The sequence below is a fragment of the Paraburkholderia largidicola genome (assembly GCF_013426895.1).
GTDB lineage: Bacteria > Pseudomonadota > Gammaproteobacteria > Burkholderiales > Burkholderiaceae > Paraburkholderia > Paraburkholderia largidicola.
On sequence record NZ_AP023174.1, the window covers coordinates 974,326 to 1,205,011 of the forward strand.

Sequence of the window (230,686 nt, forward strand, 5' to 3'; positions counted from 1 at the left end):
GCCTCGCCGTTGGTGATCGTCAGCTGGTTGGTTTGCGCGTTGTTCAGGCCCGCGGCCTGATTCACCGTGATCGCGCCCGTCGCGCTGACGGCGGCGCCTGTGGCGATGCTGGCGTCGCCGCTCACGCGTCCTGCCTGCTGTGCGTAGGAGGGTTGCGCGGCGAGCAGGGCGAGGGCCGCGAGCAGCGGAATCGGGCGAAGTAGCGTGTTCATTTGCCGAGGCCTCCGAGCGCGCCGCCCAGCGCCGTCGACAGCGGCGCAAGCGCGCCCGTCACCGACGACGAGATCGTGCCGCCGACGCCGGGCGCCGGCTGGCCGATGCCGCCCGAGTTGAGCGCGACGTTGTTGTTCGTGGTGTTGCCCGTCAGGATGCGCGTGACGGCCTGCAGGCCGGCGCCGCCCGCGACGTTTCTGTCGAGGCCCGTCGAGCCGTGCGCGTTGGTCAGGTCGGCGTCCGACGCGACTTGGGCCATCGTCGGGTTGAAGGTGTTGCCAGGGAAGGTCGAGACGCGCGCGCTGATCGGGTCCTGATCTTTCGGCACGGGCGCGTAGGCGATACGCGGCGCGATCTCGCGCTGCACGACGATGTCGCCCGGGTTCGCGGCCTGTGCGAAGGCTGCGCCCGCGAAGGCGGTGCACAGACCGGCGATGGCGGCCACCCGTGTCGAGAGCCGTGGCGCGCCGGTCTTGCCAACTGCGGTGCTGACTGCGCCGATGGCGCGGCTGCACAGCGTCCCCAATGAAGCGATCATTTTGTATGTCCCCGACTCGTCCAGTTTGGAGTGCGAAACAGTCTGCACTGGTCTCTTTTGTATTCGCTGTGGCGTTGCGGTGTTACTTTCTCTGGTAGTTCGCTACGTTACCTTGTGCGGCGCGGGCGGCATCGATGGGAATCGGCAGCGGTGAGGGCGGCGCGATTTCGTCCCACAGCGTCACGGCCGAACCGCGCATCAGCTGCGGCGTCGCTGCGACCATCACCATGCCGGTGGCGCCGCCGCGCTGGCGCGACAGCACCTGGTCGTCCAGCGCGAAATCGTTCATCGATGCGCTGTCGGCCGGTACGTTCAGAAACTGCCGGCCAGTCGAGTCGACCCCATCAGCAATATCTACTCCTGTCGTTGCGTCCGCGGTCATGTTCGATGTTTCGTCCGCGGTGGCTCCCGCCGGCTGTTGCACGGGTGCCGCTGTCGTCACGCTTGTCGCATCCGTGGTGGATTCCTGTGCGTATACATCGGCTGCACCGGCCGACATTGACGACAGCGCAAGTGCGATGCACACGGCGACGCCGGCCGGCAGCAGTGAAATGTGGTTCGAGTCGATGCGGAAAACGAGTCGCATGATGTCTCTCCTTGGTGCAGGACATTTAGCGAAACGTGTGCCATCTGCCGCAATCCATTGATGCAATTGGACGTGGCGAAATGGTTCGGGTGTCTGTCGAGTCAAATCGGACGTAAACGTTTCAGGTCTGAAACCTGGCGCTGAAAACACGCGGATTTCAAATCGATGCGTTAAGCGGGAGTCATGCGTAGTACGTTGATAAAAAAGTATGGTGAATGCGCTTCCACCGTTTTAATCGGTCCCCAATGGGCACGCCGATGCACCGCAAACCCTTACCGGACAAGGCTGAACGATTTAATTCGCATATTTGTTTTCGACGGCTCGCGCGTATAGTAAGCTCTCAACCACAGCACACGTTTTTAAAAAGCCCACTACTGGGCCGTTTCAATACACGCGCCGTTTTTCGGGGATCAGCTGTCCGTACGGAATGGAATGGCCGTTCGGTTTTCGCTGTTTGCGAATCCCGTGCGAATAGGCGTGCCTCTAAGCTAAATCCAGATCAGCACATGCCGTCATCCTTAACGTTCGTTGACGAGAGGATCTGAATAATGGAATCCGCCACGCGGCAACTGATTTACGTATCAAGAGATCCCAGCGCTGAGTTGAACTCGCGTTTTCATGAGCGCGGGTGGCATGTCGAAGTAGTCGGTTCGGCACGCGATGCCCGCCGCGCCGTACGCTCGGGGATGGCGGCGGGTGGTCTGCTCGATCTGTCGAGCTGTTTCCAGCAGCATGAAATCGCGGCGTTTGAATCGTGTTTGACCATGCCGAATGTCGGCTGGGTCGCCACCACGATGGCGGGCCAGTTACAGGACGCCGCATTGCGCCGGCTCGTGCGCGACTATTGTTTCGATTACGTAACCGTGCCTTATTCGGGCGACCGGATCGTCGATTCGGTGGGTCACGCATATGGCATGGTTTCGCTTGGCGAGCCAGCGTCGAATGACGCGTCGCAAGGCGGTTCCGAAGGCGAAATGGTCGGTTCGTGCGACGCGATGCTCGCGCTGTTCCGCTCGATCCGCAAGGTCGCGATGACCGACGCGCCCGTCTTCATTTCGGGTGAATCGGGCACTGGCAAGGAACTGACGGCGGTCGCCATTCACGAGCGCTCGTCGCGCCGCAACGCCCCGTTCATCCCGATCAACTGCGGCGCGATTCCGCCGCATCTGCTGCAATCGGAGCTGTTCGGCTACGAGCGCGGCGCGTTCACGGGCGCGAACCAGCGCAAGATCGGACGCGTCGAAGCGGCCAACGGCGGCACGCTGTTCCTCGATGAAATCGGCGACCTGCCGCTAGAAAGCCAGGCGAGCCTGCTGCGCTTCCTGCAGGAGCGTAAGGTCGAGCGGCTCGGCGGCCACGGCTCGATCGAAGTGGACGTGCGGATCATTTCGGCGACGCACGTCGACATGAACACGGCGATGATCGAAGGGCGGTTCCGCTCGGACCTGTATCACCGGCTGTGCGTGCTGCAGATCGACGAGCCGCCGCTGCGCGCGCGCGGCAAGGATATCGAGCTGCTTGCGCGGCATATGCTCGAACGTTTCAGGAAAGATGCGAGCCGCCGGCTGCGCGGCTTCGCACCCGACGCGATCGCGGCGCTCCACAACTACAGCTGGCCGGGCAACGTGCGCGAGCTGATCAACCGCGTGCGGCGCGCGATCGTGATGTCGGAAGGGCGGGCGATCACGGCGCGCGACCTCGAACTGGCCGAGTACGTCGAAATCGTTCCCGTGTCGCTTGCGCAGGCGCGCGAAGCCGCCGAGCGGCAGGCGATCGAACTGGCGCTGCTGCGTCATCGCGGCCGTCTGGGCGATGCCGCGCAGGAGCTGGGCATTTCGCGCGTCACGCTGTACCGGTTGTTGTGCTCGCACGGAATGCGGCATATGGAAAGCGAGCCACTTGCGCCACACGCCGAGATGCCGTCGACGATGCCGCATCTCTGAGCGCCCGGCCTCGCGGCCAACGGGCTGGTGTAAGGGCAAAAGCCCGGTCGATTGACCGGGCTTTTTTACGTTTGCGAAGCGCCTGTTCCTGAATGCCGGGTTCAGCCGTGCACGAAGCGCTCAGGCTTCAGATGGTTGCATTTGCGACCGTTCTCCTCGGCGCTACTCGCGCGTTCACGTGCGTTCGTCCGGCTTGCTAGAATCGGGTTTTTCCCAAAAACCGGTCCGGCGCGCCTGCGTCCTGCCGAAGGAACCCGCATGAAACAGTACCTCGACCTCGTCCGCACGATCCTCGATACCGGCAGCTGGCAGGAAAACCGCACCGGCATCCGCACGATCAGCATGCCGGGGGCGATGTTGCGCTTCGATCTGCAGCAGGGTTTCCCCGCCGTGACGACGAAGAAGCTCGCGTTCAAGTCGGCGATCGGCGAACTGATCGGCTTTCTGCGCGCATCGCGCAGTGCCGCCGATTTCCGTGCGCTCGGCTGCAAGGTCTGGGACGGGAACGCGAACGAAAACGCTCAGTGGCTCGCCAATCCGTACCGGCAAGGGCTCGACGACCTTGGCGACGTGTACGGCGTGCAGTGGCGCAAATGGCCCGCCTACAAGGTGCTCGATGCGACGGCGAGCGCGCAGCTCGAAGACGCGGCATCGCGCGGCTATGCGCCCGTCACCGAGTTCGAAGAAGACGGCGTGCGGAAGGTGCTGCTGTACAAAGCGATCGACCAGATTCGCCAGTGTCTCGACACGATCATGAACAACCCGTCCGACCGTCGGATTTTGTTTCATGCGTGGAATCCGGCCGTGCTCGAGGAAATCGCGCTTCCCGCGTGCCATCTGCTGTATCAGTTCCTGCCGAACGTTGCGAAGCGCGAAATTTCGCTGTGCCTGTATATCCGCAGTAACGACGTCGGGCTCGGCACGCCGTTCAACCTGACGGAAGGGGCGGCGCTGCTGCACCTCGTCGGCCGCCTGACGGGCTATACGCCGCGCTGGTTCACTTACTTCATCGGCGATGCGCATATCTATGAAAATCAGCTCGATATGTTGCAGCAGCAACTGATGCGCGATCCGTACGAAAGCCCGCAGTTCGCGATTTCGGAGCGCGTTCCCGACTATGCAAAGACGGGCGTGTACGAGCCTGAGTGGCTGGAGAAGATCGAGCCGTCCGATTTCTCGCTGGTCGGGTATCGCCACCATGAACCGCTGACGGCGCCGATGGCGATCTGATCTTCCAGCTGTATTCTTCGACTCGAACGAGAAAACGCCCGCCGCGATTCGCGGCGGGCGTTTCTGTTTGTGGCGTGACGCGGGTGCTTATCCGCGATGATGCTCGTCGTGTCCGCCGCCCGTGGTCCGCTGTTCCTGATGCGGCTGAGGTTGCGGTTGGGGTTGCGGATGCGGCTGTTGCACCTGCTGCGGCGGATGGGATTCCGGACGCGGTTGCGGCTGGGGACGCGGCTGAGGTTGCGGCTGTGGATGGAATTCCTGGCGAGCCTGCTGCTGCGGTTGTTGCGGTTGCGGATGAAACTCAGGACGCGGTTGAGGTTGCGGCTGCGGCCGGATTTCCTGACGCGCCTGCTGCTGCGGTTGCTGTGGTTGCGGATGAAACTCCGCGCGCGGCTGCGGTTGCGCTTGCGGTCGGAATTCCTGACGCGCCTGCTGCTGTGGTTGCGGCTGTGGCTGCGCGCGCATGTCGGCTCGCGGCTGCGGTGGCCCCTGAACCTGCTGCTGATGCATCTCCGGACGCGGTTGCGCCTGAGCTTGCTGCATCGGTGCGGGTTGCCCGCGCTGATCCTGCCCATGCGGCGTTTGTCCTTGTACGACGCCGCCGCCGAAACTAGTCCCCGGTCGCTGCGCCGGCTCACGTTGCTGCGCGACCTGACCCGGCTGTGACATCGGCGGACGCTGTCCGGCCGTCTGCGCCGCGCCGAACTGCTGCGGATTGCCGTGTTGCTGCGCCATCGGCGCATGGTGCTGTGTCCACGCGGGTTCATGCTGCTGTCCCGCGGCCATATCGGGACGTTGCGCGCTTCCGGGCTGACCCGGCTGTTGCAGCATCCCGTTCATCGGGCGGCCACCCGCAAATTGCGGCGGACGCGGTACGCCATTCCCCGGCTGCGCGGGCATGGCGTGCGGCTGGCCATTACCCTGCGCCTCGCCGCCCGGCCGCTGGCCATTCGGCGCGCCCGCCATCTGTCCCGGTACGAAGCCGTGTCCCGGCATGCCTGGCTGCTGCCCATTGCCTTGCGGCGTGCCGCCGCCGGGGCGCTGAGCGCCCGCACCGCCCGCCATCGGCGCACCCGGCATGACGCCAGGCATCTGCCCCGGCGCATGCGAGCGCACGACGCGAACATTCGCGACCGGCCCATTTCCGCCAACCGTCTGCGCACCGAAGCGCGCCGGCACCGATGTATGAACGATCGGCTCGCCTGCGCCCGGCACGCGTCCATGACCGCCTTGGGCGAAGTTCTGCGCGAGACGGTCATGAAACGCAGCCGGGACACTCGGGTTACGCGTACCGACGACCGGCCGCGCCATCACGTTCGCAGGCGGCCGATAAGCCGCGTTGCGCGTGCCCGGCCCGAAGCTCTGCCTGACGGGCGCTATGCCCGGCGCGCCTGCATTGAAGCGCGCGTTGCGCCATTGCCCGGGATCGACGCGGTGCGCAAAGCGATTGGTCGGCTGCCCGTGGACGAACGCTGTCGCGGGCATCGCTGTCACGGCGTTCGGCGCGCGATAGTTGATGTACGTGTTGTGGATGTTGTTATGGATATTCACCCGGTTGTTGACGATGACCGTGTTGTTCACGCGCTCGTAATAGCGCGGGCTCCAGTCATGATCGCGGCCCCAGTGCGGATGCCACGGCTCGCCGGGTCCGAGCGCGAACCACGCGAGACCGGCCGCCGCCGCGCCGCCGACAGCGAGGTTCACGCTCCAGTCGCTGCCGCCGCCGCCATCGCCGACGAAGGCAACGAGGGCAGGCGCATACACGGGCGGCTCGCTGACGGCGTCCTGTCCCGGTACCCAGGCCCACGAATCGTCGACATAAGCCCAGCGGCCATAGTGATACGGCGCAAAGCCCCACGGCGCGTCGTCGACCCATGTCCAGCCCCATGGCGCCTGCCAGGCCCAGTGGCCATCGCGATACGGCGCCCAGCCGGCCGGCTCCTGATTCGGTACCCACACCTGGCCATATTGCGGCGAGCTGCGCCACGTGCCGTTCGCATCGAGATCCTGATAGCCGGGCATTTCGCGCGATACATAACGTGCCGACACCGAGCGCTCCTCGGCCGCATCGCGACTCGCGGCCCACTGATCGAACGGATCGGCTCCGGGCGCGCCGCTGGCGGCCGCCTGCTGAAGGCTCGTGCCCGTGAACGTGACCTGTTGTCCGGCGCCGACGGGCACCTGGCCGTTGTCGCCATAGACGGTCGCGCTGCCGCTGCGCACCGTGACGGTAGTGCTGCTGCCATCTGGCGCGACATCGACGCGGTAGTCGCCGGGGCCGTTCAAGCCGAGCGCGAGGTTCGGCGTGTCGATCTCATACGACGAGCCGGGCGCGATCGCGCGCACACGCGTCGACAGCGTGCCTTGCGCGACTTTCAGCTGCGCGCTGTTGTCGTCGAGGTTCAGGATGTCGAGGCTGGTTTGCTCGCCCATGCGCACGGCTGTCGATCCGATATGCAGTTCGGAGCGGGCATTCTTGTCGTTCCACAACTGGTCGCCCGTCGTGAGCGGGCGGTTGACCTGCGCATATGACCAGTCGGACGCGCCCGCCGGTTCGGTCGTGACCGTGCCCGCCATGTAGTTCAGACGCGCGATGCGTCCGGGCGGGTCGCTATCCGGCGTGGCTTGCGCGTAGTTCGCGGGCGGCGGCGCGTCCTGCGCCACGGCGCTCTGCAACGCCAGCGAAGTCAGCGCGCCTGCCACGGCGAGCGCCACGAGCGAAGCGCGGCGCGCATCGCGTCGAAGGGCAGGGTTGGCGTGTCGGGATGTCGTACCGGGCGTGGTGAGTGATTTCATGGTTGTCGCTCCATCGGGCGCCGCGTCAGGCGGCGCCGTGTGAAATCACTGTACCTGTGGCCCCTGTTTCAAGGCGCTCTCATTTGTAAGCCACCCAGATGGCGCTGTAACAAAAGTTGTCGCGTGGATCGACTTGTCGGACGAATCGTTCGTCAGTGGGCCAGAAAAGCGTCGAACTGACGATGACCGACGGGCGTTACGCGCAGGATTCGCGGCCGGTCGGTGCGCTCGACCCAGCCCTGCGACGACCACGACTCGAGCAGCGCCGCCCCGAGCGCGCCGCCGAGATGCGGGCGCCGCTCGCTCCAGTCCGGGCAGGTGCAGGCGAAGCGCCGGCGGCGTCCGCGCTGCTGCGATACGTCGATGCCCCATTGCGCGAGCAGCGCCGCGCCGTCGGAGGTCGCTTCGAGCGCGTCGCCGTGGGCCGTCAGCAGGCCGCCGTCGATGAGCCGCTCGTAGACCCGCACGGCCACTTCGCCCGCCATGTGGTCGTAGCAGGTGCGCGCATAACGCATGTCGACGGGCACGGTGCGCGCCGGGCGCGGCACGGTGCGTTGCGGCGCCGTGGCTTGCGCGACGTTGGCGAGCGCCTCGATGGTCGACGCGATTTCTGCCGACGCGATCCGGAAATAGCGATGCCGGCCGCGCACTTCGAGCGCGAGCAGCCCGCCGTCCGTCAACCGCGCGAGATGCGCGCTCGCCGCCGATGGCGACAGGCCCGCGATCAGCGTCAGTTCGCCCGCGGGACGCGCGGTGCCGTCCATCAGCGCCCACAGCATCGCGGCGCGGCCCGGATCGGCGAGCAGCGCGCCGATGCGGCTCAGGCCGGGAAAGTGGCTCGGTTCGGAGGGAAACGCAGCGGCCATCAGGGTCTCCTGTTTCTGGTTTCGCTAGTCATGGCTCCACTCTAGGCGCAACGCGCATTCGATGTTTCAGGCTGTGGTGAAGCGTCGTATGCATTCTCGCGTGCGTCGCCGGGCGAGGCAATCTGCGGTCGTCAGACCAGACAGGCTAGAATCGAAAGGGCTTTCTTCCGTTTAGCGAACACAACGCAGTCATGAAAATCCTGTTTGCCGTGGTCATCGCCGTCGTCCTTTGCAGCGCTTGCGCGCAGGGCGGCTCGGGCTCGTCGTCGGCCGGGTCGGGCAGCATCACGATGTACGGCACGATCGACGAAGGCGTCACCTTCCGCAAGTGACACGTAGGCGGCATCCGGCGTCTCCGCTCGAATTGCGCATGCCAAACTGGCAGATGTGGCAGTAATTGATGCATCATTGGCCTTTCTGCCAAGGCGATCGATGTGACGATGCCGACATCGTCACCCAGCCTCGAGGCCACCGATGCCGCCATCTCCTACCGCCGCTCCCGCCGTCCGCAGCGACGTGCCGGGCCACGCCGACCCGCACGGCCGGCGCGCCGCGCGCGTGCTGGCTGTCTGCCAGGCGCTCTATACGTCGTCGGTATCGATCGATCTGACGCTCACGGGTCTCGTCGGCTACACGCTCGCCGCCGACAAGTCGCTGGCCACGCTGCCGTTTTCGCTGATCACCGTCGCCGCCGCGCTGACGACGGTGTTCGCGTCGTTTCTGATGGCGCGTATCGGCCGTCGCGCGGGCTTTCTGCTGGGCGCGGGCATCGGCGCGGCGGGCGGCGCGATCTCCGTGTACGCGATTTTTCAGCAGAGCTTCTGGGCGTTTTGCGCGGGCACGGCGACCGTCGGCGTGTTTCAGGCGTTCGCGCAGTACTACCGGCTCGCCGCAGCCGACGCCGTTCCCGCCGATGCCAAGAGCCGCGCGATCTCGACGGTGCTCACGGGCGGCGTCGTCGCCGCGGTGCTCGGGCCGGCGCTGGCGGCGTGGAGCAAGGACTGGCTCGCGCCCGTCGCGTTCGCCGGCTCGTATGCGCTCGTGACGGGACTCGGACTGCTGTCGATCGCGCTGCTGGCGAGCCTCTACCGCGATGCCGCGCCGCATATGGACGGCGCCGCGCACCGCGAACCCGCGCGGCCCTGGCGCGCGATCGTCCGTCAGCCGATCTTCGTGGCCGCGCTCGCGAACAATGCGCTCGGCTACGCCGTGATGATGTTCGTGATGACGGCGACGCCGATTGCCGCTGTCGCATGCGGGCACTCGATCGGCGATGGCGCGCAGATCATCCAGTGGCATCTGGTGGGCATGTTTGCGCCGTCGTTTTTCTCGGCGCGCCTGATCGCGCGCTTCGGCGTACTGCGTGTGATCGGCGCGGGCATCGTGCTGTCTGCGCTGTGCGGCGTGCTCGCGCTGCGCTCGACCGATCTGCCGCATTTCTACGCGGCGCTCGCGTGTCTCGGCGTCGGCTGGAACCTGATGTTCGTCGGCGGCACGACGCTGCTCGCGCAATCGTACCGGCCGTCCGAGCGCGCGAAGACGCAGGCGACGAGCGAATTTACCACCTTCGCGTTTTCTGCGCTCGGTTCGCTGTGCGCGGGGCAGATGCTTGCGCATCTCGGCTGGGCTGCCATCAACGTGGCAATCTTTCCGTTCCTCGCGCTTGCCGCGCTGGCAACGATCACATTTGCGTGGTCGCGCCGACGCGTGGTTGCGGCGTCGGGCATGTGAACGACCCAACCATGGCGCTTTAGGATCTATTGATGCCTCACGTTTCCGACGACACCCTCGACTCGCCTGCGCCGCAGGTGCGCCACATCGTGTTCGCTGTTGCGCCCGAACTCGTGCTGCTCGACGCATGCGGCCCGCTCGAAGCGTTTCATCGCGCCGAATTGACCATGCGGGATGCGCGCCGCGTGTCGCCGGCATCTGGTGAACGGGTTGAGCCGGTCGCCTATCGGACGACGGTCGCGTCGATCGACGGCGGCGTGCTCGACACGTTTCCCGGCTTGCCGGTGGTCACCCAGCGCCTCGATGCGCTCGACGACGAACCGATCGACACGCTGATCGTCCCCGGCATTCCCGTCGACGATCCGCGCACGCTGCAGCCCGCGCTGATCGACTGGATCGCGCGGCGCGCGCCGCATGTGCGGCGCGTCTGTTCGGTGTGCACGGGCGCGTTTTATCTCGCGGCTGCCGGCGTGCTCGACGGACGCCGCGCGACGACACACTGGCGCGACGCGCACCGCCTTGCGGAGCGTTTCCCCCGGGTGCATGTCGATGCCGAGCCGATCTTCATCCGCGAGCGGGTGAATGGCGTCGGCGTGGAGGACGATTCGCGCGCCGTGTGGACGTCGGCGGGCGTGACGGCGGGCATCGATCTGGCGCTTGCGCTGATCCAGGAAGATTTCGGGCATCCCGTCGCGATGCAGGTTGCGCGGCGCCTCGTCGTGTTCGTCAAGCGGCCGGGCGGGCAGTCGCAATTCAGCGCGGCGCTCGCAGCACAGACTTCGGCGGGCGGCGCGTTCGACGGGCTGCACGGCTGGATGGCGTCGAACCTGAACGGCGACCTGTCCGTCGAGCGGCTTGCCGAGGAAGCGCGCATGAGTCCGCGTACGTTCGCGCGCCGCTACGTCGACGAAGTGGGCCGCACGCCCGCGAAGACCGTATCGGCGATGCGGCTGGAAGCGGCGTCGCGGGCGCTGGCCGAGTCGCGCCGCCCGTTGAAGCGGATTGCGCTCGATTGCGGCTTCGGCAGCGAGCAGAACTTGCGGCGCGCGTTCATGCGCAGCTTCGGCGTGTTGCCGGTCGATTACCGCGAGCGCTTTGCGTCGGCACTGCGCTGAATCGAAGTGCGCGCGCGTCGAATGTGGCTCAAACCCCGATAGCACAGCGGCCGCCTTATTGCGCTCGTATAATCGGCTCCTTTCGATTTGTTTGACCGGAGTCAAGATGAGCACGCCTACCGCTGCGCCGCTGGATCGTTCAGAAACCACGTTCCGTTTCCTCGCCGAACCGACTTCGGTCAATTTCGGCGGCAAGGTGCACGGCGGCGCGCTGATGAAATGGATCGACGAAACCGCGTACGCGTGCGCGGCCGTCTGGTCGAGCCGCTACTGCGTGACGGTGAGCGTCGGCAATATCCGCTTTCGCCGGCCGATCCACGTCGGCAATCTGGTCGAGCTGCGCGCGCGCGTCGTCGCGACGGGGCGAACCAGCATGCACATCCACGTGTCGGTCTATGCCGGCGATCCGAAAGGCGGCGAACTGCTGCAAACCACCGACTGCCTCGTCGTGATGGTCGCCGTCAACGAGAATGGCAGCCCCGTGCCCGTGCCGTCGTTCGAGCCGCAAACCGACGAACACAAGGCACTCGCAAAGTACGCGATGGACGTGAAGGCCGCGCTCGATGCGATCGTCGACCTGAAGCCCGAGGAGGTGGCGCAGGGCAAGGTGTAAAGCAAGCCTGCGCCCCGAGGCTCTCTGCACGTTCGTAACGAGAGCCTCGCGGGAGGGAAGGCGTTCAGCGCTTCGCGTTGCCGACCATGTCGTGCGGGCGCACCCATTCATCGAACTGCTGTTCCGTCACATAGCCGAGCGCCAGCGCCGACGCCTTCAGCGTCGTGCCTTCCTTGTGCGCCTTCTTGGCGATCTTCGCGGCCTTGTCATAGCCGATGTGCGGATTGAGCGCCGTCACGAGCATCAAGGATTCGTTGAGCAACTGATCGACGCGCTCGCGGTTCGGCTCGATGCCGATTGCGCAGTTGTCGTTGAAGCTCTGCATGCCGTCGGCGAGCAGACGCACCGATTGCAGCACGTTGTGCGCGATCATCGGCCGGAACACGTTCAATTCGAAGTTGCCGCTCGCGCCACCGATGTTGACGGCCACGTCGTTGCCGAACACCTGACAGCACAGCATCGTCACCGCTTCGGATTGCGTCGGGTTCACCTTGCCCGGCATGATCGAGCTGCCAGGCTCGTTTTCGGGAATCGACAGTTCGCCGAGGCCGCAGCGCGGACCGCTTGCGAGCCAGCGGACGTCGTTGGCGATCTTCATCATGCTCGCCGCGAGCGTCTTCAGCGCGCCGTGCGCGAACACCAGCGCGTCGGCGGCGGCCATCACCTCGAACTTGTTCGGCGCGGATACGAAGGGGAGGCCCGTCAGCCGGCCAATCGCCGCTGCCACGTCATCGGCGAATTTCGGATGCGCGTTGAGCCCGGTGCCGACAGCCGTGCCGCCTTGCGCCAGTTCATACAGATGCGCGAGCGCCGATTCGACATGCTTCGCGCCGTGATCGAGCTGCGCGACATAGCCGGAGAATTCCTGGCCGAGCGTGAGCGGCGTCGCGTCCTGCAAGTGCGTGCGGCCGATCTTCACGATATCGGCGAATGCCTTCGACTTTTTATCGAGCGTCTCGCGCAGCGCCTTCAGCGACGGTTGCAGATGCTTGACGATGCCGACGGCAGCCGCCACGTGCATCGCCGTCGGGAACACGTCGTTCGACGATTGCCCGCGATTCACGTCGTCGTTCGGATGCACGAGGCGCGCTTCGCCGCGCTCGCCGCCCATCAGCTCGCTCGCACGGTTGGCGATCACCTCGTTGAGATTCATGTTGGTCTGCGTGCCGGAGCCCGTCTGCCAGACCGCGAGCGGAAATTCGTCGGGGTGCTTGCCTTCGATGATCTCGTCGGCGGCGGCCATGATCGCCTTGGCCTTGGTCGCATCGAGCACGCCGAGGGCGAGGTTCACTTCGGCGGCGGCGCGCTTGATGATCGCGAGCGCGGTGACCAGTTCGGGCGACTGCTTTTCCGTCGAGATCTTGAAGTTCTGCAGCGAACGCTGCGTTTGCGCCCCCCACAATTTCGCGTTCGGCACGGCGATTTCGCCGAACGTATCGCGTTCCATGCGTACATCTTCGGTCATGTTCTACTCCGCTTGACTAGGTGATCGGAAGGCTTCCGGGAAAGTGGCGCGCTCTGCACTCAGTTTGCAATCTGTCTGCACGTGAGACGGCGCCGTTATAACTGCTCGTCGACTGGCAGCAACAAGAATAGACCCGTCAGCGCATTACGGTAAAAGCCCGCGCCGGGATCGAGGTTGTAGCGGCGCAGCTGGCCGTTTTCCTCGTCGGTCCAGACGAGCTTCGCCTGCGGCGTCGCCGAGTAGCGCAGCACGGCCAGTTCGGAGGGCGTGGCGAGCGTCACGTGATAGCTGACGGCGGGCGCCGTCGCCTTGTCGAAGAGCTGGGCGACCTGGTCGGCGAGCGGCGGGCTGTGGATCACGAGCGCAAGCTCCGTGTTCAGATGCGCCGAGCGCGGATCGAGATTCATCGAGCCGATCACCAGCGTCTTGCGGTCGATCACGTAGGTTTTCGCATGCAGGCTCGCTTTCGATTGCGAGCCGAACAGGCCGGCCCTCGGCGCCGCGTCGCCGGGCGTCGGCTTGAACTCGTACAGCTGCACGCCGCGCGCCAGCAGCGGCACGCGGTACGGGCTGTAGCCCGCCTGCACGGCGACGGCGTCCGTCGCGGCGAGCGAATTGGTCAGCACCTTGACGGCGACGCCGCGCTGCGTCAGCTGGCCGAGCGCGTCGACGCCCGCCTGGTGCGGCACGAAATACGGCGACGTGATGAGGAATTCCTGCTGCGCGTCGTGCATCAGTTCGATGAGCCGCTGCATCGGCGGGCTCTTGTACTGATCGGCGGGCAGCTTCATTTTTTCGGGGGAATCGACCTTGAACTCGGCGTTCGCCCACACGAGGCCCAGTCCATCTTTCGCGATCTGCGTGGCGAGCGGCGTCGCGTTCAGCGGCTTCGCGTTATACGGATCGGCGTTCTTGCGCCAGTGCGCGCGCAGTTCGTCGCGCATGGCGTCGAGTTCGTGCGGATCGAATTTCTGCTTGTTCAGTGCGCGTAAAGGGTAGGCGTTGCTGTCGTTCCAGTACGCGTCGAAGCTCGTCGAGATATCGGTTGTGATCGGGCCTGCCGTCAGCACGTCGATATCGCGGAACTGCAGCGTCGGGCTCGCGCTGAAGTATTCATCGCCGAGATTGCGGCCGCCGACGATCGCGATCTGGTTGTCCGCGATCATCGCCTTGTTGTGCATGCGCCGCGTGAACGCGCCGATCTGCGTGAAGAAGTTCTGGCTGCGCTGATAGAAGCTCGTTTCCGAACTGCCAAACGGGTTGAAGACGCGGATCTCGATCTTGTCGTGCGAGTTCAGCGCGGCCATCACGCGGTCGATGTCCTTGAAGTTCAGATCGTCGACCAGCATGCGCACGCGCACGCCGTGGTCCGCCGCGTAGAGGGCAGCGGCGAGCAGCAGCTTGCCCGTCGTGTCTTCTTCGGCGATGTAGTACTGCATGTCGAGCGTCTTCGTCGCAGCGCGTGCGAGCGCGATGCGCATCTGCAGCGCTTCCGTGCCGTCGGACAGCACGCGAAAGCCCGACTGGCCCGGATGCGCGCGCTCGGGCGCGGCGAGCGCGGCGGCGAGCGGGGTGGCGTCGGTGGCGGGCAGCGCGTGCGTGACGGGGCGCTCGAACGCAGTGGCCGGCGGGCGCGTCGCGCAGGCGGTCAGCAGCATCGCCGAGACGATGAGCGCGAACGCGCGCGTGAGCAACGGGCCGGACGCGTGGCGCGAGATTCGGATATTGCGTTGCTGCTGTTGATGCTGCGATGCGATGGCGTCGTTCGTCTTATCAACCGACACGCTGGTTTCCTCCACTTGAGCGGCACGGATCGTCGTGGCGTCGTCCATCGACCCGGACCATTCTACGGGGAATCGTTAATGCGGGTCGGATAGCGACGCAGTCCGCAACGCAAAGAGCGTGCCTGGCGCTGATGAGCCGGGGCGGCGTCTGGCGGGCAAAGGCGGCCGTGACACGCGGCGCGCTGTCGAGCGCGCCTGCCGTGTCAGGAAGAAACGGGAAGGAGGCGTTGGACAGGCTTAGACGCGTTCACGGGCGAGCGCGTTTGCGTCCTGATCGGCTGTCGAGCCTTTGGCCGGGCGACCTGCCCAGTAGCCTGCGAGCATCGAGCCCGACAGGTTGTGCCACACCGAGAAGAGTGCGCCTGGCAGCGCGGCGATCGGCGTGAAGTAGAGCTTGCCGAGCGTCGCGGCGAGGCCCGAGTTCTGCATGCCGACTTCGATCGCGAGCGTGCGGCACACGGCTTCGTCGAAGCCGAGCAGGCGTCCGCCCCAATAGCCGCCGAGCAGGCCGATGCCGTTATGCAGCACCACGCCCAGCGCAACGACGAGTCCCACCGATGCAATGCTCTTCTGCGTGCCGCCCACCACGGCCGCGATGATCAGCAGGATCGACACCATCGAAACCAGCGGCAGCAGGGGCTCGATCTTGCGCACGAGCTTGCCGGCGAGATGATTGACGACGAGGCCGACGATGATCGGCAGCGCGACGATTTGCAGGATGCTCATCAGCATGCCGTGCACGTCGACGGCGATCGACGCATCGACATAGAGGCGCGTGAGCAGCGGCGTCGCGAAAACGCCGACGAGGGTCGATAGTGCGCTGATCGTGACGGACAGCGCGACGTCGCCGCGCGCGAGATAGATCATCACGTTCGACGCTGTGCCGCTTGCTACGCTGCCTACCAGCACCATGCCGGCGGTCAGATCGGGCGGCATGCGCAGTGCTTTTGCGATGACCCACGCGGCGAGCGGCATCACGAGGTAGTGCAGCACGATGCCTGCGACGACGGGTGCCGGACGCGTGAAGACGCGGCGGAAATCGTTGATGGAGAGCGTGACGCCCATCGACAACATGATGATCGTGAGCAGTGTCGTGACGTGCGGGGCGATGCCCGTTACCGAGGACGGCGAGAAGTAGGCGGTTAGCGAGGCCAGCACGGCCCACAGAGGGAAGAGTCGGGTGATGCGGGCAAGCATTGAAAGTGGTCCTCGAGGGGTCGTTTTTTTCGCCTGGATGCGGCGGGCATTTTACCTGTTGGGGTGGGGTTGTTTCTGGTTTGGGTTTGGGTTTGGTTTGTTGTTTCGCTGGCATCCGCGTTTTGTTATTGGTGCTTCAAGCGTTGCCCCTGTGCGGGGCGGCACCTACTTTTCTTTGCCGCCGCAAAGAAAAGTAGGCAAAAGAAAGCGGCTCACACCGCCAGCACGTGTGCTTATCCACGGGCCCCCAACGTCCCCTCGCTTCATACGGCAACGTCCTCGTTTGCGTGCATTGCCAACGCTCTGAACGTGCGCCTCACCCACTTCACACACCCGTACACGAACCAGCGGCAGCGAATGGTTTATGCCGCCCAGGTGGCAAACTGTGTGTTGGTTGTCGCGTTGTATAGCCTGGCGCGCTTACATGGTGGAGCGCATGCGCTATCGGTCCGAAGTGAGGCGGGTGGAGCACCTGGGCCTACACACAGTTTGCCACCTGGGCGGCAGAGGACTGTCTGGCACGGCGTGCTGTAGTGCGGGAGCGTGAAGCGGGTGAGGCGCTCTTTTAGAACGTTGGCAACGAACGTGGGTCACGTGGTTGCCGTGTGAAGCGTAAGAACCTTTGGGGGCCCTCAGGCAAGAACAAGGATTGGCGGTGTGAGCCGCTTTCTTTTGCCTACTTTTCTTTGCGGCGGCAAAGAAAAGTAGGTGCCGCCCCGCACAGGGGCAACGCTTGAAGCACCAATAACAAAACGCGGATGCCAGCGAAAACCCAAGCAAACCGAACCAACCCAAACCGCCCTTGCCGCAAAGCCAAAAAATTCACTCTCCTGCGGCAACGCCGCCCTCAAACCGTAAACTCTTGCGATGAAACCGCAAAGTCATCAACAACGCCACACTCGCGAGCCCGGCGGCGAGCCCCCACCATAACCCCCGGGCGCCAAGCCCAAAATGAAACGCGAGCGTATAGCCAGTCGGAAACCCGATCCCCCAATACCCGAACGCTGCCGCAATCATCGGAACCCGCGTGTCCTTCAGCCCGCGCAAGCACCCCGACCCAACCGTCTGCATTCCATCGACAATCTGAAAAATCGCCGCCACGGCCAACAACGAACTGGCTAGTGCCACAGTCGGCGCATTAGCGGGATCGTCCAGATGCAAATACAGCCCGACAATGAACCGCGGCGCGGTGATCAAAAACAGCCCGGACAGGCACATGAACGCAACACCCAGCCCCAGCGCGACGAACCCCGCATGGCGCGCAGCCAGCGGTTGGCCCGCGCCCGACCAGAACCCGACGCGCACGTTCGCCGCCTGACCGATCGCGAGCGGCACCATGAACGCCACCGAGGCCACATTCAGCGCGATCTGATGCGCCGCCAGCTGCGATTCGCCAAGCAGTCCAACCATCAGTCCCGTGGCAAGAAACAACATCGACTCGACGCCATACGTGATTGCCACCGGCCAGCCTATGCCAAACAGTTCGCCCATCAGCGGCACGTTCGGCCGCGTGGCCGTGACGAAATGCCGGAAGCGCGGCCGCAGATGCAGCAGACCCATCAGCGTCAGCGCCGTGAGCCACACGGTGATCGTCGTTGCGACGGCCGAGCCGATGAAGCCGATTCGCGGCAAGCCGTACGCGCCATGGATCAAGCCATAGTTCAGAAAGCCATTGATGAACACGCCGCCAATCGACACCCACAGCAGCCGCCGCGCCGCGCCGATCGCCGGCAGGAACGAGCGCATCAGGCCAATCCCGATCAGACTGGCAGGCGCGCCCCAACGCAGCACCGCGCAGTATTCGCCGACGTTGTGCGCGAGCAGCGCCGGCTCGCCGAACGCCATCATGATCGGTGCCGCGAACGACAGCAGCGCGAACGCCGGCACGGCCAGCAACAACGACAGCAAAAAGCCCGTCCAGTAGATATGCGGCACGCGATCCTCGGCCTGCGCGCCGCGCGCATGCGACACGCTCACGCTGACGGACGTCAGCACGCCCTGCAGCAGCGTCACGACGACGAAGAACAGATTCGCGCCGAGCCCGCCTGCCGCGAGCGCGTCAGGGCCGAGCGAGCCGAGCAGGACCGTGTCGGTGACGCTCATCGCCATCTGCGACAGCTGCGCAATGGCGAGCGGGGCGGCGAGGCGCGCCGTGTCGGCGGCATGACGCGAAAGCGTGGGCGGCCCGCTGAGCGCGCGGGACATTCCGGTTGGATTCATGTTCGAAGCGCTGTTGCGCGAAAGGGCGGCACGCTCGGCAAGTGCGCCGCGCACCGTTTGTTTTTCTGTCCAGACGGACAGCTTATTGCGGGAACGCGGTGCTGTCGATCAACAGGCACACTTTTGGTGCGGGTTTGCGGCGGCAGCAATGACGTCGCTTGATGCCAGCCGCATATCTCGCAGCCTTGTGGCAACGTCCGGGCGGTTTTATCGAAGGTCAGCCTTCGTGAACGGCGATCCGCGTGTCGCCGAGCAGCACGACCTGGCCTGCGCGAATTTTGCACGTTTTGCGCGTTTCGACCTGGCCGTCGACGGTCACCGCGCCCGACGCGACGATCACTTTCGCCGATCCGCCGCTGTCCGCAAGGCCCGTAATCTTCAGCAGATTGTGGAGTTCGACGTAGTCGCCGGTCAGGGTGAAATCGAGGTTGGGCATGGCAGTTGCGATCGACAGGTGGTCGGCAGGGTCGTTGAAAAGCGACTCGCATGATAAGCCATCGCGCGGCGCCCGGCCTTCGGGTGCCAGCGAATGGCCACGCGCCGAGGCATTTGCAAGCAGATGTTATTCAGTTGTCAGGAAATGAAACGTTGAGTAACAGTCGCCTTTTGTGGCGAACTTCACTCGCAAAAGCCCGGTCTGTGGAATGGCCTGCTGCATTTTTTGCGACGGGCTGAAAACGCGGGCATGGAGTCGGCAGAGCCAACCCAAACCGCCCGCGTGCCGATATCGACAAACTTCAGAGAGGATTGCCATGACCCAGCTCCGTACGCTTTTGATCGGGACCGCCCTCACTGCGATGGCGTCGACCGCCGCTTTCGCCCAGACGGCTGCCCAGCCTTCCGCGGACCTGTCCACCCAGGCTCAGGTCCAGCAGGCGCCCGCCGCCGCACCGGCCGCCCAGGGTGTCCAGATGCCGGCGCCCGCGCCGCAGAACCTGACCGCGCCCGGCTCGACCGACCCGCTGGTCCAGAAACGCAACGCGGACGCCCAGGCGAACGCCGAGTACAGCGCGCAGAAAAAGATGTCGAAGCAGCAGATGAAGGAGCAGCAAAAGGCTGCGAAGACCGCCTACAAGGACCAGGTCAGCAACGCAAAGCTCAACAAGAAGGCCGACAAGGCGGCAGCGTCGAACGAACTGAAGGCCGAGATGCAGGGCCAGCCGACAGGCGCGGCGGCATCGGGCGAAGCCCATAACTGATCAGCGGCTTCCGGCGCCTGTGATGCGACAGGCGCCGTGACTGCCGGCAAGCATTGAAGTTGGAAAGAGGGAGGACAGATGAAAAAGACCAGCAAGACGACGAGCGCACTGTGCGCCGCGCTGATCGCCGGCAGCATGACGACGCTCGCGGTCGCGCAGACGACGCACGATCCCGCCCACCGAGCCGATGACGCACGCCGACAATAAGGCGGCCAAGGAACAGGCGAAGGCCAACAAGAAGGCTGACGTCGCGCAGGCGAAGGCCGACAAGAAGAAGACCGAGGCCCAAGCCGACGCGGACAAGGCGAACGCGGACGCGAAAGTGAAGGACGCGAAATCGCAGTAAGCAGTTCCCTTTGCACACATGTCAGGCGGCGGATTCCCGCCGCCTGGCGAAGCCCGGCCTCGCGCCGGGCTTTTTGTTTGCGGCACACGAAAAATGGGGCGCTTGTCGTCGCGGGTTGTATGGATATACAGTATGCGTCGCCCTCACTATCCGACCCGCCAATCGTGCTTTCCGTCGCCGATTCTCCGTCTTCATTACCTGCTGCCGCGACGGATTCGCCCGCAGCGGCGGCAGCCGCCGCCACATCCGACTGGTTAGCAAAGCTCAACGATGCCCAGCGCGAAGCCGTCGAATACGGCGCCGACGACATCGGGCATCCGTCCGGTGCGCTGCTGGTCATCGCGGGTGCGGGCTCCGGTAAGACGAATACGCTGGCGCATCGCGTCGCGAATCTGGTCGTCAAGGGCACCGATCCGCGCCGCATCCTGCTGCTGACGTTCTCGCGCCGCGCCGCGCTCGAAATGACACGGCGCGTCACGCGCATTGCAGGCGCGGCGCTTGGCATGCGGGCGGCGCTCGCGCAGGGTCTGACGTGGTCGGGCACGTTCCACAGCGTCGGCGCGCGCCTGTTGCGCGAATACGCCGATCTGATCGGCCTCGCGCCGACCTTCACGATCAACGACCGCGAAGATTCCGCCGACCTGATGAATCTCGTGCGCCACGAGCTTGGCTTGTCCGCGAAAGAAAAACGCTTTCCGTCGAAATCGGCGTGTTTCTCGATCTACTCGCGCGTCGTGAATACAGGCGCGTCGCTGGCCGATGTGCTCAACAGCGCGTTCCCGTGGTGCCGCGAATGGGAAGCCGATTTGCGCATGCTGTTCGCGGCCTATGTCGACGCGAAGCAGAAGCAAAGCGTGCTCGATTACGACGACTTGCTGCTCTACTGGTCGCACATGGCGGCCGAACCCGCCATTGCCGCGGATCTCTCCGGCCGTTTCGATCATGTGCTCGTCGACGAGTACCAGGACACCAACCGTCTGCAGGCGTCGATCCTGCTCGCGCTGAAACCCGACGGACACGGCCTGACGGTGGTCGGCGACGACGCGCAGTCGATCTATTCGTTTCGCGGCGCGACCGTGCGCAACATTCTCGATTTCCCCGCGCATTTCGATCCGCCCGCGAAGCAGGTCACGCTGGAGCACAACTACCGCTCGACACAGCCGATTCTCGAAGCATCCAACGCGGTGATCGGCCTTGCGTCCGAGCGTTACACGAAGAATCTGTGGACCGACAAGGCGTCGGCGCAACGCCCGCATCTCGTCACCGTCGCCGACGACGCCGATCAGGCGCGCTACATCGTCGAGCAGGTGCTCGCCGCGCGCGAGGCGGGCATGAAACTGAAGGCGCAGGCCGTGCTGTTTCGCGCCGCGCATCACAGCGCCGCGCTCGAAATCGAACTGACGCGGCGCAACATTCCGTTCGTGAAGTTCGGCGGCCTGAAGTTTCTCGACTCCGTTCATGTGAAGGACGTGCTGGCCGTGCTGCGCTGGGCGGAGAATCCGCGCGATCGCGTCGCGGGTTTTCGCGTCGTGCAGTTGCTGCCGGGCGTCGGGCCGGCAACGGCTGCGCGTGTGCTCGACGATATCGCCGCGCGGGCCGATGCGCTGCAGTCAGGCGGCGCGCCCGATGCCGCGCATGGTGTGTCGGGCTGCACGGCGAATGCGCTCGCCGCGTTCACGCCGCCGGCGCGCGCGCTCGAAGACTGGCATCCGTTCGTCGCGATGATGGCGTCGGCATGCGGTCGGCAGACGCCGTGGCCCGCCGAGTTCGAAATGGTGCGCCGCTGGTACGAGCCGCATCTCGAGCGCAATCACGAGGACGCGTCGATTCGCCAGGCCGATCTCGCGCAGATGGAAAGCATCGCGGGCACGTACGCGTCGCGCGAGCGCTTCCTGACGGAACTGACGCTCGATCCGCCCGACGCCACCAGTGACGAATCCGGCGTTCCGCTGATCGACGAAGACTATCTGATCCTGTCGACGATCCATTCGGCGAAAGGGCAGGAGTGGCGCAACGTGTTCGTACTCAATGGCGTCGACGGCTGCATTCCGTCCGATCTCGGCACGGGCAGTGAAGAGGAAATCGACGAGGAGCGGCGTCTGCTCTATGTCGCGATGACGCGCGCGAAAGAGGAACTGCATATCGTCATGCCGCAGCGCTTCTACGTGCACAACCAGACGCATCTCGCCGACCGGCATGTTTGGGCGTCGCGCACGCGCTTCATTCCGGCGCATCTGCTGCCGATGTTCGATTCGCATGCGTGGCCGCCCGCGCCCGTCGTGTCGGCGCCGACGCGAGCGGGGCTGGCCGCGGCCGCGCAAGCCAAAATAGAAATCGCGGCGAAGCTCAGAAAAATGTGGGACTGAGCTTGCCGCGATCTGATGGCGTCCCGTTCGACGCCCTGTGTCGCGAAACGAGGCCTAGCGCGACTGCCGCTGTTGCTGCTGCTGCGGGCGCGGCGGCGGCATGAAGAAGTTGCGCAACCAGGCGGCGAGTCGCGTGAACACGTCGTACGGCTCTTCAACGAAAATTTCCGGCTTCAGCAGTCGCAGATATTCCATGATCTGCTGCGCTTCCTGCTTCTGGAACGAGCCGTGCGAAATGCCCAGACGCAACAGACCGCGCAATTCGCCGAGTTTTTCACGGGCGGCGCTGCCCACGCTGGTTTCGCATGCGACCTTCGCTTCATACACCCGCTGACGCAGCGATTCCGCCAGGCGCCACGCGGGCGTCTGCATCACTTCCTCGAGCGCCTGGATATCCTGTGCCGCCGACTTGATCTGCGCGGCGAGCGGGTCCACCAGCGAAGGCGCGCCTTCCGCTTCCTTGACGATCGCGGCGGCCCACTCGCGGCTCTGCTTCGCGAGTTCTTCCGGCGTCCATTCCGAGCGCGCGGCGAAGCCGAAACCGAACTCGTTCGCCTGCTTCATCAGAATCGCGACGACGTCCGGAAACTCCTTGTCCAGCGTGCGTTTCGCCCATGCGTACTGGCCGCCTTGCAGCATCCGCTGCACGGCGTGCTCCGTCAGCGGCACCATGTTGTCGAGGAGCTTCGCGCGCAAAAAATCCTCGAACGACGGCGTCGCGAACTGCGGGTCCAGCTTCACTGAAACCCGCACGAACGCCTCGAAGTCCTTTCGCAAGGATGCGAGCGTTTCGTCCTTGATGTTAAGGGTAATCTGACCCATGTCTTATCCCGTTTCGTCGACCGCGCGAACACCGTCGAGGGTTTCGCCTCGTGCCGTGCGCCCCCGTGCGTTGGCGGCACCGATATCCGGCGCGGTTCTGTCCGGCTTGCCGGCTTGCCGTCGATAGACGCTGCCGGGTTCACGGACCACGAGTGTTTATCGGCGGATTGAAAGGGAACTTGAGGGCGGCGCGCCGTCCCGTCGAACGGCGCGCGAGGGCGTGGTCCGGCGTTACTTCAGTACGACGCCTTGCCAGAGGAAGAACACGGCGAGGCCGACCGCGATGGTGAGCAGCGGCCGGCGCGTGAGGGCGCTGACGGCAACGGCGGCCAGCGCGCCGACCAGTTGCGGGTTGCGCCACGTGAGTTCGGCGTCCGTGCCGTGCGGCGACACGGTCATCGGCACGATGATGGCCGTCAGCACGGTGACGGGCACGAAGCCGAGCGCGGTGCGCACGAGCGGCGGAAACACGATGCGGTCGCCGAGCACGAACACGGCGGCGCGGATCAGCCACGTGATGACGGCCATGCCGAGTATCAGAAGCACGTAGTTCATCGCGATGCCTCCGCCGCGCGGGTGCGCTGGAACGCCGGCAGGGACAGCAGCACGCCGACCGCCACGCCGACGAACACAGCGCCCAGCAGGCCGAGCTTGTACGGCCAGTCTTGCCAGAAGAACGCCAGCGCGCCGGCCGTGGCCGCCGCAGCGAGATAGCGCACGGCGACGAGCTGCGGCACGACGATCGCGATGAATGTCGCGGCCATCGCGAAGTCGAGCCCGAGCGATTGCAGGCCGGGGAAGGCCGCGCCGAACAGCAGGCCGATCAGCGTGCAGATCTGCCAGTTGATATACATCGATAGGCCGGAGCCGAGGAAGTAGTAAGGGCCGACCGAGCCCGGCGGATGCAGCCGGTAGTGCGCCCACGCGACGGCGAAGACTTCGTCGGTGAGCAGGCCGCCGAGCGCCCAGCGCCAGCGCGACGGCAGATGCGACACGTACGGCGCAAGCGTCGCGCTGTAGAGCACGTGACGCGCATTGACGACGAGCGTCGTCGCCCAGATGACGGCGCAGCTCGCGTGGCCCGCGATCAGGCCGAGTGCGAGGAATTGGGCCGATCCGGCGAACACGATCAGCGACATCAGCTGGCCGTGCCAGAGGTGCATCGGACCAGATGCGACGAGCGTGCCGTAGATCACGCCGAACGGTAACGCGCCGATGATCATCGGCAGCGTGTCGCGCGCGCCGGCTGTGAATTCCTTGAGACGGTGAGCGGGTTGTGCAGGGTGAGTCAATCTTTCCTCCTCGTTAGGGCCGAGCATAGCCGGGCGAGGGGAGCGGCGGCTTGTACGTTCTTGCGCTTGGGCGTGTCGATGTGAGGGATTTGCTGCGGTGCGGTCTCAGTGCCTAGCTGCCCGGTGCCGCGTGCGGAGTGAGCTTGCGCGCGCGGTCCGTTCAGGACGACTGCCAGCGCCCCGGCGGCACGCCGAACATGCGCCGGAAATGCCGCGTGAAGTGGCTTTGATCGGTGAAGCCGCCTGCCGCCGCCACATCGGCCACCGATACGCCCGCGCGCAACGGCGCGAGCGAGCGCTGCAGGCGGACCTGATTGCGCCACGCGTGCGGCGGCAGTCCCGTCGCGCGGGTGAAGAGCCGCGCGGCGTGAAACTGCGACAGGCCGACGGCATCGGCGAGATTCGCGAGCTTGAGCGGCGCGGCCAGGTCGCCCGCCAGTTGCTCTTTCATCGTGACGACGCGCGCGTCGTCGGCGGCGAGTTGCGGCGTGTCGGGCCGCGTGCGGCCGTAACGCACGAGCAGCGTCGACAGCGCGTCGAGCATCGCCGTTTCCGCGACGAGCGGATCGCCGTTCGCCTCCAGCAACTGATGCGCACGCGACAGCCGCACGGCGAGATCGGGATCGCGGATCACGTCGGCATCGAACCACGGCAGCGGCTGCGCGCAGCCCGCGATGTCTTCGGCGAGCGCGTGAATGAAGTCGACGGGCGCGTACATCACGCGGTAGCGCCAGCCTTCGTCGATTGCCCGGGAGCCGGTGTGCACTTCGCCAGGATTGATGATCGGCACGCTGCCCGCCTCGGCGACGTGGCGCGAGCCCTGATAGCGGTACGTTTCCGCGCCCGCCTCGATCACGGGGATCGTGTACGCGTCGTGCCAGTGCGGCGTGAATTCGTGATCGTGATATTCGGCCGTGAGCAGATCCGCGCCGGGCAGAAGCGGCGTGCGCCAGTAACGGGCGTTATCGCGGAAGCGGGTCGAAGTCATGAGCGAAGTCCGGGTGGACCTGTCAGTTTACCGCGCCTTGCCGGCCTCGGCCTGATTTGGAAGGCGCTTTCAGCGGACGGGGATCGTCGTGCCGGCGGGCATCGGCACGGCCGTGACGCTGTTCTTCGCGCTGCCCGTCGCGACGCGGTCGCTGTAGGTCAGGTACACGAGCGTATTGCGCTTCGAATCGACCACGCGCACCACGTGCAGCGTCTTGAAGATCAGCGACATCCGTTCGGTGAATACGTCGGCCTGCTGGCGCAGCGGCTCGGGAATCTTGATGGCCGCGACCTGGCGGCACGCGATCGACGCCTCGGTCGGATCTTCGGCGATCCCGAGCGTGCCCTTGATGCCGCCCGTGCGCGCCCGCGACACATAGCAGGTGACGCCCTGCACGGCGGGATCGTCGTACGCTTCGACGACCACGCGATCTGAGCCGGTGATATGAAAGTTCGTGTTGACGCTGGCGACTTCCTCGGCCTGCGCGAGCGGCGCGCAGGTGAACGCTGCCGAAGCGGCGAGGATGGCGGCGGCGCGTGCGATGCACGCACAGGGCAGGGCGAGTTTCATCAGGTGACCGGAAGAATGGGCGTTTGAAGAGCAGCACGGAGCAGGACGGCTGCCAGTTTGAACGCCATCGTAACCTGGTTGCCGATGCTGGCTGCTGGCGTGCGATACGCTTGTGGCGCTTCCATTCCATCGATGAAAATCGCGTGCCGCCAGGCAGCGGCGGAAAAAGAAAAGGCCCGCACGAATGCGGGCCTTCAAATTTTGGCTCCCCGACCTGGGCTCGAACCAGGGACCTACGGATTAACAGTCCGGCGCTCTACCGACTGAGCTATCGGGGAACAGCAATACAACTTGTCGCTACATAAAAAAGCCCGCTGTGGTTAACGGGCTCTTGCAATTCTTTGGCTCCCCGACCTGGGCTCGAACCAGGGACCTACGGATTAACAGTCCGGCGCTCTACCGACTGAGCTATCGGGGAACAACAACAGCAGAGAAGCGGAATTGTAGGAGGTGTCGCAGAAGCTGTCAATACCCTCGAATCATCTCAATTTAATTCGACTGATTCGCGAGAGGGCGACAGCTTGCGGCGCTCAACGCTCGAGCAGCGCCAGCTTTTCCTTCACGTCCTTGAATTCGTCGGCTTCGGGCAGCGGCGATTTGGTCTTGGTGATGCTCGGCCATGCCTTCGCGAGCTCGGCATTGAGCTCCGTGAAGTGCTGCTGGTCGCCGGGCACGTCTTCTTCCGCGTAGATGGCGTTCACCGGGCATTCCGCAACGCACACCGCGCAGTCGATGCATTCATCCGGGTCGATCGCGAGGAAGTTGGGACCTTCGCGAAAGCAGTCCACCGGGCACACATCGACGCAGTCGGTATAGCGGCACTTGATGCAGCTTTCGGTCACAACGTGAGTCATTCAGGCAACTCCTGCAAACGATATCTTTTAGGTAATGGGGGGATGGCGAGGCGCCAAAAGCGGTATTGTAGCGTAACGTCAAGTAGTGCATACGCCATCGTCCCAAGCCTCTTATATCGTTTGGTGATTAGTTTATGGCGGGCGGTTTGCGCCGCGGGCGCCCGCCGGCCTTGACGCATTCAAACAACCGCCGGCGCGCATTCGGGTAACATGCGACAGCATCTTCGCGAGACCCCTGTTGAGCGGGTTCTAAGCGAAGCCCGAAGCGCACATGAGAACATGGCGCACGTGGCGAACACGAAAAGGGCGAGGGCGCACGAGGCCTGACGTCTTCCGATTTCATGCAGTCCCGGTTTGCAAGATCATGATCATTACTTCGCTGCTCGATACCGACCTGTACAAGTTCACGATGATGCAGGTGGTGCTGCATTATTTCCCTGCCGCCAACGTCGAATACAAGTTCCGCTGCCGCACGCCGAAGGTCAACCTCGTGCCGTACATCGACGAGATTCGCAGCGAAGTGCACAAGCTCTGCAAGCTGCGCTTCAGTGAGGGCGATCTCGACTATCTGCGCCGGATGCGTTTCATCAAGAGCGACTTCATCGACTTCCTCGCGCTCTTCCATCTGAACGAGAAGTACATCTCGATCACGCCTTCGGCGAAAGGCAACGGGGAGATCGAAATCGACATCAAGGGGCCGTGGCTGCACACGATCCTCTTCGAGATCCCGGTGCTCGCCATCGTCAACGAGGTGTATTTCCGCAACACGCAGCAGCAACCCGACTACAGCGAAGGACGCGAGCGGCTGCGCGACAAGATCCAGCTGCTCGGCGCGCGCCCCGAGTTCGCCGACTGCAAGATCGCCGACTACGGCACGCGCCGCCGCTTCTCCGGGCGCTGGCACGAAGAGGTGATTCTCACGCTCAAGGACGGCCTGCGCGACCAGTTCACGGGCACGAGCAACGTGTTCTACGCGATGAAGCACGGCCTGACGCCGCTCGGCACGATGGCGCACGAATACCTGCAGGCGTGCCAGGCGCTCGGGCCGCGTCTGCGCGACTCGCAGATTTTCGGCTTCGAAATGTGGGCGAAGGAATATCGCGGCGACCTGGGCATCGCGTTGTCGGACGTGTATGGCATGAAGGCATTCCTCCGTGATTTCGACATGTATTTCTGCAAGCTCTTCGACGGCGCGCGCCACGATTCCGGCGACCCGTTCGACTGGGGCGAGCGCCTTCTCGCGCACTACGAAGCGAACCGCTGCGACCCGCGCACCAAAGTGCTCGTATTCTCCGACGCGCTCGACATCCCGAAGGTGCTGCAGCTGTACGAGCGCTTCCGCGGCCGCTGCAAGCTCGCGTTCGGCGTCGGCACGAACCTCACCAACGACCTCGGCTACAACCCGCTGCAGATCGTCATCAAAATGGTCAAGTGCAATGGCCAGCCTGTCGCCAAGCTGTCCGATTCGCCGGGCAAGAACATGTGCGAAGACAAGGCCTATCTTGCCTATCTGCGCCAGGTGTTCGGCATCGAGCAACCTGAGGAAGAAACCGCGGGCAAGTGACGTGCGGCTGTTCTTTCGCGTTGCAGCCGGAGAGCATGTGAGGGCATTGTCGGCACTTCGCACGCGTGCCGCTATATGCCGTTCGGCCAGGTGTTGGCATCAAGGGCGGCCGGTATAATTCGACCGTCAAGGTGCGGAATGCGCACGCGCATTTTGCACGCGTATGTCCCACGTTCAGCACGATCACCGGCACGAGGATATTGCACATGGATACATCGACGGCCCGCCGCAACATCCTGGCGCGCATCCGCGCGGCGCAAGGGCGCGAGCCCGAGCCGGCCGCGTCCGAACGCGAGGCGGCGCAGGCGTATCTCGCAAGTCATCCGCAAGGTCCGCGTCCGCCCATGCCGGCCGATCTCGTCGCGCATTTCATCGAGCAGGCAAAGAAGATGGCGACCACGGTCGACACCGTCGAGTCGCTCGCCGACGCGCCCGCCGCCGCGCACCGTTACCTTTCCGAACTGAATCTTCCGACCCAGGCCATCGCATGGCAGACGCTCGAAGCGCTGCCCTGGAGCGGCTCGGGCATCGACGTCGAGTTTCGCAAGCCGCGCGACGAAGACCGCGTCGGCATCACGGGCTGCTTCTGCGCGACGGCTGAAACGGGCACGCTGGTATTGCTGTCCGGGCCAGAGACGTATGCGTCGGCGGGCTTGCTGCCGGAAACGCATATCGCGATCGTGCCGGCCTCACGCATCGTTGCCGGTCATGAAGAAGCGTTCAACCTGATCCGCAGCGAACGCGGCGAGCTGCCGCGCGCTGTCAATTTCGTCTCCGGCCCGTCGCGTACGGGTGACATCGAACAAACCATCGTGCTCGGCGCGCACGGTCCTTATCGCGTGCATGCGATCGTCGTGCGTGGCGCGTAACGCTGTGTCGTTGCAGGGACGTGTCGAGCGCGCGTGTTCTGGCGCGCGTTATGGAATTCGCGCCGTCGCCTTGTTGTTCGTGCTGTCATGCTGGCCGCTCGCAGCATCGGCCGCGAGTCTCGACGGCGCATCGCTTTCAGCCTGGTGGGGCGTGCCGTTCGCAGGTGTCCTGCTGTCGATTGCCGTATTCCCGCTCGTTGCGCCCAAGCTTTGGCATCACCACTTCGGCAAGATTTCTGCCGCGTGGGCCGTCGCGTTTCTCGTGCCGTTCGCCTTCGCGTTTGGCGTATCGACGGCGTTCGGCACACTGATTCATGCGCTGCTTGAAGAGTACGTGCCGTTCATCGTGCTGTTGACAGTGCTCTATACCGTCGCGGGCGGCATCTGCGTGACGGGCAATCTGCACGGCTCGCCGCGCCTGAATACGGCGCTGCTCGCGCTCGGCACGGCGCTCGCCAGCATCATGGGCACGACGGGCGCGGCGATGCTGCTGATCCGGCCGCTCTTGCGCGCGAACGACAATCGCAAACATGTCGTGCATGTCGTCGTGTTCTTTATCTTTCTGGTCGCGAATGCGGGCGGTTCGCTGTCGCCGCTTGGCGATCCGCCGCTGTTCCTCGGTTTTCTGAACGGCGTCGGCTTTTTCTGGACCACGGTGCATCTCGCGCTGCCGATGCTGTTCGTCTGCGTCGTGCTGCTGGTCGTTTTCTACGCGCTCGATACGTACTATTTCCGGCATCGCGAAGAAACGCTTCCTGTCGATCCTTCGCCCGATACGCTTGCGGTTGGCGTCGTCGGCAAGATCAACTTCGTGCTGCTGGCGCTGGTGATCGCGCTGGTACTGATGAGCGGCATCTGGAAACCCGGCATCACGTTCGATGTGGCGGGCACGCATGTCGAGCTGCAGAATCTCGTGCGCGACGTAGCGCTGATAGCGGTGACGCTGCTGTCGCTCGCCGTGACGCCGCGCGCCGCGCGCGAGGGCAACGCGTTCAACTGGGCGCCCATCGAAGAGGTCGCGAAACTGTTCGCGGGAATCTTCGTGACGATCGCGCCCGTCATCATGATGTTGCGCGCGGGCGAGGCGGGTGCGTTCAGCGGCATCGTGCATCTCGTCAATGACACGTCCGGCCAGCCGCGCGACGAAATGTACTTCTGGGCGACGGGCCTGCTGTCGTCTTTCCTCGATAATGCTCCCACGTATCTCGTGTTCTTCAACCTCGCTGGCGGCGACGCGCAGACGTTGACGACCACGGGCGCATCGACGCTCGCGGCCATTTCGGCGGGCGCGGTGTTCATGGGCGCGAACAGCTACATTGGCAACGCGCCGAATTTCATGGTCAAGGCGATCGCCGAATCGCGCGGCGTGAAGATGCCGAGTTTTTTCGGGTATCTCGCGTGGTCGGGCGTCGTGCTGATACCGTTGTTCATCGCAACATCGTTGATTTTCTTTTGACGCCGTGCGCGCGCCGAAAGGCATGCGCTACGGCCTGATACTCGGAGAATGGCAATGCAAAAGGTTCTGGTTGCGCGTCCCATCTTTCCGGATGTGATCGAGCGCCTCAAGCAACATTTCGAAGTGGACTGGCATAACGGCGACGTGCTGCCCACCGACGAACTCACGCGTCGGCTCGCCGACAAGGACGGTGCGCTGACGGCAGGCGACGTCATCAATGCATCCGTGTTTGCCGCCGCGCCGCGTCTGCGCGTGGTGTCGAACATGGCGGTCGGTTACAACAACTTCGACATGGGCGCGTTCAATGCGGCGAACGTGCTCGGCACGAACACGCCCGACGTGCTCAATGAATCGACGGCGGATTTCGGCTGGGCGCTGATGATGGCGGCTGCGCGCCGCATCGCGGAATCGGAGCACTGGTTGCGCGCGGGCAAATGGGAAAAGTGGTCGTACGACGGCTTTCTCGGTTCGGACCTGTATGGCTCGACGCTCGGCGTGATCGGCATGGGCCGTATCGGCCAGGCGCTCGCGCGTCGCGCGCGCGGCTTCAACATGAACGTGATCTATCACAACCGTTCGCGTGTCGCGCCTGAGATCGAGGCCGAGCTGAACGCGGAGTATGCGTCGAAGCAAGACCTGCTGCGCCGTGCCGATCATGTCGTGCTCGTGCTGCCGTACACGGCGGAGAACCATCACACCATCGGCGCCGCCGATCTTGCGTTGATGAAACGGACGGCGACGCTGACGAATATCGCGCGCGGCGGCATCGTCGACGACGCGGCGCTCGCTGAAGCTTTGCGCGACAAGCGCATCGCCGCGGCGGGTCTCGACGTGTTCGAGGGTGAGCCAAAGCTCAATCCGGCGCTGCTCACCGTGCCGAATGTCGTGCTGACGCCGCACATCGCGAGCGCGACGGAAGCCACGCGCCGCGCAATGGCGAATCTCGCGGCCGACAATCTGATCGCGGGGCTGGGCGAGGGTCCGCGAGCAGGGCGTCCGCCGAACCCGATCAACCCTGACGTGATCGGGAAGGCGCGTTCATGACGATGGTTTTGATCGCGGCCGTCGCCGTACTGGCCGTTGCGTTGGTGATTGTGCTGTTCATACTGATGCGCGGCAACGGCGGCGCGCATCAGCAGATGCAATTCGATGAACTGGGCGAGCGCCTCGACGCGGCCGCGCTTGCGCAGACGCGCGAGTACGAGCGGCTCGAACGTGAGCTGCGCGGCGAAATCTCGGAAACGGCGCGGGTGTCTCGCACGGAATTGAGCGGCGGTTTCTCGCAGTTCCAGCAGACGCTCGCTTCCCAGTTCACGAGCATGACGACCGTGCAGGCCGCCAAGATCGACGGCTTTGCGCAGCAGCTCGTCAAGCTGACGGATACGAATACGCAACAGCTCGACGCCGTGCGCCACAGCCTGCAGCAACAGGCGCAACAGGCGCGCGACGAACAGGGTCTCACGCTGAAGCGTTTCGGCGAAACGTTGCAACAGCAACTGGCGCAGGTCACGGAGGCGAACGACCGGCGCTTTGCGGAAGTGCGAGCGACGATCGAGCAGCGGCTGAAAGACATCGAGGCCAACAACTCGACGAAGCTCGAAGAAATGCGCCGCACCGTCGACGAAAAGCTGCACGCGACGCTCGAACAGCGGCTTGGCGAATCGTTCAAGCTCGTGTCCGATCGTCTCGAACAGGTGCATCGCGGTCTCGGCGAAATGCAGACTTTGGCGGCGGGCGTTGGCGATCTGAAGAAGGTTCTGACGAACGTTAAGACGCGTGGTACATGGGGCGAAGTGCAGCTCGAAGCATTGCTCGAACAGGTACTGACGTCGGATCAGTACGCGAAGAACGTTGCGACGATTCCGAAGAGCAACGATCGCGTCGAGTTCGCAATCAAGCTGCCGGGTCGGCAACCGACTCCCGATGCGGCGGCAACGCCCGTTTGGCTGCCCATCGATGCGAAGTTTCCACGTGAAGACTATGAACGTCTGATCGAAGCGCAGGAGCGGGCTGATCCCGTCGCAGTCGAAGACGCATCGCGCGCGCTCGAAGGGCGGATTCGCGCGGAAGCCAAGACGATTGCGGAAAAGTACGTGTCACCGCCGCATACCACGGACTTCGCGCTGCTGTTCCTGCCGACGGAAGGGCTGTACGCCGAGATTCTGCGTCGCCCGGGCCTCACGGATCTTCTGCAGCGCGACTATCGCGTGACGATCGCCGGGCCGACGACGTTGACCGCCTTGCTCAACAGTCTGCAAATGGGTTTCCGCACGCTCGCCATCGAGAAGCGTTCGAGCGAAGTGTGGCAGGTGCTGGGCGCGGTGAAGACCGAGTTCGGCAAATTCGGCGACGTGCTGGCGAAGACCAAGTCACAACTCGAGACCGTCACGCGTTCGATCGAGGCAGCGGAAGTGCGCACGCGTCAGATGAAGAAAAAGCTGCGCGACGTCGAGGCGTTGCCCGAAGAACGGGCGGCGGGCTTGCTCGGCGACTCGCTGTCCGGAGTCGATGCGGAAGAGTCTTGATGCAGGCAGGGAAGGCGGGCGAGGCGTAACCGCGATGGTTATGCGTCTCGTCAGCCGATAGGGCAGCTTCGAACGGAAGCGAAGCTGCCCGCGAGACGCGCGACGCGATCAGCCCGCGCTTGCCGCCAGTTGATCGAGCGCGTCGCCCGTTATGCGCACGATGCGCCAGTCCGGCAACACGGTCGCGCCCATCTTCTGATAGAAATCGATAGCAGGCTGATTCCAGTCCAGCACCGACCATTCGAAACGGCCGCACTGCCGCTCGACAGCCAATGCCGCCAGATAGCGCAGCATCTTCGACCCGAGCCCCGTACCGCGCTCGGTCGGCTGCACGTACAGGTCTTCGAGATACAAACCGCGTCGTCCGAGGAACGTCGAGTAGTTGTGGAAGAACAGCGCGTAGCCGATCATCCGGCCATCGCGCTCCGCGACTATCGCTTCCGCCGAAGGACGCGCGCCGAACAGCGCGTCGCGCAGGCCGTCTTCCGTCGCGATGAACAGATGCGTCAGCTTTTCGAACTCGGCCAGTTCGTACATCAGCGCGAGCATCGCGCCGACGTCTTCATGCGTGGCCGCGCGGATTGTCGCCGACATTACGCTTCCTCCGGCACGTCGCTCAACTGGATCTCGATGCCGCCGAAGCGCGACGCCACCCAGTTGTACGCGTGGCATGCAATCCACAGCAGGATGAAGCCCAGAATCGCGTTGAGCAGAAGCGCGCTGAACACGGTGCTCAGTTCCACCGACCCGTAACGGATGAAGGCGACCAGCACGCCGAGCAGCACGATAGGCACACTGAACGTCAGATACACGAGGATCAATGCCTTTGCCGTTTGCCCCGGTGCAATGAACGAGATCTGTTTTTTCATGTAAGTCAAACCCGTATGTCGTAGTGGATTGCGTAAAAACTTGCCGGCCTGGTGCGCTCAGATCAGGCCGTCGAACAGCATGATGTCGACGGCGTCGCCCGGATCGAGATCGCCCTGGTCATGGGCGAGCACGATGAAGCAATTCGCTTCGCTCATCGAACTCAGCACGCCGGAGCCTTGCGAGCCCGTCGGCGTCACGCGCCATGCGCCTTGCGCGTCGCGCTGCGCGATGCCGCGCTGGAATTCGGTGCGGCCCGGCCGTTTGCGAATTGTGTCGACGCACGCTGCGCGGATCAGCGGCACAGGATGCGTCGTCGCGCCGGACATCCGCAGCAGCACTTCGCGCACGATCTGATAGAACGCCGCCATGACCGCGACGGGGTTGCCCGGCAGACCGAAGAAGACTGCCGGTTCGCCCGCGCCGGGTTTGCCGCCCGACCAGATGCGCCCGAACGCCAGCGGCCGGCCTGGACGCATCGCGAGACTCCAGTGCGCGACATCGCCGAGCATGCGCAGCATCTGTTTGGTCAAATCGGCTTCGCCGACGGAAACGCCGCCGGAGGTTATCACGACATCCGCGCTCGATGCAGCCGTTCGCAACGCCTCTTCGAGCGCGGCAGGTTCGTCGCGGACCACGCCGAGGTCGATGGGGTCGAGGTCGAGGCGCTTGAGCATCGCGAAGAGCGTGTAGCGGTTGCTGTCGTAGACGCAGCCCGCATCGAGCGGCTGACCGATCGAGCGCAGTTCGTCGCCCGTCGAAAAGAATGCGACACGCAGACGGCGGCGCACGGACACCTCGCCAATGCCCAGCGACGCGAGCAGCCCGAGGTCCGACGCGCGCACGATGCGGCCCGACTTCAGCGCGACCGCACCCTGCGCAAGGTCTTCGCCCGCGAGGCGCCGGTTCGCGCCCGTGCGCAATTGGGCAGCCGGAAAGCGGATGGTGTCGCCGTCGCGCGTGACGGCTTCCTGCGGCACGACGGTGTCGCACCCGGCGGGCATCGTCGCGCCCGTCATCACGCGCACGCATTGCGTGCGCTCGATGCTTCCTGCGAACGGATGCCCCGCGAAGGCCTTGCCCGCGACGCTCAGTGCGAGCTCGCCGTTTTCGCCTGTTGTGCCCGGTTGCTCTTCGAGCGCCGCGCCGGAAAACGCGTAGCCGTCCATTGCCGAGTTGTCGTGCGCGGGGACGTCGATGGGCGACACGATGTCCTGCGCCAGCACGCGGTTCAACGCGTCACGCAGATGAACGCGCTCGACGGTCGTCACGGGCGTCGCCCACTCGCGCACGATCGCCTGTACGGCGGACACCGGCATGGCTTGAGCGTCGTACTGTGCGACGCAACTCGAAGTTTCGTTCAGCGTGGTCATGAAAGGGGAGCGTCGCGACGGGATGCGGTGCGGCGGCGGCCGGGCGATCGCGGCAAATGGCGGCTGCTAATGTCAAACCCGCTTGACCTCGGTCATGGTCGTTCGAGGTCGGCGAGTTCCTGCAGTGAATTGATATTGTAAAACGTGCGCTCGTCTGGAAAGGCGACTTCGACCGCCCTGTGGCGTGCGTACCACGTGCGAACCTTGCGCTCGCCCGCCTGCAGAAAGCCTTCGAGATCGTCGGCTAGCGACGTGCGCACCAGCGCGAAAACGGGGTGGATCGACGTGTCGCCCTGGGCACTCGTGGTCGTGACAGTCGCGATGCCGGCATCATGCGCGTTTTGGGCATCGAGCGCGGCTGCGAGGCGCACGGCGAGATCGGCCGGCAAGCCAGGTGTGTCGCATGGCGCCGACAGGACGAACGGCGTGCGCGCCGCGCGCAAACCGGCGAGGAGACCGGCGAGCGGACCAGGGAAATCAGGCAGCGTGTCGGAGATGACGGTTGCGTGAAATGGCTCGCCCAGTTCCGCGTAGCGCGCCGTGTGCCGGTTCGCGCTGATCAGCAGCGGCCCGGCCTGCGGCGCGAGACGCCGCATCACGTGAAGCGCGAGCGGTTCGCCGTGCAGCATCTGCAGGCCTTTGTCGACGCCGCCCATGCGCATGCCGCGTCCGCCGGCGAGCAGCAGGCCAGTGATGTCGTCGCGCGTGATGCTCACTGGAAAGTCCGGCTCAGCCGCCGATGTACGACATCTCGACGCGCCGTTCTTCGCGTGTCGTCGTCGATGCCGCGTTCGCGCTGCCGCGCAGTTGCGAGTAGCGGTCGCCGCGCGCGTGCCAGATGTTGGCGATGGCCGTAGCGATGCCTTCGTCGCTCGTGCCGTTGCGCACGAGCGCGCGCAGGTCGTGGCCCGACGAAGCGAACAGGCACAGATACACCTTGCCCTCCGTCGACAGCCGCGCGCGCGTGCAGTCGCCGCAGAACGCGCGTGTCACGCTGGAAATCACGCCGATTTCGCCGCCGCCGTCTGCGTAGCCCCAGCGCTGCGCGGTTTCGGCGGCGCTGTGCGCTTCGAGCGGCAACAGCGGGAAGTGCTCGCTGATGCGCGCGACGACGTCCGCCGACGGCAGCACTTCCGTCATGTTCCAGCCGTTCGACGTGCCGACGTCCATGTATTCGATGAAGCGCAGCACCGCGCCAGAGCCCCTGAAATGCTGCGCCATCGGCACGATTTCGCTGTCGTTCGTGCCGCGCTTGACGACCATATTGACCTTCAGCGGCGCAAGACCGACCGATTGCGCAACTTCGATACCGTCGAGCACGTCGCGCACCGCAAAGTCCGCGTCGTTCATGCGACGAAACAACGCATCATCGAGTGCGTCGAGGCTAACGGTCACGCGGCTCAGGCCGGCGTCTTTCAGGCTGCGCGCCTTGCGCGCGAGCAGCGAACCGTTGGTGGTGAGGGTCAGGTCGAGCGGCTTGCCCGCGGCCGTCGTCATTCGCGCTAGCCGTTCGATCAGGAATTCGAGGTTCTTGCGCAACAGCGGCTCACCGCCCGTCAGGCGGATTTTCTCGACGCCATGCGCGACGAAAATCGTCGCGATCCGCTCGATTTCCTCGAAAGTCAGCAGCGCGCTGTGCGGCAGGAACGAATAGTCCTTGTCGAACACTGCGCGTGGCATGCAGTAGACGCACCGGAAGTTGCAGCGGTCCGTGACCGAGATGCGCAAGTCGCGCAGCGGGCGCGACAGCGTATCGGCCAGTTCGCCGCGCGGGGTCCGGACAGGACCGGCGACGTCTGGAACGGCGCTGACGTCGGCAACAGGGATGATGCGTCGGGACATGATGACATATTTGGGATATCAGACTTCATTCTAGCGGAAGGCCCTTTCCGTCACAGTAGGGCGAACGCTCGGTGCTGTCAGGCAAGGTACAGCAAAAAGCCCGCCTGAAAGGCGGGCTTTTCGGGTTGCCCGGCGTTACCGCCGGGCGAAGTTAGCGACCGCTTACTGCGGCTGCTTTGCCGTTTCGACCTGTTGCATCGGCGTGGTGTCGGCGGCTGGAAGCGGCTTGCGCTCGCGCGGTGCGCGGGCGGGTTTCACCGCTTGCGCGGCGGCTTCCTGCGCGACGCGCAGCTTGTCCGAGTCGGTGTTGACCCAGACGAGGCCGGCGCTTGCCAGCATCGCTTCGAGGTTTTCCGTCGGGCGGCCGGCCGATGCGCCGTTCGGGCGAACGGGTTGCGGCTCGGCTGCTGCGGCGACCGGCGCGGCTTGCGTTGCGGGTTCCGTTATGACCGGTTCCGCTGCGGGGTGCGCTTGCGCGACATCCGCGACGGGTTCCGCGACTGGCTGAACCACGGGCTCGGCGGCGGCCTGAACAACGGGCTCGGCGACGGGCTGGGTTGCAACGGGCGCTTCGACCACCGGTTGCGCTTCTACAGCAGGCGCTGCCGGAGCCGCTGCGACCGCCTCGATCACAGGCTCGACGACGACGGGCGCTTCGGCGGGTGCTGCCGCGACGGTTTCGACCGGCGCAGGCACTTCAACGGGAGCTTGCGTCGTGGCGACAGGTGCAACGGCTTGCGGCTCGACAACTGCGGGTTCTTCGACGGCTACTTCCGTGTGCGTCGGTGCAGGTGCCTGATCGGCAGGCACGACGGCTTCCGCCTTTGCAGCCTTTTCGACGGCGAGAGCCGGCGTTTCAGCCGATGCATGCAGCTCGCTGACCACGGCGGCGCCCGTCGCGACGGCTGCCACGACGACCTCGACCGGCTTCACTTCCTGTGCCGGCTGCTGTTGCGCCGCCTCGACCGCTTGCGGCTGCGCTTCGTGACGGCCCGTGTGTTCCGGCGCGCGCACAGGCGTTTCCGCCGATGCTGCCACAGCCGTTTCACCTTCCGCTTCCGCGACATCGGCAGCCGTATTCACGTTCACGCCTTCCTCGTCACGCTCGCGACGGCCACCACGGCGACCGCGACGGCGACGACGACGCTCTTCGCCATCACGCGCATCGTCGATGGGAGCAGCGCCGCCCATCAGATTCGCTTGCGCCTGTGCGGCGACATCGGCCTGAGCCTCGTTCTGGCTCAGCGCGTCGGCTGCTTCGGGTTGCTGCTTGCGACGTTCACCACGCTCGGCGCGTTCGCCACGTTCACGGCGCTCGCCACGCTCCACCCGATCCTGGCGTTCCTGACGCTCGCCGCGCGTTGCCTCAGCGGTTTCTCCGCGTTCCGCACGATCCTGACCGCGTTCGACGCGCTCCGGACGTGCCTCGCGCGGTTCACGTGCTTCACGTGGCTCACGGCCTTCGCGCGGTTCGCGGCCGCCGCGCGGTTCGCGTGCTTCACGCGGTTCGCGTTCCTGACGTTCGCCGCGCTGCGCCGGCTGGCCTTGACGGCCTTGCGTTGCCGCGCCTTCGCCACGGCCCGCCGCGTCGCGGCCACCACCTGCGCCGTTGCGACGGTTGCGGTTGCGATCGCCGCCGCGTTCGCCCGTGCGCTCACCGCGCTCGGTGCGTTCGCCGCGCGCGGGCTTCGCCGTTTTCTCGACAGGTGCGGGCGCGGGAGCGGGAGCCGCCGGTTGCACACCGAACAGACCCTTCAGCCAGCCGATGAAGCCGCCCGTGGCGGGCTTGACTTCGACCGTGGCGGCGGTGGGGGCCGGCGTGCGCACCGGTGCGCTAGGCGCCGGCTTCTCGGGCGTGATGCCCTTGACGGCAGCTTCCTGCTTCGGCTTCACCTCTTCAGCGCGCTTGCTGTAGCCCGTTTCGGATTCCAGTTCGCGGGCGGCTTCTTCGGCCATCTTCCACGACGCGCGCGGATCGTCGAGACGCGCGTCGTCGTGACGCAGACGCTCGAGCTTGTAATGCGGCGTGTCGAGGTGCTTGTTCGGCACCAGCACGACGTTGACCTTGAAGCGCGACTCGATCTTGTTGATTTCCGAGCGCTTTTCGTTGAGCAGGAAGGCCGTGACTTCGACGGGCACCTGGCAGTGGATTGCCGCGGTGTTTTCCTTCATCGCTTCTTCCTGAATGATCCGCAGCACTTGCAGCGCGGACGATTCGGTATCGCGGATGTGACCCGTGCCGTTACAGCGCGGGCAGGTGACGTGGCTGCCTTCCGACAGTGCCGGACGCAGACGCTGGCGCGACAGTTCCATCAGGCCGAAGCGCGAGATCTTGCCCATCTGGACACGCGCGCGGTCGTGCTTGAGCGCGTCTTTCAGGCGCTGCTCGACTTCGCGCTGGCTCTTGGCCGACTCCATGTCGATGAAGTCGATCACGATCAGGCCGCCCAGGTCGCGCAGACGCAGCTGGCGCGCGACTTCGTCGGCGGCTTCGAGGTTCGTGCGCGTGGCCGTTTCCTCGATGTCGGCGCCCTTGGTGGCGCGCGCCGAGTTCACGTCGATCGCGACGAGCGCTTCCGTGTGGTCGATCACGATCGCGCCACCCGACGGCAGCGGCACCGTGCGCGAGTACGCGGTCTCGATCTGGTGTTCGATCTGGAAACGCGAGAAAAGCGGCACGTCGTCGTGATACCGCTTCACCTTGTTGACATTGTCCGGCATCACGATGTCCATGAAGGCGCGTGCCTGGTCATGGATTTCCGTGGTGTCGATGAGGATTTCGCCGATATCCGGCTGGAAGTAGTCGCGAATCGCGCGGATCACGAGGCTCGATTCGAGATAGATCAGCATCGGCTGACCTTGCGAACCGCTTTGCGACGCGGCTTCGATTGCGCGCCACAGCTGCATCAGGTAGTTCAGGTCCCACTGCAGCTCTTCCGCGCTGCGGCCAATCCCGGCAGTGCGCGCGATGATGCTCATGCCTTCCGGCAATTGCAGCTGCGACATCGTTTCGCGCAGTTCCTGACGGTCGTCGCCTTCGATCCGGCGCGACACGCCGCCGCCGCGCGGATTGTTCGGCATCAGCACGAGGTAGCGGCCGGCGAGCGAGATGAACGTGGTGAGGGCCGCGCCCTTGTTGCCGCGTTCTTCCTTCTCGACCTGAACGATCAGTTCCTGGCCTTCCTTGAGGGCGTCCTGGATGCGCGCGGAGCGCATGTCGATGCCTTCGCGGAAGTACTGGCGGGCGACTTCCTTGAACGGGAGAAAACCATGGCGGTCTTCGCCGTAGTTGACGAAACAGGCTTCGAGCGACGGCTCGATGCGCGTCACGATCCCCTTGTAGATATTGCCTTTGCGCTGTTCGCGCCCGGCGGTTTCGATGTCGATGTCGATGAGTTTTTGCCCATCGACGATGGCGACGCGCAGTTCTTCCTGCTGCGTCGCATTAAACAACATGCGTTTCATTGAACGGCTCCAGAGCGGCTCTGCCTGTCCAGCCGACGGCGCACGGGAACGAACCCGGCCGACGGCTTGGGCAGCGGCATGCCGCGCCTTATTGTGTTTTCACAAGCACGCTGGAGCGGGAAAGATGGCGGGAGAATTGCCTGATATGGGCGCCGTCTCCAATAAATGGACGCGCAGCCGCAGGGCACATGCGAACACGGCTTCAAATAATGGCCCGACACGCCGCGGGTCCTGGCAGCCGACTAGCATAAGCCTTCGTCCACGTGCACCGGCGCGCCAGTTGGGCGCGCGTCCGGACACGTTCGAAGGCTGCGGTCTTGCCGCAGCGGGCAGACTCGCTCACTGCGCGTGCCTGTCCCGCTCGGGGTGTCTCGCCTCATTTTGACGTCGCCATGTCCTGCACTCTCCGCAGGACGACTCGGGCGCACGCCGTATTTTCGCCACCGGCCGCTTCGCGCTTAAGGGACATGAAAGCCGCCCTTGCCGAAGCTCGCCAGTCAAATTCTTTTTGACCAAAATTCCGTTACCGACGGTGCCGACTGTGACCGAACGTGCCTGTGGGCGCCGTCCCTGCCGTGTCGTGCATCGTGCGTGCAACTTGTTGCATCTCATTTTCAGGGCGAGCAACCAGCCCCCGGCGCAAGTAAAATGACGTTTTATCGCTTGCACCTGCGCAATCCACCCGCGATTCGGTTTAAGGCGCCGATCCTATATAGTCGGCCACCGCAGACTGCTGGGCAAATTATATTCAGAATGAAAGAGTTAGGCAAAATATCCCAGAAATCGGTGACGAGCCCCGTTGCAAGCGATCAGGTGTCGATGATCGAAATCGACGACAGCGCGGCCGGTCAGCGGATCGACAACTTCCTGTTGCGCGTCTGTAAGGGCGTGCCGAAAAGTCATATTTATCGGATTCTGCGCAGCGGCGAAGTGCGTGTGAACAAGGGCCGGGTGGACGCGCAGTACCGTCTCGCCTTCGGCGATCTGGTGCGCGTGCCGCCCATTCGGGTCGCCAAGGCGGACGAGGCGGTGCACGCGCCCGTACCCTCCGCGCATTTCGAGATCCTGTTCGAAGACGAGCACATGCTCGTGATCGACAAGCCGGCCGGCGTCGCCGTGCATGGCGGCAGCGGGGTCGCGTTCGGCGTGATCGAACAGTTGCGGGCGGCGCGTCCCCAGGCGAAGTTTCTGGAACTGGTGCACCGGCTGGATCGCGAGACGTCGGGCGTGCTGATGCTCGCGAAAAAGCGCGCGGCGCTCGTGAATCTGCACGAGCAGATCCGCGAAAACCGGATGGACAAGCGCTATTACGCGTGCGTGCACGGCGAATGGGCGAGCGACTGGGGCCGCCGGCGTGCCGTGAAGGAGCCGCTGCACAAATATCTGCTGCCGGACGGCGAGCGGCGTGTGCGCGTGCAGCCGGACGGGTTGCCATCGCACACTATTTTCAATCTCATCGACCGCTGGCCCGGTTACGCGTTGCTCGAAGCGGAACTGAAAACGGGGCGGACCCATCAGATTCGTGTTCATCTGGCGCATCTGGGGTTGCCGATCGTTGGCGACGCCAAATACGGCGATTTCGCGCTGAACAAGGCGCTGGCTCGCGCGAACGCGCAGCCGGGGCTCAAACGGATGTTCTTGCACGCATACCGGCTTAAGCTGACGCACCCGGCAACGGGCGACACGATACAGTTCGAGGCGCCACTGCCGGCAGACTGCAAGCGGTTCATTGCGCAACTTGCCGGGATGGCGAACGCCGGAACGCCGCACGAACCATCACAAACCGAGACGAAAACGCATGGCTAGAGAGCAATTTGACCTGATCGTGTTCGATTGGGACGGCACGTTGATGGACTCGACCGTCCACATCACACGCAGCATTCAGGCGGCCTGCCGCGATCTCGGACTGCCCGTGCCGGCTGACGAGGCTGCGAGCTTCGTGATCGGCCTGGGGTTGCGGGACGCGCTGCAGATCGCCGCGCCGACGCTCGATCCGTCCGACTATCCGCGCCTTGCCGAGCGCTATCGCTTTCACTATCTGGTGAAGGATCAGACGACGGAACTGTTTGCGGGTGTGCGCGAGATGCTCGCCGATCTGCGCGATCAGGGCTATCTGCTCGCAATCGCGACGGGGAAGAGTCGCGTCGGCCTGAACCGCGCGCTCGATCAGGTGCGGCTCACGAGTCTTTTCGACGGCACGCGCTGCGCCGATGAAACGTTCTCGAAACCGCATCCGGCCATGCTGCAGGAACTGACGCGTGAACTGGGGCAGGATCCCGTGCGCACGGTGATGATCGGCGATACCACGCACGATCTTCAGATGGCGATCAATGCGGGCGTGTCGGGCATCGGCGTCACGTACGGCGCGCATCCTGCGGATTCGTTGACGGCGCTGGAGCCGAAATTCGTTGCGGACAGTATCGCGTCGCTGTCGGGCTGGCTTCGGGAGCACGCATGACGGACGCGGCGCAGGAGGCGGTGCGCGTTTGCGCATCCGAAGAACTCGTCGACGGCGGCGCGGGCGTGCGCCGCGAGGCGACGTACGCGGGCGGTGATGCCGTGGTGTTCTTCGTCCGCTATGACGGCGTGGCGTATGGCTACCTGAACCGTTGCGCGCACGTGCCTATGGAACTGGACTGGAACGAAGGACAGTTCTTCGAATCGTCCGGCTTATACTTGATGTGCGCGACGCATGGCGCGATTTATGCGCCGGATACCGGCAAGTGCGTCGGCGGTCCGTGCCGCGGCGGCAGGCTTCGCCCAGTCCGCGTCGACGAGCGCGACACGCCTGAAGGCCGCACTGTGTTCTGGCTTCCGGACGCCGACCTGCGTCCTGCATCCGCCTGATTTTCCAGGCATCATTTTCCCAAACCTCGTTTTTTCCGGCGGCAACGCATGTCCGACAATCTGACTCCCGATCCGAACGAACCGGCTGCAACGGGCCGCGAGCCGCGCCGGGTGCCCGCCGACGAGCCGAACTGGGAGCGTGCCGCGCTCGAACGGATTGCGCTGGCCGCCGTCAACGAGCAACGCGCAGCCCGACGCTGGCGCATCTTTTTTCGTTTCCTGTTTCTCGGCGTGCTGGTCCTGGTTGCATGGGCTGTGCTGGATTTCAGCGGCGAGAAGGTTGCAACCACGGGTCGGCACTCGGCTCTCGTGACACTTGAGGGCGAGATATCCTCCGATACCAACGCAAACGCGGAAGATGTCGACGCTGCGCTGGCGAGCGCGTTCGATGACGCGGGCACTGCTGGCGTGATCTTGCGCTGCAACAGCCCGGGCGGCAGTCCGGTTCAGGCTGGGATCATTTACCGCGAAATCCGGCGATTGCGGGCCAAATATCCGTCTATTCCGCTCTACGTCGTCGTGAGCGACATGTGCGCATCCGGCGGCTACTACGCCGCGGCGGCTGCCGACAAGATTTATGTGGACAAGGCCAGCATCGTCGGCTCGATCGGCGTGCTGATGGATGGCTTCGGCTTCACCGGCTTGATGGACAAGTTGGGCATTCAACGCAGAATGCGCACTTCCGGTGAGAACAAGGGCTTTTACGATCCGTTCTCGCCCGATACGCCGAAGATGGATGAACATGCGCAAGCGATGCTGGATGAGATCCACGCGCAGTTCATCGATGCCGTGAAGCAGGGTCGCGGCAAGCGCCTTCAGGAATCGCAGGATATCTTCTCCGGTCTGTTCTGGACGGGTGAAAAGAGCGTCGAGTTGGGCCTCGCGGACGGTTTCGGCGACACCGATTACGTCGCGCGCGAAATCATCAAGGCGCCCGACGTCGTCGACTACACGGTGAAGGAGAGCATCACCGACCGCGTCGCGCGCAAGTTCGGCGCGGCCGTCGGCAACGGCGCCGTGCACGCGATGGCGGCGATCGGCAGGTTGAATCTGCGATAAGGCGGTCTCCGGCGGTGGCCCGGCCCAAGGCTTGGCAGGCCACCGTTTCCCCGACTTAGGTCGCCAGAATCAGAAAGATTGCCGGACGTTTGTGGAGATCCAGTGCCGGCCTTTTCTTCCAGTCGGCAACTGTCCGGCTCACGATCGTTTCGCTTTCCAGCGTCAGATCCACGGCGACGCAAACGAGCGTCGACGGCGCGCAGGTCGCAATCAGCGTGTCCAGCAGTGCGCGGTTTCGGTAAGGCGTCTCGATGAAAATCTGCGTCTGGTTGCCTTTGCGCGACTGCTGTTCGAGGTCGCGCAGACGCTTTGCGCGCTCGTTCGCATCGACGGGCAGGTAGCCGTGAAACGCAAAGCTCTGGCCGTTCAATCCCGACGCCATCAGCGCGAGCAGGATCGAACTCGGCCCGACGAATGGCACCACCTTTACGCCGCGCTCGTGCGCGCGCCGCACGAGCAGCGCGCCCGGATCGGCGACGGCCGGGCAGCCGGCTTCGGACACAAGTCCGGCGTCCGTCCCGGCGAGCACCGGCGCCAGCAGTTTGTCGATTTCTCCGGCCGGCGTGTTGACGTTCAATTCGCGAATTTCGATTTCCTGGATCGGCCGCTCTGTGCCGACTTTTTTCAGGAAAGCGCGCGTCGTTTTGGCGTTCTCGCCTATGTAATAGTGCAGGGCCGCCGCGCGAGCGCGAACGGGTGCCGGCAGAACGGCGTCCAGCGCGGCGGCGTCGCCGTCGCCGAGTGTGTTCGGAATCAGATAGAGAATGCCGCTCATCGCGCCTCCAGCAATGGATAGCCTGCGGCGAGCAGCATGCGCGTGAGCGCAATCAGCGGCAGGCCGATCAGCGCCGTGGGATCGTCGGATTCGATCGCGTCGAGTAGCGCGATGCCGAGGCCTTCCGCTTTTGCGCTGCCCGCGCAGTCGTAAGGTGTTTCGGCGCGCAGATACGCGTCGAGCGAGGCGTCGGGCAGGTCGCGAAAGCGCACGCGCGTCACCACGTCGACGCATTGCGCGTCGCCCGAGGCGCTGTCGAGCAGGCACAGCGCGCTGTGGAAGAGCACTTCGCGGCCGCGCATGCCCTGCAATTGCGCGAGCGCCTTTTCGTGCGTGCCCGGCTTGCCGATCTGATGCCCGTCGTAGGTCGCGACCTGGTCCGAGCCGATCACGAGCGCTCGCACGCCAGCGGCGAGTCCCGCCGCGACGGCGCGCGCTTTCGCTTGCGCGAGGCGAAGCGCCGTCGCTTCCGGCGATTCACCCGCGAGCGGCGTCTCGTCGATGGCGGGCACGGCGACGTCGAACGGAATGCGCAACCGTTCGAGCAGTTCGCGCCGATACGGCGAACTCGACGCCAGAATCAGGCGGGGCGGGCGTTTGGAGGAATCCGGCATGCTGGAGAAGAACCTTGATCTGTAGGTAAAACTGAAGGTGAAAAGGCGGGGCGCGAACGCGATCGCGCGGGTGGCCTTAAGTGTTTGACTCGAAAAGACAAAACGGATATGATTTTGGGCTTTTCATCGGTATGCTTTGCCGAATGGCGCACCGGATGGCGTCCTGGTGACATCCAGACCGTCTATCAGCGCCACCGACGCATAACGACTTACCCGGCTGAAATCCTTGCCGACGCAGGAGCGCACATGACTCAACATCCTGGCAAACCTGCTGGTCTCGTCGACCCGCGTGCACTCGATCTGTTCGAGTTTGCCCGCAGTGGACGTCAGGCCGCGGGTACCGTGCGCGTCTCGCAACTGCCGCGCATGTTAAACGAAGTCCCGCAGGAAGCGCCAGACCGCGACACCGCGTTCACCTGGCAAGCCGAAGGGGCGACGCAGCCGGAATTGCAGGACGACGGCACCGAGGGTCCGCAGCCGTATCTGAGGCTTGCGATTCACGGCGCCGCATGGCTCGAATGTCAGCGTTGCCTGTCTCCGTACGAGCAGGCATTCAACGTCGATGCGACTTACCGGATCGTCAATACCGAAGAGGAAGCTGAAGAGTTTCCTCTGGACGAGGATGAAGTCGATGTGATCGTTGGGTCACGCCAGTTCGATCTTGTCGACTTGATCGAAGAGGAATTGCTGCTTTCGTTGCCGCTCGTGCCGAAACACGATGCCTGCCCGGAAGTGCACGAGAGTCTCACCTCGGGCGCAAGCGGGGAGGAAGGCGAAGAGGCCGTGGAGGGTGAAGCTGAAGAGGGTGAAGAGCCCAAGCGGCCGAATCCTTTTGCGGCGCTCGAAGGCCTGAAATCGGGCGAATCCGGCGGCAAGAAGCACTGAACAGTTGCATGGGAGCGCGACAGGGCGCGCCGGGCACGATGGTTTAGCCACGTGGCCTATGGCGGTTGCCGTGCCGGGCTGTGTTAGAATTCGGAAAATTTTCAGGAGTTATCATGGCAGTTCAACAAAACAAGAAGTCGCCGTCGAAGCGCGGCATGCACCGCTCGCACGATTTCCTCAACGCAGCGCCGCTGGCTGTTGAGCCGAGCACGGGTGAAGTGCATCTGCGTCACCACGTCAGCCCGAACGGCTACTATCGCGGCAAGAAAGTCGTCAAGACGAAGAACGACTAATCGCCAGGCATCGCGCTCCTTTGGGTCTGACCCATTGGTATTTCGCGTGGCGATCGGCTCGCTTGACATTTTCCCGGTTCATCAAAAAGGCGGCATTCAACTGCCGCTTTTTTGTGCCTGAAATTCGTCGCATTCCATGACTGTAAAGCTCACGATAGATTGCATGGGAGGCGACCACGGCCCGTCCGTGACCGTTCCCGCTGCCGTCAACTTCGTTCGCTCGCACCCCGATGCGCACCTGATGCTCGTCGGCATCGAAAGCGCGATTCGTGCTCAGCTGAAGAAGCTGAAGGCGTCCGACAATCCGGCACTCACGGTCGTCCCCGCGTCCGAGATCGTCGCTATGGACGATCCCGTCGAAGTCGCGCTTCGCAAGAAGAAAGACTCGTCGATGCGCGTGGCGCTCAACCGCGTCAAGGACGACGAGGCGCAGGCCTGTGTCTCCGCCGGCAACACCGGCGCGCTGATGGCCGTTTCCCGCTATGTCCTTAAAACGCTCCCGGGCATCGAACGTCCGGCGATCGCGTTTGCCCTGCCCAATCCCACCGGCTACACGACGATGCTCGACCTCGGCGCGAACGTCGATTGCGAGCCGCAGCATCTGCTGCAGTTCGCGGAGATGGGGCACGCGCTGGTTTCTGCTGTCGAAGGCAAGGAGCGTCCGAGCATCGGGCTCCTGAATATCGGCGAAGAGGTCATCAAGGGCAACGAAACCATCAAACGTGCGGGCGAACTGCTGCGTAGCAGTACACTGAATTTTCGCGGCAACGTGGAAGGCAACGATATCTACAAAGGCACCGTCGACGTAATCGTCTGCGATGGCTTTGTCGGTAACGTTGCGCTGAAAACGTCAGAAGGGCTCGCGCAGATGCTGTCCGACATCATCAAGGAAGAATTCGGCCGTTCGTGGCTGACCAAGGTGATGGCGGTGCTGGCGCTGCCCGTGCTGCTGCGTTTCAAGAAACGCGTCGATCACCGGCAATACAACGGCGCGGCGCTGCTCGGCCTGCGCGGGCTGGTGATCAAGAGCCACGGCTCGGCCGACGCCTACGCGTTTGAGTGGGCCATCAAACGCGGGTATGATGCCGTCAAAAATGGCGTTCTTGAACGCCTTGCCCGTGCGATGGAGGAGAACGCGGGTTCACTCGAACAGGCGAAGCACGAGGCCGGCGGCGCGGGTTCCGCGAGCCAGATGGCGAGCCCGATCGCGGGTCCGGTGTCCGGACAGCCGGCCGAGCCCTACAGCGCACAATCCTCGAAGACATAATGGCTCAATCCACTACCTATTCCCGCGTGCTGGGCACGGGCAGCTATCTGCCGCCCAACCGCGTTTCCAATCAGGAACTGGCTGATCGTCTCGCGAAGCAAGGCGTCGAGACGAGCGACGAATGGATCGTGGCCCGCACGGGCATCCACGCGCGTCACTTCGCCGAACCTGATGTCACGACCAGCGACCTCGCGCTGTTCGCGTCGCAACGCGCGATCGAAGCGGCCGACGTCGATCCGCAAGCCATCGACCTCATCATCGTCGCCACCTCGACGCCGGACTTCGTGTTTCCGAGCACGGCGTGTCTGCTGCAGAACAAGCTGGGCATCAAAAACCATGGCGCGGCCTTCGACGTGCAGGCCGTATGCTCAGGTTTTGCCTATGCCGTTGCGACGGCTGACAGCTTCATCCGAAGCGGGCAACATCGTACTGCGCTGGTGGTCGGTGCTGAAACGTTCTCGCGCATCCTCGATTTCAACGACCGTACTACCTGCGTGCTGTTCGGCGACGGCGCGGGCGCGGTCGTGCTGCAGGCATCGGACGAACCGGGCGTGCTGTCGAGCGCCCTGCACGCGGACGGCAGCCATTCGAACATCCTGTGTACGCCGGGCAATGTGAACGGCGGCATCGTGCAAGGCAGTGCGTTCCTGCACATGGACGGTCAGGCGGTCTTCAAGCTCGCCGTCAACGTGCTCGAGAAAGTCGCGGTCGAAGCGCTGCAGAAGGCTGATCTCAAGCCTGAGCAGGTGGACTGGCTGATTCCGCACCAGGCCAATATCCGCATCATGCAGAGCACGTGCCGCAAGCTCGGCCTGCCGCAGGAGCGGATGGTCGTCACCGTGCACGAGCACGGCAATACGTCGGCAGCGTCGATTCCGCTCGCGCTCGACGTCGCCGTTCGCGACGGACGCATCCAGCGCGGCCATAACGTGCTGATCGAAGGCGTCGGCGGCGGCTTTACATGGGGCGCGTCGGTCATCCGTTTCTGAAGACCGCGCGCGGCGGCGCCTGGAGCGCCGCTTCAAGTGGCAGCGCACGTCGCGTGCGCGTCACGCACATTTGAACTCATCGAATTGGGGACGATATGAAATTTGCGTTCGTTTTTCCGGGGCAGGGCTCGCAGTCGGTCGGCATGCTCAACGCGTTCGCCGACAATGCGATCGTGCGCGAAACCCTCCAGGAAGCGTCCGACGCGCTCGACCAGGACCTCGGCAAGCTGATCGCCGAAGGGCCCGCTGAAGACCTGAATCTCACTACCAACACCCAACCCGTGATGCTGACGGCTGCTTACGCGATCTTTCGCGCATGGCAGGCAGCGGGCGGTCCTGCGCCTACAATCGTGGCCGGTCATAGCCTCGGTGAGTACACGGCGCTCGTCGCCGCTGGCGCGCTGAAGTTCCGCGACGCCGTGCCGCTCGTGCGTTTCCGCGCGCAGGCCATGCAGAACGCGGTGCCTGTCGGTCAGGGCGGCATGGCCGCGATTCTTGGCCTCGACGACGATACTGTGCGCGAAGTGTGCAAGGAAGCATCGGTGGCGGGTATCGTCGAAGCCGTCAACTTCAACGCACCCGCGCAGGTCGTGATCGCCGGTCACAAGGCGGCTGTCGAGAAAGCGTGCGAAGTCGCCAAGGCGAAGGGCGCCAAGCGCGCGCTGCCGCTGCCCGTGTCCGCGCCGTTCCACTCGTCGCTGCTCAAGCCGGCGTCGGATCAGCTGCGTGAGTACCTGGCGAGCGTCGACGTGCAGGTGCCGTCCATTCCCGTCGTGAACAACGTCGATGTGGCCATCGTCAACGAGCCGGCTGGCATCAAGGATGCGCTGGTGCGTCAGGCGGCTGGCGCTGTGCGCTGGGTCGAATGCGTGCAGTCGATCGGCAAGCAGGGCGTCACGCACGTGATCGAATGCGGTCCGGGCAAGGTGCTCGCGGGTTTGACCAGGCGTATCGACGGCAATCTGGTCGGCGCGTCGATCGTCGATCCGGCTTCGCTCGATGAAGTGCTAAAAGTCGTGGCGGCCTGAACGTCTGGTTGAAGTCAGCAAAGAATCAAACAGCTCTGCATGTGCAGGGCACTGTGGAAAGCAACAATGGAAAAGACTCTCGATAAACAGATTGCGATCGTGACAGGCGCTTCGCGTGGCATCGGCCGCGCAATCGCGATCGAACTCGCGCGTCAGGGCGCGACGGTGATCGGCACGGCAACGAGCGAAAGCGGCGCGAACGCGATCACGGAAGCCTTCAAGGCCGAAGGTCTGAGCGGCCGTGGCGCGGTGCTCAACGTCAACGATGCGGCTGCGGCCGAGGCGCTGATCGACGGCACGGTGAAGGAATTCGGCGTGCTCAACGTGCTGGTGAACAACGCGGGCATTACGCAAGACCAGCTGGCTATGCGCATGAAGGACGACGACTGGGATGCCGTCATCGACACGAACCTGAAGTCCGTGTTCCGTCTGTCGCGCGCCGTGCTGCGCCCGATGATGAAGGCGCGCGGCGGCCGCATCATCAATATCACGTCGGTGGTCGGCTCGGCGGGAAATCCCGGGCAGGCCAACTACGCTGCAGCGAAGGCGGGTGTGGCGGGCATGGCACGTGCGCTCGCTCGTGAAATCGGCAGCCGCGGTATCACGGTGAATTGTGTCGCGCCGGGTTTCATCGACACCGACATGACCAAAACGCTGCCCGAAGAACAGCAAACCGCGCTGAAGGCGCAGATTCCGCTCGGCCGTCTCGGCAGCCCGGAAGATATCGCACACGCCGTGACGTTCCTCGCATCGCCGCAGGCCGGTTATATCACCGGCACGACGTTGCACGTGAACGGCGGCATGTATATGTCGTAATCGAATTCGGTTACTATCCGCGCCTTGATGCCATTCGAAGTGCGGATTTAAACGGCTCTACAGCAACCTTGTGCGTCGCTTTTTTACAGATGCAAACCTGATAAAATGCGCGCACCTGTATTTATGAACTTTTTTCCCTTGGAGGGGTAATGGACAATATCGAACAGCGCGTCAAGAAGATCGTTGCAGAACAACTCGGTGTTGCCGAAGCGGAAATCAAGAACGAAGCATCGTTCGTGAACGACCTCGGCGCTGACTCGCTCGACACGGTCGAGCTGGTGATGGCTCTCGAAGACGAATTCGGCATGGAAATTCCGGATGAAGAAGCCGAGAAGATCACGACGGTTCAGCAAGCGATCGACTACGCTCGCGCTAACGTCAAGGCCTAAGGCCATTCGCGCCTGCCTGGTTGCTTCGGCTGCTGCGATAAACGCGGCGTCCGTCGTACCGGCAGCCCTGTCGTGCCGCCCGTCGGCGCAACAAGGGCAGGCGTCAATGTCAATGCGCATGCGCGCGAGCCTGACGGCGTCGTTCAAGGCGTACTGGCCGATGCAGCAAAGATCGGCTCTTTCGCCATTGCGCTTACTGGTGCATGTTCTGGCGTCAACGCCAGTGCACTGGTCAGCGTATTCGTCAGCGCCCTGGTCGGCGCGATCGTCAGGTTAAACAGCCACAGGGCACACAGGGCACTTTCCTGTGCGCTGCTGTGGCTTTTGTTTTGTCATCTATGGAAAAGGGGTTACCGTGAGCCGTCGTCGTGTTGTTGTTACAGGCCTGGGGCTTATTTCGCCTGTTGGCAATAATGTTGCCGACGGCTGGGCCAATCTGGTCGCCGGCAAGTCCGGCATCGCCAACGTCACGAAGTTCGACGCGTCGAACTTCTCCACGCGTTTCGCCGGCGAGGTGAAGGGCTTCAATATCGAGGACTACATCCCCGCCAAAGAAGCCCGTCACATGGATACGTTCATCCATTACGGCGTGGCTGCCGGCTTCCAGGCAATGCAGGACAGCGGCCTCGAAATCACCGAAGCGAACGCGGAACGTGTCGGCGTGGTGGTCGGTTCGGGTATCGGCGGCCTGCCGATGATCGAAGTCACCCAAACGGAACTGCTGAACCGCGGCCCGCGCCGCATTTCGCCGTTCTTCGTGCCTGCGTCGATCATCAACATGATCTCCGGCCATCTGTCGATCAAATTCGGCCTCAAGGGCCCGAACCTGTCGATGGTGACGGCTTGCACGACGGGTCTGCACTGCATCGGCGAGGCTTCGCGCCTGATCGAATACGGCGACGCCGACGTGATGATCGCTGGCGGCGCGGAATCGACCGTGTCGCCGCTGGGCATCGGCGGCTTTGCGGCGGCGCGCGCGCTGTCGCAGCGTAACGATGATCCGGCGACGGCCAGCCGTCCGTGGGACAAGGACCGCGACGGTTTCGTGCTCGGCGAGGGCGCGGGCGTGATGGTGCTCGAAGAGTACGAACATGCCAAGGCGCGCGGCGCGAAGATCTACGCGGAAGTCAGCGGCTACGGCATGAGCGGCGACGCGTATCACATGACGGCCCCGCTTGAAGACGGCGACGGCGCACGCCGCTGCATGCTTGCGGCGATGAAGAACGCGGGCGTGAACCCCGAATCGGTGAACTACCTGAACGCGCACGGCACGTCGACGCCGCTGGGTGACCTTGCTGAAACCACGGGCATCAAGCGCGCATTTGGCGATCACTCGAAGAAGATCGTCGTGAACTCGACGAAGTCGATGACGGGTCACCTGCTGGGTGGCGCGGGCGGTCTGGAGTCGGTGTTCACGGTGCTGGCCGTGCATCATCAGGTATCGCCGCCGACCATCAACATCTTCAACCAGGATCCGGAATGCGATCTCGACTACTGCGCCAACACCGCGCGGGAGATGAAGATCGATGTCGCGCTGAAGAACTCGTTCGGGTTCGGCGGCACGAACGGCACGCTGGTTTTCAAGCGCGCCTAAGCATTTGACGGCGACAGCATCGCTGCCGGCTACGCCGGCGCCTGCTTCCTTTACCGCACTGAACGGCGGACCCTCGCGGCGCATCGCGCTGCGGCGGTCCGCCGCGTTGTATCTGGCGACGGCACTTTTCATCGCTTTTGCTGTCGCCGCCGTGGGCATGACGGTCGGGCCCCGCTTCGGCGTGGGCCACGCGGTCGTGGCTGCGGCCGCCGTGTTCGCGATTCTCGCGGCGGCTGCGGCCCGTCACGCGCGCAATCAGCCGGTCGCCCTTAAAATCGGGCCGGAAGGACTGTCCGTCTGGAATCGGGCGGGAATATTACGCGCTCAGGGCAGTATCGTTGGATGCAGCCAGTGGAGCGACAGCCTGCTGATGCTGTGGCTGGAAGAAGACGGCGGGAAGTTGCATCGCCTCCTGATCTTCGCCGACATGGCCGGACGCGACGCTTTTCGTGAGCTCGCCGTGCTCGCAAGACACGGCGCGCACGTCTGAGCGGGCCTTGCGGCGCGGCTAGGCGCCTTGACTGTAAAGACTGTAACGGCTGTTACGGGCGTAACGTGCCGCGTTGAAGGGGACGCTACAATGGTGCCCCGCTACACGCGCAAAAGTTAACGGATTTATCAGGTGAGCGAAAAAGAAATAGATCAGGTGCTGGTTGAACGCGTCCAGAATGGTGACAAGGCCGCGTTCGAGCTTCTGGTCGCCAAGTACCACCGCAAGATCATCCGCCTGATCTCGCGCCTCGTGCGGGATCCCGCCGAGGTCGAGGATGTGGCCCAGGATGCCTTCATCAAGGCATACCGGGCGCTGCCCCAATTCCGCGGCGAGTCCGCGTTCTATACGTGGTTGTACCGGATTGCCGTCAACACGGCCAAGAATTACCTTGCGACCCAGGGCCGGCGAGCGCCCACTTCGACGGAAGCGGATGCAGAAGAAGCTGAAACTTTCTCGGATGCGGACCAACTAAGGGATATCAACACGCCCGAGTCGATGTTGATGAGCAAACAGATCGCTGAGACGGTCAATGCTGCGATGGCGGTTTTACCGGAAGAGCTGCGCACCGCCATAACTCTTCGTGAAATTGAAGGTCTGAGCTACGAGGAAATCGCTGAAATGATGGGTTGCCCGATCGGCACCGTCAGATCAAGAATTTTCCGCGCTCGCGAGGCCATTGCGGCAAAATTGCGTCCGCTGCTTGACACACCCGAAGGCAAGCGCTGGTAGCAGCTGTTCGACACAGCAGCCAGCCGGTCTCGCGGACGGCGGCGCAGTCTCTGGGTTAAGTGGTGTCACTACGGGGTGTCTGTAAAGATGGGGAGCATCATGGGGTCGGTTTCGATGCCAATGCAATCGAATGCGCAAGCAAGCTCGCAGGGCGAGCGTCTGTCGGCTTTTGTCGACGGTGAACTGCTCGACGGCGAGCATCCAAACACAATTCTGGCCGCGCTGGGTCGTGAAGAGCGCGCGACATGGTCGTGTTATCACCTGATCGGCGACGCGCTGCGTTCCGACGACCTGGCCGTCAGTCCGGCAACGAGCAGCGCGTTTCTGAACGGTTTCGCGGCCCGCTTCGAAAGCGAGGCGCATGTATTGGCGCCAGCTTCCGTGCCGGCTACGCGCCGTCTGCTGGCGCTGCGCCGCCGGGTCATTCCGGCATTCGCCGTGGCCGCTGCCGCCGCGACGCTGACGTGGATCGTGATGCCGCAGCTTTCGGGCGTGAGCACGGTCGCAGGCGTGACGCAGGTTGCATCGGTCGCGCCGCAGGGCGATTCGGTGCAGCGCGTGGCGATGGCTTCGATGCCTGCCGCGACCACGGCTCAAGCCAATGTATCGGACGGCAACATCATCCGTGACGCGAGCCTCGACCAATATCTGGAAGCGCATCAACAGTTCGGCCTTCAGCCCGTCGTATCGGGTTCGATGCCGTTGCTCCGCGCGGCTTCTCTGACCACGCAGGGCCACTAACCTGATGCAGAGTCTGCGGTTGAAAAAAACGACTATCTGGGGGCGGCTGCCAGCATTCCTGTTCTGCGCAGCCGTGATGTTGTCCGCCACGTCGCGCACTTACGCGCAAACCGACGACTCTGCCACCCGGCACAGCGCGGCGGAACTGTTGAACCGCGTTCATCAGGCTGCGCAGCAGCAGAACTACGAAGGCACGTTCCTCTATCAGCGCGGCAATTTCGTGCAATCGTCGCGCATTGCCCACTACACGACACGTAGCGACGGCGAGTTCGAGTCGCTCGAAAGCCTCGACGGCGCGCCGCGCAAGATCCTGCGCCACAACGACGAGCTCTACACGTTCGTGCCGGAACGGCATCTGTGCGTCGTCGAAAAACGGCAGAACAAGGACTCGTTCCCGGCGCTGATGTCGGCGAGCGGCGAGCAGGTCCTGTCCGTCTACGAGCCGAAAATGCTGGGCACGGACCGCGTGGCGGGCCTCGACAGCCAGGTCATCGAACTCGATCCGAAGGACGCGAACCGCTTCGCGTACAAGCTGTGGGCCGACACCAAAACCGGCCTGCTGCTGCGCGCGCAGACGCTCGACCCGAGCGGTCAGGTGCTCGAGCAGATGTCGTTTTCGCAGATTCGCATCGGCGTGCCAGTCGATAAAGCGCCGATCGCCGCGGGCATCAAGAACACGTCGGGTTGGACGGTGGTGCGCCCGCCCGTCGAGCCCGTCGATATGGAAGCGCAGGGCTGGCAGGTGACGTCGCCCGTTGCGGGTTTCCGCAAGATTCGCGAACTGCGCCGGCCGATGGCGGCTCACGATCCGGCCAATCCGCCCATTCCCGTCGACCAGATGGTGTACTCCGACGGTCTCGCCGCAATCTCGATCTTCGTCGAGCCGGTCGAAAAGAGCACCCGCAAGGAAGGCGCGGGAAGCAGCGGCGCAACGCACGTGCTGGTCAAGCGGCGCGGCGATTTCTGGATCACCTTGCTCGGGGAAGTGCCTCAGACCACGTTGCAGCAATTTGCGGCTGCCATAGAATACAAGCCTTCCAGGTAATCCTTCGGTCCCCTACGACATGACGATTCTTTCGGTGCGCAAATTCTTCGCGGCCGCAGTGCTGATGGCTTGCCTGCCTCTCGTGCCGCATGCGGCGTCGGCGGCGCCTGCTGCCAATCTGCCTGATTTCACCGATCTGGTCGACAAGGTCGGGCCGGCCGTCGTCAACATCCGCACCACGGCGCGCGTCTCCAATAGCACGCGCGGTTTGCCGCCCGGCATGGACGACGGCGACATGTCGGAGTTTTTCCGGCGTTTCTTCGGCATTCCGATGCCTAACTCCCCGCAGTCGCCGGGTACGCCGAACTCACCGAATTCCCCGAATTCGCCGCGCGGCGGCAATAACGACCAGGATCAGTCGCCGGATAGCGGCGGCAGCGATTCCGAGCAGAACAGCGGTGTCGGATCGGGCTTCATCCTGTCGACGGACGGCTACGTGATGACGAATGCACACGTGATCGACGACGCGGACACGATTTACGTCACGCTCACTGACAAGCGCGAGTTCAAGGCCAAGCTGATCGGCGTCGACGACCGCACGGACGTGGCCGTCGTGAAGATCAACGCAACCAATCTGCCTACTGTGCCGATCGGCGACTCGAACAAGGTGCGCGTTGGCGAATGGGTCGTCGCGATCGGTTCGCCGTTCGGTCTCGAGAACACGGTGACGGCGGGTATCGTCAGCGCGAAGGGACGCGATACGGGCGACTATCTGCCGTTCATCCAGACCGACGTCGCCGTGAATCCCGGCAACTCGGGCGGCCCGCTGATCAACATGCAGGGCGAGGTGATCGGCATCAACTCGCAGATCTATAGCCGCACGGGCGGCTTCATGGGCATCTCGTTCGCGATTCCGATCGACGAAGCGATGCGTGTGGCCGATCAGCTGAAAACGTCGGGCAAGGTCACACGTGGCCGGATTGCCGTCGCGATCGGCGAAGTGACGAAGGACGTGGCCGATTCGCTCGGTCTGCCGAAAGCGCAGGGCGCGCTCGTCAGCAGCGTCGAGCCGGGCGGTCCCGCCGACAAGGCCGGTGTGCAGCCGGGCGACATCATCCTGAAGTTCAACGGCCACAATGTGGATACGGCAACCGATCTGCCGCGCATGGTCGGCGACACGAAGCCGGGCACGAAGGCGACGATCACGCTGTGGCGCAAGGGCCAGACGCGCGAATTGCCGGTGACCGTGACCGAAATGCAGGCCGACAAGACCGCGAAGGTCGACCCGAAGAAGGCGCCGACGCCCAAGCCGCGGGCGTCGAATGCGCTGGGCGTGGCCGTCAGCGACATTCCGGCCGACCAGATGAAGACGCTCAAGCTGCGCAACGGCGTGCAGGTCGATGCCGTCGACGGTCCGGCTGCGCGCGTTGGGCTGCAGCGCGGCGACATCATTCTGCGTGTCGGCGACACGGATATCACGAGTGCCAAGCAGTTTGACGAAGTGACGTCGCATCTCGATCCGTCGAAGATGGTCGCGCTGCTGGTCCGTCGCGGCGAGAACACGCAGTTCGTGCCGGTTCGCCCGCGCGCGCAGAAGTAAGCGACATGGTCGACGCGGTGGCATCGCTCACGCTCTATGGACGCGCGTGGTGCCACCTCTGCGACGACATGCGCGCCGCGCTCGCGCCTTTGCTGGCTGAATTCGGCGCGCAACTCGAAGTGATCGACATCGACGCCGATCCAACGCTCGAAGCGCGTTACAACGATTGGGTGCCCGTGCTGGTTCACGAGGGCGTCGAGCTGTGTCACTACCATCTCGACGAAGCGCGGGTGCGTGCGGCGCTGACACGTCATCACGCAACGCCGCCGCGTTGAGAGCCGAACCTGCAGACCGAAGCGGACGGCGAGATAGCATGAATAACGCCCGCTGCCTGTAAGTCCCGCCCGGCGACCCCCTTTTCGGCTAAAATAGATAGGTTTTTCACTTACTTACAAGGCGTGCTCCGCTATCGTCAGAGCGCGCCTTTTTCGCTTGATCGGCACTGAATGGATCATATTCGTAACTTTTCGATCATTGCGCACATCGACCATGGCAAGTCGACGCTCGCCGATCGCATCATCCAGCTTTGCGGCGGTCTGTCGGACCGCGAGATGGAAGCACAGGTTCTCGACTCGATGGACCTCGAACGCGAGCGTGGCATCACCATCAAGGCACAAACGGCCGCGCTGACGTACCGCGCGCGCGACGGCAAGGTGTACAACCTGAACATGATCGACACGCCAGGGCACGTCGACTTCTCGTACGAGGTCAGCCGCTCGCTCTCCGCGTGTGAGGGCGCGCTGCTGGTCGTCGACGCGAGTCAGGGCGTCGAGGCGCAGACGGTCGCCAACTGCTATACGGCCATCGAACTGGGCGTCGAAGTCGTGCCCGTGCTGAACAAGATCGATCTGCCGGCTGCGAACCCCGAAAACGCGATCACCGAGATCGAAGACGTGATCGGTATCGACGCCACCGACGCCACCCATTGCAGCGCCAAGACGGGCCTGGGCGTGCAGGATGTGCTCGAAGCGCTGATCGCGAAAGTGCCGCCGCCGAAGGGCAGCGCAGACGAGCCGCTGCAAGCGCTGATCATCGACTCGTGGTTCGACAACTACGTCGGCGTCGTGATGCTGGTGCGTATCGTCAACGGTACGCTGCGTCCGAAAGACAAGATCCGCATGATGGCGACGGGCGCGGAATATCCCGTCGAACACGTCGGCGTGTTCACACCGAAATCGAAGAATCTGGAAGAGTTGTCGGCGGGGCAGGTGGGTTTCATCATCGCCGGCATCAAGGAACTGACGGCGGCGAAGGTGGGCGATACCGTCACTATCGTCAAGCGTCCGGCGGCCGAACCGCTGCCCGGCTTCAAGGAAGTGAAGCCGCAGGTGTTCGCCGGTCTCTATCCCGTTGAGGCGAACCAGTACGACGCACTGCGCGAATCGCTGGAAAAGCTCAAGCTCAACGACGCGTCGCTGATGTACGAGCCGGAAGTGTCTCAGGCGCTCGGCTTCGGTTTCCGTTGCGGCTTCCTCGGGCTGTTGCACATGGAGATCGTCCAGGAACGGCTCGAGCGCGAGTTCGACATGGACCTGATCACGACCGCGCCGACCGTCGTCTACGAAGTCGTGCAGCGCGACGGTACGATCCTGACGGTCGAGAACCCGGCGAAGATGCCGGATCCGTCGAAGATCGAAGAAGTGCGCGAACCGATCGTCACCGTGAACCTGTACATGCCGCAAGACTATGTCGGCTCGGTGATCACGCTGTGCACGCAAAAGCGCGGCTCGCAGATCAACATGCAGTATCACGGCCGGCAGGTGCAGTTGACGTACGAAATCCCGATGGGCGAAATCGTGCTCGACTTCTTCGACCGGTTGAAGTCGGTGTCGCGCGGCTACGCGTCGATGGACTACGAGTTCAAGGAGTATCGCGCGTCGGACGTCGTGAAGGTCGACATGCTGATCAACGGCGACAAGGTCGATGCGTTGTCGGTGATCGTTCACCGTTCACAGAGCCAGTATCGCGGTCGCGAAGTCGCGGCGAAGATGCGTGAAATCATTCCGCGCCAGATGTATGACGTCGCCATTCAGGCGACCATCGGTGCGCACATCATTGCGCGCGAGAACATCAAAGCACTTCGTAAGAACGTTCTGGCAAAGTGCTACGGCGGTGACATTACGCGTAAGAAGAAGCTGTTGGAAAAGCAGAAGGAAGGCAAGAAGCGGATGAAGCAAGTCGGCTCCGTCGAGATTCCGCAAGAAGCTTTCCTCGCGATTCTGCGCGTCGAAGACAAATAAGACTAAGAACTGGAACCCTATGAATTTTGCGCTGATTCTTTTTGTGCTCGTGATCATTACGGGCGTGGCATGGGTCGCGGACAAACTGGTTTTCCTGCCAAAACGGCGCCGCGCGGCGGAAGCAGCCGTCGCCGAGTTCGACAATCAACAGGCACGCGTCGGCGAACGCTTCGCCGATGAGAATGCGCCCGCCACGCGCGCGCGCCTGCGTGACGAAAAGCTGCGCCAGCCGTGGTGGCTTGAATACACGGCGAGCTTTTTCCCGGTCATTCTCGTCGTGTTCGTCGTGCGTTCGTTCGTCGTCGAGCCGTTCAAGATTCCGTCCGGTTCGATGGTGCCGACGCTGCTCGTCGGCGACTTCATCCTCGTCAACAAGTTCGACTACGGCATCCGTCTGCCCATCACGAATACGAAGGTCACGGAAGGCCGTCCGCTGCAACGTGGCGATGTCGTCGTGTTCCGCTATCCGAAGGACGAATCGGTCGACTACATCAAGCGCGTGATCGGCTTGCCCGGCGACGTCGTTGCGTACGAGGACAAGCAGCTCACGATCAACGGCAAGCCCGTGCCCGAGACGCCGCTGCCCGATTACTTCGATGAAGAGCGCATCGGCTACGCGAAGCAGTTCGAAGAAGACCTCGACGGCCGCAAGAACCGCATTCTCAATAACCCGGCCGTGCCGCCGTTCATCGTCGGGGCAGAAGACTTCCCTTATCGCGATAACTGCAAGTACGACGCACGCGGTGTCACGTGCAAGGTGCCGCCGGGCAACTACTTCATGATGGGCGACAACCGCGACAACAGTGCCGACAGTCGCTATTGGGGCTTCGCGCCGGACAAGAACATCGTCGGTCGTGCGTTCTTCATCTGGATGAACTTCAGCAACCTGAAACGCATCGGCGGCTTCCATTGATCGCCACTCGCGCATCGCATGACGATGCGCACTGAACCGCGCAACACGTCGCGCATCGCGTGCGACGTGTTATCACGCTACTTTAACAACGCGCGGTAACGTCGCTACAACACGCTTTTTCGGCGCCGGGGCTGCGAGGCTCGCACTCTCCGCCCTGTGGTGCGCCCGCGTTATACTCTGCACATGCCCCTATCTCCGTTGGAAAGCCGTTTGCGCTACGAATTTCGCAATGCGGAATTGTTGCGTCAGGCTTTAACTCACCGCAGTCACAGTGCCACGCATAACGAGCGGCTGGAATTTCTCGGCGACTCCGTTCTGAATTGCGCGGTGGCTGCGCTTTTGTTCCAACGTTTCGGGAAACTGGACGAGGGTGATCTGTCCCGCGTTCGTGCCAATCTGGTCAAGCAACAGTCGCTATACGAGATTGCTCAGGCCCTGAATATTTCGGAGAGCCTGCGGCTCGGTGAAGGCGAATTGCGCAGCGGCGGCTTCCGTCGCCCGTCCATTCTCGCTGACACGCTGGAAGCCATACTGGGCGCGATCTTTCTGGATAGCGGTTTCGAGGCGGCGCAGACGGTCATCAAGCGGCTGTACGTGCCGATTCTCGATCACATCGACCCGCGCACGCTCGGCAAGGACGCCAAGACCCTGCTGCAAGAGTACCTGCAGGGTCACAAGATTCCGCTGCCGACCTACACCGTCGTCGCCACGCATGGTGCGGCGCACAATCAGCAGTTCGAAGTCGAGTGCACCGTGCCTAAGCTGGACGTGAAGGTGTCCGGGTCGGGCGCGAGCCGCCGTGCGGCCGAGCAGGCCGCCGCGAAGAAGGCGCTCGACGAGGTGATGGCGGCAGCGCCCGCCATGGTGGCCAAGCCGAAGCGCTCGAAGAGTTCGCGCGCGGCCAAGCAGGCCGAAACCGAAATCGTGCCGGGCGTGACGGGCGTTCAGGCGGCGCTCGATCTGCGCGCGCCCGACACGCGCCGGTCCGATCGCGCGTCACGCGCCGAGGCGAAGCCGGTCACGCCGGATCTGCCGTCGGCGGGGCAGGCGGCGGCTGCGGCGCCGCTTGCGGTCATACGCGCGGCGCATGTCGAATACAGCCAGGAATCCGCGGGCGGCGACAAGACCGAGCGCGGCGAAAAGGGCGAGCGCGCTACGCGCTCGGCAGACAAACCGGACACGGTACTGAAACTGGCCGAGCGTCCAGCCGAACGCCAGAATCAGGACAAGCCGGACAACACGCCGGCGCGTGCAGCGGAAAAGACGCCTGAGAAGCCCGTCGAAAAGCCGGCTGACAAGGCGTCGGACAAACCTGCCGAGAAGTCTGCGGAAAAACCCGCAGAAAAACCCGACACCAACGCTCGCGGCGCGGACAAATCCGCGTCCCGCGCCCGTGAGGCCGCGCCCGGCGCGAGCGCGGGCGACCTCGAACCCGGCGTCGCCGGCGCGGTGCACACCCGCGTGGCCGATGCCGGTCATTGAACGCTATACGACGTGGACGCGCTCGATCTGACGCGCGTCCGCACGAACCTGCCGTAGTACGAATATGAACGCTCCCACTCCCACTGGTTTTCGCTGCGGCATGGTCGCAATCGTCGGTCGCCCGAATGTCGGCAAGTCGACGCTGATGAACGCGCTGGTCGGCCAGAAAGTCAGTATCACGTCGCGCAAGGCGCAGACGACCCGCCATCGCATCACGGGCATCAACACGATCGACGACGCGCAGTACATCTTCGTCGATACGCCCGGCTTCCAGACGCGTCACAGCAGCGCGCTGAACCGCTCGCTGAATCGGGCGGTGACGTCGACGCTGTCATCCGTCGATGCCGTACTGTTCGTGATCGAAGCCGGCCGCTTCGGTCCCGACGACCAGAAAGTGCTGGACCTGATCCCGAAGTCCGCGCCGACGCTGCTCATCGCGAACAAACTCGACCGCGTGAACGACAAGGATTCGCTGTTCCCGTTCATGCAGCAGATGAACGCGCTGCGCGAATTCAAGGAAATCGTGCCGCTGTCGGCCAAGAATCCCGACGACATCAAGCGCCTGCTGGCGACCGTCAAGCCGTACCTGCCCGAAGGCCAGCCGATCTACGGCGAAGACGATCTGACCGACCGCAGCGAACGTTTCCTCGCCGCCGAAATCCTGCGCGAGAAAGTGTTCCGCTGGACAGGCGACGAACTGCCGTACACGAGCACGGTGCTGATCGACAAGTTCGAGACGGAAGGGCGCTTGCGCCGCATTTTCGCGACGATCCTCGTCGAGCGCGATATGCACAAGGCGATGATCATCGGCCAGAAGGGCGCGAAGCTGAAGCAGATCAGCACGGAGGCGCGCCTCGACATGGAGAAGCTGTTCGACGGCCCCGTGTATCTGGAGACGTTCATCAAGGTGAAGAGTGGCTGGGCCGACAATGAAGCCGGACTCCGCGCCTATGGTTACGAATGACGGCGCATCGGACACCCAATCTGAAGCGTGGATGACGCCGCCGAACGAAACCAGCTCGGACGCCGATCCCGACGACGCCCCCGCTCACGACGAGCAGCCGGCCTCGCTTGCGCCGCCGCCACGCGCAAAGCCGGCGCGCCCTGCGCGCTCGACGAAACGCAGCGCGCCGCGTCAGGACGGGGATGACTTCAGCGAGGGCGGCGATCACGCTGAAGCCACGCTGCGCAAGACATCAGGCCGTCGTTCGAGCTCGCGTGTGCCGCGTGCGCCAGCCTCCGATTTCCGTATCTCCGAGCAGCCCGCGTTCGTGCTGCATAGCTATCCGTATCGCGAGACGAGTCTGATCGTCGACGTGCTGTCGCGCGATCATGGCCGCATCGCGCTCGTCGCGAAGGGCGCGAAGCGTCCGCATTCCGCGCTGCGCGGCGTGCTGCAGACCTTCCAGCCGTTGTCGCTCGCTTGGTCCGGCAAGTCGGAAATGCGCACGCTGACGGGCGCCGAGTGGGTCGGGGGCATGTTGCCGCTCGGCGGCGATGCGCTGTTGTGCGGCTTCTACGTGAACGAATTGCTCGTCAAGTTTCTCGCGCGCGAAGACCCGCATCCACAACTGTTCCATCACTACGTCGTCACGCTGACGCGCCTTGCACACGATGAGCCGCCTGTGCAGGTGCTGCGTTCGTTCGAGCGCGTGCTGCTGCGCGAAACCGGCTACGCGATGTCGCTCAATCGCACCGTAGCGCGCAAGGCCGTCGTGCCTGAAGGCCGCTATGTGTTCGATCCCGAGCGCGGTGTGCGCGAAGCATCCGGCGAGTATCCTTCGAACTGGCCTGTGATCAGCGGACAGACCTTGCTCGACATGGAGCAGGACGATTACCATCGAGCGCAGACCGTCGCGCAAAGCAAGACGCTGATGCGCTTTTTGCTCAACACCTATCTGGGCGGCACGCCGCTCGCGACCCGCCAGATCCTGATCGACCTGCAGAATCTATGAGCTTCTTTCTGACTTCCCCGACTGTGATCGACCTCGGCGTGAATATCGATCACGTCGCCACGCTGCGCAACGTGCGCGGCACGTCCTATCCCGACCCGATCCGCGCGGCGTTGCAGGCGGAAGAAGCGGGCGCCGATGCGATCACGTTGCATCTGCGCGAAGACCGCCGCCATATCGTCGATGCCGACGTGCGCGCGCTGCGCTCGCAATTGAAGACGCGCATGAACCTCGAATGCGCTGTGACGCAGGAGATGCTCGATATTGCGTGCGAGGTGCAGCCGCATGACACGTGTCTCGTGCCGGAGAAGCGTCAGGAGCTGACGACGGAAGGCGGCCTCGATGTGGTCGGGCATTTCGAGTCGGTACGTGCCGCGTGCAAGCAACTGGCCGACGCCGGCTCGCGCGTGTCGCTCTTCATCGATGCCGACGAGGCGCAGATTCGCGCCGCACACGAGGCGGGCGCGCCCGTGATCGAACTGCACACGGGCGCTTACGCTGAAGCGCACGACGCGGGCGAACAGCAGCGCGAGTACGAGCGCATCGTGCGCGGCGTCGAATTCGGCGCGTCGCTGGGACTGAAGGTCAACGCGGGTCACGGCCTGCACTACACGAACGTCCAGCAGATTGCGGCGATCGAAGGCATCGTCGAACTCAACATCGGCCACGCGATCGTCGCGCATGCGATCTTCGCGGGCTGGGACAACGCCGTGCGCGAGATGAAGGCGATCATGGTCGCCGCGCGTCTCGCGGCGCGTGCTTGACCCGACACGGCAACACTCATAACGGACAGCGACGGCACACGTATGGCGATCTACGGCATCGGCACCGACATCGTTCAGGTCAGCCGCGTCGCGGCGGTGATGGAGCGCACCAACGGACGCTTCGCCGAGAAAGTGCTCGGCCCTGACGAGCTTCGCATCTATCACGCGCGTAACGCGCGCTCGCAGGTGCGCGGTCTCGCTTTTCTCGCGACGCGCTTCTCCGTCAAGGAAGCGTTCTCGAAAGCGATCGGACTCGGCATGCGCTGGCCGATGACATGGCGAGCGCTACAGACGCTGAACGAGCCGAGCGGCCGTCCGATGTGCGTGGCGTCGGGTGAGCTGGCCGACTGGCTTGCCGAGCGCGGGATTACGTCGAAAGTGACCTTGTCCGATGAGCGCGATTACGCGGTGTCATTCGTGATCGCCGAGACAGCTGAACCTTCTGCCTGATTCTTTCAGCGCGGCGCGTCTTAGAGAGCGGCGCCGCGTTCTTCCTTCTTCTTCGCAAATCCGATGAAACTGACTCCTGGCCCGGTGATGCTCGACGTCGTCGGCAAGACCCTGAACGCCGACGACGAGCGTCGCCTCGCGCATCCGATGACGGGCGGCGTGATCCTGTTCACGCGCCATTTCGAGAGCCGCGCACAACTCGTCGCGCTGACCAATGCGATCCGCAACATACGCGACGATCTGCTGATTGCCGTCGATCACGAAGGCGGCCGCGTGCAGCGCTTTCGCACCGATGGCTTCACGGTGTTGCCATCGATGGGCAAGCTCGGCGCGCTGTGGGACGAAGACGTGCTGCGCGCGACCAAGGTGACGACGGCCGTCGGCTATGTGCTCGCCTCCGAGCTTCGCGCATGCGGTATCGACATGAGCTTCACGCCCGTGCTCGATCTGAACTACGGCCACTCGCAGGTGATCGGCGACCGCGCGTTCCATCGCGATCCGCGCGTCGTGACGATGCTCGCCAAGAGCCTCAATCACGGTCTCGCCCTTGCGGGCATGGCGAACTGCGGCAAGCATTTTCCGGGGCACGGATTTGCGTCGGCGGATTCGCATGTGGCCGTGCCCGTCGACGAACGCACGCTCGACGAGATCCTCGGCGAGGACGTCAAGCCGTATGACTGGCTTGGCTTGTCGCTCGCTTCGGTGCTGCCGGGGCACGTGATCTATCCGAAGGTCGACAGCAAGCCGGCCGGTTTCTCGCGCGTGTGGATTCAGGACATTCTGCGCACGAAGCTCGGCTTCGAGGGCGCGGTTTTCAGCGACGATCTGTCGATGGAGGCTGCGCGCCAGGGCGGCACGCTGACGCAGGCCGCGACGGCCGCGCTCGAAGCGGGTGTCGATATGGTGCTGATCTGTAATCAGCCGGACGAGGCGGGCAAGGTGCTCGATGCGCTGCGCTTCATGCCGTCGGAGGAATCGAGGCAGCGTCTCGAACGGATGCGGCCGCGCGGCGATGCGCTTTCGTGGGACGCGTTGATGGACGAGCCGCAGTATCAGCAGGCGCAGGCGTTGTTGCGCGAGACGTTCGCGGGCTGATCGTCACCTCGCGGTCGAAAATAAAAAAGGACGGATTCCAGCCGGAACCCGTCCTTTTGCTTTGGTGACGCGCGAGTTCAGTTCAGGCGCATGCGCTGCAGTTTGTTGTACAGCGTCTTCGGACTGATGCCGAGCAGAGATGCCGCGCGATGCCGCGTGCCGCCAACCGCATCGAGCGTCGCGCGAATCAGCATTTCCTCGACGTCCGCGAGCGGCGTGCCGACGGTGACCTGCACGCGGCCGCCGTTCAGATCACGGCCGCCTGCGCCGTTGCCTTCGTCGGCGCGCAGCGTTTCCAGCACGTCACCGGACGCGTGATACGCGCGCCGCACGCGATCCTGCAATTCGCGCACGTTGCCCGGCCACTCGTACGCCAGGCACTCGCGGACGAAGTTTGGCCCGACCAGCTTGGTCGCATCCGCGACACCGCGCGCGTTGGCTTCGTCGTTCAGTTCGTCGACGAGCGCCTGCGCGAAGAGAGCGGGGTCTTCGCCGCGCTCGCGCAGTGGCGGCAGCGACAACGCGGCCGCTTCGAGACGCAAGCCGAGATCCTGATGCAGCGTGCCTTCGGCAACGGCCGAGCGCGGCACCTTGCGCGTCGATGCGATCAGCCGGAAGTCGGTCGCCACCTGATTCGTGCCGCCGACGCGCATGAACGTCTGGGAATCGAGCGCGCTCAGCAGTGCTTCTTGCTGCGGGCGCGGCAGCATCGTGATCTCGTCGATGAAGAGCGTGCCGCCACTGGCCTGCTCGAAGAGACCGGGCTCGCGCTGCTCCGCGCCGCCGAATGCGCCGCGTTCGTGACCGAACAGCAGGCTCTCGAGCGGCCGGCCGCCCGCGACGGCCTGCGCCGAGCGGCAGTCGAGCACGACGAACGGGCCTTTGCGGCGCCGGCTCATCTCATGCAGCGTGCGCGCGGCGACTTCCTTGCCGGTGCCCGCTTCGCCCGAAATCAGCACGGCCGCTTCCGTCGGCGCGATGTGCTCGATCGAATCGTAGATATGCTGGATCGCGCCGCTGCAGCCGATCATCGGCCCGAAGCGACCCATGCGGCGAAGCTTGGCGCGCAGCGTCTGCACTTCCTCGGTGAGTTCATAGGGACGCGGGATGCGCGCCAGCAGGCTGCGCAGCCGTGGAATGTTGACGGGCTTGAGCAGGTAGTCCCAGATGCCGTGGCGCAAGCCTTCGATCGCGCTTTCGACCGTCGCATTGCCCGTCATCACGATCACGGGCAATGCGCCGCCGGGCGGCTGCGCAGGCAGATGCTGGAGCAGGTCGAGCCCGCTGCCGTCGGGCAGGTTCAAGTCGACCAGCACGACGTCGGGGATGAAGCGTGTCAGGGCTGCGCGTGCTTCGGAGAGCGTGATCGCGGTGTCGACGGAGAAGCCGTCGGCGGCGAGAATCGCGGACAGGCCTGACAGGCTATTAGGATCGTCTTCGACAATCAGGGCATGTGGCATAACGAGCGCAACTGTTCAGATTGACGGATGCCCGACGCGCGCGGCTCGCCAGAGGCGGCGCACGCACGGACGCTTGATGAGTGGGCTTGAGCGGCCAATGCTCCCAGGCAGGCGCGGTGGTCGGACGCGACCCGGATCAGAAGGGCCGGTTGCTGTCGAAGAAACGGCGCACTTCGAGCTCCGCTTCGTCGCGGGTCTTGCCATAGCGTTCCTGGATCAAGCCCGCCAGTTTGTCTGCGCGACCCTCCGCCTTGGTCAGTTCGTCGTCCGTGAGTTCGCCCCACGCGGTTTTCGCTTTGCCGATCATCTGTTTCCACTTGCCTTCAGCGATATCGTTGTTCATGACACACCTCCCGTGTTTTCCGAATGAACGAAAGCCTTAAAGGCTTGATCTCTTCGATATAAGCAGGACGCGTGCCAAACCGGACTTTCTTGAAAAACCGACGTGAGCGCGGGATAAAAACACCGGTGGCGCCAGCCGACCTGGCAAAATTGCATGACTGGCCGGTAAAGATTTCCACCACCATACACGGTCGCGAAAAAAAGAAAAAGCGCCCCGAAGGGCGCTTTTTAATTCAAAAACCCTGAGTTGACTCAGGACTTAAGACGAATGCAATGCCGTGCGATTCAAATTTATGCGCGGCTGCGATATTCGTTGGTACGCGTGTCGATTTCGATCTTGTCGCCGATGTTGCAGAACAGCGGGACTTGCAGTTCGAAGCCGGTGTTCAGCTTGGCGGTCTTGAGAACCTTGCCCGACGACGTGTCGCCCTTGACAGCCGGTTCCGTGTAGATGATTTCGCGGACCAGCGTGGTCGGCAGTTCGACCGAGATCGCCTTCTCGTTGTAGAACACGACTTCGCAAGCCATGCCGTCTTCGAGGTAGTTCAGCGCGTCGCCCATCATTTCGGCTTCGACTTCGTACTGGTTGTAGTCGGCGTCCATGAACACGTACATCGGGTCAGCGAAGTACGAGTACGTGACTTCCTTGCGATCCAGCACGACGACGTCGAACTTGTCGTCCGCCTTGTACACGGTTTCCATGCCCGCGCCCGTCAGCAGGTTCTTGAACTTCATCTTGACGACGGCGGCGTTACGGCCCGACTTGTTGTATTCGGCCTTCTGCACGACCATCGCGTCGGTGCCGATCATCACCACGTTGCCGGTGCGGAGTTCTTGAGCGATCTTCATAAAACTGTCCTGTACGAAATAAGGTGCTTCAACTTTTTGCTCAACGGCATACGGCGTAAGCGGGTTCGGCGCCCGGCGCGCGTTCGACACCTTGGCGGTAGATCGAGCTAGGGTGCGCGGTGAGCGGGGCCGGTGCTTGCCGGAGCGGCGCCGATGTCTGCTGGCGCGTGGTTCCGTGCTTCGTCCGTCTGCTTCTTTTTACCCGAAGCGGGCGCGTACGCGTGTGACACGGACTGACATGGCTGCGAAGGCGGACCTGTCATGCGCCGCCTTGCGCTTCGTCGTCGTGCCGCGCTTGCGTCGTCGGCCGTTGGATAACCGCTTATTTTAACTGACTTTTTGCGAATACGGCGAGATTTCCGGCGAGATCGCCGATCGACGCGAGTTCGCGCGCCCAGTCGGCCGCGCGCGTGTCGAGCACTCGGCGGTGGCGTTGCAGTTCGGTCCAGTCGGGCGTGCCGTTGCCGTTCCACGCGTGCCAGAAGCGGCCGAGGGCGGCGCGGGCCGCCGCGGGCAGGCCGTGCGCATAGTGAGCGAGCGCGGCGTCCAGCTTTGGCAGATGCGCGTCATCGGCTTGCGGATAGATGTGCCAGACGAAGGGCCGTGCCGCCCATTGCGCGCGCACGAACGAATCCTCGCCGCGCACGAAGTTGAAGTCGCTCGCCCACAGCAGTTCGTCGTAGCCGGGCTGATCGGTGAACGCGAGCGCGTGCGCGCGCAGACTGCCGCGCGAGGTCTGCGTCCCCGCCGCGAACGACGGCAGGCCAAAGAACCGCGCGACCGCGCCCGAAATACGGCCTTCGGGCACGAGCAGCACGATTTCGCCTTCGGCATCGCGCCATTGCTCGAGCAGGCTGTCGACGGCCGGGTTCTCGTAGGCAAACAGCGAAACGACGGTGGCGTCCGCCGACGGCGGCCTGCCGCCCGTCTTCGCTTGCCACCAGGCGGCGCGCGCATCGGGCGATGCTTCGAACGCCGCGCGGCGCGCGTCCAGATCGCGCTCCTTCAGCACACCGCCCGTGCCCTTGCCGAGCCCTGGGAAAAAGAACGTCTTGTTCAGCGCGTGACGTGGATGCGGCGACGGCCGCAAATGAAAGTCCGCGACCCAGTCCTCGCCGCTCAGATACTCGAGGTTGAACCAGACGGGTGCGTGCTCGCGCCGCGCCATTGCTTCGATATAGACATGCGGCAGCTCGCACGCGAACGCCTCGATCACGACGTCCGCCACCTGCAGCGTATCGCCCGCGTGCGCCGGCTCGTGCCAGTGTTCGACGACAATGCCGTCCACCGTCTGCCGCGCGCTTTTCACATCGACGGATGCATTGAGCTTGTGAAACGCATGCAGATCGTCGACGAGGAGGCGCACCTGCCAGCCATGCTCGCCTGCGAGTTGCCGCGCGAGGCGCCAGCAGACGCCGATGTCGCCGAAGTTGTCGATCACCGCGCAGAATATGTCGCACGCGATCGTCGACGGCTGCAACGCTTGAGTGGGAGCGGAAGACATGATGGCGGCGCCTGGGTTCGGGCGTGAGCGGAATGTTCTAAACTGGCGATTCTAAGCCACATCACCCACATGACGCGCCGTCCGTACGCGGCGTCCAATCCGATTCTGCATGACCCGATCCGATTCCTCTCCCGCAGCCGGTTCCGCCGCGAAGCCCGGTGTGCCCGAAGCCGTCGCCGAAGACTTCGACCCGAAGAAGGTGCTGCGCCAGTTGCCGCACATGCCGGGCGTCTATCGTTACTACGATGCGCAGGGCGCGGTGTTGTACGTGGGCAAGGCGCGCGACCTGAAAAAGCGCGTGTCGAGCTACTTCACGAAGACGCTGCTGTCGCCGCGCATTGCGATGATGGTCACGCGGATCGCGAAGATTGAAACGACGGTCACGCGTTCCGAGGCCGAAGCGCTATTGCTTGAGAACAATCTGATCAAGGCGTTGGCGCCGCGCTACAACATCCTGTTTCGCGATGACAAGTCGTATCCGTATCTGAAGCTGACGGGTCATCAGTTCCCGCGCATGGCGTATTACCGCGGTTCGGTCGACAAGAAGAACCAGTACTTCGGACCGTTCCCGAGCGCATGGGCTGTGCGTGAGAGCATTCAGATCCTGCAGCGCGTGTTCCAGTTGCGCACCTGCGAAGACTCCGTGTTCAACAACCGCACGCGGCCGTGTTTGCTGCATCAGATCGGACGATGCACGGCGCCGTGCGTTGCCGCGATCAGTGAAGAGGACTACGCACGCGATGTATCGAACGCGTCGCGCTTCCTGCTTGGACGGCAGTCGGAAGTGATGAAGGAACTCGAGCAGAAGATGCACGCGTTCGCCAGCGAACTGAAGTTCGAGCAGGCAGCGGCTGTGCGCAATCAGATGAGTTCGCTGTCGACGGTGCTGCATCAGCAGGCCATCGAGGTGGGCGGCGAGAGTGACGTCGATATTCTGGCCGTCGTCGCGCTTGGCGGGCGCGTGTGTGTGAACCTCGCGATGGTGCGTGGCGGCCGGCATCTGGGCGACAAGGCGTATTTCCCGACGCATGTCGAAAGCGCGTTGACAGCGGCAGAGGGCGGTTTCGACGACGGCGATGGAATCGTGCCGGTCGCGCCTGCGGCGGTGATCGATGTCGAAGCGGAACTGGGCGACGAGTCCGATGAAGTCGTGGGTGTGGATGCAGACCCGTCGGAGGATGGTGACGAAGTCGTCGTTGACGCAAATGCTGATGCCAATACTGATACCGATACCGATGCCGGCAAGAAGCCGCGCGGAACACCGGGCATCGAATCGGAAGTGCTCGAAGCGTTTATCGCGCAGCATTATCTGGGCAATCGCGTGCCGCCCGTGCTCGTGGTCAGCCACGCCCCCGCGAGCCGCGAACTCGTCGATCTGCTGATCGAGCAGGCCGGACACAAGGTCACGCTGCTGCGCCAGCCGCAGGGCCAGAAACGCGCCTGGCTCGCGATGGCCGAGCAGAACGCGAAGATCGCGCTTGCGCGGCTGCTGTCGGAGCAAGGCTCGCAGCAATCGCGTACGCGCGCGCTCACCGACACGTTGTCGCTCGAATGCGAAGACCTGGCGCATCTGCGTATCGAATGCTTCGACATCAGCCACACGATGGGCGAAGCGACGCAGGCGTCGTGCGTCGTCTTTCACCATCACAAGATGCAGTCGTCCGAATACCGGCGCTACAACATCACAGGCATCACGCCCGGCGACGATTACGCGGCGATGCGTCAGGTGCTCACGCGCCGCTACGAAAAGATGGTCGCGCAGGCCGCGGCCAACGCCAACGACGAAGCGGCCGAACTGCAACCCGAAGCCGCCGCCGACCCAGCCGTCACGCCGGAAGGCGCGGAACCCGTCGCGGCGGGCGGGCTGTTGCCGAACATCGTGCTGATCGACGGTGGTAAAGGGCAGGTCGAGATCGCGCGCCAGGTGTTCAACGAACTTGGGCTGGACCTCGGCATGCTGGTCGGTGTCGCGAAGGGCGAAGGGCGTAAGGTTGGCCTGGAAACGCTCGTATTTGCGGACGGGCGTCCGTCGCTCGAACTCGGCAAGGAAAGCGCGGCGCTGATGCTGGTCGCGCAGATCCGCGACGAAGCGCACCGCTTCGCGATCACCGGTATGCGCGCGAAGCGCGGCAAGACGCGCCAGACGTCGCGGCTCGAAGAACTGGAAGGCGTCGGCGCGAAGCGGCGTCAGCGGCTGCTGGCACGCTTTGGCGGCTTGCGCGGCGTGGTGGCGGCGAGTATCGACGATCTCGCGAGCGTCGAGGGTATTTCGCGCGCGCTTGCCGAGCAGATTTATCGTCAGTTGCATTGAATGCGTCTGCATTTGGTTCTGCTTCGAGCGCTGACGGCGCTCTGCGGGCCGTGCGCCCGGGCCTTGCTTGTGGCTCGCCCGGTGAAGCGGCACAATTGCATCTCTTATCTCAGAACGTAGCGCCTGCCCATGCCGTTTAATTTCCCGATTTTCCTGACGTGGCTGCGGATAGTGTTGATTCCGCTCGTCGTGGGCGTGTTCTATTTGCCGGACATGATGCTGAGTCCGGCGCACCGCAATCTGGCCGCGGCGACGATTTTCATTCTCGCCGCGCTGACCGACTGGTTCGACGGCTTTCTCGCGCGTAAGTGGAACCAGACGTCCGCGTTCGGCGCGTTCCTCGATCCCGTCGCCGACAAGCTGATGGTGACCGCCGCGTTGCTCGTGCTCGTCCAGTTGTCGCGTCTGGATTCGGCGATCGCGCTGGTGATCGTCGGCCGCGAGATTGCGATTTCTGCGCTGCGCGAATGGATGGCGCAGATCGGCGCGTCGAAGAGCGTCGCGGTGAATTCGCTCGGCAAGTTCAAGACGGCCTGTCAGATGACGGCGATTCCGATGCTGCTGTTCTATGGTCCGCTATCGCTCGGCGTGTTGTCGATCGACACGCGCGTGTGGGGTTTGTGGCTCATCTATCTCGCCGCGTTCCTCACGATCTGGTCGATGCTGTACTACATGAAACTTGCGTGGCCGCAGATCCGCGAGCGCGGTGGTATGGCGTGACGCAGTGGTCGCCGTCGCGGTGTCCGCGCGATGCGTCAGTAGAATTTTCAATCTCTCGTACAAAAAGAGTTGACACGATTCGGCGGCTTCTACATAATCTCGTTTCTCCGGTGCACGCGCTACTAAACAGCGCGAAACACTAGGAAGCAGTAGAAGCAAAACGCGGGAGTAGCTCAGTTGGTAGAGCGCAACCTTGCCAAGGTTGAGGTCGCGAGTTCGAGACTCGTCTCCCGCTCCAGATTTCGAAGCAGCGTTTTGCATCAGGCAGTCAGCAGGGCGTTGTGAAGCAGTAAAGCGCAGGTTCATGCGGGAGTAGCTCAGTTGGTAGAGCGCAACCTTGCCAAGGTTGAGGTCGCGAGTTCGAGACTCGTCTCCCGCTCCACACACAGGGGGAAGCCAAGCTTCCCTTTTTGTTTGATGCTTCGTGAGGAGCATCGAGCGTAGATGGCTCTGATGTAGTGTTAATCAGGTCGTCGCACACAATCTGCGAGCCGTTGCAGCTGCAACAAAGTACGGTTCGGCAGTCCGCTTTCGGCGCGATAGCAAAGCGGTTATGCAGCGGCCTGCAAAGCCGTTTAGACCGGTTCGACTCCGGTTCGCGCCTCCAGAAGCAAAGAAAAGCCCCGAGATTTCGGGGCTTTTCTTTTTTCAGCGCGAGGTTTCGCGCCCTGGCAACGTCACGACCGGAAGCAACGTATGCAAAGCAAACAGACTTCTCCTATCGACTGGCGCTGGAAGGCTTTCGACGATCTGACGAACGTCGAGGTCTACGACATGCTCGCCGCTCGCGCGGCCGTCTTCGTGATCGAGCAGAACTGTCTGTATGGCGATGTCGATGGACTCGATATCGGCGCATGGCATCTGTTCGCGTACGGCGCGCAGCAGCCGTCCGGCACGCGCGCGCAACTGGCTGGCTATCTGCGCGTGTTGCTGCCCGATGGCGAGGATGCCGACATCCGCATCGGCCGCGTGCTGACGACCGCCGATTTTCGCGGACAAGGCCTCGGTAGCGCGATGCTCGAAACGGTACTTGGCCATATCCGTACGCAATGGCCCGGCACGCCCATACGTCTGCATGCGCAGGCGCATCTGCAGCCGTTCTATGGTGCGTTCGGCTTCTCGCCGATTTCGGACGTACACGAAGAGGACGGTATCCCGCATATCTGGATGCGTTCTGCCTGACGCTTGCTCTGCTGCGTCTGAAGGCAGATCAACGGTCGGCGTGCGCGACGATTTGCGTGCCGGCAGAGGTCGGCACGTGCGTGTGCCGTTCGTCACGCAGACGCGCTCGCGCCGAGAGTCTCATCCAGTGACGCAGTGCGAGCACGGCGCCGATCACGCTCATCATCGAACCCGGAATCCATAGCACCAACCCGCCGATCTGCTGGTCGCGCATCGGGCTGAGCCATGTGAACGCGCGCCCGCAAATCGAATACACGGGATAAAGCTCGCGCGGTGAAAAGAAGATGAACGCGCCGAGCGCGATCTGTGGCGGAATGGCGGCGACGATCAGCAGCACGCGTTTGCCGGGCGATAGCCGCGCGGGCGGCGTGGGCCGCGAATCGAGCACGAGCCACCAGAACATCAACCCGTCGATCACCATGCTCCAGTTCATCACGCGATACAGCCGCCAGTCGAGCATCGCGACGAAATGAACCGGCGAGAGCAGCCAGAAATAGATCAGTCCAACGAACAGAACGACAGCGACGACGGGATGAAACAGCACGTCGAGCGTCGCGCGCACGTATCGCGTCTGTAGCGCGGGCCGCACGAAGCGCTGCCGCCACGCGAACGGAATACCCGCGCGCATCGCGGCACCAGGATAGGACAGCGCGATGAAGAATGGCCCGAGATGATGCAGCACCAGATGCTGCGCGCGATGCATGAAGAACTCATGCTCGAAGAAATAGTCGAGCCGCGTATGCAGCGCGACGTAGAGCGCGGCCAGCCCGAACCAGAACGACGCCTGCCGCGCCGCCGACACCTTCGCCTTGCGCACGCCGCGCGCGAACAGCAGCGCGGCGATCACCATCACGACCACGATAGCCGGCGACGGCTCCCAGGGTTCGAGCCAGTAGAGCAAAGTCATCGCGGGTTTATCACCGCCGTTACTTGGTCTGCGAAGGCGACTTGACGGCGAACGGCGCGTCGAGCGTTTCGCCGTCGGAGAACTGCAGCTTCAGATGTACCGTATCGCCCGGCGCGATCTTGTGCCTGGCCTCTTCGAGCATCACGTGATAGCCGCCCGGCGCAATTGACGCCTGGCCGTGCGCGGGCACCGTCAGCTTGTCGACCATCACCATCTTTTGCGTCGAACCGTTCGACACCGTCTGATGCAGCATCGCGCTGCCGTAGTCGGCGCTCGATACGTCCACGAGATCGATCGGCTTGTCGCTCGAATTGGTGAGCGTGACGTACGCGGCGGCGGGCAGGTTGTTCGGCAGCCAGCGGACCCATGCGTTCTGCACGGCGATGGCCTGCTTGCTGTCGGCGGCATGCGCGGCGATGCTGCCCGTGGCGACAAACGCGACAGCGGCGGCGCAAACCAGCGTGTGAATCCTCGAAACTGTTTTGATTTGTTGTGTCATGGCGAACCTGTGAGAAATCAGGAGTGGTCTTCAATGATACGGCGCACGTCTTGCGCGATCACATCGGGCGAGTCGTGGTCCGTGGCGAGCAGGCGCGCGCGGTTGCGTGCGTCGAAGATATAGACGGCCGAACTGTGCGTCACCTCGTAATTGCCGTTCGGGTCGCGCTTTTCCATCTGATACGCGACGCGGTAATGCCTCGCCATCTGCTCGATCTGTGCATCCGTGCCCGTCAGGCCGAACGCGTGCTGCGAATCGAATGCTCCGACGTAGTCGTGCAACGCGCTGGGTGTGTCGCGCGCGGGATCGACGCTGACGAACAGGATGCGAACATTCTGCGCGTCCGGCCCGAGCTTGCCGATGACCTGCATCAGACGCGCCATCGTTTCCGGGCAGACGTCCGGGCAATGCGTATAGCCGAAGTAGACCAGCGATACGCGGCCCTTGAGCGTATCGGCCGCGACAGGCCGGCCGTTGTCGCCCGTCAGCGTGAAATCGAGATCGGGCAGATGGCCGCTCACGTTCGTCAACTGCCAGGGTGCGCCGTGCTGCGAGCATCCAGCGCTGCCCAGCGCCACGCACAGCGCGACGCTCGACGCCGCGATACGCATTGACGTGCAAGTGTGCAGGGCGAGGAAACGGGAGATGGACACCAGTGCTTTCGGGAACAAAGGCAGTTTCGACGACTCGATTCAGAACAGGGCACGGCGCAACACAATCAGCGCGCCGCAATTGGCGTGACTCGATGGCGGCCCATGCTATTCCATGTCCTCGGCGCGCGCCGTTGCGACTCTATCGCAATTTCAGACGCATCGTTGTACCGTGGCCCTGTAAGGGAAAAAGCGAGTCAATATGCCGCAGCGCGTTGAAAGCCGGCTGTAGCCGGATCGTGCGGAGTTTGCATTCCGTTCGTTGGGCCGACAGCCCGGAACGCCCGCCCGCGCGGCATGAAAACTTACTTTCTCGAAAAAACGACCGATGCGCGGTAAGATGCGCACACTTTTCCGGCCGCAAGCGGCTGAGAGGCAACGTACACCGATGCAAGCACTTCCCGCTTTTCTGTCTCCGACGGAGACGGCATTTTTCTTCGATTTCGACGGCACGCTCGTCGATCTGGCACCGACGCCCGATGGCGTGCTGGTCCAACCCGAGGCGATCGCCTTGCTCACCGAACTTCGGCGTCTGACGAACGGCGCCGTGGCTATCGTGTCGGGACGCGGGATCGACAGCATTGACCAGTTTCTGGGCATGCCCGATCTGCCCATCGCCGGACTGCACGGCGCCGAGCGGCGCGATTCGAACGGCGACACGCAGCGCATTGGCTTCAACGACGACCGGCTGCTGCGCATGGAGCAGGTGCTCGCGCAAGTCGTCAACGCCAATCCCGGCATGCTGCTCGAAATCAAGGGCGCGGCGGTTGCGCTGCACTATCGCAACGCGCCCGACCGCGAGCCGGTGGCGCGCGAAGCGACGAGCCGGCTGGTAGCCGAATACCCGGGCGCTTATGTGCTGCAGCCCGGCAAGATGGTCTATGAAATCAAACCCAAAGACGTTGATAAAGGCCGCGCGTTGCGCGCCTTTCTCGACGAGCCGCCATTCACGGGCCGCGCGCCCGTGTTCGCGGGCGACGATCTGACGGACGAAAAAGGCTTCGCGGTCGTCAACGAAAAGGGCGGTCTGTCGATCAAGGTCGGTGGCGGCGATACGATCGCGCGCTCGCGCATCGGCTCGGTGAGCGCATTGCTCGCGTGGCTGTCGGAAATCGTCGCGGCGGCGCGCAACGCATGATGGCATCCGTTTATCCGCGCTTCGCGCCCGTTCAGCACGGAAACCCCGCGTCATGAGCCGACTGATCATCGTATCGAACCGCGTCGCGCCGATTTCGGAAGGCGGCCCCGCGGCGGGCGGCCTGGCCGTTGGCGTCTACGACGCATTGAAGGAAACGGGCGGCATGTGGTTCGGCTGGAGCGGCGACGTGCTCGGCTCTGGTCAGCCGCAGATCAAGGTCGAAGAGCGCGGCCCGGTCACGTTCGCGACGATTGGCCTCGTGCGGCGCGACTACGACCAGTACTACCGCGGCTTCTCGAATGCGACGCTCTGGCCGGCGTTTCATTACCGGCCCGATCTGCTTCAGTACGACCGGCACGATTTCGAAGGCTATTGCCGCGTGAACACGTGGCTCGCGCAACAACTGGTGCCGCTGCTGCGCGACGACGACGTCATCTGGGTCCACGACTACCATCTGATTCCGTTCGCGCAGGCGCTGCGCGCAGCGGGCGTGAAGAACCGCATCGGCTTCTTCCTGCACATTCCGTTTCCGGCATCGCAGGTGCTGCTGGCCGTGCCGCCGCATCGCGCGCTGGTCGAGGCGCTGTGTTCGTTCGATCTGCTCGGCTTCCAGACGAAGCCCGATCTGCGCGCGTTCTGCGACTACATCATCAACGAGGCCAATGGCTCGGTCGAAGCGTCGGCGCAAGGGCCGACGCTGGTGCACGGTTTCGGCCGCACACTGCGCGCGGCAGCCTATCCGATCGGCGTGTATCCCGACGAGATCGCAGAACTGGCGAAAGCGGGCGAGGGCGACAAGCCGGTGCGCACGATCGAAGCGACGCTGCATGCGCGCAAGCTGATCATGAGCGTCGACCGGCTCGATTATTCGAAGGGACTGGTCGAGCGGTTTCGCGCGTTCGAGCGGCTGCTCGAGCATTCGCCGTCGTATCGCGACAAGGTGTCGTTCCTGCAGATCGCCCCGCCGACGCGTTCCGATCTGCACGCCTATCAGGAAATCCGCCTGCAACTGGAAGGCGAGTCGGGGCGCATCAACGGCCGCTTTGCCGAACTCGACTGGACGCCGATCCGCTATATCCACCGGCAGTACGAGCGGCCCGTGCTCGCGGCGTTGTTTCGCACCGCGCATGTCGGCTACGTCACGCCGCTGCGCGACGGCATGAATCTCGTCGCGAAAGAGTATGTGTCCGCGCAAGACCCCGAAGATCCGGGCGTGCTGGTGCTGTCGCGTTTCGCGGGCGCCGCGCAGGAGCTGACGGGCGCGCTGATCGTCAATCCCGTCGATATCGACGGCATGGCCGATGCGCTCGGCACGGCGCTTTCAATGCCGCTTGCCGAACGAAAAGCGCGCTACAACGACATGATGGTGCAGCTGCGCGAGAACAATGTGTCGGTGTGGCGCGACAACTTCATGCGCGACCTGCAGAAGATGCCCAGCGCGCAACCGGTAGCGAGCGAAGCCGCCGAGCGTTGATCGCTTTTATCGCTGTCGCAGGAAAAGAAAAAGCCGCTTCTTCGAAGCGGCTTTTTTCGCGGAGCGTCAGTTCAGAAGTACGTCAGGCGACATGCTGCTCGTCGAACTTCTTGCCGCCGACATGCAGCGTCGAATGCTTGCCGAACTGCTTCGACAGCAGGTCGCGATACAGGCCCGGACGGTTGCGTAATTCTTCGGGACTGCCGTCGTCGATCACCTTGCCGGCGCTCATCACGATGATGCGGTCGAAGTTGTGCAGCGTCGACAGACGGTGGGCGATCGCGACCACCGTGCGGCCGACCATCAGCCGGTCCAGGGCTTTCTGGATCGCTTCTTCGGAAGCGCTGTCGAGCGCGGAGGTCGCTTCGTCGAGCAGCAGGATCGGCGCGTTCTTCAGGATCGCGCGCGCAATCGCGATACGTTGCCGCTGACCGCCCGACAGCTTCACGCCGCGGTCGCCGACGATCGTATCGAATCCTTCCGGCATCGCCTCGATAAAGTCGGAGCAGCGGGCTTCACGCGCGGCGGCGAGCACCTCGTCGCGCGTCGCTTCGGGACGGCCGTAGGCGATGTTTTCATAAACGGTGCGGTGGAACAGCGAGATGTCCTGCGGCACCAGCGCGATCGAGTGGCGCAGGCTGTCCTGTGAGATCGACGAGATATCCTGGCCGTCGATCAGGATGCGTCCGCCCTGCGTTTCGTAGAAACGTTGCAGCAACGCGAGGACGGTCGACTTGCCTGCGCCCGATTTGCCGATCAGGCCGACGCGCTGGCCCGCCGGAATGTCGAGATCGAAATGATCGAGAATCGGGCGGCGCTTCGGATACGCGAAGGTGACTTTGTCGAAGGTCACGCGGCCGCCTTGTGGCACGAGTTCGACGGCGTCGTTGTGGTCAGGCATGCCGTGCGGCTCCAGCAGCGTCTTCACGGCTTCCGCGAGACGCGCGACGTGCTGCGTCACGTCGACGAGCGCAACGGCCAGATCGCGCGTGCCGTGCAGGATCGTGAAGCCCAGCGAGCTGACCAGCACGATGTCGCCCGAGGTCGCCTTGCCCTGATCCCACAGCCACAGCGCCCAGCCGAGCAGCCCGGCCGACAGCAGCGCCGTGATGACCGCGTGCAGCAGACGCAGCTTCTCCAGATACAGCAGGCTTTGCTGACGCGCGACCATTTCCGACTTCACGGTCGCGCTGAAGCGCTTCTGCTCGCGGAACGTCATGCCGAACGCGCGCACGAGGCCCATGTTGCCGATCACGTCGACGAGTTCGCCGTCGACGGCGGCGGCCCGGCTCGCGAAGTTGTGATGCCGCGCCGAACCGCGCCCCGCCAGCTTGAAGAGCACGATCGACAGAATTGCCGAGCAGGTCAGCAGACCGAGCGCCATCAGCGGATTGACGGTGACGATCATGACGATCGCGCCGACGACCGCGATGCACGGCGGGAGGACGTTCCACGCCGTCGTGTTTTCGGCCGTGTAGACGGCGTTGGACGTCGCAGTGATCCGGCTCGCCAGCGTACCCGGCTGTTTCTCCGCGTAATAGGTCGGCGAATGGCCCGTCAGATACTGGAACAGGTCCTTGCGCAGATCGCCCGTGACGGCCACGAACGTATGCGCGGCCACCCAGCCGCCGACGCGCCACAGCAGGTTGTCGGCGGCAATCAGGCCAACCAGGATCGCAAATGCGCCCCACAGCGGCCCCGGATGATGACGGCCCGCGCCGAGCACATCGATCAGATGTTTGATCGCGTATTGCGAAGCGAGCGCACAGCCCACGGCCGCAAACACGCTGCCCAGCACGATCAGATGAGCGACCGGATGGCGGCGGATAAAGCGGAAAAGGAACGCAAGCGGCCGGTTCGCATAGCTCGCAAGCTTTGCGTTATGGGCGTTTCGCTGGGCAATGGTCAGATGTTCCAATTGTTCGTTTGGTCTGTCAGTGTCGGTTTGAGACGTCTGAAACGGGTTCAGGTCGTGCAACGGTCGTGCCTGGGAACGGCCCGTAACACCAGCGTAGGCCTCGCATTGTAAACATGCAAAAGCCATTTCGCATGGCGGTACAGCCAAAGGGGGCGCGATTATTTTCGCGACACGTACCGGTAAGCTTTCCCAGGCTTGACCCGCGTGCGGGCAAGTGGTTCACGGCAATGGCGTGAATTTTCGAGATATAATTACAGATTGCATACGAGCCGGCGAGGCGGAATTGCATTGAATTCCAGCCGACGCAAGACGGGTCCTCGATGACCGCGGTCGAACGGCTTGCGACGCCAGTGCCGATGCAGGGCTACCACTGTAAAACACCTTGAGAAAACAAGGGTTTGCGAAGTGTTTCGCGTTTGTAACAACGTAAAGACTTTGAAATGTGGGGGCCGGTCTGCCAGGCAGGCATCGATAATGCATGCTCGGTCGCGTCAGGAAATATCTGACAGTTTGTCAACGTCCTATCACGAGCCGCGTTTATGGCTTTGAGCACAGACTTTGACATTGACCAAGCTGGCGTCTTACCAAGCGATCCATCGCAGGAATTTCTCGAAAGAATCAGGCTCGTGTCCGGTGCAGCTTCAGAATGCACGCCGAACCGGGCGCCCTGGCGAGCAAGCGAAGTCGCTTTTTCCAAACTGCAGTCTTTTTGCCTGATTTTTTACGAGGAGTTCTCCCTATGCGAATCGCTCAAATCGCTCCCTTGCACGAGGCGGTTCCTCCCAAGCTCTATGGCGGCACGGAACGCGTCGTGTCGTACCTGACGGAAGCGCTCGTCGAGCTGGGACATGACGTGACGCTTTTTGCCAGTGGCGATTCGCAAACCTCCGCGAAGCTCGAAGCCTTCTGGCCGCAAGCGTTGCGTCTGGACCCGACCATCCGCGACGTGATGGCGCCGCACATGCTGCTGCTCGAAGAAGTCCGCCGCCGCGCGGAAGAATTCGACGTGCTGCATTTCCACATCGACTACTACCCGTTCTCGCTGTTCGCGCGCCAGCCGGTGCCGTTCCTGACGACCATGCACGGCCGTCTCGATCTGCCCGAACTGCAGCCGGTCTTCAACACGTTCAGCGACGTGCCCGTCGTGTCGATCTCGGACAACCAGCGTCAGCCGCTGCAACAGGCGCACTGGCTGTCGACGGTGTACCACGGCCTGCCGGAAAACGTGCTCACGCCGATCCCCAACGTCGAGCCGGGCTACCTCGCATTCCTCGGCCGCGTCTCGCCGGAGAAGGGCCTCGACCGCGCGATCCGCATCGCCGGCCAGGCAGGCATGAAGCTCAAGGTCGCCGCCAAGATCGACAAGGCCGATCGTGCCTACTACGAAGAAGTCATCAAGCCGCTGATGGCGCTCCCGCACGTCGAGTACATCGGCGAAATCGGCGAAGCCGAAAAGCGTGAGTTCCTCGGCAACGCGCATGCACTGGTGTTCCCGATCGACTGGCCGGAGCCGTTCGGTCTGGTGATGATCGAAGCGATGGCTTGCGGCACGCCCGTGATCGCGTTCAAGCGCGGCTCGGTGCCGGAAGTGATCGAGAACGGCGTGTCGGGCTTCGTCGTCGAAGACGAGATCAGCGCCGTTGCGGCCCTCAAGCGCCTCGACCAGCTGCCGCGCGCGCAAGTGCGCAAGGCGTTCGAATCGCGCTTCACGTCGAAGGTGATGGCTCAGAACTACCTGAAGACCTACGAAGAACTGCTGCACGCAAAGCGCCGCACGGTGCTGCGCGAAGTCAACGCAGGCTGATTGCCGCGTTGGCGGGCCGCGCTGGAGACTGTTCTTAGTCTTCGCGCGGCCTGTCCGGTGGGCCGACAACGCCCCGCATGTGTCGAACATGCGGGGCGTTGTTGCATTTGCGCCGCACGCCGATGCAAAACGCGTGGGGAATGGACCGAAAGTGTGCGTTCGTGGTCCTGCAACCGTGAGACGAATCGGTAATATCCCTATAATGGCCGTGCCGCAAATCCGGCGCAGCCGGTCCATATGAGGAGATTGCTTTGGCGAGAACGAAACAGACGCGTGCGAGCGCGGCGCCCGGCGCCGGCACGATGTTCGCGCTTCGCGCCATCGGTCTCGTGATACTGGCGCGCTGGCTCTTCTCGATGGGCGAGATGGACCCGCTGACGGCGCTACAGGCAATGGCCTCGTCGCCATGGGCGTGCATCAACCTCGTTTTCCTGTTTTTGCTGATCTTCCTGCCAGGCGCGAAGGCCCGCGCCGAGCGGCCGTTCCATCCGCTGCCGCAATGGCTGCGTCAGGCGCTGCGCCTGTTTGCTTTCCTCGGTTTGCTGTTCGCGGTCTGGTCGGTGGGCGCGTTCGTCTGGGCGGCCGGCTGGCGGCGCGCGTTCAACGCCGTCGCGGCGACCAACGGCTGGCTGCTTGCCGCGCCGACGCTGTACGCTGCAGTCGTGTGGATCTGCCGTCCGCGCGCGCTGTGGCGCACGAATATCGCTGCGCGCCGCTTCGCGATCGGCCGCTTTGCCATTTCGATCGACGCTGTCACGCGCACGGCCATCGTTTGGGCGGAAAGCCGCAAACTCGGCCAGTACGACGCGCGCGAGTTGTCGCTGCGCTGGCACGACGGGACCGGGCGCGCGGCCCGTGGGGCGTCGCGCATGACGCAGGCCGTCGATCTGTCAGGCGCGCAGGCGGCGACGGTGCCCCCCATGTCGAACGGTCACGCGACGCTCGAGCGCGCGGGTGTCGGCGGCTTGCTGCGCCGTCCGAAAGTCGAATTGATGTGGGATTCACCCGCTGCCGCCGGCCACAACCGGCAAACCGTGTTCAGGTCGCCGCTCGCGACGGAAGGCGATCGTGTTGCGGCGCGGGCGCTCGACGCGAATCTGCGCCAGGCCTGAACGCTCTTTCTGGACGCGGCCGTCGCGTCCATGCTCCGTGGTCTGAATTGCATCGTTCATGGAGATGTCCATGCTGATCCGCTGGATGCTGGCCGCCGTCCATCTACTCGGTTATGGCTTCGCGCTCGCAGCGATCATCGGACGCACGCGCGGGTTGCGTCGGCTGTCGGGTCCCGCTGGTCTGCAGCGCGTATTCCTTGCGGACAATGTCTGGGGAATCACGGCCGTCGTCCTGATCGTCACGGGCCTGATGCGCGTTTTCGGTGGCTTTGAGAAAGGCGCGGATTATTACCTGCACGAGCCGCTCTTTCACCTGAAGATGGCGGCGCTCTTACTGATCCTCGCTTTCGAGATCGCTCCGATGATGACCTTGATCCGCTGGCGCGTCGCCGTCAGAAACGGCGAGACGCCGGATCTCTCCCGCGCTCGCCGCTTTGCCCGCGCGGGGCACTGGCAATCCATTCTGCTGATCGTGATGGTGTTTGCCGCGTCGGGGATGGCGCGCGGGATTGGCGCGGGGGCGTCTTAAGCCTTCGAGCCGGTCTGCTGACCGGCGCGTCGTTGTCGAACGATGGCTTTCAGCGCGGGCTGATGCGGCACCACTGCCACGCCAGCACGCCCTTGCCGATCCCGGCTTCGTACGGCGTGCATGAGGCCGCGTCGAAGCCGAACCCGGCGCGCTCGAAAGCGCGTGCGGCGTCGGCGGCGAGCTGACGGTTGCGGGCGCCAAGATCCAGCCGGTCGTCGGCGCGCAGGCCGAGCCGGCACTGTTCCGACGCGTCGCGCGGAGCTTCGACGGCCGCGTGCAGATGCAGCTTCGACACCGCCCAACGCAACGCGTGGCAGCCGCGCGCCGAGCGCGTCAGCCCGAGCGTGGCGGCAACGTCGTTCACGCCGTTGACGTTGTCCTCGCGCCAGTTGTGCGCGCCGTCGATCAACGCAAACGTCGGGCCGCCGCGTTCGCGCGCGAGCGTCACGATGCGTGCGCGAAACGCGTCGCTTGCAGGAAAGCTGCTGTCGATCTGCGTGAATGCGACCGAGTCGGGAAAGCGCGTCGCGATCCATGCCCAGCCCGTCGTGGTGCTCCGGATGACGACCGTCGTGCGCTCCGGCTGCGCCAGCGGCGGAAGCTGCGCGTGGTACAGCGGATCGGCCCAGCCTTCGTGTCCCCACGTGCGAGCGCCGCCCGTCACGACGACAGCGGTGGCGGCGATAAGCGCCCACGCCGCCGCGCGCCGCGCGATACGGGCGGGCAGCAGCCGGTCGAGCAGCAGCACGAGCACCATCGGCGCGAGCATTTCGATGGGCACGATGTAACGATAGATGCTGAACAGCTTCATCCACACGACGAAGCCGAGCACGACGAACAGCACCACGAGGCGTTGCTTCGGTTCGAGCGCGATGCGCGCTTGGCCCTTGAAGCGCTGGGCTGCACTCGCGAGTACCCACCACACGAGCACGAGATAGACGATCGGCCAGATGATCTGACGGATCGGCGTTTCGCCGACGCGCTTCGAATCGGCCGCGATGATGAATGGCCACAGCAGCGTCTCTCCGAGATTGCGCGGCAGCCAGCGCACGTCGCCCTGCGCGGCGGAGGCCGTCAGCGCGTTCGGAAAGAACTTGCCGAACTGCGGATAGAGCGGGTTGCCGAACTGCTGCCACAGATGCAGCATCCAGTAGCCCGTCGTCGCGGCCATGCCGAGCAGCACGCCGACGCCGAATAGAAACGCGATGCGCACGCGCGCGCCCAGCGTCCCCGGATAGCTCAGAAGGCTCACGCACAGCGCGACGGCGAAAACCGCGTTGGTCAGCTTCAGGCCTGTCGCGACACCCACGAGCAGGCCGCTGATGATAGGCGCCGCGAACGCGCCCGCCGTGCGTCCGTCGAGCCGCCGCCAGTTCGAGAGCGCTACCAGCAGCCCACCGAGCACGAGCAGTGCGGTCGTGTCGTCGCCCATCGAATTGCCCAGGCCGGACAGAAAGTTCGCGGTGAGGCAGCCAGCCGCCGCGATCAGAATGGGCAGGCGGTAGCGATCATCGCTGGATGCGGACGGCCATACTTCGCGGGCGATCGCGACGATCAGCACGAACGTCGAGCCATGCAGCACGCCGAGCAGAAACCCGACGACTCGCGACGGCAGATGCGTATTCAACAGGTATAGCGCTGTGTCGAGCAGCGGGTTGAAATAGGATTGCATGCCCGCCGGGGCGAGGTCGGTCTGCAGCTTGCCATGCAGCCACGCGAACGGGTTGTACAGGTGATAGTTGTACAGGTCCCAGTTCGCGTCCGCGCCGAGCAGCAGCGAGTACAGCCCAAACAGCAGTGGCACGATCACGCACGCGGCCGTCATCGCGCGACGCGAGCGCAGATCGACGATGCGCGGGCGCGCCGTGGACAATGCAGCCCGGGTTTGAAGATCCTCTTTCACGGAACGAGCGGTCATGAGCGGGCCTTGAACACCCACAGCTTCGCGCTGACGAAGTTGACCGTCATGCCCGCAAGCGAACCGACGGCAACGGCGATGAGCGGCAGCAGCGCGCTCTTCGGCAGGAGCAGGACGGTCGCGCTATAGGCTGCGTAATTGACGACGCCGCCGCCCAGCATCGCGAACAGGTAATGCCACCACTCGGCCCACGCCGATTTGTTGCTGCCCTGGACGAAGGTGAAGCGTCGATTGAACTGCCACGTCGACCAGACCGCCGCGACAAACGACACCGCGCGGCCAGCGAAATAGCCTGCTCCGAGTGCGAGCATTCCATACAGCACGCCTGCGTCGACGATGAGGCCGATCACGCCGGCGATGGCGAAGCGGAGTAGTTCGCGCTTCATTTGCCGGCGCGTCCTGCGAGTGTCGCAGCCGCTGCTGTCGTTGTTGCGCCCGTTGCTTCGCGTTGAGCGCCCGGTGCCGGAAAAGCGAGGTAGGCGAGTCGCTTCACCTCGGCGCGGCCATGGGTCACCGTATCGAGTATCACGCCGCACACGAGGAACAGCGCCGCGAAGATCATTAGCGCGGCGCATAGCACGGCCGTCGGCAGCCGCGGCACGAGACCCGTTTCGAAGTACGTTTCGAACAGCGGCACGGCGAGTGCGATCGACGCGAGCGCGCATAGCGCCGTGCCGATCGAGAAGAACGTGAGCGGCCGCTCGGCACGGAACAGTTTCACGATCATGCTGAGAATGCGAAAGCCGTCGCGGTACGTGTTGAGCTTGCTGACGGAGCCTTCGGGACGCGATTTGTAGCGGGTCGCGATTTCGGCGACGGGCATGCGCAGCTCCAGCGCGTGGACGGTGAGTTCCGTCTCCGTCTCGAAGCCTTTCGAATGCGCGGGAAACGACTTCACATAGCGACGCGAGAACACGCGATAGCCCGACAGCATGTCGGTGAACGTGCGGCCGAAGATCGATGCGACGAAGCGCGTGAGCATCACATTGCCGAAGCGATGGCCGAGGCGATACGCTTCGTGCTCGTCCGTATGACGGGTCGCGACGACCATGTCGAGTGCGTCCTCGATCAGACGCTCGATCATCTGCGGCGCGGCAGCGGCGTCGTAGGTATCGTCGCCGTCGACGAGTACGTACGCATCGGCGTCGATGTCCGCGAACATGCGCCGGATGACATTGCCCTTGCCCTGATACCCCACCTGGCGCACCACGGCGCCCGCCGCACGCGCGACGTCGCTCGTGTTATCCGTCGAGTTGTTGTCGAACACGTAGATGTCGGCGCCCGGCAGGGCCGCGCGAAAATCCCGCACGACGGATCGGACAGTCGCTGCCTCGTTGTAGCAGGGAATCAGAACGGCTAGACGAAGCGAATCGTAAAGGGGCATCGGCAGGATGTTGGGTGATGATGGTGACAGGCTTCGCGGGTGCCGGCCGGCGGCGCGAAGCGCGGCTATTTTATCGCACGCATCAGGCGCGAACGGATCGTTCGAGGCGGGTGTCGCGGCGCGGAGCATGAACGTGAGGGAGCACGGAGGCAATCGCGTGAACGCGAGTAACGACGATGAAACGCAAGCGGAAAAGAAAAAGGCCCGGACGTTTCCGTCCGGGCCTTCTTTTCTTCGAATTTGGTGGGTAGTACTGGGATCGAACCAGTGACCCCTGCCGTGTGAAGGCAGTGCTCTACCGCTGAGCTAACCACCCGAAGAGCTGTGCATTATGTCAGCTCTTTTAGACTTCGACAAGTACTTTTTAAGCGATTTGCGCATCCGCGGTCGCGGAGACATCTTCCGCAGCCGGTTGCGTGCGCCACACACTGGTTCCCTTCACCGCTTTGTCGAGACCATCGAGCAGTGCTTCGTGTTCGGCCAGTTCGTCGTCCGTCGCCGTGAGCACGACGAGTTCGAGCGTATCGAGCTTGACGCGCTTGGCGCCACCTGTTTCGCCCGCTGCCGCTTCGCCGATCATGTCGATCACGAGGCTTTCCTGGCCGCGCGTCATCGCGAGGTACACCTCGGCGAGCAGTTCCGAGTCGAGCAGTGCGCCGTGCAGCGTGCGGTGCGCGTTGCTGATGCCGAAGCGGTCGCACAGCGCATCGAGCGAGTTGCGCTTGCCCGGGAACATCGACTTCGCGCGCACGAGCGTGTCGATCACCTCGCCGCAGTGATCGGTGAACGGCGGCAACCCCAGCAGCGAGAACTCGGCGTTGAGAAAGCCGATGTCGAAGGGCGCGTTGTGGATGATGAGTTCCGCGTCCTTCACGAAGTCGCGCAGTGCGTCGGCGATCTCCGCGAACTTGGGCTTGTCGCGCAGGAATTCCGTCGTCAGTCCGTGGACGGCCAGCGCGCCCGGATCGCTGTCGCGCTCCGGATTGACATAGAAGTGCAGGTTGTTGCCCGTCAGCCGCCGATTCACCAGCTCGACGCAGCCTATTTCGATGATGCGGTCGCCACTCTTCGCGTTCAGTCCCGTCGTTTCCGTATCGAGGATGATTTGACGCATGTCGGTCTTGCCTGTTCGTGTTGATGCGTGAAAAGAATGGAGCGATCTTAAAGGTGCTGCTGAGGATCAGAGCTGCGCCAGTGAAGCCACGCCACGGTTGGCGAGCGCGTCCGCGCGTTCGTTCTCAGGATGGCCCGCGTGGCCCTTGACCCAGCGCCACTCGAGCTCATGCTGCTGCGTGAGTGCGTCGAGCCGTTTCCAGAGATCCGCGTTTTTCACGGGCGCCTTTGCGGCCGTGATCCAGCCTTTTTTCTTCCAGCCGTGAATCCATTCGCTGATGCCTTTCTGCACGTATTGCGAATCGGTGTGCACGACCGCCTTGCAGGGGCGCTTCAACGCCTCGAGCGCGGCGATCACGGCCATCAGTTCCATCCGGTTGTTGGTCGTGTTCGCTTCGCCGCCGAACAGTTCCTTTTCCTGCGCGCCGAAGCGCAGCAGCGCGCCCCAGCCGCCGGGACCGGGATTGCCCTTGCAGGCGCCGTCGGTGAAGATTTCGATCAGATCAGAACTCATTTTGCCTTGTTGCGGGTATTGGGCGTGGCGGCGGGCGCGAGGCCAGCGGCCAGCACGGGCTTCTTGACTTTCAACGGACCGACGAGGCGCATGCCGCGCACGCGCTTGATTGCCGTGACCATGTAGACGGCGCCGAAAATCGGCCACCAGCGGTCACCGGCGGCTTCCATGAACTCATAGCGCGACAGCCATTTTTCGCCGACGAGGGGCGGACGATAGCAGCCGAAGCGTCCGCGTTCAAGGTCGAAACCGAGCAGCTTGATCCAGTCTTTGAGCCGCGTGAACGCGATCAGATCATGCGCCGCGGGCACGAACGGCCGCCCAGTGACCTTGCCGACCGATTGCCGCGCGCCCCACAGCGACAGCGAATTGAAGCCGAGAATGATCAGTTGGCCTTCGGGCATCAGGACGCGCTCGGCTTCGCGTAGCAGACGGTGCGGATCGCGTGTGAATTCCAGCGTGTGCGGCATCACGATCAGATCGACGCTTTGTGCCTCGAACGGCAGATCGAGCAGGTCGCACCAGACCGCGCTGCGTCCGGACGGCGCGTGACGCTCGGGCAGCCCGCCTGCGACGCCGCGCGGAAACGTGTACGGCGCGCTCGCGCCGCTCTCGGCGTCGAGTACGAGGCCGCGGCAGGGCATGCGGTTTTCGCGCAGCGCGTCGAGTTGCGGCAGGCCCAGTTGCAGCGCGTGATAGCCGAATACGTCGGACACGACGCGGTCGAGCTGCGCCTGCTCCCACTCCAGCACATAGCGTCCGGGTGGGGAGGTGGTCCAGGCAGGCCAGTCTATAATCGATCGGTCAGACATGTTAAAGAATGCGTCGCCTATGAATTCGCTCGAGTACGTACCAGTCCCGGCGTTTGATGACAATTACATCTGGGTCGTGTCGGACGGCCATCATGCCGTCGTCGTCGATCCGGGCGACGCCGCCCCGGTGAAGGCTTATCTGGCAAAACGGGGATGGCGGCTGAGCGCTATTTTACTCACGCACCATCATGCCGACCACGTCGGCGGAGTGGCCGATCTGCTGGATGGCCAGGTTGTGCCCGTCTACGGCCCCGCCGGAGAAGCGATTCCGTACCTGACGACACGCCTCAAACAGGGCGACGAGGTGCATATCGCGGCGCCCGCGCTCAATTTCAGCATTCTCGACGTGCCCGGCCACACGAGCGGCCACATCGCGTTTTTCCAGGCAGCCGATCCGCGCGGCACACCGCATGTGTTCTGCGGCGACACGCTGTTCGCCTGCGGTTGCGGCCGGCTGTTCGAAGGGACGCCGGCGCAGATGCTGGACTCGCTCGACGCGCTCGCCGGATTGCCGGGCGAGACGGAAGTGCACTGCGCGCACGAATACACGCTGTCGAATATCCGCTTCGCGCTGGCGTGCGAGCCGGACAACGCAAAGCTGCAAGCCTGGCGCGACGAGGCGACGAATTTGCGCGCGCGCCATGTGCCGACGCTGCCCACCACGATCGCCCACGAGCGCGCCGTCAACCCGTTCCTGCGCGCGGGTGAGCCGTCCGTTCAGGCGACGCTCGCCGAGCAGTTGCATGAATCGGTGCCGGATCGGTTGGCCGCTTTCACGCTGATGCGCGAATGGAAGAACAGGTTCCACTGACCAGGTAAAGCATGGGGTCATGCTCATCCGAATCGTAGAAACAAACGCCAAGCCTCAGATTTGGCTACGTTTTTCACATTATTCTGATTGACGGAAAGGGCGGTCTTTCGTACTATCGGCTGCAAATTCCAGCCCTTTTGGAAGCCGAGACGTTCATGAGATTCATCTTTAGCGCGTTGTTGGTCCTGACGCTCGCGGCATGTGCGAGTCAAGGACCAGCAACGAACAGCCTTTCCACTGCTTCCGATCCCGCCAGCCAGCAAGCCGTTGCCGACGCCCTTCGCAAGACTGCCACCGCCAAAGAAACGATCAACGTCGACCAGGGTTCCGTCGACCAGTTGACGAGCGCGGACAGCGATCTCTGGGGCCGTATCCGCCGTGGTTTTCAGATGCCCGACCTGCAGACCGACCTCGTCGACATGCAGGTCAACTGGTATGCGCAGCGCCCGGACTACGTCCAGCGCATGACCGAACGGTCGCAGAAGTACCTGTATCACATCGTCGAAGAACTGGAAGCGCGCCATATGCCGACTGAGCTGGCGCTCCTGCCGTTCATCGAATCCGCGTACAACCCGCAGGCGCTGTCGGTCGCGAAGGCGGCGGGCATGTGGCAGTTCGTGCCGGGCACGGGTCGCACGTACAACCTCAAGCAGAACATGTGGCAGGACGAGCGCCGCGACGTGCTCGCGTCCACCAGCGCTGCACTCGACTATCTGTCGCGTCTGCACGATATGTTCGGCGACTGGTATCTGGCGCTCGCCGCGTATAACTGGGGCGAGGGGAACGTGCAGCGCGCGATCGCGCGCAACGAAGCGGCTGGCTTGCCGACGGACTACCAGAGCCTGCGCATGCCGATGGAAACGCGCAATTACGTGCCGAAGCTGCAGGCCGTCAAGAACATCGTGATGAACCCGCAGGTCTACGGGCTCACGCTGCCGTCCATTCCGAACCACCCGTACTTCGTGACGGTGACGACTTCGCACGATATCGACGTCGATACCGCGGCCAAGCTCGCGAACATGACGCCGGACGAATTCCGTTCGCTGAACCCGTCGTTCAAGAAGCCGGTGATTCTCGGCGCCACGCAGCCGCAGATCCTCCTGCCGTTCGATAACGCCAGCGCATTCGAGCGCAATCTGAAGTCGTACACGGGTTCGCTGTCCTCGTGGACGACCTACACGGTCACCGAACGCTCTCGCCCGGCTGCGATTGCCGAAAAGATAGGCGTCGATGCCGACACGCTGATGGCCGTCAACAAGATTCCGGCGGGCATGCGCCTGAAGCCCGGCTCGACGATCGTCGTGCCGCGCGCCGATGACGACGACGAAGACATCAGCGCCGATGTCGCCGAAGGCGCCGTGCTCGCGATGGAGCCGGACGTGCCCGACACGCGCAAGATGCTGATCCGCGTGCGCCGCAAGCAGTCGATGGCGATGATCGCCGACCGTTACGACGTGTCGATCGGTCAGTTGAAGGCGTGGAACCGGACGAAGCGTGATCTCGTCATGCCGGGCCAGGTGGTCGTGTTGCACGTTCCTGTCGGCAAGGCGATGCCGAGCGAGCCGGGTCCGCAGAAACTGGCGACGGTGCCCGTCGGCGGCGGCGTCGAGAAGGCCAGCGCCCAGGTCGCAGACACCCGGTCCGAATCGCGCTACGATAAGAAGCGAAGCCGCGGTCAGACTGGTGTGGTGAAGGTGTCGGAACCGGTTGCGAAGCCTGCTGCCGCAAAAGGCAAGGTGACGAAGGTTTCGACGGAAGCGGCTGGCAAGGCGTCGAAGGCCGATACGGGTAGCCGCCATAAGGTCTCGGCCAACGCGAAGAAGGGCAAGTAAACAACAGCGGCCTTCTCGAGGATGACCGAACATGCGCTGCGGGGGCAGCGCATGAAGTGCGCTCCGATCTCTCCTCGTTTTCCTTGACGCCGTCACCCGAGGTGACGGCGTTTTTCATTTCCACCGACGTTTCCCTGACGGAGCGCCTATACGGGAGCCCGTACGCCATGCGCGGTCTTGCACCACGATGGACACGATTGGGCTATCGTTCACCCTCGGGCCCGCTGGGCCAACTCGCTGACGCCTCATGTTTTCGACGCCCCTTCGTGTTTTTCTCCTGTTTTCCGCCGGTTACTTCGTCTCGTACGTGTTTCGTGGTGTGAATCTCGGTTTTGCGCCGTTGATTACGCACGAACTCGGGCTGACGGCCGCCGATCTCGGCCTGCTGACTAGCCTTTATTTCCTCGGCTTCGCAGGCGCGCAACTGCCTGCCGGCGTCCTGCTCGATCACTACGGCGCGCGTCGCGTGACGGCGGGGATGCTGCTGTTCGCCGCGGCAGGCATCGGCGTGTTCGGCGCGGCGCACGGCGTCGTGGCGATGATGGCGGGTCGGCTGTTGATCGGCGTCGGCGTCTCGGTGTGTCTGGGCGGCGCGTTCAAGGCGCTGGCGCAGCATTTTCCGGCGGCGCGGCTGCCGCTGATCAATGGGCTCGTGATGGCCGTCGGCGGTCTGGGTGGGGTCGTGGTCGGGTCGCCGTTGACCTGGCTGCTGACTTTTGCGAGCTGGCGTGCAGTCTGTTTTGGACTCGTCGTTCTCACGATCGTCGTCGCGGCGATGCTATGGGCGTTCGCGCCCGAAACGAAGGAAACACACCATCAGGCCAGCCTCGTCAGCCAGTTCAAGGGTACGTGGCATATCCTGCGCAGCGCGGCGTTCTGGAAGATCGCGTCGTTCTCGGTCGTCACGCAAGGCGTGTTCTACGCCATGCAGTCGCTGTGGGTGGGCGCCTGGTTGCGCGACGTCTCCGGTTTCCAGTCACATGAAGCCGCTGCGTTCGTCTCGGTGCTGGGTTTCGCGATGATGGCAGGCTGTGTCGGCTTCGGCGCGGCGGCGCGCAGCATGGAGCGGCGCGGGCTGTCGCTATATGCGTTTTGCGGCGTCGGCATGGCGCTTTTCGTCATCACGCAGCTTCTGATCATGTTGCGTGCGCCGCTTCCCGCAGGATTGTTGTGGGCGGCTTACGGGATTTTCGGTGGCGTAGGCATTCTGAGTTACGCGGTGCTCGCGCGCCATTTCCCGCCGCATCTGATCGGACGCGCGAATACGACGCTGACGCTGATCATTTTTCTGTTGATCTTCGGCTTCCAGATTGGCGTGGGCGCGGTGCTGTCGCGCTGGACGCCCGTCGACGGACACTATCCGCCCGTCGCGCACCTCACCGCGTGGGGCATTCTCGTTGCGCTGCAACTGGCGAGCGCCATCTGGTACGTGCTGCCGAGCCGAGTGCTGGCCAAAAGTCCGGCGCGCGTGCACGCAGAACATCAACCGTAAGGTGCCGGGCATATCCTGATAGGCGGTGAAAGCCCGGGCGGGCGCGCGGTGCGGCAAGCTGATTGCGTCCGGAGCGCCTGCTAGCAGCAGCTTCGCCACCGCGTCCCCCATCTCGGATTTGAAGAGAAGGGTCGTTTCAGGCTATAATTTCAAGGTTTGAGCTTATCAACCCGCACCCTAGCGCCTACCTCTCCCACACCGTTCATCCGCCGCGTTTCGTTGTAGTCCCGGTTGTTTTTCATGCGTGAAATCTCCCGGCTACCGTCGCCAGCGGCCCGCAACCAGCCAGTTCGCCTACACAATGGGCCGACTGCGTGCTCTGCGGCGCCCCCTGCGACTCTCCGCGAACAGCGACAACGCGAGCGAGCCTGCGCGCGCATCGACTGATGCGCCTCGCCGCGGCCCGCACGGTCGGATAGACAGGTCGGCAACAGGGTGCTCCCCCAAGGAGTCTCCCGTGTTGCCGTCATTTTCTCCCGCTCTGCTCGCGCTCGCCGACGGCACGGTCTTTCGTGGTTACTCGATCGGCGCGCCCGGTCATACGATCGGTGAAGTCGTCTTCAACACGGCCATCACCGGCTATCAGGAAATCCTGACCGACCCCAGCTACGCGCGCCAGATCGTCACGCTGACGTATCCGCACATCGGTAATGTCGGTGTGAACGCCGAAGATGTCGAAGCCACGAAAGTCCATGCCGCCGGCCTGATCATCCGTGATCTGCCTGTCCTCGCGTCGAACTTCCGCATGGAGCGCACGCTCCCGGATTACCTGAAAGCGGAAGGCGTCGTCGCGATCGCCGGTATCGACACCCGCAAGCTCACGCGTGTGCTGCGCGACAAGGGCGCGCAAAACGGCGCGATTCTCGCAGGCTCTGATGACGAAGCGAAGGCAATCGAACTCGCGCGCTCGTTCCCCGGCCTCGCAGGCATGGACCTCGCAAAGGTCGTGTCGACGCAAAAGCCCTACGAATGGAAGCAGACGGAATGGCGTCTGGGTAGCGGCTACGGCATGCAGAACACGCCGCGCTACCGCGTCGTCGCGTTCGACTTCGGCGTGAAGTACAACATCCTGCGCATGCTCGCGGAACGCGGCTGCCAGGTCACCGTGCTGCCGGCGCAAGCGACGGCCGCTGACGCGCTGGCGCTGAATCCGGACGGTATCTTCCTGTCGAACGGCCCTGGCGACCCGGAACCGTGCGATTACGCGATCGCCGCAACGCGCGAATTCATCGAGCGCGGCATTCCGACGTTCGGCATCTGTCTGGGCCATCAGATCATGGGTCTCGCCGTCGGCGCGAAGACCATGAAGATGAAGACGGGCCACCACGGCGCGAATCATCCCGTGAAGGACCTCGACGACGGCCGAGTCGTCATCACGTCGCAGAACCACGGCTTCGCGGTCGACGCCGACACGCTGCCCGCCAACGCGAAGGTGACGCACGTGTCGCTATTCGACGGCACGCTGCAAGGCTTCGCGCTGACCGACAAGCCGGCATTCTGCTTCCAGGGTCACCCGGAGGCGTCGCCCGGTCCGCACGACATCGCCTATCTGTTCGACCGCTTCACCGCGTTGATGGACACGGCGAAGGGCAACAAGTCGGCAGCGGCGTAAGCAGGCGTTCGCAATAACAGCGACGGTAAGAAAGCGCGCCCCGCGACGCCGTTCGGCTGGCCCATCTGGGCACGGTCCGAACGGCACACCGCCGGCGCGCCAACGGTAAGAACTCAGGAATACATTAGCGAGAGCGTTATGCCCAAGCGGACAGACATCAAGAGCATCCTCATTATCGGCGCGGGTCCGATCATCATCGGCCAGGCGTGCGAGTTCGACTACTCGGGCGCGCAGGCGTGCAAGGCGCTGCGTGAGGAAGGCTACAAGGTCATTCTCGTCAACAGCAATCCGGCGACGATCATGACCGACCCGAATACGGCCGACGTCACCTACATCGAGCCGATCACGTGGGAAGTGGTCGAGCGCATCATCGCGAAGGAGCGCCCGGACGCGATCCTGCCGACGATGGGCGGCCAGACCGCGCTGAATTGCGCGCTCGATCTGCATCACCACGGCGTGCTGGAGAAGTACAAGGTCGAACTGATCGGCGCATCGCCGGAAGCGATCGACAAGGCCGAAGACCGTCAGAAGTTCAAGGACGCGATGACGAAGATCGGGCTCGGCTCGGCGAAGTCGGGCATCGCGCATTCGATGGAAGAAGCGTTGCAGGTGCAAGCGGAAATCGCGGCGTTCACGGGCGGCAGCGGTTACCCGATCGTGATCCGTCCGTCGTTCACGCTCGGCGGCTCGGGCGGCGGCATTGCGTACAACCGCGAAGAATTCGAAGAGATCTGCAAGCGCGGTCTCGACCTCTCGCCGACGCGTGAACTGCTGATCGAAGAATCGCTGCTCGGCTGGAAAGAGTACGAGATGGAAGTGGTCCGCGATAAAAAGGACAACTGCATCATCGTTTGCTCGATCGAAAACCTCGACCCGATGGGCATCCACACGGGCGACTCGATCACCGTCGCGCCGGCGCAGACGCTCACCGACAAGGAATATCAGATCCTGCGTAATGCATCGCTCGCGGTGCTGCGCGAGATCGGCGTCGATACGGGCGGATCGAACGTGCAGTTCTCGATCAATCCCGTCGACGGCCGGATGATCGTGATCGAAATGAACCCGCGCGTGTCGCGTTCGTCGGCGTTGGCTTCGAAGGCAACGGGCTTCCCGATCGCGAAGGTCGCGGCGAAGCTCGCCGTCGGCTATACGCTGGACGAACTGAAGAACGAAATCACGGGCGGTCAGACGCCGGCATCGTTCGAACCGACCATCGATTACGTCGTCACCAAGATCCCGCGTTTCGCGTTCGAAAAATTCCGCGAAGCCGATCCGCGTCTGACGACGCAGATGAAGTCGGTCGGCGAAGTGATGGCGATCGGCCGCACGTTCCAGGAGTCGTTCCAGAAGGCGCTGCGCGGTCTGGAAGTCGGCGTCGACGGTCTGGATGAAAAGACCACGAGCCGCGACGAAGTAATCCGCGAGATCGGCGAAGCCGGCCCGGACCGCATCTGGTACGTCGGCGACGCGTTCCGCCTCGGCCTGACGCAACAGGAAATCTTCGAGGAAACCGCAATCGACCCGTGGTTCCTCGCGCAGATCGAAGAGATCATCCGCAAGGAGAAGGCGCTCGAAGGCCGGACGCTCGCGAGCCTCACGAAGGAAGAGTTGACGTATCTGAAGCAGAGCGGCTTCTCGGATCGCCGCCTCGCGAAGTTGCTCGGCGCGACGGGCGCGGATGTGCGCAAGCGCCGTATCGAACTGAACGTGCGCCCCGTGTACAAGCGCGTCGATACCTGTGCGGCCGAGTTCGCGACGAAGACGGCGTACATGTACTCGACGTACGAAGAAGAGTGCGAAGCGAACCCGACGAACAACAAGAAGATCATGGTGCTGGGCGGCGGCCCGAACCGGATCGGCCAGGGCATCGAGTTCGACTACTGCTGCGTGCACGCCGCGCTCGCGATGCGCGAAGACGGCTACGAAACGATCATGGTCAATTGCAACCCTGAAACCGTTTCGACCGACTACGACACGTCGGACCGTCTGTACTTCGAGCCGCTGACGCTCGAAGACGTGCTCGAAATCGTCGACAAGGAAAAGCCGCTCGGCGTGATCGTTCAGTACGGCGGCCAGACGCCGCTGAAACTCGCGCTCGATCTCGAGGCGAATGGCGTGCCCATCGTCGGCACGTCGCCGGACATGATCGACGCTGCAGAAGACCGCGAGCGTTTCCAGAAGCTGCTGCAGGACCTCGGCCTGCGTCAGCCGCCGAACCGCACGGCACGCGCCGAAGACGAAGCGCTGAAGCTCGCCGACGAAATCGGCTATCCGCTCGTCGTGCGTCCTTCGTACGTGCTGGGTGGCCGTGCGATGGAAATCGTCCACGAGCCGCGCGACCTCGAGCGCTATATGCGCGAGGCCGTGAAGGTGTCGAACGATTCGCCCGTGCTGCTCGACCGCTTCCTGAACGACGCGATCGAATGCGATGTGGATTGCATCTCGGACGGCGACACGGTGTTCATTGGCGGCGTGATGGAGCACATCGAACAGGCAGGCGTCCACTCAGGCGATTCGGCTTGCTCGCTGCCGCCGTATTCGCTGTCGAAGGAAACCGTCGCTGAACTCAAGCGCCAGACGGGCGCGATGGCAAAGGCGCTGAACGTGGTCGGTCTGATGAACGTGCAGTTCGCGATTCAGCAGGTGCCGCAGGCGGATGGCTCGAAGCTCGACGTCATCTACGTGCTCGAAGTGAACCCGCGTGCTTCGCGTACGGTGCCGTACGTGTCGAAGGCGACCAGCCTGCCGCTCGCAAAGATCGCAGCGCGCGCGATGGTCGGCCAGAAGCTCGCGCAGCAGGGCGTGACGAAGGAAGTGATTCCGCCGTACTTCAGCGTGAAGGAAGCCGTGTTCCCGTTCGTCAAGTTCCCGACGGTCGACCCGGTGCTCGGACCGGAAATGCGTTCGACGGGCGAAGTGATGGGCGTGGGTCAAACCTTCGGCGAGGCGTTGTTCAAGTCGCAGCTCGCGGCGGGTTCGCGTTTGCCGGAGACGGGCACCGTGCTGCTGACCGTGATGGACGCCGACAAGCCGAAGGCTGTCGAAGTCGCGCGGATGCTGCATGAGCTGGGCTATCCGCTCGTCGCGACGAAGGGCACGGCTGCGGCGATCGAAGCGGCCGGCGTGCCGGTGAAGGTCGTCAACAAGGTGAAGGACGGCCGTCCGCACATCGTCGACATGATCAAGAACGGCGAAATCGCACTCGTCTTCACGACCGTCGACGAAACGCGCGCAGCGATCGCCGATTCGCGTTCGATCCGCATGAGCGCGCAGGCGAACAAGGTCACGTACTACACGACGATGTCGGGCGCGCGTGCCGCCGTTGAAGGCTTGCGTTATCTGAAGGATCTGGAAGTCTATGATTTACAAGGACTCCACGCTCGCCTAAACTAAGGCTTCAGATTTCTGTCCAAGTCGTAAGTGCCGCGGTTAAGCGGCGTCCCTAAGGTGTCAGATCGGGCTTTGTGCCACGTTTGCGCACCGTACCGGGATGCACTTAACCGCGGTGATTTTTTTTGTGGCTGTCTTTTGCCAAAGAGTTGTTTATGAGCACTATTCCATTGACGAAGCGCGGCGCAGACCAACTGCGCGACGAATTGCAGCGCCTGAAATCGGTTGAGCGTCCGTCCGTCATCAATTCGATCGCGGAAGCGCGTGCCCAGGGCGATCTGTCGGAAAACGCCGAGTACGACGCTGCGAAAGAGAAGCAGGGCTTTATCGAAGGCCGCATTGCTGACATCGAATCGAAGCTGGCGGCCGCGCAAATCATCGATCCGGCCGCGCTCGACGCGGAAGGCCGCGTCGTGTTCGCCGCGACGGTCGATCTGGAAGATCTCGATTCGGGTGCTTCGGTTACCTATCAAATCGTCGGCGACGACGAAGCCGATCTCGAGCGCGGTCTCATCTCCGTCAGCTCGCCGATCGCGCGCGCGCTGATCGGCAAGACGGAAGGCGATGTCGCGTCGGTGCAGGCACCGGGCGGCGTGCGCGAGTACGAAATCATCGCGGTCCGTTACATCTGAGGCGGCCGCCGTGTCTTCGATGCCGCATCGCCTGTTCCGCCTGTTGACGGTCATCTGGGTCGGCAGCCTGCTGACCATTGGCTACGCCGTGGCGCCCGTGCTGTTCACGTCGCTCGACCGGATGACGGCGGGCGCGGTGGCGGCACAGCTGTTTCGCATCGAAGGCGTGATCGGCGTGGTATGCGGCGTGCTGTTGCTCGCGCTGTGCAATGTGCTGGTCCGGCGCGGGGGCGACGCGTATCGGCGTCTGCGCTGGCTGATCGCCGGCATGCTGGTGTGCGTGCTGGTCGGCTACTTCGCGCTGCAGCCGTTCATGAATGCGCTGCGCATCGCCGCGCAGGAAGCGGGCACAGATGTCGGCCACTCCGTTTATGCAAGCCGCTTTGGCATGCTGCACGGCGTGTCGAGCGTGTTCTATCTGATCGAAAGCCTGTTGGGTATCGTGCTCGCCTGGAAGCTGCCGGCGGGAACGGGTATTGGCGGCGCGGAGCGGGGCGCGGGACGCGTCGCTGGCCGGACTGCCGGATAGCGCGTCGGCGCTGATTGCGTCCGGGCAGGCGGGCAGACTGGCTTGTCGGCGCTCAAGGGCGCGGCGCCCTTCAAATTCTCTTCGGTCGGCGCGGTCCAGGCCAGATGGCCAAGACCGAAACCTCAAACTGGTTTTTTCCGCGCCACGCCGGTTTTATTTCGACGTCTGATGCATGCGCTTCGCGCTGGTCTGGCGCTTCTTCGCTTTCTTGATGTTGCCACCAGCGGTGACGCGCTCGTTGCCGCGAACCACCAGTTTCTGCGCTTTGGGCTTGCGCGTCGGATTTTCGGACGGTTTGACGACCTTCACGACGCGCGGCGCGCGGCCCTTGTTTGTCGGCGATTCACCAACGGCCTCACGTGCGCTCGGCAGTACGCCGCGCTTCGTCTTTACAGCGGTCTTCGCAGCGGGAGCGCGTTCGGCGGCCACCTTTTCCGGCTTCCAGATGACGAGCAGCTTGCCGATATGCTGGATCGGCGCCGCATTCAGGCGATCACAGATTTCGTCGTAGATGGCGAGGCGCTCTTCGCGTTCGTCGCCGAACACGCGGATCTTGATCAGCTGGTGCGCTTTCAGATGGACCTTGACTTCCGCCAGCACGGAATCGGTCAGCCCGTCGGCGCCGATGATCACGACCGGCTTGAGCGCGTGAGCCTGGGAGCGCAGTTCGGCGCGTTGTTCGGAAGAAACTTTGAGGGCGGGCATGAGAAGTAGAAGACTCGACTAAAATGGCGACGCCCGCGAGCAGGGATCGGTGGTCCGGCAAACCGGCGATCCGGCGGAACAGCAGGCGGTACGCGAAAAATCAGGAAACTGCGGCCAGGAAACTGCGGGCGATGAATCCGGGGCGAGGCCGGCGCCAGAGAGTGACGGCAGCGGCAGCGCGGACTACAAGCAGAACCACGAGCGCGGCAGACGGCCTTTGGCTGCAGTCGCGCGAATTAAACGCGTATTATCCGCTAAAAGCGCGGCATTACGTAGCAAGAGTTCAACGTTTAATGGCAAAAAACAAGTTCAACACGTCGTGGCTGCACGACCACATCAACGATCCGTACGTGAAAATGGCGCAGCGGGAGGGCTATCGCGCCCGCGCAGCCTACAAGCTGAAGGAAATCGACGAGCAGGACAAGCTGATCCGCCCGGGTCAGGTGATCGTCGATCTGGGCGCCGCGCCCGGCAGCTGGAGTCAGTACGTACGCAACAAGCTCGCGCAGGGCAAACATCGCGACGCGCAGCGGGACGGCGGGATCGACGGCACGATCATTGCGCTCGATCTGCTGCCGATGGAGCCGATCGCCGACGTTCATTTCATCCAGGGCGACTTCCGTGAGGACAATGTTCTCGAACAACTGGAAGAAGTCGTCGGAGATCGCGATGTCGATCTTGTAATTTCGGATATGGCGCCCAACCTGTCGGGGGTGGCGGTGGCGGATGCCGCGCGGATCGAGCATGTGTGCGACCTCGCGCTGGAGTTTTCGCAGAACCACCTCAAACCCGATGGTGCCCTTTTAGTCAAATGCTTTCACGGCAGCGGTTACAGCCAGATTGTCGAAAAGTTCAAGCATCAGTTTAAGACGGTGGCCGCTCGGAAACCGAAGGCGTCCCGGGACAAATCCTCCGAGACGTTCATTCTGGGTAGGCATCTGAAGCGACCCCGTTAAAAACGGGTGCAGTGATATGTAAGCCCGCATTTCCGGCACGCCGGAAAATAAGAGCGCTGAGGTTGCGCGGTACGCTATTTATGCGGTAGCGAATGCTTATGGCAGGGGTCTTCGGACTGGATTAGAATGCCTGAGTGGTGCCGCAAGGCAAATGTAGGCGCTTGTCTATGAGTGAAGGAGTGGTGCTTTGAACAACAACATGTTTTCGAAAGCAGCAGTGTGGCTGGTGATCGCACTGGTGCTGTTTACGGTGTTCAAGCAGTTCGACAAGCCCCGTGTCCAGGAAGGCGTTTCCTATTCGCAGTTCATGGACGACGCGAAAAGCGGCAAGGTCAAGAGTGTGATCGTTCAGGGGCGCAACCTCACGGTGACGCCGGCCGACGGTCAGAAGTATCAGATCGTGTCGCCGGGCGACATCTGGATGGTCGGCGACCTGATGAAGTATGGCGTGCAGGTCAGCGGCAAGGCAGATGACGAGCCGAACGCGCTGGTTTCCGCGTTGTATTACCTCGGGCCAACCATCCTGATCATCGGATTCTGGTTCTACATGATGAGACAGATGCAGGGAGGCGGGAAAGGCGGTGCCTTCTCGTTCGGTAAATCCCGTGCGCGTCTGATCGATGAGAACAACAACGCAATTAATTTCTCGGACGTCGCCGGCTGCGACGAGGCCAAGGAAGAAGTGTCCGAACTGGTCGACTTCCTGCGCGATCCGCAGAAGTTCCAGAAGCTGGGCGGCCGTATTCCACGCGGCGTGCTGCTGGTCGGCCCGCCAGGAACCGGTAAGACGCTGCTTGCGCGTGCTATCGCGGGTGAGGCGAAGGTGCCGTTCTTCAGCATCTCGGGTTCGGACTTCGTCGAAATGTTCGTCGGCGTGGGCGCGGCTCGTGTGCGCGACATGTTCGAGCAGGCCAAGAAGCATGCGCCTTGCATCGTGTTCATCGACGAAATCGATGCGGTCGGCCGTCATCGCGGCGCCGGCATGGGCGGCGGTAACGACGAACGCGAACAGACGCTGAACCAGATGCTCGTCGAAATGGACGGCTTCGAGGCGAACTCGGGTGTGATCGTGATTGCTGCGACGAACCGTTCGGACGTGCTCGACAAGGCGCTGCTGCGTCCGGGCCGTTTCGACCGTCAGGTGTATGTCGGTCTGCCGGATATCCGTGGCCGTGAGCACATCATGAAGGTGCACCTGCGCAAGGTGCCGATCGCAAACGACGTCGACGCGGCAGTGATCGCGCGTGGCACGCCGGGCTTCTCGGGCGCCGATCTGGCGAACCTCGTGAACGAAGCGGCGTTGTTCGCTGCGCGTCGCGGCAAGCGCATCGTCGAAATGCAGGACTTCGAGGACGCGAAGGACAAGATCTTCATGGGTCCGGAGCGCAAGTCGGCCGTGATCCGCGAAGACGCGAAGCGCGCGACGGCTTACCACGAGTCGGGCCATGCGGTGATCGCCAAGCTGCTGCCGAAGGCGGACCCGGTGCACAAGGTCACGATCATCCCGCGCGGCCGTGCGCTGGGTGTGACGTGGCAGTTGCCGGAGCACGACAACGAGACGTATTCGAAGGACTACCTGCTCGACCGTCTGGCCATTCTGTTCGGCGGCCGCGTGGCGGAAGAGCTGTTCCTGAACCTGATCAGCACGGGCGCATCCGACGACTTCAACAAGGCGACGGCAACCGCACGTGCCATGGTGGCGCGCTTCGGCATGACCGACGCGTTGGGGCCGATGGTCTACGTCGACGACGAGAACGATGCGTCGCCGTTCGGCCGTGGCTTTACGCGTACCATTTCCGAGGCGACGCAGCAGAAGGTCGACGCAGAAATCCGTCGTGTGCTGGACGATCAGTACAACCTCGCCAAGCGTCTGCTCGACGAGAACCGCGACAAGGTCGAGGCGATGACCGCCGCGCTGATGGAGTGGGAAACGATCGACGCCGATCAGATCAACGACATCATGGCTGGACGTCCGCCGCGCTCGCCGAAGAGCTCGCCGTCGCCTGGCGATGCATCGGGCGGCAGCAGCCCGGGCACGGAAGTGAAGCCGGGCAGCGCGACCGCGCCGGCTACCTGATGATCGGTTAAAGGTGTTTTACGGGCCGGTGTGTTTTCACACCGGCCCGTTTTCATTTCTAATGCTGCTCGGATCGCGATACGGTCGTTTCGCGGTCGTTCTTAACCCTTCGCCTACGTAGTACGCTCCTGTCTCGTGTCAAACGCCCAATCCCCGCTTCATCCCATTCCCGAGCCGATGCAATGCGGCCGGTTCGTCTTTACGTTCGAACGCCCGCTTGTGATGGGCATTCTGAACGTCACACCCGATTCGTTTTCCGATGGCGGCCTGTACGCAGAGCCCAGCAAGGCGCGGCTGCAGGCGGAGCTGATGCTGGCCGACGGTGCCGACATCATCGACATTGGCGGCGAGTCGACGCGGCCTGGCGCGCCGCCCGTACCACTCGAAGACGAACTGGATCGCGTGATCCCCCTCGTCAAGGAACTGAGCGACGCAGGGATTCCCGTATCCGTCGACACGTACAAACCTGAAGTTATGCGCCATGCGCTAGCGGCGGGCGCTGATCTGATTAATGATATCTGGGGCTTCAGGATGCCCGGCGCGATCGACGCCGTGAAGGACAGCCAGTGTGGTCTGTGCGTGATGCATATGCTGGGCGAACCGCAGACGATGCAGGTCGGCGAACCCGCCTACGCGGACGTCGTCGCTGAGATCCGCGCCTTCCTCGACGAACGTGTCAATACGATGATCCGTGCAGGTGTTGCAAAAAATCGTATCAGCGTCGATCCAGGATTCGGATTTGGCAAGACGGTCGAGCATAATTACGCGCTGCTTGCTCACTTGCCTGAGACCGCGCCGATCGTCGGCACGCCGCTGCCCATTCTGGCGGGCATGTCGCGCAAGTCGATGCTGGGTGCTGTCGTGAACCGGCCCGCGCGGAAACGCGTAGCGGCGAGTGTCGCGGCGGCGGTGTGCGCGGCTGAACGGGGGGCGGCAATCATCCGCGTGCATGACGTCGAGCAGACAGTGGATGCACTAAAAGTATGGGCGGCGACGCGCGACGCAGCGCGGCGCGCCTGATCTCCACGCTTGGGAGGAAAATTCCAATATGGCACGTCGATATTTCGGAACGGATGGGATTCGTGGCAAGGTCGGCGAAGGGCCGATCACGCCTGACTTTGTGCTGCGGCTCGGCTACGCAGCCGGCAAGGTGCTCGCGGGCGCCGACACCTGGGCGAAGACGGGCACGCGGCCCACGGTGCTGATCGGCAAGGACACGCGCGTGTCGGGCTATATGCTCGAGGCGGCGCTGGAGTCGGGCTTCTCGGCGGCGGGCGTCGACGTGATGCTGGCCGGTCCGATGCCGACGCCTGGCGTCGCGTATCTGACGCGCGCGCTGCGTCTTGCGGCGGGCGTCGTGATCAGCGCTTCGCACAATCCGTACTACGACAATGGCATCAAGTTCTTCTCCGCGGACGGCAACAAGCTGCCGGACGAGGTCGAGTTGCAGATCGAGGAGCAACTGGACAAGCCGCTCGATTGCGCACCGTCCGAGCGCCTCGGCAAGGCGCGGCGTCTGGACGACGCAGCGGGCCGTTACATCGAGTTCTGCAAGAGCACGTTCCCGCAGGCGTTCGATCTGCGCGGCATGAAGCTGGTCGTCGACTGTGCGCACGGCGCGGCGTACGACGTCGCGCCGCACGTGTTCCATGAGCTCGGCGCGGACGTGATCACGATCGGCGTCTCGCCGAACGGCTTCAACATCAACGACGGCGTCGGCGCGACGGCACCCGACGCGCTCGTGCGCGCGGTGCGCGCGAACAAGGCGGATCTCGGCATCGCGCTCGACGGCGACGCCGACCGTCTGCAGGTCGTCGACGCGAACGGGCGGCTCTACAACGGCGACGAACTGCTGTACGTGCTGGTGAAGGACCGCATCGCGACGCAAGGCAAGGTCGAAGGCGCGGTGGGCACGCTGATGACCAATATGGCCGTCGAAGTCGCGCTGAAGAAGACGGGCGTGCAGTTCGTGCGTGCCGCCGTCGGCGACCGCTACGTGCTGGAACAATTGCGCGAGCATGGCTGGGAGCTTGGCGCGGAAGGCTCGGGACACATCCTGTCGCTGGATCGTCATTCGACGGGCGACGGTATCGTCTCCGCGTTGCTGGTGCTGGCAGCGATGCAACGCAGCGGCCGTTCGCTCGAGCAGTTGCTCGAAGGCGTCAATCTGTTCCCGCAGAAGCTGATCAACGTACGGATGCAGCCGGGCGCGGACTGGAAGGGCAGCGATGCCATCCGCAGGGCCATCAGCGAGGCGGAGGGCGCGCTCGACGGCCGCGGCCGCGTGCTGATACGCGCGTCGGGTACCGAGCCTGTCCTGCGCGTCATGGTCGAGGCGGCGGACGAGAAAGATGCGGTGTATCACGCGGAAACGATCGCGGACGTCGTCAAGCAAGCGACGACCTGATTCGCGACGCTAGCGTTCCGGATAAAAGGGCGGCCGCATGCCGCCCTTTTTTATGCTCAGTTGACTCCCGCTCGCGCCACGAACGCCCAATCGAACGTCGGCATCCGCAAACGTTCGCGACGGCTAATCACGAGCATAAAACCGCCGATTCAAAGCGCATCTGCTACGCCCGTAGAAACCCTGACATAGAGCCTTTCACGGCCGTAATAGAACTGTCACGGGAAGTTCACGATTAGTCACATGACTGTCACAATGGGCCACTATTCTTCGCGGTGTCGTTGCACACGCTCATAACCACGGAGAAAACATGAAACTGATGCAAACCGCGTTCGCTGGCATGGCTGGCGCTCTCTTCGCGATCGCAGCGCAAGCCGCCGATATCACTGGCGCGGGCAGCACCTTTGCAGCACCGATCTACACGAAGTGGGCAGATGCTTACCAGAAGACGGGCGGCGGCAAGGTCAACTATCAGGGCATCGGCTCGTCGGGCGGGGTCAAGCAGATCGTCGCGAAGACGGTTGACTTCGCAGGCTCGGACGCTCCGCTGAAGGACGACGAACTCGCGAAGGAAGGCCTGTTCCAGTTCCCGACGGTGGTCGGCGGCGTGGTGCCCGTGATCAACGTGCCGGGCGTGAAGGCTGGCGAAATCACGCTGTCGGGTGAAGTGCTCGGCGACATCTACCTGGGCAAGGTCAAGAAGTGGAATGACCCGGAAATCGCAGCCCTGAACCCGAAGGTCAAGCTGCCGGATACCGACATCGCCGTGGTCCGCCGCGCTGACGGTTCGGGCACGAGCTTCATCTGGACGAACTACCTGTCGAAGGTCAACCCCGAGTGGAAGTCGAAGATCGGCGAAGGCTCGACGGTCAACTGGCCGACGGGCACGGGCGGCAAGGGCAACGATGGTGTCGCAGCATTCGTGCAGCGTCTGCCGGGCGCAATCGGCTATGTCGAGTGGGCGTACGCGAAGCAAAACCACATGACTTACGTCGATCTGAAGAACTCGGCAGGCACGGTGGTCGAGCCGAAGACGGAAACGTTCAAGGCAGCGGCAGCCGGCGCTGACTGGTCGAAGTCGTTCTACCAGATCCTGACGAACGAGCCGGGCAAGAACGCATGGCCGATCGTCGGCGCGACGTTCGTGCTGCTGCACACGACGCAGGAAAAGGGTCCGCAAGGCGCGGAAACGCTGAAGTTCTTCGACTGGGCGTTCAAGAACGGCAGCCAGGCTGCGAACGATCTGGACTACATCACGCTGCCGGAATCGGTCGTGTCGGAAATCAAGACGCAGTGGAAGGCAAAGGTCAAGGACGCATCGGGCAAGGCACTCGCCGAGTAATCCTCGACTTGCAGCAACAGCAGCAAGCACCGCGCGCATGATATCTGGATGATGCGCGCGGCCGGCCGCCCGGCTTCGATGGAGCCCGGCGGCCATCGTTCTGGCCGTCTGGCATACGCCAAACGGCAACCGGAAACAGGTTTATCAGCTCCCATGTCCGACCTCCCTCTCACTTCTGACGCGGCCCGGTCGACTCCGCCCGGTAGCACGACGCAGAAAGCGCCCAGCCGCGCGGGCGACGTCATTTTCGGCGGCATTGCCCGGCTTTCCGCCATCGTTACGCTACTGCTGCTCGGCGGCATTATCGTGTCGCTGGTCGTCGCTTCGTTGCCGACGATCCAGAAATTCGGCTTCGCCTTCCTGTGGACGGCCGACTGGGATCCACCTTCCGAACAGTTCGGCGCGCTGGTGCCCATCTACGGCACGATTGCGACGTCGATCATTGCACTCATCATCGCGGTGCCTGTGAGCTTCGGCATCGCGCTCTTCCTGACCGAACTGTCGCCCGCCTGGCTGCGCCGGCCGCTCGGCATCGCGATTGAACTGCTCGCCGCGATTCCGTCGATCGTCTACGGCATGTGGGGCCTGCTCGTGTTCGCGCCGATCTTCGCGCAGTATTTCGAAAAGCCGCTTGGCCAGCTGCTCGGCGGCCTGCCCATCGTCGGCGCGCTGTTCAAGGGCGCGCCCATCGGCATCGGCATTCTGTGCGCAGGCGTGATTCTCGCGATCATGATCATTCCGTACATCGCGTCCGTGATGCGCGACGTGTTCGAAGTCACGCCCGTGCTGCTGAAGGAATCGGCGTACGGCATCGGCTGCACGACGTGGGAAGTGATGTGGAAGATCGTGCTTCCGTTCACGAAGACGGGTGTGATCGGCGGCGTGATGCTCGGCCTTGGCCGCGCGCTCGGCGAGACGATGGCCGTCACGTTCGTGATCGGCAATACGAACCTGCTCGACAATGTGTCGCTGTTCTCGCCGGGTAACAGCATCACGTCGGCGCTCGCGAACGAGTTCGCGGAAGCGGCGCCCGGCCTGCATACGGCCGCCTTGATGGAACTCGGTTTGATCCTGTTTGTGATTACCTTCATCGTGCTGGCGATTTCGAAGATCATGCTGCTTCGCCTCGAGAAAGCGGAGGGCGCGAAATGAGCCAGTCCTCGTTGAACATGCCGGGCAGCACCGATGCCGCAGCGCTCGAAGCGATGCGCACCAGGCTGCAAAAGCGCCGCAAGGTCACCAATGCGATCGCGCTGACGATGTCGCTCGCCGCGATGGCGTTCGGTCTCCTCTGGCTGGTGTGGATTCTCTACACGACGCTGCGTCTGGGCATCGGCGGCCTGTCCGTCGAACTCTTCACGCAGTCGACGCCGCCGCCGAACACGGACGGCGGCGGTCTGGCGAACGCGATCGTCGGCAGCCTGATGCTGGTGGTGATCGCCACGTTTGTCGGCACGCCCATCGGCATCATGGCGGGCGTGTATCTCGCCGAGTACGGCCAGAAGGGCTGGCTGGCGAGCATCACGCGCTTCATCAACGACATCCTGCTGTCGGCGCCGTCGATCGTCGTCGGTCTGTTCGTGTATGCGCTGGTCGTCGCGAAGATGGGCCACTTCAGCGGCTGGGCGGGTGTCATCTCGCTGGCGCTGCTGCAGATTCCCATCGTGATCCGCACCACGGAAAACATGCTGAAGCTCGTGCCGAACGCGCTGCGCGAAGCGGCATTTGCACTCGGCACGCCGAAGTGGAAGATGGTGCTGTCGATTACGTTGAAGGCGTCGGTGGCGGGCATCGTGACGGGCGTGTTGCTGGCCATCGCGCGCATCGCTGGCGAAACGGCGCCGCTGCTCTTCACGGCGCTGTCCAATCAATTCTTCACGCTGGACATGAATCAACCGGTTGCGAACCTGCCGGTCACGATCTTCAAGTTCGCGATGAGCCCGTTTGCGCAGTGGCAATCGCTCGCGTGGGCTGGCGTCTTCCTGATCACGCTCGGAGTGTTGGGACTCAACATCCTCGCGCGTACGATCTTCTCGAAAAAGTAAGGGCGGAGCGATCCGATGAACATGGCAGAAAGTCACCTGAATCCCGTCGAACGCCCGGCGGCACCCGCCGGTTTCGACCCGGCGCAGAGCGGTCAAGCGGCAGCGCCCTCGCGCCCGAAGATCGAAGTCAACAACCTGAACTTCTTCTACAACAAGTACCACGCGCTTAAGAACATCAATCTGCAGATTCCCGAAGGCAAGGTGACTGCGTTCATCGGTCCGTCGGGTTGCGGCAAGTCGACGTTGCTGCGCACGTTCAACAAGATGTACGCGCTTTACCCCGAGCAGCGCGCCGAAGGCGAGATCCTGATGGACGGCGAAAACCTGCTCACGACGAAGCGCGACATCTCGTTGCTGCGTGCGCGCATCGGCATGGTGTTCCAGAAGCCGACGCCGTTCCCGATGTCGATCTACGACAACATCGCGTTTGGCGTGAAGATGTTCGAAACGCTGTCGCGCTCGGAGATGGACGACCGCGTCGAGTGGGCGCTGACCAAGGCGGCGCTGTGGAACGAAGTGAAGGACAAGTTGGGCCAGAGCGGCTACGGCCTGTCGGGCGGCCAGCAGCAGCGTCTGTGTATCGCGCGCGGCATTGCGATCCGTCCGGAAGTGCTGCTGCTCGACGAACCGTGCTCGGCGCTCGACCCGATCTCGACGGGGCGCATCGAAGAGCTGATCGCCGAACTGAAGAGCGACTATACGGTGGTGATCGTCACGCACAACATGCAGCAGGCGGCGCGTTGTTCGGACTACACTGCGTATATGTACCTGGGTGAGCTGATCGAATTCGGCGACACCGAGAAGATCTTCATCAAGCCGGTTCGCAAGGAAACGGAAGACTACATCACGGGCCGTTTCGGCTAAGCGCTGAGCGCACGAGCTTAGGGAGTACGACATGACCGACAAACACCTGTCCAGCCAGTTCGACGCCGATCTGAACGCCGTGTCTTCGAAGGTGCTCGAAATGGGCGGCCTGGTCGAGGCGCAGATCGTTGCGGCGATGAACGCGCTGAACGAATTCGACATCGGTATCGCCGATCAGGTGATCGCCGCCGAAGACCGCCTGAACCAGATGGAAGTCGAGATCGACGAAGAGTGCAGCAACATCATTGCGCGACGTCAGCCGACGGCGCGTGACCTGCGCCTCGTGATGGCGATCTCGAAGACCATCACGAACCTCGAACGCGCTGGCGACGAGGCCGAGAAGATCGCGAAGCGCACCAAGCGCCTGTCGGAAGACGGCGCGTCGCGCACGATCAACATCGCCGAGATCAAGCTGTCGGGCGATATGGCCGTGAGCATCCTGCGCCGCGCGCTCGATGCGTTCGCGCGCCTCGACACCGTGGCCGCCGCGCAGATCGTGCGCGACGACAAGGCGATCGACGAGGAATTCCGCGCGTTCGTGCGCAAGCTGATTTCGTACATGACGGAAGATCCGCGTTTGATCTCCGTGGGGCTGGACTTCCTGTTCATCGCGAAGGCGATCGAGCGGATCGGCGACCACTCGAAGAACATCGCCGAGTTCATCATCTACGTGGTGAAGGGCACGGACGTGCGCCATATGGGCCGCGACGCGCTCGAACGCGAGGCGCTCAGCTGATGCTGAGCTGATTCGTGAGCGGATGTGTCTATCCGCTCACGCAAACCGTTTTCATCGCATACCGTTTATCAAGAGGCGCCAATGCCCAGCAGTATTCTCGTTATCGAAGATGAACCCGCAATTTCCGAGCTGATCTCGGTCAACTTGCAACACGCGGGCCATTGTCCGATTCGTGCGTACAACGCCGAACAGGCGCAGAACCTGATCAGCGATGTGCTTCCCGATCTCGTGCTGCTCGACTGGATGCTGCCGGGCAAATCGGGTATTGCGTTCGCGCGCGACCTGCGCAACAACGAGCGCACCAAGCATATTCCCATCATCATGCTGACGGCGCGCGGCGACGAGCAGGACAAGGTGCTTGGCCTCGAAATCGGCGCCGACGACTACGTGACGAAGCCGTTTTCGCCGAAGGAACTGATGGCGCGCATCAAGGCGGTACTGCGCCGCCGCGCACCGCAGTTGACGGAAGACGTCGTTGCGATCAACGGGCTGAAGCTCGACCCGGCCACGCACCGTGTCGCGGCGCATGCGGAAGGCAATGAGATCAAGCTCGATCTCGGTCCGACGGAATTCCGTCTGCTGCACTTCTTCATGACGCACCCGGAGCGCGTGCATAGCCGCACGCAACTGCTCGATCAGGTGTGGGGCGACCATGTGTTCGTCGAAGAGCGCACGGTCGACGTGCACATCAAGCGTCTGCGCGCGGCGCTCAAGCCGGCGGGCTGCGATGCGATGATCGAGACGGTGCGTGGCAGCGGGTATCGCCTGGCCAAGAGCGCATAAGGTAAACTGATTGGAAAAACACGAAGCGCGCTGCGGCATCTCAACGCAGCGCGCTTTGTTGTCTCTGTAGTCTTCAGATCGGTCTTCTAGGTTGCAGGAACACATGAACATCATCTGGGCGCGCTCCCTGGTATCGCTTGTGCTCCTCGCTGTGCTGTGCGTGCTTGTCGGCGTGTTCGTCAGCACCAAGGCGGCGTTGACGCTTGCCGTGCTCGCACTGCTCGCGCAAGGCATTTTCAGCACGTTTCACAAGCAGCGCTTGTGGCGCCTGCTCGATGCGCCTGTGTATGGCGAAGTGCCGAGCGCGCCGGGCATCTGGGGCGAAATCTACTACCGGTTGCACAAGCTCGCGAAGCGCTGGCACGCGCAGGTGCGCCAGGTCGAGCAACAGCACTCGCGCTTCATTCAGGCGATCCAGGCGTCGCCGAACGGTGTTGCGATGCTCGACGATCACGATCAGATCGAGTGGTGCAACGCCATCTCCGAACAGCACTTCGGCCTCGATGCGAAGCGCGATCTGCGCCAGCACATCACGCATCTCGTGCGTCATCCCGACTTTGTCCGCTATCTGAATTCGCATCGTTACGAAGAGATGCTGATCATGCGCGGGATGGGCGACAAGCGGCAGAACGTGATTTCCGTGCAGGTCTTTCCGTACGGCGAGAATCGCAAGCTGGTGCTGTCGCAGGACATTACGGAGCTGGAACGCACCGACGCGATGCGCCGCGATTTTGTCGCGAACGTATCGCACGAGTTGAAGACGCCGCTGACCGTGCTGTCAGGTTTTCTCGAAACGATGCGCGAGTTGCCGCTCGACGAGAGCGAGCGTGTTCGTTATCTGGATCTGATGATGCAGCAGGCGCAGCGGATGCAGCATATCGTCAGCGATCTGCTCGTGCTTGCGACGCTCGAGGGCGATAACAAGCCGCCGAGCAGCCAGATGGTCGATATGCGTGCGGTGCTGCGGCATTTGCGGGACGATGCGCAGAGTCTTTCTGGTGGACGTCATCGGGTGACGTTCGATGCCGACGAGGCGCTTACCGTAACCGGTGTTGAGACTGAAATCCTCAGCGCGTTCGGGAATCTCGTTACGAATGCGATTCGGTATACGCCTGACGGTGGTTCGATTAGTGTGAGCTGGCATGCCCAAGGCGGGCAGGCTACGTTTGCTGTTACCGATAGTGGGCTTGGGATTCCGGCTGCGGATATTCCGCGGTTGACTGAGCGGTTTTATCGCGTAGATCGGAGTCGGTCGCGGGATACGGGGGGCACCGGGCTCGGGCTGGCTATCGTCAAGCATGTGCTGCAACGGCATGATGCACAGCTTGATGTGAAGAGTGAAGAAGGGCGGGGGAGTGTGTTTACTGTGCGGTTTCCTGTTGCGAGGACGGCGCGGTTGCAGTCGACGGCGGCATAGGTTCGGTTTTTTTGTCTTTGTTTTTGTTTTTGTTTTTGTTTTGCCTTTTCGCTGGCATCCGCGTTATGCCTTGGTGCTTCAAGCGTTGCCCCTGTGCGGGGCGGCACCTACTTTTCTTTGCCGCCGCAAAGAAAAGTAGGCAAAAGAAAGCGGCTAACACCGCCCGTTCTTGTGTTTGCCTGAGGGCCCCCGAAAGGCTCTTACCCTTCACACGGCAACGCGCCAGTCCGCGCTCGTCGCCAACGTTCTCTCTCTACGCCTCACCCGCTTCATGTGCCCGCGTCGCAGCACGCCGTGCCAGATAGGCCACCGCCGCCTAGGTGGCAAACTGTGTGTAGGCTTTTGTGCCCTACACGCATCACTCCGGACTATGTAGCAAGGCTGGTGTTTCTGGTAAGAGCGCTAACCTCTACGGTGCGACAACCTACACACAGTTTGCGACCTGGGCGGCAGCAATCATTCGCTGCCGCTGGCTCGTGTTTGGGTGTCTGAAGCGGGTGAGGCGTCTGTTCGAAGCGTTGGCAACGAGCACTAACCAGGGCGCTGCCGTGTGAGGCGTGGGGACGTTGGGGGCCCGTGGATAAGAACACGGGCTGGCGGTGTGAGCCGCTTTCTTTTGCCTACTTTTCTTTGCGGCGGCAAAGAAAAGTAGGTGCCGCCCCGCACAGGGGCAACGCTTGAGGCACCAATAACATCACGCGGACGCCAGCGAAAAAAACAAAAAAACACCGCCCCAGCGTCGCCAGCCCCACCTTCAAGAACAAAACTTCGCCAACAAACTCATCTGCGCATTCCGCGACGACTTCCCTGGCCGGCGGCGCCGATAATGCCCATCACTCTGCATCAACCAGGCAGCCTGGTTGTCCCCAAGAAACGCGGACAACCCTTCAGCAATCACGCGACGCTTCAACCGCCGGTTGTTGATCGGAAACGCCACCTCGACACGTCGGAAGAAGTTCCGATCCATCCAGTCAGCGCTAGACAGATAGACCTGCTCACGACCGTTATCGTAGAAGTAGAAGATACGGTGATGCTCAAGGAACCGCCCGACGATCGAGCGCACCGTGATGTTCTCCGACAACCCTTCCACACCCGGCTGCAAGGCACACACGCCCCGCACGATCAGATCGATCTTCACGCCCGCCTGCGACGCCTCGTACAGTTCCGCGATGACAGTCGGCTCGAGCAGAGCATTCATCTTGGCGACGATCCGCGCTCGCTTGCCCTCGCGCGCATGCTCGGCCTCCGCGCGAATCGCGTCGACGAGCCGCGGATGCAGCGTGAACGGCGACTGCCACAACTCATGCAACGGCAACTCGCCGCCAATCCCCGTCAATTGCTGGAACACGTGGTGAACGTCTTCGCAGATCTTCTGGTCGGCCGTCATCAGGCCAAAGTCGGTATAAAGGCGCGCCGTGCGCGGATGATAGTTGCCCGTGCCTAAGTGCGCGTAGCGCTTCAGGATCGATTTGCCGCCTTCCGACACGCGGCGCACGATCAACATCATCTTCGCGTGGCACTTGTGGCCGACCACGCCGTACACGACGTGCGCACCGACGGCTTCCAGTTGCGACGCCCAGTTGATGTTCGTCTCTTCGTCGAAACGCGCGAGCAACTCCACGACGACAGTCACCTCCTTGCCATTGCGCGCGGCCTGCATCAGCGCGTCCATCAGCGGCGAATCGGTGCCCGTGCGATAAATGGTCTGCTTGATCGCGACGACGTTCGGGTCCTTCGCCGCCTGGAGCAACAGTTCGAGCACCGGCTGGAAACTTTCGTACGGATGATGCAGCAGCACGTCGCCCTGATCGATCACGTCGAACAGGCTTGCGCTGTTGGCGATCTGCGGCGGCGTCGCGGGAATGTGCGGGACGAACTTCAGATCGGGCCGGTCGACCATCTCGGGCAACTGCATCAGCCGCACGAGATTCACGGGGCCATCGACGAAGTAGCAATCCTTCTGCGACAAACCGCTTTCGTCGAGGAGGCGCCGCATCAGATGCGCAGGCGTTCCCGCCGACATCTCGAGCCGCACCGCATTGCCCAGATGCCGCGCGGGCAGTTCGCCCTGCAGCGCGACGCGCAGATTCGTGATTTCGTCTTCGTCGACGAACAGCTCGCTGTTACGCGTGATGCGGAACTGGTTGCAGCTGCGCACGGCGAGATTCGGAAACAGCTCGCCGACGAACCGTTGCAGCAGCGAACTGAGCAGTACGAAGCCATGCGGATAGCCGGAGAGATCCTGCGGCATGCGCACGAGGCGCGGCAGCGCCCGCGGCGCCTGCACGATGCCCATCACGGCCTGACGGCCAAACGCATCCTTGCCTTCCAGTTCGACGACGAAGTTCAGGCTCTTGTTCAGCACGCGCGGAAACGGATGCGCAGGATCGAGTCCGATCGGTGTCAGGACAGGCAGCAGCTCATTGAGGAAGTAGTCGCGCGCCCATTGCGTCTGCGCTTCGTTCCACGCTTCCATCCCATGAAAATAGATGCCTTCGTCTTCCAGCGCAGGCAGTACGGTGTCCTGCAGCATCGTGTACTGTCGATGCACGAGCTTCTGCGCGCGTTCGACCACGAGATCGTAGCAATGCTGCAGCGACATGCCGTCGGGTGACAGTGCGCCAGGGTTGTCGCGCATCTGCTCCTGAAGACCGGCCATGCGGACTTCGAAGAATTCGTCGAGATTGCTGCTGGTGATGCAGATGAACCGTAAGCGTTCGAGTAGAGGAACAGCAGGGTCAGCGGCCTGTGCGAGCACGCGTTCGTTGAACCCCAGAATGCCCAGCTCGCGGTTCAGAAGAGGGTAGCGGTTGGACATCGGCGGTGAGAATGAAATGTCGGGAGGTAACTCGAAAGGACGCTCGGAAATTCTCACAGTATGATGACAAGTGCATGAAATGACGTTTGTCATGATTTTACGCTTTTGCCGCGTCGTGTCGTAAATATGACGCACCCCTGTGTGACGATATCGCTCGACAATGGCGGAGGTGACAGCGTAATGACGACTACGCTTAAAATGGCGCTTTTGAACAACGCGCCACCGAAGGCTCCCCGCATGGGTGCTTTCCTCGCGCGCATGAGGTCCTCACACCCGATGGTCAATACTCCGCCACTCCTTGCCGCCGTCGATCTCGGCTCGAACAGCTTCCGTCTGATCGTGGGCCGCGTCGAGGAAACCGAGGCGGGCAGCCAGATCTATCAGGTTGACGCGCTGCGCGAACCGGTGCGGCTCGGCGCGGGCCTGTCGCGCGAAAAAATGCTCGACCGTGCTTCACAGGAACGGGGTTGGGACGCGCTGAAACGTTTCGGCGAACGTCTGCGCGATTTCCATCCCGATCATGTGCGCGCGGTTGCCACCAACACGCTGCGCGTCGCGAAGAACGCGCAGGAATTTCTCGGCGAAGCGGAAGCGGCGCTCGGCTTCCCCATCGAAGTGATCGCGGGCCGCGAAGAAGCGCGCCTGATCTATGCGGGCGCCGCGCATTCGGTTCCTGCGAGCGCGGGCAAGCGTCTCGTCGTCGATATCGGCGGCGGCTCGACGGAATTCATCATTGGCTCGCACTACACGCCGATTCGCATGGAAAGCCTGTACATTGGCTGCGTGAGTCACAGCCGTCAGTTCTTCCCGGCGGGCAATGTCGACGAATACACCATGCGTCAGGCCGAACTCGCGGCATCGCGCGAGATCCAGATCATTTCGGCCGACTACAGGGCGGAGGGTTGGGACCAGGGCATCGGTTCGTCGGGCACGGCGCGCGCGCTGGCCGAACTTGTCGAAGCGAACGGCTTCAATGACCCAGGCATTACGCATGGCATTTCGCGCGGCGGCCTCGAGCGTTTGAAGCGTGCGCTGATCAAGGCGGAGAACGTCAACCGGCTCAAGCTCGTCGCGCTGAAGCCGGACCGTGTGCCCGTGCTGGCGGGCGGCCTGTCGATCATGATCGCCGTGTTCGACGAACTCGGCGTCGAATACGTCGATACGACGGATGGCGCGTTGCGGCTTGGCGTGCTGTATGACTTGCTGGGGCGTTCGCAGCATCAGGACATGCGCACGGTCACCGTTGAAGGTTTCATGCGGCGCTATGGCGTAGATCGCGAGCAGGCGGCGCGTATCGGCGAACTCACGGTGCGGTTCTACGATCAGCTCGAAGAGCCTGATGCCGAGGTGCGTGAAGAGAACCGCATGTTCCTCGGGTGGGCGGCTGCGCTGCATGAGATCGGGCTGTCGATTTCGCATAGCGCGTATCACAAGCATTCGGCCTATATCGCGAGTAATGCGGACATGCCGGGATTTTCGCGCACGGATCAGGCGCGGCTGGCGGCGCTCGTCGTGGGGCATGCCGGTAAGCTCGGCAAGCTTGCGCAGACGCGGGATGTCGAATGGAATCTGCTGTTCTGTTTGCGGCTCGCGGCGCTGTTTTGCCGGCGGCGTGCGGATGCTGGTTTGCCTGAGATTACTGTCGCTGAAGCGAATGGCGGGTATGAGGTGCGACTGCCTCAGTCGTGGGTTGCGAATAATCCGCTGACGGACTATAGCCTCATTCAGGAGGCGGCTGAGTGGGAGAAGATTCGGACGCCGTATCGGGTTGTGTATACCGAAGAGTGATGTTTTTTGTCTGCGACGCTGGGGTGGGGTAGGTGTTGCTGTTTGGTTTGGTTTGGGGCTTGTCGCTGGCATCCGCGGTTTGCTTCTGGTTCGCAAGCGTTGCCCCTGTGCGGGGCGGCACCTACTTTTCTTTGCCGCCGCAAAGAAAAGTAGGCAAAAGAAAGCGGCTCACACCGCCAGCCCGTGTTCCTGTCCACGGGCCCCCAACGTCCCCACGTTTCACACGGCAACATTTCTGTTCGCGCTCGTTGCCAACGCTTCGAATGAGCGCCTCCCCCACTTCAAATACCCGTACCAAGGCAAGCGTCAGCGAATGGTATGCGCCGCCCAGGTGGCAAACTGTGTGTAGGTTGTCGCGTCGTATCGCCTGGTGCTCTTACAGGGTGGGGCGCGTGCGCTATCGGTCCGAAGTGAGGCGTGGGGAGTACCTGGGCCTACACAGAGTTTGCCACCTGGGCGGCGGTGGACTGTCTGGCACGGCGTGCTGTAGTTCGGGAGCGTGAGGCGGGTGAGGCGCACCGCAAGAGCGCGGGCAACGGACGTGAGCACGTGGTTGCCGTGTGAAGCGTAAGAACCTGTGGGGGCCCTCAGGCAGGAACAAGAGCTGGCGGTGTGAGCCGCTTTCTTTTGCCTACTTTTCTTTGCGGCGGCAAAGAAAAGTAGGTGCCGCCCCGCATAGGGGCAACGCTTGAAGCAAGCTAACAAAACGCGGATGCCAGCGCAAAGGCCCGAACACCGAACATCACCACCCGCACCACGAACGTAAACCCGCCTCCGAGCAAACCTCAAAAAAACCCTGTCCTACGCTTCACCCAGAAAATGCCGCGCATACCGCGCATTAATTTCAGAAAGCCTGAACAACGTCAGATAATCAGCGGTATTGAAATCAGGATCCCACGCCGGCGCACCGCAAATCTTCGCCCCAAGCCGCAAATAACCCTTAATAAGGGGCGGCGGCGCGACCTTCGCGCCAGTCTTGAGCTCATCGACGGGCAACGGCGTATGCGGAAACGCGCGGTACTCTGGCGTGGTCAACGCATCGTCCTGCAACGACGCATACAGATTGGCGGCATAGTGCCCACCATCAGCCATTGCGACGCTCGCGCAGCCGAGCATGGTCTCATACCCGTTGTGCTGCATATACGAGCCAAGCCCGGCCCACAACGACATGATCACCGATCCGCTGCGGTAGTCAGCATGCACACACGAGCGGCCCACCTCGACCATCTTCGACCGAAGGTGCGTCAGTCGCGATACATCGAACTCACTCTCGGCATACAGTCGCCCGATACGCGCCGCCTGGTGCGGCGGCAGCACGCGATACGTACCGACCACCTTGAGCGTGTCGAGATCGCGGACGATCAGGTGATCGCAATAAGCGTCGAACGCATCGACGTCGAGGCCGGCAGGGCCGGACAGGCGCGCGCCCATTTCCTCGGCGAAGACGCGGTAACGCAGACGCTGCGCTTCGCGAAGCTCCTCGTCGGTGCGCGCCCACGACACTTGCAGACGATGCTGGGCGGTTACCGTTTCTTCCGTGCGCGGCAGACGACGACGCGGCTCGAGGATCGATGCGAAGGGCAGGGTAGGCGTCGGCAGTTCTCGCATGTGGCGTTCCTGGTCGAAAATGTGAAATTCGCTTCGACGCCAATGTAGTAACGGCGGGTGACGCTCACGTGGCAACGTCGTGACGATTCGATGACGTGTCGTAAGGCAGACGCTTTCGCAGCGCCTGCAATCCTTGCTTCGCGTGGTCCTGCCATGCGGCGTGGATCAGATCAGATCGGGGCTGATCGTCGCGCGCAAAATCGCCTGTTCGCCGTTACTGCGCGAGCGGCTCTCGATCCACCACACCGCCGACTTCTTCACCGACCAGCTCGCGCCGCTGTCGGCGAGCAGGCGCGCGATGACATGGCCGAGCGTCGGCTGATGGCCGACGATCACGACCGTCGGCGCAATGCCGTCGGGCCAGCCGGCTGCCGTGAGAACGGCCTCAGCGCTCGCATCCGGCGCAATCTCACGGACGACGCGGTATTGGTCTGTCAGCGATTCCGCCGTCTGCACCGTGCGCGTGGCGGGGCTGGCGAGGATCACGGCGTCGTCGGGAAGGCGCGCGCGCAGCCATTTTGCGGACGCCTGGGCCTGCTTGCGGCCACGCGTCGTCAGCTGGCGGGCAAGATCGGTCGAGGCGGTGTCTTCGGCCTCAGCGTGACGCCAGAGGATCAGGTTCATGGCGATGTCTCCGTTTTTTCTGTCGACAGGTGTGTTTCGACAAGTATGGACAGCGCGGGGCGGGTTTTGCTCTGGTTTTAATGTGCGCGTGTTTCGGGAGTGTAGGTGGCGCTCGCGGGATATTTCGCTTGATTCGTGTGAAAACGCCGGCGCAAAAGAAAAACCCGCGACACCAGGATAAGTGTCGCGGGTTGTTCGTACGGCATGTTGGTGGTCGGAGCGATAGGATTCGAACCTACGACCCCCTGATCCCAAATCAGATGCGCTACCAGGCTGCGCTACGCTCCGACGCGAGCCCGAGATTCTATCTTCATTGAGGTCCGCAAGTCAAACCCGCTGACACAAAAGTTATAACTGCCCCATCAGCAGCAGCACAATCACCACGATCAGCACGATGCCGACCAGCCCGGTCGGGCGATAACCCCATTCGCGGCTGTACGGCCAGCTTGGGAGGGCGCCGATCAGAAGCAGGATCACCACGATCAGCAGAATGGTTCCGAGGGTCATGTTATCTCTCCTTATATGGCCGGGCCACAAATCGAGACCGCGTTGGCACGTACAGACGACGCCCGTGCGCGCGCTGGCGGCCGGAGTGTCGAGCGCGCGAAATGCGCGTTCTATGCCCTTCCAGGTCAGCAAGCCATGTGCCTGGCCTGAGGAGCGCTGCGAAGCAGAGGCGACGGGGGTAACAGCGCGGGAGAGTGCGCGTGAAATGGAATGCGGACACGCAAATGAAGACATCGCGCGTCGAGATAAAGCGACGCGCGAGTCGGACGAAATTCAGCTGTGTCTCAAGGGATAGCGCCGCGGGTGCGGCGTATCCAGCTTCAGTGTCTGCGGCGCATTCTGTCCAGCACGTGATGCTCGGCCAGCCAGTGATGCATCATCCCTTCGCCATGATGTTCACGGCGATAGGTGCGCGACTCGAACACCGACAGCACGACGAGCACGAGCAACCCTATGGCGAGTCCAACCAGACCTGCGATCGATTCGGCATCCATGGCAGCCTCCTTCGACGAACACGACCATGCGTACATAGTAGAACAGGCGCCGCAAGATGGCGCAATGCGGTAGATATCCAGGTTCGGCGGCGCACATTGCGCTTTGCGGTTAGACTCGTGGCCCGCGACGTCATCCGTCGATGCTCACACCTTGTCCGAAAAGTTTATGAAGCGCTTCCTGCTGGCTGCATCGCTGTTTTCGCTGTTCGCCCTGTCGGCGTGTGCCGACGATCCGGCCGTTCACCACCACGTGCCACCGAAAGACCCGGCGGACTACCACGGCGTGCCGACCGACGACCGTCCGCCTTCGATGATCGACGCGCCCGCCGCGCCGAAATAAGCGCACGACGAGGACGCGCTCGTCGACGCGCGCTTACGCGCGGCTCGCCAGGGCCTCGGACCCTACATCGCGCGCAAGGCGCGGCAACAGGCGAAGCAGCGTGAGACCGCGGGCGGCCATGAAGATCATCAGCGCCGCCCACAGTCCGTGATTGCCGTGCGTGCCGGCGAGCGCCCACGAAGCGGCGAGAAACACGCTGAGCGACACGACCATCGACGTCATCAGATCCCGCGTGCGCGTCGCGCCGATGAACACGCCATCGAGCAAAAAGCCCCACACGGACACGATCGGCGAGAGCACGGTCCACGGCAGGAAGGCTTCCGCGGTTGCCCGCACGAGGGCCTGATCCGTGAGCCGCTCGATGATCCACGTGCCCGCCGCCCAGTAGACGAGCGAGAACGCCAGCGCGCCAAGTCCCGACCACAGCAGCGTCACCTTGACGGCCTGGCGGAACGCCTCGCGATTGCGCGCGCCGATGGCCGCGCCGACGAGCGCTTCGGCCGCATGCGCGAAGCCGTCGAGCCCGTAGCCCATGAAGGTCTGGAAGTTGAGGAGCAGCGCGTTCGCGGCCAGCGTCGCGTCGCCCTGTTTCGCGCCCAGATGCGCGAACCAGCCGAACGCGCCGAGCAGGCACATCGTCCGCACGAAGATGTCGCGGTTGATGGTCACCATCCGCCTGAGGGCGACGGGATCGAACAGCGCGGCGCGCTCTAGCGCGGGCAGGCCGCGCGGACGCATCTGCCAGAGCAGCACAGCGCCGAACACGAAGCCAAGTGCATCGGCCGTCGCCGTGGCAGCGCCGATGCCCGCCACGCCCCAGTCGAACGCATACACGTACAGCAACACGGCGACGATGTTCACCGTGTTGATGAACACCTGCGTGGCAAGCGCAACGCGCACGCGTTGCGTGCCGAGCAGCCAGCCCAGTACGACATAGTTGCCGAGCGCGAGCGGCGCGGCCCAGATGCGCGCGTGACAGTAGGCGCGCGCGTGTCGCTGCACGTCGTCGCTGCCGCCGATCGTGCGCACCGCGAAGTCGATCAGCGGAACCTGCATCGCCAGCACGACTGCGCCGATCGCGAACGCGAGCAATAGCGCGCGCACGATGTTCATGCGCAGGCCGGCCTGATCGTTCGCGCCGAACGATTGCGCGACGAGTCCCGTCGTCCCCATGCGCAGGAAGCCGAAGCCCCAGAACACGAAGTTGAAGAACAGACCGCCGAGCGCGACGCCGCCGAGATACGACGCGCTGTCGAGATGCCCGGCGACGGCGGTGTCGACGGCGCCGAGTATCGGTTGCGTGAGGTTGGCGAGGACGATGGGAAACGCGAGCGTCAGCACGCGCCGATGCCAGTGCGTGGGCATTGCGGGCGCGCACGCGTGCGGCGCGTCTGACGCGGCGTTTGGGTCGACGCTGTCGTCGGCGCGATCGTTCAACCGCGTTCCTGCACGCAGACCCACGGGGACACGACGACGGCCCACAATTCGGGATCGCGCGCGGCGAAGTCGGCAGCCGTCTCCGCCTGCACGCGCTCGACCAGTCCGGACGACAGCCATTGCGTGACCTGCGTCGTGTCGTCGTTGGCGATGGCTTCGGCGACGCTCACCAGATCGAGATCGCGCGCGACGCGCAGCAGCATGCCACGTGCAAAGAAGCGTTCGAGTTCCGTCCAGCCGATCTTCGCGGTTTCACCGAGCAGTTTCTCGTAGAGCGGGCTTTGTGGGGTATCGGGGGAGGTCATGGCGTTAGCAGGGCAGCAGGGATTTCGTGCGTGGGGGCGTGTCGGCGGCGTGCGCCGGCACGGGCGGGCGTAACTATAAACCAAACCATAGGCGACGCCTCGCGACTTCGCTCGCCAATGTCTTGCGGTGCGAATGCGCCGATAAATGGCTTCACGTCACGAGCTTTAATCGCCATGTCCGCCCGCATATGAATACATTAAACGAAGGCTCGCAAATTCGTTAAATCTGAGGAATTGACTGCAGGAATCGTAACGGAAGAGTGCGTTGGCGCACCAAGTCCCGCTATTGCGGTAAACCGGGTGAAATGTGTGATTCCGACGAATATCGCAGTGCAGAACAATTCACGCGCAATTCTTTCGCAATCTTCCGAAAGGCCCGTCAGCTGTGGCTTTCGGGGCAGCACGCTATTGGGTCGAGCGCGTATTGAATGTGAAATGACGCGCTGAACCCGTTTGCAAATCGACGGGTGCGACATTCAGTTCGCCTTGAAACCGTGCGCCGACTCACACTATTTGCACAATTAATCGATTGCGTGGGTATAGGTGCGTTGCTAGATTTCGTCTCGGCGCATGGTGAACCGGTCCTTTGCCGATATGCGCCGAACCCCCGTTTGCCCGGCCTCGTGCCGGGCACTTTTTTTTGTCCAGACGCAATAAAAATCAGACGACGCGCGAGTGCCGGCTACTGCTTGCAGCGGATCACCATCGAGCGGTTCTTCACGTTGGCGCCGAGCACGCCACCCAGCGTGCCGCCTGCCGTGCCGCCCGTGTCGACATCCTTCGAGACCACGTCATAGCCATACGCGCCACATGCCTCGCCCGCACGCTTGTAGCATTCGCCCCAGTTCTGGCTCGCATCGCTGCCGCTGCAGTTGATCGCGAAGCCCGTCTCGCCGTTGGGCAGGTAAGTGAGCGTCGTCGAACCGGAACTGGCGCAGCCGGCAAGGCTCGCGAGAGAGGCGATCGCGAGGCTCGTCGCCGTCGCACGGACTGCCGCAAGGGCGTTTTTCATCGGAGTGTCCTCTGTATGTCGTTGCGCGGATGAACGCGGTGTCGACAGGCGTGGCACGGAGCGTGCCCGCCTGCCTCTGTGATGGAGCCGCGCACGGCCCATCGGGTTCCCGGCGGGACAGCGCTTTAGCGCGGCGGGAGCGAGCGTGCCGGATCGATCGAACGGCCGGCGTAGCGCAGCTCGAAGTGCAGCATCACACGGTCGTTGTCGGAGTCGCCCATCTCGGCGATCTTCTGACCTTGCTGCACCGTCTCGCCTTCCTTCACGAGCAGCGAGCGATTGTGCGCGTACGCGGTCAGATAGTCGGCGTTGTGCTTGATGATCAGCAGGTTGCCATAGCCGCGCAGGCCATTGCTCGCATAGACGACGGTGCCGCTCGCCGCCGCGAACACGGGCGTGCCCGCAGCGTTGGCGATATCGATGCCCTTCGAGTTGTTGCCGTCGAAGCCGCGCACCACGTTGCCCGTCGCCGGCCAGATCAACGAGATCGAAGACGCGGGCGCCGCAGGCGTGTCCGCAGCCGCGCTGCGCGACGAAGACGACGCGCTCGCCGATGCGCCAGCCGATGCGCTGCCCGAGGAGCTGCTACGCGTCGAACCCGTGCTGGCCGTGGCCGTGCCGGGCGGCGGCGCGACGCGCAGCACCTGGCCGACCTCGAGCGAATCGGGGTTCGATAGCTTGTTCCAGCGCGTCAGGCTCTCGACCGACGTGCGATTGCTGCGCGCGATCTTGTACAGCGTGTCGCCCCGTTCGACGCGATAGTAGCCCGGACCCACGGGTGCCGAGCCGCATGCGGCCAGTGCTGCGACCATGGCCGCGCAGACAAGCCGTCTGATTTTTGTTGTCAACATTGGACCTCGCAAGACGCCGCCGCGCGCCGATCCCGATCACGTGGCAGATGCAAAACGCCAGATTCTAACGGTTTTGCCATGCAGCACCCGTTTTCGGACCCAGGCGACGCGCGACGATGGTGCCGCGCGCGATGCGCGGCGCTCAGGGCAGCGTACCGACGGTAATGCGCAGCGACGCCGTTTCGGTGTCGCCCGCTTCGAGCCAGCGCAGGCCGAGGCCGTTGTGGATCGCATCGGGCAGGCCCAGCCATGGCTCGACGCAGAAGAAGTCCGACTCGGGCTTTTCCGTCCACGTCGTGACCGCGTACCACGGCACCGAGTTGGGACGCTGCAGATCGATCGTGATGCTGCGGTTCAGGCCGAGCGCGACCATCCGCACGACATGATCCGGCGCGCCGTCGAGGCAATGGAAGCGATCCAGGATGCCCGGATCGTCCAGACGATAGTCCGGCTTGCCCGCTTCGCCCGCGCTGATCGCGCCGTCCGGCAACTGATGGCGGCGCACCGTGCGCGGCAGTTCGAGCACCGTTTCGCCGCGTTGCGCGTGCGGCAACGTGAAGTAGAAGTGATGGCCCGCGTAGTAGGGCAGCGGCGCGCTCCCCGCCGTGCCTGTGTTGGTCGTGATGAAGTCGACGTCGAGCGTATGCGGGTCGACGAGTGTGTACTTCGCCTCGAAGCGGAAGCTGAACGGATAGCCGGCGTGCGTCGCGTCGCTGTCGGTCAGCGTCATGCTGATCGAGCGGGCGGCCTCATCGACCGTGACTTCGAACGGCAGGTCGCGCGCGAAGCCGTGCATGGGCAGATCGCGCACGATGCCTTGCGCGTCCTTCCAGCGGCCAATCTGGCCGTCGACGAAATGGCGGCCGAGAAACGGAAACAGCAGCGGATTGCCGCCGCGCACGCGCGCGGGCTGGCTCCAGTCCGCGTGCTCGGGCCAGAAGATCACCGACTGGCCGTCGATGTCCCACGACAGCAGGCGGCCGCCCGCCTGCGGCGCGACGCGCAGCAAAGAGCCGTCGCGTGCGATCTCGATGATGTCCTGTTGCTGGAATTGAGGCATGGCTGTGACGATAGAAAGCGGTTAGGGAAGGATCGGCGTGCACGATTGTGGCGCGAAAAGCGCAGCGAGGCCGATTTTGCGCCGCTTTGTGCTACGGGGAAACCCTTCTCGGGAAATTGCGGGTGTTACCGCACAGTCGGCGCAATCAATAATGTGTACGAAGACCGGCTCCGGCCGGATCCGATCACTCGGTTTTCAGGAGGGGCGATGGATCTCGCAATGGCAATGAGCGTGGCACTGTTCGGGATGTTCACGGGCAGTACGATTTATTTCTTTTATAAATTTACACGCTGACACGGGGCGACGAGAATCCACGTTGAGCCGTCGGCACGTACCGACGGTCCACGCAGCCTCCGCACGCAGGCCCGCCTTCCAGGCGGGCCTTTTTGCTTTCATCGCCGTAATCAGCCTTTCGATCTTGTTGCAACGCGGCAAGATTCCGTTAAAAGCGAATTATTGTCCTTGGCGCACCCCGGTCGCCCAGGCATAATCGACTCGCCTTCAGATGCCGGACGTCATGCTCCGGCAAGCTGTTTATCCTCCCCACTTTTCAAAAGGACCGACGCGTGAGCCTGTCGTTTTTGATCTTTTTGAGCGTGCTGCAGGGCGTCACGGAACTGTTTCCGGTGAGCAGTCTTGGTCACACGCTGCTCATTCCCGCTCTCTTCGGCATGCATATCGACAAGCATGCACCGCAACTGCTGCCGTTCCTCGTCGCGCTGCATCTGGGCACCGCGTTCGCACTGCTGTGGTACTTCCGTGCGCGCTGGGTTGCCCTCGTAGGCGGCTTTTTCGCCTCGCTATCGGGCCGCCGCAATGACGATGGCCATATGATGTGGGCGCTCATCATCGGGACCATACCGGCCGGTCTGGTAGGTCTCCTGCTCGAAAAGCGCCTCGAGCGCGTGTTCCACGATCTGCGTATCGTCGCGATTGCGCTGATCGTCAACGGCATCCTGCTGTGGCTCGGCGACCGGCTGCAGCGTTCCCGCGTGCACCGCGCGCCGGAGAAACTGACCTTCAAGCAGGCATTTCTGGTCGGCCTCGCGCAGGTCGGCGCGCTGATTCCCGGTTTCTCGCGCAGCGGCCTGACGATGATCGCCGGCAACGGCGCGGGCCTGACGGCCGAAAAGGCCGCCGAGTTCTCGTTCCTGCTCGGCACGCCGATCATCTTCGCGGCAGGCATCCTCGAACTGCCGAAGCTCTTTCACGCGCCGGACCAGCTCGCCGATGCGCTGCTGGGCGGCGTGCTGACGGCCATCGCCGCGTACCTGAGTGTGCGTTTCCTGATGCGCTATTTCGAAGGACGCGGCCGTCTTGCGTCGTTCGGCGTGTACTGCGTGATCGCGGGCGTGGTGTTTCTCGGCTGGTTCATGACGCATCCGCAGCCGGTCTGATCGCGCGGTTCGATCGGTTATAATCGCGGGCCCGGCGTTGCTGCCGGGCCTTTCTGTTTGAGCGCCACGGCATGCGTGGCGCGCTCGACCCGGCGCCTGACGCCAGTTTCCGTCAGGTCCAGCCAGGTTAAAATTCCGGTTTCGCCTCCCCATAGTTCAACGGATAGAACACGGGTCTTCTAAACCTGAAATCGAGGTTCGATTCCTCGTGGGGGGGCCATCCAGTCAGTCTGCCTGCCGGCCTACGCCACCACCTGCTGCACTTCCGCACGGCCTCCATCCCCACCGCACCGAACGCCCATAAAAAAGGGCAGCCGAAGCTGCCCTGAAGCGTTGCGCATCGAACGTGGAGAAATGCGCGACTGTTGCTTGCCCGTGCTTTGTCGATGACGGGCGACGGGCCCGCCTGCCTGCGTTGCTGCGTGATTACTTGCTGATGTCGAGCGCGTTCGTCAGATCGCCCATCGCCTGGCCGCCGTTCGCGACCAGCGCACTGTCACGCGACGTGAGGCCCGGCAGGTTCGGCAGATTGAAGCGGTGCGTGATGAAGCGCAGGATCGACGTCGTGTCGTACTGCGTATGATCGACGAAACCCTTCTTCGCGTACGGCGACACGATGATCGCGGGAATCCGCGTGCCCGGGCCCCAGCGGTCGCCCTTCGGCGGCGCGACGTGATCCCAGAATCCGCCGTTCTCGTCGTACGTGATGATGACGACCATGTTGTTCCACTGCGGGCTCTTCTGCAGATGCGAGATCACATCCGCAATGTGCTGATCGCCCTGCGAGACATCCGTATAACCCGCGTGCTCGTTCAGGTTGCCTTGCGGCTTGTAGAACGCGACTTGCGGCAGCGCGCCGGCGTCGATCTGCTTGATGAACTCCGCGCCGTTCAGGCCGCCGTCGAGCAGATGCTTCGCGCGGTTGTCGGTGCCCGGTGCGAGATCGGCGAAGTAGTTGAACGGCTGGTGGTGCGGCTGGAAGTTAGGCGAGCTGAGGTTCGCGCCGTAGATCACGTTCGCCGTGTTGTTCTGCACAGCGGAGATCGCGTTGCTCCAGGCGCCGCCGTACCACGCCCACGTCACGCCCGCGTTGTTGAGCAGATCGCCGATATGCTGGTTCGTCTGCGCCGGGAGCGTCGTCGCGGCCGTCGGATCGGCGAGGTTCGCGTCGCCGCCCGCAGCCGGCTTGTTGCCGCTCGGCTGATACGGCGGCTGCATCGTGTTGATGGCGTAGAAGTCGGGCGTGAGGTTGCCCGAATTGACGAAGGTCGGCACGTCGGTCAGCGCCGATGCCGCCGACGTCGACTTGAGCGTCAGCGAGACACCGTCCGGTGCGACGTCGGAGATCGACGTCTTCGCGACGCTCGTGTCGGCGTTCGCATAGAACGGCGTGCACGCGCAGACCAGCCACTGGTGGTTCAGGAACGAGCCGCCGAACGCGCCCATGAAGAAATTGTCGGCCAGCGTGAATTGCTGTGCGATCTTGTAGAGCGGCAGCTTGTCGGCGTTCGGCGTGTAGTGGCCCATCACGAGACCGCCCGAATCGGCCCACGCGGCGAACATGTCGTTCTTGCCGCCGTGGATCTGCATCTGGTTCTCGTAAAAGCGGTGATACAGGTCGCGCGTCGTCGCGCTGAGCGGCGCGTTGAAGCCGGCCGGATCGTCGATGGCGAACGGCGCGTTCGGCAGATTGACGGTCATCGCCTGCGTGATCACGGGCGTCACGCCCGCAGCCGTGAGGCCCTTCCAGACGGGCGGCAGCGTCGCGAGCACGGAGCCGTCGCGGTCGAGCTGGCGCGCGGTCGTCGCCGTCACGTTCTGCAGCCCGTTGGCGCCCGGGAAGTTGCCATAGAGGTTGTCGAAGCTGCGGTTTTCTGCATAGATGACCACGACGTTCTTCACGGAAGACAACGTCGGCTTCGAGTTCGAATTGCCACCACATGCGTACAGCCCGATTGCTGCAGCGATCGCGATAGGCGTCGCGCAGATCAGTTTCTTGTTCATGATTTATCTCTCTCGCGTTGGGGACCGGCGGTGAATCCGCATTGGGATGACCGGCGGCGAGAGTGTCGCAAGGCTTTTTGACAGAACGATTAATTTCTTACATCGAGTTTCCGATTGGCTTGTGGTTTTTGATGTGTCGTCGGGTATATGTCATTTCAGCGACATGTCGGTGAAATAACCTCGCGCAGTCGATCAACACGAGCAGGTAAGAAAGATATGCGGCGCGATGTGGCGGGGCTTTGGACAAGACAGGCGTGGCGCGCGGGATGGATTGGCGCGCTGGGGATTTCGGTTGCGGTGATGGTGGCCGGGTGCGATGCCGGCGGTACGCAGGGCGGCGGCGCTCAAGCAGCGGCGCAACCGGTCCATCCGGCAATGAGCGGCGCGCAGATGCAGAAGGTGTCCGCCGATGGCGCCGCGGCGATGCCCGCCGGCGGTCAGACGCGCGCCCAGGTGTACGAGTCCGTCAAGAAGATGACGGCCGTCGGCAAGCAGCTATTCGTTGATCCGTCGCTGTCGGGCTCGGGCAAGCTTGCCTGCGCGTCGTGCCATAGTCCGCAGCACGCTTTCGGGCCGCCGAACGCGCTCTCGGTGCAACTGGGCGGCCAGGACATGCGCCAGCAGGGCATGCGCGCCGCGCCCGACATCAAGTATCTGCAGAAGGTGCCGTCCTTCACCGAGCACTATCACGACTCGGACGACGAGGGCGACGAAAGCGTCGACGCCGGTCCGACGGGCGGCCTGATGTGGGATGGCCGCGTGAACAGCGCGCACGATCAGGCGCGCATGCCGCTGACGTCGTCGTTCGAGATGGGCAGCACGCCGCAGAAAGTGGCGGCAGCCGTGAAGGCCGCGCCGTACGCGAACCAGTTCCGCGACACGTTTGGCGAGCATGTGTTCGATAACGACGACACGACGTTCAAAGCGGTACTGCAAGCGCTCGAGGTGTTCGAAGAGACGCCGGAACTGTTCTATCCGTACACCAGCAAGTACGACGCGTTTCTCTCCGGCAAGGCGCAGCTCACGAAGGCCGAGCTGCACGGCCTGCAGCTCTTCAACGACGAGACCAAGGGCAACTGCGCGAGCTGCCACATCAGCCAGCGTGCGCTCGACGGCTCGGCGCCCGCGTTCTCCGACTTCGGTCTGATCGCGCTCGGCGTGCCGCGTAATCGCACGCTGGCCGTGAATCGCGATCCGCATTTCTACGATCTGGGCGCATGCGGCCCGGAGCGCACGGATCTGAAGGGACAAGACGAGTATTGCGGCATCTTCCGTACGCCGACGCTGCGCAACGTGGCGCTGCGCAAGACGTTCTTCCACAACGGGATTTATCACTCGCTCGAAGAAGTCGTCCGCTTCTATGCGGAACGCGATACGAATCCGGAGAAGTTCTATCCCGTCGTCAAGGGGAAAGTGCAGAAGTTCGACGATCTGCCGAAGAAGTATTGGGCGAATCTGAATACCGACCCGCCATTCGATCGCAAGCCGGGCGACAAGCCTGCGCTGGATGAATCAGAGATCAAGGACGTCGTCGCGTTCCTTAAGACGCTGACGGACGGATATCAGCCCGAACCGCCTCAGCAACACGCTGACGCTCACATCGTCAGCAGCAGATAACAGCCGGCGATCAACAGCACGAACGACGCGAGCAGGCACACGAGGCCCGCTCGCGTCAGCGCGCACGGCCACCGGCTGCGGCGCAAGCCGTGGATGCGCACGATGGTCGGCATCGGCGCGGGATCGACGCGCATGACGATCGTGCCGAGAACGATGCAGATCAGCGTCAGCATCGCGGCGAAAAACTGAAGAGCGAACGAGAGGTCCATGAGCAGGAGTCGCAACGCGCAAGGCGTTTGAAGCGCGGTTGAATTTGAGTCGACTCATGTTATGGATCGCGTCCTTCGGGGCCTATGGGACGCGTCCTAAAATTCTTCTGAGCAGGCTTCAGATGGGCCTGTGGCGCGGCGGCGCTATCTCAAAGATGGGACGGTGCCGCGACCTGTGTCGAGGCGGCGTGCTATGCTTTTAGGGTCCAGATCGCGTCCACTCTACGGCCGCGCCACGCTTGCCCGAACCCGACTTCTGCGGAGAACTTCATGTCGATGCGAACCCGAGCCGTGTTTCAACTCTCAGTGGGCGGGCTGCTGCTAGCCGGCGCAATCGGCGTGCATGCCGCCAATCTCAACTTCCTGAACGACACGCCGATCGCGTACATGAAGCAGGCCGACAACGATTCGCTCAGAAAGGCCGCGTTCGAAGTGCTCGACAAGAAGCAGGACGGCGAATCGTCCACCTGGAACAACGAGGGTCTGCGCAATAGCACGAGAATCGAGGCGCAGCTCACGCCCGATGCGACATCGAAGTCGGGCGACCGGACGTGCCGTCAGATCCACGTCGTGTTGAGCGCCAAAGGCCAGTCGATGAATCTGAACCCGCAGTTCTGCCGGCAAGGCACGGGTAACTGGGTGATGCAGAAGAAGAATTGAGCGCGCGCACGATCTCTTGCGGCGTCGTGTTGCTCGACCCGGATGGGCGAGTGCTGCTCGCGCACGCGACGGAAACCAGCCACTGGGATATTCCCAAAGGGCAGGGCGAGGAAGGCGAAGCGCCGCATGTGACGGCGCTGCGCGAGATGGAAGAGGAAACGGGACTCGCCGTGGACGCGGCGCGGCTGAAAGACCTTGGCCTGTTCGTATATCGGCGGGACAAGGACCTGCATCTGTTCGCCGCGCGCGCCCGCGCCGACGAACTCGACCTCACCCGCTGCACGTGCACGTCGATGTTTCCGCGCCGCTCCGACGGCACGATGATTCCCGAGATGGACGCATTCCGCTGGGCCGCGCCCGATGAAGTCGAGCATTACGCGAGCCGCAGTCTCACGCGGCTCTTTCAGACCACGCTGTCGCTCGCCGAACTGCACCGCGCGCTGGACGCGGCGTAGCGCTCGCGTGTCAATCGAGCGCCTTGTCGTTCGGATGCGCGAACATCGAGCGCATTTCCGCCGACAGCGGATAGTTCAGGTTGATCCCATGCGGCGGAATGGGCTGCGTGAACCAGACGTTGTAGAGGCGCTCGGCCTCGCCTGACGTCTGCATTTTCGAGATCACCCGGTTGACCAGCTCGCGGAACGGCGCGTCGCCCTTGCGGAACATGCACGCATAGGTCTCGTAGCCGAGCGGCGTGCCCGTCACGATGAAGTCGTCGGGGCGCGGGTCGGTGGCGCGAAAACCGTAGAGAATCGGTTCGTCCATCACGAACGCGACCGCGCGATCCGCCTTCACGGCTGCGAACGCATCGGAGTGGTCCTTCGCGCTCGCAATACGCATATTCAGCTGCTTCTCGCTGTTCAACTGACGCACGAGCCGTTCGTCCGAGGTGCCCGCCGTCGTGACGACGGGCTTGCCGGCGAGATCCGCGAAGTCGTTGATACCGGCGTTCTTGCGCGCGATCATCCGCACCGCGTACTGGAAGAAGCTATTTGAAAACGCGGCGACATTCTCGCGCTCGCGCGTATGTGTGGTCGAGCCGCATTCAAGATCGATCTGGTTGTTGACCAGCATCAGGAAGCGGTTCGCCGATGTGATCGTGACTTCGCGCACCTTGAGGTTCGGCATCGCGAGCGTCTTCCTGATTTCGTCGACGATGGCGAGTGCGATCGATTGCGAATAGCCGACCGTCTGGTCGCCGTTCGAATAGGAGAAGGGGATCGACGCTTCGCGCACGCCGAGCGTGATCACGCCGTCGTCGTGGACCTTCTTGAGCGTGCCCGTCAGCTCTTCGGCATGCGCGGGCGTCGTCAGCGACATGAGCGACGCCAGCGCCGCAGCCGCTACCAGCTTGTATTTGATTGCAACCTTCATCGTTCCCCCTGGGCCGGCAGCAATCACTCCGGCTGCATCGACATGCCGTCGCATAGCGATGTCCGTCGCAGGACACGGCGGCATGCGCGCTGAATGCGTCGCCTGCCGTCGTGACCCAACCAGACAATCAGCTTACGCCGGCTTTCCCCAACTGTCGCGCAGACTGACGATCCGGTTGAATACGGGTTTGCCCGGTTTCGTGTCATACCGGTCGGCGACGAAGTAGCCGTGACGCTCGAACTGATAGCGTGCTTCGGGCTCGACCTCGCCCAGACCCGGCTCGACGTAGGCGTGCATGATGCGCTTCGAATCGGGATTGAGCGCCTCGAGGAAATCGCGGCCGCCCGCGTCGGGCTGGGCTTCCTTGAAGAGGCGATCGTAGACCCGCACTTCGACGGGCACGGCCTGAGTCGCGCTGATCCAGTGGATCGTGCCCTTGACCTTGTAGTTGTTCGCGCCTTCCGTGCCGGAGCGGCTGTCCGGGAAGTAGTTGCAGTGCACGGCGATCGCGTTGCCGTTCTCGTCCTTGTCGACGCCCGTGCATTCCACGACGTAGCCGTACTTCAGACGCACCTTGTTGCCCGGGAACAGGCGGAAATAGCCCTTCGGCGCGTTTTCCATGAAGTCTTCGCGCTCGATCCACAATTCACGCGAGAACGGGAACGTGCGCACGCCGCGATCCGGATGATGCGGATGGACGGGCGCGCTGCACGCATCCGTCTGACCTTCGGGATAGTTGTCGATGACGAGCTTCAACGGATCGAGCACGCAGGTCGCGCGCGGCGCCTTGTCGTCGAGATCGTCGCGCAGCGCGCCTTCGAACACGCTCATGTCGATCCACGAATCGACCTTCGTGATGCCGATGCGCTCGCAGAACAGCTTGATGCTGTCCGGCGTAAAGCCGCGGCGGCGTACGCCGACGATGGTCGGCATGCGCGGATCGTCCCAGCCGTCCACGTGGTTTTCGTTCACCAGTTGCAGCAGCTTGCGCTTGCTGGTGATCGCGTACGTGAGGTTCAGACGCGAAAACTCGATCTGCTGCGGCAGCGGACGCGTGAAGATGCCGGCCTCGGCGAGTTCGTCGAGGATCCAGTCGTACAGCGGACGGTGGTCTTCGAACTCCAGCGTGCACAGCGAATGCGTGATGTTTTCGAGCGCGTCCGAGATGCAGTGCGTGTAGTCGTACATCGGGTAGACGCACCACGTGTCGCCCGTCCGGTAGTGGTGGGCGAAGCGGATGCGGTAGATCACCGGGTCGCGCATGTTGAAGTTCGGCGACGACATGTCGATCTTCGCGCGCAGCACGTGCTCGCCTTCCTTGAACTCGCCCGCCTTCATACGGCGGAACAGGTCGAGGTTTTCTTCGACGCTGCGCTCGCGGAACGGCGACGGCGTGCCGACTTCCGTTGCGGAGCCGCGGTTCGCGCGCATCTCTTCCGCCGTCTGACTGTCGACATACGCCTTGCCGCGCGTGATCAGCAACTCGGCGAACTCATAGAGCTTGTCGTAGTAGTCGCTCGCGAAGTAGAGGTGCTCCTTGCTTTCGGCGTTCCACTCGAAGCCGAGCCACTTCACCGCGTCGACGATCGAGTCGACGTATTCGAAGCTTTCCTTTTCCGGGTTCGTGTCGTCGAAGCGCAGATGACAGACGCCGCCGTAGCTCTGCGCGATGCCGAAGTTCAGGCAGATGCTCTTCGCGTGGCCGATGTGCAGATAGCCGTTCGGTTCCGGCGGGAAGCGCGTTTCCACCCGCTGCCCCCACTTTCCGGAGCGGTTGTCGTCGTCGATGATGTTGCGGATGAAATTCGAAACGGGCGCTTCGTTGCGCTCGGCGTCTTTGCGATCGTTGTTCATGCGAGAAGGAGAAAGTCGGTCCTGGACACTATATGCGTCCGTTAGTCTGTCAATTCTACCTGACGACACCTTCGACGACAGTCTTTAGGCTTGCGCGATGCGGCGCGCAGCCGACAGTGACGGAGATCCGCGGATTTCCGGGGCGCAATCGGCGCTGTAACAGGAGGTAAATTGCGTTGGCCCGGTGTGGTGCGGACGCTTAGCATGCGTCGCGCGCCATGCCCCACGCCGCGGCCGTGCCGGTCTGCGTCGCCGCGGGTGAGCGGGGTGGTTTGCCGTTGCGCTTTGCGGCGAGCACGAGCCTCGCCCCGCGCCTCGAGCGGCGCTTTCGCCGCCGGCTGCGTCCGGCGCACCGTTTTTCGGCAGGCGCTGCGTTTCCGTTATTCTGTCGTGGGCTCGGGCATCCGATGCCCGTCCCACCGCTTCACGCGACCTGTCCTTGCCGCGATCCGGCCGCCCCATGCCGCCGGGCACACGCGGGCAGGTCCATCTATCCCGGAGTTCCTCGGATGTCCCTTCCGATGTTGCGCGCGTCTCGCGCGCTTTCCGGCGCCGACATGCATGCCGAATCCCATGCGGGCGCCTACGCCGATTCCTGTTCCAGCGCCGGCCGCGTCGTTGCGCGTGGCGCGTTTGCGCGCTTCGCCACGACGCTCGCGCTGACGGGCGCGCTGTTCGCGAGCCTGGTCGCTTCGCCCGCCGTCGACGCGAAGACGGCGCAGCCGAAGCCCGTGCTCGACGCGTCAGCCGTCGCAACGCCCGACCGCTACGCCGCCGACGCCGCCCAGCAGATGTTCGCGGCAGGCGGCAATGCCGTCGATGCAGCCGTCGCGATCGCCTTCACGCTCGCCGTCACGTACCCGGATGCGGGCAATATCGGCGGCGGCGGGTTCATGACGGTGTACATGGACGGCAAGCCGTACTTTCTCGACTACCGCGAGAAAGCGCCGCAGAGCGCGACGCGCGACATGTATCTCGACGACAAGGGCAACGTGATCAAGGGCATGAGCCTCGTCGGACATCGCGCGGTGGCCGTGCCGGGCACGGTCGACGGCATGTGGGAAGCGCAGAAGCGCTTCGGCAAGCTCAAATGGAAGCAGGTGCTCGCGCCCGCCATCAAGTACGCGACGGACGGCTTCCCCGTCGAGCCGTGGCTGCAGAAGCGCCGCGAATTCGCGGCGCAGAACTTCGGCGGCAAGACCAATTTCGATGCGTATTTCTCGAACCTGAAGGCGGGCGTCGTGTTCCGCCAGCCCGAGCTCGCGCAGACCCTGACGCGAATCGCATCCGATGGCGGCCGCGAGTTCTACGAAGGGCAAACGGCCGATCTGATCGCACGGCAGATGTACGGGCACGGCCTGCTCACGAAATCGGATCTGGTGCAGTACAAGGCCGTGTGGCGGCAGCCGGTGACGGCCAGCTGGAACGGCTATCAGATCGTGACCGCGCCGCCGCCCAGTTCGGGCGGCATCGGCTTGATCCAGTTGCTGAAAATGAAGGCGGACCTGAAGCCTCAGTTCGACGGGGTCGAGTTGAATTCCGAGCCGTATATCCATCTGGTGTCGCAAATCGAGGACCGCGTGTTCGCCGATCGCCAGCAGTACATGGGCGACCCCGATTCGTACCGCGTGCCCGTCGACAAGCTGATCGACGACGCCTACCTCGCGAAGCGCGTCGAGGACATCACGCCTGACGAAGTGCCGGGCGCCGTGCCCGTCAAGCCGGGCCTCGGCGACTCGATGCCGGAAAAGGCGCAGACGACGCACTTCTCGGTGGTCGACAAGTGGGGTAACGCGGTGTCGAACACGTACACGCTGAACGGGCCGTTCGGCTCGGGTGTGGTCGTCGACGGCGGCGGGTTCGTGCTGAACGACGAGATGGACGACTTCGAGATCAAAGCCGGCGTGGCGAACCAGTTCGGCGTGACGAGCGGCGACGTCAACACGATCGCGCCGGGGCGCCGGCCGTTGTCATCGATGGCGCCGACCATCCTGACGAAGGACGGCAAGGTGTCGCTCGTGATCGGCACGCCGGGCGGTTCGCGCATCTTCACGTCGATCTTCCAGGTGATGACGAACCTGTACGACTTCAACATGCCGCCCGCCGACGCGCTCGCCGCGATGCGCTTTCACCATCAGTTGCTGCCGCAGAAGACGATCTACTTCGAGCCGTACCATCCCATCGACGGCGAACTCGCCGAACAGTTGAAGACGCGCGGCTACACGCTGCAGGGCCAGACGTTCAACGGTGACGTCCAGATGATCCGCATCGACGGCACGACCCCGCAACCGGCTGCCGATCCGCGCGGCGTCGGCGTCGGCCGTGTGATTCAATAGCGCTCGCGGCGCGATGCCGCATTTCGACAACTCACAACGAACGGGGAACAGGAATGGAGTTGGAGCAGCAGAACGTGATCGTGTTGCCGGGTTATATGAACTCAGGCGTGGGGCACTGGCAGACCCGGTGGGAAGCGCGTTATCCGAACTTCTCGCGCGTGCCGATGCGCGACTGGGACCATCCCGTTTGCGATGAGTGGTGCGATACGCTCGACGCTGCCGTCGCTGCTGAAAAAGCGCCTGTTCTGCTTGCGGCGCACAGCCTTGGCTGCCTGACGGTCGCGTTCTGGGCGGCCCACCATGCTTCACAGGATGCGCTGGCGAAAGTCGCGGGCGCGCTGCTCGTCGCGGTGCCCGATCCGGCCGGTCCAGGATTTCCCGCTGATGCGGTCGGGTTCGATGCCGTACCGATGAACAAGCTGTCTTTCCCGTCGATCGTCGTGGCGAGCACCGACGATCCGTACGGCGGCGTGCCGTTCTCGCAGGCCTGCGCGGCGGCATGGGGCAGCCGTTGGGAGAACATCGGCCCGCGCGGCCATATCAACGCCGACAGCGGCCTCGGCGACTGGGACGAAGGGCAGGGCTGGCTGGCTTCGATGGCGTGAGTCGCGGCGGGGCGGCGCGACTCAGGCACTGAGGGTTGGGTGCCGGACGACGGGCGCGCCTTGTTCTGCCGCCGCACGCTGGAGCCGGCGTGTGCCGGTGCCGCTGTTCGCCGGAAAGCCTTCAAAACTGCAGTGCGCCAACGGCAGGAAGCCAACCGCGGCCCGCCAACCGAAGCAAGCCAACCGAAGCAAGCCGCCTCCCGGCCTCACCACGTCAGATCACCGACTTACCCCGCAGCGCGTCGATGCGCGCATCGTCATATCCGAGCACGTCGCGCAGGATCGCTTCCGTATGCTCGCCGAGCGTCGGTGGATGGGCCTGCGCCTCGGGCGGCGTCGCGCTCATGCGGATAGGGTTGCGCACCAGCTTCACGGTGCCGCCCGACGGATGTGGCAATTGAACCTCCATGCCGCGCGCGACCACCTGCTCGTTCTCGAACACCTCTTCCAGATCGTTGATCGGGCCGCAGGGCACGCCTGCCGCTTCGAGCGCGTCGATCCATTCGTGCTTGCTGCGCGTGCGGACCATCTCCGCGAGGATCGGCACGAGCGTTTCGCGGTTGCGCACGCGCTCCGGGTTGGTCGCGAAGCGGTCGTCGTCGGCCAGATCCGCGCGGTTGCCCGCTTCGACGAACTTACGGAACTGTCCGTCGTTGCCTACGGCGACGATGATCCAGCTGTCGCTCGTCTGGAACGTCTGATAGGGGACGATGTTCGGGTGTGCGTTGCCCCAGCGCGCTGGCGGCTTGCCGCTCGCGAGGTAGTTCGAGTTCATGTTCGCGAGCATGGCGACCTGCACGTCGAGCAGCGCCATGTCGATGTACTGGCCTTCGCCCGTGCGGTCGCGGTGCGCGAGCGCCGTCAGCACGGCGACGCTCGAGTACATGCCCGTCATCAGGTCCGCGATCGCCACGCCTGCCTTCTGCGGTCCGCCGCCTGGCTGGCCGTCGCGCTCGCCCGTAATGCTCATGAAGCCGCCGATGCCCTGCACGATGAAGTCGTAGCCCGCGCGCTGCGCATACGGCCCCGTCTGACCGAAGCCCGTCACCGAGCAGTAGACGATGTCGGGTTTCACGGCCTTCAGCGACTCATAGTCGAGCCCGTACTTCTTCAACTGGCCGACCTTGTAGTTCTCCAGCACGACGTCGCTTTGCGCGGCCAGTTCACGGACGATCTGCTGCCCTTCGGGCGTGGCGATATCGACGGTCACCGAGCGCTTGTTGCGGTTCGCCGCGAGGTAGTAGGCGGCTTCGCGGGTGTCCGTGCCCTCCGGCGTCTTCAGGTACGGCGGCCCCCAGTGGCGCGTGTCGTCGCCGGCGCCCGGCCGCTCGACCTTGATTACGTCGGCGCCGAAATCGGCTAGCGTCTGCGCGCACCACGGACCGGCAAGCACGCGGGTAAGGTCCAGTACGCGGATATGACTGAGTGCACCCATGTTCTGTCTACGTCTCCAATGTGTCCAATGTGATGAAGCGCGCGCCGCGCGGGCGCTGCCCGATTGAATCGATGTGGTGCATCTTAAGCGATTGGGCGCGCTCGACCTACTCAGCCCGACGGCATAGGACGAATGACAGCCGGGGTTCCGGGCGTTTTCGGGAGACAGACCTGGCCGGATGGCCAACACCGTGCGCCGCCCGCGCCACGGTGCCGCGCGACAGCGCCGATCCCGTATAATCGACCGTTCAGGAAACAATCTATTGCGACGGCCGGTCAGTCTTCCGCAGCCGTCGGCTCAAGCCAGGACCGTCCCCAAAGCACGCTATGAAAGCCGCCGAAATCCGCGAGAAATTCCTCAAGTTCTTCGAATCGAAGGGCCATACGATCGTCCGTTCGTCGAGCCTCGTGCCCGGCAACGACCCGACGCTGCTCTTCACCAATTCGGGCATGGTGCAGTTCAAAGATGTGTTTCTCGGCACCGAATCGCGTCCGTACTCGCGGGCTACGACCTCGCAGCGCAGCGTGCGCGCGGGCGGCAAGCACAACGACCTGGAAAACGTCGGCTACACGGCGCGTCACCATACGTTCTTCGAAATGCTCGGCAACTTCTCGTTTGGCGACTATTTCAAGCGCGACGCGATCCACTATGCGTGGGAACTGCTGACGGGCGTCTACCAGTTGCCGAAGGAAAAGCTCTGGGTCACGGTCTACCAGGAAGACGACGAAGCCTTCAACATCTGGGAGAAGGAAGTCGGCGTGCCGGCAGAGCGCATCATCCGCATCGGCGACAACAAGGGCGCGCGCTACGCATCGGACAACTTCTGGCAGATGGCCGACGTCGGCCCGTGCGGCCCGTGCTCGGAAATCTTCTACGACCACGGTCCCGAAGTGTGGGGCGGCCCGCCGGGATCGCCTGAAGAAGACGGCGACCGTTACATCGAGATCTGGAATCTCGTCTTCATGCAGTTCAGCCGCGACGCACAGGGCAACATGACGCCGCTGCCTAAGCAGTGCGTGGACACGGGCATGGGTCTCGAGCGTATCGCGGCCGTGCTGCAGCACGTGCACAGCAACTACGAGATCGACCTGTTCCAGGCGCTGATCAAGGCGGCCGGGCGCGAAACGGGCGTCGAAGACCTGTCGAACAACTCGCTGAAGGTGATCGCCGATCACATCCGCGCGTGCTCGTTCCTGATCGTCGACGGCGTGATTCCCGGCAACGAAGGCCGCGGCTACGTGCTGCGCCGTATCGTGCGCCGCGCGATCCGCCACGGCTACAAGTTGGGCCGCAAGGGTTCGTTCTTCCACAAGATGGTGGCCGATCTCGTCGCGCAGATGGGCGGCGCGTATCCCGAACTGAAAGACGCCGAGCAGCGCGTCACGGACGTGCTGCGTCAGGAAGAAGAGCGCTTCTTCGAGACCATCGAGCACGGCATGTCGATCCTCGAAAGCGCGCTGGCCGATCTGGAAGCGAAGGGCGGCAAGACGCTCGACGGCGAAGTCGCGTTCAAGCTGCACGACACCTACGGCTTCCCGCTCGATCTGACGGCGGACGTCTGCCGCGAGCGCGAAGTGACGGTCGACGAGCCGGCATTCGACGAAGCCATGGCCCGTCAGCGCGAACAGGCGCGTGCGGCCGGCAAGTTCAAGATGGCGCAGGGCCTCGAATACTCGGGCGCGAAGACTACGTTCCACGGCTACGAAGAGATCGTCTTCGACGACGCGAAGGTCACGGCGCTGTATGTCGACGGCGCGTCCGTCAACGAAGTGACGAAGGGTCAGCAGGCCGTCGTCGTGCTCGATCACACACCGTTCTACGCGGAATCGGGTGGTCAGGTCGGCGATCAGGGCGTGCTGGCGAACGCGAGCGTGCGCTTCGCCGTCGCCGATACGCTCAAGGTGCAGGCGGACGTCGTGGGCCACCACGGCACGCTGGAACAGGGCGCGCTGAAGGTCGGCGACGTCGTGAAGGCTGAGATCGACGCGATCCGCCGCGCACGCACGGCCCGCAACCACTCGGCTACCCACCTGATGCACAAGGCGCTGCGCGAAGTGCTCGGTGGCCACGTGCAACAGAAGGGCTCGCTCGTCGACGCCGACAAGACCCGTTTCGACTTCGCGCATAACGCGCCGATGACGGACGAAGAAATCCGCCGCGTCGAAGCCATCGTCAACGCGGAAGTGTTGGCGAACGCGCCGGGCATCGTGCAGGTGATGCCGTACGACGAAGCGGTGAAGGGTGGCGCCATGGCGCTGTTCGGCGAGAAGTACGGCGACGAAGTGCGCGTGCTGGATCTGGGCTTTTCGCGCGAGCTGTGCGGCGGCACGCACGTACATCGCACGGGCGACATCGGCTTCTTCAAGATCGTGATGGAAGGCGGCGTCGCGGCGGGCATCCGTCGCGTTGAAGCGATCACCGGCGACAACGCGGTGCGTTATGTGCAGGAGCTCGACGCGCGCATCAACGCAGCGGCCGCGGCGCTGAAGGCGCAGCCGTCGGAACTGACGCAGCGTATCTCGATGGTTCAGGACCAGGTGAAATCGCTGGAAAAGGAACTGGGCGCGCTGAAGTCGAAGCTTGCGTCGAGCCAGGGCGATGAACTGGCCGGCCAGGCCATAGAGGTCTCCGGCGTGCAGGTGCTGGCGGCGACGCTGGAAGGCGCGGACGTCAAGACGCTGCGCGAAACCGTCGACAAGCTGAAGGACAAGCTCAAGAGCGCGGCGATCGTGCTGGCGTCCGTCGAAGGCGGCAAGGTCAGCCTGATCGCGGGCGTCACGGCCGAGGCGAGCAAGAAGGTCAAGGCGGGTGAACTGGTCAACTTCGTCGCGCAGCAGGTCGGCGGCAAGGGCGGCGGCCGTCCGGATATGGCGCAGGCGGGCGGCACCGAGCCGGCCAATCTGCCGGCAGCGCTGGCTGGCGTGAAGGGCTGGGTCGAAGCGCAGCTTTAAGCCTTCGCGTCACGTAGCATTCGCATCAACGAAAAAGCCGCGAGTCGATGAGACTCGCGGCTTTTTGCTTTTGTGCGTTTGGGTTACTCAGGCAGCCACCTCGACCGCCGGCTTCTCCTGCACGTTCCCGCTCGCGACCAGCATCCCGCGCAACGCATTCAGTGCCGACGAGAAATGGCCGCGTCGCCAGACCAGCAGCGTTTCGATGCTGCCTAGCTCGGCGAGCGGATGCACGGCGATATCGTCCGATTCGGGCAGCAGTGCCAGCACCGAGCGCGGCGCGAAAGCCACGCCCGCGCCCGCCGCCACGCACGCGACGATCGCGTGATACGAGCCGAGTTCCAGCACCCGCGCGGGCCGGATGCCGTGCTCCATGTACCACTTCTCGATATGCGTGCGGTACGCGCAGCCCACCTCGAACGCGATCAGCGTCGAAAGCGAAATATCGCCCGCATGACGGATGGGAGGATGACCGCGCGGCGACACCATCACCAGTTCCTCGCGAAACACGGGCACGACCTCGAAGAGCTCGCCGATCCAGCCGGGATCGAGCGGTGTCGCGACGATCGCCGCATCCACCTCGAATTCGCGCACGCGCTCGATCAGCTTGCCCGTCGTCCCCGTCTCCAGTTCGAGCGCCACGTCGGGCCACGTCTGGTGGTACTGCGCGAGCAGTCCGGGCAACCGGGTCGCCGCGACGCTCTCCATCGTGCCCAGCCGCAGGCGTCCGCTCGGACGGGCGTCCTTGACTGCGTGGCGGGCTTCGTCGGCGAGCGCGAGCAGCCGTTCGGCATAGGGCAGCAGCGTTTCGCCCGCGGGCGTCAGCACGAGCCGCCGTCCGTCGCGAACGAACAGCTCGGTGCCCAACTGCTCTTCGAGTTGCTTGATACGCGTGGTCACGTTCGATTGCACGCGATTGAGCTTCGCTGCAGCGCGCGTCACGCCGTTTTCGCGCACGACGGCGCGAAAGATTGTCAGGGCGGCAAGATCCATTGATCTCTCCGTGAGATTAAACCTATCCGTATTATTCATTTTATGAGATCGAATGGTCAAGATACGATGGTCGTGAAAAAAACCATTCCCGTGCTGTCCGATCCCGGAACGCCGGGCCACCGCCATGTCATCGATGAACGATTTCGCCACCCATACCCTCCAGCAAAACCACGCTTCACCTCATGCCGCGCGCCGCGCCGCGCTCGCCTGCATGGCAGCGCTTGCTGTCGCGCTCGGCGTCGGCCGCTTCGCCTTTACGCCGCTGTTGCCGTTGATGCTCCGTGGCGGTGAACTCGATATCCGACACGGCGGCTGGCTCGCGTCGCTCAACTACGCGGGGTACTTTCTCGGCGCGATCGGCTGCGTCGCGCTGCGCATGGACGCCGCTCGCGTGGTAAACGCGGGTCTCGCGTCGACTGTGCTGCTCGTACTCGCGATGGGCGTCACGCATCAGTTCTGGGTGTGGGCGGTGGTACGTTTCGTCGCGGGCGCGATCAGCGCGTGGACCTTCGTGTTCGCGTCGCAATGGGGCTTGCGCCGGCTTGCCGAACTCGGCGCGAACGAGTGGGGCGGCGTGATCTACACAGGTCCGGGCCTCGGCATCGCCGCGACGGGCCTGCTGGTCAGCGCGGCGGGCGGATATGGTGCGTCGGCGGGCTGGATCGGTTTTGGGCTCCTATCGGCCGTGCTGACGGTGCTCGTGTGGCGCACGTTCGAGCCGGCATCGACGGCGAAGGCGGGCGCACGCGCATCGGCGGACAAGGACGCGTCGACGCAGACTGACGCGCATCGGCATCGCGCGCATCTGCATCGCGCGGATGCTCTCTGGCTGATCGTCCTCTATGGCGTGCCTGGCTTCGGCTACATCATCACCGCCACGTTTTTGCCCGTGATCGCCCGCGCTGCGTTGCCGGTGGATTCGCCGTGGCCCGACCTGTTCTGGCCGATGTTCGGCGGCGCGCTGGTGGTTGGCGCGCTGGCGGGCGCGCGTCTGCCGGCGCACTGGGACAACCGCACGCTGCTGGCGGGTTGCTACGTGCTGCAGGCGCTCGGCATTCTCGCGGGCATCGTGTCGCCGACGGCGGGCGGATTCGCGCTCGGCAGCGCGCTGATCGGCTTGCCGTTTACGGCTATCACGCTATTCGCGATGCGCGAGGCGCGCCGGTTGCACGGCGACAACGCGGCGGGACTGATGGGCTATGCGACGGCGGCCTACGGCCTCGGGCAGATCGCGGGGCCGCTCGTCGCCGCGCCGATCGCCGCGCACACCGGTTCGTTCACGCTGGCGTTGTGGCTGGCGGCGCTCAGTTTGCTCGCCGGAGCCGTGGGTCTCGTCGTGGTGGCGGTGCTGCGGCCGTTATTGCGCGGCTGAGCGGACGTAAAACAACGTCCGCAAGCATCGCGACGAACCCGCAACGACGCTCACCTCTCCCTTCTACTGTCTGTGGACGGACTCACGTACACACAGCCTCTCAACCTCACCAAACGCCCCAATCCCGCCAGATCAGCCCGTCAGAAACAAATTCAGCACCCGCCGCACTAAAATGTCCGCTTTCCAGTCATCTCTGCGCGCCCATCGCCGGGTGCGCCGCCTGCCATGCAACATTTTGCGTCGGACAACTACGCCGGTATCTGCCCCGAGGCGCTCGAAGCGCTGATCGCCGCCAACAACAGCGGCCACGAACCGGCCTACGGCGACGACTCGTGGACGCAGCAAGTCTGCGACCGTCTGCGCAACCTGTTCCAGACCGACTGCGAAGTGTTCTTCGTGTTCAACGGTACGGCGGCGAACTCGCTGGCGCTGGCGTCGTTGTGCCAGTCCTACCACTCCGTGATCTGCCACGAACTGGCGCACATCGAAACGGACGAATGCGGCGGCCCTGAGTTCTTCTCGAACGGCTCGAAGCTGCTGACGGCGCCGGGCGTCGGCGGCAAGCTCACGCCCGATGCAATCGAAGCCGTCGTCACGCGCCGCGCCGATATCCACTATCCGAAGCCCAAGGTCGTCACGCTCACGCAATCGACGGAAGTGGGCACCGTGTACAGCGTCGAGGAAATTCGCGCGATCGCGGCGATCGCGAAGCGCCGCCACCTGAAGGTGCACATGGACGGCGCGCGCTTCGCGAACGCCGTTGCCGCGCTCGACGTGCATCCGTCGGAGATCACGTGGCGCGCGGGCGTCGACGTGCTGTGCTTCGGCGGCACGAAGAACGGCTTGCCCGTGGGCGAGGTGGTCGTGTTCTTCGATCGCGCGCTCGCCGATGACTTCGCGTATCGCCTCAAGCAGGCGGGACAGCTTGCCTCGAAGATGCGCTTCATCTCCGCGCCGTGGCTCGGCCTGCTCGACAACGATGTCTGGCTGCGCAACGCGCGCCACGCGAACGCGATGGCGCAACTGATGGAATCGCGCCTCGCGGAAATTCCGGGCGTCAGCATCATGTTCCCGACGGAAACGAACGCCGTGTTCGCGCAACTGCCGCCGCAGGTCGCGAAGGCGATGCGTACGCGCGGCTGGAAGTTCTACGAGTTCATCGGCGCGGGCGGCTGCCGGTTGATGTGCGCGTGGGACACGCAGCCGGAAACGGTCGAGCGCTTCGTCGCGGAAGTCCGCGAGTTGTGCGCCGCTTGACTTGCGTGCGTTGAACGCCGGGCGAGTGGTGACGGAACAATAAAACGGCAACGCGCAGCCGCTGCCGTGATGGTCGCAGTCAGGCGCTCACGCCGTCTCGGACGGCGCGAGCACGGAATCCTCGATAACAACGGAGACGCATCGCCATGGCCTACATCTACTATCTGACGCACATTCATCTCGGCTACGACGCGCTCGCGCAGTTGCCGGCGGAGTGCGAGCGCTCGGGCATCAGACGCCCGCTCGTGGTGACGGACAAGGGCGTGATGGCGGCGGGCGTCGCGCAGCAGGCAATCGACGCGTTGAAACTGTCCGGCGTGCCCATCTTCGACGACACGCCGTCGAACCCCACGGAAGCGATGGTGATGGCGGCTGCGCAGCGTTATCGGGAGGAAGGCTGCGACGGGCTGGTGGCGATAGGCGGCGGCTCGTCGATCGATCTGGCCAAGGGCGTCGCGATCATGGCGACGCATCCGGGCACGATGACGGACTACGCGACGATCGAAGGCGGCAGCGCAAAGATCACCGACAAGGCCGCGCCGCTGATCGCGATTCCGACCACGGCGGGCACGGGCAGCGAAGTGGCGCGCGGCGCAATCGTGATCCTGGACGATGGCCGCAAGCTCGGCTTCCATTCCTGGCATCTGCTGCCGAAGGCGGCGATCTGCGATCCCGGTCTCACGCTCGGCCTGCCGCCGTCGCTGACGGCTGCGACGGGCATGGACGCGATCGCGCACTGCATCGAAACGTTTCTCGCGCCGTCGTTCAATCCGCCTGCCGACGGCATTGCGCTCGACGGTCTGGAGCGCGCGTGGGCGAACATCGAACTTGCGACGCGCGACGGCCAGAACCGCGACGCGCGCCTGCATATGATGAGCGCGTCGATGCAGGGCGCGATGGCGTTCCAGAAAGGACTCGGCTGCGTGCATTCGCTGTCGCATCCGCTCGGCGGCGTGTCGGTGAACGGGCGCACGTCGCTGCATCACGGCACGCTGAACGCCGTCGTGCTGCCCGCCGTGCTGCGCTTCAACGAGGGCGCGCCGTCCGTCGTCGAAAACCGCCGTTATGCGCGCATGCGTCGCGTGATGAATCTGCCGGACAACGCCGATCTCGCCGCAGCGCTGCACGACATGACCGCGCGCCTCGGACTGCCGACGGGCCTGAAGCAGATGGGCGTCGACGAAAGCGCGTTCGACAAGGTCATCAAGGGCGCGCTCGCCGATCATTGCCACAAGACCAATCCGCGCGAAGCGACGGCCGACAATTATCGGCGGATGCTGATCGAGTCGATGTAAGCGCCGTCCCTTCATCCAACCGCATACGACATGAACAAACCCGCTCCCGCGCCGCGCACGGCTTACCCGCACTTCCTGTCCATCGCCACGCGCTGGATGGACAACGACGTGTACGGCCACGTGAACAACGTCGTCTATTACAGCTACTTCGACACCGTCGTGAACGAGTATCTGATCCGCAGCGGCGTGCTCGATATCGAGCACGGCACGACGATCGGCCTCGTCGTCGAGACGCAGTGCAACTACTTTTCGCCCATCGTGTTTCCGGATCGCATCGATGCGGGCTTGCGCGTCGTGCGGCTCGGCACGTCGAGCGTGCGCTACGAAGTGGGGCTGTTCAGGGAAGGCGACGCGGCGCCCGCCGCGCAAGGGCATTTCGTGCATGTGTACGTGGATCGCGAAACGCGCCGTCCCGTCGCATTGCCCGACACGCTGCGCGCGGCGCTCGAACCGCTGCTCGTCGTGGAAGGCGTGCAAGACGCGCAGGCAGGCTGACGCGTGCAGTCGTTCGTCCTCGATGCGCTGAACGGCGTGAGCTACGGCTTGCTGCTGTTCATGCTCTCAGCGGGATTGACGCTGATTTTCAGCATGCTCGGCGTGCTGAACTTCGCGCATGCGAGCTTCTACATGCTCGGCGCGTATGTCGGCTTTTCCGTCGCGGCACGCATGGGTTTCTGGTGGGCGCTCGTCGTCGCGCCGCTCGTCGTCGGGCTGATGGGCGCGGCGCTCGAACGGTGGCTGCTGCGGCGTGTGCGGCCGCACGGGCATCTGGCGGAGTTGCTGCTGACGTTCGGCGCAGCCTATCTGATCGGCGAAGGCGTGAAGCTCGTGTGGGGCTTGCAGGCGCTAAGCGCCGTCGTGCCGAAAGCGCTCGATGGTCCACTGCTCGACGTATATGGCGTTGCCTTCTCGCGCTATCGCGCGTTCATGATGGCCGTCGCCGTCGCGATGCTGGCCGTGCTGCACGCGGTGCTGCGCGTATCGAAAGCGGGGCTGATCGTGCGTGCGGCGCTCACGCATCCGCAAGCCGTCGAAGCGCTCGGTCACGACGTGCCGCGCGTCTTCACGGGCGTGTTCGCGGCGGGCACGGCGCTCGCCGCGCTGGCGGGCGTGATCGGCGCGCCGCTGTTCGTGCTCGAACCGGCGATGGCCGAATCGGTGGGATCGATCGTGTTCGTCGTGGTCGTGATCGGCGGACTGGGTTCGCTTGGCGGCGCGCTGGTGGCGTCGCTCGTGATCGGCTGCGTGCAGACCTTCGCGGTCGCTACCGACATTCCGCTCGGCGAGCTGTTCGGCGACTTCGACAACGCACTGCCCGCTGCGTGGAGCGCGTTGACGCTCGCGCAACTCGCGCCGCTCGTGCCGTATCTGCTGCTGGTCGCGATGCTCGCCGTGCGCTCGCGCGGCTTCTTCGGACAACGCGACGACGATGCGTGATCTGAACCCGTCGCACGATGCGCAGCCTGCCTCGCCGCGCCGACCGATATGGCACGCTGCATTGCCGTGGCTGGCGCTCGCGGCGCTGCTGATCGTGCCGCCCTGCATATCGACGCAAAGCTGGCTCGTCGCCTGGCTAGCGCAGACGGCGGCGATGATCGTGTTCGCGCTGTCGTACAACCTGCTGCTCGGCGGCGCCGGGCTGCTGTCGTTCGGGCATGCGGCGTCATCGGGCATCGGCGCGCTGATCGCCGCGCAGCTGTTCAATCGCGTCGGCGTGCCGTTGCCGCTGCTGCCGTTGATGGGCGGGCTCGGCGGCGCGTTGTTCGGCGCGCTCTATGGTCTCGTTGCGACGCGCCGTTCGGGCACCGCGTTCGCGATGATCACGCTCGGCATCGGCGAACTCGTCGCGGCGGCGGCGTGGACCTTGCCCGACTGGTTCGGCGGCGAAGCGGGCGTCGCGATCGACCGCACGGCGGGCATCGCGGTGCCGGGCTTGACCTTCGGGCCTGCGCGCGAAGCGTACGCGCTGATCGCGTTGTGGTGCGCGCTTGCCGTGATCGCGATGTACCGGCTGTCGCGCACGCCGTTCATGCGGCTCGCGAATGCCGTGCGCGACAACCCGGTTCGCGCGGCGGCCATCGGCTGCTTTCCGCGCCGCGTGCGATATGAAGTCGTCGTGTGGTCATCGTTTTTTGCGGGCATTGCGGGCACGCTCGGCCTGATCAACGTCGAACTGGTATCGACGGAAAGCGTCGGCATGCTGCGCTCGGGGTCGGTGCTGATCGCGACGGTGATCGGCGGAAGCGGGGTGTTTTTCGGGCCGGTGGCGGGGGCCGTCGTGCTGACGTTTTTCAGCGTCGTGGTGGCGAGCACGACGCGCGCGTGGCTCCTGTATCTCGGGCTGTTCTTCGTGGTCGTGGTGGTGGGCGCGCCCGATGGCATCGCGGGATGGATGCGGCGTCAAACTGCACGCATCGCGCGCGATGGCTGGCGCGTGTGCCTGCCGTGGTTTGCTTGCCGCATCGCAAGCGCTTGTATGTGGTCGCTTGCCGTCGTGCTGTGCGTGCAATGGGCGTACGCGCAGCGCTTCGGCACCGAAGAGAGCGGCGGTCGCTTCGCGACGATCGGTCCTCTATGGCTCATGGCCTCCGTGCTGTGCCTCGCCGCAATCGGCTGGCTGTCGATGCGCGTGGCCGCGCGTATCGACGGCAAGCTCGACGTCGAAACGCGCGCGGAGGTCAGCGAATGATTCCCGCCATTGCCGTGCGGCGTCTCGACAAACGCTTCGGCGCGACGCGCATCCTGCGCGGCGTCGATCTCATGGTCGAGCCGCACGAACGCCACGCGCTGATCGGTCCGAACGGCGCGGGCAAGTCGACGCTGTTCAATCTGATCGCAGGCGCGGCGCGGCCGAGCGCGGGCCGCATCGAACTGTATGGCGCGGACATCACGCGTCTTGCGCCCGCGGCGATCTGCCGTCGCGGACTCGCGCGCAGTTTTCAGACGACGAGTTTCTTCGCGAAGCTCAGCGTATTCGACAACCTGCGTTGCGCCGCGCAGATCGCCAATCGCGACCGCATGCGCTGGTGGCAGCGCTACACCGCGACGCGCGAGGGTGACGGGCACGCCGAGCAGGTTTTAGAAGCCGTCGGTCTCGCCGAGCGCCGCGACGTGATCGCGGGGACGCTGAGTTATGCCGACCAGCGCGCGCTCGATCTGGGGCTGGCGCTGGCGAGCGGCGCGCATACGCTGCTGCTCGACGAGCCGACGGCGGGCATGAACCGCGCCGAGGCGGCGCGCGCGGTCGAACTGATCCGCACGGCGACGGCGGGCCGTACGCTGCTGATGGTCGAGCACGACATGGACGTCGTATTCGGTCTCGCGGATCGCATCAGCGTGCTCGTGCAAGGCGAGGTGATTGCGACGGGCACGCCGGACGCGATTCGCGCCGATCCTGTCGTGCGCGCGGCGTACCTGGGCGATATCGGCGACGCCGCACAGGGAGCCGCGGGATGAACCCATTGCTGGAGATTCGCGATCTGCGCGCGTGGTACGGCGCGAGCCAGGCGCTGCACGGCGTGGACTTGCGTATCGAAGCGGGCGAAGCCGTTGCGCTTGCGGGCCGCAACGGTTCGGGACGTTCGACGCTGGCGAAGGCGATCATGGGTTTCGTGCGCACGCAGGGCGTGATCCATTTTGCGGGACAGTCGCTGGAAGGTCGGCGCGCATTCGAGATCGCGCGGCTCGGCATCGGCTATGTGCCCGAACAGCGAGATGTATTTCCGACGCTGACGGTCCACGAAAATCTGCAACTGGGCATCAAGCCGCGCAACGGCAAACGCGCTGCGCGCTTCACACCCGACGACGCGCAGACGCTCTTTCCCGTGCTGCGCGAACGCGCGCGCACGAAGGCGGGTGGATTGTCGGGCGGCGAGCAGCAGATGCTTTCGGTGGCGCGTGCATTGCTCGGCGATCCTGATCTCGTCGTGATTGACGAGCCGACGGAAGGGCTCGCGGGCCAGGTCGTCGCGCAACTTGCAGCAGCACTGAAGCTGCTGCGCGAGCGCGGCGTCGCGATGCTCCTGATCGAACAGCGGCTCGTGATCGCAGACCGGATTGCGAGCCGTATCGCCGTGATGGGACATGGCGAGATCGTGTTCGACGGCTCGCTGGCGTCGTTCCGCGCGCGGCCCGACGTGACGCGCGAATGGCTCGGCGTGGGCTGATTCCGCATCGCATCACTTCGTTCTCCGTTTGACTCGAATGCCTGCCGTCGCGCAAAGCGCCGTGCGGCGGGCTTTTGCGGCTGACCGTCCGAGGCAGTTCAAACGCTCCCGCGTTTGGTGAGCGTCCTCCAGAAATCTTGTCGGCAGCGCGTGGCCAAACAAAGACAATCATCGAAGACGCCGGCACGAGGGAGGAGACATGAACGACGAGATACGCGCGCGTTGCGACGCGCGGCGAGCGAGCGGCGCATCGTTACGCAGAAGCGGATCTCTGCGAAGCGAGATGACGCGTTTCGTTGCGGCAACCGCGATGTTGTATGCATCGCTGATTGTGTCGGCGTGTGCCGATGCCAATTCCGCCGCGTCGCAAGCGTCGCCAACGCACGCGGCGGCGGATCAGCCTGCATCGTCCGCGTTGCCTTCGATTGAAGCCGCCAAGCAGAAGCAGCTATCGAACGAACAGGCCGTGGCGAACCGCGTGCCGTCCGCAAGCGGCATGAGCGCAAAGCGCGCGCGACCGTTGACGTTGCGCGATTCGGGCATCGACGGCTCGATGATGTTCGCGCGCGATGTCGACTTTCGCGTGACGGGTGAGATCGGTTTTCAGATTGGGCAGATGGCGGCGTCGCTGGTGCCTGCGCGCCCGGGCAGTCCGATTGTGTTCGACGATCCGCGCAGCGTGACGATCGACGTGCATCGCGGCGACGTGACGCTCGACAGCGCGAAGCTGACTGCGATTTTCGACCGTTACCTGTTCCAGTATCAAGGCTCGCCATTGCGCAACATGCGCGTCGTACCGGAAGAAGGGCGTCTGCGCATCACGGGCGAAATGCAGCGCGGCGGCTGGGTGCCGATCGTGTTGACGGGGACGCTGTCGATGCGCAACGCGAGCGAGATGGCGTTTCACGCGGAGCATGTCGAAGTGGCAGGTGTCGGCGCGGACAAGCTGATGCAGGCCGCGCATGTGAAGATGGCCGATCTGTTGAAAGTGGACACGCCCGTTGCGCGCCTCGATGGCGACGACGTGGTGATGCAGGTCGCGAAGCTGACGCCGCCGCCTGCACTGAACATGACGATCGAGCGGATCGCGATCCATCCCGACGGCGTGCGCTTCACGCTCGACGATCACACGTTGAAGGACATTGCGTGGCCCGCCTCGATGCCGGCGCGTGGTTTGCTGATCGAAGGCGGCGACGTGAAGTTCATGCGCTCGATGCCGATGAACATCGACATGGCGATCACGCCGATCGACGCGAACGCACCGTTCGTGCTCGATCTGTATCGCTACCGGGAGCAGATGGCGGCGGGCTATCTGACCTTCGACGAAGCGGGCGCACTGACCGTGCATCTGCCATCGTATGCGGCGCTGGCGAGTGCGTCGCGCGACACGATGCGAGGTGTCGGTGTCGGCGTCGGCAGCGCGAGTGCGAAATTGAATGACAGCTTCATCCGTGAGCAGCAGGCTTCACTGGCCGTGGCGCGCGCGCAATGGCAGCGTGTGCCGCCGAATCTGCTCAACGCGGCGGCGCGCACAGTGCCCGTGAGTTTCAATGGATCAACGGCGTTGAAGGGGAGCGCACAGCAGGACGAACGAAGCTCGTCCGGGCCCGCGCCGTTGATTCATGTGCAGAACGTGGACTTTTACGTATCGGGGCGGATCGGCTTTCACGTACGTTCGCTCGATGCGCAGATGGTGCCGAAGCACCCGGGCCAGCCCGTCGACCTCGACGATCCGACGCAATACGACATTCGCATCATTGGCGGCGAAGTGGTCGAGCCGTGGCCGGCGATGGCGGCGCTCTTCAACGACTATCTGCTCGATTACACGCCGCGTTCGCTGAATGATCTGCAGCTGACGCCTGTCGATGGCGGGTTGCAGGTGAAGGGCGGCATCAAGTTGTGGAATCACTTCCCAGGCGTATGGCTGCCGACGACGATGCGCGGCACGATCGATGTGCGTGACGAGCGGCACCTGGTGTATCGGCCGGAGTCGGTGGAGGTGCTTGGCGTGCCGCAGGCGGGGATGTTACGGGCGCTCGATGTGCCGCTAGCGGCGTTGACGCCATTTCGGCGTAAGGGTGTGGCGTTGGAGGGGAATGAACTCGTGTTCGATCAGTATGCGGTGTTTCCGCCGCCCTTGTTGCAGGGGCGCCTGTCGGGCGCGCGGGTTACCGATGATGGGCTTGTGCTGAGTTTCAAACGTGAGGTGGGGGTGCCTGTTGCGCGGCCGCCGGCTGGTGCCGGAACCAGCTTTGTGTGGATCGAGGCTGGGGATGTCAAGATGTTCAACGCGCTGGTGGTGAATGGGCGGACCTTGATTCGCGATTCGGCGCGCGTTGGTGCAGAGCCTATGCGGTTTGATCTTTATGCCTATCGGCGTGATGTGGCGGAAGGTAAGGTCTTGATGGGGGTGGATGGGGGGCTGGTTGTTGATCTGGCGGGGCGGTTTTGATTTTTTGTCTGCGACGCCAGGGGGGCTTGTCTTTGCGCTGGCATCCGCTAGATGTTATTGGTTCGCAAGCGTTGCCCCTGTGCGGGGCGGCACCTACTTTTCTTTGCCGCCGCAAAGAAAAGTAGGCAAAAGAAAGCGGCTCACACCGCCAGCCCGTGTTCCTGTCCACGGGCCCCCAACGTCCCCATACTTCACCCGGCAGTGCCATGATCCGTGCTCGTTGCCAACGCTTCGATCAATTTCATCACCCGCTTCAGGTACCCATACAACAACAAGCGGCAGTGAATGGTACGTGCCGCCCAGGTGGCAAACTGTGTGTAGGTTGTCGCGTCGTATAGCCTGGCGCTCTTACATTGGTGGAGCGCATGCGCTATCGGTCCGAAGTGAGGCGGCTGGAGTACCTGGGCCGACACACAGTTTGCCACCTAGGCGGCCGTGATTTATCTGGCGCGGCATGCTGTAACGCGGGAGCGTGAAGCGGATGAGGCGCACTTCAAGAGCGCTGGCAACGAACGCGGACTGGAACGTTGCCGTGTGAAGCGTAAGACCCTGCGGGGGCCCTCAGGCAGGAACAAGGATTAGCGGGGTTAGCCGCTTTCTTTTGCCTACTTTTCTTTGCGGCGGCAAAGAAAAGTAGGTGCCGCCCCGCACAGGGGCGACGCGTGAAGCTAGATAACAAACCGCGGACGCCAGCGAAAACAAAAGCAAACCACCCAAGCGTCGCAGACAAAAAAACAAAAAACTACCCCTTCGAATCCCGCTCAACAATCCACTCATGCTTAGGATCATTCTTGAAATGCCAGGTACGAGCAGGCCCAGCCATAACATTAAGATAGTACGAGTCATAGCCATAAGGCACAACAACAGGATGATACCCACGCGGCACCATCACGACATCGTGATCCTCCACCGCGAGAGACTCATCGATATCCCGCTCATCGGTATACACGCGTTGAAACGCAAACCCTTGCGGCGGACTTAGCCGATGATAATAAGTCTCCTCAAGAAAGCTTTCCGCAGGAATATTATTCGTATCGTGCTTATGCGGCGGATAGCTGGACGAATGTCCACCGGGCGTACGCACCTCAACCACGAGCAGCGACTCAGCCGGCTCAGTCTGCGGAAGAATATCGCACACATATCGCGTATTCGCGCCCTTCCCACGTACGGACCGCTTCATCTGCGATGACTCGATCAACCGCGCAGGATATTCGCCCTTGGCAGGCGCACTCGCCACACCCACCTCCGCACGCCGATTCGCGCGAACAATAGCCCGCACACCCGGCGGCAAATACACCGCCACAGGCGCGCTGTCCTCGAACACGCTATCCCGCGAGCCAAGACTGGTCCACGTCTGCCCATCCGTTTCGATATCGACGGCACCCGCCATCACCACAATGCACACCTCGCGCGAAGCTTCGAGCACATGCACGACTTCGTTCGCTTCCATCCGGTAAGCGGCGAAGCCAACATACTTCCAGCCCGCCGATTCGGGCGTCACGCGCGCGATCGTCTGGCCTTCGCGCTGTGCCTTCACTAGCAAACTCATGCTGCCTCCTGTGCGACATCGAGCGGCGCATCGACGAGCGTGCGCAGCGTGCGATAACCCTTCTGCGCATACGCATACGACGGCGCGACGGCCGGGTCCTGCTCCGCCTCGACGACAAGCCAGCCGCGATAACCGTGACGTTTCAACGTATCGATGATCGCGGAAAAATCGACGGCGCCATCGCCCGGTACGGTGAACGCGCCCGCAATCACGGCATCGAGAAAGCTCCAGTTACGATTGCGCGCGAGTTTCATCACGGCAGGGCGCACGTCCTTGCAATGCACATGACACACGCGGCCCACGTGCCGGTTGAGCACCGCGAGCGCATCGCCGCCCGCAAACGTGATGTGGCCCGCGTCGAACAGCAGGCCGACATCATCGCTCGTCAACGCCATCAGGCGATCGACGTCGGCGGGCGTTTCGACATACGCACCCATGTGATGGTGATAAGCGACCCGAACACCCTTGCTCAACGTATAACGCGCAAACTCGTTCAGCCGCTTTGCGTATGTGTTCCATTGCTCATCGGTGAAAAAGCGCGGCCGCTGATACAGCGGCAACGGCGAGCCCTGGATCGTGTTGTGCACTTCGCCGTAGACCATCACCGTCGCGCCGTTCTTCGCGAGTAGTTCCAGATGCGAATCGGCGGCGCTACATTCATCCTCGACGCTGCGGCTGAAATCCGCTAGCCGCCCCGAGTACCAGCCGGACACGAGCGAGAGATCGTACTGTTTGAACAACGCCTTCAACGCCTCGGGCTCGCGCGGAAACTTGTTGCCAAGCTCGAACCCCTGATAGCCGATCTCGCGTCCTTCCGTAAGCGCGACGTGGAGCGGCGTCTCGCCGCCGAGCGACGGCAGATCGTCGTTCATCCACGATAGCGGATTAATACCAATGCGTACCTCGAACTGACTCATGTGCGCTTCCTCATTCGTTGTCTTTGCCACGCGCGCTGATGTGCGCTTCGTAGTCGGCGCGCGCCTTGCGCACGCCTTCGCGCTGCGACACTTCCGGCACGGCGACTTCCCACCACCAGCCGCCTTCGTCCGTGGTGCGCGCGGCGTCGGTGTCGATGCTGATCAGGTAGGTGCGATCCGCCGTGCGAGCGCGTTGCATCGCCGCTTCGAGTTCCTGCACGTTCGCAACGTGCTCGGCCTGCGCGCCCATCGCGCGCGCGTGAGCGGCGAAGTCGATGGTCGGTGCGCCGGGCGAGCCTTGCACGCAGTCGTCGAACATGTTGTTGAACGGTGCGCCGCCGCAGGCCTGCTGCAAGCGATTGATGCAACCATAGCCGCGATTGTCGAGCACCACGACGATCAGCTTCGCGTCCAGCATCACGGAGGTGGCGATCTCGCTGTTCATCATCAGATAGCTGCCGTCGCCGACCATCACGATCACTTCGCGCTCGGGCCGTGCGAGCTTCGCGCCAAGTCCGCCTGCGATCTCGTAGCCCATGCACGAATAGCCGTACTCGACGTGATAGGCACCCGGACGTCCGGCACGCCACAGCTTGTGCAACTCGGCGGGCAGCGTGCCCGCTGCGCAGACGACGATGTCGTCCGTCGTCGAGCGCGCGCTCGAACGCTGTACCGCGCCGATCACGTCGGCGTCGTAGGGAAGGGCGCGCTTGCCTTCTACACCTTGCGGCGCATGCGTGAGCTTGTGCACGATGTCGCGCCATTCGTTCGCACGCTGCTGCGCGCGTGATGTCCACGCCGCATCCGCTTGCCAGCCTTCCAGCCGTGACGACAGAGCATCGAGTGCAAGCCGTGCATCGGCCTGCACGATGCAGCCGCGATGCTTGATGGCGTCGAATGCATTCGCGTTGATGCCGATCACCTGCGCATGCGTGAACAGCGTGTTCGAGCCCGTCGTGAAGTCCTGCAGACGCGTGCCGACAGCGAGCACGCAATCGGCGCCGTGCGCGATTTCATTTGCACCGGGCGATCCCGTCACACCAAGCGGGCCGAGATTCAACGGATCGTCCCAGGCGAGCGCGCTCTTGCCCGCTTGCGTTTCCGCAACGGGAATGCCGTGTTTCGTCGCGAATGCCTTCAACGCATCCGTTGCGTGGCCGTAGAGCACGCCGCCACCCGCGACGATCATCGGCTGTTTCGCGTTGCGCAGCATCGCCAGCGCTTCATCGATTTCATGCTCGACGGGCGCGGGCGCATGGAACTTCACCACGCGCGGTGTGAAGAAATCGGCGGGGTAGTCGTACGCGGCGGCTTGCACGTCTTGCGGCATCGCCAGCGTGACGGGGCCGCACAGCGCGGCATCCGTCAGCACGCGAATCGCGCGCGGCAATGCGTTGAGCAGTTGCGCCGGATGCACGATGCGATCGAAGTAGCGCGACACGGGCTTGAATGCGTCGTTGGCGGAAATGCCGCCGTCCTGAAAGTCTTCGACCTGCTGCAATACCGGGTCCGGCGCGCGCGACACGAAAATATCGCCGGGGAGCAGCAACACGGGCAAGCGGTTCACATGCGCAAGCGCCGCTGCTGTGACGAGGTTGGTCGCGCCGGGACCGATCGAGGTCGTGACAGCCATCATCCTTCGACGGAAGTGCGCTTTCGCGAACGCGATCGCGCTGTGCGCCATCGCCTGTTCGTTGTGCGCGCGATAGGTCGGCAGCTCGCGTCGATACTGATAGAGCGCCTCGCCAAGACCCGCGACATTGCCGTGTCCGAAGATCGCGAACACGCCGCCGAACAGCGGTTCGGTGCCCGTGCCGTCTTCCGTCTCGACACGTTGCGCGGCGAGATAGCGGACCACGGCCTGCGCCGCCGTCAAACGGATCGTGCCGTCAGCCGATACCTGTGCGGCCGTTTCGGGCGAGGTCGTCACATCGTGATGCAACGCACGTTGATTCATGCTGCCTGCTCCTGACGGATGGTATGCGAACCCGCCGCATGCGCTGTGCCACGGCTTTCGCGCCACGACTGGATCAGCGTTTCGAACGTGCGGCGCACGCGTGCGATCACTTCTTCGTCGTCGATCTGACCCGCAAGCCATGCCTGGCTTGCCTCGTAATGGATCGTGCGGCCGACCGTGAAACCCTTGCATGTCTTCGATTGCGCGGCCGCGCGGAAGCCTTCGATCATCTGCTCGACGGGCGCCGACAGACCGAGCAGCACGACGCCGCGGCAGTGCGGGTCGCGTTCCTGAATCAATGCATCGACGGCTTGCCACTGCGATGCTTCCATCGGTTCGAGCTTCCACCACTCCGGATAGAGGCCGATGTTGTAGAGCCGCTTCAACGCGCGATAGACGATATCCGGTCCTGTGGGCAAGCTCTTCGGCGGGATCACTTCGAGCAGCAGTTCGTGGCCGGACTCCTGCACGGCATCATAGAGCGCGCGCAGCTGCGCTTCCTGTTCGATGCGCTGTTCGATCGGCTCGTCGGGATGAAACTGCACAAGGCACTTCACCACATGCTCGCGCGGCCAGCTGGCGAGCGTCGTGCCGATCGAACGTCCGTGATCGAACACGAGCGGCACCGAGCCCGGCAATTCGACGGGGCGGCCGATCCACCAGCCGCGACCCGTTGCCGCGTTTAGCGCATCCTGCCCGTAGCGGTCATCGATCAGCACGGCGGTCTTGCCTTGCAAGCCAAGCGCCGCTTCCGTTTGCGCGACGGCCTCGACAAACAGGCTCTTCAGCTTCGAAATGCGCGACAGGTCCGCGCCCGTTTGCTGCGCGAGTTCGAAGAACTGGTTGCGGTGATCGAATGCGAAGCCGAGCACCTCGTCATAGGTCTTGCGCGCCGGCGTCACGCGATGCAGACGCGCGAGCTTCGCGTCGCGATCGGGGCGGCGCATGCGTGCCGGGTCCGCTTTCGCTTCGCTCAGGAAGTAGTCGAGTTCGGCGGGCGTCGGCATCGCTGGCGCGCAGCCGTGGCGCGACACGACTAGCGCACCGCTGGCGTTCGCTGCGCGTGCGCAGGCTTCGAGCGGTTCATCGCGCAGCCAGCCCGACAGGAAGCCGGACGCGAACGCATCGCCTGCGCCGAGCACGTTCAGCACTTCGACTTCGACGCCGCCCTGAATGGGCGCATCGTCGATCGACGCAGGCACGTCGCCGTCGATGATCTGGCAACCTAGCGGCCCGCGTTTCACGACGAGCGTCGCGGGCGTTACCTTGCGGACTTCCCTGAGGCACTCGATCAGCGAGTCCTTGCCGCCTGCAATCCGGAACTCTTCTTCGGTGCCGATCACGAGATCGAAGAGCGGCAGGATGCCTTGAATATGTGCGCTCACGCCTTCGTTCGCGACGAAGCGCGTTTCGCCATCGGCCTTGCCCGTGAGTCCCCATAGAACAGGGCGATAGTCGATATCGAGCACGGTGCGCACGTCGTTGTTGCGCGCGTACTCCAGCGCGCGGCGGCTCGTGCGGTTCACCTGTTCCGTCGAGAAGTGCGTGCCCGTAATCAGCAGCGCTTTCGACGACGCAATGTAGGCCTCGTCGAAGTCCGCTTCGTCGACGGCCATGTCCGCGCAGTTCTCGCGGTAGAAGATCAGCGGGAACGTGTCGCGGTCTTTCAGGCCGAGCAGCACGAGCGCGGTGAGGCGCTCGTGGTCGGTGCGCACGTGGCTGACGTCGCAGCCTTCTTTCGTGAGCGTTTCGGTGAGGAAGCGGCCCATGTGGTCGTTGCCGACGCGCGCGAGCATCGATGCATTCAGGCCGAGGCGCGCGCAGCCGAATGCGATGTTCGCCGACGAGCCGCCCAGATACTTCGCGAAGCTCGCGACGTCTTCGAGGCGCGAGCCGACCTGCTGCGCGTACAGATCGACGGCAAGCCGGCCGAGACAGATGATGTCGCGGCTGCGGCCCGCCGCGAAGCGGCTCGCATTCTGAGGCGTGGGTTTACTGGTAAGAGCCATGAGTGTGTCCTGAGTGTGCCGGGCTAGCCGTAGACTAGATCGTCGCGCCTTCGAGTTCGCCGATCATCTTCTGCATTTCTGCGCCGCCCGCCATCATGTCGAGCACTTCGTCCTTCGTGATGGTTTCTTTCGTGTACGTGCCCATCGATTTGCCGCGGTTGAGCAGCGTGAACGAATCGCCGATCGGATACGCGTGGTGCACGTTGTGCGTAATGAAGATCACGGAGATGCCTTTCGCGCGCGCCTTGTGAATCAGCTTGAGCACGTTGAAGCTCTGCTTTACGCCGAGCGCGGCCGTCGGTTCGTCGAGAATGAGCACGCGTGCGCCGAAGTGAATCGCACGCGCAATCGCCAGACATTGCCGTTCGCCGCCCGACATCGTGCCGATTGGCTGATGGGGGTCGCGCACGTTGATGCCCATTTCGGCGAGCTTGTCGCGTGCGATGCGCGCGCTCGTGTCGAGGTCCATCACATTGACGAGGCCGAAGAGTTTCTTCTGCGGCTCGCGTCCCATGAAGAAGTTGCGCGCAACCGATAGCAGCGGCACCAGCGCGAGATCCTGATACACGGTTGCGATGCCCATATCGAGCGCATCGCTCGGCGATTCGAACAGCACTTTCTTGCCGTCCACCAGGTAGTCGCCGGCAGAGGGTTGGTGCACGCCCGCGAGCGTCTTGATGAGCGTGGATTTACCCGCGCCGTTGTCGCCCAGCAGGCAGTGCACTTCGCCGCGCCGCAGGCGCAGCGTGACGCCCGAAAGCGCGATCACCTTACCGAAATACTTGCTGACGTTTTCGAGCGACAGGATGATGTCGTCTTGCTTGAGAGTGTCGGACATGATCGTCTCCCGATTACGATTGTGCGACGCGACGGCGCACATAGTGGTTGAACAGCACCGCGATCAGCAGCATCACGCCGAGGAACACGCGGAACCAGTCCGAACTGACATTCGTATAGGTGATGCCGATCTGCACGACGCCGAAGATCAGCGCGCCGAAGCAGGCGCCCACCACGGACCCATAACCACCCGTCAGCAGCGTGCCGCCGATCACCGCCGCGATGATCGCTTCGAATTCTTTCTGCAGACCGCGGTCGGCGGCAGCCGAACCGATGTCGCACACCTGCAGCACGGCAAACAGGCACGAGCAGAATGCCGTCAGCACGAAGAGCGAAATCTTCACGCGGCGCACGGGCACGCCGACATTCTTCGCAGCGTTCGCATCGCCGCCGACAGCCAGCACCCAGTTGCCATAGCGCGTCTTCGCGAGGACGAACGCACCGACTGCCGCGAGCGCGAACCACCACAGCAGCACTTTCGGAATGCCGGGCACGAGCGGCTGGCCGTTCTCGAGCAGCGAGCCGATGCCCATGTGCGCGAGACTCGTGAAGAGCCCATGGAGCGCTACGCCATGGAACAGGAAGTTAGTGATGGCATCGGACTGCGCGAGATCGCCGACACCGGAGATGATCGTACGGTCCGCGACCATGATCGACAGTGCGAGCGTCAGGCCGCGCAGGATGAACAGGAACGCGAGCGTCACGATGAACGAAGGCAGGCGCGTGCGCATCACCAGATAGCCGTTCAGCGCGCCGAGCGCCATCGATCCGGCGAACGCGAAGATGATGGCCGCCCAGATCGGCCAGTGAAAGTAGACGGACGGAATCGCGACCATCATGCCCGCGAAACCGATCATCGAGCCGATGGACAGATCGAACTCGCCCGCGATCATCAGCAGGCACGCGCCGACGGCGAGAATGCCGAGATAGGCGGAGACCTGCGACCAGTTCATCACGCCGTCGAGATTGAACATCCCCGAGCTGCCGGCCGTGAGGGCGAACACGAGGAACACGAGCACGGTGCCGGAAATCGCCGCGAATTCGGGGCGATTCAGCAGATGCCCGAAGAACGATTCCTTGCGGACGCGCTCGTCGCCCGGCAGTGCCGGTGCAGCGGATTGCGCGTCGGCACCAGGCGCATCGTTGCCCGGTGCGTCGTGACCATGCGTTGGATAGTGTTTGCCGGCTACGCCCATGATGTCTCCTGATTCAGCTTTGCTGTGCGTTCACTCGTATGAGTGGCGAGAGGCGCAGCAAGCCGTTAAACGACGCGGTCGGGGCACCCGACGATGGCGGCAAAAGGCCGCCGGGGTCGCGCTGTGCTGGCGCGCCCGGTACCGCGTATGACTGGCTAGAGGAAAGGCCGTTAGCGGTACTGGCCCGCGTACTTGATGACCTTGTCGATATTCGCCTTCGTGATGAAGCCCGGACCGGAACGGATGTTCTTCGGCCCATACGACGGCTCGAGGCCGTAGGTCTGCAGGCGTTCCTTGAACTTCGGATTCGCTTGCAGGATTTGCCGGATCTTCGTCGGATCGGTCGTGTGTTCTTTCTTCACGATCGCCAGCACGGCGACGGCGATATAGCCTTGCAGATACGGCTGCTGATCGATTGCGAAATTGATCGTGCCGTCCTGGATGCCCTTCGCGATGTCATCCGAGAAGTCGAACGTGGCGAAGTAGATCTTGCCTGCCAGGCCCATCTGCTGCACGGCCTTGATCGTCGCCGAAGCGGGCGTCGGGCCGAGTGTCAGCACTGCGCCTGTGTTCGGATGGTTGCGCAGATACGCGCTCACCTTCGACTGGATTTCCGTCGGGTCCTGGCCGGAATCGATGGTCGAGGTCTTGTAGTTCACGCCGAGCGCATCGGCAAAGCCTCGGCAGCGTTCGAACGAAACCACGTTGGTGGCGAAGTGGTTCACGCACAGGAACGACTTCACGCCCGCAGCCTTGGCCTTTTCGCCTGCCGCCTTGCCTGCCACGTATTCGGGCTGGCCGATATGCATGATCGCGCCGAGCTGCGCGCTCTGTTCTTCCGTGCCGGAGTTGATCGTGACGAGGGGAATCTTCTTGCCCGTGACCTTGCCGAGCGAACTCTTCAGCACGTCGAAGTCGGCGATGGTGACGATCACGCCGTCGTAGTTGCGCGCCGCAGCCTGTTCGATCAGGCGCGACATATCGGCGAGGTCGCCGTTAGGCGGGTTGCGGTAGTCGGTCTCGACGTTGAAATCCTCGTCGGCCTGCTTGATCGCATTCTTGATCGTGTTCCACCACGAGTCCGAATCCGGCGCGTGGCTGATGAGCACGAACTTCGCGTCCGCCGCCTGTGCCGTCGATGCCGCCGTCATTGCACCGATGCCTGCGGCCAGGGTCAGCGCTGCTGCCAGAACCTTGAACGAAGCCTTGCCATTGCAAAGTCTCATTGTCTCCACCTTTGTCTGTTCGTATTTGAGGGGAGCGTCTGACGCTTTGCGAGGTGATGCCGGCTCGGTGTTGCGTCATCGCTCAGGACCAAGATTAGGCCAACTTTTCGAGACTTGCAATGAAAATTTCATGTCAAAGAAAAATGGAAAATCCATTCCATTTGCTTTCGGTTGTGCCTATACTCCGCAACGTCGGGACAGTGCATTGCCGTTCCCTGAAAGCCTTACGGGATGGGATTTTGCGCTGCAAAAAAGCACACGGAAGCACAGAGGTAAAGACCATGGCGGAAGACAGCACAGAAGAGTTGCCGAGCGTTGAAGAATTGATGCAGCGCATCGCGGAAAACTACGAATCGTTGCCGCGTCAGTTGAAGAGCGTGGCGACGTATCTCGAACAGCATCGGTCGAGCGTGATGGTGGATCGCACCAGCGACATCGCGGCGAGTTGCGGCGTGCATCCGTCGGCCGTGGTGCGCTTTGCGCAGCGTTTCGGCTTCTCGGGTTTTTCCGATCTTCAGGCCGTGTTCCGCCAGGCTTACACGACGCAAGGCGCGTCGTCGCAGAGTTATCAGCAGCGCATCCGCAGGTTGATCGACGAGAAGCCGGGGCGGCTGTCGGGCGGCAGCGTCGCGCGCGAGTTCGTGGCGGCGTGCCGCGACGGCCTCGACGAACTCGAAGGCTCGCTCGACGACGCGCAGTTCGATGCCGCCGTGAAGATGCTGCAGCACGCCGACAACATCTATGTGATCGGCGTGCGGCGCTCGTTCCCCGTTGCGAGCTACATCGTCTACGCGTTGCAGCACACGCCGAAGCGTGTGCATCTCGTGTCGGGTTTCGGCGGCATGTACCGCGAGCAGATTCGCAGCGTGAAGAAGGGCGACGTGGTGATCGCGATCAGCTTCGCGCCGTACGGTAAAGAGACGCAGCATTGCCTGCGCGTCGCGCATCACCATCAGGCAAAGACGCTCGTCATTACGGATAGCCAGCTGTCGCCGCTTGCACGCTATGCGAGCACGCAGCTGTATGTGAAAGAGGGCAGCGCGTTTGCATTCCGCTCGCTGACCAGCACGATCTGCCTGTGCCAGGCGCTGTTCATCGCGCTCGCGTACAAGCTGGAATTGAACGTAGAAGAGTCGACAGACACTGGAGGATACGATGACTGATGTGGCAGGCAAGACAATCGACGTAGCGGTGTTCGGCGCAGGGCGCATCGGCAAGATTCATGCGTCCAATCTTGCGCGGCAGCCGGGCGTGAGGCTCAAGTACGTGGTCGATGTGAACCGCGATGCGGCGGCTGCGCTGGCGGCGCAATATGGCGCGCAGGTCACGGATATCGACGGTGCGATGGGCGATGCGTCGGTGGGCGCGACCGTAATCTGTTCGAGCACCGACACGCACGCCGATCTGATCCTGCAATCGGCGGCACAGAAGAAGCATGTGTTCTGCGAGAAGCCTGTCGATCTGACGCTGGAGCGTGCGCGTGCGTGCGCCGATGCGGTTGCGAAAGCGGGTGTGGTGTGCATGATCGGTTTTCAGCGCCGCTTCGATCCGACCTTCGCCGCGCTGAAGGCGCGCATCGATGCGGGCGAGATCGGCACGCCGGAAATGCTCGTCGTGACGAGCCGCGATCCGGGCGCGCCGCCCGTCGAGTACATCAAGCACTCGGGCGGCATCTTCAAGGACATGCTGATTCACGACTTCGACATCTTCCGCTGGATTCTCGATGACGAAGCGGACACGCTGCACGCGACGGGAAGCTGTCTGACCGATCCCGCGATTGCCGATGCGGGCGATATCGATTGCACGGCAGTGACGATCCGCACGAAGCGCGGACGTCTGTGCCAGATCAACACGTCGCGGCGCGCCGCGTACGGGTACGACCAGCGCTTCGAACTGCTCGGCAGCGCAGGCATGCTGCAGGCGGGCAACGTGCGTCCGACGGAAGTCACGGCGTATTCGAAGACGGCTGTATCGAGCGATGTGCCCGAGCATTTCTTCCTCGAACGCTATCGAGCCGCGTATGCGCTCGAAATCGCGCATTTCTTCGAAGCCGTGACGCAAGGCAAGCCGGTGCGCACGACGGTCGCCGACGGGCTGAAGGCACTCGAACTTGCCGAAGCGGCGACGCGTTCGTGGCGCGAAGGGCGTGCCGTCAAGCTCAACGAGGCACTGTGATGAGCGGCCCGCTGCGGATCGGCGTGGTTGGGCTGGGGCGGCTTGGCAAGCGGCATGCGGAAAATCTTGCGTATCGCGTGTCGGGTGCGGCGCTGGTGGCCGCGTGTAGTCCCGTCGAAGAGGAGCGCGCGTGGGCGCGCGCCGCGCTGCCGGCGCCGCGTCTTTACGACGACTACCACGCGCTGCTCGAAGACCGCGACGTGGACGCGGTGTGGCTCGTCACGCCGTCCGCGTTGCACGCGCAGCAGATCATCGATGCGTTGCGCGCGGGCAAGCATGTGTTCTGCGAGAAACCGCTTTCGCTCGATCTGGCCGAGTGCGAGCGGGTGATTGCCGAAGCGCAGCGTCATCCCGAGTTGCAGGCGACCATTGGCTTCATGCGCCGTTTCGATCCGAGCTATCGCAATGCATTCGAGAAAATCGAAGCGGGCGCGATTGGGCGGCCGTTCATGGTGCGCTCGCAGACTTGCGACCAGAACGATCCCGAAGGGTTTTTCGTGCGCTTTGCGCCGACTTCGGGGGGGATTTTTCTCGACTGCACGGTGCATGACATCGATGTGGCGCGCTGGCTGCTCGGCATGCCGAAGGCGACGCGCGTCTATGCGAGCGGCGTGATCGCGTTGCACGAAGGACTGCGTGAATTCGGCGATGTCGATAATGGCGTCGCGATCTGCGAGTTCGAGGGCGGGCGCATGGCGATGTTTTACGCGTCGCGCACGCTGGCGCACGGCAACGATACGGGCAGCGAGGTGATCGGCACGGCGGGCGCACTGTATGTCGGGCGCAATCCGCGCGCGAACCGTGTCGAGGTCGCCGATGCGAGTGGGATTCGCAACGAGTGCACGCCGACTTTCTTCGACCGGTTCGAGGATGCGTTTTTGTGCGAAGCGCAGGCGTTCGTCGCGGCTGTGCGGCAGGGCAAGCAGAGCGGGGCGACGTTGGCGGACGCAATGGAGGCGACTCGCATTGGGTATGCATTGCGTGAGTCGCTGGCGAGTGGACGATCTGTTGATTTGTAGCGGCGCGCACGCCCGGGCTGTTGCGGCTTGGGCGTGGGTTGAGCGCTTGCGTTAGAATTTGACCCTTCTGCATGAGCGCCGTATATCCAGCACGAGCGCCGGCTTACGAAGGGCAACGTCGATGGAAATTCAGATTCACAAGGAAGTGGATGCGCGCGGTCTGAACTGTCCGCTGCCCATTCTGCGCGCCAAGAAGGCGCTGGCTGATATGGAAAGTGGTCAGATTCTTAAAGTGCTGGCGACCGATCCCGGCTCGCAGCGGGATTTTGCTGCGTTTTCCAAACAGACGGGGAATGAGATTGTAGAGGTCACGACTACGTCGGATAAGGTTTTTGTGTTTTTAATGCGGAGGAGGTGAGGTTTTTTGCCTGCGGCGCTTTTGGTTTTTTTGCCTTTGCCTTTGCCTTTGCCGTGGCATGTGGCCTTTGCCTTTGCGCTGGCATCCGCGGTTTGCTTTTTCGCTGGCATCCGCGTGATGTTATTGGTTCGCATGCGTTGCCCCTGTGCGGGGCGGCACCTACTTTTCTTTGCCGCCGCAAAGAAAAGTAGGCAAAAGAAAGCGGCTCACACCGCCAGCCCGTGTGTTTACCCACGGGCCCCCATCGTCCCCACCCTTCATACGGCAACATTTCTGTTCCCGTGCGTTGCCCACGCTTCGAATGACCGCCTCACCCACTTCGAACACCCGTGCCTGGGCCAGCGGCAGCGAATGGTATGTGCCGCCCAGGTGGCAAACTGTGTGTAGGTTGTTGCGTCGTATAGCTTGGCGCTTTTACAGCGTGGAACGCGAGCGCTATCGGTCCGAAGTGAGGCGTGTGGAGCACTCAGGCCTACACACAGTTTGCCACCTGGGCGGCGGGGGACTATCTGGTAGTGCGTGCCGCGACGCGGGCACATGAAGCGGGTGAGGCGCACTGCAGGAGCGCTGGCAACGAACTTGAATCGAGAAGTTGCTGCGTGAAGTAAGGGACCGGTTGGGGTCCCTCAGGCGGGAAGAAATGTTGGCGGTGTGAGCCGCTTTCTTTTGCCTACTTTTCTTTGCGGCGGCAAAGAAAAGTAGGTGCCGCCCCGCACAGGGGCGACGCATGAAGCACGACAACAAAGCGCGGATGCCAGTTCAGGAACAGGCAAACCACCCCAGCGTCGCAGAAAAAAAATCAACCTTCCAGGACGGGAGACCGAGTCCGCAAATATTCTTCAAAGTCAGCAGCCACTTCCGGATGCCGCAAGGCAAACTCAACAGTAGCCTTCAGGTACCCCAGCTTGCTACCACAATCAAACCGCGTCCCGTGGTACTTATAAGCGAGCACCTGCTCATCAGCCAGCAACGACTGAATCGCATCCGTGAGTTGCAACTCACCGCCAGCACCCGGCTTCAACGCGCGAATATGATCAAAAATGCGCGGCTTCAGCACATAGCGCCCGACCACCCCAAGGTTAGAAGGCGCAACCTCAGGCGCCGGCTTCTCCACGATGCCTGACATCTTGATGATGGCGTCTTCCCACTCCTTGCCATCGACAATCCCGTAAGACCGCGTCTCCGACGCCGGAATCTCTTCGACGCCAATCACCGAGCTGTGATAGTGATCGAACACCTCGATCATCTGCTGCATCACAGGCGGCTTGCCGTACAGCAAATCGTCCGCGAGGATCACGGCGAACGGATTGTCGCCCACCAGCTTTTCCGCACACAGCACCGCGTGGCCCAGACCGAGTGCCTCAGGCTGACGCACGTAGAAACAGTCCACATGGCTCGGCTTGATGCTGCGCACCAGCTCTAGCAACTTCGCCTTGCCGCGTGCTTCCAGTTCCGCCTCGATTTCGTACGACTTGTCGAAATGGTCCTCGATCGCCCGCTTGCTGCGGCCCGTCACGAAGATCATCTCGGTGATGCCGGCCGCCATCGCTTCCTCGACCGCGTACTGGATCAAAGGCTTGTCGACGATAGGCAGCATTTCCTTCGGGCTGGCCTTGGTGGCAGGGAGGAAGCGGGTGCCGAGACCCGCGACCGGAAAGACCGCCTTTGTAACTTTTAGCATGTGTGTACCCTGCGTCCTCTGGTTTGGGATGCGCGCCGGCGCCGGGTGGCTCGGCGCGCATGCAGCGTCAATCAGGCAGGCAAACGCGACAGTTGTGCCGTCAGCTTGCCAATCGTGGTCTGGTATTCTGCCAGCCTTTTCTGCTCCTGCTCAACGACCGCCGGCGGCGCTTTTGCAACAAAACTCTCGTTCTGCAGCTTGGCGTTACATTTCGAAACTTCTGCGTTCAGTCTCGCAATCTCTTTTGACAAGCGCTCGCGCTCCGCGGCGACGTCGATCTCTACCTTCAGCACGAGCTTGTCCGTTCCTACGATAGCAATCGGCGCGCCATGTGCCTGTGCATCCAGCGTCGCTTCGTCGGCGATGATCTGCACTTCGGACAAACGCGCCAACGCCTGCGCGTAAGGCGCGAACGTCGCCAGACGCTCCGCGTTGCCCGTCACCAGTAGCGGCACCTTCGTCGCCGGCGACAGATTCATCTCGCCGCGCAGGTTCCGGCACGCGTCGATCACGGCTTTCAGATCGGCGGCCCATTGTTCGGCCGATTCGTCGATCTTGCCCGGTTCGGCGATCGGGTAGGGCTGCGTCATGATCGACGCCTCGCCTTCCGCACGGCCTTCCGGGTACTTCGCCGCGAGCGGCGCCACCTTTTGCCACAACGCTTCCGTAATGAAAGGAATCACCGGGTGCGCGAGGCGCAGCACCGTTTCGAGCACCCGCAACAGCGTGCGGCGCGTGGCGCGCTGCTGCTCGGGCGTGCCCGTCTGGATCTGCACCTTCGCCAGTTCGAGATACCAGTCACAGTATTCGTCCCACACGAACTTGTATAGGGCGTTCGCCACATTGTCGAATCGATAGTCGGCAAAGCCCTTTTCGACTTCGGTTTCGACGCGCTGAAGCAGCGACACGATCCAGCGGTCGGCCTGCGAGAAGTCCGTGTAGCCGCCCGGGCCGCAATCGCCCGGTTGGCAGGCGCCCGGCTTCGAGAAGCCGCAGTCGTGGCCTTCGCAGTTCATCAGCACGAAGCGCGTTGCGTTCCACAGCTTGTTGCAGAAGTTGCGATAGCCTTCGCAGCGCGCGAGGTCGAAATTGACGTTGCGGCCGAGCGTCGCCATCGACGCCATCGTAAAGCGCAGCGCATCCGTGCCGAACGCCGGAATGCCGTCGGGGAATTCCTTGCGCGTCTTCTTTTCGATCGACGCCGCCTGCTTCGGATTCATCAGGCCCGTGGTGCGCTTGGCAACCAGCGCGTCGAGGCCAATGCCGTCGACGATATCGATCGGGTCGAGCGTGTTGCCCTTGCTCTTCGACATCTTCTGGCCTTCGGCATCGCGCACCAGACCGTGCACGTAGACGGTGTCGAACGGCACCTTGCCGGTGAAGTGCGTGGTCATCATGACCATGCGCGCGACCCAGAAGAAGATGATGTCGAAGCCCGTCACCAGTACCGACGACGGCAGGAACGCTTTCAGTTCGGGCGTCTCGCTCGGCCAGCCGAGCGACGAGAACGGCACCAGCGCCGACGAGAACCACGTGTCGAGCACGTCTTCGTCACGCTTCAGTGCGCCCTTGTAGCCTTGAGCGTCGGCCTTGGCGCGTGCGTCCTCTTCCGTCTTCGCGACGAAGATTTCGCCGTTCTCGCCGTACCACGCGGGAATCTGATGGCCCCACCACAATTGACGCGAGATGCACCAGTCCTGGATGTTCTCGAGCCACTGGTAGTAGGTGGTCGTCCAGTTTTCCGGCACGAACTTGATCTGGCCGTTGCGTACCACATCGAGCGATGTTTCCGTGATCGACTTGCCCGGATTGAAGGTGCCTTCCGGCGCGGGCTTGGTCATGGCGACGAACCATTGGTCCGTGAGCATCGGCTCGATGACGACGTTCGTCCGGTCGCCGCGCGGCACCATCAGCTTGTGCGGCTTGACGGATTCGAGCAGCCCGAGCGCTTCCAGATCCGCGACGACCTGCTTGCGCGCTTCGAAGCGGTCCATGCCGCGATACTTTTCGGGCGCGTTGTCGTTGATCTTCGCGTCGAGCGTGAGGATTTCGATCTGCGGCAGCTTATGGCGCAGGCCGACCTGATAGTCGTTGAAATCGTGCGCGGGCGTGACTTTCACGACGCCCGTGCCGAATTCGCGATCCACATAGTCGTCGGCGATGATGGGGATTTCGCGGTCCGTGAGCGGCAGCTTGACGGTCTTGCCGATCAGATGCGCGTAACGCTCGTCTTCCGGATGAACCATCGCGGCGACGTCGCCGAGCATGGTTTCGGGGCGCGTCGTCGCGACAGTCAGATGGCCCGAGCCGTCCGACAGCGGATACTGGATGTGCCACAGGCTGCCGTTTTCTTCTTCGCTGACCACTTCGAGATCGGACACGGCCGTGAGCAGCACCGGGTCCCAGTTCACGAGGCGCTTGCCGCGATAGATCAGGCCCTGTTCATACAGACGTACGAACACGTCGCGCACGGCAGCCGACATCTTGTCGTCCATCGTGAAGTATTCGCGCGACCAGTCGATCGACGCGCCCAGACGCCGCACCTGGCCCGTAATCGTGGAGCCGGACTGCTGCTTCCATTCCCACACGCGCTCGACGAACTTTTCGCGGCCGAGGTCATGGCGCGACACGCCCTGCGCGTCCAGCTGGCGCTCGACGACGATCTGCGTCGCAATGCCCGCGTGGTCCGTGCCGGGCACCCACAGCGTGTTTTCGCCGAGCATCCGGTGGTAGCGCGTCAGGCCGTCCATGATCGTCTGGTTGAACGCGTGGCCCATGTGCAGCGTGCCCGTGACGTTGGGCGGCGGCAACTGGATCGAGAAATTCTTGCGGCCCGGCTCCATGGTCGGAGCGGCGTAGCCGCGTTTTTCCCATTCGGGGCCCCATTGGGCCTCGATCGTCTGCGGCTCGAAACTCTTGGCCAGCGTGCTGTCGCTTGTCGTCATCGTCAAAATCTGCCGGAAAATGCGTGGAAAGATGCCTGAAACCTTGAATTATAAAGGGATGCGGCAGGCGCGGGCCGCGCTTGCCCTCGCGGCTGCGCATCGCGGGCGCCAGGGGGCGCGCAATCAGCCGCCGAATCGGGCGCGGAAATCACGCGGCCGGGCAGCATAGCCCCACGGTCTTATAATGACGGACCACCCGCCGCAACCGTTGTTTCTCCTCCTGATCCATGCCCGAACTGCTCGCGAACCTGAACCCCGAACAACACGCCGCCGTCACGCTGCCGAACGAACCGGCGCTCATTCTGGCGGGCGCAGGCAGCGGCAAGACACGCGTGCTGATCACGCGGATCGCGTGGCTGATCCAGCAAGGCCTGGCATCGCCGCCGACCATTCTCGGCGTCACCTTCACGAACAAGGCCGCGCGCGAAATGATGTCGCGCCTGTCGGCGCTGCTGCCCATCGACACGCGCGGCATGTGGATCGGCACGTTCCACGGCCTGTGCAACCGGATGCTGCGCGCGCATTTCCGCGACGCGGGTCTGCCGCAGACGTTCCAGATTCTCGACACGTCGGACCAGCTTTCCGCGATCAAGCGCCTGATGAAGGGCCTGAATATCGACGACGAGAAATATCCGGCGAAGAACCTGCAGTACTTCATCAACAACGCGAAGGAGCAGGGGCTGCGCGCGAAAGACGTCGACGCGTCCGACAACTTCAACCGCAAGTTCGTCGAGCTGTATGAAGCGTACGACCAGCAATGCCAGCGCGAAGGCGTGGTCGATTTTCCGGAACTGCTGCTGCGTTGCTACGAGCTGCTGTCGTACAACCCGCCGCTGCGCGCGCACTACCAGGCGCGCTTCCGTCACATTCTGGTCGATGAGTTTCAGGACACGAACAAACTGCAATATGCGTGGCTGAAGCTGCTGGCGGGCGAGCACAACGCGATTTTTGCCGTCGGTGACGACGACCAGTCCATCTATGCGTTCCGCGGCGCGAACGTCGGCAACATGCGCGACTTCGAGCAGGAGTTCAAGGTTCGCAACCTGATCAAGCTCGAACAGAATTACCGCTCGCACGGCCATATTCTCGATGCCGCGAACCACCTGATCGCGAACAACTCGCGGCGGCTCGGCAAGAACCTGCGCACCGACGCGGGCCACGGCGAGCCGGTGCGCGTCTACGAGGCGGCCACGGATTCGCAGGAAGCGGGCTGGATCGTCGAAGAAATTCGCGCGCTGATCAACACGGGCGCCTCGCGCAGCGAGATTGCCGTGCTGTACCGGAGCAACGCGCAGTCGCGGACGATCGAACATACGCTGGTGAACGCGGGCATTCCGTATCGCGTGTATGGCGGCTTGCGCTTTTTCGAGCGTCAGGAAGTGAAGCACGCGCTCGCGTATCTGCGTCTGATCGACAATCCGAACGACGACACAGCGTTCGCGCGCGTCGTCAATTTCCCGACGCGTGGCATCGGCGCGCGTTCGATCGAACAGCTGGCGGACGCGGCGCGTCTTTACAACACGTCGATGGCCGTGGCGATTCCGTACGTGACGGGCAAGGCGGGCACGAGCCTCGGCGGCTTTGCGAATCTGATCGCGAAGATGCGCGCCGAAACGGCGCAGATGAGCCTGCCCGAAACGGTCGAATACGTGGTGCGCGCAAGCGGCCTGTCCGAGTTCTATCAGAACGAGCGCGAAGGTCAGGATCGGCTCGAAAACTTGCAGGAACTGGTCAACGCGGCGACGGCCTTCGTCAGTGAAGAAGGCTACGGCCTCGATACGCCCGCGCGCTCGATTCCGCTGCGTCCGGGCGCGACGGCGGCGCCCGAACTGGTCGTTGCGACCGACGATCCGGGTGTCGACGTGCTCGACGCCGTGGATCCCACCGACCCGGCGCAAAACCCCGACACGATGACGCCGCTCGCGGGCTTCCTGTCGCACGCCTCGCTCGAAGCAGGCGACAACCAGGCGCAGGCCGGCCAGGAAGCCGTGCAACTGATGACCGTGCATGCGGCGAAGGGCCTCGAATTCACGGCAGTGTTCATCACGGGTCTCGAAGAGGGCCTGTTCCCGCACGAGAACAGCGCGATGGAAACGGACGGCCTCGAAGAAGAGCGCCGTCTGATGTACGTCGCGATTACGCGTGCGAAGGAGCGGCTGTATCTGTCGTTTGCGCAGAGCCGGATGCTGCATGGCCAGACGCGTTACAACATCCGCTCGCGCTTCTTCGACGAATTGCCGCAGGAAACGCTCAAATGGCTGACGCCGAAAGTCGAAGCGGGCGCGCGCTGGGGCGGCCGTTCCGATAACGCGGGCTGGGGTCGCGACTGGTTCTCGCGGCCGGATCGCAAACAGGGTTATGGCGGCGGGGCGTCGACGGAGGCGAGCGCGCCTTTGCCCGCGTTTGCGAACGAACAGCGCGCCGCGGACACCGGCTTCCGCGTCGGCCAGCAGGTATTCCACACGAAGTTCGGCGAAGGCACGATCACGGCGCTCGAAGGCGGCGGTACCGACGCGAAGGCGCAGGTCAAGTTCAAGCGACACGGCGAGAAATGGCTCGCGCTGGCTGTCGCGAAACTGCAGGCGGTCGAATGAGCGCGCTGCCGTCCGAAGCGACGATTCCGCGCCGCCCGCTCGGCGTGATGGCGGCACTGCCCGACGAACTCGGCGATCTCGTCGCATCGATGCGGGCCGAGGGCGCAGTCGAAACCATCACGCACGGCAAGCGCGACTATCACATTGGCACAGTGCACGACGCGCCGTGCGTCGTGACGCTGGCGCGCGTCGGCAAGGTCGCGGCGGCGGCGACGGTCAGCGCGCTGATACACGCGTTCGACGTCGAGGCTGTGGTGTTCACGGGCGTGGCGGGCGGTGTCGGGCCCGCAGTGCGAATCGGCGATATCGTCGTGGCCGAAACGTTGATGCAGCACGATCTGGATGCGTCGCCGCTTTTTCCGCGCTTCGAAGTGCCGCTGCTCGGCATGTCGCGCTTTGCCGCCGACGCGCCGTTGACGGCCGCGTTGCGCAACGCCTGCGAGCGCTTCGTCGAAGAAGAGGGCGCGGCGCTGTCGCAGCGTTTTCTGACGGAAGCGGCGCCGACGGTGCATTGCGGCCTGATCATCAGCGGTGACCAGTTCGTCGCCAGCGCGACGTCCGTCGATCTGCTGCGCGCCGCGTTGCCCGATGCGCTCGCCGTCGAAATGGAAGGCGCGGCGATCGCGCAGGTCTGCTACGAGTACGGCGTGCCGTGCGCGATCGTGCGAACCATTTCCGATACGGCGGACGCGCATGCGCCCGCGTCGTTCGTCACGTTTCTGACTGAACTGGCGGGCACGTATTCGAGCGGGATTCTCCGGCGGTTCCTGTCGGCGCGCGGTTGAGACGCGCGCCGTTTTTCACGGCGCTCACTTTGCGCTGAACGCAGCCGCGACGGCGTCGCGGATCTGCTGCAATGCCGACGGATCTTCGATGGTCGGCAGATCGCCGGGGTCGCGGCCTTCGGCGAGCGCCGCGATCGCGCGGCGCAACAGCTTGCCGGAGCGGGTCTTCGGCAGCATCGACACCAGCACGACATGCGCGGGTCGCGCGATTGCGCCCAGCTGACGGTCGACGGTCGCGCACAGTTCGGCGGACAGCTTCGCGCGCGCTTCATCGGATTCGTACGCGCCCGCGTCGCGCACGACGACGAACGCGACGGCGGCCTGTCCTTTCACCTGATCCGTCACGCCCACGACGGCGACTTCCGCGACGGCCTTGTGCGCCGATAGCGCCTCTTCGATTTCCCGCGTGCCGAGGCGATGGCCGGCGACGTTGATCACGTCGTCGGTGCGGCCGAGGATCGTCACGTAGCCGTCTTCGTCCTGAATGCCCCAGTCGAAGGTCGAATAGAGCTGCTGGTTCGGCACGCTCTCCCAATACGTTTTGACGAAGCGTTTATCGTCGCCCCATACCGTCGACATGCAGCCCGGCGGCAACGGATAGCCGAGCGTGATGACGCCTTTTTCGCCGGGCGCGCACGGCTCGCCCGTGTGCTCGTTGCGCAGCGTCAGGTCGTAGCCGTAGCAGGGCACGCCCGGCGAGCCGAGCTTTTGCGGCAGCGCTTCGACGCCGCGCTGGATCGCGAGAATCGGCCAGCCGGTTTCCGTCTGCCAGAAGTTGTCGACGACGGGCTTGCCGAGCGCGTCGGTGATCCACGACGCCGTCGGCTCGTCGAGCGGCTCGCCCGCGAGGAAGAGCGTGCGCAGGCTCGACAGATCGGCCTGTTTCAGCAGCGCCGGGTCCTGCTTTTTCAGCACGCGGATGGCCGTCGGCGCCGTGAACATCAGATTGATCTTGTGCTGCTCGACGAGCCGCCACCAGATGCCGCCGTCGGGGCGGATCGGGGTGCCTTCGTACATGACCGTCGTGAGGCCCGCGATCAGCGGCGCGTAGACGATGTAGCTGTGGCCGACCACCCAGCCGACGTCGGACGCGGTGAACATCGTGTCGCCCGCTTTGCCCTGGAAGATGTATTCCATCGATGCCGCGAGCGCCACGGCATAGCCGCCGACATCGCGTTGCACGCCTTTGGGCTTGCCCGTCGTGCCGGACGTATAGAGCACGTACGACGGCTCCGTCGATTCGAGCCATTCGCATTGCACGTGCGCGTCGAAGAATTGCTCGCGCAGTGGTTCGTAGGCGACGAGATAGGGCGCGTTCAGGCGCTCGGGCGCCAGTTGCCGGTCGATCAGCAGCACCTTGGGCGTCTTGTGCGTCGCGCGCGACAGCGCTTCGTCGACGAGCGGCGTGTAGTCGATCACCTTGCCTGCGCGCGCGCCGGCGTCGGCTGTGACGATCAGCGCGGGTTTTGCGTCGTCGATGCGCGCGGCGAGATTGGGCGCGGCGAAGCCGCCGAACACCACCGAGTGGATCGCGCCGAGACGCGCGCACGCGAGCATGGCGAACACGGCTTCGGGGATCATCGGAAGATAGATGAGCACGCGGTCGCTGCGCTTGACGCCGAGCGAGCGCATCACGGCTGCCATGCGGTTCACTTCCGCGTGCAGATCGGCAAACGTGTAGCGGCGCTCGATGCCCGTTTCCGTCGATATATATACGAGGGCGTTTTGTTGTGCGCGTTCCGCGAGATGGCGGTCCACCGCGTTGTGGCAGAGGTTCGTTTTTCCGCCGACGAACCAGCGCGCGAAGGGTGGGTTCGAGCGGTCGAGGACGGTGTCGAATGGGGTTTGCCAGTGGATACGGTTGGCCTCTTCGCGCCAGAAGTCTTCAGGGGATTCGATCGAGCGGCGGTGGAATTCGCGGTAGGTGGTCATTGGGCGTGGCCCCTCCTGGCTTTTGGCTTTTCGCTGGCGCGGGTTTTCACAGGATAGAGCAGGGGTTGTGGTGGGGGCAACGCGGGTAGACCATGGTTTTTTGTCTGCGACGCTTTGGGTGGTCTGCTTATGTTGTCGCTGGCATCCGCTAGATGTTATTGGTTCGCACGCGTTGCCCCTGTGCGGGGCGGCACCTACTTTTCTTTGCCGCCGCAAAGAAAAGTAGGCAAAAGAAAGCGGCTCACACCGCCAGCCCGTGTGTTTATCCACGGGCCCCCAACGTCCCCATCCTTCATACGGCAACTTCTTTGTTTGTGTGCGTTGCCAACGCTCTAAATGAGCGCCTCACCCGCTTCAAATACCCGTACCAAGGCAAGCGTCAGCGAATGGTATGCGCCGCCCAGGTGGCAAACGGTGTGCAGGTTGTCGCGTCGTATAGCCTGGTGCTCTTACAGTGTGCGGCGCATGCGCTATCGGTCCGAAGTGAGGCGTGCGGAGAACTTGGGCCGACACACAGTTTGCCACCTGGGCGGCGGGGGACTGTCTGGTGGTGCGTGCCACGACGCGGGCACATGAAGCGGGTGAGGCGCACTGCAGGAGCGCTGGCAACGAACTTGAATCGAGAAGTTGCCGCGTGAAGTAAGGGACCGGTTGGGGTCCCTCAGGCGGGAAGAAATGTTGGCGGTGTGAGCCGCTTTCTTTTGCCTACTTTTCTTTGCGGCGGCAAAGAAAAGTAGGTGCCGCCCCGCACAGGGGCGACGCGTGAAGCACCAATAACATCTAGCGGATGCCAGCGACAACATAAGCAGACCACCCAGCTTCCGCTATGCAAACAAAAGCCCAAGTGCCGCCCCGCACAGGGGCAAACGCACGCAGACCGATAACCTGGCGCGGATGCCAGCGCAAACCCCAGAACACCACCTGGCAACACCCGCGCCGGCAGGTCAGCCTGTGACCTTCTTCCCCTCAACATCCGGCAAAAACACAGTCAAAATCCCAAGCAACGGCAAGAACGAACAAACCTTATACACATACGCGATGCTGGTCGCGTCAGCCAACTGCCCCAACACGGCCGCGCCGATCCCACCCAGCCCGAAGGCAAATCCAAAAAACAGCCCTGCCACCATCCCGACCTTGCCAGGAATGAGCTCCTGCGCATAAACGAGAATCGCCGAAAACGCCGACGCCAGCACGATACCGATAATGACGGTCAACACCCCCGTCCAGAACAGATTGGCATACGGCAACAAGAGCGTGAACGGCGCCACGCCAAGAATCGACACCCAGATCACATACTTACGCCCAATCCGGTCGCCAACCGGCCCGCCGATCACCGTGCCCGCCGCGACAGCCGCGAGGAACACGAACAGATGCACCTGCGCGGCCTGCACGGGCAGATGGAACTTGTCGATCAGATAGAACGTGAAGTAGCTGTTGATGCTGGTCAGATAGAAGTACTTCGAAAACACCAGCAACACGAGAATGCTCATCGCGAACGCGACCTTCCCGCGCGGCAGCGCCGCATGCGCGATCTGTCCGCTACGCGCCTTCTTGGTCGCGGGATGATGCTTGTACCAGCGGCTGATATGCGTAAGCACGAGAATCCCGACCAGCGCCGCTACCGAAAACCACGCAATACTGCGCTGGCCATGCGGAATCACGATCAGCGCCGCGAGCAGCGGCCCGAGCGATGAGCCGGCGTTGCCGCCCACCTGGAACAGCGACTGCGCGAGACCATGCTTGCCGCCCGACGCCATCCGCGCAACACGCGACGACTCCGGGTGAAACACCGACGATCCGCAGCCAACCAGCGCCGCCGCGATCAGCAGCACGCCGAAGCTCGGCGCCACCGACATCAGCAGCAGCCCCGACAGCGTGAAACCCATGCCGGCAGGCAGCGAGTACGGCTTCGGATGCTTGTCCGTGTAAATGCCGACCAGCGGTTGCAGCAGGGAGGCGGTGATCTGATACGTCAGTGTGATCAGGCCGATCTGTCCGAACGACAGCGAGAAGTTCGCCTTCAGCATCGGATAGATCGCAAGGATCAACGACTGGATCATGTCGTTCATCAGGTGCGAGAAGCTGATCGCGCCAAGGATCGAATAAACGGTCTTCGCTTGCGGCCGGGGGGCGGCAGGGGCGGAAGCTGAAGCGGCGGCGCCAGCCAGGGCGCCTTTGTCGAGGCTGGATTCCATGAGGTCGGTCAGGAGAGAGTGGCTCGGAAGCAGACGCCGGCAGTTGCGGCAAGGCCGTCGGCGGCAGCAGATGTTTTTAGCGTTTGATGAAGTGTAGTGTGTCTCCCATCAATTGTCCTGCCAAGTTTTGTCGTGATTCGGACATCGGCGGGCGCGTCAAACGAGCTGTTGTGCCTGTTTTTTGTGCGACCGATGCTCCCGACGGCACCGGGATGGAGCGCCGTCGGCCGATTTAGAGTGAAAGCTGCGGCGCAAAACGTGGGAAAACGCGCTCAACGAATTTTGGCCAATGTATAAATCCGACGCGGCGCGCTGCCCACGAGGCGGCGCGCGCAGGACCGGGAAAATTGCCGGACGGACGGCCTCAAGAACGCCGCCGGCGATGCCGTCAACCCGGAGAGAAAAGCAGCAATGCCGGAACCGACCTTTCCGGCAGCACGACAAAGCGGGGACGAGAAATATGAAAGCAGTTTCGCTAGGTGGCCAGCCGCGCGCGGGCTTCGCGCCGGATGGTGAAGCGGTGGGAGAACGGCCGCATTCGGGCAAACAGGCGGCGGGCGGCAGGTTGCGCGGCTGGTCGGTGAAGACGACCTTGCGGTTCGCCTTCGCGGTGCTGCTGGCGGGCACGCTGGCGATCGGCGTGTTTTCGCTCGCGCAGATCAGTCGCCTGAACGGGCAGATGCGTTCCATTTACGAGCAGGGGCACATCGCGAGCCGGGCCGCGGAAGAGGCGCGCGGCTATCTGTTGCGCTCGAGCCGCGCCCAGAAGATGCTGCTGACGGCGACGACCGCGAAGGAACGCGACGAACTCGGCGCCGATATCGACAAGGGGCTAACGGCGCTGTCGGCCGAACTCAAGACGCTCCAGCAATACGCCGATTCCGCCGACGCCGCCGCGCAGCAGAAGAAGTTCGCTGCCGCGATCGGTGTGTGGAGCGGGCATCTGCGCGATTTCGTGACGCTCGTGAAGGCGCAGCCGCTCGATCTGTCGCAGATGAACTGGCAGGTCGGCACGATGGACGTGTCGCTGCTGGTCGAGACGGGCAAGCTCGAAAAACTCGTCGATGAACTGGTCGCGCAGCGCGGTACGGCCGCAAAGGCGACGATCGATGCGTCGTCGTTTATCTATCGATCGTCGTTCGTGATGATGGCCGTGATGACGATCGCGTTGATCGTGCTGGCGTTCGTCATCAGCGAGTGGGTCGTGCGGCGACTCGCGCGGCAACTGGGCGGCGAGCCGGTGTACGCGAAGGAGATCGCGAGCCGTATCGCAGCGGGCGATCTGTCGAACGATATCGCGCTCGGCAAGCGAGACAACGGCAGCATGCTGTCCGCGCTGCGCGACATGCAGAACGGCCTGTCGTCGACCGTCTCGCATATCGCGGCGAGCGCCGAGGCGATCGCAGCTGCTTCCGGGCAGATTTCGATGGGCAATCTCGACCTGTCGCAGCGCACCGAGCAGCAGGCGATGGCGCTCGAACGGACAGCGAGCAGCATGGAGGAGTTGACGTCGACGGTGCGTCAGAACGCGGACAACGCGAAGCAGGCGCGTACGCTTGCGGACAATGCGTCGTCGATTGCGGAGAAGGGCGGCGACGTGGTGGGCCGAGTGGTCGCAACGATGGGCCAGATCAACGACAGCGCGAAGAGCATTGGCGACATCATCGGCGTGATCGAAGGGATTGCGTTCCAGACGAACATTCTCGCGTTGAATGCCGCCGTCGAGGCGGCGCGTGCCGGTGAGGAAGGGCGCGGGTTCTCGGTGGTGGCGGGCGAGGTGCGCAACCTCGCGCAGCGCAGCGCGGCGGCCGCCAAGGAGATCAAGACGCTGATCAGCGCGTCTGTCGAGCGGGCGAGCAACGGCTCGCAGCTTGCGCAGGACGCGGGGCAGACGATGGATGAAGTCGTCAAGGCCGTGAAGCGCGTGACGGACATTATGGGGGAGATTTCGGCGGCTTCCGCCGAGCAGAGTTCGGGGATCGAGGAGATTAACCTCGCGGTGTCGCAGATGGATGCTGGGACTCAGCAGAATGCTGCACTCGTCGAGCAGGCTACTGCCGCTGCGCGGGCTTTGGATGATCAGGCGCAGGCGCTGAAGGTGGCTGTGGCGAAGTTTTCTTTACAGTGAGGGGGGTGTCTGCGACGCTGGGGTGGTTTGCTCCTGTTTTCGCTGGCATCCGCGGTTTGATTCTGGTCTGCAAGCGTTGCCCCTGTGCGGGGCGGCACCTACTTTTCTTTGCCGCCGCAAAGAAAAGTAGGCAAAAGAAAGCGGCTCACACCGCCAGCCCGTGTGTTTATCCACGGGCCCTCAACGTCCCCATCCTTCATACGGCAACTTCTTTGTTTGTGTGCGTTGCCAACGCTCCAAATAAGCGCCTCACCCGTTTCGAATACTCGTGCAAAAGCAAGCGACAGCGAATGGTGTATGCAGCCCAGGTGGCAAACTGTGTGCAGGTTGTCGCGTCGTATAGCCTGGTGCTCTTACAGTGTGGGGCGCGTGCGCTATCGGTCCGAAGTGAGGCGTGGGGAGTACCTGGGCCTACACAAAGTTTGCCACCTGGGCGGCGGTGGACTATCTGGCGCGGCATGCTGCAACTCGGGAGCATGAAGTGGGTGAGGCGCATCGCAAGCGCGCGGGCAACGGACGTGAGTCACGTGGTTGCCGTGTGAAGCGTAAGACCCTGTGGGGGCCCTCAGGCAGGAACAAGAGCTGGCGGTGTGAGCCGCTTTCTTTTGCCTACTTTTCTTTGCGGCGGCAAAGAAAAGTAGGTGCCGCCCCGCACAGGGGCGACGCATGAAGCACGAAAGCAAAACGCGGATGCCAGCGCAAAAACAAGCAAACCAAAGCGTCGCAAGACAAAACCAAAACCCAAAACCAAAAACCAATCAGGAAGGCGTAACAACCACCGTACAAGTCGTCCCCGCCGAAAGCAACACACCGTCAGGCACAGAATCAATCTTCACGCGCACAGGCACGCGCTGCGCCAACCGCACCCAGTTAAAAGTCGGATTCACATCCGCCAGCAACTCGCGGCTCTGCGGATTATCGCGATCATAAATCCCGCGCGAAATGCTCTCGACATGCCCCTTCAGCGTGCCCCCGCTCATCAGCCTGATATCAGCCTTATCGCCAACGCGCACATGCGGCAGCTTCGTTTCCTCGAAGTACCCATACACCCAGAACGAATTGCTATCCACGACAGCCAGCTTCGCTGAACCAGAAATCGCATAGTCCCCGCGATACACATTCAGATTCGTCACATACCCATCAACCGGCGACACAACACGAGTGCGTTCCAGATTCAGCTTCGCTGCATCCAGCGCGGCCAGCGCCTGCTGATACTGCGCCTCGGCGGCAGACGCCGTGTGCGTCGCGTTCTCGCGGTTTTCCTTCGACACCACGAGACTATCCATATCCGCACGCCGCTGCGCATCGTCACGCCGCATCTGCAACTCGGCCTTGCGCGCGGCCACGGCCGCTTGTGCCTGCTCGACGGCGATCTGATAGTGCGACGGATCGATCTGCATCAGCAGATCGCCCTTGTGCACGAACTGGTTGTCGCGCACGGGCAGTTCGACCACGGCGCCCGACACATCGGGCGCGATGTTGACGACTTCGGCACGTACGCGGCCGTCGCGCGTCCACGGCTCGTCCATGTAGTGCACCCACAGCGCACGCCCGATCAAAATCGCAACGACGAACACGATGGCCGTCGCGATAAACCCAATGATGTTTCTGATTGTCATGATTCGACTCGTATCAACGATAAACGGCGAGGCCCAGCACGCCGCACACACACACGAGCAAACTCGCGCGGAACAGGGACGGGTGCCACACGACCCGATACAGACCCGTCCACGCTATCGCGCGGTCGAGCAGCCAGGTGATCGCGGCGCCCGCAATGAACAGCAGCACGATGGCGGGCACGTAGGCGTCGAGAACGGCAATCTCACGTGGCATGGCGGACTCCTTGTGGCGCATCGCTGTTCGTATCGCTGGCGTCGTCGGCTTGCGCCAGCGGCGATTGCGGGTCGAGCAGCGCGCTCCGGATGAAATGTAGATGACTCAAAATGCGTTGCAACTGATGACGTTCGTCGCGCGGCGGCGTGAACGTCGAAAGCGTCTGCTGGACGGCGGCGATCGCATCGGCCGTCGCGGCCAGCGCCTTGTCGAGGCGAGCGGCGCGAGGACGCTCGAACAGCCGGCTCACGGCGGCACAGGTCGCGCGCAGACTGACGCGCCACGGCATCGACGGCGCATAGCGAGCGTCGCGCGGCAGCGTCGCGACTTCGCTGCGCAGGTCGATCACGGCATTGCCGATCTCCAGCACCGCGAACATCCAGCGCATCGTGTCGCGCTTCACGTTCGGCTCGCTGGCCGCCAGCGCGTTGATCTGATGCATCAGGTCGCGCGCGCCGCTTTCGAAGCGCGTACGCAGCCGCGTCGGCCGCCACAAACGTCCGATCCGGCCCCGGCACGCCAGCACCACCTGCGCGCGCAAGTCGGCGAGCAGCCGGTTGCGCAGCCACGGCGTCGACGGCGGCAGCAGCACAGCAAAAGCGATCGACGCGACCAGCATCGACAGCGCGAGCGCAATCGCGTCGTTGATGAAGCCGCTCGGGTCGTAGTGAATCACGTTGTCCGGGCCCGCGAGAAAGCAGAAGAAAATGCAATAGCCGACGCCGTAGCCCGCGAGCTTCGGGCGCGTCGTCATCCACACGCCAAGCGCGAGGAACGGCGTGAGCGCGACGCACAGCAGCGCAAAGCCGTCGATATGCGGATAGATGCCGAACGTCAGCAACAGCGCAAGCGTCGACGACAGGATCGTGCCCGCCGCCATCTGAAACGCGGTGCGCGTCGGGTTCGGCGACGACGACGCGAGCGCGCACACGGCGGCTGCATTCAGCGTGAGCGTCGAGCCGCTCGGCCACGCGGTGGCGATCCAGAACGCGCCGAGGATCGCCATCACGATCGCCGCGCGCAGGCCCGCGACGCCCGCCGCGATGCCGTTCGTCTTCGGCTCGTAGCGTTCGATCCAGCGCTCGCGCTCGTGCGTCGCGACGGCCAGCGAGGCATACGTCGCCGCGTACGCATGCAGATCGTCGACGAAGCGGTACAGCAGTTCCGCGCCCGTGTCGAAATCGAGCAGCGGCACGCCGGCGTCGCTTTCGAGCGCGGCGCGGCTCGCGCGCACGCGCTTCGGCAATTCGGCCTTGAACGCTTCGAGTTGCGCGGCTGCGTGCGATGCGTCGGCCGCCGTCAACACCGGTTCGCCCGACTTGCTCAGCAACGGCGCAATCTCGCGGAAGTACGGCTCGAGCGCGGCGACGGCGGCCGTCGCGCCCGCGGCGCCGGACGCGCCCGAGACGCGCAGACGGTTCATCAGCTGATGCAGCGCGTGAAAGCGCGTCGACACCGTCATGAACTCGCTGTTCAGGCGCGACAGCCGGCCGTTGCGCATCCGCGAATCGGGGCTTTCGAACACGGCCACACTGCGCACGGCCTCGAAGCCGACGATATCGGCCACGAACTTCGCGTTGGTGTCCTCGATGCGCGCGCGATCGGCCTTGCCCGAGAGTGCGGCGCACACGTAGTCGACGAACGACGAGAAGCGCGCGCGTACCGTGCTGCGCATCTGCTCGCCCGCGTGCTCGGGAAACACGAGCGCACTGACGACGCCCGAGCACAGAATGCCGACCACGATTTCCGCAACCCGTGTCAGGGCCGACATGAACGCGCCATCGGGATGCTGCGAAGCGGGTATGCCGATCAACGCTGCCGTATAACCCGCGAGCACGAATCCGTACGAGCGGAAGTTGCGGTTGCGCGCCGCGCCTGCCGTGCAGATGCCGACCCAGATCGCCGTCGAGATGATGAACAGCTCCGGCTGCTGCGAAAACAGGCCGATCAGCGCCATCATCACGACGAGGCCGATCAGCGTGCCGCAAATCCGGTAGAAGCTTTTCGCGAACACCATGCCGCTTTGCGGCTGCATCACGATGAAGACAGTCGTCATCGCGGTTCGCGGCTGCGGCAGGTCGAGCTTCATCGCGATGCCGAGCGCAAGAAAGCACGCGGCGAGCGCCTTGAAGAGATAAATCCAGGTGCGGCCGTCGGTACGCGCCCAGTCGATGAACGCGGCGTGGAAAGCGGCGGGCGTCGAAGGCGTGCGGGACGTGGAAGGATTCGAGGACATGGGCGGCGCTCCTGTCAGTGAGCGGCCGGCGTGCCGGTCGAGGCGCCGTTCATCGCGCTGGCGGTGGCTTTGTCGTCGGGTTTTGCGCCATCACTCTTCTTGCCCTTGCCATGCGCGGGCAGCACGTCCTTTTGCGATGGACCATCGGCGGGATCGATCACGCCGCCGCCCAACGCCGTCACGAGCGTCGCGTGCGCCTGCAACTGTCCTGCCTGAACCTTTGCGACGCCTTCCTGCGCGCGCAGCAACTGGGTCTGCGCGATCAGCACGTTCACGTAGTCGGTCAGGCCGCGGCGATACCCTTCGCGAGCCAGCTGATAGGTCTTGTTCGCGGTCGCGACGGAACGCTGCGCGTCCTTCAGTTGGGTATCGAGCGAACGCATGCGCACGACCTGATCGGCGATTTCCTTCAATGCGCCGACGATCGACTGGTTGTACTGCTCGACGGCCACGTCGTAGCCCGCCGATGCCGCGCCCAGTTGCGAGCGCAGGCGTCCGCCCGTGAAGATGGGCAGCGACAGCGCCGGACCTGCCGTCCAGCCGCCCGCCTGCGATTTCAGGAAGCCGAACAGCGGCCCCATCGCCGCGTAGCCGCCGACGGACGCGAGCAGATCGATATTCGGATAGAAATCCGCCTTCGCGACGTCGATGCCGCGCGCCTGCGCGGCGACCGTCCAGCGTGCCGCAACGATATCGGGGCGATGGCCGATCAGCTCGGCGGGCATCGTCGTCGGCAGGCCGGCGAAGGCGGACAGCGCGAGCTGCGGGCGCGTGATCGAATCGCCCGCGCCGGGGCCTTTCCCCGCCAGCGCGGCCAGCTGGTTGCGGCCGAGTGCGATTTCTTCTTCGATCGCGTCGATCTGGCGTTCGTATTCGGGCAGCGGCGTTTCCGCCTGCGCGACTTCGAGTTGCGTGCCGATGCCGCCTTTCAGCCGCCGGTTGGCGAGCGCAGCGACCTGCTCCTGCTGTTCGAGCGTCTGTTTCGCGATATCGAGCAACGCGTAGTTCAGCGACATCCCGATATAGGCGCGCACGATGTTCGATTCGAGCTCCAGCTGCGCGGCGCGGAAATCGGCGGCGCGCGCGTGTGCGATGTCGAGTGCTTCCTCTGTGGCGTTCTTGTCCTTGCCCCACAGATCGAGGTGATACGACAGGCCGAGTTCCGCCGTGTTGTTCCACGACTGCTGGCCGGCCAGTTCGCCCGGACCATAGAAGACGTTGTTCGGCCACTGCTTGCGCTGGATCTGCATGCTGCCGTTCACCTGCGGCAGCTCCGCCGATCGCGCGACGCCCGCGAACGACTGCGCCTCGCGCACGCGCGCCTGCGCCGCCGCGAGCGTCGGACTGCCTGCCTGCGCCTGCTCGATCCATGCGTTCAGCTGCGGATCGTTATAGGCGCGCCACCAGTCGGCGGCGGGCCATTGCGCATCGGTATCGGCCGCTCGGATCGCGGCGCCGACGTCGAGCGAGGCAGGCTCGGTGCTGGTCGATTGGGGCGCGATGTGTCCCGTGCTCGCACAGCCGGCGATTATCAACGAGATCGTAAGAACCGACAGCGCGGCGATCCCTTTCTTTACCGGAAACTGCACGATTTGCTCCCCAAATGGCTATAGAACCTTGTAGGGGATTATATTTTTCGATCAATTAGCGAATAACCCGCAAGGGTGTAACGCATACTTACGGAGAATGAGATAATCGCCTTTCCAAATCGTGCAACAATCCTTCCCGTACTGAAAGATTTGGGTCTAAATCATGGATACGCTTCAGAACATGCGGGTATTTGTCCGCGTCGTCGAAGCCGGTAGCTTCACGGGCGCGGCCCAGCATCTGAACACGACGACGGCTTACGCGTCGCGCGCCGTGTCCGATCTGGAGGCACATCTGCGCACGCGTCTGTTGAACCGCACGACGCGCCGCATCGCGCTCACGGAAGCGGGCGAGCGCTATCTGCAGCGCTGCGAGCAGATTCTTGCCTACGTCGATCAGGCGGAAGCCGAGGCCAGCGACGCGCACGCGCGTCCGTCGGGCAAACTGAAGGTTCACGCGATGACGAGTTTCGGCCAGCACTACGTGGTGCCGGCCGTGAGCCGCTATCAGCAGCGTTATCCCGACGTGCATCTCGAACTGACGCTCGCGCAGCGCATGCCCGATCTGCTCGACGAAGGCTACGACGTCGCGGTCGTGCTCGCGCAGAGCCTGCCCGATTCGGGGCTCGTCTCGCAGCGCCTTGGCAGCGCGTTCAGCGTGGTGGTCGCGTCGCCGGACTATCTGGAGCGCAGCGGCGTGCCGCAGACGCTGTCCGATTTGCGCGGCCACACCTGCCTGCAAATGATCACGCCCGTGATGCCCGCCGACGAATGGACGTTCGACGGCCCGAACGGGCAGGAGACGCTGCATCTGGGCGCCTCCACATTCCAGATCAACGTCGCGGAAGCGATGGCCGTGGCGGTGCGCGAAGGCATGGGCGTCGCCGTGTTGCCCATCTATTCGGCCATTGCTGGCCTGCGCAGCGGCGAACTCGTGTGGATTCTTCCGGAATATATCTCGCAGGAAATGAATGTGTACGCGTTGTACCCGTCGCGGCAATATCTGGACGCGAAGATCCGCACGTGGGTCGAATTTCTGCGCGACGAACTGCCGCCGACGCTCGCGGCGGATCAGGCGGAGCTTCGCAAGTTCGCGCGCACTTGAAATAGCGGGCACATGGCGCGATATGGTGAGAGCAGCCTTTTGACGGACTGTTACATCCCTCTGCCGCGTCGCAACACTTCCTTACTTCCTCGCGGCATCGGGTTTGCTAACGTGTCATCAAGGCCGGCATCTTTCGGCACGCAAGCACATCTGAATCGAAGAGGACAACATGGATACGAATCTGCTGATGATCGGCGTCGCCGTCATGCTCGGACTGATTGGCGTTGCCGCGTCGCGCGATATGCTGCGTCGCCTGCGGCCGCAGCCGCGTCTCGTGCCGATTCGCGTCGAACGGCCGGCGCGGCGTCCGCGCGATATCAGCGGGATGTGATGTCCGGCTCTCGACGAGCCTAGATCTCGACCACTTTGTTCCACGCGAACGCCGCGTTTTCGAGCGCGCGCGTGCGTCGGTCGAGGTAGCCGCGCGGATTGCACACGACGCGTGTGCCGTTTTCCACATAATCGAATGCCGTATGTGTATGGCCGTGCACCCATAGCGTCACGGGCGCGCGCACCATCGACGGCAGATCGTTGACGAATCCCGCTGACACGACGTCGTCCGCATAACGCTCGGCGAGACTGCGCCGGTGCGGCGCATGATGCGTGACGACGATCGTCTTGCCCGCGAAGGGCTTTGCCAGTTCCGTTTCCAGCCATGCGCGCGCGTGACGGTGAAGCGCGATCGTATCGGCAGGCGTCAGGTTGCGCGGCGTGTTGTCCTGCAGCGCGCCTTGCCCACCCAGATCATTTCCCGCTGTCCACGTCACCTGAATCAGCCCGCGATAGTCGAGCATCACGCGCTCGGCCGCCGCGATCGACGCGGCGCGCGATGCTTCATCGTCACCGTAAAGATCGAAGTCGGTCCATAGCGTCGTGCCCAGCACGCGCCACTGTCCGAGCGGATCGACGAGCGTCGCGTTGTTGAGAAAGTGCACGTTGTCGACGCTGGCGGCGGCGTCGTGCATCGCCGCTTCGAGCGCGCCGAACTCGCCGTCGTAATACTCGTGGTTGCCCGGCACATAGACGACGGGCACCGCGCCGTCGAATGTTTCGGCGGCCCAGCGCAGGCCTTCGGCGTGATTGTGGATGTCGCCTGCCAGCACGACCAGATCGGCGTCCGCATGCGGAATGATTTCCGGCTGGTCGGATTCGAGATGCAGATCGGACAGCACGCGAATTTTCATGGACGCCTCTCGTCGATACCTATGCTGTTAGCGTAGCACCTTGCCGGGATTCATCAGGTTCAGCGGATCGAACGCGGTTTTTAAGGTCTTCATCAGACGCACCTCGAGATCCGATTTGTAATGCGCGGATTCGTCGATCTTCAACTGACCGATTCCATGCTCCGCGCTGATGCTGCCGCGATGCCGATGCACGCTGTCGTAGACGATCTGATTCATCGTGCTCTGATATTGGGCGAGAAACTGCTTCGCATCGCCGCCTTCCGGCGCTTGCACGTTGTAATGCAGATTGCCGTCGCCGAGATGGCCGAATGTCACCATCCGCGCGCCGGGCGCGGCCTTCGCGATCAGCGCATCCGTTTCTTCGATGAAATGGCCGATCCGCGAAATCGGCACCGCGATATCGTGTTTGATGTTCAGCCCTTCCTCCGCCTGCGCCAGCGGAATGTGCTCGCGCAGATTCCAGAATGCCTGCGTCTGCGCGAGATTTTCGGCGACCACGGCATCTTCGACGAGACCGCTTTCGAGTGCCGTTTCCATCATCCGTTCGAAGAGCGCGCGCGCGTGTTCTTCGCTTTCGCTATCCGACAGTTCGAGCAGCACGATCTGTGCGTGCGGCTCGGCGAACGGATAGCGCATCTGCGGAAAATGCCGGTTCACGAGACGCAGGCAGAAATCCGACATCAACTCGAAGCCCGTCAGAAGCGGCCCGGCGTGACGTTGCGCGAGCGACAGAAAGTCCAGCGCGGCATGCGCCGAAGGCAGCGCGGCGAGCGCCGTCACGCGCGCCGCCGGCTGCGGATGCAGTTTCATCACGGCCGCCGTGATGATGCCGAGCGTGCCTTCCGCGCCGATGAAGAGATCGCGCAGATCGTAGCCGGTATTGTCCTTGCGCAATCCGCGCAGCCCGTCCCACAGTTCGCCTTGCGGTGTCACCACTTCCAGTCCGAGACACAGTTCACGCGTGTTGCCATAGCGCAGTACGCCTGTGCCGCCCGCGTTCGTCGACAGATTGCCGCCGATCGTGCAACTGCCTTGCGCCGCGAGACTCAGCGGAAACAGGCGGCCCGCCGCTTCGGCGCGCGCCTGCACGTCGGCGAGCACGACGCCGGCTTCGACGGTGATCGTGTTGTTGTGCGGGTCGACGTCGCGCACGCGATTCAGCCGTCGGAGACTCAGCACCGCTTGCGCGCCGCTCGTGTCGGGCGTAGCGCCGCCTACGAGGCCGGTGTTGCCGCCTTGCGGCACGATCGCGACACGATGCTCGTTCGCGAGCCGCACGATCGCGGCGACTTCTTCGGCCGTCGACGGGCACAGCACCGCGCATGCGCCGCCCGTGTAGCGGCGGCGCCAGTCGGTGAGATAGGGCGCGGTGTCGTGCGGATCGGTGAGGACGTGCGCGGCGCCGATCGCGTCGGCGCACGCGGCGATGAAGGTCGATGAAGCGGCGGAGTTCATGGATGGTCGGTCAGGGCGGGTGGGACGTGTTCGGCTTAGATGTAGTCGTGATGCATCCGATATGCAACGCGGCCAGGGCGGTGGCCGCGCTGCGACTGGCAATCAGACGGGGCCGCTGGCCGCGCCGCTTTCGCTGCGCGCGTGACGCTTCGCCGCGCGCTTGAACGGCGCGACATACACCAGCGCGCAAACGAAGAACACGGCGGCGACGATCGCCTCGCACCAGCCGAGCCGGGCGCTCAGGCCGCGATCCGACATGCCGCGCACGATGCCTTCCATCAGATACAGCAGGCTCAGCATCGATGCCCACTGCAAGGTGTAAAGCCGCTTGCGCCACACGCCGGGCAGCGCGAGCAGCAGCGGCACGGCCTTGAGCACGAGCAGCGAGCCGCCTGCGCGCAATGGCGCGAGCCACCATTCCCACGCGACGCACAACGCAATCAGTGCGATGAGCGCAACCAGCGCGCCCGCTGCGGCGGCACGGTTGCCTTGCGCGCTGCTAACGGAAGCGGCGTCGCGCGCGGTATTCATGGCCGCTCGCTCATCGAGGCCGCCGTTCGCGCGATCCGCGCGCCCAGCGCAATGGCGAGCGTTTTTTCGTCGGCGGAAATGCCGTGGCCAGCCGAGTCCGCACGCGCGAAGTGGGATGCGCCGTAGGGCGTGCCGCCCGTTTGCGTCGTCGTGAGCGTGCTCTCGGTGTACGGAATGCCGAGTATCAGCATGCCGTGATGCAGAAGCGGCAGCATCATCGACAGCAGCGTCGTTTCCTGGCCGCCGTGCAGGCTGCCCGTCGACGTGAACACGCAGGCCGGCTTGCCCGCGAGCGCGCCCGAGAGCCACTGCGGCGTGGTGCCGTCGAGGAAATATTTGAGCGGCGCGGCCATGTTGCCGAAGCGGGTCGGCGAGCCGAGCGCGAGCCCCGCGCACTCTTCGAGGTCGCGCAGTTCCACGTACGGCGGGCCTTCTGAGGGAATGTCGGGCTGCGTGGCTTCGCAGACCGTCGAGACGGGTGGCACCGTGCGCACGCGCGCCTGCATGCCGGGAACGCTGTCGACGCCGTGCGCGATGGCCAGCGCGAGTTCGCGCGTGGCGCCGTGCCGGCTGTAGTAAAGCACGAGAATGTCTTTCATAGGCATTGGCAGTGAACGGGTATTATAGGGGTGGGTTCGCTGGCGGTGCCGCGAGATTGTCGACGCGCTCGATGCTGGCGCGTGCACTGAAGTGGAGGAGGTTGGTTTGTTGTCCAGGTTGCGTCTCGATCTCGACGCGCTCAAGCGTCTCGCGGAGTTCGCCGCGAAGCGCAGCGGCGAGGATCGCATTCCTCAGGTGGCGGGCAGTCTCACGTTCACGACGATGCTTTCGCTGGTGCCGCTCGCGACGGTCGCGTTTGCGTTGTTTACCGCGTTTCCGATCTTCGCGCAGTTCCAGATGTCGCTGCAGACCTTTCTCGCCGACCATCTGATGCCCGACCAGGTCAGCAGCCAGATCTTCAAGTACCTGAACCAGTTCGCATCGAAGGCAAAGGGGCTGACCACGGTCGGCATGATCATCCTGTTCGTCACGTCCGTGATGACGATGATGACGATCGAATCGGCATTCAATGTGATCTGGCGCGTGCGCAAGGCGCGCCCGTTTGCCCAGCGCGTGCTGGTCTACTGGTCGATCCTGACGCTCGGTCCGATCCTGATCGGCGTCAGCCTGTCGATCTCCTCGTATCTGTTCACGCAGTCCATGACGTACACGGCCGCGCAGCGCATCACGCCGCTCATCGAATGGGCGCTGGCGGGCGCTGCGTTGCCGCTGACGGTGCTCGCGTTCACGCTGATGTACGTGTTCGTGCCGAACTGCCGCGTGGAGTGGCGCGACGCCATCGTAGGTGGCGTGACGGCCGCGATCGCGTTCGAACTGGCGAAGCGCGGCTTCGGCTTCTACATCCGGCGCATTCCGACTTATACGGCCGTGTATGGCGCGTTCGCCGTCGTGCCGCTTTTTCTCCTATGGATGTACCTCAGCTGGTTCATCACGCTCGCGGGCGCGATGATCGCGTCGGCGCTGCCGGCGATACGCACAGGGCAATTCCATCGACCCGACTTTCCGGGCAGTGATCTGCTCGACTCGCTCGAATTGCTGGCACGGCTCGTCGAAGCGCGCGATGCGGGCACGCACGGCTACACGGTGCCGGAACTCGCGCGCGCCTTGCGTCGCGATATGGAAACGACAGTGCGCCTGTTGCAGCGCCTCGAAGCGATCGACTGGATCGTGCAACTCGATGAGAACGGCCAGCGCCCGCGTTTTCTGCTGATCGCGAACCCGAATCAGATTACCGTGGAGCGGCTCTTCAGCCTGTTCGTGATCGACCGCGAGGAACTCGCGTATCAGCTGAATCTCGATTCGACGCATGTGGATAGCGCCACGCTGCTCGCCGCACTCGATAACGACGCGCTCAAAGTGAGCCTGTCGACCTTGCTGGCGGCGCGCGCTGTTGCGCGCGGCGCTACGCAACGGGATCAGACAGGCGTGGCCGACGCGGCGGCGCTGCCCCAGCAAACGGCCTGAGCACTCTCGGGCTTTGGGGCGCCTGCGCGTCGTGCGTAGTGCCCGAACCGCGTCCCCCCGCACACCGCTAGCTATAACGAAATACGCCCTGTGCAGATGTCCTTGAACATCACCCAGTCGCCCATCAGGCTGTAGATGGGATGCCGGAAGGTCGCCGGCCGGTTCTTCTCGAAGAAGAAATGGCCGACCCACGCAAAGCCATACCCACATATCACGGCTGCCGGCAGCCATAGCCAGTCGCCCGTCGCGAGTGCCATCGCGACGAAGCCGATCACACCCAGCGATCCGACGAAATGCAGCCGCCGCGACACCGCGTTGCGATGTTCGGTCAGATAGTACGGATAGAACTCCGCGAAGCTGGCGAAGTGCTCGTCGTGCGTCGTCTGATGGCTCATGATCGCCTCCATTGCGCGCCTGCGTGAGCGCCGCCGCGCTGCCCGATTCTATCGGGCATGGATTCATTGTGCTGCTATCGTCAGACGCGCGCAACCTGGCCATTCGGCATATGGTGCGCGCGCTTCGGGACGGTTAATGTGAAGCCTATGAGCGGTTCGGAGCGTGCGCCGTCGCAAATGTGTAAAGCGCGTCGAGCGTCGCATCGGGTTGCTCGGACATCAGCGCGTGGCCGGCGTCGAGCGTGATCGTGTCGACGGACACGTGAGCGCCACGCAGCGCGTCGGCGAGGGCTTTGGCGGCACGCGGCGGCGTCATGACGTCGCGCCTGCCGACGATCAGACGCGCGGGGCACGTCACCTGCGCGGCGCGCGCGAGGCCGTCCGTGTACGCGTTGCAGGCGCTGAAGTCGGTGTGAAAGAGCCGTGGCTCCCCCGTCGCTGAAACGCGCTCCATCAGTCGCTGGTTCATGCCATGCAGCCAGAAGCCAGGCGCGGGGCAGGACGGTTTGGCGGCGAGCGTCGAATGCGACCACTGGTTGACCATCTCGATGGCTTCCGGCTCGCGCTCGCGCGCGGCATCGAGCAGCGCGTCGGAAACAGCCATCGGCACGGCTGTCGCGACGAGCGCCAGATGCGTTGCGCGTGACGGATAGCGGCCGGCGAAGTCGAGCGCGATCAGCGAGCCCATGCTGTGCCCCGCGACGAACGCACGCGACACGCCCACGGCGTCGAGCAACGCCACGAGCCAGTCGGCCATCGCGCCGATGCTGGTCAGCGCCGGGCCGGCGCTGCGGTGGTGGCCGGGCAGGTCGACGGCCAGCACGCCGAAGCCGTGATGCGCGAAATAGCGCGTTTGCAGCGCCCAGACGCTGTGATCGTGCTCGGCGCCATGAATGAAGACGGCGGTGCGCAGGGTGACGTCGAATGCCTTGCCGCCCGTGTAGGCGTAAGCCGGTTTGCCGTTGACGTCGACGATCATGCGGACTCCTTGCGCGCCGGACCGGCGGGCTTCGAGGCAGCAGGTTGCGCAGCGCCGCCCGCGGATTTCTGCGCAGCCTTGAGCGCGCGCTTGAGATCGTCGATCAGATCGTCGGGGTCCTCGAGGCCGATCGAAAGACGTATCGTGCCTTCCGCGATGCCTGCGGCGGCTAGCGCGGCGGCGTCCATGCGGAAGTGCGTGGTGGACGCGGGATGAATGACGAGCGAGCGGGCGTCGCCGACGTTCGCGAGGTGCGAGAACAGCGACAGCGCTTCGATGAACGCCCGTCCAGCGGCGCGATCGCCGCGCAGGTTGAAACTGAACACGGCGCCCGCGCCGCGCGGCAGCAGGCGCTGGGCGAGCGCGTGATCCGGGTGGGTCGGCAGTTCGGGATAGGCGACTGATTCGACGGCGGCATGCGCAGCGAGAAATTCGACCACCTTGCGCGTGTTCGCGACATGGCGCTCCATGCGCAGCGGCAGCGTTTCGATGCCCTGCAGCAGTTGCCACGCGGCTTGCGGATGCAGGCACGCGCCGAAATCGCGCAGCCCTTCGCGGCGGGCGCGCAGCAGGAAAGGCGCGACGGTGCTTTCCTCGGCGAACACCATGCCGTGAAAGCCTTCGTACGGCTCGGTGAATTCGGGGAAGCGCCCGGACGCGGCGAAGTCGAACGTGCCGCCGTCGACGAGCACGCCGCCGATCGTCGTGCCGTGGCCGCCAAGGAATTTGGTCGCCGAGTGGTAGACGAAATCCGCGCCGTGGTCGAACGGCTTGAGCAGATACGGCGTCGTGAAGGTCGAATCGACCAGCAAAGGCACGCGATGCTCATGCGCAATCTGTGCGACCGCTGCGATATCGAGCACGTCGAGGCCGGGGTTGCCGAGCGTCTCGCCGAACAGCAGTTTCGTGTTCGGGCGCAGCGCGGCGCGCCATGCGTCGATGTCGCCCGGTTTCACGAACGTCGTTTCTATGCCGAAGCGGCGCAGCGTGTAGTTGAGCAGGTTGTGCGAGCCGCCATAGAGCGCACTCGACGCGACGATATGCGAGCCCGCGCCCATCAGCGTGGCGATCGCCAGATGCAGCGCGGCCTGGCCGCTCGCCGTGCCGATCGCGCCCGCGCCGTTTTCGAGCGCGGCCACGCGCTCTTCGAACACGGCGACCGTCGGGTTCGAGATGCGCGAATAGACATGGCCCGCGCGCTCCATGTTGAAGAGCGCAGCGGCGTGGTCGGAATCTCGGAACGTGAACGACGTGGTCTGGTAAATGGGCGTCGCGCGCGCGCCCGTCGCGGGGTCGGGGGCGGCGCCCGCATGCAGCGCAAGCGTGTCGAAACGGTTGGCGGACATCGTGGACGGCCGGACCTCGACAGCCCGGCGAAGGTGAAAGTGGGGGCCATCGTATCATCGTGCCGCGCGCGAACCACTCGGTTAACGCCCGTATTACATCTGTATGGAAAGTAGGCCGGCAAGGCGAGAATGAGCCGTCCGGCGCGCCACACGCAGCCGCCGGCCAGCCCGCGAGCGCCGCCCGCCGGACGTGCGCTGGCGCGCTCCCGGCGGTGGTTGTGCGCTTTCTTTTTGTGGGCCTTTCCGCTACGATCGAAAGTCAGTCAGGCCTTTTTTTGCTTCAGAAGGCTTCATCAGGAGACAAATCATGCGCGTCAGCGACATTCTCAAGCTCAAGGGCAACACCCTTTTCACCGTCACGCCCGATAGCCCGCTCAACGAAGCCGTCAACACGATGGCCGAGCACGATATCGGCTCGCTCGTCGTGATGGAATATGGCGATCTCGTCGGCATGCTGACGTTCCGCGAGATCATCCTCGTGCTGAGCCGCAACGGCGGCAGCGTCGGCGGCAGCACGATCCGCAAGATCATGGACGATCACCCGCTCACCTGCACGCCCGAAACGGATGTCAACGAAGTTCGCCGCATGATGCTCGAACATCACGTGCGTTATCTGCCCGTCATGGAAAGCCGCAAGCTGATGGGCGTGATTTCGTTCTACGACGTCGCGAAGGCCGTCGTCGAAGAGCAGGGCTTCGAGAACCGGATGCTGAAGGCGTATATCCGCGACTGGCCCGCGGAAGACGAGCCGCAACAGGAGCAGCCGTCGCGCTGAGCGAGGCCCGGCGTCGGTTCAGTTTGCCGATGAAGCCTGCCGGCATGCCGTTGTCGCATGACTGAACTATCTTCGAAGCGCGCGCGATCAGCGTGCGCTTTTTTGTGCCTGCCAGTTTCGCAAATCGCTTGTGAATCCGGACAGAACTGCCCAGCATCCATCACTCAATGAACGATCGTCCGTTGTCTACCGCCCAACAGCGAAAGCGCGCCGCGCGTGAACACGGTTCGCAGTTCCGGCTGTTGCGCGAGCGCCGTTTCGCGCCGTTTTTCTGGACACAGTTCCTCGGCGCGATGAACGACAACGTGTTCAAGATCGGCTTCACGTCGCTCGTTACGTATCAGGCCGCGCGCTTCTCAGGCGTCAATGCGGATACCGCGGCTTTTCTGATTTCGGCGATCTTCATTCTGCCGTTCGTCCTGTTCTCGGCGACCTCCGGTCAGATCGCCGACAAGTACGACAAGGCGATGCTCACGCGCTTCGTGAAGACGTTCGAGATCGGCGTCATGCTGGTCGGCGGCGCGGGCTTCTGGCTGCACAACGCCGTGCTGCTGTATCTGTGTACCTTCCTGATGGGCGTCCATTCGACGGTGTTCGGTCCCGTCAAGTACGCCTATCTGCCGCAGCATCTCGACAAGTCGGAACTGGTCGGCGGCAACGGCATGGTCGAGATGGGCACGTTCGTCGCGATCCTGTTCGGCACGATCCTGGGCGGCGCGGCGGCAGGCTCGGACGCACACGGCGCGGCGATCCTCGCGTTCGGCTGCGTGGCGATTGCGCTGATTGGACGCGTCGCGTCGGGCTTCGTGCCGCCGTCGATGCCTTCTCAACCGGACCTGCGCATCAACTGGAATCCGATCAGTGAAACCTGGCGCAATCTGAAACTGGCGCGTCAGAACCGGACGGTGTTTCTGAGTCTGCTTGGCATTTCCTGGCTGTGGTTCGTCGGCGCGACGTTCCTGTCGTCCTTCTTCCGGTTCGCCAAGGACGTGCTGTCCGCCAATCCCGATGTCGTGACCGTGCTGCTCGCCACCTTTTCGATCGGTATCGGCACCGGGTCGCTGCTGTGCGAGCGGCTGTCGAAGAAGCGCATCGAAATCGGACTCGTGCCGCTCGGCTCGATCGGCATCAGCGTTTTCGCGATCGACCTGTTCTTCGCGAGCCACGCGCTGCCCGGCGTCACGCATCTGCTGACGGTCGGCGAATTCATGGCGATGCACGCGCATTGGCGCGTGCTCGCCGATCTGTTCCTGCTGGCGATGTTCGGCGGCTTCTACAGCGTGCCGCTCTACGCGCTGATCCAGAGCCGCAGCCAGCCGAGCCACCGCGCGCGGATCATCGCGGCGAACAATATCCTCAACTCGCTGTTCATGATCGTGTCGGCGCTGATGGCCGTCGCGCTGACGTCGGCGGGCGTCGGCATTCCGGGCTTGTTCCTCGTGACGGCGTTGCTCAACGTGGTCGTCGCGATCTATATCTATTCGCTCGTGCCGGAGTTTCTGCTGCGCTTCGTCGCGTGGCTGATGGTGCACACGTTCTACCGGATGCGCCTCGTGCACGCGGAGCGCATTCCCGAAGAGGGCGCCGCCGTGCTGGTGTGCAATCACGTGAGCTATGTCGACGCGATTGTCATCATGGCGGAAAGCCCGCGGCCGATCCGCTTCGTGATGGATCACCGGATTTTCCGCACGCCGCTTGTCGGTTGGCTCTTCAGACACGCTAAGGCGATTCCGATCGCCCCCGCGCATGAAGACCCGGAAATGCTGAAACGTGCCTATGAAGCCTGCGCGAAAGCGCTCGACGACGGCGATCTCGTCTGTATTTTTCCCGAAGGCAAGCTGACACGAACGGGCGAGATGAATCCGTTCCGCCATGGCGTCGCGGAAATTTTGCGGCGCAAGGCCGTGCCCGTTGTGCCGATGGCGCTGCGCGGGCTGTGGGGCAGCTTCTGGTCGCGCAGCACCGATGCGCGCTTTCCGCGGCCGCTCCAGAAGGGCGTGATGAGCCGCCTGACGCTGGCCGTCGGCGAGCCGCTCGAACCGGCCGAGGCGACGCCGGAACGTCTGCAGCAGGTCGTCACCGAGCTACGCGGCGCGCGCAAGTAAGGCGGCGGCCCTGAACCGTCTGGCGGAAGGCGCGACGCTTCGTCCATTCGTCCTATGACCACCGGCCGGGCCGCAGCGTGCCACGCCGGCGCGGCCGGGCTGGCATAATAACGTTCTCCCCGCATTTCTTTGGACGACGCTCATGTCCGGCAATACCCTCGGTACGCTCTTCACCGTCACGACTTTCGGCGAATCGCATGGCCCGGCCATCGGCTGTGTGATCGACGGCTGCCCGCCGGGCATGTCGCTCGTCGAAGCCGACATCCAGTTCGAACTCGACCGCCGCCGGCCCGGCACGTCGCGCCATGTGACGCAGCGCCAGGAAGAAGACAAGGTCGAGATTCTCTCGGGCGTCTTCGAGGGCAAAACGACGGGCGCGCCCATCGCGCTGCTGATCCGCAACACGGACCAGCGCAGCAAGGACTACGGCAACATCGTCGAAACATTCCGTCCCGGCCACGCCGACTACACCTACTGGCAGAAATACGGCATTCGCGACTATCGCGGCGGCGGCCGTTCGTCGGCGCGCCTGACGGCGCCGACCGTGGCGGCGGGCGCGGTCGCGAAGAAATGGCTGCGCGAGAAGTTTGGCGCGGAGATTCGCGGCTATATGGCGGCGCTGGGCGAGATCGACGTGCCGTTCGTCGACTGGCAATACGTGCGCGAGAATCCGTTCTTCGTGCCGAACGCGGATATCGTGCCGCAGCTCGAAACGTATATGGACGAACTGCGCAAGGACGGCGATTCGATCGGCGCGCGTATCAACGTGGTTGCGTCGGGCGTGCCTGTCGGCCTTGGTGAGCCGCTGTTCGACCGTCTCGACGCCGACATCGCGCACGCCATGATGGGCATCAACGCGGTGAAGGGCGTCGAGATCGGCGCGGGCTTCGAAAGCGTGCGGCAGCGCGGCTCCGTGCATGGCGACGAACTGACGCCGGAAGGCTTCGTCGGCAACCATGCGGGTGGCGTGCTCGGCGGCATTTCGACGGGACAGGACATCACCGTGTCGATCGCCATCAAGCCGACGTCGAGCATCCGCACGCCGCGCCGCTCGATCGATAAAAACGGCCAGCCCGCCATCGTCGAAACGTTCGGACGTCACGATCCGTGCGTCGGCATTCGCGCGACGCCGATCGCCGAGGCGATGCTCGCGCTCGTGCTGATCGACCACGCGCTGCGGCACCGCGCGCAATGCGGCGACGTCACCGTCGATACGCCGAAGATCGCTGCCAGCGCGCCCTGACGGGCAACGCCGTTCGGCGTAGGGTCGAAGCTATCCGGCAAACTCGCTGGTTCCCGACGGGGCGGTCAACATGAACACTATGCATTCCACCGCCGCCGATCTGCTCGCGCCGCTGCGAGCGCGCACGGCGTTGCCCGACGCTGTCGCGACCGACTGGTTCACGCTCGGCAACGCGTTGCTCGAACGTGCAAACGGCGACAAGGCGCTGCTACGCGAAGCCGTCGATGCGCTGATGCGGGCGCATCGGCTGGACGCGAATTGCGACGCCAGGCTGTTGCACGACATCGCGCAAACGGCCTTCATCCTGCGCGACTGGGCGCTCATCGAATCTTCCACTGCACTTCTGCTGGCGCGTGATGCCAACGACGCGAACGCGCTCGTCTGGCGCGCGGCCGCCGTCCAGGAGCGCGACGATTTCACGGAAGCGCAGCGTCTGCTGCACGAAGCCGCGCGCGCGGCGCCCGGCAATCACATCGTTCTGCACAAGCTCGCGTTGTGCATCAAGGAACAGGGCCGCTTCGGCGAAGCGGAAGCGTTACTGCGTCGCGTGCTGGAACTGTCGCCGAACAACGCGCACGCGCTTTTCGATCTGTCGGAACTGGAAGTGCGCGCAGGGCGTTACGCGCAAGGCTGGCTCGACTACGAGGCGCGCGTCGCATTCGCGCACGATTCGAATGCCGCGCGGGCTGCGCTTGCCGCCATCTGTCCGAACTGGCGCGGCGAGCCGCTGGCGGGGAAGACGCTCGTCGTTTATGGCGAGCAGGGCAACGGCGACTGCCTGTGGTCGGTGCGCTTTCTGCCGCTGCTCGCCGAGCGCGCGCAACGTGAAGGCGGCCGCGTGATTTTTGGTTACGCCGGGCCGATGCAGCATCTGTTCGAACGCATGCTGCCGGACGGCATCAAGATCGAAACGAGCCTCGACACGAAGCCGGACTATCACTGCGGGTTGATGAGCCTGCCGCTGCGCCTGGGCATCAACGATCCGTCGATGTGGGGGCGGCCATATCTGAGCGCTGATCCCGCGCTTGCGGATGTATGGCGCGAGCGTGTCGCTGCCGTCACTCCGGCGGGGCATCGCAAGGTCGGCCTCGTGTGGAACGGCAATCCCAATCACATCCGAGACAGGCGGCGCTCGGTCCCGGCGCATGAGATCGCGCAGATTCTCGATGTGCCGGGCGTGACGTTCTTCGCGATTTCACCCGGGCGCGAGCAGACGGTCGGGCAATGGCGCACGCAGGGCGTCGATATCGTCGATCTGACGCCGCAGTTCACGGCCGGCTTCGACGATGTGGCCGCGTTGCTCGTGAACCTCGATGCGCTCGTCACCATCGACAGCGGCCCCGCGCATCTGGCGGGTGCGCTCGGCGTGCCCACCAGGCTGATGCTCGATCTCGTGTCCGCATGGTTCTGGGGCGAGGAGACGGAGCGTACGCCGTGGTATCAAACCGTCGAGCTGTTTCGTCAGCCGGCGGCTGGCGCGTGGACACCCGTGCTCGAACGCGTGCGTGCGCGGCTGGAAGCGCTGGTGGCGTGAGCCGGTGCAGGGCAGGGCTTCGATGCGAAAACGCCGCTCATCGAGCGGCGTTTTGCTTTGCGGACGACGCGGTGTGCGTCACATGTTCGGATAGTTCGGACCGCCGCCGCCTTCGGGCGTGACCCACACGATGTTCTGCGTCGGGTCCTTGATATCGCAGGTCTTGCAGTGGACGCAGTTTTGGGCGTTGATGACGAGGCGCTCGCTGCCGTCGTCGTTTTTCACGAACTCGTAGACCGCGGCGGGGCAGTAACGACTTTCAGGGCCTGCGTAGGTTTGCAGGTTGACCTTCACCGGTACCGACGGGTCTTTCAGTGTCAGGTGTGCAGGCTGATTCTCTTCGTGATTCGTGTTCGAGATGAACACCGACGAGAGACGGTCGAACGTCAGCTTGCCGTCCGGCTTCGGATACTCGATCGGCGTGCACTGCGATGCCGGTTTCAGCATCTCGTGATCCCAGTGCTGGTGATGCAGCGTCCACGGCACATTGCCGCCCAGCAGCTTCTGTTCGATGCCGACCATCAGCGTGCCGAGATACAGGCCCTTGCTCATCCACTGCTTGAAGTTGCGCGCACGATAAAGCTCGGTGTGCAGCCACGAAGTCTTGAACGAGTCCGGATAAGCCGTCAGTTCGTCGTTATGGCGGCCGGCCTGTACGGCGTCGAATGCGGCATCGGCGGCGAGCATGCCTGTCTTGATTGCCGCGTGCGAACCCTTGATCCGCGACGCGTTCAGGAAGCCTGCGTCGTCGCCAACGAGTGCGCCGCCCGGGAAAGCGAGCTTCGGCAGCGACAGCAGGCCGCCTGCCGTAATCGCGCGCGCGCCGTACGACACGCGCTTGCCGCCCTCCAGGAACTTGCGGATCTCAGGGTGCGTCTTGTAGCGCTGGAACTCCTCGAACGGCGACAGATACGGGTTCGAATAGCCCAGGCCCACCACAAAGCCCACCATCACCTGATTGTTGTCGATGTGATAGAGGAACGAGCCGCCGTAAGTCTGCGTATCGAGCGGCCAGCCGGCCGTGTGGATCACGAGGCCGGGCTTGTGCTTCGCCGGATCGATCTCCCACAGTTCCTTGATGCCGATGCCATACACCTGCGGATCGGCGCCGTCGCGAAGCTTGAACTTGTCCGACAGCTGGCGGCCCAGATGCCCGCGCGCGCCTTCGCAGAACAGCGTGTACTTCGCATGCAGTTCCATGCCGAGCTGGAAGTTTTCGGTCGGCTCACCGTCCTTGCCGATGCCCAGATTGCCCGTCGCAACGCCCTTGACCGAGCCATCGTCGTTGTACAGCACTTCAGCGGCAGCAAAACCCGGGAAAATTTCGACGCCCGCCGCTTCGGCCTGCTGGCCCAGCCAGCGCGTGACGTTCGCGAGGCTGATCACGTAGTTGCCGTGATTCTTGAAATTGTCCGGCAACGCCCAGTTCGGCACCGATTTCGCGCCCGTCTCGGAGAGAAACAAAAAGCGGTCTTCCGTCACTTCGACGTCCAGCGGCGCGCCTTTTTCTTTCCAGTCAGGAATCAGTTCGTTCAGCGCACGCGGGTCCATCACGGCGCCCGAGAGGATATGCGCCCCAATTTCCGAGCCTTTTTCGAGCACGCAGACGCCGATCTCGACGCCTTTTTCCGCCGCGCGCTGCTTCAGGCGAATGGCCGCCGACAGGCCCGCCGGGCCGCCGCCGACGATCACCACGTCATATTCCATCGACTCGCGCGGGCCGTATTGCTCGATCAGACTTGCGGGGGTCATTGATGCTCCTCTTACCGTTAGAATGCTTTTTTCGGGATCGTATTGTCAGCGAACGATCCCTGCGCTGCAACACAATGAGGCAAGATTAGCACGATCGTTCTATTATTGTGAACTGGGAATAACGCCATGCCGGCGCAACGCGCGGCCTGTCATCCCCGTCACATCCACGTTCCAAGGAAAACGACAATGGGCCGTTCGATCAATCTGGAAGGCAAGGTGGCGCTGATTACGGGCGCGTCGAGTGGACTCGGCAAGCGGTTTGCCATGGTGCTGTCGCAAGCGGGCGCCAAGGTCGTGCTGGCAAGCCGACGAATCGAACGCCTGAAGGAATTGCGCGCCGAGATCGAAGCGTCGGGCGGCGCGGCGCACGTCGTTTCGCTCGACGTGACCGATTATCAGAGCATCAAGTCGGCCGTCGCGCATGCGGAGACGGAGGCGGGAACGATCGATATCCTCGTCAACAACTCGGGTGTCTCGACCACGCAAAAGCTGACGGAAGTGACGCCCGCGGATTTCGAATACGTGTTCGACACGAACACGCGCGGCGCCTTCTTCGTCGCGCAGGAAGTGGCCAAGCGGATGATCATGCGCTGCGGCGCCACCAACAAGCCGTCGTACCGGATCATCAATATTGCTTCGGTGGCGGGCTTGCGCGTGCTGCCACAGATCGGGCTTTACTCGATGAGCAAGGCGGCCGTCGTGCACATGACGAAGGCGATGGCGCAGGAGTGGGGCCGGCACGGCATCAATGTGAACGCGATCTGCCCGGGTTACATCGATACCGAGATCAATCATCATCACTGGTCGACCGATCAGGGGCAAAAGCTGATTTCGATGCTGCCGCGGCACCGCGTCGGCAAACCGGAAGATCTCGACGGGCTGTTGCTGCTGCTCGCCGCTGACGAATCGCAGTTCATCAACGGCTCGGTGATTGCCGCCGACGACGGCTTCGGCCTGTCGTAACCGGTCCGAACCTACAGAAGACCGGGCGTTTCGCGATCCGCAGAGCAGAAAAACGCGAAACGCGCGATCATTGACACCCTTGCGCAACGTCCGCATCGCGCGGCGCGTTGCGCAGTCCAATCTGGCCGCCGCGCTTTCCAGTGCGGCCGAGGTCGAGTGCGGCCCAGCCGAGTGCGGCCCAGCCGTTCCGTTTCCCCGATTTAAACCGTAGAAGAAGTGCAATGAGCGATTACCACCCCGTTTTTGAGATGTCGATGCCGATCCGTTGGGGCGACATGGACGCGTTCGGCCATGTGAACAACACGGTCTATTTCCGTTACATGGAGCAGGTGCGGATTTCCTGGTTCGAGCAGCTGGGCATCGCCGGCGGCAATGGCGAAGGGCAAGGGCCCGTGATCGTCAATGCATCGATGGAGTTTCTGAAGCAGCTGCACTATCCGGGCGACGTGATTGGCCGCATGACGGTCGGCGTGCCGGGGCGCAGCAGCTTCGACACGGGCTTCGAGCTGTACCGCGCAGACGATCCGGACACGTTGTACGCGCGCGGCAATGCGAAGTGCGTGTGGATCGACTACGCGGCGGGCAAGTCGGTGCCGATTCCCGATCTGCTGCGCTCGACTATCGAAAACGCTCACCTCGTGAAGGTCTGAGCGTCATCTTCGCGCGCCGGCCCTCAGTGTCGGCGCCGCTCGCCGGTTTCCAGGCCGGTTTTCAGGCGGAACTCAATTCCCGAGCAGGCGCTGCAGCAGTTCAGTCGCGTTCCCTGTACCGTATTTGCGCATCAGCCGCGCGCGATAGACGTCGACCGTGCGCGAGCTGATGTCGAGAATCCGGCCGATCTGCTTGCTCGTTTTCCCCGTCACCAGTTGCGCGGCGATTTCGCGCTCGCGCGGCGTCAGTTCGACGGCGACGCGCCGCGTCGCGCTCAGATCCTCGAACGTCCAGACGCCCGCTGCGTGCGGCATCGCGCGATCGAGCGAGCGGCCTGTCACATGGCACCAGAACAGCTCGCCGTTGGCGCGCTTCATGATGCGGTCGTCGGCGTAGCTGCCTTGCGCCGTCATGATGGGCGGAATGCGTTCGCCGATGCGCTCGAACTCGTCGGGCGACGGATACAGTACTTCGAACGATTGCCCCAGCAACGATTCGCGCGAGCGGCCGAAGATCGCGGCCAGCTGGTCGTTGCAGTCTTCGATGATCCGTTCTCGCGACAGCACGAGACCGATCGGCGCGAGGTGAAAAGCGGTTTGGTAATCCAGTGCGGGCATGAAATCAGCGAAGGATGCGGTACGAATACTTATGTATTTTTGCGTATTGTGCCGCAAGCCCGCCGCATCGTACCCTTTCGGCACATCACAAGATGCGCGGCAGGCGCGCCGGACGGAAATGGCAGGACACGGCAAACGGCTCGCAAGGCTTGCTCGGAGCCTTCTGTGAGCAACCCTTTGCAATGTTTTGCAGGTATCACGCCACCGTTCGCCGCAGATGACTAGAATGGGCGATTCGGGCCAGGCCCGCAGCGCCCCGGCAACCGGTTCAGGCCGCGTGAAAGCGCGCAGGAACACGCTGCCAGTCGATATAAGAACGGCGTCGCATCGATCCGGATTTTCGGGTATCCAATCAAGGAAGGGACACACTGATGAACAAAGTCTACGCAAGCGCGGCGTCCGCGCTCGAAGGCATCGTCAAGGACGGCCAGACATTCGCTGTCGGCGGCTTTGGCCTGTGCGGCATTCCCGAAGCGCTGATCGCCGCCCTGCGCGATTCGGGCGTCAAGGGCATCACCTGCATCAGCAATAACGCGGGCGTCGATGGATTCGGCCTCGGCCTGCTGCTGGAAACGCGTCAGATCAAGAAAATGATCTCGTCGTACGTCGGCGAGAACAAGGAATTCGAGCGCCAGTATCTGGCGGGCGAACTCGAGCTGGAATTCACGCCGCAAGGCACGCTAGCCGAAAAGCTGCGCGCGGGCGGCTCGGGCATTCCGGCGTTCTTCACGAACACGGGCTACGGCACGATCATCGCGGAAGGCAAGGAAACGCGCCAGTTCGGCGAAAACCACTACGTGCTCGAACATTCGCTGACGGCTGACGTCGCGCTGGTCAAGGCGTGGAAGGCCGACAAGTCGGGCAACCTGATCTTCCGCCGCACCGCGCGCAACTTCAACCCGATGTGCGCGATGGCCGGCAAGATCACGGTCGCCGAAGTCGAAGAGATCGTCGAAACGGGCGAACTCGATCCGGACGCGATTCACCTGCCGGGCATTTTCGTCCAGCGCCTCGTGCTGAATGCGAGCCCCGAAAAACGCATTGAACAACGCATCGTCCGCGCGAAAGGAGAGTAATCATGGCTTGGAATCGTGACCAGATGGCCGCGCGCGCGGCGCAGGAACTGCAAGACGGCTTCTATGTGAACCTCGGCATCGGCCTGCCGACGCTCGTCGCCAACCACGTGCCCGCGGGCATGGAAGTGTGGCTGCAATCGGAAAACGGCCTGCTCGGCATCGGCCCGTCGCCGTATGAAGAAGAAGTCGACGCCGATCTCATCAACGCCGGCAAGCAGACGGTGACGACGCTGCCGGGTTCGTCGATTTTCTCGTCGGCTGACTCGTTCGCGATGATTCGCGGCGGACACATCAACCTGGCCATTCTGGGTGCCATGCAGATCAGCAAGAAGGGTGATCTGGCGAACTGGATGATCCCGGGCAAGATGATCAAGGGCATGGGCGGCGCGATGGACCTCGTCGCGGGCGTGAAGAAGGTCGTCGTGCTGATGGAGCATGTTGCGAAGGGCGACCAGCACAAGATCCTCGAAGAGTGCACGCTGCCGTTGACGGGCGTGGGCGTGGTCGACCGCATCATCACCGACCTCGGTGTGATCGACGTGGTCGACGGCGGCCTGAAGCTGGTCGAACTGGCCGACGGCGTCACGATCGACGAGATCAAGGCGAAGACGGGTGCGCCGCTGGATACGAGCGCGGTGGGCTGATTGCCGTTGTCCGGCCTCGCGCCGGACTCGACTATCGGGAAGCGGGCGCGACGCAGGTCGCGCCCGTTTTCCTTTTGCGGCTCGCGCATTTGCCTTAGGCCTTTGGGCCAATAAGCATGCGAGACGAAGCAGTTTAGAATCGATTGTGTTCCGTGCAGCATTGCACGCCACCATCTTCCGATCGAGGGTTTCCTGATGACTGCTACGACCGTCGCTGTTTCGTCCGCCATCGATATCACCGCGCCCCGTCAGCGCTACGTGCAATGCGCGAGCCCTGTGGGCCTGCATCGCATCGCGTACACCGAATGGGGTGCGCCTGACAATCCGCGCGTGCTGGTCTGCGTGCATGGCCTCACGCGCTCGGGGCGCGACTTTGACCGGGTCGCGGCGGCGTTGTCGTCGGTGTATCGCGTGGTGTGTCCTGACGTGGTCGGGCGAGGGTTGTCGTCGTGGCTGGCCAATCCCGCTTATTACACGATTCCGCAGTACGTCGGCGACATGGTCACGCTCGTTGCGCGGCTCGGCGTGGAATCGGTGGACTGGTTCGGCACCTCGATGGGCGGGCTGATCGGCATGGCTTTCGCCGGGCTGAAGGACTCGCCCATTCGCAAGATGATCGTCAACGACGTCGGCCCGCACGTCGAGCCGGTCGCGCTCGAACGTATTGGCAGTTATCTGGGGCAGCCGGTGTCGTTCGCCACGCAGCAGGAAGTGATCGATCATGCGGCCTTGCTCGCGCAATCATTCGGTCCGTTGACGCCGGACGAGTGGCGCGAGATCAATACGCCGCTCGTGCGCGAGCACGACGGCGCATGGGGGTTCCGCTACGACCCGCGCATCGCGGAGCCCTTCACGAAGACCACGCCTGAAATGACCGCGCTCGGCGAGGCGGCGCTGTGGCATTCGTTTGCGGCGATCGAAGGGCCCGTACTCGTCGTGCGCGGCGAGCAATCGGATCTGCTGTCGCGCGAAACCGTCGCGCAGATGATCGAGAAGGGACGTAATGTGTCGAGCGTCGAAATCCCCGGTGTAGGACACGCGCCAGCCTTTCTCTCCGCTGATCAGATCGATATCGTGAAACGGTTCTTTATCGGGGACGGCGCTGAGGCGTCATAATATGAGATTGGCGCGGCGTCGCTGATGGATCTCGAAGCATCGAGGTGCACGCATAACACATCGCCGCGCAGGGTCGTTTTTCATTCTCAACGGACAGGACATTTCATGGCAGTCATTCGTCATCACGTCGGCAAGCGCCTTTCGGAAACCGCTGTGCACAACGGCACGGTTTATCTTGCTGGCCAGATCGCCGAGGACACCGATCAGGACATCGTCGGTCAAACGCGCGAAGTGCTGGGTCACATCGACCGTCTGCTCGGTGAAGTCAACAGCGACAAGTCGCTGCTGCTCTCGGTGCAGATCTATATCTCGGACATGGTGCATTTCGCCGGCATGAACGCCGCGTGGGACGAATGGGTCGCGCAAGGCAACACGCCGCCGCGCGCAACCGTCGAGGCGAAGCTCGCCAACCCGAAGTGCCTCGTCGAAGTGGTCGTCGTCGCCGCGCAGCGCAGCTAGGCACGCCATCACGTTTCAAGCATTCGCCTGACCGCCCGCGTTTGCCGCGGGCCGCCGCATGATGAACACCGACACCGTCACGACCGCTCCGAACCCAACGCCGTCTTTCGACGACGCGCTCGCGTTCGTGCGCGAGCACGCGGGCGACGCGCGCCTGTCGTCGGGCGAGTCGCTCGCCGACCATGCTGCGGGCACGGCCGCCATCATGCGCACACTCAACGTCGATCCGCCTGCGGTGCTGGCGGCGGCATTGTTCTCGCTGACGCCGCATCTGGCGAACCCCGAGCAGACCATCGCCGACAACTTCGGTGAGGAAGTCGCGCAACTGGTCGGCGACGTGCGTAAGCTGCTGCGGCTCGGCACCGTGAGCATGCGCGCGGCGCAAAATGCAATGCCCGAAGCGGGCCGCGATGCGCAGGCCGCGCGCCGCGCGCAGGTCGAAGCGCTACGCAAGATGCTGCTCGCGTTCGCGCAGGACATCCGCGTCGTGCTGATCCGGCTCGCATCGCGGCTGCAATCGCTGCGCTATTACGCTGCGGCGAAGATCACGCCGACGCCGGACGTGCCGCGCGAGACGCTCGATATCTACGCGCCGCTCGCTAACCGGCTCGGCATCTGGCAATTGAAGTGGGAACTCGAAGACCTCGCGTTTCGCTTCGAGGAGCCGCAAACCTACAAGCGGATCGCGAAACTGCTCGACGAGAAGCGCGTCGAGCGCGAAACCTATGTGTCCGAGGCGATCGCGCAGCTGCAACAGGAGTTGGCGGCTGCGCATATCGACGCCGAAGTCAGCGGCCGGCCAAAGCATATCTACAGCATCTGGCGCAAGATGCGTGGCAAGGAGCTCGACTTTTCCGAGCTCTACGATGTGCGCGCGTTTCGCGTCATCGTGCCGGACATCAAGGATTGCTACACGGTGCTCGGCATCGTGCACAACCTGTGGCAGCCAGTGCCGAGGGAATTCGACGACTACATCTCGCGTCCCAAGCCGAACGGCTACAAGTCGCTGCATACGGTCGTGATTGGCGACGACGGCCGCGCGTTCGAAGTGCAGATCCGCACGCAGGAAATGCATCAGTTCGCCGAGTACGGCGTGGCCGCGCACTGGCGCTACAAGGAAGCGGGCACGCGCGGCTATGGCGGGCAATTCAGCGCTAGCGAGAAGTACGACGAGAAGATTGCGTGGCTGCGTCAGCTGCTGGCGTGGAAGGACGATGTGTCCGAAGGCAAGCCCGGTGAAAAGGGCGCTGCCCGGCCGTGGGAGCAGCTTCGCCAGGCGACGCTCGACGACGATCATATCTACACGCTCACGCCGCAGGCGCGCGTGATTCCGCTGCCGCAAGGCGCGACGCCGCTCGATTTCGCATATCACCTGCATAGCGAACTGGGGCATCGCTGCCGCGGCGCGCGCGTCGACGGGGCGATGGTACCGTTGAACACGCCGTTGCAGAACGGGCAGACGGTCGAGATCATCTCAGTGAAAGAGGGAGGTCCGTCGCGCGACTGGCTCAATCCGAATCTCGGCTATCTGCAAAGCAATCGCGCGCGCCAGAAGGTGCGCGCGTGGTTCAACGCAGTCGAAGTGCAGGAGAACATCGCGACCGGGCGCGCGATGGTCGAAAAGACCTTGCAGCGTGAAGGCAAGACGTCGGTCAATCTCGATCAGCTTGCTGCGAAGCTCGGCTTCAAGTCCACCGACGACCTGTTCTCGGTGGTCGGCAAGGAAGAGTTCAGCTTGCGGCTCGTCGAGCAGGCGCTGAACGATGCGCCACCCGCCGAGCCCGTCGTCGAAGCGCCCGAGCAGTTCGAGAAACGCAGCAGCGGCGCGAGCGTCGCGCATGGCGCGTCGACGGGTGTGCTGGTCGTCGGCGTCGATGCGTTGCTCACGCAACTCGCGCGCTGCTGTCGCCCGGCGCCGCCCGATGACATCGCGGGCTTCGTCACGCGCGGCAAGGGCATGTCGATACATCGCAGCGACTGCCCGACGTTCCTGCGCATGGCGGACCGTGCGCCGGAGCGCGTGCTGCAAACGGCCTGGTCCGCGGACGTGATGAGCGGGCGCGGCAAGTCGGTCTATCCCGTGGATCTCTCAATCGAAGCCACCGACCGGCAAGGTCTGCTGCGCGATATCTCCGAAGTCTTCGCCCGCGAGAAGATGAACGTGGTGGGCGTAAAGACGCAGTCGCGGCGCAATGCGGCGTTCATGCAGTTCACGGTCGAAGTGTCGAGCGCGGCACAAATCCAGCGAGCGTGCGCAATGTTGGGTGAAGTGGCGGGCGTCGTCAGCGCTACGCGCAAGTGACGGCGCTGGCCGTTCGCGAAGCGGGCATTGGGATTTTGATGTCGCTGCATAAAAACGCTTGCCAACTTTCTCTACGCTCCATATAATCTCGTTTCTCTAGGCTCGTAGCTCAGCTGGTTAGAGCACCACCTTGACATGGTGGGGGTCGTTGGTTCGAGTCCAATCGAGCCTACCAACGAATCCGAAACTTCGGCTTGCCGATGTTTCGCAAACGCAAGTAGCAATGAGCGCTTCGGCGTAAATGGCGAATCAAGCGAACATGGTTATGACACCGCGAACGTTGACCGGAACTGCTTCGGAGCGACGCTAGTCGAGGACCACTTTCGCCCTTGTTGTTTGCAGTAGTTTGCAGAAACGTGAATGCGGCCCCTCGAAAGCGGGGCCGCATTTTTTTTGTCGCGCTTTTTTGTCTTTAAGTCTTGTTGCCTGTGCCGCCGGCCGGCATTACGGAGAACGCAATGGTTTCGATACGACTGCCCGATGGTTCTGTTCGACAGTACGAGCATCCCGTGACCGTCGCCGAAGTGGCGGCCTCGATCGGCCCCGGTCTCGCGAAGGCGGCGCTCGGCGGCAAGATCGACGGTGAACTGGTCGATACGTCTGCGCTGATCGATCGCGATGTCTCGCTCGCGATCGTCACGGACAAGGACGCCGATGGCCTCGACATCATTCGCCACTCGACGGCGCATTTGCTCGCGTACGCGGTGAAGGACCTTTTTCCTGAAGCGCAGGTGACGATCGGGCCGGTGATCGACAACGGCTTCTACTACGACTTCTCGTATAGCCGTCCCTTCACGCCCGAAGATCTCGAGAAGATCGAAAAACGCATGCAGGAACTCGCGAAGAAGGATGAGCCGGTGTCGCGCCGCGTGGTGTCGCGCGATGAGGCCGTCGAGTACTTCAAGAGCATCGGTGAGAAGTACAAGGCCGAGATCATCGAATCGATTCCCGCCAGCGATGAAATCAAGCTGTACTCGCACGGTGGCTTTACGGATCTCTGCCGTGGCCCGCACGTTCCGTCGACGGGTAAGCTGAAGGTCTTCAAGCTGATGAAGCTCGCGGGCGCGTACTGGCGCGGCGACTCGAAGAACGAGCAGTTGCAGCGTATCTACGGCACGGCCTGGACGAAGAAGGAAGACCAGGACGCGTATCTGCACATGCTCGAAGAGGCGGAAAAACGCGATCACCGCAAGCTCGGCAAGCAGCTCGACCTGTTCCACATGCAGGACGAGTCGCCGGGCATGGTGTTCTGGCATCCGCGCGGCTGGACCTTGTGGCAGCAGGTCGAGCAGTACATGCGCCGTCGCGTGAACGACGCGGGCTACCTCGAGATCAAGACGCCGATGATCATGGACCGTTCGCTGTGGGAAGCGTCCGGTCACTGGCAGAACTATCGTGAAAACATGTTCACGACGGAGTCGGAAAAGCGCGACTACGCAATCAAGCCGATGAACTGCCCGGGTCACGTGCAGGTGTTCAATCACGGCCTGCGTTCGTACCGCGATCTGCCGCTGCGTTACGCGGAATTCGGCTCGTGCCATCGGAATGAGTCATCGGGCGCACTGCACGGCCTGATGCGCGTGCGCGGCTTCGTCCAGGACGATGCGCATATTTTCTGTACCGAAGACCAGTTCATCAGCGAATCGATCGCGTTCAATACGCTTGCGATGAGCGTTTATAAAGATTTCGGCTTCGACAACGTCGAAATCAAGCTGTCGCTGCGCCCCGATGCGCGCGCGGGTACGGATGAAACCTGGGATCGCGCCGAGCAGGGTCTGCGGGATGCGCTGACGGCCTGCGGCGTGAGCTGGGAAGAATTGCCCGGCGAGGGCGCGTTCTACGGTCCGAAGGTCGAATATCACATCAAGGATGCGCTCGGCCGTTCGTGGCAGTGCGGCACGCTCCAGCTCGACATGGTGCTGCCGGAGCGCCTCGGCGCCGAATACGTCGCCGAGGACAACAGCCGTCGCCGCCCGATCATGCTGCACCGGGCAATCGTCGGATCAATGGAGCGTTTCCTCGGCATTCTGATCGAGCACCATGCCGGTGCAATGCCTGCCTGGCTGGCGCCGATGCAGGTCGTCGTGATGAATATCGCGGAAAGTCAGGCGGAATACGCACAATCTCTGGCCCAATCGTTGCAAAAACAAGGGGTTAGAGTAGAGGCTGATTTGCGCAACGAGAAGATTAGCTATAAAATACGCGAGCACACGCTGGAAAAGGTCCCGTATCTGCTGGTCGTCGGCGATAAGGAGCGTGATGCACAAACGGTAGCCGTGCGTGCCCGTGGCGGCGTCGATCTGGGCGTGATGTCCCTCGATGCCTTCAGCGAGCGTCTGCGCCAGGACGTGCAGACGTTCAAGTAGCCACCAGGCAGCGCGGCTCGTTTTTTTAATTTTTAGAGGAAACGTAACATCGCTACTGATAAGTCGTCGCATCGCATCAACGGTGAAATTACTGCACCCGAGGTGCGTCTGGTCGGAATCGACAACGAACCGCTCGGCATCGTAAAACTGGCTGATGCTTTCCGCCTGTCGGAACAGCAGGACGTGGATCTGGTTGAAATCGCGCCGCAAGCGGTTCCGCCCGTCTGCCGCCTGATGGACTACGGCAAGTTCAAGTACCAGGAAGCGAAGAAGCAGCACGAGGCCAAGCTCAAGCAGAAAGTCATCCAGGTCAAGGAAGTCAAATTCCGGCCGGGTACGGATGACGGTGACTACAACGTCAAGCTGCGCAATCTCGTCCGCTTCCTTGAAGATGGCGACAAGACGAAGATCACGTTGCGTTTCCGTGGCCGCGAAATGGCTCACCAGGAAATCGGCATGCGCATGCTCGAGCGTCTGCGCACCGATCTGGATGAAGTCGGTCAGGTCGAGCAGATGCCAAAGATGGAAGGCCGCCAGATGATCATGGTGCTGGCGCCGAAGAAAAAGAAGTAAGCAGACTTTCGCTGCGCATCGCATTGTGTGCAGCGAGTTTGTCGGAAAGTTTGAGTCGCACGTCGCCGAAGGCGGTGTGTGAAGGCAGGTTTCGGAATGCGCTCGCAGTTGTCGTACAGCGAGCGTTCTTCCTGAAAAGCAGCGGCCAGCAATTCAGGCCGTCTGCATACCAAGTGGAGTGGGTTTCAAAGGGCGGATGAGGGCTTTCTGGGCCAACCGCACACCCATGTCCATCAAATAATGGAGTAGTTGTCATGCCGAAGATGAAGACCAAGAAGAGCGCTGCAAAGCGCTTCGTGGTTCGTCCGGGCGGTACCGTCAAGCGCGGTCAAGCCTTCAAGCGCCACATTCTTACCAAGAAGACCACCAAGAACAAGCGTCACCTGCGCGGCGCCACGGCAGTTCATGATTCCGATCTGAACTCCGTACGCGCGATGCTGCCGTTCGCCTAACCCTTAACCGACACTCATAGGAGCGAAACATGCCTCGAGTCAAACGTGGGGTTACCGCACGGGCCCGCCACAAGAAGATCATTAATCTGGCCAAGGGTTACCGCGGCCGCCGCAATAACGTCTATCGCATCGCCAAGCAGGCGGTCATGCGCGCAGGCCAATACGCCTACCGCGATCGCCGCAACAAGAAGCGTGTGTTCCGCGCACTGTGGATCACGCGTATCAACGCGGCGGTGCGTCAGCACGACATGACGTACAGCGTGTTCATCAACGGCCTGAAGAAGGCGTCGATCGAACTCGACCGCAAGGTGCTGGCCGACATGGCTGTGTTCGACAAGGCTGCTTTTGCTGCGATCGTCCAGCAGGTGAAAGCCGCCGTTGCAGCCTGAGTGCGCTGTTAGCATCTAGTACTGCGTGGTTCGTTGCAGCGAACAGTCCGGTAGTCTCGGTGACGCTGCAACAAAAACGGGGCTCCTCACCGAGCCCCTTTTTTGTTGGTCGAGCCAGTTTTACTTCGATTGAATACTGACGTTGAAAAGATGGGATCAATGGATCTGGACCAGATTGTCGCCGACGCAAAAAGCGCCTTTGAACAAGCCTCCGACGTCACCACGCTCGAAAACGAGAAGGCACGCTTTCTCGGCAAGTCGGGCGCACTGACGGAACTGTTGAAGGGGCTCGGCAAGCTCGATCCCGAAACGCGCAAGACGGAAGGCGCGCGGATCAACATTGTGAAGCAGCAGGTCGAAGCTGCGTTGACGGCGCGCCGCCAGGCGCTTGCCGACGCGCTGCTGAACCAGCGCCTCGCCGCCGAAGCCATCGACGTCACCTTGCCCGGTCGCGGCACCGGTACAGGTAGTCTGCACCCCGTGATGCACACGTGGGAGCGGGTCGAACAGATCTTTCGCACGATTGGTTTCGACGTGGCCGACGGCCCCGAGATCGAAACCGACTGGTACAACTTCACGTCGCTGAACAGCCCGGAAAACCATCCGGCCCGTTCGATGCAAGACACGTTCTACGTCGACGGCAAGGACGCTGAAGGCCGTCCGCTGCTGCTGCGCACGCACACCAGCCCGATGCAGGTCCGCTACGCGCGCACCAACACGCCGCCTATCAAGGTGATCGTGCCTGGCCGCACGTACCGCGTGGACAGCGACGCGACGCACTCGCCGATGTTCAATCAGGTCGAAGGCCTGTGGATCGACGAGAACATCAGCTTCGCCGACCTGAAGGGCGTCTACACCGACTTCCTCAAAAAATTCTTCGAGCGCGACGATATTCTCGTGCGCTTCCGTCCGTCGTACTTCCCGTTCACCGAGCCTTCGGCCGAGATCGACATGATGTTCGAGCATGGCAAGAACGCCGGTAAGTGGCTCGAAATTTCGGGCTCGGGCCAGGTTCACCCGACGGTGATCCGCAACATGGGCCTCGACCCCGAGCGCTATATCGGTTTTGCGTTCGGCAGCGGCCTCGAGCGCCTGACGATGCTGCGCTACGGCGTTCAGGACCTGCGTCTGTTCTTTGAAAACGACCTGCGCTTCCTGCGCCAGTTCGCCTGAGGCGAGCCAAAGCGTAGAGCGCGAGCCAACAGGCTTTAAGCACGCGACGAGAGCGGCACGGCATTCGGCAATCTGACTGCCGCCGCAAACAGCGCCTCCGGTTGATGCCGACCTTGTCGACATACCGGCCGGATGCGGACACAACCTGTTTAGAACGTACAGAACCATGCAATTCCCGGAATCCTGGCTCAGAACCTTTGTCGATCCGCAACTGACGACGGCCGAGCTGTCGCACGCCCTGACGATGGCCGGTCTCGAAGTGGAGGACCTGCGTCCCGCTGCGCCGCCGACGTCGAAGATCGTGGTGGGCCGCGTGCTCGAAGTCGTCAAGCACCCGGACGCGGACAAGCTCAACGTCTGTCAGGTCGACGCCGGCACAGGCGCGACGTTGAACATCGTGTGCGGTGCGCCGAACGTGTCGCCTGGCATCAAGGTGCCCGTCGCGCTGGTCGGCGCGCAACTGCCGCCCGCCGAAGAGGGCGGTGCACCGTTCGCGATCAAGCTGTCGAAGCTGCGTGGCGTGCAAAGCGAAGGCATGCTGTGCTCGGCGCGTGAACTGAAGTTGTCCGAAGATCATAGCGGCCTGCTGATCCTGCCGGAAGATACGCCGATCGGCCAGGATATCCGCGAAACGCTGAACCTCGACGACACTGTGTTCGAAATCAAGCTGACGCCGAACAAGGCCGATTGCCTGTCGGTGTTCGGCGTCGCGCGCGAGACGGCCGCGATCACGGGCGCGCTGCTGCGTCCGCTCGATATCAAGCCCGTCGAAGTGAAGCTGAACGAAACGCTGCCCGTGAAGATCTCGGCGCCGGACCTGTGCGGCCGTTTTTCGGGCCGCGTGATCCGCGGCGTCAACGCGCGTGCCAAGTCGCCGGCGTGGATGGTCGAGCGGCTCGAACGTTCCGGTCAACGAAGCATTTCGGCTTTGGTCGACATCTCGAACTACGTGATGCTCGAACTCGGCCGTCCGTCGCACGTGTTCGATCTGGACAAGATTCACGGCGAGATGGACGTGCGCTGGGGCAAGCCCGGCGAGTCGCTCAAACTGCTGAACGGCAATACGGTCGAAGTGGACGAAACGGTCGGCGTGATCGCCGACGATCACCACATCGAAAGCCTCGCGGGCATCATGGGCGGCGACAGCACGGCCGTGACGCTCGACACGACCAACATCTATCTCGAAGCCGCATTCTGGTGGCCCGATAGCATTCGCGGCCGTTCGCGCCGTTATAACTTCTCGACGGACGCGGGCCATCGCTTCGAACGCGGCGTCGACTACTCGACGACTGTCGAGCATATCGAACGGATCACGCAACTGATTCTCGACATCTGCGGCGGCGAAGCGGGTCCCGTCGACGATCAGATCGTCAATGTGCCGAAGCGCGAGCCCGTCAAGATGCGCGTCGCGCGCGCGAACCGCATCATCGGCGTGGCGATCGGCGGCGATGAAATTGCGCAAATCTTCACGCGCCTCGGCCTGCCGTTCGAACGCGACGGCGACGATTTCCTCGTGACGCCGCCGCCGTATCGCTTCGATATCGAAATCGAAGAAGACCTGATTGAAGAAGTCGCGCGCATTTACGGCTTCGAGAAGATTCCGGCGAATCCGCCCGTAGCGCGCAGCGAGATGCGCCGCACGAACGAAACGCAGCGCTCCATTCACACGCTGCGTCACGCGCTGGCCGCACGCGATTACGCGGAAACGGTGAACTTCAGTTTCGTCGATGCCGAATGGGAGCAGGATTTCGCGGGCAACGACAAGCCCGTGAAGCTGCTCAATCCGATCGCGAGCCAGCTGTCGGTGATGCGTACAACGCTGTTCGGCAGCCTGATCAACGTGCTGCGCCACAACCTGAACCGTCGTGCGGAGCGCATTCGCGTGTTCGAAGCGGGACGCGTGTTCCTGCAGGACGCGTCGATCAAGGCGGGTGAACTGGCTGTGGAAGGCTTCGCGCAACCGAAGATGTTCGGCGCGCTCGCCTATGGCCCCGTCATCGAAGAGCAGTGGGGCGCGCAAACGCGTGCCGTCGACTTCTTCGACGTGAAGGGCGATCTCGAAGCGCTGCTGGCACCCGCCGTCGCGCGCTTCGTGAAGGCGGAACATCCGGCGCTGCATCCGGGACGTAGCGCGCGCATCGAACTCGATGGCCGCGCGATCGGCTGGATCGGCGAACTGCATCCGCGATGGATGCAGAAGTACGACCTGCCGCATGCGCCGATCCTGTTCGAAGTCGAAGCAGAAGCGCTGATGCAGCGCGCGCTGCCGAGCCCGACGGAAGTGTCGAAATTCCCGCCCGTGCGGCGTGATATCGCGATCGTCGTCGATCAGAAAATCGAAGTTCAGGCGCTCTTTGACGAGATGCAAAAGGCACTTTCGGACGAGGCTTGCAAGACCATTCAAAGGGTTGCGCTTTTCGATGAATTTCGTGCAAAATCAAATACTTCCGGCGGGCTGGCAGCGCACGAGAAAAGCCTTGCGTTCCGTGTAACCTTGCAAGATACTGGTGGCACCCTTCAGGATGAAACGGTCGATCTGGCCATTCAGACTCTGGTGGATCGTCTTGCTCGAGTATATGGCGCCCGGTTGCGCGGATAACTGATAACGGCTGTTCCGCAAGTTCCGTTCTGGTTGACGCGCCATTTGACAGATATGAATGAAATGAACTCGAGTGATTTCGAAGCCCTTCTTACGGCGCAGCGTAGCGCCATGATCCGCGATATCCCTACCTCAACCGCTAGCGCGTCGGGCGAAGCGCCGACGCTTACCAAGGCTGAGCTTGCCGAGCTGCTGTTCGACAATGTCGGGCTCAACAAGCGGGAAGCGAAGGACATGGTCGAAGCGTTCTTCGAGGTAATTCGCGACGCGTTGGAGAGTGGCGACAGCGTCAAGCTGTCCGGCTTCGGCAACTTCCAGTTGCGCGACAAGCCTCAGCGTCCGGGCAGAAATCCGAAAACGGGCGAGGCGATTCCTATCGCCGCGCGCCGCGTCGTGACGTTCCACGCAAGTCAAAAGCTGAAGGCGCTGGTCGAGAACGGCGCTGAAGAAAGCTTCGCGCGCTGATCGATTCGCGCGCCCGCGCAACCACTACGACGGTTATCCGACCGCTAACTGACGATGACAGCGACGATCGAAAAAGTCGTCTTGCCTCCGATTCCCGCGAAGCGCTACTTCACGATCGGTGAAGTCAGCGAACTATGCGGTGTGAAACCGCATGTGCTGCGGTACTGGGAGCAGGAGTTCACGCAGTTGCGGCCGGTGAAGCGCAGGGGCAATCGCCGGTACTACCAGCATCATGAAGTGCTGCTGATCCGGCGGATCCGCGAGTTGTTGTACGAGCAGGGCTTCACGATCAATGGCGCGCGCAACCGGCTCGATTCGCATGGCGCGGGTCAAGCGGCGGAAGTCGAAGGCGAAGTGGTCGAAGGTACGGTCACGCAAACGGCGGCGAACACGGCCACGGTCGATGTCGATCAGTTGCGCAAGGAGTTGCTGCAAGTGATCGACCTGCTCGGGCATTGAACGATTTGTTGTATCGAGATTTGATTGTTGCAGTTCTATTCGCGTGAAGGGTCTGTTATACTTTCATGCTTTCGGGGCGTAGCGCAGCCTGGTAGCGTACCTGCATGGGGTGCAGGTGGTCGGAGGTTCAAATCCTCTCGCCCCGACCAGAAAGACAAAAAGGACTTACGGTGTCATGCCGTAAGTCCTTTTTTCTTTGCGCGGCGGTTTGGTACCTGTCGCGGATGGACATCGAACTGCATCGTCATCCTGATTAATCGATGTCCAAGGGAATCAACGCCCTGGCCGAATGCAGCACCACGTCACTTCTGCGCGAGAAACGCGCCCAACGCTTGCCCGAGTTCCTCGTCGGTGACAGCGGGCGAAATGGTGAACGTAAAGATATCGCCCCATTGCAGCATCCACGCGGCCATCGGCGCGGTGCTGTTGGACTCGATGATCGCGCAGCCGCTCAATTCGCCGATCGAATGCCAGCGTCCAAGCATCGTGATGCCGTCAGGCGGCAGGGCGCCGCCCGTTTTCATGAAGCGCTCGACGGCCGATTGCTGTGCTGTTGGCAAACCGTTCCACTGAACAATGAACTTCATTGCGCACCTCCACTTCAGTCGCGGCGATGCCGGCCAGTGGCGAGCCGTCACCGTGACGGGCGCTGCGGATAGCGGCGCTCGGGAGCCTGCATCGCATGCAGATTCGTCCTACAGAATCCGCAACCCGATGCCGCCACCTCGGCGTTCCAAAGAATGATAGGCATCCCGCCTCGAACTTCCAGGCGCAAGCACGGGGTATTTGGGCGGTTTCTGTGTGCCTTACCGCATCCGATCCAGCAAGCGACTCGCGCTTTAAGTTTCTGTTAAGGCTGCGCTCATACATTGTTCGAGCGTTCGGACGATGCAGGAGGTGCTGCGAGGAGTCGTCCGACGCTTCGTGGTCCGCCGGGGGGCGAACCAGCCGAAGACCATCGTCGATGCGCATTCGACCGCCGCAAGGCGACAGATGGCGTGTGGCAAGCGGCCGATCAGCCTTCGCCCGAGGGCTGTGGGGGACGGCCATTCGAACCCGGTGCTCCACCGGGTTTTTCTTTTCCGGCGCGCGCCGGCCCATCACGCACGGGCACGAACCCTGCGCAGGATTGACTCGATTCCACGCTGAACCGTGCGGCCTCCGTCGCGTCACACACTGGTCATTTGGCTTATGCCGTTTGCCGCGCTATCGTCGTGCAATCGGCGTGCAAAACTGTATAAACATACAGTATAGTATTCACCTATCCGGCGCGGCGGCCTGCAGATATTTCGGCTACACGCGCTGCACGAACCTCGCCGACGAGCACGCATGGCCGCAAACGGCCGGCCATCATGCCCCGGCCAACTCATTCAGACGGACAGGCAAATTGTCATCTAACGGAACGATCCGAATTCGTGGCGCACGCCAGCACAACCTGAAGAACGTCGACCTTGACCTTCACACGGGTGAAATGACCGTCGTGACGGGGCCATCGGGCTCGGGTAAGTCGAGCCTCGTGTTCGACACGCTGTATGCCGAAGGGCAGCGGCGCTACGTCGAAACCTTCAGCGCGTATGCGCGGCAATTTCTCGACCGGATGGATCGGCCGCAGGTCGACCGTGTCGACGGTGTGCCACCCGCCATCGCCATCGACCAGACCAACCCGGTGCGCAGTTCCCGCTCCACGGTCGGCACGATGACCGAGCTGAACGACCATTTGAAGCTGCTATACGCACGCGCGGCGGAACTGTTCGACCGCAAGACCGCTCAGGCTGTCCGGCATGATTCGCCGGAGACGATCTACGCCGACCTCGACGCCCGCACGGCCACTGACGATCCGCGCATCGTCGTGACTTTTCCGGTCGAGCTACCCGAATCGACGAGCGAGGCAGAAGTCGAGCAATGGCTTTCAGCGAGCGGCTATACGCGTGTTCAGGCGCAGCGCGAAGTCGCGTCGCCCACGGGTATGCGCAAGGTACTCGACGTCGTGGCCGACCGCTTCCGTCTGCATCAGATCGAAAAAGCGCGGGTGGTCGAGGCGATCGAGGCGTCGCTCAAGCGTGGCGGCGGGCGCGTCAATGTCTACGTGCTGTCGCAGTCTCAAGAGGGCGAAGAAGCCGAGCCGCAGATCTGGCGCTTCTCCACCGGGTTGCACAACCCGGACAGCGATCTTCGCTACGCCGACCCACAGCCCGCATTGTTCTCGTTCAATTCTGCCTATGGCGCATGCGATACGTGCCGCGGCTTCGGACGGGTGATCGGCGTCGATCTCGGCCTCGTGATTCCCGACGAGCGCAAGACGCTGCGCGGCGGCGCAATCAAGCCGATGCAGACGCCCGCGTGGAAAGAGTGCCAGGACGACCTGATGCGCTACGCGGCGAAGGCCAACATTCGCCGCGACACACGCTGGTCCGAACTCACGGAAGCCGAGCGCGACTGGGTCATCAATGGCTCGCCGGACTGGGACGGCGAGTGGCAGAAACAGTGGTATGGCGTGAAGCGCTTCTTCGGCTATCTGGAGTCGAAAGCGTACAAGATGCATATCCGCGTGCTGCTCTCGAAGTACCGTAGCTACACACCGTGCGAGACGTGCGGCGGCGCGCGCCTGAAGACGGAATCGCTGCTGTGGCGACTCGGCTCGAAACAGAATGCGGACGGCGTGCTGGAGCCGTCGCAGCGTTTCATGCCGCGCGGGGTCGACTGGAACCGTGCGCAGCTCGAAGCGTTGGCGGGGCTGACGGTGCACGACCTGATGCTGCTGCCTATCGAGCGCATCCGGCGCTTCTTCGACGAGATCACATTGCCGAGCGCGCTGCTCGACGACGCACTCAAGCTGTTGCTCGCCGAAGTGCGCACGCGCCTCAAATATCTGTGTGACGTCGGCCTCGGCTACCTCACGCTCGATCGTCAGAGCCGCACGCTGTCGGGCGGCGAAGTGCAGCGGATCAACCTGACCACGGCACTTGGCACGTCGCTGACCAAGACGCTGTTCGTGCTCGACGAGCCAAGCATCGGCCTGCATCCGCGCGACCTGAACAGGATCGTGGAAGCAATGCATCGGCTGCGCGATGCGGGCAATACGCTTGTCGTCGTCGAACATGATCCTTCCGTGATGCTCGCCGCCGATCGTTTGATCGACATGGGACCGGGACCGGGCGAACGCGGCGGCACGATCATCTACGACGGCACGCCGGACAAGATCCGTTCGGCGGGAACGCTGACGGGCGAATATCTCGGCGGACGCAAGCATGTCGCGGACGCAGCGCACTGGGCACGTCGGCCCGTCGACACGAGTACGCCGCGCATCGTGCTGGAAGGCGCGCGCCAGCACAATCTGCGCGACGTGACGGTCGACATTCCTTTGCAGCGCCTCGTGTGCGTGACGGGCGTATCGGGGTCCGGCAAGTCCACGCTGATCCAGGACGTGCTGTATCCCGCGCTGGCGCGGCAGCTTGGCAAGGCGACGGAATCCCCGGGCGCGCACCGCAGTCTGACGGGGGGCGAGCAGATCAGCGACGCGATTTTTGTCGACCAGTCGCCGATCGGTAAAACCACGCGCTCGAATCCCGCGAGCTACGTCGGCGCCTTCGACGAAATCCGCAAGCTGTTTGCGAAGGCGCCGCTCGCGCTGCAACGCGGCTACGGCGCGGGCGTGTTCAGCTTCAATTCGGGCGACGGCCGCTGCCCGACCTGCGGCGGCTCCGGCTTCGAACATATCGAAATGCAGTTCCTGAGCGACGTCTATTTGCGTTGCCCGGACTGTGACGGCAGCCGTTATCGGCCAGAGGTGCTCGAGGTGAAGATCGAGCGCGCGGCTCGCGCGCTGAGCATCGCGGACGTGCTGGAACTGACCGTGCACGAGGCGGTCACGCTGTTCGCCGCGGATGGCGAAGTGCTGCGCGTGTTGCAGCCTATCGTCGACGTCGGTCTCGAATACGTGAAACTGGGGCAGCCGGTCCCCACGCTGTCGGGTGGCGAAGCGCAGCGTCTGAAGCTCGCGGGCTTCCTCGCGGAAACCGCTCAGGCGAAGACGGCACGCGGTGCGAAGCAGGCGCCGGCGGCACGCCTTTTCATGTTCGACGAGCCGACCACCGGTCTTCACTTCGACGATATCGCCAAGCTGATGCAGGCGTTCGGCAAGCTGCTGGCAAGCGGTCATTCGTTGATCGTGATCGAGCACAATCTCGACGTGATCCGTGCAGCTGACTGGCTGATCGATCTCGGTCCCGAAGGCGGCGATGCGGGCGGTCTGGTCGTGTGTGCGGGTACGCCGGACGACGTCAAGCAATGCCCCGGGTCCCATACGGGCGAAGCGCTCGTGCAATACGACCGCGCCATGGGGCTCGCCATCGAGCCGACCGAGGCGGCCGAAAAAGCGGAAGCGGCCGCCCATGGCATGCCGCTCCAGACAGCACTGAATGCGGCGCGGGCGCGGCGCGCGGTGGAAGGCGAAGACGTCGTGCGCATCGTCAACGCGCGCGAACACAACCTGAAAGCGCTGGACGTCGATATTCCACACGGCAAGTTCAACGTCATCACGGGGGTCTCGGGTTCGGGCAAGTCGACGCTCGCATTTGACATCCTGTTCCATGAAGGGCAGCGCCGTTATCTGGAATCGCTGAACGCGTATGCGCGTTCTATCGTGCAGCCCGCCGGGCGTCCCGAAGTCGACGCCGTGTATGGCATCCCGCCAACCGTCGCGATCGAGCAGCGTTTGTCGCGGGGCGGACGCAAGAGCACGGTCGCAACGACGTCCGAGGTATGGCACTTTCTGCGTCTGCTCTACGTGAAGCTCGGCATCCAGCATTGCATTCACGACGGGGCGCCCGTCACGTCGCAAAGCGTCGAGTCGATCGTCGCGCAGTTGATGCGCGATCACAAAGGCGATCATGTCGGACTGCTTGCGCCGCTCGTCGTAAACCGTAAGGGCGTCTATACCGACCTCGCGAAGTGGGCGAAAGCGCGCGGCAATTCGCACTTGCGCGTCGACGGGGAATTCGTGCCCGTCGATCCGTGGCCGAAGCTCGATCGTTTCCGCGAGCATACGATCGAATTGCCCGTCGGCGACATCGTCGTGTCGGCGGACAAGGAAGCCGAACTGCGTCGCCTGCTCGATGAGACGCTCGAAACCGGCAAGGGCGTGATCCATCTGCTTGCGCCGCTCGACGGCCTCGAACACGCGATGACCCGCAATGGGCCGACGGCGCATGTCGGCGAAGTGAAGGTGTTGTCGGTCAAGCGCGCGTGTCCCGTGTGCGGCACGAGTTATCCGGAACTGGACCCGCGCATGTTCTCGTACAACAGCAAGCACGGGTGGTGCACGACCTGCGTCGGCACGGGTCTCGCATTGACGCGCGAGCAGCGCGCCGCCTATGACGACACGGTCCTCGTCGACGACAACCGTGGCCGCGAACAGACCTTGCCGTCGGATGAGCAGGAACCGGAAGGCGTCGTCGACGAGCCGTGTCCGGATTGCCACGGCACGCGTCTGAATCCGTCCGCTCGCGCGGTGTCGTTCAGCGAAACGTCGATCGTCGACGTCGCGCAGTGGACCGTGACGGATACGCGACGCTGGATCGACGGGCTCGAACTCACCGGGCGCGATGCGGAAATCGCACGCGACGTGATCAGCGAAATCGGCAGCCGCCTGCAGTTCCTCGAAGAAGTGGGTCTCGGTTATCTGAGCCTCGACCGGGCGGCACCGAGTCTGTCGGGCGGCGAAGCGCAACGCATCCGTCTCGCCGCGCAACTTGGCAGTAACCTGCAGGGCGTCTGCTACGTGCTCGACGAGCCGACCATCGGTCTGCACCCGCGAGACAACCAGATTCTGCTGAACGCGCTGCGCAAGCTCGGCGACAAGGGCAATACGCTGGTCGTCGTCGAGCATGACGAAGACACCATCCGTCGCGCGGACCACATCATCGACATTGGTCCGGGCGCGGGCAAGCGCGGCGGTACGCTGGTCGCGCAGGGGCGCGTTGGTGATCTGTCCGCGCAGTCGGATTCGCTGACAGGTCAGTTTCTTGCTCAGCCGATTCTGCATCCGCTGCAAGCGCGGCGTCACGTTTCGCTCGCAACGAAGCGTGCGCCCGCCGTGCCGGAGAAGTGGCTCACCGTGCATGGCGCGACGCTGCACAATCTGCGCGATGTGACCGTCGGCATTCCGCTCGGGCGTCTCGTCGCCGTGACGGGCGTGAGCGGGTCGGGTAAGTCGACGCTCGCGCGCGATGTACTGATGACGAACCTGCTCGATGCCGTCGGCCGGTCGGTACTGTCGTCGCCCGCCGTACGCCGCGCGCGCAAGGCCGCGCAAACGGAGCAGGCGCCCGCTGCGAACCGTCGTTCGAGCGTGCTCGCACGCAGCGCGCCCCGGCCGTCGCTGAACGTCGCGCATGCATGGCAAGGCTGCGAATCGATCAGCGGCTTCGAGTCGATCGACCGCGTGCTGGAAGTCGACCAGACGCCGATCGGCAAGACGCCGCGTTCATGTCCTGCCACGTATATCGGCGTATGGGACACGATCAGACGTCTGTTCGCCGATACGCTCGAGGCGCGGGCGCGCGGCTACACGGCATCGCGCTTCTCGTTCAACACAGGCGACGGCCGTTGCCCAGCGTGCGAAGGACAAGGCGTGCGCACGATCGGCATGAGCTTCCTGCCCGACGTGAAAGTGCCGTGCGACGTCTGCCATGGTCAGCGCTTCAATCCGGAAACGCTCGCGGTGACGTGGCGTGGCAAGAATATCGGCGACGTGCTGACGATGGAAATCGACGAAGCCGTCGACTTTTTCGCGTCGATGTCGAACATCGCGCATCCGCTGCAACTGATGAAGGACGTCGGCCTTGGCTATCTGACGCTCGGCCAGCCGTCGCCGACGCTGTCGGGCGGCGAGGCGCAGCGCATCAAGCTGGTCACCGAGTTGAGCAAGGTGCGCGACGACATCACACGCCGCGGACAAAAAGCGCCGCACACGCTGTACGTGCTCGACGAGCCGACTGTCGGCCTGCATATGGCCGACGTCGCGAAGCTGATTCGCGTGCTGCATCGGCTCGCCGACGCGGGGCACAGCGTTGTCGTGATCGAACACGATCTCGATGTGATCGCCGAGGCGGACTGGATCATCGATCTCGGACCTGAGGGGGGCGTGGGCGGCGGCTCGATCGTCGCGTCGACGGATCCCGAAGGCCTGGTGCGCGTCGCGGCCAGCCATACGGGGCGGGCGCTGGAGCCGGTACTCGCGAGAGTAGCGAGCGACGCCGGCGAGAGCGTAGCGGGCGTGCGCGTGAGCGCTGGCTGATGTAGCAAGAAAGGCCGCGCGGCGTCGTTCGTTCGACACGATGCCGCGCGCGTCAGGGGCAGAGATCAAGCGTTCTCGCATCGAGCCGAAACGTTGAAGCACTGCTCGCGCCTCGTCCCGCGCGCGAAATCATCACGCTCGAAACCGAACGCATCGGCTACACGTCTGCGACACGTTGCCACAACGATTGTCAGACAGGGCTCCGGCCGTCTGGCAAGACAACAACAGGCCGATGCCGTCCAGCATGCGATTGCGGGCTCCACCGCCCGCGCATCGACGCACTTCCCCCAGTCTTTCTGACGGACACGATCCACTTATCGACGGCATACTTTCGGGCAATCGCGCGCGAACGGTTCAAGCGCGCGTGCTCGGCCATGCAAGTTCGCAATCCCACTGCGTCGCAACGCGTTTTGCCCGCAGGTCACATCAACCCGCATCATGAAAAGCACCTCGATTTCCGCTTCGCTCTTCAGCGTCGTGCTCGGTCTGTCCGGCCTCGGACAGTCGTGGCGGGTCGCGGCGCGAATGTGGCATGTGAGTGCAGCGGTCGGGGAAGCGATCCTGCTGCTTGCGACGCTCGTCTGGTTCGGCCTGTTGATCGCGTACGTGCTGCATGCATTGCGCCACCCTGCCAAAGTCGTCGATGAGTTCAAGCATCCCGTCGCGGGCGGCACGGCAGCGCTGCTCGGCGTGTCGACGCTGCTGATCGTGCAGGCCGTCTTTCCGTATTCTCGCGGACTCGCGGCGGCGCTCGCCGTAGCGGGGCTCGCATGGCATCTGAGTTTCGCGCTCTGGCACACGGGCATGCTGTGGCAGGGCGGACGCGACATGCGCGACACGGCGCCCACGCTCTATCTGCCGACCGTCGCCGGTAACTTCACAGGCGCGGCGGCGCTCGCCACGATGGGTCGTCCCGAATGGGGCTGGCTGCTGTTCGGTGCAGGCATATTTTCGTGGCTCGCCATCGAGCCGCTGATCATCTATCGCCTGTGGCACGGTGCTGCGCTGCCGCCCGAGCAGCGTCCGCTGCTCGGCATCCAGTTCGCGCCGCCCGTCGTCGGCGCGGCGGCCGCGCTGGTGTTGCAGCCGGGTTCCGTCGATCACTGGATCGTGATGCTGCTCGGCTATGGCCTGTTTCAGATGCTGATCGGCTTGCGGCTCGGTGGCTGGCTGACGAAGCACCCGTTCGCGCCATCATGGTGGGCTTACACATTCGGTGCCGCCTCGGCGACGCTCGCGTGCATGAAGCTCGCGCAGGCGGGCGTGCCGCCTGCCCAGACGCTGTCGGTGCCCGTGTTCGTCGGCGCAAATTTGTTCATCGGCTATCTGAGCGTGCGTACCCTGGCGCATCTGTTCGACCCGTCGGAGGCGCAGGCGCGGATATCGCGCATCGATTGAGCGAACATCCAGTCGACCATGCGCAGGCCGCACGTCGTCGGGTCGGCGAGCCTCGTCTGTTCAACCGCAAGCAAAACGTAGTCAACCCGTCTATATTGGTCCCTGTTTGACGACTCAAGCTCACAAGGACCTTTCATGCCTGACCCATCCCTGTTCCCGATCGCGAAGAAGTGGCCCGCAACGCATCCCGAGCGCATCCAGCTGTACTCGCTGCCCACGCCCAACGGCGTCAAGGTGTCGATCATGCTGGAAGAAACAGGTCTCGCGTACGAACCGCATCTGGTGCGTTTCGATACGAACGACCAGCTGTCGCCGGAATTCATGTCGCTCAATCCGAACAACAAGATTCCCGCGATCATCGATCCGAACGGCCCGGATGGCGAGCCGCTGCCGCTCTTCGAGTCGGGCGCGATCCTGATCTATCTCGCGGACAAGACGGGGCAATTGATGTCGAAGCGGGCGTCGGACCGCTACGAGACAATTCAATGGGTGATGTTCCAGATGGGAGGGATCGGACCGATGTTCGGCCAGGTCGGCTTCTTCCATAAGTTCGCGGGCAAGGAGTACGAGGACAAGCGTCCACGCGAGCGCTACGTCAACGAATCGAAACGGCTGCTCAACGTGCTGAACGAGCGGCTCGCGACACGCAAGTGGATCATGGGTGACGACTACACGATCGCCGATATCGCGACGTTTCCGTGGGTGCGCAATCTGGTCGGCTTCTACGAGGCTTCCGATCTGGTCGGCTTTGACGACTTCCCGCATGTGAAGCGCGCGCTCGACGCATTTCTGGCGCGACCTGCCGTCGCGCGCGGGT

Annotated in this window: 196 protein-coding genes, 10 tRNA genes and 1 pseudogene (2 of these 207 running past the window's edge); 123 read left to right on the forward strand and 84 right to left on the reverse strand. The window is 63.4% G+C overall.

Annotated features, from left to right (window positions below; all coding sequences use genetic code 11):
• From PPGU16_RS04365 to PPGU16_RS04375, 3 genes are all read right to left on the reverse strand, one after another.
• Positions 1-212, reverse strand: the 5' end (the start) of a protein-coding gene (locus PPGU16_RS04365) for a FapB/FapC family functional amyloid domain-containing protein (RefSeq protein ID WP_180721866.1). It extends 397 nt beyond the left edge of the window; the window shows 212 of its 609 coding nt (coding positions 1-212); it begins with the start codon at positions 210-212; its stop codon lies off the left edge, out of view.
• Positions 209-751: a FapA family amyloid fibril periplasmic chaperone gene (locus PPGU16_RS04370; RefSeq protein WP_180721867.1), complete on the reverse strand. Its 543-nt coding sequence runs from the start codon at positions 749-751 to the stop codon at positions 209-211. Before PPGU16_RS04370 ends, PPGU16_RS04365 begins: the two co-directional genes overlap by 4 nt.
• 82 nt (positions 752-833) lie before the next feature.
• Complete coding sequence (locus PPGU16_RS04375; protein ID WP_180721868.1) at positions 834-1,337, reverse strand: hypothetical protein; 504 nt, start codon at positions 1,335-1,337, stop codon at positions 834-836.
• Between the two features lie 548 nt (positions 1,338-1,885).
• Between PPGU16_RS04375 and PPGU16_RS04380 the strand changes: the two genes are divergently transcribed.
• Positions 1,886-3,280: a sigma-54 dependent transcriptional regulator gene (locus PPGU16_RS04380; protein ID WP_180721869.1), complete on the forward strand. Its 1,395-nt coding sequence runs from the start codon at positions 1,886-1,888 to the stop codon at positions 3,278-3,280.
• Between the two features lie 258 nt (positions 3,281-3,538).
• The gene (locus PPGU16_RS04385) at positions 3,539-4,510 is read left to right on the forward strand and encodes a thymidylate synthase (protein WP_180721870.1); all 972 of its coding nucleotides are present in this window, start codon (positions 3,539-3,541) and stop codon (positions 4,508-4,510) included.
• 87 nt (positions 4,511-4,597) lie between these two features.
• Here the strand turns inward: PPGU16_RS04385 and PPGU16_RS04390 are convergent, their stop codons facing one another.
• Together PPGU16_RS04390 and PPGU16_RS04395 are read right to left on the reverse strand one after the other, a co-directional pair.
• On the reverse strand, positions 4,598-7,306 hold the full coding sequence (locus tag PPGU16_RS04390; RefSeq protein WP_180721871.1) for a DUF6600 domain-containing protein: 2,709 nt from the start codon (positions 7,304-7,306) through the stop codon (positions 4,598-4,600).
• Between the two features lie 152 nt (positions 7,307-7,458).
• Positions 7,459-8,172: an ArsR/SmtB family transcription factor gene (locus PPGU16_RS04395; protein WP_180721872.1), complete on the reverse strand. Its 714-nt coding sequence runs from the start codon at positions 8,170-8,172 to the stop codon at positions 7,459-7,461.
• A 191-nt stretch (positions 8,173-8,363) separates the two neighbouring features.
• Here PPGU16_RS04395 and PPGU16_RS04400 point away from each other — a divergent pair, with 191 nt between their 5' ends.
• The 4 genes from PPGU16_RS04400 (at position 8,364) to PPGU16_RS04415 (ending at position 11,631) form a co-directional block, all read left to right on the forward strand.
• Positions 8,364-8,504 (forward strand): hypothetical protein, encoded by a 141-nt coding sequence (locus PPGU16_RS04400; protein ID WP_007588226.1) that lies wholly within the window; start codon positions 8,364-8,366, stop codon positions 8,502-8,504.
• 142 nt (positions 8,505-8,646) lie between these two features.
• On the forward strand, positions 8,647-9,903 hold the full coding sequence (locus tag PPGU16_RS04405; protein ID WP_180721873.1) for an MFS transporter: 1,257 nt from the start codon (positions 8,647-8,649) through the stop codon (positions 9,901-9,903).
• A 32-nt stretch (positions 9,904-9,935) separates the two neighbouring features.
• Positions 9,936-11,018 (forward strand): GlxA family transcriptional regulator, encoded by a 1,083-nt coding sequence (locus PPGU16_RS04410; RefSeq protein ID WP_180721874.1) that lies wholly within the window; start codon positions 9,936-9,938, stop codon positions 11,016-11,018.
• 106 nt (positions 11,019-11,124) lie between these two features.
• Entirely contained in the window at positions 11,125-11,631 is a 507-nt protein-coding gene (locus PPGU16_RS04415) for an acyl-CoA thioesterase (protein ID WP_035990128.1), read from the forward strand.
• A 64-nt stretch (positions 11,632-11,695) separates the two neighbouring features.
• Here the strand turns inward: PPGU16_RS04415 and fumC are convergent, their stop codons facing one another.
• From fumC to PPGU16_RS04440, 5 genes are all read right to left on the reverse strand, one after another.
• Positions 11,696-13,096, reverse strand: coding sequence for a class II fumarate hydratase (fumC, locus tag PPGU16_RS04420; protein ID WP_180721875.1), 1,401 nt, complete (start codon positions 13,094-13,096; stop codon positions 11,696-11,698).
• A gap of 95 nt (positions 13,097-13,191) precedes the next feature.
• Positions 13,192-14,880, reverse strand: a complete 1,689-nt coding sequence (locus PPGU16_RS04425; RefSeq protein WP_180722543.1) for a phospholipase D family protein — start codon at positions 14,878-14,880, stop codon at positions 13,192-13,194.
• A 237-nt stretch (positions 14,881-15,117) separates the two neighbouring features.
• A complete protein-coding gene (panS, locus tag PPGU16_RS04430; protein ID WP_180721876.1) occupies positions 15,118-16,077 on the reverse strand; it encodes a ketopantoate/pantoate/pantothenate transporter PanS in 960 nt (319 codons plus the stop codon).
• A gap of 822 nt (positions 16,078-16,899) precedes the next feature.
• Positions 16,900-18,297 carry an MATE family efflux transporter gene (locus PPGU16_RS04435; RefSeq protein ID WP_180721877.1) on the reverse strand — a complete coding sequence of 466 codons (1,398 nt, stop codon included), beginning with the start codon at positions 18,295-18,297 and terminating at the stop codon, positions 16,900-16,902.
• A gap of 217 nt (positions 18,298-18,514) precedes the next feature.
• Positions 18,515-18,733, reverse strand: coding sequence for an RNA-binding S4 domain-containing protein (locus PPGU16_RS04440; RefSeq protein ID WP_012400207.1), 219 nt, complete (start codon positions 18,731-18,733; stop codon positions 18,515-18,517).
• Positions 18,734-19,049: 316 nt separating this feature from the next.
• Between PPGU16_RS04440 and PPGU16_RS04445 the strand changes: the two genes are divergently transcribed.
• The 3 genes and pseudogenes from PPGU16_RS04445 (at position 19,050) to PPGU16_RS04455 (ending at position 22,208) form a co-directional block, all read left to right on the forward strand.
• Entirely contained in the window at positions 19,050-19,496 is a 447-nt protein-coding gene (locus PPGU16_RS04445) for a hypothetical protein (protein WP_180721878.1), read from the forward strand.
• Positions 19,497-19,574: 78 nt separating this feature from the next.
• Positions 19,575-19,842, forward strand: a pseudogene (locus PPGU16_RS04450) (hypothetical protein).
• Between the two features lie 119 nt (positions 19,843-19,961).
• Positions 19,962-22,208: an ATP-dependent helicase gene (locus PPGU16_RS04455; RefSeq protein ID WP_180721879.1), complete on the forward strand. Its 2,247-nt coding sequence runs from the start codon at positions 19,962-19,964 to the stop codon at positions 22,206-22,208.
• A gap of 54 nt (positions 22,209-22,262) precedes the next feature.
• Here the strand turns inward: PPGU16_RS04455 and PPGU16_RS04460 are convergent, their stop codons facing one another.
• The 8 genes from PPGU16_RS04460 to fdxA form a co-directional block, all read right to left on the reverse strand.
• On the reverse strand, positions 22,263-23,030 hold the full coding sequence (locus PPGU16_RS04460; protein ID WP_180721880.1) for a DUF4088 family protein: 768 nt from the start codon (positions 23,028-23,030) through the stop codon (positions 22,263-22,265).
• A gap of 231 nt (positions 23,031-23,261) precedes the next feature.
• Complete coding sequence (locus PPGU16_RS04465) at positions 23,262-23,585, reverse strand: AzlD domain-containing protein (protein ID WP_007741806.1); 324 nt, start codon at positions 23,583-23,585, stop codon at positions 23,262-23,264.
• Positions 23,582-24,349 (reverse strand): AzlC family ABC transporter permease, encoded by a 768-nt coding sequence (locus PPGU16_RS04470; protein WP_180721881.1) that lies wholly within the window; start codon positions 24,347-24,349, stop codon positions 23,582-23,584. The genes PPGU16_RS04465 and PPGU16_RS04470 overlap by 4 nt, the downstream gene beginning before the upstream one ends.
• 133 nt (positions 24,350-24,482) lie before the next feature.
• A complete protein-coding gene (locus PPGU16_RS04475) occupies positions 24,483-25,310 on the reverse strand; it encodes an AraC family transcriptional regulator (protein WP_180721882.1) in 828 nt (275 codons plus the stop codon).
• Positions 25,311-25,379: 69 nt separating this feature from the next.
• A complete protein-coding gene (locus PPGU16_RS04480) occupies positions 25,380-25,880 on the reverse strand; it encodes a CreA family protein (protein WP_180721883.1) in 501 nt (166 codons plus the stop codon).
• Positions 25,881-26,082: 202 nt separating this feature from the next.
• Positions 26,083-26,158: transfer RNA gene (locus PPGU16_RS04485), tRNA-Asn, on the reverse strand.
• Between the two features lie 64 nt (positions 26,159-26,222).
• A tRNA-Asn gene (locus tag PPGU16_RS04490) sits at positions 26,223-26,298 on the reverse strand.
• A gap of 112 nt (positions 26,299-26,410) precedes the next feature.
• A complete protein-coding gene (gene fdxA, locus PPGU16_RS04495; protein WP_028367660.1) occupies positions 26,411-26,734 on the reverse strand; it encodes a ferredoxin FdxA in 324 nt (107 codons plus the stop codon).
• Between the two features lie 364 nt (positions 26,735-27,098).
• Between fdxA and pncB the strand changes: the two genes are divergently transcribed.
• From pncB to PPGU16_RS04520, 5 genes are all read left to right on the forward strand, one after another.
• Positions 27,099-28,298, forward strand: a complete 1,200-nt coding sequence (gene pncB, locus PPGU16_RS04500) for a nicotinate phosphoribosyltransferase (protein ID WP_180721884.1) — start codon at positions 27,099-27,101, stop codon at positions 28,296-28,298.
• Positions 28,299-28,504: 206 nt separating this feature from the next.
• Positions 28,505-29,167, forward strand: coding sequence for a LutC/YkgG family protein (locus tag PPGU16_RS04505; protein ID WP_180721885.1), 663 nt, complete (start codon positions 28,505-28,507; stop codon positions 29,165-29,167).
• A 10-nt stretch (positions 29,168-29,177) separates the two neighbouring features.
• Positions 29,178-30,623 (forward strand): sodium:proton antiporter, encoded by a 1,446-nt coding sequence (locus PPGU16_RS04510; protein ID WP_434064415.1) that lies wholly within the window; start codon positions 29,178-29,180, stop codon positions 30,621-30,623.
• Positions 30,624-30,677: 54 nt separating this feature from the next.
• A complete protein-coding gene (locus tag PPGU16_RS04515) occupies positions 30,678-31,667 on the forward strand; it encodes a 2-hydroxyacid dehydrogenase (RefSeq protein ID WP_180721886.1) in 990 nt (329 codons plus the stop codon).
• Positions 31,664-33,148: a DNA recombination protein RmuC gene (locus tag PPGU16_RS04520; protein ID WP_180721887.1), complete on the forward strand. Its 1,485-nt coding sequence runs from the start codon at positions 31,664-31,666 to the stop codon at positions 33,146-33,148. Before PPGU16_RS04515 ends, PPGU16_RS04520 begins: the two co-directional genes overlap by 4 nt.
• 108 nt (positions 33,149-33,256) lie before the next feature.
• Here PPGU16_RS04520 and PPGU16_RS04525 read toward each other — a convergent pair whose 3' ends face one another.
• The 6 genes from PPGU16_RS04525 to PPGU16_RS04550 form a co-directional block, all read right to left on the reverse strand.
• Positions 33,257-33,742 carry a GNAT family N-acetyltransferase gene (locus tag PPGU16_RS04525; protein WP_180721888.1) on the reverse strand — a complete coding sequence of 162 codons (486 nt, stop codon included), beginning with the start codon at positions 33,740-33,742 and terminating at the stop codon, positions 33,257-33,259.
• On the reverse strand, positions 33,742-34,017 hold the full coding sequence (locus tag PPGU16_RS04530; protein ID WP_007741774.1) for a hypothetical protein: 276 nt from the start codon (positions 34,015-34,017) through the stop codon (positions 33,742-33,744). The genes PPGU16_RS04525 and PPGU16_RS04530 overlap by 1 nt, the downstream gene beginning before the upstream one ends.
• Before the next feature lie 57 nt (positions 34,018-34,074).
• On the reverse strand, positions 34,075-35,388 hold the full coding sequence (gene moeA, locus PPGU16_RS04535; protein ID WP_180721889.1) for a molybdopterin molybdotransferase MoeA: 1,314 nt from the start codon (positions 35,386-35,388) through the stop codon (positions 34,075-34,077).
• 92 nt (positions 35,389-35,480) lie between these two features.
• A complete protein-coding gene (gene mobA, locus PPGU16_RS04540; protein WP_180721890.1) occupies positions 35,481-36,104 on the reverse strand; it encodes a molybdenum cofactor guanylyltransferase MobA in 624 nt (207 codons plus the stop codon).
• Between the two features lie 13 nt (positions 36,105-36,117).
• The gene (moaA, locus tag PPGU16_RS04545; RefSeq protein WP_180721891.1) at positions 36,118-37,230 is read right to left on the reverse strand and encodes a GTP 3',8-cyclase MoaA; all 1,113 of its coding nucleotides are present in this window, start codon (positions 37,228-37,230) and stop codon (positions 36,118-36,120) included.
• A 162-nt stretch (positions 37,231-37,392) separates the two neighbouring features.
• Positions 37,393-40,695, reverse strand: a complete 3,303-nt coding sequence (locus tag PPGU16_RS04550) for an Rne/Rng family ribonuclease (protein ID WP_180721892.1) — start codon at positions 40,693-40,695, stop codon at positions 37,393-37,395.
• Positions 40,696-41,448: 753 nt separating this feature from the next.
• Here PPGU16_RS04550 and PPGU16_RS04555 point away from each other — a divergent pair.
• The 4 genes from PPGU16_RS04555 to PPGU16_RS04570 are packed head-to-tail and all read left to right on the forward strand — an operon-like array spanning position 41,449 to position 44,601.
• Entirely contained in the window at positions 41,449-42,501 is a 1,053-nt protein-coding gene (locus PPGU16_RS04555; protein WP_180722545.1) for an RluA family pseudouridine synthase, read from the forward strand.
• Positions 42,494-43,153 (forward strand): HAD-IA family hydrolase, encoded by a 660-nt coding sequence (locus tag PPGU16_RS04560; RefSeq protein ID WP_035990160.1) that lies wholly within the window; start codon positions 42,494-42,496, stop codon positions 43,151-43,153. Before PPGU16_RS04555 ends, PPGU16_RS04560 begins: the two co-directional genes overlap by 8 nt.
• Complete coding sequence (locus PPGU16_RS04565; protein WP_180721893.1) at positions 43,150-43,542, forward strand: Rieske (2Fe-2S) protein; 393 nt, start codon at positions 43,150-43,152, stop codon at positions 43,540-43,542. Before PPGU16_RS04560 ends, PPGU16_RS04565 begins: the two co-directional genes overlap by 4 nt.
• 48 nt (positions 43,543-43,590) lie before the next feature.
• Entirely contained in the window at positions 43,591-44,601 is a 1,011-nt protein-coding gene (locus PPGU16_RS04570; RefSeq protein WP_180721894.1) for a S49 family peptidase, read from the forward strand.
• Between the two features lie 55 nt (positions 44,602-44,656).
• Here the strand turns inward: PPGU16_RS04570 and PPGU16_RS04575 are convergent, their stop codons facing one another.
• Positions 44,657-45,376, reverse strand: coding sequence for an SAM-dependent methyltransferase (locus PPGU16_RS04575; RefSeq protein ID WP_180721895.1), 720 nt, complete (start codon positions 45,374-45,376; stop codon positions 44,657-44,659).
• Entirely contained in the window at positions 45,373-45,990 is a 618-nt protein-coding gene (locus PPGU16_RS04580; RefSeq protein ID WP_180721896.1) for a Maf-like protein, read from the reverse strand. The genes PPGU16_RS04575 and PPGU16_RS04580 overlap by 4 nt, the downstream gene beginning before the upstream one ends.
• Before the next feature lie 246 nt (positions 45,991-46,236).
• Between PPGU16_RS04580 and PPGU16_RS04585 the strand changes: the two genes are divergently transcribed.
• The 22 genes from PPGU16_RS04585 (at position 46,237) to nagZ (ending at position 66,695) form a co-directional block, all read left to right on the forward strand.
• Positions 46,237-46,875: a DUF177 domain-containing protein gene (locus PPGU16_RS04585; protein ID WP_180721897.1), complete on the forward strand. Its 639-nt coding sequence runs from the start codon at positions 46,237-46,239 to the stop codon at positions 46,873-46,875.
• Between the two features lie 113 nt (positions 46,876-46,988).
• The gene (gene rpmF / locus PPGU16_RS04590) at positions 46,989-47,168 is read left to right on the forward strand and encodes a 50S ribosomal protein L32 (protein ID WP_007741736.1); all 180 of its coding nucleotides are present in this window, start codon (positions 46,989-46,991) and stop codon (positions 47,166-47,168) included.
• A gap of 136 nt (positions 47,169-47,304) precedes the next feature.
• A complete protein-coding gene (gene plsX / locus PPGU16_RS04595) occupies positions 47,305-48,435 on the forward strand; it encodes a phosphate acyltransferase PlsX (protein WP_079484735.1) in 1,131 nt (376 codons plus the stop codon).
• Complete coding sequence (locus tag PPGU16_RS04600) at positions 48,435-49,424, forward strand: beta-ketoacyl-ACP synthase III (RefSeq protein ID WP_180721898.1); 990 nt, start codon at positions 48,435-48,437, stop codon at positions 49,422-49,424. The genes plsX and PPGU16_RS04600 overlap by 1 nt, the downstream gene beginning before the upstream one ends.
• Positions 49,425-49,519: 95 nt before the next feature.
• A complete protein-coding gene (gene fabD / locus PPGU16_RS04605) occupies positions 49,520-50,452 on the forward strand; it encodes an ACP S-malonyltransferase (protein WP_180721899.1) in 933 nt (310 codons plus the stop codon).
• Between the two features lie 66 nt (positions 50,453-50,518).
• Positions 50,519-51,268 carry a 3-oxoacyl-ACP reductase FabG gene (gene fabG, locus PPGU16_RS04610; RefSeq protein WP_180721900.1) on the forward strand — a complete coding sequence of 250 codons (750 nt, stop codon included), beginning with the start codon at positions 50,519-50,521 and terminating at the stop codon, positions 51,266-51,268.
• A gap of 149 nt (positions 51,269-51,417) precedes the next feature.
• Positions 51,418-51,657: an acyl carrier protein gene (gene acpP, locus PPGU16_RS04615; protein WP_004197638.1), complete on the forward strand. Its 240-nt coding sequence runs from the start codon at positions 51,418-51,420 to the stop codon at positions 51,655-51,657.
• A gap of 355 nt (positions 51,658-52,012) precedes the next feature.
• Entirely contained in the window at positions 52,013-53,251 is a 1,239-nt protein-coding gene (fabF, locus tag PPGU16_RS04620) for a beta-ketoacyl-ACP synthase II (protein WP_180721901.1), read from the forward strand.
• A gap of 106 nt (positions 53,252-53,357) precedes the next feature.
• A complete protein-coding gene (locus PPGU16_RS04625) occupies positions 53,358-53,741 on the forward strand; it encodes a protein YgfX (RefSeq protein WP_243460571.1) in 384 nt (127 codons plus the stop codon).
• Between the two features lie 132 nt (positions 53,742-53,873).
• Positions 53,874-54,473, forward strand: a complete 600-nt coding sequence (gene rpoE, locus PPGU16_RS04630; protein WP_007734577.1) for an RNA polymerase sigma factor RpoE — start codon at positions 53,874-53,876, stop codon at positions 54,471-54,473.
• Positions 54,474-54,572: 99 nt separating this feature from the next.
• Positions 54,573-55,214 carry a sigma-E factor negative regulatory protein gene (locus tag PPGU16_RS04635; RefSeq protein ID WP_180721902.1) on the forward strand — a complete coding sequence of 214 codons (642 nt, stop codon included), beginning with the start codon at positions 54,573-54,575 and terminating at the stop codon, positions 55,212-55,214.
• A 4-nt stretch (positions 55,215-55,218) separates the two neighbouring features.
• The gene (locus tag PPGU16_RS04640) at positions 55,219-56,259 is read left to right on the forward strand and encodes a MucB/RseB C-terminal domain-containing protein (RefSeq protein ID WP_180721903.1); all 1,041 of its coding nucleotides are present in this window, start codon (positions 55,219-55,221) and stop codon (positions 56,257-56,259) included.
• 19 nt (positions 56,260-56,278) lie between these two features.
• Positions 56,279-57,799 carry a DegQ family serine endoprotease gene (locus PPGU16_RS04645; protein WP_180721904.1) on the forward strand — a complete coding sequence of 507 codons (1,521 nt, stop codon included), beginning with the start codon at positions 56,279-56,281 and terminating at the stop codon, positions 57,797-57,799.
• Between the two features lie 5 nt (positions 57,800-57,804).
• The gene (locus PPGU16_RS04650; protein ID WP_180721905.1) at positions 57,805-58,074 is read left to right on the forward strand and encodes a glutaredoxin family protein; all 270 of its coding nucleotides are present in this window, start codon (positions 57,805-57,807) and stop codon (positions 58,072-58,074) included.
• A 171-nt stretch (positions 58,075-58,245) separates the two neighbouring features.
• Complete coding sequence (gene lepA / locus PPGU16_RS04655; protein ID WP_180721906.1) at positions 58,246-60,039, forward strand: translation elongation factor 4; 1,794 nt, start codon at positions 58,246-58,248, stop codon at positions 60,037-60,039.
• 19 nt (positions 60,040-60,058) lie between these two features.
• A complete protein-coding gene (gene lepB / locus PPGU16_RS04660; protein WP_180721907.1) occupies positions 60,059-60,952 on the forward strand; it encodes a signal peptidase I in 894 nt (297 codons plus the stop codon).
• Positions 60,953-61,135: 183 nt separating this feature from the next.
• The gene (gene rnc / locus PPGU16_RS04665) at positions 61,136-62,434 is read left to right on the forward strand and encodes a ribonuclease III (protein ID WP_180722547.1); all 1,299 of its coding nucleotides are present in this window, start codon (positions 61,136-61,138) and stop codon (positions 62,432-62,434) included.
• Between the two features lie 64 nt (positions 62,435-62,498).
• A complete protein-coding gene (gene era, locus PPGU16_RS04670; protein ID WP_180721908.1) occupies positions 62,499-63,398 on the forward strand; it encodes a GTPase Era in 900 nt (299 codons plus the stop codon).
• The gene (gene recO / locus PPGU16_RS04675) at positions 63,385-64,389 is read left to right on the forward strand and encodes a DNA repair protein RecO (RefSeq protein WP_238268493.1); all 1,005 of its coding nucleotides are present in this window, start codon (positions 63,385-63,387) and stop codon (positions 64,387-64,389) included. Before era ends, recO begins: the two co-directional genes overlap by 14 nt.
• Entirely contained in the window at positions 64,386-65,150 is a 765-nt protein-coding gene (pdxJ, locus tag PPGU16_RS04680) for a pyridoxine 5'-phosphate synthase (RefSeq protein ID WP_180721909.1), read from the forward strand. The genes recO and pdxJ overlap by 4 nt, the downstream gene beginning before the upstream one ends.
• Positions 65,151-65,192: 42 nt before the next feature.
• A complete protein-coding gene (gene acpS, locus PPGU16_RS04685; protein ID WP_180721910.1) occupies positions 65,193-65,600 on the forward strand; it encodes a holo-ACP synthase in 408 nt (135 codons plus the stop codon).
• Between the two features lie 63 nt (positions 65,601-65,663).
• Positions 65,664-66,695, forward strand: coding sequence for a beta-N-acetylhexosaminidase (nagZ, locus tag PPGU16_RS04690; RefSeq protein WP_180721911.1), 1,032 nt, complete (start codon positions 65,664-65,666; stop codon positions 66,693-66,695).
• A 77-nt stretch (positions 66,696-66,772) separates the two neighbouring features.
• Here nagZ and PPGU16_RS04695 read toward each other — a convergent pair whose 3' ends face one another.
• Positions 66,773-68,155 carry a sigma-54-dependent transcriptional regulator gene (locus tag PPGU16_RS04695; protein WP_180721912.1) on the reverse strand — a complete coding sequence of 461 codons (1,383 nt, stop codon included), beginning with the start codon at positions 68,153-68,155 and terminating at the stop codon, positions 66,773-66,775.
• A gap of 136 nt (positions 68,156-68,291) precedes the next feature.
• Complete coding sequence (locus PPGU16_RS04700) at positions 68,292-68,498, reverse strand: CsbD family protein (protein ID WP_007741080.1); 207 nt, start codon at positions 68,496-68,498, stop codon at positions 68,292-68,294.
• Positions 68,499-68,569: 71 nt separating this feature from the next.
• On the opposite strand from PPGU16_RS04700, the gene PPGU16_RS04705 reads away from it, so the two are divergent.
• Positions 68,570-68,743 carry a hypothetical protein gene (locus PPGU16_RS04705; RefSeq protein WP_207795227.1) on the forward strand — a complete coding sequence of 58 codons (174 nt, stop codon included), beginning with the start codon at positions 68,570-68,572 and terminating at the stop codon, positions 68,741-68,743.
• A 45-nt stretch (positions 68,744-68,788) separates the two neighbouring features.
• Here PPGU16_RS04705 and efp read toward each other — a convergent pair whose 3' ends face one another.
• Both efp and earP read right to left on the reverse strand, forming a co-directional pair.
• Positions 68,789-69,346: an elongation factor P gene (gene efp / locus PPGU16_RS04710; protein ID WP_035990188.1), complete on the reverse strand. Its 558-nt coding sequence runs from the start codon at positions 69,344-69,346 to the stop codon at positions 68,789-68,791.
• A 322-nt stretch (positions 69,347-69,668) separates the two neighbouring features.
• Complete coding sequence (gene earP, locus PPGU16_RS04715; protein ID WP_180721914.1) at positions 69,669-70,850, reverse strand: elongation factor P maturation arginine rhamnosyltransferase EarP; 1,182 nt, start codon at positions 70,848-70,850, stop codon at positions 69,669-69,671.
• A gap of 109 nt (positions 70,851-70,959) precedes the next feature.
• On the opposite strand from earP, the gene uvrC reads away from it, so the two are divergent.
• The 6 genes from uvrC (at position 70,960) to PPGU16_RS04745 (ending at position 75,063) form a co-directional block, all read left to right on the forward strand.
• Complete coding sequence (gene uvrC / locus PPGU16_RS04720) at positions 70,960-73,161, forward strand: excinuclease ABC subunit UvrC (protein ID WP_180721915.1); 2,202 nt, start codon at positions 70,960-70,962, stop codon at positions 73,159-73,161.
• A gap of 129 nt (positions 73,162-73,290) precedes the next feature.
• On the forward strand, positions 73,291-73,881 hold the full coding sequence (gene pgsA / locus PPGU16_RS04725; protein ID WP_035990191.1) for a CDP-diacylglycerol--glycerol-3-phosphate 3-phosphatidyltransferase: 591 nt from the start codon (positions 73,291-73,293) through the stop codon (positions 73,879-73,881).
• A gap of 162 nt (positions 73,882-74,043) precedes the next feature.
• Positions 74,044-74,119 (forward strand) — tRNA-Gly (locus PPGU16_RS04730).
• Between the two features lie 68 nt (positions 74,120-74,187).
• Positions 74,188-74,263: transfer RNA gene (locus PPGU16_RS04735), tRNA-Gly, on the forward strand.
• A gap of 151 nt (positions 74,264-74,414) precedes the next feature.
• Positions 74,415-74,488 (forward strand) — tRNA-Cys (locus PPGU16_RS04740).
• An 89-nt stretch (positions 74,489-74,577) separates the two neighbouring features.
• Positions 74,578-75,063, forward strand: a complete 486-nt coding sequence (locus PPGU16_RS04745) for a GNAT family N-acetyltransferase (RefSeq protein WP_180721916.1) — start codon at positions 74,578-74,580, stop codon at positions 75,061-75,063.
• 28 nt (positions 75,064-75,091) lie between these two features.
• Here PPGU16_RS04745 and PPGU16_RS04750 read toward each other — a convergent pair whose 3' ends face one another.
• The 3 genes from PPGU16_RS04750 to PPGU16_RS04760 are packed head-to-tail and all read right to left on the reverse strand — an operon-like array spanning position 75,092 to position 77,080.
• Positions 75,092-75,970 carry a cytochrome c oxidase assembly protein gene (locus tag PPGU16_RS04750; protein WP_180721917.1) on the reverse strand — a complete coding sequence of 293 codons (879 nt, stop codon included), beginning with the start codon at positions 75,968-75,970 and terminating at the stop codon, positions 75,092-75,094.
• A 19-nt stretch (positions 75,971-75,989) separates the two neighbouring features.
• Positions 75,990-76,469: a copper chaperone PCu(A)C gene (locus PPGU16_RS04755; RefSeq protein WP_180721918.1), complete on the reverse strand. Its 480-nt coding sequence runs from the start codon at positions 76,467-76,469 to the stop codon at positions 75,990-75,992.
• A gap of 17 nt (positions 76,470-76,486) precedes the next feature.
• Positions 76,487-77,080: an SCO family protein gene (locus tag PPGU16_RS04760; protein ID WP_180722549.1), complete on the reverse strand. Its 594-nt coding sequence runs from the start codon at positions 77,078-77,080 to the stop codon at positions 76,487-76,489.
• Between the two features lie 427 nt (positions 77,081-77,507).
• Here PPGU16_RS04760 and otsB point away from each other — a divergent pair, with 427 nt between their 5' ends.
• Both otsB and otsA read left to right on the forward strand, forming a co-directional pair.
• Entirely contained in the window at positions 77,508-78,257 is a 750-nt protein-coding gene (gene otsB, locus PPGU16_RS04765) for a trehalose-phosphatase (protein WP_180721919.1), read from the forward strand.
• Between the two features lie 52 nt (positions 78,258-78,309).
• Positions 78,310-79,731, forward strand: coding sequence for an alpha,alpha-trehalose-phosphate synthase (UDP-forming) (gene otsA / locus PPGU16_RS04770; protein ID WP_180721920.1), 1,422 nt, complete (start codon positions 78,310-78,312; stop codon positions 79,729-79,731).
• A gap of 82 nt (positions 79,732-79,813) precedes the next feature.
• On the opposite strand, the gene PPGU16_RS04775 is transcribed toward otsA, so the two are convergent.
• Entirely contained in the window at positions 79,814-81,649 is a 1,836-nt protein-coding gene (locus tag PPGU16_RS04775; protein ID WP_180721921.1) for an ABC transporter ATP-binding protein, read from the reverse strand.
• Between the two features lie 739 nt (positions 81,650-82,388).
• Between PPGU16_RS04775 and PPGU16_RS04780 the strand changes: the two genes are divergently transcribed.
• From PPGU16_RS04780 to PPGU16_RS04790, 3 genes are all read left to right on the forward strand, one after another.
• The gene (locus PPGU16_RS04780) at positions 82,389-83,453 is read left to right on the forward strand and encodes a glycosyltransferase family 4 protein (RefSeq protein WP_042306921.1); all 1,065 of its coding nucleotides are present in this window, start codon (positions 82,389-82,391) and stop codon (positions 83,451-83,453) included.
• A gap of 251 nt (positions 83,454-83,704) precedes the next feature.
• Positions 83,705-84,565, forward strand: coding sequence for a hypothetical protein (locus PPGU16_RS04785; RefSeq protein ID WP_180721922.1), 861 nt, complete (start codon positions 83,705-83,707; stop codon positions 84,563-84,565).
• Positions 84,566-84,635: 70 nt separating this feature from the next.
• On the forward strand, positions 84,636-85,094 hold the full coding sequence (locus PPGU16_RS04790) for a DUF2214 family protein (protein WP_180721923.1): 459 nt from the start codon (positions 84,636-84,638) through the stop codon (positions 85,092-85,094).
• A gap of 49 nt (positions 85,095-85,143) precedes the next feature.
• Here PPGU16_RS04790 and PPGU16_RS04795 read toward each other — a convergent pair whose 3' ends face one another.
• From PPGU16_RS04795 to PPGU16_RS04825, 7 genes are all read right to left on the reverse strand, one after another.
• A complete protein-coding gene (locus PPGU16_RS04795) occupies positions 85,144-87,012 on the reverse strand; it encodes a glycosyltransferase 87 family protein (RefSeq protein ID WP_180721924.1) in 1,869 nt (622 codons plus the stop codon).
• Positions 87,009-87,398: a GtrA family protein gene (locus PPGU16_RS04800; protein WP_180721925.1), complete on the reverse strand. Its 390-nt coding sequence runs from the start codon at positions 87,396-87,398 to the stop codon at positions 87,009-87,011. Before PPGU16_RS04800 ends, PPGU16_RS04795 begins: the two co-directional genes overlap by 4 nt.
• A complete protein-coding gene (locus tag PPGU16_RS04805) occupies positions 87,395-88,396 on the reverse strand; it encodes a glycosyltransferase family 2 protein (RefSeq protein WP_180721926.1) in 1,002 nt (333 codons plus the stop codon). The genes PPGU16_RS04800 and PPGU16_RS04805 overlap by 4 nt, the downstream gene beginning before the upstream one ends.
• Positions 88,397-88,637: 241 nt before the next feature.
• Positions 88,638-88,712: transfer RNA gene (locus PPGU16_RS04810), tRNA-Val, on the reverse strand.
• Between the two features lie 48 nt (positions 88,713-88,760).
• Positions 88,761-89,510: a DNA polymerase III subunit epsilon gene (dnaQ, locus tag PPGU16_RS04815; RefSeq protein WP_180721927.1), complete on the reverse strand. Its 750-nt coding sequence runs from the start codon at positions 89,508-89,510 to the stop codon at positions 88,761-88,763.
• 66 nt (positions 89,511-89,576) lie between these two features.
• Positions 89,577-90,023, reverse strand: coding sequence for a ribonuclease HI (gene rnhA / locus PPGU16_RS04820; protein ID WP_180721928.1), 447 nt, complete (start codon positions 90,021-90,023; stop codon positions 89,577-89,579).
• A complete protein-coding gene (locus PPGU16_RS04825; protein WP_180721929.1) occupies positions 90,020-90,835 on the reverse strand; it encodes a class I SAM-dependent methyltransferase in 816 nt (271 codons plus the stop codon). The genes rnhA and PPGU16_RS04825 overlap by 4 nt, the downstream gene beginning before the upstream one ends.
• A gap of 19 nt (positions 90,836-90,854) precedes the next feature.
• Here PPGU16_RS04825 and gloB point away from each other — a divergent pair, with 19 nt between their 5' ends.
• The 7 genes from gloB (at position 90,855) to PPGU16_RS04860 (ending at position 101,133) form a co-directional block, all read left to right on the forward strand.
• Positions 90,855-91,646 carry a hydroxyacylglutathione hydrolase gene (gloB, locus tag PPGU16_RS04830; RefSeq protein WP_180721930.1) on the forward strand — a complete coding sequence of 264 codons (792 nt, stop codon included), beginning with the start codon at positions 90,855-90,857 and terminating at the stop codon, positions 91,644-91,646.
• Positions 91,647-91,801: 155 nt separating this feature from the next.
• On the forward strand, positions 91,802-93,478 hold the full coding sequence (locus PPGU16_RS04835) for a transglycosylase SLT domain-containing protein (RefSeq protein WP_180721931.1): 1,677 nt from the start codon (positions 91,802-91,804) through the stop codon (positions 93,476-93,478).
• Between the two features lie 247 nt (positions 93,479-93,725).
• Positions 93,726-94,970 (forward strand): MFS transporter, encoded by a 1,245-nt coding sequence (locus PPGU16_RS04840; protein WP_180721932.1) that lies wholly within the window; start codon positions 93,726-93,728, stop codon positions 94,968-94,970.
• 457 nt (positions 94,971-95,427) lie between these two features.
• Complete coding sequence (gene carA, locus PPGU16_RS04845; RefSeq protein ID WP_180721933.1) at positions 95,428-96,582, forward strand: glutamine-hydrolyzing carbamoyl-phosphate synthase small subunit; 1,155 nt, start codon at positions 95,428-95,430, stop codon at positions 96,580-96,582.
• Positions 96,583-96,720: 138 nt separating this feature from the next.
• Positions 96,721-99,975: a carbamoyl-phosphate synthase large subunit gene (gene carB, locus PPGU16_RS04850; protein ID WP_180721934.1), complete on the forward strand. Its 3,255-nt coding sequence runs from the start codon at positions 96,721-96,723 to the stop codon at positions 99,973-99,975.
• A 152-nt stretch (positions 99,976-100,127) separates the two neighbouring features.
• A complete protein-coding gene (greA, locus tag PPGU16_RS04855) occupies positions 100,128-100,604 on the forward strand; it encodes a transcription elongation factor GreA (protein WP_180721935.1) in 477 nt (158 codons plus the stop codon).
• 19 nt (positions 100,605-100,623) lie between these two features.
• Positions 100,624-101,133: a DUF4149 domain-containing protein gene (locus PPGU16_RS04860; protein WP_180722550.1), complete on the forward strand. Its 510-nt coding sequence runs from the start codon at positions 100,624-100,626 to the stop codon at positions 101,131-101,133.
• 153 nt (positions 101,134-101,286) lie between these two features.
• On the opposite strand, the gene PPGU16_RS04865 is transcribed toward PPGU16_RS04860, so the two are convergent.
• Positions 101,287-101,838, reverse strand: coding sequence for a YhbY family RNA-binding protein (locus tag PPGU16_RS04865; RefSeq protein WP_180721936.1), 552 nt, complete (start codon positions 101,836-101,838; stop codon positions 101,287-101,289).
• A 293-nt stretch (positions 101,839-102,131) separates the two neighbouring features.
• Here PPGU16_RS04865 and PPGU16_RS04870 point away from each other — a divergent pair, with 293 nt between their 5' ends.
• The 11 genes from PPGU16_RS04870 (at position 102,132) to phoR (ending at position 114,462) form a co-directional block, all read left to right on the forward strand.
• Positions 102,132-102,794, forward strand: a complete 663-nt coding sequence (locus tag PPGU16_RS04870; RefSeq protein ID WP_180721937.1) for an RlmE family RNA methyltransferase — start codon at positions 102,132-102,134, stop codon at positions 102,792-102,794.
• Between the two features lie 187 nt (positions 102,795-102,981).
• The gene (gene ftsH / locus PPGU16_RS04875) at positions 102,982-104,871 is read left to right on the forward strand and encodes an ATP-dependent zinc metalloprotease FtsH (RefSeq protein WP_180721938.1); all 1,890 of its coding nucleotides are present in this window, start codon (positions 102,982-102,984) and stop codon (positions 104,869-104,871) included.
• Between the two features lie 177 nt (positions 104,872-105,048).
• A complete protein-coding gene (folP, locus tag PPGU16_RS04880; protein ID WP_180722551.1) occupies positions 105,049-105,891 on the forward strand; it encodes a dihydropteroate synthase in 843 nt (280 codons plus the stop codon).
• 28 nt (positions 105,892-105,919) lie between these two features.
• Positions 105,920-107,278, forward strand: coding sequence for a phosphoglucosamine mutase (glmM, locus tag PPGU16_RS04885; protein ID WP_180721939.1), 1,359 nt, complete (start codon positions 105,920-105,922; stop codon positions 107,276-107,278).
• 307 nt (positions 107,279-107,585) lie between these two features.
• Positions 107,586-108,617 carry a phosphate ABC transporter substrate-binding protein PstS gene (gene pstS / locus PPGU16_RS04890; protein ID WP_007748098.1) on the forward strand — a complete coding sequence of 344 codons (1,032 nt, stop codon included), beginning with the start codon at positions 107,586-107,588 and terminating at the stop codon, positions 108,615-108,617.
• Positions 108,618-108,770: 153 nt separating this feature from the next.
• The gene (pstC, locus tag PPGU16_RS04895) at positions 108,771-109,769 is read left to right on the forward strand and encodes a phosphate ABC transporter permease PstC (RefSeq protein ID WP_180721940.1); all 999 of its coding nucleotides are present in this window, start codon (positions 108,771-108,773) and stop codon (positions 109,767-109,769) included.
• Positions 109,766-110,662, forward strand: coding sequence for a phosphate ABC transporter permease PstA (gene pstA / locus PPGU16_RS04900; protein ID WP_180721941.1), 897 nt, complete (start codon positions 109,766-109,768; stop codon positions 110,660-110,662). Before pstC ends, pstA begins: the two co-directional genes overlap by 4 nt.
• Before the next feature lie 15 nt (positions 110,663-110,677).
• Positions 110,678-111,526, forward strand: a complete 849-nt coding sequence (gene pstB, locus PPGU16_RS04905; RefSeq protein WP_028367729.1) for a phosphate ABC transporter ATP-binding protein PstB — start codon at positions 110,678-110,680, stop codon at positions 111,524-111,526.
• Positions 111,527-111,557: 31 nt separating this feature from the next.
• Positions 111,558-112,262, forward strand: coding sequence for a phosphate signaling complex protein PhoU (gene phoU, locus PPGU16_RS04910; protein ID WP_180721942.1), 705 nt, complete (start codon positions 111,558-111,560; stop codon positions 112,260-112,262).
• Positions 112,263-112,343: 81 nt separating this feature from the next.
• The gene (phoB, locus tag PPGU16_RS04915; protein ID WP_007748110.1) at positions 112,344-113,045 is read left to right on the forward strand and encodes a phosphate regulon transcriptional regulator PhoB; all 702 of its coding nucleotides are present in this window, start codon (positions 112,344-112,346) and stop codon (positions 113,043-113,045) included.
• A 103-nt stretch (positions 113,046-113,148) separates the two neighbouring features.
• Positions 113,149-114,462: a phosphate regulon sensor histidine kinase PhoR gene (gene phoR, locus PPGU16_RS04920; protein WP_180721943.1), complete on the forward strand. Its 1,314-nt coding sequence runs from the start codon at positions 113,149-113,151 to the stop codon at positions 114,460-114,462.
• 754 nt (positions 114,463-115,216) lie between these two features.
• On the opposite strand, the gene ppk1 is transcribed toward phoR, so the two are convergent.
• Positions 115,217-117,280 carry a polyphosphate kinase 1 gene (ppk1, locus tag PPGU16_RS04925; RefSeq protein WP_180721944.1) on the reverse strand — a complete coding sequence of 688 codons (2,064 nt, stop codon included), beginning with the start codon at positions 117,278-117,280 and terminating at the stop codon, positions 115,217-115,219.
• Between the two features lie 198 nt (positions 117,281-117,478).
• Here ppk1 and ppx point away from each other — a divergent pair, with 198 nt between their 5' ends.
• Positions 117,479-119,068: an exopolyphosphatase gene (gene ppx / locus PPGU16_RS04930; RefSeq protein WP_224027843.1), complete on the forward strand. Its 1,590-nt coding sequence runs from the start codon at positions 117,479-117,481 to the stop codon at positions 119,066-119,068.
• A gap of 801 nt (positions 119,069-119,869) precedes the next feature.
• On the opposite strand, the gene PPGU16_RS04935 is transcribed toward ppx, so the two are convergent.
• The 5 genes from PPGU16_RS04935 to PPGU16_RS04955 form a co-directional block, all read right to left on the reverse strand.
• Positions 119,870-120,676 (reverse strand): GNAT family N-acetyltransferase, encoded by an 807-nt coding sequence (locus PPGU16_RS04935; RefSeq protein WP_180721946.1) that lies wholly within the window; start codon positions 120,674-120,676, stop codon positions 119,870-119,872.
• A 165-nt stretch (positions 120,677-120,841) separates the two neighbouring features.
• Positions 120,842-121,300, reverse strand: coding sequence for a SixA phosphatase family protein (locus tag PPGU16_RS04940; RefSeq protein ID WP_180721947.1), 459 nt, complete (start codon positions 121,298-121,300; stop codon positions 120,842-120,844).
• A gap of 211 nt (positions 121,301-121,511) precedes the next feature.
• Positions 121,512-121,588 (reverse strand) — tRNA-Pro (locus PPGU16_RS04945).
• Between the two features lie 60 nt (positions 121,589-121,648).
• On the reverse strand, positions 121,649-121,807 hold the full coding sequence (locus tag PPGU16_RS04950; protein ID WP_042306980.1) for a DUF3309 family protein: 159 nt from the start codon (positions 121,805-121,807) through the stop codon (positions 121,649-121,651).
• Positions 121,808-122,127: 320 nt separating this feature from the next.
• The gene (locus PPGU16_RS04955) at positions 122,128-122,301 is read right to left on the reverse strand and encodes a hypothetical protein (RefSeq protein ID WP_007744012.1); all 174 of its coding nucleotides are present in this window, start codon (positions 122,299-122,301) and stop codon (positions 122,128-122,130) included.
• 166 nt (positions 122,302-122,467) lie between these two features.
• On the opposite strand from PPGU16_RS04955, the gene PPGU16_RS04960 reads away from it, so the two are divergent.
• On the forward strand, positions 122,468-122,641 hold the full coding sequence (locus PPGU16_RS04960; protein ID WP_180721948.1) for a YajG family lipoprotein: 174 nt from the start codon (positions 122,468-122,470) through the stop codon (positions 122,639-122,641).
• Positions 122,642-122,674: 33 nt separating this feature from the next.
• Here the strand turns inward: PPGU16_RS04960 and PPGU16_RS04965 are convergent, their stop codons facing one another.
• From PPGU16_RS04965 to PPGU16_RS04985, 5 genes are all read right to left on the reverse strand, one after another.
• The gene (locus PPGU16_RS04965) at positions 122,675-124,078 is read right to left on the reverse strand and encodes an MATE family efflux transporter (RefSeq protein WP_180721949.1); all 1,404 of its coding nucleotides are present in this window, start codon (positions 124,076-124,078) and stop codon (positions 122,675-122,677) included.
• Positions 124,075-124,383: a DUF2288 domain-containing protein gene (locus PPGU16_RS04970; RefSeq protein WP_180721950.1), complete on the reverse strand. Its 309-nt coding sequence runs from the start codon at positions 124,381-124,383 to the stop codon at positions 124,075-124,077. The genes PPGU16_RS04965 and PPGU16_RS04970 overlap by 4 nt, the downstream gene beginning before the upstream one ends.
• A 682-nt stretch (positions 124,384-125,065) precedes the next feature.
• The gene (locus PPGU16_RS04975) at positions 125,066-125,395 is read right to left on the reverse strand and encodes a hypothetical protein (protein WP_180721951.1); all 330 of its coding nucleotides are present in this window, start codon (positions 125,393-125,395) and stop codon (positions 125,066-125,068) included.
• A 125-nt stretch (positions 125,396-125,520) separates the two neighbouring features.
• Positions 125,521-126,246 carry a peptidoglycan DD-metalloendopeptidase family protein gene (locus tag PPGU16_RS04980; protein WP_180721952.1) on the reverse strand — a complete coding sequence of 242 codons (726 nt, stop codon included), beginning with the start codon at positions 126,244-126,246 and terminating at the stop codon, positions 125,521-125,523.
• 142 nt (positions 126,247-126,388) lie between these two features.
• Positions 126,389-127,306, reverse strand: a complete 918-nt coding sequence (locus PPGU16_RS04985) for an aldose epimerase family protein (protein WP_180721953.1) — start codon at positions 127,304-127,306, stop codon at positions 126,389-126,391.
• A 566-nt stretch (positions 127,307-127,872) separates the two neighbouring features.
• Here PPGU16_RS04985 and PPGU16_RS04990 point away from each other — a divergent pair.
• Positions 127,873-128,703, forward strand: coding sequence for an undecaprenyl-diphosphate phosphatase (locus PPGU16_RS04990; RefSeq protein ID WP_180721954.1), 831 nt, complete (start codon positions 127,873-127,875; stop codon positions 128,701-128,703).
• A 145-nt stretch (positions 128,704-128,848) separates the two neighbouring features.
• Positions 128,849-128,923 (forward strand) — tRNA-Arg (locus tag PPGU16_RS04995).
• A 206-nt stretch (positions 128,924-129,129) separates the two neighbouring features.
• Here PPGU16_RS04995 and PPGU16_RS05000 read toward each other — a convergent pair.
• A complete protein-coding gene (locus tag PPGU16_RS05000) occupies positions 129,130-130,707 on the reverse strand; it encodes an acid phosphatase (RefSeq protein WP_180721955.1) in 1,578 nt (525 codons plus the stop codon).
• Between the two features lie 216 nt (positions 130,708-130,923).
• Between PPGU16_RS05000 and PPGU16_RS05005 the strand changes: the two genes are divergently transcribed.
• A complete protein-coding gene (locus tag PPGU16_RS05005; RefSeq protein WP_180721956.1) occupies positions 130,924-132,324 on the forward strand; it encodes a cytochrome-c peroxidase in 1,401 nt (466 codons plus the stop codon).
• Here PPGU16_RS05005 and PPGU16_RS05010 read toward each other — a convergent pair.
• The gene (locus tag PPGU16_RS05010; RefSeq protein ID WP_180721957.1) at positions 132,303-132,533 is read right to left on the reverse strand and encodes a hypothetical protein; all 231 of its coding nucleotides are present in this window, start codon (positions 132,531-132,533) and stop codon (positions 132,303-132,305) included. The genes PPGU16_RS05005 and PPGU16_RS05010 overlap by 22 nt on opposite strands.
• Before the next feature lie 270 nt (positions 132,534-132,803).
• Here PPGU16_RS05010 and PPGU16_RS05015 point away from each other — a divergent pair, with 270 nt between their 5' ends.
• Both PPGU16_RS05015 and PPGU16_RS05020 read left to right on the forward strand, forming a co-directional pair.
• Positions 132,804-133,193 (forward strand): hypothetical protein, encoded by a 390-nt coding sequence (locus PPGU16_RS05015; RefSeq protein WP_180721958.1) that lies wholly within the window; start codon positions 132,804-132,806, stop codon positions 133,191-133,193.
• Positions 133,190-133,648 (forward strand): NUDIX hydrolase, encoded by a 459-nt coding sequence (locus PPGU16_RS05020; protein WP_180721959.1) that lies wholly within the window; start codon positions 133,190-133,192, stop codon positions 133,646-133,648. Before PPGU16_RS05015 ends, PPGU16_RS05020 begins: the two co-directional genes overlap by 4 nt.
• A gap of 10 nt (positions 133,649-133,658) precedes the next feature.
• Here PPGU16_RS05020 and PPGU16_RS05025 read toward each other — a convergent pair whose 3' ends face one another.
• Together PPGU16_RS05025 and PPGU16_RS05030 are read right to left on the reverse strand one after the other, a co-directional pair.
• On the reverse strand, positions 133,659-134,567 hold the full coding sequence (locus PPGU16_RS05025) for a transporter substrate-binding domain-containing protein (protein ID WP_180721960.1): 909 nt from the start codon (positions 134,565-134,567) through the stop codon (positions 133,659-133,661).
• A gap of 132 nt (positions 134,568-134,699) precedes the next feature.
• Positions 134,700-136,421, reverse strand: coding sequence for a glutamine--tRNA ligase/YqeY domain fusion protein (locus PPGU16_RS05030; RefSeq protein WP_180721961.1), 1,722 nt, complete (start codon positions 136,419-136,421; stop codon positions 134,700-134,702).
• A 509-nt stretch (positions 136,422-136,930) separates the two neighbouring features.
• Here PPGU16_RS05030 and ggt point away from each other — a divergent pair.
• Entirely contained in the window at positions 136,931-138,757 is a 1,827-nt protein-coding gene (gene ggt, locus PPGU16_RS05035) for a gamma-glutamyltransferase (protein WP_180721962.1), read from the forward strand.
• Between the two features lie 53 nt (positions 138,758-138,810).
• Positions 138,811-139,362, forward strand: coding sequence for an RBBP9/YdeN family alpha/beta hydrolase (locus PPGU16_RS05040; RefSeq protein ID WP_180721963.1), 552 nt, complete (start codon positions 138,811-138,813; stop codon positions 139,360-139,362).
• Positions 139,363-139,576: 214 nt separating this feature from the next.
• On the opposite strand, the gene PPGU16_RS05045 is transcribed toward PPGU16_RS05040, so the two are convergent.
• Positions 139,577-140,797, reverse strand: a complete 1,221-nt coding sequence (locus PPGU16_RS05045) for a CaiB/BaiF CoA transferase family protein (protein WP_180721964.1) — start codon at positions 140,795-140,797, stop codon at positions 139,577-139,579.
• Between the two features lie 326 nt (positions 140,798-141,123).
• Here PPGU16_RS05045 and alaS point away from each other — a divergent pair, with 326 nt between their 5' ends.
• On the forward strand, positions 141,124-143,748 hold the full coding sequence (alaS, locus tag PPGU16_RS05050) for an alanine--tRNA ligase (protein WP_180721965.1): 2,625 nt from the start codon (positions 141,124-141,126) through the stop codon (positions 143,746-143,748).
• Between the two features lie 87 nt (positions 143,749-143,835).
• On the opposite strand, the gene PPGU16_RS05055 is transcribed toward alaS, so the two are convergent.
• Entirely contained in the window at positions 143,836-144,741 is a 906-nt protein-coding gene (locus PPGU16_RS05055; RefSeq protein ID WP_180721966.1) for a LysR family transcriptional regulator, read from the reverse strand.
• Positions 144,742-144,874: 133 nt separating this feature from the next.
• On the opposite strand from PPGU16_RS05055, the gene PPGU16_RS05060 reads away from it, so the two are divergent.
• The 9 genes from PPGU16_RS05060 to PPGU16_RS05100 all read left to right on the forward strand — a co-directional run bounded on the left by PPGU16_RS05060 (position 144,875) and on the right by PPGU16_RS05100 (position 155,283).
• Entirely contained in the window at positions 144,875-146,113 is a 1,239-nt protein-coding gene (locus tag PPGU16_RS05060) for a YbfB/YjiJ family MFS transporter (RefSeq protein ID WP_180722552.1), read from the forward strand.
• Between the two features lie 225 nt (positions 146,114-146,338).
• Positions 146,339-147,370 (forward strand): threonine aldolase family protein, encoded by a 1,032-nt coding sequence (locus PPGU16_RS05065; protein ID WP_180721967.1) that lies wholly within the window; start codon positions 146,339-146,341, stop codon positions 147,368-147,370.
• 146 nt (positions 147,371-147,516) lie between these two features.
• Positions 147,517-148,665, forward strand: a complete 1,149-nt coding sequence (locus tag PPGU16_RS05070; protein ID WP_180721968.1) for a 4-hydroxybutyrate dehydrogenase — start codon at positions 147,517-147,519, stop codon at positions 148,663-148,665.
• Between the two features lie 30 nt (positions 148,666-148,695).
• Entirely contained in the window at positions 148,696-149,160 is a 465-nt protein-coding gene (locus PPGU16_RS05075; RefSeq protein ID WP_180721969.1) for an acyl-CoA thioesterase, read from the forward strand.
• 3 nt (positions 149,161-149,163) lie between these two features.
• Positions 149,164-150,102 (forward strand): branched-chain amino acid ABC transporter permease, encoded by a 939-nt coding sequence (locus PPGU16_RS05080; protein ID WP_180721970.1) that lies wholly within the window; start codon positions 149,164-149,166, stop codon positions 150,100-150,102.
• Positions 150,095-151,354, forward strand: a complete 1,260-nt coding sequence (locus tag PPGU16_RS05085; protein WP_180721971.1) for a branched-chain amino acid ABC transporter permease — start codon at positions 150,095-150,097, stop codon at positions 151,352-151,354. The genes PPGU16_RS05080 and PPGU16_RS05085 overlap by 8 nt, the downstream gene beginning before the upstream one ends.
• Positions 151,351-152,121 (forward strand): ABC transporter ATP-binding protein, encoded by a 771-nt coding sequence (locus PPGU16_RS05090; RefSeq protein ID WP_180721972.1) that lies wholly within the window; start codon positions 151,351-151,353, stop codon positions 152,119-152,121. Before PPGU16_RS05085 ends, PPGU16_RS05090 begins: the two co-directional genes overlap by 4 nt.
• Positions 152,118-152,831: an ABC transporter ATP-binding protein gene (locus tag PPGU16_RS05095; RefSeq protein ID WP_180721973.1), complete on the forward strand. Its 714-nt coding sequence runs from the start codon at positions 152,118-152,120 to the stop codon at positions 152,829-152,831. Before PPGU16_RS05090 ends, PPGU16_RS05095 begins: the two co-directional genes overlap by 4 nt.
• A 283-nt stretch (positions 152,832-153,114) precedes the next feature.
• Positions 153,115-155,283 (forward strand): hypothetical protein, encoded by a 2,169-nt coding sequence (locus tag PPGU16_RS05100; protein WP_180721974.1) that lies wholly within the window; start codon positions 153,115-153,117, stop codon positions 155,281-155,283.
• 742 nt (positions 155,284-156,025) lie between these two features.
• Here the strand turns inward: PPGU16_RS05100 and iolB are convergent.
• The 7 genes from iolB to PPGU16_RS05135 form a co-directional block, all read right to left on the reverse strand.
• Positions 156,026-156,832 (reverse strand): 5-deoxy-glucuronate isomerase, encoded by an 807-nt coding sequence (iolB, locus tag PPGU16_RS05105; RefSeq protein ID WP_180721975.1) that lies wholly within the window; start codon positions 156,830-156,832, stop codon positions 156,026-156,028.
• On the reverse strand, positions 156,829-157,749 hold the full coding sequence (gene iolE / locus PPGU16_RS05110; RefSeq protein WP_180721976.1) for a myo-inosose-2 dehydratase: 921 nt from the start codon (positions 157,747-157,749) through the stop codon (positions 156,829-156,831). Before iolE ends, iolB begins: the two co-directional genes overlap by 4 nt.
• Positions 157,750-157,759: 10 nt before the next feature.
• Complete coding sequence (iolD, locus tag PPGU16_RS05115) at positions 157,760-159,706, reverse strand: 3D-(3,5/4)-trihydroxycyclohexane-1,2-dione acylhydrolase (decyclizing) (RefSeq protein ID WP_180721977.1); 1,947 nt, start codon at positions 159,704-159,706, stop codon at positions 157,760-157,762.
• Positions 159,703-161,715 carry a bifunctional 5-dehydro-2-deoxygluconokinase/5-dehydro-2-deoxyphosphogluconate aldolase gene (locus tag PPGU16_RS05120; protein WP_180721978.1) on the reverse strand — a complete coding sequence of 671 codons (2,013 nt, stop codon included), beginning with the start codon at positions 161,713-161,715 and terminating at the stop codon, positions 159,703-159,705. The genes iolD and PPGU16_RS05120 overlap by 4 nt, the downstream gene beginning before the upstream one ends.
• A 34-nt stretch (positions 161,716-161,749) precedes the next feature.
• The gene (locus tag PPGU16_RS05125) at positions 161,750-162,553 is read right to left on the reverse strand and encodes an ATP-binding cassette domain-containing protein (protein WP_180721979.1); all 804 of its coding nucleotides are present in this window, start codon (positions 162,551-162,553) and stop codon (positions 161,750-161,752) included.
• A 13-nt stretch (positions 162,554-162,566) separates the two neighbouring features.
• Positions 162,567-163,748: an ABC transporter permease gene (locus PPGU16_RS05130; RefSeq protein ID WP_180721980.1), complete on the reverse strand. Its 1,182-nt coding sequence runs from the start codon at positions 163,746-163,748 to the stop codon at positions 162,567-162,569.
• A 170-nt stretch (positions 163,749-163,918) separates the two neighbouring features.
• Complete coding sequence (locus PPGU16_RS05135; RefSeq protein WP_035990315.1) at positions 163,919-164,974, reverse strand: sugar ABC transporter substrate-binding protein; 1,056 nt, start codon at positions 164,972-164,974, stop codon at positions 163,919-163,921.
• A gap of 281 nt (positions 164,975-165,255) precedes the next feature.
• Between PPGU16_RS05135 and PPGU16_RS05140 the strand changes: the two genes are divergently transcribed.
• The 4 genes from PPGU16_RS05140 to PPGU16_RS05155 all read left to right on the forward strand — a co-directional run bounded on the left by PPGU16_RS05140 (position 165,256) and on the right by PPGU16_RS05155 (position 168,526).
• A complete protein-coding gene (locus PPGU16_RS05140; protein ID WP_180721981.1) occupies positions 165,256-166,137 on the forward strand; it encodes a MurR/RpiR family transcriptional regulator in 882 nt (293 codons plus the stop codon).
• Positions 166,130-167,149 carry an inositol 2-dehydrogenase gene (gene iolG, locus PPGU16_RS05145; RefSeq protein WP_180721982.1) on the forward strand — a complete coding sequence of 340 codons (1,020 nt, stop codon included), beginning with the start codon at positions 166,130-166,132 and terminating at the stop codon, positions 167,147-167,149. Before PPGU16_RS05140 ends, iolG begins: the two co-directional genes overlap by 8 nt.
• Positions 167,149-168,168: a Gfo/Idh/MocA family oxidoreductase gene (locus PPGU16_RS05150; RefSeq protein WP_180721983.1), complete on the forward strand. Its 1,020-nt coding sequence runs from the start codon at positions 167,149-167,151 to the stop codon at positions 168,166-168,168. Before iolG ends, PPGU16_RS05150 begins: the two co-directional genes overlap by 1 nt.
• Before the next feature lie 127 nt (positions 168,169-168,295).
• Complete coding sequence (locus tag PPGU16_RS05155; protein ID WP_035537843.1) at positions 168,296-168,526, forward strand: sulfurtransferase TusA family protein; 231 nt, start codon at positions 168,296-168,298, stop codon at positions 168,524-168,526.
• Positions 168,527-169,325: 799 nt separating this feature from the next.
• Here PPGU16_RS05155 and galU read toward each other — a convergent pair.
• Positions 169,326-170,207: a UTP--glucose-1-phosphate uridylyltransferase GalU gene (gene galU, locus PPGU16_RS05160; protein WP_035990323.1), complete on the reverse strand. Its 882-nt coding sequence runs from the start codon at positions 170,205-170,207 to the stop codon at positions 169,326-169,328.
• A gap of 71 nt (positions 170,208-170,278) precedes the next feature.
• The gene (locus PPGU16_RS05165) at positions 170,279-173,152 is read right to left on the reverse strand and encodes a valine--tRNA ligase (RefSeq protein WP_180721984.1); all 2,874 of its coding nucleotides are present in this window, start codon (positions 173,150-173,152) and stop codon (positions 170,279-170,281) included.
• A gap of 227 nt (positions 173,153-173,379) precedes the next feature.
• On the opposite strand from PPGU16_RS05165, the gene PPGU16_RS05170 reads away from it, so the two are divergent.
• Positions 173,380-175,746: a UvrD-helicase domain-containing protein gene (locus tag PPGU16_RS05170; RefSeq protein ID WP_180721985.1), complete on the forward strand. Its 2,367-nt coding sequence runs from the start codon at positions 173,380-173,382 to the stop codon at positions 175,744-175,746.
• A complete protein-coding gene (locus PPGU16_RS05175; RefSeq protein WP_180721986.1) occupies positions 175,743-176,531 on the forward strand; it encodes a 5'-methylthioadenosine/adenosylhomocysteine nucleosidase in 789 nt (262 codons plus the stop codon). The genes PPGU16_RS05170 and PPGU16_RS05175 overlap by 4 nt, the downstream gene beginning before the upstream one ends.
• 24 nt (positions 176,532-176,555) lie before the next feature.
• Here the strand turns inward: PPGU16_RS05175 and PPGU16_RS05180 are convergent, their stop codons facing one another.
• Positions 176,556-178,463 (reverse strand): propionate--CoA ligase, encoded by a 1,908-nt coding sequence (locus tag PPGU16_RS05180; RefSeq protein WP_180721987.1) that lies wholly within the window; start codon positions 178,461-178,463, stop codon positions 176,556-176,558.
• 944 nt (positions 178,464-179,407) lie between these two features.
• Complete coding sequence (locus tag PPGU16_RS05185) at positions 179,408-180,658, reverse strand: MFS transporter (protein WP_180721988.1); 1,251 nt, start codon at positions 180,656-180,658, stop codon at positions 179,408-179,410.
• A gap of 460 nt (positions 180,659-181,118) precedes the next feature.
• Here PPGU16_RS05185 and PPGU16_RS05190 point away from each other — a divergent pair, with 460 nt between their 5' ends.
• The gene (locus tag PPGU16_RS05190; RefSeq protein ID WP_180721989.1) at positions 181,119-182,786 is read left to right on the forward strand and encodes a methyl-accepting chemotaxis protein; all 1,668 of its coding nucleotides are present in this window, start codon (positions 181,119-181,121) and stop codon (positions 182,784-182,786) included.
• A 758-nt stretch (positions 182,787-183,544) separates the two neighbouring features.
• Here PPGU16_RS05190 and PPGU16_RS05195 read toward each other — a convergent pair.
• Genes PPGU16_RS05195 through PPGU16_RS05210 form a run of 4 tightly spaced genes read right to left on the reverse strand, consistent with a single transcriptional unit; the run spans position 183,545 to position 188,444 of the window.
• On the reverse strand, positions 183,545-184,405 hold the full coding sequence (locus tag PPGU16_RS05195) for an efflux RND transporter periplasmic adaptor subunit (protein WP_180721990.1): 861 nt from the start codon (positions 184,403-184,405) through the stop codon (positions 183,545-183,547).
• 13 nt (positions 184,406-184,418) lie between these two features.
• Positions 184,419-184,619 carry a DUF1656 domain-containing protein gene (locus PPGU16_RS05200; protein ID WP_007585430.1) on the reverse strand — a complete coding sequence of 67 codons (201 nt, stop codon included), beginning with the start codon at positions 184,617-184,619 and terminating at the stop codon, positions 184,419-184,421.
• Complete coding sequence (locus PPGU16_RS05205; protein WP_180721991.1) at positions 184,609-186,855, reverse strand: FUSC family protein; 2,247 nt, start codon at positions 186,853-186,855, stop codon at positions 184,609-184,611. Before PPGU16_RS05205 ends, PPGU16_RS05200 begins: the two co-directional genes overlap by 11 nt.
• Positions 186,856-186,869: 14 nt before the next feature.
• Positions 186,870-188,444: an efflux transporter outer membrane subunit gene (locus PPGU16_RS05210; protein WP_180721992.1), complete on the reverse strand. Its 1,575-nt coding sequence runs from the start codon at positions 188,442-188,444 to the stop codon at positions 186,870-186,872.
• Positions 188,445-188,607: 163 nt separating this feature from the next.
• Between PPGU16_RS05210 and PPGU16_RS05215 the strand changes: the two genes are divergently transcribed.
• Positions 188,608-189,546 carry a LysR family transcriptional regulator gene (locus PPGU16_RS05215; protein ID WP_079499948.1) on the forward strand — a complete coding sequence of 313 codons (939 nt, stop codon included), beginning with the start codon at positions 188,608-188,610 and terminating at the stop codon, positions 189,544-189,546.
• A 169-nt stretch (positions 189,547-189,715) separates the two neighbouring features.
• Entirely contained in the window at positions 189,716-189,877 is a 162-nt protein-coding gene (locus PPGU16_RS05220) for a hypothetical protein (protein ID WP_180721993.1), read from the forward strand.
• Positions 189,878-189,896: 19 nt separating this feature from the next.
• On the opposite strand, the gene PPGU16_RS05225 is transcribed toward PPGU16_RS05220, so the two are convergent.
• From PPGU16_RS05225 to wrbA, 4 genes are all read right to left on the reverse strand, one after another.
• Entirely contained in the window at positions 189,897-190,730 is an 834-nt protein-coding gene (locus PPGU16_RS05225) for a metallophosphoesterase (RefSeq protein ID WP_180721994.1), read from the reverse strand.
• 27 nt (positions 190,731-190,757) lie between these two features.
• Positions 190,758-192,185 carry an FAD-binding oxidoreductase gene (locus tag PPGU16_RS05230; RefSeq protein ID WP_180721995.1) on the reverse strand — a complete coding sequence of 476 codons (1,428 nt, stop codon included), beginning with the start codon at positions 192,183-192,185 and terminating at the stop codon, positions 190,758-190,760.
• A 102-nt stretch (positions 192,186-192,287) separates the two neighbouring features.
• Positions 192,288-192,716 (reverse strand): DUF2069 domain-containing protein, encoded by a 429-nt coding sequence (locus PPGU16_RS05235; RefSeq protein WP_180721996.1) that lies wholly within the window; start codon positions 192,714-192,716, stop codon positions 192,288-192,290.
• Entirely contained in the window at positions 192,713-193,315 is a 603-nt protein-coding gene (gene wrbA / locus PPGU16_RS05240) for an NAD(P)H:quinone oxidoreductase (protein ID WP_180721997.1), read from the reverse strand. The genes PPGU16_RS05235 and wrbA overlap by 4 nt, the downstream gene beginning before the upstream one ends.
• A 109-nt stretch (positions 193,316-193,424) precedes the next feature.
• Between wrbA and PPGU16_RS05245 the strand changes: the two genes are divergently transcribed.
• Positions 193,425-194,741 carry a YihY family inner membrane protein gene (locus tag PPGU16_RS05245; protein ID WP_405032418.1) on the forward strand — a complete coding sequence of 439 codons (1,317 nt, stop codon included), beginning with the start codon at positions 193,425-193,427 and terminating at the stop codon, positions 194,739-194,741.
• A 71-nt stretch (positions 194,742-194,812) separates the two neighbouring features.
• On the opposite strand, the gene PPGU16_RS05250 is transcribed toward PPGU16_RS05245, so the two are convergent.
• The 3 genes from PPGU16_RS05250 to PPGU16_RS05260 form a co-directional block, all read right to left on the reverse strand.
• Complete coding sequence (locus PPGU16_RS05250; protein ID WP_180721999.1) at positions 194,813-195,136, reverse strand: Mpo1-like protein; 324 nt, start codon at positions 195,134-195,136, stop codon at positions 194,813-194,815.
• Positions 195,137-195,281: 145 nt separating this feature from the next.
• Positions 195,282-196,115: an alpha/beta fold hydrolase gene (locus tag PPGU16_RS05255; RefSeq protein WP_180722000.1), complete on the reverse strand. Its 834-nt coding sequence runs from the start codon at positions 196,113-196,115 to the stop codon at positions 195,282-195,284.
• Positions 196,112-197,461 (reverse strand): O-acetylhomoserine aminocarboxypropyltransferase, encoded by a 1,350-nt coding sequence (locus PPGU16_RS05260; RefSeq protein WP_180722001.1) that lies wholly within the window; start codon positions 197,459-197,461, stop codon positions 196,112-196,114. Before PPGU16_RS05260 ends, PPGU16_RS05255 begins: the two co-directional genes overlap by 4 nt.
• Positions 197,462-197,768: 307 nt before the next feature.
• Here PPGU16_RS05260 and PPGU16_RS05265 point away from each other — a divergent pair, with 307 nt between their 5' ends.
• The 4 genes from PPGU16_RS05265 to PPGU16_RS05280 all read left to right on the forward strand — a co-directional run bounded on the left by PPGU16_RS05265 (position 197,769) and on the right by PPGU16_RS05280 (position 203,118).
• The gene (locus PPGU16_RS05265; protein ID WP_035991317.1) at positions 197,769-198,236 is read left to right on the forward strand and encodes a CBS domain-containing protein; all 468 of its coding nucleotides are present in this window, start codon (positions 197,769-197,771) and stop codon (positions 198,234-198,236) included.
• A gap of 167 nt (positions 198,237-198,403) precedes the next feature.
• Positions 198,404-200,341 (forward strand): MFS transporter, encoded by a 1,938-nt coding sequence (locus PPGU16_RS05270; protein ID WP_180722002.1) that lies wholly within the window; start codon positions 198,404-198,406, stop codon positions 200,339-200,341.
• Positions 200,342-200,483: 142 nt separating this feature from the next.
• Positions 200,484-201,584 (forward strand): chorismate synthase, encoded by a 1,101-nt coding sequence (gene aroC, locus PPGU16_RS05275; RefSeq protein WP_180722003.1) that lies wholly within the window; start codon positions 200,484-200,486, stop codon positions 201,582-201,584.
• Positions 201,585-201,654: 70 nt separating this feature from the next.
• Positions 201,655-203,118 (forward strand): tetratricopeptide repeat protein, encoded by a 1,464-nt coding sequence (locus PPGU16_RS05280; RefSeq protein ID WP_180722004.1) that lies wholly within the window; start codon positions 201,655-201,657, stop codon positions 203,116-203,118.
• Positions 203,119-203,196: 78 nt separating this feature from the next.
• Here PPGU16_RS05280 and PPGU16_RS05285 read toward each other — a convergent pair whose 3' ends face one another.
• Positions 203,197-204,870, reverse strand: coding sequence for an electron transfer flavoprotein-ubiquinone oxidoreductase (locus PPGU16_RS05285; RefSeq protein ID WP_180722005.1), 1,674 nt, complete (start codon positions 204,868-204,870; stop codon positions 203,197-203,199).
• Positions 204,871-205,056: 186 nt separating this feature from the next.
• Here PPGU16_RS05285 and PPGU16_RS05290 point away from each other — a divergent pair, with 186 nt between their 5' ends.
• Together PPGU16_RS05290 and PPGU16_RS05295 are read left to right on the forward strand one after the other, a co-directional pair.
• Complete coding sequence (locus PPGU16_RS05290; protein ID WP_035990385.1) at positions 205,057-205,833, forward strand: SDR family oxidoreductase; 777 nt, start codon at positions 205,057-205,059, stop codon at positions 205,831-205,833.
• 221 nt (positions 205,834-206,054) lie between these two features.
• Positions 206,055-206,483, forward strand: a complete 429-nt coding sequence (locus PPGU16_RS05295; RefSeq protein ID WP_180722006.1) for an acyl-CoA thioesterase — start codon at positions 206,055-206,057, stop codon at positions 206,481-206,483.
• A gap of 72 nt (positions 206,484-206,555) precedes the next feature.
• On the opposite strand, the gene PPGU16_RS05300 is transcribed toward PPGU16_RS05295, so the two are convergent.
• Complete coding sequence (locus PPGU16_RS05300; RefSeq protein ID WP_180722007.1) at positions 206,556-207,101, reverse strand: PAS and helix-turn-helix domain-containing protein; 546 nt, start codon at positions 207,099-207,101, stop codon at positions 206,556-206,558.
• A 371-nt stretch (positions 207,102-207,472) separates the two neighbouring features.
• Here PPGU16_RS05300 and PPGU16_RS05305 point away from each other — a divergent pair, with 371 nt between their 5' ends.
• From PPGU16_RS05305 to PPGU16_RS05375, 15 genes are all read left to right on the forward strand, one after another.
• Complete coding sequence (locus PPGU16_RS05305) at positions 207,473-208,177, forward strand: CoA transferase subunit A (RefSeq protein WP_180722008.1); 705 nt, start codon at positions 207,473-207,475, stop codon at positions 208,175-208,177.
• A 2-nt stretch (positions 208,178-208,179) separates the two neighbouring features.
• Positions 208,180-208,821, forward strand: a complete 642-nt coding sequence (locus tag PPGU16_RS05310; protein ID WP_180722009.1) for a CoA transferase subunit B — start codon at positions 208,180-208,182, stop codon at positions 208,819-208,821.
• Between the two features lie 195 nt (positions 208,822-209,016).
• Positions 209,017-209,937 (forward strand): alpha/beta fold hydrolase, encoded by a 921-nt coding sequence (locus tag PPGU16_RS05315; RefSeq protein ID WP_180722010.1) that lies wholly within the window; start codon positions 209,017-209,019, stop codon positions 209,935-209,937.
• A 105-nt stretch (positions 209,938-210,042) separates the two neighbouring features.
• Positions 210,043-210,396 (forward strand): RidA family protein, encoded by a 354-nt coding sequence (locus PPGU16_RS05320; RefSeq protein WP_035990403.1) that lies wholly within the window; start codon positions 210,043-210,045, stop codon positions 210,394-210,396.
• A 61-nt stretch (positions 210,397-210,457) separates the two neighbouring features.
• Positions 210,458-212,698, forward strand: coding sequence for a RelA/SpoT family protein (locus PPGU16_RS05325; RefSeq protein ID WP_180722553.1), 2,241 nt, complete (start codon positions 210,458-210,460; stop codon positions 212,696-212,698).
• Between the two features lie 98 nt (positions 212,699-212,796).
• Positions 212,797-212,873, forward strand: a tRNA-Val gene (locus PPGU16_RS05330).
• Positions 212,874-213,156: 283 nt separating this feature from the next.
• Entirely contained in the window at positions 213,157-215,064 is a 1,908-nt protein-coding gene (gene thrS, locus PPGU16_RS05335; protein WP_042311288.1) for a threonine--tRNA ligase, read from the forward strand.
• A 48-nt stretch (positions 215,065-215,112) separates the two neighbouring features.
• Positions 215,113-215,637 carry a translation initiation factor IF-3 gene (gene infC, locus PPGU16_RS05340; protein ID WP_079482295.1) on the forward strand — a complete coding sequence of 175 codons (525 nt, stop codon included), beginning with the start codon at positions 215,113-215,115 and terminating at the stop codon, positions 215,635-215,637.
• Between the two features lie 254 nt (positions 215,638-215,891).
• A complete protein-coding gene (gene rpmI, locus PPGU16_RS05345; protein ID WP_004191477.1) occupies positions 215,892-216,089 on the forward strand; it encodes a 50S ribosomal protein L35 in 198 nt (65 codons plus the stop codon).
• A gap of 29 nt (positions 216,090-216,118) precedes the next feature.
• The gene (gene rplT / locus PPGU16_RS05350) at positions 216,119-216,478 is read left to right on the forward strand and encodes a 50S ribosomal protein L20 (protein WP_109480110.1); all 360 of its coding nucleotides are present in this window, start codon (positions 216,119-216,121) and stop codon (positions 216,476-216,478) included.
• 159 nt (positions 216,479-216,637) lie between these two features.
• Positions 216,638-217,651: a phenylalanine--tRNA ligase subunit alpha gene (gene pheS / locus PPGU16_RS05355; protein ID WP_180722011.1), complete on the forward strand. Its 1,014-nt coding sequence runs from the start codon at positions 216,638-216,640 to the stop codon at positions 217,649-217,651.
• A 166-nt stretch (positions 217,652-217,817) separates the two neighbouring features.
• Positions 217,818-220,250: a phenylalanine--tRNA ligase subunit beta gene (pheT, locus tag PPGU16_RS05360; protein WP_180722012.1), complete on the forward strand. Its 2,433-nt coding sequence runs from the start codon at positions 217,818-217,820 to the stop codon at positions 220,248-220,250.
• A gap of 54 nt (positions 220,251-220,304) precedes the next feature.
• A complete protein-coding gene (locus PPGU16_RS05365; protein WP_007585478.1) occupies positions 220,305-220,715 on the forward strand; it encodes an integration host factor subunit alpha in 411 nt (136 codons plus the stop codon).
• A gap of 54 nt (positions 220,716-220,769) precedes the next feature.
• Positions 220,770-221,174: a MerR family transcriptional regulator gene (locus tag PPGU16_RS05370; RefSeq protein ID WP_180722013.1), complete on the forward strand. Its 405-nt coding sequence runs from the start codon at positions 220,770-220,772 to the stop codon at positions 221,172-221,174.
• Positions 221,175-221,246: 72 nt separating this feature from the next.
• Positions 221,247-221,323 (forward strand) — tRNA-Pro (locus tag PPGU16_RS05375).
• A gap of 153 nt (positions 221,324-221,476) precedes the next feature.
• On the opposite strand, the gene PPGU16_RS05380 is transcribed toward PPGU16_RS05375, so the two are convergent.
• Positions 221,477-221,761 (reverse strand): DUF3303 domain-containing protein, encoded by a 285-nt coding sequence (locus tag PPGU16_RS05380; protein WP_180722014.1) that lies wholly within the window; start codon positions 221,759-221,761, stop codon positions 221,477-221,479.
• Between the two features lie 800 nt (positions 221,762-222,561).
• Between PPGU16_RS05380 and uvrA the strand changes: the two genes are divergently transcribed.
• From uvrA to PPGU16_RS05395, 3 genes are all read left to right on the forward strand, one after another.
• On the forward strand, positions 222,562-228,471 hold the full coding sequence (gene uvrA / locus PPGU16_RS05385; RefSeq protein WP_180722015.1) for an excinuclease ABC subunit UvrA: 5,910 nt from the start codon (positions 222,562-222,564) through the stop codon (positions 228,469-228,471).
• Positions 228,472-228,909: 438 nt separating this feature from the next.
• The gene (gene tehA / locus PPGU16_RS05390) at positions 228,910-229,869 is read left to right on the forward strand and encodes a dicarboxylate transporter/tellurite-resistance protein TehA (RefSeq protein WP_180722016.1); all 960 of its coding nucleotides are present in this window, start codon (positions 228,910-228,912) and stop codon (positions 229,867-229,869) included.
• Between the two features lie 135 nt (positions 229,870-230,004).
• Positions 230,005-230,686: the 5' portion of a glutathione binding-like protein gene (locus PPGU16_RS05395; RefSeq protein ID WP_180722017.1), read on the forward strand. Its footprint extends 23 nt past the window's final position; 682 of the gene's 705 nt are visible here — the first part of the coding sequence; the start codon lies at positions 230,005-230,007; its stop codon lies beyond the right edge, outside the window.

Coding starts and splice junctions, on each gene's coding strand:
- PPGU16_RS05170 (WP_180721985.1), top strand. CDS start 173,380: ATGCCCGAACTGCTCGCGAACCTGAACCCCGAACAACACGCCGCCGTC.
- PPGU16_RS04460 (WP_180721880.1), bottom strand. CDS start 23,030: ATGGGTCAGATTACCCTTAACATCAAGGACGAAACGCTCGCATCCTTG.
- carB (WP_180721934.1), top strand. CDS start 96,721: ATGCCCAAGCGGACAGACATCAAGAGCATCCTCATTATCGGCGCGGGT.
- PPGU16_RS05075 (WP_180721969.1), top strand. CDS start 148,696: ATGAACAAACCCGCTCCCGCGCCGCGCACGGCTTACCCGCACTTCCTG.
- PPGU16_RS04525 (WP_180721888.1), bottom strand. CDS start 33,742: ATGTCGGCGACAATCCGCGCGGCCACGCATGAAGACGTCGGCGCGATG.
- phoR (WP_180721943.1), top strand. CDS start 113,149: ATGAACATCATCTGGGCGCGCTCCCTGGTATCGCTTGTGCTCCTCGCT.
- panS (WP_180721876.1), bottom strand. CDS start 16,077: ATGCTTGCCCGCATCACCCGACTCTTCCCTCTGTGGGCCGTGCTGGCC.
- rnc (WP_180722547.1), top strand. CDS start 61,136: ATGCCCCTATCTCCGTTGGAAAGCCGTTTGCGCTACGAATTTCGCAAT.
- PPGU16_RS05025 (WP_180721960.1), bottom strand. CDS start 134,567: ATGAAGGTTGCAATCAAATACAAGCTGGTAGCGGCTGCGGCGCTGGCG.
- PPGU16_RS05015 (WP_180721958.1), top strand. CDS start 132,804: ATGTCGATGCGAACCCGAGCCGTGTTTCAACTCTCAGTGGGCGGGCTG.
- acpP (WP_004197638.1), top strand. CDS start 51,418: ATGGACAATATCGAACAGCGCGTCAAGAAGATCGTTGCAGAACAACTC.
- PPGU16_RS05010 (WP_180721957.1), bottom strand. CDS start 132,533: ATGGACCTCTCGTTCGCTCTTCAGTTTTTCGCCGCGATGCTGACGCTG.
- PPGU16_RS05095 (WP_180721973.1), top strand. CDS start 152,118: ATGAACCCATTGCTGGAGATTCGCGATCTGCGCGCGTGGTACGGCGCG.
- PPGU16_RS04635 (WP_180721902.1), top strand. CDS start 54,573: ATGGGGTCGGTTTCGATGCCAATGCAATCGAATGCGCAAGCAAGCTCG.
- PPGU16_RS04700 (WP_007741080.1), bottom strand. CDS start 68,498: ATGAACAACGATATCGCTGAAGGCAAGTGGAAACAGATGATCGGCAAA.
- nagZ (WP_180721911.1), top strand. CDS start 65,664: ATGAAACTGACTCCTGGCCCGGTGATGCTCGACGTCGTCGGCAAGACC.
- pheT (WP_180722012.1), top strand. CDS start 217,818: ATGCAATTCCCGGAATCCTGGCTCAGAACCTTTGTCGATCCGCAACTG.
- PPGU16_RS04600 (WP_180721898.1), top strand. CDS start 48,435: ATGGCTCAATCCACTACCTATTCCCGCGTGCTGGGCACGGGCAGCTAT.
- PPGU16_RS05060 (WP_180722552.1), top strand. CDS start 144,875: ATGAACGATTTCGCCACCCATACCCTCCAGCAAAACCACGCTTCACCT.
- pstS (WP_007748098.1), top strand. CDS start 107,586: ATGAAACTGATGCAAACCGCGTTCGCTGGCATGGCTGGCGCTCTCTTC.
- PPGU16_RS04530 (WP_007741774.1), bottom strand. CDS start 34,017: ATGAAAAAACAGATCTCGTTCATTGCACCGGGGCAAACGGCAAAGGCA.
- PPGU16_RS04565 (WP_180721893.1), top strand. CDS start 43,150: ATGACGGACGCGGCGCAGGAGGCGGTGCGCGTTTGCGCATCCGAAGAA.
- PPGU16_RS05235 (WP_180721996.1), bottom strand. CDS start 192,716: ATGAATACCGCGCGCGACGCCGCTTCCGTTAGCAGCGCGCAAGGCAAC.
- dnaQ (WP_180721927.1), bottom strand. CDS start 89,510: ATGCGTCAAATCATCCTCGATACGGAAACGACGGGACTGAACGCGAAG.
- PPGU16_RS05325 (WP_180722553.1), top strand. CDS start 210,458: ATGAACACCGACACCGTCACGACCGCTCCGAACCCAACGCCGTCTTTC.
- PPGU16_RS05090 (WP_180721972.1), top strand. CDS start 151,351: ATGATTCCCGCCATTGCCGTGCGGCGTCTCGACAAACGCTTCGGCGCG.
- otsA (WP_180721920.1), top strand. CDS start 78,310: ATGAGCCGACTGATCATCGTATCGAACCGCGTCGCGCCGATTTCGGAA.
- PPGU16_RS04840 (WP_180721932.1), top strand. CDS start 93,726: ATGTTTTCGACGCCCCTTCGTGTTTTTCTCCTGTTTTCCGCCGGTTAC.
- PPGU16_RS05185 (WP_180721988.1), bottom strand. CDS start 180,658: ATGGAATCCAGCCTCGACAAAGGCGCCCTGGCTGGCGCCGCCGCTTCA.
- PPGU16_RS04415 (WP_035990128.1), top strand. CDS start 11,125: ATGAGCACGCCTACCGCTGCGCCGCTGGATCGTTCAGAAACCACGTTC.
- PPGU16_RS05225 (WP_180721994.1), bottom strand. CDS start 190,730: ATGAAAATTCGCGTGCTGTCCGATCTGCATCTCGAATCCGACCAGCCG.
- PPGU16_RS04980 (WP_180721952.1), bottom strand. CDS start 126,246: ATGTTGACAACAAAAATCAGACGGCTTGTCTGCGCGGCCATGGTCGCA.
- PPGU16_RS04940 (WP_180721947.1), bottom strand. CDS start 121,300: ATGAACCTGATCCTCTGGCGTCACGCTGAGGCCGAAGACACCGCCTCG.
- PPGU16_RS05285 (WP_180722005.1), bottom strand. CDS start 204,870: ATGACCCCCGCAAGTCTGATCGAGCAATACGGCCCGCGCGAGTCGATG.
- PPGU16_RS05065 (WP_180721967.1), top strand. CDS start 146,339: ATGCAACATTTTGCGTCGGACAACTACGCCGGTATCTGCCCCGAGGCG.
- gloB (WP_180721930.1), top strand. CDS start 90,855: ATGAATTCGCTCGAGTACGTACCAGTCCCGGCGTTTGATGACAATTAC.
- phoU (WP_180721942.1), top strand. CDS start 111,558: ATGACCGACAAACACCTGTCCAGCCAGTTCGACGCCGATCTGAACGCC.
- rplT (WP_109480110.1), top strand. CDS start 216,119: ATGCCTCGAGTCAAACGTGGGGTTACCGCACGGGCCCGCCACAAGAAG.
- PPGU16_RS05370 (WP_180722013.1), top strand. CDS start 220,770: ATGACAGCGACGATCGAAAAAGTCGTCTTGCCTCCGATTCCCGCGAAG.
- wrbA (WP_180721997.1), bottom strand. CDS start 193,315: ATGAAAGACATTCTCGTGCTTTACTACAGCCGGCACGGCGCCACGCGC.
- iolB (WP_180721975.1), bottom strand. CDS start 156,832: ATGAGTTTGCTAGTGAAGGCACAGCGCGAAGGCCAGACGATCGCGCGC.
- PPGU16_RS04695 (WP_180721912.1), bottom strand. CDS start 68,155: ATGCCACATGCCCTGATTGTCGAAGACGATCCTAATAGCCTGTCAGGC.
- earP (WP_180721914.1), bottom strand. CDS start 70,850: ATGTCTTCCGCTCCCACTCAAGCGTTGCAGCCGTCGACGATCGCGTGC.
- PPGU16_RS04505 (WP_180721885.1), top strand. CDS start 28,505: ATGGATACATCGACGGCCCGCCGCAACATCCTGGCGCGCATCCGCGCG.
- PPGU16_RS05100 (WP_180721974.1), top strand. CDS start 153,115: ATGACGCGTTTCGTTGCGGCAACCGCGATGTTGTATGCATCGCTGATT.
- era (WP_180721908.1), top strand. CDS start 62,499: ATGAACGCTCCCACTCCCACTGGTTTTCGCTGCGGCATGGTCGCAATC.
- PPGU16_RS04390 (WP_180721871.1), bottom strand. CDS start 7,306: ATGAAATCACTCACCACGCCCGGTACGACATCCCGACACGCCAACCCT.
- PPGU16_RS05305 (WP_180722008.1), top strand. CDS start 207,473: ATGAACAAAGTCTACGCAAGCGCGGCGTCCGCGCTCGAAGGCATCGTC.
- PPGU16_RS04795 (WP_180721924.1), bottom strand. CDS start 87,012: ATGACCGCTCGTTCCGTGAAAGAGGATCTTCAAACCCGGGCTGCATTG.
- acpS (WP_180721910.1), top strand. CDS start 65,193: ATGGCGATCTACGGCATCGGCACCGACATCGTTCAGGTCAGCCGCGTC.
- PPGU16_RS05310 (WP_180722009.1), top strand. CDS start 208,180: ATGGCTTGGAATCGTGACCAGATGGCCGCGCGCGCGGCGCAGGAACTG.
- PPGU16_RS04580 (WP_180721896.1), bottom strand. CDS start 45,990: ATGCCGGATTCCTCCAAACGCCCGCCCCGCCTGATTCTGGCGTCGAGT.
- rpmI (WP_004191477.1), top strand. CDS start 215,892: ATGCCGAAGATGAAGACCAAGAAGAGCGCTGCAAAGCGCTTCGTGGTT.
- PPGU16_RS05045 (WP_180721964.1), bottom strand. CDS start 140,797: ATGGGTGCACTCAGTCATATCCGCGTACTGGACCTTACCCGCGTGCTT.
- PPGU16_RS04575 (WP_180721895.1), bottom strand. CDS start 45,376: ATGAGCGGCATTCTCTATCTGATTCCGAACACACTCGGCGACGGCGAC.
- plsX (WP_079484735.1), top strand. CDS start 47,305: ATGACTGTAAAGCTCACGATAGATTGCATGGGAGGCGACCACGGCCCG.
- lepB (WP_180721907.1), top strand. CDS start 60,059: ATGAATTTTGCGCTGATTCTTTTTGTGCTCGTGATCATTACGGGCGTG.
- PPGU16_RS05365 (WP_007585478.1), top strand. CDS start 220,305: ATGAATGAAATGAACTCGAGTGATTTCGAAGCCCTTCTTACGGCGCAG.
- PPGU16_RS04435 (WP_180721877.1), bottom strand. CDS start 18,297: ATGAATCCAACCGGAATGTCCCGCGCGCTCAGCGGGCCGCCCACGCTT.
- PPGU16_RS04985 (WP_180721953.1), bottom strand. CDS start 127,306: ATGCCTCAATTCCAGCAACAGGACATCATCGAGATCGCACGCGACGGC.
- efp (WP_035990188.1), bottom strand. CDS start 69,346: ATGAAGATCGCTCAAGAACTCCGCACCGGCAACGTGGTGATGATCGGC.
- pncB (WP_180721884.1), top strand. CDS start 27,099: ATGATCATTACTTCGCTGCTCGATACCGACCTGTACAAGTTCACGATG.
- PPGU16_RS04385 (WP_180721870.1), top strand. CDS start 3,539: ATGAAACAGTACCTCGACCTCGTCCGCACGATCCTCGATACCGGCAGC.
- glmM (WP_180721939.1), top strand. CDS start 105,920: ATGGCACGTCGATATTTCGGAACGGATGGGATTCGTGGCAAGGTCGGC.
- PPGU16_RS04865 (WP_180721936.1), bottom strand. CDS start 101,838: ATGCCCGCCCTCAAAGTTTCTTCCGAACAACGCGCCGAACTGCGCTCC.
- fabD (WP_180721899.1), top strand. CDS start 49,520: ATGAAATTTGCGTTCGTTTTTCCGGGGCAGGGCTCGCAGTCGGTCGGC.
- PPGU16_RS04870 (WP_180721937.1), top strand. CDS start 102,132: ATGGCAAAAAACAAGTTCAACACGTCGTGGCTGCACGACCACATCAAC.
- PPGU16_RS05200 (WP_007585430.1), bottom strand. CDS start 184,619: ATGCCACGTGAGATTGCCGTTCTCGACGCCTACGTGCCCGCCATCGTG.
- PPGU16_RS04805 (WP_180721926.1), bottom strand. CDS start 88,396: ATGCCCCTTTACGATTCGCTTCGTCTAGCCGTTCTGATTCCCTGCTAC.
- recO (WP_238268493.1), top strand. CDS start 63,385: ATGGTTACGAATGACGGCGCATCGGACACCCAATCTGAAGCGTGGATG.
- PPGU16_RS05140 (WP_180721981.1), top strand. CDS start 165,256: ATGGCGGAAGACAGCACAGAAGAGTTGCCGAGCGTTGAAGAATTGATG.
- PPGU16_RS04465 (WP_007741806.1), bottom strand. CDS start 23,585: ATGAACTACGTGCTTCTGATACTCGGCATGGCCGTCATCACGTGGCTG.
- PPGU16_RS04405 (WP_180721873.1), top strand. CDS start 8,647: ATGCCGCCATCTCCTACCGCCGCTCCCGCCGTCCGCAGCGACGTGCCG.
- alaS (WP_180721965.1), top strand. CDS start 141,124: ATGAAAGCCGCCGAAATCCGCGAGAAATTCCTCAAGTTCTTCGAATCG.
- PPGU16_RS04790 (WP_180721923.1), top strand. CDS start 84,636: ATGCTGATCCGCTGGATGCTGGCCGCCGTCCATCTACTCGGTTATGGC.
- PPGU16_RS04445 (WP_180721878.1), top strand. CDS start 19,050: ATGACCCAGCTCCGTACGCTTTTGATCGGGACCGCCCTCACTGCGATG.
- PPGU16_RS04760 (WP_180722549.1), bottom strand. CDS start 77,080: ATGCGTATCGCGGCGTCGAGCGTCGCGCTGTGCGTGGCGCTGGGCAGC.
- PPGU16_RS04400 (WP_007588226.1), top strand. CDS start 8,364: ATGAAAATCCTGTTTGCCGTGGTCATCGCCGTCGTCCTTTGCAGCGCT.
- PPGU16_RS04395 (WP_180721872.1), bottom strand. CDS start 8,172: ATGGCCGCTGCGTTTCCCTCCGAACCGAGCCACTTTCCCGGCCTGAGC.
- PPGU16_RS04480 (WP_180721883.1), bottom strand. CDS start 25,880: ATGAAACTCGCCCTGCCCTGTGCGTGCATCGCACGCGCCGCCGCCATC.
- PPGU16_RS04515 (WP_180721886.1), top strand. CDS start 30,678: ATGCAAAAGGTTCTGGTTGCGCGTCCCATCTTTCCGGATGTGATCGAG.
- PPGU16_RS05380 (WP_180722014.1), bottom strand. CDS start 221,761: ATGAAGTTCATTGTTCAGTGGAACGGTTTGCCAACAGCACAGCAATCG.
- PPGU16_RS04960 (WP_180721948.1), top strand. CDS start 122,468: ATGAAGCGCTTCCTGCTGGCTGCATCGCTGTTTTCGCTGTTCGCCCTG.
- PPGU16_RS05260 (WP_180722001.1), bottom strand. CDS start 197,461: ATGTCCGCCAACCGTTTCGACACGCTTGCGCTGCATGCGGGCGCCGCC.
- PPGU16_RS05265 (WP_035991317.1), top strand. CDS start 197,769: ATGCGCGTCAGCGACATTCTCAAGCTCAAGGGCAACACCCTTTTCACC.
- aroC (WP_180722003.1), top strand. CDS start 200,484: ATGTCCGGCAATACCCTCGGTACGCTCTTCACCGTCACGACTTTCGGC.
- pheS (WP_180722011.1), top strand. CDS start 216,638: ATGGATCTGGACCAGATTGTCGCCGACGCAAAAAGCGCCTTTGAACAA.
- PPGU16_RS04560 (WP_035990160.1), top strand. CDS start 42,494: ATGGCTAGAGAGCAATTTGACCTGATCGTGTTCGATTGGGACGGCACG.
- PPGU16_RS05125 (WP_180721979.1), bottom strand. CDS start 162,553: ATGTCCGACACTCTCAAGCAAGACGACATCATCCTGTCGCTCGAAAAC.
- otsB (WP_180721919.1), top strand. CDS start 77,508: ATGCAAGCACTTCCCGCTTTTCTGTCTCCGACGGAGACGGCATTTTTC.
- PPGU16_RS05215 (WP_079499948.1), top strand. CDS start 188,608: ATGGATACGCTTCAGAACATGCGGGTATTTGTCCGCGTCGTCGAAGCC.
- pstA (WP_180721941.1), top strand. CDS start 109,766: ATGAGCCAGTCCTCGTTGAACATGCCGGGCAGCACCGATGCCGCAGCG.
- lepA (WP_180721906.1), top strand. CDS start 58,246: ATGGATCATATTCGTAACTTTTCGATCATTGCGCACATCGACCATGGC.
- PPGU16_RS04640 (WP_180721903.1), top strand. CDS start 55,219: ATGCAGAGTCTGCGGTTGAAAAAAACGACTATCTGGGGGCGGCTGCCA.
- greA (WP_180721935.1), top strand. CDS start 100,128: ATGAGCACTATTCCATTGACGAAGCGCGGCGCAGACCAACTGCGCGAC.
- folP (WP_180722551.1), top strand. CDS start 105,049: ATGCAATGCGGCCGGTTCGTCTTTACGTTCGAACGCCCGCTTGTGATG.
- PPGU16_RS04650 (WP_180721905.1), top strand. CDS start 57,805: ATGGTCGACGCGGTGGCATCGCTCACGCTCTATGGACGCGCGTGGTGC.
- PPGU16_RS04970 (WP_180721950.1), bottom strand. CDS start 124,383: ATGACCTCCCCCGATACCCCACAAAGCCCGCTCTACGAGAAACTGCTC.
- PPGU16_RS04410 (WP_180721874.1), top strand. CDS start 9,936: ATGCCTCACGTTTCCGACGACACCCTCGACTCGCCTGCGCCGCAGGTG.
- PPGU16_RS04455 (WP_180721879.1), top strand. CDS start 19,962: ATGGATATACAGTATGCGTCGCCCTCACTATCCGACCCGCCAATCGTG.
- rnhA (WP_180721928.1), bottom strand. CDS start 90,023: ATGAGTTCTGATCTGATCGAAATCTTCACCGACGGCGCCTGCAAGGGC.
- PPGU16_RS04550 (WP_180721892.1), bottom strand. CDS start 40,695: ATGAAACGCATGTTGTTTAATGCGACGCAGCAGGAAGAACTGCGCGTC.
- PPGU16_RS04860 (WP_180722550.1), top strand. CDS start 100,624: ATGCCGCATCGCCTGTTCCGCCTGTTGACGGTCATCTGGGTCGGCAGC.
- PPGU16_RS04380 (WP_180721869.1), top strand. CDS start 1,886: ATGGAATCCGCCACGCGGCAACTGATTTACGTATCAAGAGATCCCAGC.
- PPGU16_RS04755 (WP_180721918.1), bottom strand. CDS start 76,469: ATGACACAACAAATCAAAACAGTTTCGAGGATTCACACGCTGGTTTGC.
- iolE (WP_180721976.1), bottom strand. CDS start 157,749: ATGAGTCAGTTCGAGGTACGCATTGGTATTAATCCGCTATCGTGGATG.
- PPGU16_RS05220 (WP_180721993.1), top strand. CDS start 189,716: ATGGATACGAATCTGCTGATGATCGGCGTCGCCGTCATGCTCGGACTG.
- PPGU16_RS04975 (WP_180721951.1), bottom strand. CDS start 125,395: ATGAAAAACGCCCTTGCGGCAGTCCGTGCGACGGCGACGAGCCTCGCG.
- PPGU16_RS04475 (WP_180721882.1), bottom strand. CDS start 25,310: ATGACTTCGACCCGCTTCCGCGATAACGCCCGTTACTGGCGCACGCCG.
- moaA (WP_180721891.1), bottom strand. CDS start 37,230: ATGTCCCGACGCATCATCCCTGTTGCCGACGTCAGCGCCGTTCCAGAC.
- PPGU16_RS05315 (WP_180722010.1), top strand. CDS start 209,017: ATGACTGCTACGACCGTCGCTGTTTCGTCCGCCATCGATATCACCGCG.
- PPGU16_RS05295 (WP_180722006.1), top strand. CDS start 206,055: ATGAGCGATTACCACCCCGTTTTTGAGATGTCGATGCCGATCCGTTGG.
- pstC (WP_180721940.1), top strand. CDS start 108,771: ATGTCCGACCTCCCTCTCACTTCTGACGCGGCCCGGTCGACTCCGCCC.
- fumC (WP_180721875.1), bottom strand. CDS start 13,096: ATGACCGAAGATGTACGCATGGAACGCGATACGTTCGGCGAAATCGCC.
- PPGU16_RS04780 (WP_042306921.1), top strand. CDS start 82,389: ATGCGAATCGCTCAAATCGCTCCCTTGCACGAGGCGGTTCCTCCCAAG.
- fdxA (WP_028367660.1), bottom strand. CDS start 26,734: ATGACTCACGTTGTGACCGAAAGCTGCATCAAGTGCCGCTATACCGAC.
- PPGU16_RS04745 (WP_180721916.1), top strand. CDS start 74,578: ATGCAAAGCAAACAGACTTCTCCTATCGACTGGCGCTGGAAGGCTTTC.
- PPGU16_RS05255 (WP_180722000.1), bottom strand. CDS start 196,115: ATGATCGTCGACGTCAACGGCAAACCGGCTTACGCCTACACGGGCGGC.
- PPGU16_RS04825 (WP_180721929.1), bottom strand. CDS start 90,835: ATGTCTGACCGATCGATTATAGACTGGCCTGCCTGGACCACCTCCCCA.
- iolD (WP_180721977.1), bottom strand. CDS start 159,706: ATGAATCAACGTGCGTTGCATCACGATGTGACGACCTCGCCCGAAACG.
- PPGU16_RS05175 (WP_180721986.1), top strand. CDS start 175,743: ATGAGCGCGCTGCCGTCCGAAGCGACGATTCCGCGCCGCCCGCTCGGC.
- PPGU16_RS04645 (WP_180721904.1), top strand. CDS start 56,279: ATGACGATTCTTTCGGTGCGCAAATTCTTCGCGGCCGCAGTGCTGATG.
- PPGU16_RS05085 (WP_180721971.1), top strand. CDS start 150,095: ATGCGTGATCTGAACCCGTCGCACGATGCGCAGCCTGCCTCGCCGCGC.
- PPGU16_RS05000 (WP_180721955.1), bottom strand. CDS start 130,707: ATGAACAAGAAACTGATCTGCGCGACGCCTATCGCGATCGCTGCAGCA.
- pgsA (WP_035990191.1), top strand. CDS start 73,291: ATGCCGTTTAATTTCCCGATTTTCCTGACGTGGCTGCGGATAGTGTTG.
- PPGU16_RS05195 (WP_180721990.1), bottom strand. CDS start 184,405: ATGACAATCAGAAACATCATTGGGTTTATCGCGACGGCCATCGTGTTC.
- PPGU16_RS05280 (WP_180722004.1), top strand. CDS start 201,655: ATGAACACTATGCATTCCACCGCCGCCGATCTGCTCGCGCCGCTGCGA.
- iolG (WP_180721982.1), top strand. CDS start 166,130: ATGACTGATGTGGCAGGCAAGACAATCGACGTAGCGGTGTTCGGCGCA.
- rpmF (WP_007741736.1), top strand. CDS start 46,989: ATGGCAGTTCAACAAAACAAGAAGTCGCCGTCGAAGCGCGGCATGCAC.
- thrS (WP_042311288.1), top strand. CDS start 213,157: ATGGTTTCGATACGACTGCCCGATGGTTCTGTTCGACAGTACGAGCAT.
- galU (WP_035990323.1), bottom strand. CDS start 170,207: ATGCTAAAAGTTACAAAGGCGGTCTTTCCGGTCGCGGGTCTCGGCACC.
- PPGU16_RS04570 (WP_180721894.1), top strand. CDS start 43,591: ATGTCCGACAATCTGACTCCCGATCCGAACGAACCGGCTGCAACGGGC.
- ggt (WP_180721962.1), top strand. CDS start 136,931: ATGTCCCTTCCGATGTTGCGCGCGTCTCGCGCGCTTTCCGGCGCCGAC.
- PPGU16_RS05230 (WP_180721995.1), bottom strand. CDS start 192,185: ATGAACTCCGCCGCTTCATCGACCTTCATCGCCGCGTGCGCCGACGCG.
- PPGU16_RS05040 (WP_180721963.1), top strand. CDS start 138,811: ATGGAGTTGGAGCAGCAGAACGTGATCGTGTTGCCGGGTTATATGAAC.
- PPGU16_RS05270 (WP_180722002.1), top strand. CDS start 198,404: ATGAACGATCGTCCGTTGTCTACCGCCCAACAGCGAAAGCGCGCCGCG.
- PPGU16_RS05055 (WP_180721966.1), bottom strand. CDS start 144,741: ATGGATCTTGCCGCCCTGACAATCTTTCGCGCCGTCGTGCGCGAAAAC.
- pstB (WP_028367729.1), top strand. CDS start 110,678: ATGAACATGGCAGAAAGTCACCTGAATCCCGTCGAACGCCCGGCGGCA.
- PPGU16_RS04955 (WP_007744012.1), bottom strand. CDS start 122,301: ATGGATGCCGAATCGATCGCAGGTCTGGTTGGACTCGCCATAGGGTTG.
- PPGU16_RS04750 (WP_180721917.1), bottom strand. CDS start 75,970: ATGACTTTGCTCTACTGGCTCGAACCCTGGGAGCCGTCGCCGGCTATC.
- PPGU16_RS04555 (WP_180722545.1), top strand. CDS start 41,449: ATGAAAGAGTTAGGCAAAATATCCCAGAAATCGGTGACGAGCCCCGTT.
- PPGU16_RS05180 (WP_180721987.1), bottom strand. CDS start 178,463: ATGACCACCTACCGCGAATTCCACCGCCGCTCGATCGAATCCCCTGAA.
- PPGU16_RS05150 (WP_180721983.1), top strand. CDS start 167,149: ATGAGCGGCCCGCTGCGGATCGGCGTGGTTGGGCTGGGGCGGCTTGGC.
- phoB (WP_007748110.1), top strand. CDS start 112,344: ATGCCCAGCAGTATTCTCGTTATCGAAGATGAACCCGCAATTTCCGAG.
- PPGU16_RS04520 (WP_180721887.1), top strand. CDS start 31,664: ATGACGATGGTTTTGATCGCGGCCGTCGCCGTACTGGCCGTTGCGTTG.
- PPGU16_RS04370 (WP_180721867.1), bottom strand. CDS start 751: ATGATCGCTTCATTGGGGACGCTGTGCAGCCGCGCCATCGGCGCAGTC.
- PPGU16_RS04800 (WP_180721925.1), bottom strand. CDS start 87,398: ATGAAGCGCGAACTACTCCGCTTCGCCATCGCCGGCGTGATCGGCCTC.
- PPGU16_RS05165 (WP_180721984.1), bottom strand. CDS start 173,152: ATGACGACAAGCGACAGCACGCTGGCCAAGAGTTTCGAGCCGCAGACG.
- PPGU16_RS05250 (WP_180721999.1), bottom strand. CDS start 195,136: ATGAGCCATCAGACGACGCACGACGAGCACTTCGCCAGCTTCGCGGAG.
- PPGU16_RS05070 (WP_180721968.1), top strand. CDS start 147,517: ATGGCCTACATCTACTATCTGACGCACATTCATCTCGGCTACGACGCG.
- PPGU16_RS04585 (WP_180721897.1), top strand. CDS start 46,237: ATGACTCAACATCCTGGCAAACCTGCTGGTCTCGTCGACCCGCGTGCA.
- PPGU16_RS05005 (WP_180721956.1), top strand. CDS start 130,924: ATGCGGCGCGATGTGGCGGGGCTTTGGACAAGACAGGCGTGGCGCGCG.
- PPGU16_RS05205 (WP_180721991.1), bottom strand. CDS start 186,855: ATGTCCTCGAATCCTTCCACGTCCCGCACGCCTTCGACGCCCGCCGCT.
- PPGU16_RS05135 (WP_035990315.1), bottom strand. CDS start 164,974: ATGAGACTTTGCAATGGCAAGGCTTCGTTCAAGGTTCTGGCAGCAGCG.
- PPGU16_RS04935 (WP_180721946.1), bottom strand. CDS start 120,676: ATGCGAGAACTGCCGACGCCTACCCTGCCCTTCGCATCGATCCTCGAG.
- PPGU16_RS04470 (WP_180721881.1), bottom strand. CDS start 24,349: ATGCTCGGCCCTAACGAGGAGGAAAGATTGACTCACCCTGCACAACCC.
- PPGU16_RS05190 (WP_180721989.1), top strand. CDS start 181,119: ATGAAAGCAGTTTCGCTAGGTGGCCAGCCGCGCGCGGGCTTCGCGCCG.
- PPGU16_RS05300 (WP_180722007.1), bottom strand. CDS start 207,101: ATGCCCGCACTGGATTACCAAACCGCTTTTCACCTCGCGCCGATCGGT.
- pdxJ (WP_180721909.1), top strand. CDS start 64,386: ATGAGCTTCTTTCTGACTTCCCCGACTGTGATCGACCTCGGCGTGAAT.
- ppk1 (WP_180721944.1), bottom strand. CDS start 117,280: ATGTCCAACCGCTACCCTCTTCTGAACCGCGAGCTGGGCATTCTGGGG.
- PPGU16_RS05120 (WP_180721978.1), bottom strand. CDS start 161,715: ATGGCTCTTACCAGTAAACCCACGCCTCAGAATGCGAGCCGCTTCGCG.
- PPGU16_RS04950 (WP_042306980.1), bottom strand. CDS start 121,807: ATGACCCTCGGAACCATTCTGCTGATCGTGGTGATCCTGCTTCTGATC.
- uvrC (WP_180721915.1), top strand. CDS start 70,960: ATGACCCGATCCGATTCCTCTCCCGCAGCCGGTTCCGCCGCGAAGCCC.
- PPGU16_RS05320 (WP_035990403.1), top strand. CDS start 210,043: ATGGCAGTCATTCGTCATCACGTCGGCAAGCGCCTTTCGGAAACCGCT.
- PPGU16_RS05130 (WP_180721980.1), bottom strand. CDS start 163,748: ATGGGCGTAGCCGGCAAACACTATCCAACGCATGGTCACGACGCACCG.
- fabG (WP_180721900.1), top strand. CDS start 50,519: ATGGAAAAGACTCTCGATAAACAGATTGCGATCGTGACAGGCGCTTCG.
- PPGU16_RS04375 (WP_180721868.1), bottom strand. CDS start 1,337: ATGCGACTCGTTTTCCGCATCGACTCGAACCACATTTCACTGCTGCCG.
- PPGU16_RS04440 (WP_012400207.1), bottom strand. CDS start 18,733: ATGCCCAACCTCGATTTCACCCTGACCGGCGACTACGTCGAACTCCAC.
- PPGU16_RS05030 (WP_180721961.1), bottom strand. CDS start 136,421: ATGAACAACGATCGCAAAGACGCCGAGCGCAACGAAGCGCCCGTTTCG.
- moeA (WP_180721889.1), bottom strand. CDS start 35,388: ATGACCACGCTGAACGAAACTTCGAGTTGCGTCGCACAGTACGACGCT.
- PPGU16_RS05290 (WP_035990385.1), top strand. CDS start 205,057: ATGGGCCGTTCGATCAATCTGGAAGGCAAGGTGGCGCTGATTACGGGC.
- PPGU16_RS04835 (WP_180721931.1), top strand. CDS start 91,802: ATGAGATTCATCTTTAGCGCGTTGTTGGTCCTGACGCTCGCGGCATGT.
- tehA (WP_180722016.1), top strand. CDS start 228,910: ATGAAAAGCACCTCGATTTCCGCTTCGCTCTTCAGCGTCGTGCTCGGT.
- ppx (WP_224027843.1), top strand. CDS start 117,479: ATGGCGCTTTTGAACAACGCGCCACCGAAGGCTCCCCGCATGGGTGCT.